Below are 229983 nucleotides of genomic sequence, written 5' to 3'. Positions count from 1 at the left end.
CGGCAAGGTGGCCAAGCTGTTCACCAGCAAGCCGGGCGGCACCACCCTGTACCAGTTCGACCCGAGCGAGAAGTACGCTTATTACTACGCGCACCTGGACCGCTACGCCGACGGCGTCAAGGAAGGCATGGCGATCAAGCGCGGCGACGTGATCGGCTATGTGGGGGTGAGCGGCAACTCCGACCCGAACGCCCCGCACCTGCACTTCGCCGTGTTCGAGCTCACGCCCGAGAAGCTGTGGTGGAAAGGGACGCCGATCAATCCCTTCCCGCTGCTGAGCGACCAGCAGACCGTCGCGGCTCAGTAAGGCGAGGCCACCGCGCCCGGCTCGTCCACGTCGGCGCCGACGTTGATGGCGGCATAGGCGCGCTGCACCGCCACCGACTCGCGGCTGGCCTTGCCGTACAGCTCCTCGGCGGCCTCGATCATCCTGGCGCGCGCATCGGCATAGTTGGTACTGGAAGTGAACTTGGTGGTGTTCGCATGGAACCAGATGCGGAAGGCCTTGTCGGTGCCGATGCCGGTCATGGCTTTCGGCTGCTTCACCAGGTACTTGCTGTAGTAGTCCCCCGCGCTGTCGTCGCGCGAGCCGCGCGCCAGGAAGTAGAACATGCGGTTGTTCGGACCGCTGCTGTAGTGCACGTCGAGGCGGCGCAGCGAGGTGCTCCAGGCGTCCGGGCTGCTGCCGTCCTTGCTGGGACGGTACATCCAGCGCAGCGGCGTGGCGTTCTTGCTGATCTCGGTCCCCAGCTGCCAGTCGTTGCCCTCTTCCGGGAACTTGTCGCCCTTGCCGCCGGCGCGCGCATAGGCTTCCACCACCTCGCCGGCAATGTCCGAGCTCGATTCGTTCAGCCCGCCCGATTCGCCCGAATAGATCAGGTTCGAGGTCGCGGCGGTGATGCCGTGCCCCATCTCGTGGCCGACCACGTCGATCGCCCCCAGGCTGGTGAAATAGGTGCCGTCGCCGATGAACATGCACTTGCAGGTATCGCTGTAGTAGGCGTTGTCGTAGCCGCGGTTGACGTGGGCGGCGATATAGGTGGCGGTGTCCTTGCCGTCCAGCGCGAGCCAGCCCAGCACGTTCTTGTGCGCGTCGTAGGTGTTCATCAGGCCCCACATGGCGTTCACGGCCGCGGTCTGGCCGTTCACGCCCGTGGTGCTCGAGCCCTCGACGAACTGCTTGCCGTCGCCCCAGAGGTTGGCGGCGTTGGTGTAGACCTTGCCGGCGCTGCTGCCGTTGTTGGCGTTGGTGATCGCCATCGCGCCGAAGGTCCCGCCCTTGCCGCGCTCGGGATCGAGCATCCGGTACATGCCGTCGGAAAGCGTGGTGCTGATCGGGACTTCGCCGTTGTACTGGCTTTTTCCCACGCCGACCACGGTCTGCAGCATGTTCCACTGGTCGAGCACGGCGGCGTCGCGCGCGCTGATCACCGTGTCGTAATAGATCGGCTGGTCGCCCAGGCGCATGCGGGTGCGCACCAGCCAGGCCAGTTCGTAGCGCTCGACCACGTCCTGCACGTCGACCGCGTTGAGCTCGCCTTCTTCCTTGGCGCCGGCGCCGACCACGCGCTGCGTGCGCATCACGGGATAGATCAGCAGCTCGGCGCTCGGCTTCACCACGTGCACCGCGTTCTGGCCCAGGGTCGGCGCCAGCGAGGCCAGCGCCGCCGCGATGGCCGCCTTGCTGTTGACCTGCGGCTGGACGCTGAAGCTCGCGGTCAGGGCGCCCAGGCGGTTCGCGCTGCCGGTGCCCAGGTGCTGGCGGCGCTCCGACGCCGACTCGGACAGCACCTTGGCCGACTTGTCGAGCACCACCACCGAGTCGGAACCGAATACCCGCAGGCCCTTCCAGGTATGGGCCGCGCGCAGGATCTGGGTGCCGTTGGCGCCCGGATGCTGCGAGGTGATGCGGTAGCTATGGTCGGCGTCCAGGCCCTTGGCCTGGCGCTGCGCCATCAGCTGGGCCAGCACCGAGGACTTGGCCGTGGCGCTCAAGTTGGTGGGTGCGCTCATCATCGGCGCCGCAAGCATGGATTGCGGCGACAGCAGCAAGGCGGCGCCGAGCAGCGCTGCCGGGAAGGTGGTGTGCGTTCTCAATCTCGTCTCCAATCGCGGAAACGCGGCCCCGGTTGGGCCGCCCATCGGACAGTTTGGACGAGCTCGGCAGAAAGGATTTGCTTGAGCGCAATTTTGGTGCAGGCGGCAGGCACCGTGTCGCCTGCCGCCACATCAGGCTGCGCTCAGAAGCTGCGGTTCCAGCTCAGCGCCAGCGTGCGGCCGCGGCCGGCATAAGTGGCGTTGACATCCACGCTCGAGGCCGACTGCGAGTAATAACCCACGTAGTACTTGTCGAACAGGTTCTCGAGGCTCAGGCCGAAGCGTCCGTAGGCGGTGTCCCAGGTGGCGGCGGCATCGACCAGGGTGTAGCCCTTGAAGTGCTCTTCCAGGTTGCTGGTGCCGACCCGGCGGCCGATATTGATGTCGCGGTCGCGCAGGTGGGTGGCCTGCAGGCGCAGCTGGGCCTGGGGCTGGAAGCTCCAGTTGGCGCCCAGCACGGCCTTGTCCGGGCCCTGCGAGCGGGCGCCGAGGTCGAGGTCCATCGGCGCGCCCTGGGTGGCCGCGGTCTTGCCGTCGAGGGTGGCCCAGGTGCCGAACACGGTCCAGTCCTTGTTGGGGCGCCATTCGGCATTCGCTTCCCAGCCCTTGACCGTGGTCGGCACGCGCTCGACCAGGCCGATGCCGGCCGAGGTGATGCGGATCACGCTGCCGAGCTTGGAGCGCGAATCGTAGCGCGACAGGCCGAACTGGCCATGTTTGCCGCGCCAGTTGACGCCGACCTCGTTGTTGCGGGTGATGATGGGCTGCAGGCTGATCAGGCTCGACACCGACTGGTTCGGCACCGCCACGCCGCGCAGCACCAGGCCGGCGTCCGGCAGGCCGAAGCCTTCCGAGCTGCCGACGAAGGCCGACCAGCCCGGGGCGAAGCGCCACACTGCGCCGACGTTCTTGACGGCTTTCGAGAACTCGGCGGAACCGCCTTCCACCCGGCGGCTGCCGTAGGCGGCCAGGGTGGTATAGGTGTCGACGTCCAGCTTGGCGTCTTCGTAGCGCACCCCGCCGCGCACGGTCACCGGACCGAATTCGTATTCGAGCTGGGCGAAGGGCGCCAGCGAACGGAACTTCAGTTCCGGCACCCAGGTGCGGCCGGTACCGGCCAGGCGCTGCTGCGGGTTGTCCTGCAGCCAGTCGAGGCCGGCCGTCAATTCCAGTCCCTGCACCAGGACGTCCGGACGCACCCAGGTGATGCGCGCACCGCGCTTGTCGGTCACCACCTGCGACTGGTCCCACAGGGTGCCGCGCGGGGCGATCGCCACGTCCTGGAAGGTGGAGGTATTGGTGGCGCCGTACAGGGCCGAGAACTCGTGGCCGAACAGCTGCACGGTCAGGCTGCCGCCCGCCAGGTCGTGGTGGCGGTAATCGAGGCTGGCGCTGCGCACCTTGTTACGCGGCGGCATGCCGATCGGCGTGCCGGGGGTGGAGCTGGTCGGCACGCCCTGGGCCAGCACGCCCGGCACGCTGCGGTAGTCGCCGTCACCGGCCAGGTCGAAGCGGTTCAGGGTGAGCTGCAGGCGCTGGTCGCCGAAGGACTTGCCGATCTTGAGGAACAGGTCGTTGCCGTGCGAATCCATGGTGTCGCCCTGCACCGCGTCCACGCCCATGCGGCGGCCGCTGCCGTCGTAGCCGATGCCGCGGCGCTGCACGCTGGCGAAGGCCAGCAGGTCGAAGCCGCCCGATTTATGGCTCACCGTCAGGCCGGTCTTCCAGTCCAGGCTGTCGGATTCGAACTGGCTCGAGAAGCGCGTGTTGACGGTGTAGCTGGTGCCTTCCTTGCGCGGGGTCCTGGTGATGTAGTTGATGATGCCGCCGGTGGCGCCCATGCCCTGCATGGCCGAGGCGCCGTTGATCACCTCGATGCGCTCGATGATGGCGCTGTCGGCAAAGTAGCCTTCGCGCATGCCGGCGCGCAGCGGGTTCGATTGCGGGATGCCGTCGAACAGGATCAACGGCTGGCGCCCGCGCAGCGATTCGCCGGTGGAAGTCATCTTCTGGCGGCTCGGCGCATAGCCCGGCACATAGGTGGCCAGCGCCTGCGAGGGATCGTCGGCGATCAGGTATTGGGTGGCGAGTTCCTGCTGGGTGATCACCGAGACCGCGCCCGGGATCTTGTCGACCGCCTTGGCGGTGCGGGTGGCGGTGACGACCACCGAGGCGAGTTCCTGTTCCTTCTCTTGTGCGGCCTGCTGGGTCGCCTGCTGTTCCTGGGCGGCGGCGTGGGACATGGCCATCAGCATGCAGGCGGCAGCGACGGCGGCGGGGAGGGTCTTCAGCGGCTTGATCGACTTGTTCTTGTTCATGACGTGGAATTCGCTTATGGATTCTTTACTCAGCAGGAATTCTTGAATGATAATCGTTATCATGTAAGGACGCAAGATCGAGAATCATTCTCATTTCGGTTATCATTTAGTGCATGAAACCGCTCATCCGTACCCTCCATCTCTGGGCCGGCCTGATCTTCGGCACCATTCTGGTCCTGCAGGGCCTGACCGGAACCGTCATCGGCTGGCGCCACGAGCTCGACGCCTGGCTGAATCCTGGCCTGCTGCAGGTGGCGCCGCCCGCCGGCGCCCAGGCCGGCGCCGAGGCGCGGCCCGCCCCTGCCCAGGCGGCGGCGGTCGTCGCGCGCCTGGCCGGCGATCCGGCCTACGGACGGCCCGACACCCTGTTCCTGCCCGAAGTGCACGGGGACGTGTACGTGGCCTGGTACCGGCCGGAAAAGCCGGACGCCAGCTGGACCCAGGGCGTGACGCGCCAGGTGATGGTCGACCCGGCCAGCCTGGCGGTGCTGGGCGAGCGCAACTGGGGCGAGGCAGGCCTGGCGCGGCCGCTCCTGATGCCGACCCTGTTCCACCTGCACCGCTACCTGATGGCGGGCGAAGCGGGCAAGCTGGTGATCGCGGTGCAGGGCGTCGCCCTGCTGCTGCTCACATTAACGGGCATCGTGGTATGGTGGCCGAAGCTGACCGTGTCGGCGTTCTGGCACGCGATCACGGTGCGGCGCGGCGGCAACTGGCCGAAATTCAGCTTCCAGCTGCATCGCGCGGCCGGATTCTATGTCGCGCCGGTGCTGCTGGTGATCGCCTTCTCGGGCGTGTATTTCAACGCGCCGGACTGGGTGACGCCGGCCATCCGCGCCGTCGCCCCGCTGGCGAAGAACGACAAGGTGACCAACGCCAGTGCGAAGGAGGCGCCGCGCATCGATGCCGGCGCGGCCATGGCGGCGGCCCAGGCGCGCTATCCCGCGGGCCGGGTGTCGCGCATCGGCCTGCCGGCCAAGCTGGAGCAGCCCTACGAAGTGCGGGTGCGCCAGCCGGGAGAACTGCGCCACGGCGCGGGCGCGACCCGGGTCAGCGTGGACGCCGGCAGCGGCGCGGTGCTGCGCACGATCGACCCGCTGGCCGCGCGCGGCGGCGACTGGTTCGTCAGCACCCTGTATCCCTTGCATACCGGCGAAGCCTTCGGGATGGCCGGCCGCATCCTGATCAGCGTGGTGGGCGTGACGCCCCTGCTCTTCTTCGTCACCGGCCTGGTGGTCTGGACCAAGTTCCGCCGCAAGCCGGCCAAGCGCAAGGCGCCGGGCGGCAAGGCTGCAAGGCAAGCCGCGCCCGTTGCGGCCTTCGCGGCCGAACAGGCGCCGGTGCTGAACGACTAAGACAAGCAGCGACGAACAGCGACGAGCAGCGGGCGCAACGCGCCCTGCGGCCCGCTGCGCCCGGGAACGCTTCTTCAGCGCTAGTAACGCTCGCCGTAACGGTCGCCCTGGTAGCGCTCGTCCTCGTAGCGCACTTCCTCGCGGTCGCGGCGCTTCATCAGGTACACGGCCGTGCCCACCACGGCGGCGGTAATCGCCACCTTCTTCGCCAGCCCGGCCGGGTTGTGCTTCATCTCGGCCTTGATGCCCATCTCGCCCAGCACGTTCGGGACATGGCCGTGCGCCAGGTCTTCCACCACGCCTTCCACCATGTTGACGCGGTCGGCCAGCAGCAGGAGCAGCCAGTGGCGCACGTCGTTCTCGCTGGCCTTGAAGGCGAGGCGGCGGATCATGCCCGAAATGCCCGAGGGCGGCTGCACGGTGCCGAACACCTGCGTAATCCCCGGACGCTCGCTCGACACGAGAATTTCCACCTTCTCCTGTTGCTGGGGCGGGTCGCCTGCGGGCTGGTTGATGAAGCGCGGCGGCGTGCGTTCCATCGGCACCCCGGGGCGGTTCTTGCGGTCGAGGTCGGCGCCCCAGCCCTGGATGTGCTGCAGCTCCTGGCGCGAGGGGCGGCGCGGAGCGACGTGGCCCTGGCCGGGGTGCTGCTGCAGGTGGCCGTGCTCATGCTCGTGCGCGTGGCCATGGTGCTTGTGTTCAGTCATGTCGTTGCGTGATTCCATGGTCGCTCCTTAATGCACTACGCTGGCCGACACCGCCTTGACCTGGTTGGCGTTCGGCGGGATCAGGATGGTCTTGATGCAGTTGTCGAGCTTGCCGGAGAAGATGTGGTAAGCGTCCGACACTTCTTCCAGCGGCACCCGGTGGGTGATGATTTCTTTCGGATTCAGGCGCCCGGCGCGGATGTGCTCGATCAGGCGCGGCAGGTGGCGCTTGACGCTGGCCTGGTTCATGCGCAGGGTCAGGCCCTTGTTCAGGGCGTTGCCGATCGGGACGAAATTGAAGGTCGGGCCATACACGCCGACGATCGACACGTTGCCGCCCTTGCGCACCGAGTTGATGCACCAGTGCAGCGCCGTGGCCGAGCCGGCCTGCATCATGGTGTAGCGGCCGGTGAGCGACTGCATGGCATTGCCCGAGGCTTCGCAGCCGACCGCGTCGATGCAGACGTCGGCCCCCATCCAGTCGGTCATCTTCTTGATGTGCTCGGCCATGTCGCGCACGTCCTTGAAGTTGACCACTTCGCACTGGGCGTAGCGCTTGACGAACTCGAGGCGGTAGTCGACGTGGTCGACCACGATGACGCGCCCGGCCCCCATCAACCAGGCCGACTTGGCGGCGAAGATGCCGACCGGGCCGGCGCCGAACACCACCACGGTATCGCCTTCCGCGATGTCGCCCATCTCGGCCGCCTGGTAGCCGGTCGGCACCGCATCGGTGAGCAGCACGGCGTCGTCGTCGTGGATGTCGTCGGGGATCACCATGGGGCCGACGTCGGCCATCGGCACGCGCACCAGTTCGGCCTGGCCGCCGTCGTAGCCGCCGGCCGTGTGCGAATAGCCGTAGATGGAGCCCACGGCGGTGGATTCCGCATTCATGTTGTGGCAATTGCCGTACAGTTCGCGGTCGCAGAAGAAGCAGGAGCCGCAGAACACGTTGAAGGGCACCAGCACCTTGTCGCCGACTTTCAGGTGCTGGACACCGGAGCCGACTTCTTCGACCACGCCGATGAACTCGTGGCCGAAGGTGTGGCCGACACGGGTGTCGGGCACCAGGCCATGGTACAGGTGCAGGTCCGAGCCGCAGATGCAGGAGCGGGTGACGCGCACGATGGCGTCGCCGGGATGCTCGATGACGGGGTCGGGCTTGTGATCGGCACGGACGCGATAAGGCCCGCGGTAGTTCATTGCCAGCATAACTCCTCCTCGATGATGTTCACAACGGATTCAGGCACCCGCCGGCTCGGCGGGCAGCGTGGGAAAACCTTATGTCAGAACGCCAGGGATTGCGATACGCGCACGGAAACGAACAGGACGATTCGAGGAGATTCGGCGATGGCGCAAGGCCGGACGAGAGCTTGTCCTACAAGCGACCCGGGGTGCGTTGGTGCGGCAAGGCCGCCGCCCCACGCACTGCGCGGGCTTACAACTGGCGCGCCTCGAAGGTATTGCACTGCTCCACGCTGCCGCTCTCCAGGCCGCGCGTGAACCAGCGCACGCGCTGGGCCGAGCTGCCGTGGGTAAACGAATCCGGCACCACCGTGCCCTGCGACTGGCGCTGCAGGGCGTCGTCGCCGATCGCGGTAGCCGCCGCCAGCGCGGTCTCGACGTCGCCCGCTTCCAGGATCTGCTCGCGCTTGTTGGTGCGGTTGGCCCAGACGCCGGCGAAGCAGTCGGCCTGCAGTTCCAGGCGCACCGACAGGGCGTTGCCTTCGCGTTCCGACGCGCGCTGCTGGGCGTTGTGGACCTTGTCCGAGACCCCCAGCAGGTTCTGTACGTGGTGGCCGACTTCGTGCGCGATCACGTAGGCCTGGGCGAATTCGCCGGCCACGTTGAAGCGCTGCTGCATCAGGCGGAAGAAGCCCAGGTCGATGTAGACCTTGCCGTCGGCCGGGCAATAGAAGGGGCCGGTGGCGCTGCGTCCGGTGCCGCAGGCGGTCGGGGTCGCGCCCTCGAACAGCACCAGCCTGGCCGGCCGGTACTGGGCGCCCTGCTCGGCGAAGATCTGGGCCCAGGCGTCTTCGGTGTAGGCCAGGGTGGTGCGCACGAACTGGGTCTCGCGGTCGTCGGCCGGCGCGCCCTGCGGTCCCTGCGGCGCCTGCTGCACCGGCACCGGCCCGCCGCCCCCGCCGCCGAGGATCACGCTCGGGTCGATGCCGAAGAATACGCTGCCGATGAGGGCAATCACCAGCGTGCCGATGCCCACGGTCTTGCCGCCGAAGCCCCCGAAACCGCCGCCGCCGCCGCGGCGGTCCTCCACGTTGTCGCTCTGCCGGTCGCCTTCCCACTTCATCGCTTGCCCTCCTCATGCTTGCTTCGTGCCGGCCGCCGCAGCGTGCCGGTATCGGCGCGCTCGCGCGCGTCCTTCAGCCGGAATTCCTCTTCCAGCGGCGCCAGGCCGCTGCGGGCCTCGTCGTGCAGCGCACGTTCGTGGCGCTCGCGCGCGATCTCGCGTTCGATCCCGTCCCTCTTGCTCATGCTGTTCTCCCCTGGTTGTCGGCGCGGCGCGGTGGCCCGGTCCGCCGGCGCCACCCTCGTGCCAACGAGTATGGACAGCGGCCCGGTTTCGGACTGTTCGCACATTCACATAGTGGTGGCAATTTCCTCTGCCCAAGGATGCGCGCGGCCTGCGTTAGCTGGCGCACAGCATGGCGGCTGCGCACGTGCGAGGCTAGACGCATGACAAGTCCACACGCCAATGCCCTCGTCGCGCTCGGCCGCTACCTGCGCGAGCACGCATACCGTTTCATCACGGTGACCCCGTCCACCCACCGCCGCATCAACCGCCGGCCCGGCAACGAGCGCGCGCGCGACCTGCGCGGCATCTTCGGCTGGAGCCGTCCGTTCGCGCCGGGCGACGTGGCGCCGGAACTGCTGGCGCTGATGCACGACGCCCGCATCGTGGAAGCGGACGGCGCCCTGCTGCGCTCGACGCTGCGCGCCTCGAGCCTGGGCGAGCTGCTGGTGTTCCATTCGGCCTACCCGACCGAGGACGAGGACGCGGTGTTCTTCGGTCCCGACACCTACCGCTTCGTCGGCACCATGGGGCGCGCCTTTCCCTGGCTCGGTTCGGGGCCGACCCGCGCGCTGGACATCGGCTGCGGCGGCGGCGCCGGCGCGCTGGCGATCGCGCGCCATTTCCCGCACGCCGAGGTCACCGGCGCCGACATCAACACCCGGGCGCTGGCGCTGACGGTGGTGAATGCGCGGCTGGCCGGGCTCGACAACCTGCACGCCTGCCACAGCAACCTGTTCGACAGCCTGGACGGCGACTTCGACCTGATCGTCTCGAACCCGCCCTACGTGCTCGACCCGAGCAAATTGCCCTACCGCCACGGCGGCGGCATGCGCAGCGCCGAACTGTCGGTGCGCATCGTCAAGGAAAGCCTGGAACGGCTGCGCCGCGGCGGCAGCCTGATGCTGTACACGGGCGTGGCGATCAGCGGTTCGACCGACGCATTCCTGGAAGCGATCCGCCCCGACCTGCAGGCCCAGTGCGGCCACTGGAACTACGAGGAGCTCGACCCCGACATCTTCGGCGGCCAGCTCGGCGAGCCGGGCTACGAAGAGGCCGAGCGGATCGCGGCCGTGTGGCTGCATGCAATCAAGCAATGATCAGATTGATGAACGGCGCGCATGAATCTGTGCGGCCATTCATGAACATGATGCATTAATTGAAGCGCCCGCCGATGCCGCCCAGGCTGTAGCGCCCGGCGCCGAGCAGGGCCAGCGCGATCGCGCTGCCCAGGTACATGCCCTGCAATTCCAGCGCCCAGCCGCCGGTATTGTTCAGCGTAAAGAATTCGGCCGTGTGCACCAGCAGCAGCGCGACGATCATGTTGATCGCCACGACCAGGGCCGCCAGGCGCGTGAACAGCCCGAGCAGGATCAGGAGCGGCGCCAGCACTTCGCCGATGTAGACGCCGTAGGCGAACACCTCGGGCAAACCCGCCTTCTGCAGCATGCCGGCAATGAAGCCGACCCCGCTGCCGAGTTTCGATATGCCATGGAACAGCAGCAGGACGGCAAGCACGACGCGCAGGACGAGCTTGCCAAGATCGTCGTGCTCGCGACGGACGGGTGTGGTCTGCATGGTCGCCTCCGGATATGGAGGCTCGAGCATAGCACCGCCGCGCGCGACGGCGGGCACGCTTGCCGGCTAGGCCGCCGCCGCGGGCGCGGCCAGCGCTTCCAGCGCGGGCAGCACCTGGTCCAGGTGCGCCACCTCGGCGCTGGGCAGCGCCAGGGTGTCGTTGGCCAGCCGGCCCGGATTGAACCAGCAGCTGTCGATGCCGAAGCGGTTGGCGCCGAGGATGTCGGCATCCAGGCGGTCGCCGACGATCACGGTTTCCGCCTTGGCGAACGGTCGCGCGCGCGCCATCCGCACGCTGTACTCGAAGAAGCGGGTGTCCGGCTTGGCATGGCCGCAGGCTTCCGAGGTGGCCACGAAGGAAATGTAGCGGTCCAGGCCCGAGCTGGCGATGCGGCGGTGCTGGATGTGCTCGACGCCATTGGTGATGATGCCGATCTCGCCCAGCGCGCTGAGTGCGGCGCACAGGCGCTGGGCGCCGTCGACCAGCACCACCGTCTCGGACAGCGATTCGAGGTAGAGCGCGCTGGCCCGCTCGGGGTCCAGGTCGAGGCCGTTCTGCAGGAAGGTCCGGCGGAAGCGCTCGACCTTCAGCAACTCCTTCGACACCGTGCCGGCCTCGAAGGCGCGCCAGAGCGCGACGTTGATCGCCTGGTACTGCGGGAACAGGGCGTCGATTGCGCCGTCCAGGCCCAGCGCCTGCAGCGTACGCACGAAGGAGAGTTGTTCGGAAGCCCTGAAATCGAGCAGGGTGTCGTCCAGGTCGAACAGGAAGAGGGTGTGTTTGACTGCGCTGTGTGTCACTACGTCATCCGATGATGCCTACTGTGGCCTTGCATCTTAGCATGCCACCCAGCCCCGCCCCGCCCGACGGCCGCCGGCCGCCGCCGGGGTCCAAATAGTCGACCGGCCCCGGCCCGTGGCCGGCATCGGCCCAGTTGGGGAGAGGAAGCTGATGCGCCACGAGCTCGCTCCGGCAGCGCCCGCGCTCCTGCCGCGCCTGCCGCTGCTGCCGCTCTTGTTAATGCTGCCGCTGGACGTGCTGGCCGGGATGACGGGACCGGCGCGCAAGGAGCCGGGCTGCAAGGGGCCGGGCCGACAATCGCGCACTGCGGCGCAGCTTCCGCTCAACTCGCTGCGCTCCCGATCAAGATCCTGAGTGTTCGGGCCCGGCCCGTTGACCGATGCGCCAAATCGGCAGGTAATGAGGCACTGGCCAAGCCACCCAGTCCCCTGCCGAGAGAGAGCCGATTGAGAGACTTCAAGCTAACGTTGAACCACCCGCTGCGCGTGCCGCTGGCGGCCGAACTCCATTCGCGCCCCTTCATGCGGCTCGACGGTCCCGAGGCGATCACCCACCTGGCCGTCTGCCACGGCGGCCGGACCGGCTCGCCGCAGGCCCATGGGCAGCACCGCCTGCTGGGGGAACTGTGCGGGCATTTCGGCGTCGCCGCGCCGGGCCCGGGCAGCAACCACTTCTACCACGACTTCGGCAGCTTCCGCCTGAAGTGGGAATGCCACACCGAGTTCGCCACCTACACCGTGAGCGCACCCCTGGCGCCGCAGCTGGCGGTGCACGACGCCTTCGCCCACATGCCGCTGTCCTACCTGCCGGCATCCTGGCTGGGCAGCCTGGAAGGCAGCCTGATGGCCGCCGCCCACGTGGCCCTGGTGAAGGGCGAGGCCGACGCCGCGCGCCTGCCGGCGGTGTTCGAGCGCAGCCAGCTGGCCGGCTCCTCGGTGATGCAGGGCGCCGAGCTGTGGACCGATTTCGCCATCCAGGCCGACGGCTTCAGCCGCTTCGTGATCCGCGACCTCGGCATGCGCCACCTGCAGGGCGGCCGCCTGGTGCAGCGCGTGCTCGAGATCGAGACCTACCGCATGATGGCCCTGCTCGGCCTGCCCGCTGCGCGCAGCGTCGCCACCGAACTGGACGCGATCGAAGCCCAGCTCGCGCTGCTTGCCAGCGCCATGGTGGCCACCGACATGGCGCCGGACACCGGCGCGCAGGACGAACAGCGCCTGCTCGCCCAGATCACGCGGCTGGCGGCGCGCCTGGAAAAGCTGGTGCTCGACAACGGCTACCGCTTCTCGGCCTCGACAGCCTATTTCGGCATCGTCAAGGCGCGCATCGAGGAACTGCGCGAGACCCGCATCGAAGGCAGCCCGACGGTGGAAGAATTCATGGAACGGCGCCTGGCCCCGGCCATGCAGACCTGCGGCGCGGTCAGCGCGCGCCAGGAGGCGCTGGGACGGCGCATCGCCGACAGCAACGACCTGCTGCGCACCCGGGTCGGCATCGTGCAGGAACTGCAGAACCGCCGCATCCTGGAATCGATGAACGCGCGCGCCGCCCAGCAGCTGCGCCTGCAGCTCGCGGTCGAAGGCCTGTCGGTGGCCGCGATCTCCTACTACCTGGTGGGCCTGCTCGGCTACGCCGGCAAGGCGGCCAAGGCGGCCGGCCTGCCGCTCAACCCGGACCTGATGCTCGGCATCCTGGTGCCGGTGGTCGCCGCCGGCGTGTGGCTGGCGCAGCGGCGGGTGCACCACCGCATCGGGCGGCGCGGCCATTAGCCGGCCGCGCATGTCCGTAGGGTGGTCGGCTCCGCCGACCACCCTACGAGCGGAATACCTCTAGCGCGCCAGCAGATGCGGCCCGATGTCGCGTACCGACTGCACGCCGGTCAGCACCATGTTGGTGCGCAGGTCCTTCTCCATGATCGCCAGCAGGCGCTCGACCCCGGCCTGGCCCTGGGTGGCCAGCGCATACACGAAGGCGCGGCCGATCAGCACGCCGTCGGCGCCCAGCGCCAGCATGCGGAACACGTCGGTCCCGGTGCGCACGCCGCCGTCGGCGAAAATGGCCATCTTCCCTTTGACTTCCGCCGCGATGCCCGGCAGCGCGCTGGCCGAGGACGGCGCCCCGTCCAGCTGGCGCCCGCCGTGGTTCGAGACCACGATGCCGTCGGCGCCGAAGGCCAGCGCATCGCGCGCGTCCTCCGGGTCGAGGATGCCCTTGATCACCAGCTTGCCCTGCCACTCGTCGCGGATCCATTGCAGGTCGGGCCAGGCGATGCCCGGATCGAAATTGGCGCCCAGCCAGCCGATGTAGTCGGCCAGGCCGGTGGCGTTGCCGCGGTAGGCCGAGATGTTGCCGAGGTCGTGCGGGCGGCCGAACACGCCCACGTCGAGCGCCCAGCGCGGATGGGTAAATGCCTGCAGCACGCGCCGCAGCGGGCCGTTCGGGCCGCTCATGCCGCTGTGGGCGTCGCGGTAGCGCGCGCCCGGCACCGGCATGTCCACCGTGAACACCAGGTTGCGCGCACCGAGTTCCCAGGCGCGCCGCATCACGTCGCGCATGAAGCCGCGGTCCTTCAGCACGTACAGCTGGAACCAGATCGGGTTCGACGCCTGGGCCGCCACCTCGGCCAGCGGGCACACCGACACGGTGGACTGGATGAAGGGGATGTTGCGGCGGCAGGCCGCGCGCACCGCCTGCACCTCGCCGCGCCGCGCATACATGCCGGTCAGGCCCACCGGCGCCAGCGCGATCGGCAGCCCGTAGTCCTGGCCGAACCACCGCACGCCCAGGTCCAGCTGCTCGGAGCCGCGCAGCACGCGCTGGCGCAGCTTGACCGCCTGCAGGTCGTCGACGTTGCTACGCAGGGTCTGCTCGGCGCCGGCGCCGCCATCGAGGTAGTGGAACAGGAAAGGCGGCAGGCGGCGGCGGGCCGCTTCGCGGAAATCGGTGGCGGACGAAATGATCATGGACAGGGTGAGCGAATGTACGAAGTGAACCCGCACAGTGTATGCCGGGGCGCGCACGAGCGTCCATCTTCGCCTGCGCATCGATCAAGGGATTGATCGGGCGCTGAGCGAAGCCCACCCCGGCCGCGTGTCCATACGGCGCTGTATTCACGCCCGGCGGCATTCGCTCAAGCGGCTGACTAATTGGGGCGTGAAACGGCCGGCTGGTTGACACTGCCGCCATGGCAAATGAATACTCGGATGCGCTATCCTCCACGAGCGACCCAGGACACCATGGCATCCACCACCTATCGAACCACGCTGCAGCGCAGCATCGCCCTCGGCCTGCTGGCCCTCGCGGCCGGCGCCTGCAGCACCACCCAACCCAGCGGCGCCCAGGTCGGCGGCAGGCAGCTCGAAGTCCTCGACCGCGGCGTGGTCGCGCTCGCGACGGGCAGCGGCAACTTCGTGAGCTGGCGCGCGCTCGGCCAGGACGACGCCGCCACCGCCTTCAATCTCTACCGCGACGGGGTGCGCGTCAACGACCGGCCGCTGCTTGCCACCAACTTCGTCGACGCCGGCGCCGCTGTTGGCGCCAGCTACAGCGTGCGGCCCGTGCGCGGCGGCGTCGAGACCGGCGGGGAGGCCAAGCCGGTCGCCGGCTGGCCGCAAGCCTTCCTGCGCATTCCGCTGCGCAAGCCGGCCGATGGCGTGAGCCCGGACGGTGTCGCCTACAGCTACGTGGTCAACGACGGCTCGGCCGCCGACCTCGACGGCGACGGCCGCTACGAGCTCCTGGTGAAGTGGCAGCCGACCAACGCGCACGACAATTCGCACAGCGGCCATACCGGCTCGACCTACATCGACGCCTACCGGCTCGACGGCAGCTTCATGTGGCGCATCGACCTGGGCAAGAACATCCGCGCCGGCGCCCACTACACCACCTACCTCGCCTACGACTTCGACGGCGACGGCCGCGCCGAAGTCATGATGAAGACCGCCGACGGCAGCGTCGACGGCCGGGGCAAGGTGATCGGCGACGCGCAGGCCGACCATCGCAACAAGGACGGCTTCATCCTGCAAGGTCCGGAATTCCTGACCGTCTTCGACGGCCGCAGCGGCGCCGCGCTGGCCACCACCGGCTATCTGCCGGCGCGCGGCGGCATTGGCGAGGCCTGGGGCGACGATCGCGGCAACCGGGTCGACCGCTTCCTGGGCGGCGTGGCCTACCTCGACGGCAAGCGCCCGAGCGCGGTGTTCGCGCGCGGCTACTACACGCGCGCCGTGCTGGCGGCCTGGGACTGGCGCGACGGCAAACTGTCGCAGCGCTGGGTCTTCGACAGCGATACGCCGGGCAACGGCGCCGCCGCCGGCCAGGGCGCGCACTGGATGGCGGTGGCCGACGCCGACGGCGACGGCCGCGACGACATCGTCTACGGCGCCGCCACCGTCACCAGCGACGGCAAGCTGATGTACAGCTCGAACCTGTGCCATGGCGACGCCCTGCATGTCGGCAAACACGACCCGAGCCTGCCCGGCCTGCAGGTGTTCATGGTGCACGAGTCGCCCAAGTGCTACCAGGGCAATGGCGCCGCGATGCGCGACGCCGCCACCGGCAAGGTCCTGTGGGGCATCCCGAGCACGATCGACGTCGGCCGCGGCATCTGCATGGACATCGACGCCGCCCATCCAGGCAACGAGTGCTGGGCCGCGATCGGCGGCATCACCAACCCTGCCGGCGGCCTGTACGACGCCAGGGGCGTCCGGATCTCGGCGCTGCGTCCGCGCGCCTACAACTTCGGCCTCTGGTGGGACGGCGACCTGCTGCGCGAGTCGCTCGACGGCACCCGGATCGAGAAATGGAATCCGCAGGCGCAGCGCCTCGACCTGATCCTGGACGCTGCGCCGCAGGGCGCGGCGTCGAACAACGGCACCAAGGCCAATCCGGTGCTGTCGGCCGACCTGCTCGGCGACTGGCGCGAGGAAGTGGTCTGGCGCAGCAGCGGCGACGACGCCCTGCTGGTGTTCAGCACCACCGTGCCGACCCGGCACCGCCTGCCGACCCTGATGCACGACGCCCAGTACCGCGTGCAGGTGGCCGCCCAGAACGCCGGCTACAACCAGCCGCCCCATCCCAGCTTCTTCCTCGGCGAAGGCATGACGCCGCCGCAGTCGACCAACCAACCCTGAACACGCATCCAGACATGAGCCATCGCCTTTCCGCCATCGCCCTCGCCGCCCTGTTCACCGTCGCCGGCGCCGCCGGCGCCGCCGAGCGCCTCACGGTCACCGTCAGCCACACGCTCGACATTGCCCGTCCGGCCGAAACCATCGCCATCCCCTGGGCCAAGGTCAACGAAGCCCTGCCCCAGGCGCTGAACCAGCAGCTGGTGGTCAAGGACGCGGCGGGGCGCGTGCTGCCCTACCAGGTCACCAACATCGCCCCGACCGCCAAGGACCCCAGGTTCATCGGCGCCGCCTACGGCGAACTGCTGTTCCAGGTCGACTTCAAGCCGGGCGAGAAGCGCACCACCGTCACCATCGAAAAAGCCGGCGCCACGGTGCCACCCTTCCCGGCCAGGACCGCTGCGCGCTTCGTGCCGGAACGCCTCGACGACTTCGCCTGGGAGAACGACCGGCTGGCGCACCGCACCTACGGCCCCGCGCTGGCCGCACCGGCGCCTGCGGGATCCGACAAGGAAGTGCTGGTCACGAGCGGCATGGACATCTGGTTCAAGCGCGTGCCCTACCCGATCGTCGACCGCTGGTACAACATCGGCCACGACCACTACCACGTGGACGAAGGCGAAGGCATCGACATGTACAACGTCGGCCCGACCCGCGGCGCCGGCGGCACCGGCATCTGGGACGGCCAGAAGCTGTACGTCGGCACCAATTACGCGCGCTGGAAGATCCTGGCCAACGGCCCGGTACGCACCGTATTCGAGCTGCACTACGACGGCTGGGACGCGCAGGGCACCAAGGTGTCCGAGGTCAAGCGCTTCACCGTGGACGCCGGCCGCTGGTTCGACCGCATCGACAGCAGCTTCAGCTTCGCCGGTCCCAAGCAGCTCATCGCCGCGGTCGGCCTGAACAAGCGTCCGAGCGACAAGGGCCAGGAAGTGAAGGTCGACTTCAGCCAGAACAAGCAGGACGGCAGCCTGGTGCAATGGGTGACCCAGAAGAGCTTCGGCGACTTCGGCGTGGCCGTGATCGTCCCGGGCGCCTCCGGCTTCGCCGCCGACGAGCGCAACGGCCTGGTGACGGCGCCGGTGGTCTCCGGCCAGCCGCTGCGCTACCACGTGGGCGCCGCCTGGACCCGCGGCAGCCCCTTCGCCACCCAGGCCGACTGGCAGCGCCACGTCGCCGAGGAAGCCGCGCGCCTGCGTGCGCCGGTAACGGTCAGCATGTCGGCGAGCCGCTGAGATGGCGCCGCTGTCCCGCCGCAGCTTCTTCAAGACCGGCGCCCTGGCTGCGGCGCTGCCCTTCGGCGTGCGCGCCGCCCAGGCCGCGACGCCGGCCGCACCGGCCGCACCGGCCGCCGCAACGGTCGCCGACCTGGCCTGGCTGGAAGGCGCGCCAAGCCTCATGACCGGCACCACCTTCGGCGTGCCCTGGCCGCGCGGCGCCCTGCGCAAGGACCAGGCGTTTGCCGTGCATGGCGCCGACGGCGAACTGGCCTGCCAGAGCTGGCCGATCGCCTGGTGGCCGGACGGCTCGCTCAAGTGGACTGCGCACGCACTGCCGGCCCAGGACGCCGCCCTGCCGGGTCGCCTGCAGGTCCGCCCGGGCAAGGCGCGCCTGCCAGCCCAGGTGCTGGCGGTGCAAGAGGGCCCGGACGCCATCGTGGTGAACACGGGCGTGATCGAATGCGTGGTGCCGCGCCAGGGCGCCGACATCATCCGCAGCATCCGGCGCAAGCTCGGTAACGGCGAGCGCGAGATCGCGCGCGCCGGCAAGCTGGTGGCCTTGAGCGACGACCAGCCGGACGGCAGCGCCGGAACGACGCGCCGGAGCGCCTACGAAAGCCGGCTCACCCGGGTCGCGCTGGAACAGCGCGGCCCGGTGCGCAGCGTGGTGAAACTCGAAGGGATGCACCGCGCAGTCGAAGGCGCGCGTTCCTGGCTGCCCTTCACGCTGCGCCTGTATTTCTATGCCGGCGCCGAGTCGGTGCGCATCATGCACACCTTCGTCTTCGACGGCGACGAGCAGAAGGACTTCCTGCGCGGGATCGGCCTGCGCTTCGACGTGCCGCTGCCGGACGAGGCCCATAACCGCCACGTGCGCTTCGGCGGCGAGCTGCAGGAGCACGGCGGCGGCCTGTGGGCCGAGGGCGTGCGCAACCTGACCGGCCTGCGCCGCGACCCGGGCGAAGCCGTGCGCAAGGCCCAGCTGGCCGGGCTCGGCATCGCCACGCCCGAGATCGCCGAGCGGGTGCGCAAGAACATGCACTACGTCCCGGCCTGGGGCGACTACAGCCTGTCGCAGCTGTCGCCCGACAGCTTCCGCATCCGCAAGCGCACCAAGGCCGGGCACGGCTGGATCGACGCGGCCTGGGGCCGGCGCGCGCCGGGCCTGGGCTACATCGGCGGCGCCAGCGGCGGCGTGGCCTTCGGCATGCGCGACTTCTGGCAGCGCCACCCGACCCAGCTCGACATCCGCAATGCGCATACCGACGCGGCCCAGGTCACCGTATGGATGTGGTCGCCCGACGCGCCGGCGATGGACCTGCGCTTCTACCACGACGGCATGGGCATGGACAGCCACGCCGAAGAGCTGCAGGCCCTGGACCTCACCTACGAAGACTACGAAAAAGGCTTCGGCACGCCGGTCGGCGTCGCCCGCAGCAGCGAACTGACCCTGTGGGCGCTGGATGCGACCCCGGCGCGCGAACGCCTGGTGCAGATGGCGGCGCAGGTCCAGACGCCGCCGCAGCTGGTGGCGGCGCCCGCCCACATCCTGGGCACCCGGGTGTTCGGCAACATGTGGTCGCTGCCGGACCGCTCGACGCCGGCCAAGGCCGCCATCGAAGACCGGCTGGACGCCCACTTCGACTTCTACCGCAAGGAAGTCGAGCAGCGCCGCTGGTACGGCTTCTGGGACCATGGCGACGTGCGCCACACCTACGACGCCGACCGCCACGAATGGCGCTACGACGTCGGCGGCTACGCCTGGGCCAACTCGGAACTCTCGCCCGACCTGTGGCTGTGGTATTCCTTCCTGCGCAGCGGGCGCGCCGACATCTTCCGCATGGGCGAAGCGATGGTGCGCCACACCAGCGACGTCGACACCTACCACCTGGGCCGCTTCGCCGGCCTGGGCACGCGCCACAACGTCCAGCACTGGGGCTGCAGCGCCAAGCAGGTGCGCATCAGCACCGCGGTCTACCGCCGCATGTACTACTACCTGACCGCGGACGAGCGCATCGGCGACGTGATGCGCGAAGTGCTGGATGCCGACACCCGCCTGGACGCGGTCGACCCGGTGCGCAAGCTCCCCAACGCGCCGCCCAAGGGCCCCTACCCGGTGCGCGCCAGCTTCGGCACCGACTGGGCCTCGCTGGCCGCCAACTGGCTCACCGAATGGGAGCGCAGCGGCAGCGTCAAGTACCGCGACAAGATCCTGACCGGCATGCGCGACATCGCCGCCATGCCGCACGGCTTCTTCAACGCCGAACGCATGGGCTACGAGCCCGACACCGGCCGCCTGCACAACATGATCGGCGACGGCGTCGCCGCTTCGCACCTGAATGCGGTGTTCGGCGCGGTCGAGATCTTCGACGAACTGATCAACCTGACCGGCGACAAGGCCTTCGAGAAGGCCTGGCTCGACTACTGCGAACTGTACAACGCGCCCGTCGAGGAACAGGTGCGCCGCCTGGGCAGCAAGCATGGCGGCACCGACGCCCTCTACCTCGGCAACTCGCGCATGACCGCCTACGCCGCCTGGAAGCGCAAGGACCCGGTGCTTGCGCGCCGCGCCTGGAAGGAGTTCACGGGCGGCGCCCGGCCCTATCCGCCCTTCGCGCCGAAGCGCATCGATGGGCCGGCCGTACTCAACCCGGTCAACGAAGTGCCATGGGTGACCACCAACGACACGGCGCAATGGGGCCTGGCCGCGATCCAGAACCTGGCCCTGGTCGGCGACGCCCTGCCGGCCACATAGAACCAGCACGAAAGTCGACACATGACACCACGCTTCCACGGCGCCCTGTGCGCCATCGCCGGCGCCGCCTTGCTGGCGGGCTGCGCGTCCCAAGCCACGGCGGACACCGCCCGGCGCTTCGCGTTCGGCGGCAGCGCGCCTGCCGGCTACACGCCGGTCGGCGCGTCCACCACGTATGAACCGGGCCGCGGCTACGGCTTCGAACCGGGCACACCCCAGGGCAGCTATTTTTCGGTCGACCTCCCGGAAGGCAACTACCGCGTGACGGTCACGCTGGGCGACGAGCGGCAGCCGGGCGTCACCACCATCAAGTCCGAACTGCGCCGCCTGATGCTCGAGAACGTCCAGACTGCCCCGGGCCAGACAGTACAGCGCAGCTTCATCGTCAATGTGCGCACCCCGCAGATCCCGGCAGCGGCGGGCGTCGCCGCCGGCGAAGTGAAACTCAACGTCCCGCGCGAGACCGTCACCGAAGCCTGGGCCTGGGACCGGCGCCTGACCCTTGAATTCAGCGGCGCCCGACCGGCCGTGCGCAGCATCGAGATCGCCAAGGCAGAGGTGCCGACCCTGTTCCTGCTGGGCGACTCCACCGTCAGCGACCAGCCGGGCGAGCCCTACAACAGCTGGGGCCAGATGCTGCCGCGCTTCTTCAAGCCCACGGTGGCGGTGGCCAACTATGCGCAGTCGGGCGAGACCTACCGCGATTCGCTCGCCAAGCGCCGCATCGACAAGATCCTGACCCGGATGAAGCCGGGCGACACGCTCCTGATGCAGTACGGTCACAACGACCAGAAGCAGATTGCGGCCGGCAAGGGTGGCCCCTTCACCACCTACAAGGCCGAGATCGGGACCCACGTCGAGATGGTGCGCGCACGCGGCGGCCTGCCGGTCATCGTCTCGTCGATGGAGCGCCGTCGCTTCGACGACGCGGGCAAGGTCGTGCTCACCCTGGGCGACTATGCCGAGGCGGCGCGCCAGTCGGCGCGGGAACTCGGCGTGCCCTTCATCGACCTGCATGCCATGAGCCAGACCATGTACGCGGCGCTCGGCGTCGAGGGCTCGAAGGCGGCCTTCGCCCTGCCGGCACCGAAGCCCCTCGACAATACCCATCACAACAACTACGGCAGCTATGTGCTGGCCAAGGCCGTCGTGCTGGGCATGCGTGAGGCCAGACTGCCGGTGGCCGCCCAGGTGGTCGACGATTTCGCCTTCGACCCGGCCCGTCCGGACCCGGTCGCGGGGTTTGCTGTGCCCCCCAGCCCCGGACGCACGCAGGAGCGCCCGCTCGGCGACGAAGCCAACCGCGACCTGCGGGCCGCCAAATGAAGCGCCGGAATGCACTCGGGGCGCTGGCCGCGCTGGGCGGCGGCGCCCTGCTGGCCGGCTGCGCGCCCCTGCTCCGGAAGGAAGAAGCACAGGCCTACCTGTTCGCCTACTTCACCGGCAATGGCGCCGACGGCCTGCACCTGGCCGCCAGCAGCGACGGCTACGTCTGGGAAGCGCTGCGCGGCGGCGCCAGCTTCCTCGCGCCGACGGTGGGCACGAAGCTGATGCGCGACCCGAGCCTGGTGCGCGGGCCCGACGGCCTGTACCACATGGTCTGGACCAGCGGCTGGAACGACAAGGGCATCGGCTACGCCTCCTCGCCGGACCTCGTGAACTGGTCGGCCCAGCGCGAGATCCCCGTGATGGCGCACGAACCGGCAGCCCTGAACGCCTGGGCGCCCGAGATCTTCTACGACCGAGGCCGCGGCCATTACCTGATCCTGTGGTCGACCACCATCCCCGGGCGTTTCCCGCAGACCGAGGGCCAGAGCGAAGAGAAGTACAACCACCGCATCTACGCCACCACGACCCGGGACTTCGCCAGCTTCACGCCCAGCCGCCTGTATTACGATCCGGGATTCTCGGCGATCGACGCCACCCTGGCGCGCGCCTTCGGAAAGGACTGGCTGCTGGTGAAGGACGAGACCCGCTATCCGCCCAAGAAGCACCTGCGCGTGGCCCGGGCGTCCGGCTTCGACGGTCCCTTCGGGGCGCTGGGTGCGCCGATCACGCCCTCGGGCCTGTGGAGCGAAGGACCGAGCGTGCTGCAGGTCGGGGACGAGGTGATCGTGTATTACGACGCCTACACGGCCGGCCACTACGGAGCGCTGCGTACGCGCGACATGCTCAACTGGGAAGACGTGACCGCGAAGTTGCGGTTTCCCGGGGCGGGGACGAAGCAGCGGGTGCGGCATGGGACGGCGTTTGCGGCGCCGGTGGAGCTGCTAGAGCGGATCAAGGCCGCAAAACCTTGAATCGTAGGGTGGGCGGCTTTGCCGCCCACGCGGTGATAGTTGCAATCAAGTCAGCCGCCTTGGCTGATCTTGTGGGAGTTGAACGCGTGGGCGGGAGACCCGCCCACCCTACGGACTCCGTTAGCGGGTTCCCTGGAACATCAAGCCGCTGTCGTTCAAGCCGAACTTGTACTTCTTGTTCATCTCGATGATCTCGGCCCCGGCCAGCAGCGCCGGGCCGTAGCCGTGCGCCGCCTTCACGCTGGTCGGACGGTAGGCGTAGAAGGCCGGGTCGAAGGCCATGCCGGTGCCCACGCAGATGCCTTCGATCTGGCCGCCCGCCGTCACCTTGCTGGCCACCGCGTTCCAGGCGTAGTTGGCCATCGGGCCGTACATCGCCGCGTCGACGTAGCCGCGGTTCACGGCGCGCGCGATCGCGTAGGTGTAGATCGCGGTGGCCGAGGTTTCCTGGTAGGTGTCGTTGCGGTCGATCAGCTGGTGCCAGAAGCCGTCCTTGGTCTGGTACGAGGCCAGGCCCTTGATGTGGGCGCGCAGCTGCTCCAGCACGGCCTTGTAGCCCTTGTGGTCCTTCGGCAGCACCTCCAGCACCTCGACCATGGCCATCACCGCCCAGCCGTTGGCGCGGGCCCAGTGGAATTCCGGATGGTCGCGCATGCCTTCGACGTAGCCGTGCATGTAGATGCCCAGCTTGGGGTTGAACATGCGCTTCGAGAACTGCAGCACCTGGTTGACCGCGTCGTCGTAGTGCTTGCGGTTGCCGGTGACCTTGCCCAGGTAGGCCATGGTCGGCACGCCCATGAACATGTCGTCCAGCCACAGCGTGTCCGGCAGCGGACGCATCTTGCGGCCGCCCTTGCCGTCCGGGCCGCCGCGGGCCAGCGTGCCGTCCTTCAGGCGGTACTCGTGCCTGGTGACGAAGTCGCCGCAGATGCCGATCATCTGGCTGTAGTCGACCTTGGTGCCGGCCACCTGGGCTTTCAGGAAGCTGTGGCACAGGGCGCCGGCATCGTCCAGCGCGTGCGGGTTCAGGAAGCTCTTGATCGGCGCGTGCGCGTTGGCGGTGTCCGCCTTCACCACCGGCAGGTAGGTCTTGGTCAGCTGCGACAGCAGCGCATGGCGCTTCTGGGTGTAGTCGGTATAGCGCTGGTCGCCGGTGGCCTGGCCGGCCGCCAGCATGCCCTGGTAGGTGACGCCCCATTCGTAGCTGGTCAGGCGGAAGTCGCCCGGCTTGAGCACCGCGTCCGGGTCGGCCTTGCTCAGGTCGGTGATCGGCGAATTGTCGCTCTTGTGGATCAGTTCCGCCGGGGTCGTGCGGTCCAGGTAGGCGAACACGCGGTCCAGCACCGCCTTGACCTCGTTCGCATCCATCGGCTGGTAGCGGGTCGGGTACTTCACGTCCAGTGCGTGCAGCATCGCATCGGCTGCGGCCGGACCTTTTTCCTGGGCGGCCGGCGCTTCTTGCGCCGCGACGTTCAGCGCCAGCGGGAAGCCGGCGGCCAGCAGGACCGCCATCAGGGTACGGCGCGGCAGGTGGGATTTCATCAGGGTGTCTCCTTTATTTCAACTGGTGGATCGTGAAGTTGTCGATGGTCTGGCGCGACCAGGTCGTGCGGAATCCCGTGTAGCCCCGGGTGTAGGGCTGGCGGTCGCGATAGGAAAGGACTTCGCGGCCGTCGATGCGCATGCGGGTGCAGCCGCGGTAGACCGCGATCTCGACCTGGTAGTCGCGGTTCGGCTCCAGCATCCAGTCCGGGCCGAGGCGCTCGCCGACCATCACGCGCTGGCCGCCGCCGTAGCGGCGCAGGCGCGTGGTCGTGTTGCCGTTGCCGCCGACGCCGGCATAGTACATGTCCAGGTCGTCGTAGTCCTCGAATTTGCCGGAGCGGGTGAACAGCGTGTTCCTGGCCGGGTCGCCCGCCATCCAGAAGTGGTTCAGGTCCGACAGGCGGTCGTTGGGGCCGCCATCCACCACCACCCGGCGGGTGTAGGCGACCAGGATGTTCCCGGACAGCGGCTTGTCGAGCCAGACGGTGGCGCCGGAATCGACGTCGATCACCAGGCGGCCGTCGCGGGTGCCGACGAAATTGCCCGGCTTGCGCGCGTACTCGCTGACGTAGCCCTTGAGCGGGCCCTCGAAGTCGTCGCGGTAGAGCAGCGCGCCGCGCTGCCCCCAGTCTTCGCAGGCCGCCTGCGCGCCGTTCGCGAGCAGCAGCATGGTGGCGATCAAGACCTTGCTCACTGGACGCCCGCCGCCTGGTCGGAAAAATAGGCGCGCAGCGGATTGCCCGGCAGCGCCTTCAGGCCCGCGACCACGCGCTGGGCGTTGAATTCGGCGCCGTCGGCGTTGGTATGGGTGCGCGCATCGGAAAAGAAGGTATCCACCCTGGCCGGCCCGATGGCGCGGTAGCCCTCGGTCACCAGCATGGTCAGGTCCATGAAATGGACGCTGCCCGCCTGGGCAACCTGCCGGCCCCACTCGGCGAAGTTGGCGAAGTCGCGCTCCTGCTGCCACTTGTCGCGGTGCGGGATCGGCGCGGCGATGACGACCGTCGCACCCCTGGCTTTCGCATCCGCGACGTAGCGCGCCATGTACCAGCCGAAGCTGTGCACCCGTTCCTTGCTGCCGTCGGGACGGGTGTCCTCGACCGTCTCGGGCCCGATGCCCGGCGCCGATGCGCGGTTCTTGTTGGCCGGGTCGCCGATGCGGCCGCCGTCGTTGTGGCCGAACTGGATCACGACGATGTCGCCCGCCTTGAGCTGGCCGAGCACGCGCTCCCAGCGGCCCTCGGTAAAGAAGGTGCGGCTGCTGCGCCCGCCGATGGCGGCATTGACCACGTTGATCCTGCGGGTATCGAAGTAAGGCGCGATGCGCTCGCCCCAGCCGATGGCGCCGTTCTGGCCGCCGCTCCTAACGGTGGAGTCGCCGACCAGGAACAGGGTCGGCAGCCTGGCGTCGCGCGGCGCTTCCTCGCGCACGGTGCGCGCATCGACCACCGGGCGCACGTCCTCGACAGGTTTCAGGAAGGCGTTCATGCGCGGGTCGCCCAGGGTTTTCAGCCCGGCCACGACCAGTTGCGCGTTGAGTGCGGCGCCGGCCCAGTTGGTATGGATGCGTTCTTCCGGCACGGAGGCCGGGAACATCTTCAGCACGGCCTCGCGGCCCATCTCGTCGTAGCGGCGCGCCGCCATCTCGTTCAGGTCGATGAAGCCGGTCTTTTCCTGGCGCGCCACCTGCTCGGCCCAGCCGGCGTAATCGCCCTTGTTGCGGCGGACCTTGCCGGCATCCGGGCCTTCTTCGTTCCACGCCTTGCGCGGAATCAGCGAGACCACCACCGGCGTCGCGCCTTTCGCGCGGATCTCGGCGATGAACTTGCGCAGGTACCAGCCGTAGCTGTGCACGGTCTCGCGCTTGCCGGTCAGGATGTTGTCGATGTCCTGCGACGCGTCGCCAATGCCGCGCAGGGTGCCGCGTGCGCGCTTGTCGTCGTTGACCGGTCCGGCGTCGTTGTGCCCGAACTGCATCAGCACGATGTCGCCCGCCTTCACCAGGGCCAGGCTGCGTTCCCAGTGGCCGCTGGTGATGTAGGTGCGGCTGGACAGGCCGCCGACGGCGCGGTTCACCACGTTCACCCGGGCCGGATCGAAGTAGGCCGCGAGCGGATTGCCCCAGCCCCACTGGCCGTCCTGGCCCTTGCCCTGGCCGTCGTCATGGCCGTTGCGCACGGTGGAGTCGCCGATCAGGATGATCGAAGGCAGCGCCGGGTTGGCCGGTTCGGGCAGCACGACCTGGGCACGGGCCGGATCGGTATTGACGGCGGCCGGCGGGGTTTGCGCCTGCGCCAGGCCGCAAGCCAGCAAGAGCATTGCGCCGGCACGAATCAGGGTGCCTAGGTAGGACATCGCGGGGTCTCCATGTGGAATAGTTTTCCCACGATTCTATGCGCCGCCGCTGAACCCGGCAGTAAAGACGCAGAAAGAATCAGCAGAATGATCAGACCTGAGCAAGTCGTGCTGGGAGAATGAGCGGACAACATCACAATATGGAGACCCCATGCCATCCCGCCTCGCCACCCTCTTCTGCCTTTCCGCCGCGCTCACGCTGAGCCTGGATGCTTCCGCCCAGATCGGCAAACGCTTCCCGTCCGAGCGCAAGCTCGTCAAGGACCCGGTCACCGGCACCATGCTCACCTTCCTGACCAGCAAACCGCACGGCGACTCGAAGATCTACCCGACCCACCCGCAATGGACCGCGGACGGCAAGTGGCTGGTGTTCCGCTCGCGCCTGGCCGGCAACGAAGCCATGGCGGTGAACGAGGCGACCGGCGACCTGGTGCAGGTCACCGAGGGCGGTTACACCGGCATGCTGAACCTCGCGCAGAAATCCATGAAGCTGTACTACATGCGCAACGCCGACGCCGGCCTGCAGATCGTGGAGACCGACCTGGCCCGGGTGTTTGCCGACAGCGCGCAGGGACGCATGCAGCCGGCCGGCGCCTACCAGCGCATCGTTTCCTCCCTGCCCGCCGAGCTGGAAGCCGGCGGCGACCTGGCCCTGGACGCCGACGAGGAGTGGGTCTACTTCAAGGTCGGCCCCGGCCAGGCCGCCAGGCACCTGGCGCCCGGCACCAGGATCGAACCGGCCTTCGGCCCGCGCAAGATGGGCGCCGGCCCGCAGGGCATCGCCCGGCTGAACGTGAAGACCGGCGAGATCAAGCACGTGGTCTCGGTGCCCTTCCAGGTCGGCCACATCCAGGCCAACCTGTGGAACCCGGGCGAGATCGTGTTCTGCTGGGAGACCGGCGGCAAGTCGCCGCAGCGCACCTGGACCGTGAAGGCGGACGGCAGCGGCCTGCGCCCGCTGTACCCGGAGGCGCCCTACGAATGGGTCACCCACGAGGCGGTGATCTCGAAGGACGAGGTGGCGATGGCGATCATGGGCCACCGCGCGATTCCCGGCGCGGCCAAGGCCGTGGATGCACCGGCCACCGACGTCGGCGGCGCCAACCCGGGCCAGGACGACGGCTGGGGCCAGACCGGCACCCGCGAGAAGCCGACCGGCCTGGCGATCGTCAACCTGCGTACCCGCCAGATGCAGATCGTCGGACAGACCGCATCTGGCAGCGGCCTGTGGCACGTGCACGGCTCCAGCGACGGCCGCTTCGCCGTGGGCGACGATTTCAGCCGCAGCGTCTACCTGATCGACCGCCGCTCGCGCGAAATGATGATGCTCACCACCGGCCACAAGACCACGGCCGCCGACCATACCCACCCGACCTTCAATGCGGACGGCACCAGAATCCAGATCCAGTCGGCCATGCTGTCGGAAGACGGCCGCTCGATGAACATCGTGGTGGTGCCGGTGCCGGAGGCCTGGCTCAAGCGCAAGTAAGTCAGGCAACTAAGTTAGGCAAGTGAGCCAGGCAAGTAAGCTAGGGGAGCGGCGTGATCGCGATGTTGCGCAGCTCGTAGGGTACGCCCTCGAGCTGGAAGCCGATCCGGCCGGCCCCTGGGTTCACCGCGCTGACGCGGTTCTGCGGCACGCCGTTGACCGTGACCTCGACCACGCCGTCGCGCGCCAGGATGTCGACGCTGTTCCACTCGCCGGCCGGGCGTTCGCTGTCCACGCCCGTGTGCCCCTTGATCGCCGGGTAGGCGCCGGGCGCCGTGGTGAGCGCTTCGGCGAACGAGGCGCCGGCCATCGGCAGGATGTCGCCGGCGAACCCGTGCTTGGTCTGCACCTGCACGCTGAGCGGCCAGGCGCCATCCTTCGGGCCGGACGCCACGTGCAGCAGCACCCCGGCATTGCCCGGCTTGCCCGGCCAGCGCCATTCGGCGTGCAGCCGGTAGTTGGTGTAGCTGGCGCGGGTGGCGATATAGCCGGCCGGCTTGCCGCTGACCTGGACCACACCGTCCGCGCCGCGGGTCCAGACCGAGGCCGGATCGACGCCTGGGGCGGCGACCAGCTCCAGCCCGTTCGCCTGGTCGAAGGGGCGCGCGCCCTGGCTGGCGCAGCCGGCGAGCACGCCGAGCGATGCGAGAATGCTGCAGAAATGTGAAAGCTTTACCATAAGAGGATATTCCCATGAATGAAAACAGGAGACGCACGATGACGCAGCTTGCTGCCGGCCTCGCGCTCACGACGATCGGATCCTTGCCCGCCGCGCTTGCCGCCACGTCGGCCGGTCCGCTGGTGCTGCCCTTGTGGCCGGAGGGCGTGCCGGACGCGAAACCCCAGCTCGGGCCCAACAAGGTCGACGACGAGGGCCGCACCACCAACATCACCGAGCCGACGCTGACCGTGTACCCGGCGGCGGTGGACCGCCCCAACGGCACCGCCGTCATCATCTGCCCGGGCGGCGGCTACGTGCGCCAGTCGACCCGGCGCGAGGGCGAGCAGTACGCACATTGGCTGAGCACCCTGGGCATCGCCAGTTTCGTGCTGACCTACCGCCAGCAGGAATTCGGCCATCCGGCGCCCTTGCGCGACGTGTTGCGCGCGGTGCGCCTGGTGCGCGCGCAGGCGGCGCAGTTCAAGATCCAGCCGGACCGCATCGGCGTGATGGGCAGCTCGGCGGGCGGCCACCTGGCCGCCACCGCCGGCACCCTGTACGCGCATCCGCTCGGCCGTACCGGCGCGGAACTCGACAAGGTCAGCGCCCGGCCGGATTTCCTGATGCTGATGTATCCGGTGATCGCCATGGAAGGACCGGCAGTGCATGCGGGTTCGCGCAAGGCGCTGCTGGGCGGCTCGCCATCCGCGGCCGACCTGGCCCTGATGTCGCCCGAGCGCCAGGTGACGGCCGCGAGCCCGCCCACCCTCCTGATCCATACCCAGGCCGACCAGGCGGTGCCGGTCGAGAACAGCATCCTGTTCTACCAGGCGCTCACCCGCAACAAGGTGCCGGCGGAGATGATGTTGTTCGAGCAGGGATCGCATGGAATGGGGATGCGGGATGGGCTGGGGACGGCGTCGAGCTGGCCGCGGCGGGCGGAGGAATGGCTCAGGATGCGCGGGCTGCTCGACAAGGCCGGATGATCGCATGCGGCCGGCTCTGCCGGCCTGCCGTTCAAGCAGCGATAAAATGGCCGCGCGGGCAACAGCACCGTCGTTTGAACGCGCGGTCGGCGACGCCGACCACCCTAGGCCATGTGGAACACTTGCGTGAGCGGCCATTCCTTCGGCCGGTTCCCCGGCTCGACTTCCATCAGGTCGGCCATGTAGTCCCACCAGCGCTTCATCACCGGATGTTCCGGCAGCGGCGCCAGCTGGTGCCCCGGGCGCAGCTTCATGACGGCGAACAGGTCCAGCGTCGCTTCGTCCAGGAAGATCGCATAATCGTGGATGCCGGCCTCGCTCAGCAGCGCGGACAGCTCCGGCCAGATCTCGTCGTGCCGGCGGCGGTATGCTTCCTCGTTGCCCGGCTTGAGCTTCATGCGGAATGCACGGGTAGTGATGTTCATGTCTTGTACGGCTCCATAAAAAAACGCCCCAGGCATGAACCCGGGGCGCCATTGTCACGACAGGCTCAGACGATGCCGCTGCTGCTGGCGCCGGCCTTGGCCGGACGGGCGCTGGCGACACGGTCGCGGTAGCCGCTGGCGCGGTAGGCAGCCACCGGGTCGGCGGCGCCCCCCTGGCGCACGCGCGCCATCGCCAGAATCGGGCTGACGTCGGTGCGGAAGGCGCGCTTCAGGCACTGGGCGGCCTGCAGCACGTCGTTCTGCTCCTGCAGGTCGGCCAGTTCCTTGCGGTCGACCAGGGCCGACTGCACGAACGAGCGCTGCACTTCGGCGGCGCTGCTCATCAGGCTTTCGATCGGGTCGGTCACGTTGTGCGACTGGTCCAGCATGTAGGCCGGCTTGAAGGCCGGACCGTCGCGCAGGGCGGCATCGGCCAGTTCGTTGAAGACCAGGAACAGCTGGAACGGGTTGATCGAGCCCGAATCCAGGTCGTCGTCGCCGTACTTGCTGTCGTTGAAGTGGAAGCCGCCGAGTTTGCCGAACTGCGCCAGGCGGGCCACGATCATCTCGATGTTGGTGTTCGGCGCATGGTGGCCCAGGTCGACCAGGCACTTGGCCTTCGGGCCCAGGGTGGTGGCGCAGGCGAAGCTGGTGCCCCAGTCGGCGATGGTGGTGGCGTAGAAGGCCGGCTCGAACAGTTTATGTTCGATGAAGATGTTCCAGTCGTCGGGCAGCGCGGCGTAGATCTGGCGCATGCTTTCCAGGTAGCGTTCCAGCGCACCGCGCAGATTGCTCTGGCCCGGGAAGTTGGCGCCGTCGCCGACCCAGACGGTCAGGGCCTGCGAACCGAGCGCCTTGCCCAGTTCGATGCATTCGATGTTGTGGGCCACCGCCTGGGCGCGTGCCTGGGCGTTCATCGAGGTCAGGCTGCCGTACTTGTAGCTGTGCTCCTGGCCCACCTGGTCCTGGAAGGTGTTCGAGTTGACGGCGTCGAAGCCCAAACCCAGTTCGTCGGCGATGCCGCGCAGCTCGGCGGCGTCGCTTGGCTTGTCCCACGGGAAGTGCAGCGACACGGCCGCGGTGGCGCGGCTCAGCTGGTTGATCACGCCGCAGTCTTCCAGCTTCTCGACCACGTTGCGCGGCTCGCCGCGGCCCGGGAAGCGCGCGAAGCGGGTGCCGCCGGTGCCGGCGCCCCAGCTCGGGACCGCCACTTCGAAGCTCTGCGCCAGCGCGGTCAGTTTCTCGATGTCCAGGCCGCGGCGCGCCAGCACCCCGCCCAGCGCGTCATAGTCGGCCTGCAGGCCGGCTTCCAGTTTGGCGTTCTGGTCCTGGACCAGGCCCGCGTCGATCAGGCTTTTCATATGTGTCTCCTTCATGCTGCGGTAGCAGGGGCGTAGCCCCGTGCTCCGCAGCCTTCTATTTTAGCGGGTGAATGCAGCGGCGTTGCCGGCATCGACGTTCAGGATGTTGCCGGTGCTCTTGCCCGACTTGTCGCTGGCGAAGAAGTACACCGCTTCGGCGATGTCTTCCGGCAGCACGCTCAGTTTCAGCATCGAGCGCTTGCGGTAGAACTCTTCGATGTCATCAAGGCCGATCTTGTTCGACGCCGCGCGCTCTTCCTTCCACTTGCCGTCCCAGATGCGCGAGCCCTTGATGACCGCGTCCGGATTGACCACGTTGACGCGGATGCCGTGCTCGGCGCCTTCCAGCGCGATGCAGCGGGCCAGGTGCAGTTCGGCGGCCTTGGCGGTGCAGTAGGCCGAGGCGCCGCTCGATGCAACCAGTCCGTTCTTGCTGCCGACGAAGACCATGCTGCCGCCCAGCTTCTGCTGCTTCATGATCTGGAAGGCGTTGCGGCTCACCAGGAAGTAGCCGGTCACCAGGATGTCCTGGTTGCGTTTCCAGGTCTCGAGCGAGGTTTCGTCCAGCGGCGCCGCCGAGGCGATGCCGGCGTTCGACACCAGCAGGTCGACGCCGCCGAAACGCAGGGAGGTGTCCAGCAGTACCTGGGCGACTTCTTCCTCGCTGGTGATATTGCCGCGCACGACCGCGACATTGTCCTTGCCGGCCACCTTGCCCAGGTCCGCTTGCGCCCTGGCCAGGGCCTCGTCGTCGATGTCGGTCACCATCACGCAGGCGCCTTCCTGCAGCAGCTGGCGGGCGACCGCCTGGCCGATGCCGCCGGCGCCGCCGGTCACCAGGGCGATGCGGCCGGCCAGGCTCTTCGGCTTGGGCATGCGCTGCAGCTTGGCCTCTTCGAGCAGCCAGTATTCGATGTCGAAGGCTTCCTGTTCCGGCAGGCCGACGTAGCTGTCGACGCCGTTCGCGCCGCGCATCACGTTGATGGCGTTGACGTAGAACTCGCCGGCGATGCGGGCGGTCGCCTTGTCCTTCGCGAAGGACAGCATGCCCACGCCCGGGATCAGGTAGATGATCGGGTTGGCGTCGCGGATCTTCGGGCTGGTGGCGCGCTTGCAGCGCTCGTAGTAAGCCGTATAGTCGGCGCGGTAATCCACCAGGGCCTGGTCAAGGCCGGCGACCAGGCGATCGAAGTCGGGCGCAGCCGGGTCGAAGTCCAGCACCAGCGGGCGGATCTTGGTGCGCAGGAAGTGGTCGGGGCAGGACGTGCCGAGGGCCGCCAGCGGCTTCAGGTCGGCGCTGCAGACGAATTCCAGCACGGCGGCGCTGTCGTCGAAGTGGCCCAGCTTGTATTCTTCCTGGCTGATCTTGCCGCGCAGCAGAGGCATCAGGCGCGACACCAGGGCGGCGCGCTCGTTCGCGGGCAGCGCCTGGGCGGCCTGGCCGCCGAACACCGGCTGCTGGATGTTCGCGGCCAGCCAGTCCTCGGCGCGCTTGATGATCGCCAGCGTGGTTTCGTAGCAGGACTTGGCGGTGTCGCCCCAGGTGAACAGGCCGTGGCCTTCCAGGATGATGCCCTTCAGTTGCGGGTTCTCTTGCGACACCTGTTCCAGCTTCAGGCCCAGGTCGTAGCCCGGACGCTGCCACGGCAGCCAACCCAGCTCGCCTTCGAAGATCTTGGCGGTCAGTTCCTTGCTGTTCTTGCAGGCGGCGATCGCGATGCACGAATCCGGGTGCATGTGGTCGACGTGCTTGTGGGCGATGTAGGCGTGCAGCGGGGTGTCGATGCTGGCCGCGCGCGGGTTCAGGTTGAAGGTGCAGTGCGGCAGGTAGCCGACCATCTCGTCTTCGTGCTCGAGGCCGCGGTAGCGCCCTTTCAGGGCCTGCAGCTTCGACATGTACAGGGTCGAGAAGCCGTCCAGCTTGATCGACCCCAGGTCGCCGCCCGAGCCTTTCACCCACAGCACCTCGACCTGCTCGCCCGACAGCGGGTCGGTCATGCTGACCTTGGCCGAGGTATTGCCGCCGCCAAAATTGGTAATGCGCAGGTCCGAACCGAGCAGGTTCGAACGGTACAGCAGCAGTTCCGGCTCGCTCAGGTTCGCGGCCACGCTGTCGTCCCAGCGTGAAGTGATCGGTTCACGCTGTTTCGTTTCGCTCATTGCGCCCATCAAATATCTCCAAGTTGATTGTTTTGTCATCGTCCGAACGGTCGATGCGTCTCTTTCGCATGTCCTGCAGCCGCCACGCTGTGCGGCACCGGAACACAGTAGAAATCAGCCGGGCAAGGGGTGTCAACGCGGAAACGATCAACTTGCTGACCATCTCGCAATCAATCATCCGCTTGATCGAATTGCGCGTTTGTGCGTTGCAGCGGAAGCAAATAATCAGTCGCTTGATCATTTGATGATTGACGTTACGGCAGTGCTTGATTAATACTTTTGTCACACACCGCGATTCCACTAGGAACGACGGACACGCCGCAACGAAAAACAGACGGCTTTCGGAGGAGACAACATGGTGAATCACAAACGCCGCAAGCGTTTGCTGAAGCTGCTTGCCGAGCATGGAACGGCAACGGTCCAGCAGCTTGTCGAATGGCTCAACGCATCCCCGGCGACGGTTCGTCGCGACATCAGCTGGCTGGCCGGCCGCAACCTGCTTACCCGCACCCGCGGCGGGGCCGAGAACCTGCTGCCGAAGACGCGCCAGTTCTCGCTGACCAGCGAAACCTTCCAGAACAACATCCAGTGCTTCGCAGCGCGCAAGCGCGCCATCGCCCGCCATGCGGCCGGCATGTGCAGCGACGGCGAGACCATCATCATCAACGGCGGCACGACCACCTTCATGATGGCCGAGTTCCTCACCGAGAAGCACCTGAAGATCCTCACCAACTCCTTCCTGATGGCCGAGCGCCTGCTGGTATCGAGCGAGAACGAGATCATCGTGCCGGGCGGGCGCGTCTACCGCGAGCAGAACGTCATCCTCTCCCCGTTCGACAACGACATCACCCAGCACCACTACGCCACCAAGATGTTCATGAGCGTGTACGGCCTGTCGCTGCTGGGGCTGATGGAAGCCGATCCGCTCCTGATCCAGGCCGAGAAGCGCCTGATCAGCCAGGCCGAGGAACTGGTGGTGCTGGCCGACAGCTCGAAGTTCGCGCGCAAGGCCGGCCTGATCCTGTGCGGCCTGGACCGCGTCTCCACCGTCATCACCGACACCAATGCCTCCGACAAGGCCGTGCAGCTGCTCGAGCAGTACGGCGTGAAGGTGGTCACCGTCGAACCCGACGGCGAACAGGCCGTCCTGAACACGCCGCGCTACGGCACCCAATATGACCTGCAGTCCGCAGCACTGATGGAGCTTTCCCATTGAAGATCAAGCCGATTAAACACTTCCTGCTCGCGGCGGCCGCCGTCGGCATCCTTGCCGGCCTGGCCGGCTGCGGCGAGAAGAAATCCGACCCGGCCGCGCCGCAACAGACGAAGATCGCGATGGTCGTGAAGAGCCTCGGCAACGGCTTCTTCGACGCCGCCCACACCGGCGCCAAGGAAGCCGCCAGCCAGATCGGCGGCGTCGAGGTGATCTACACCGGACCCACCACGCCCAGCGCCGAAGGCCAGATCGAGATCATCAACTCCCTGATCAGCCAGAAGGTCGACGCCATCGTGGTCTCGGCCAACGATCCGAACGCCCTGGTGCCGATCACCAGGAAGGCGATGCAGCGCGGGATCAAGGTGATCTCCTTCGACAGCGGCATCGCCCAGGGCGGCCGCCAGATGCAGCTGAACCCGTCCAATGCGGAGCTGATCGGCGAGAAGCAGATCCAGATGGCGGCCAAGGAACTCGGCGGCAAGGGCGAACTGGCGATCCTGTCGGCCTCGGCCCAGGCGACCAACCAGAACATCTGGATCGGCGTCATGAAGAAGACCCTGGAAAAGCCCGAATACAAGGACCTGAAGCTGGTGGCCACCGTCTACGGCGACGACCAGTCGGACAAGAGCTACCGCGAAGCCATCGGCCTGCTGCGCAGCCACCCGAACCTGAAGGCGATCATCGCCCCGACCACGGTCGGCATCGTCGCCGCCAGCAAGGCGGTCGCCGACGAAGGCCTGGTGGGCAAGGTGTTCGTCACCGGCCTGGGCCTGCCGTCCGAGATGGCCGGCCACGTCAAGAGCGGCGCGGTGCGCGAGTTCGCGATCTGGAACCCGATCGACCTCGGCTACGCCGCCACCTACGCCGCGCACCAGTTCGTGACCGGCAAGGCCAAGGCCGAACCCGGCGCCAGCGTCTCGGTCGGCCGCCTCGGCAGCGTGACCATGGATGCCAATGGCGAAGCCGCCCTCGGCCCGCCGTTCACCTACAACGCCGAGAACGTCGAGCAGTTCGCGAAGTTGTTCTGACCGACCCGGCTCCGCCGCCGCGCGACGCATGTCCCGAGCATGGCCGCGCGGCGCCTTTCACCTTGAGCGACACCCTATGCCAGTGACCCAACTGACAAGCCCTCCCCTACGCCGCGCAAACGAGGCCGCCGCCGATCCGGCCGGCGCCCCGGTCCTGCAACTGACCGGCATCACCAAGCGCTTCAACGGCGTCCACGCCCTGAACGGCGTGCGGCTCTCCATCCGCCCGGGCGAAGTGATGGCCCTGATCGGCGAGAACGGCGCCGGCAAGTCGACCCTGGTCAAGACCCTGACCGGCATCCACCGCCCGGACGCCGGCAGCATCCTGCTGGACGGGAAGGAAGTCGCCTTCGGCAGCCCGCAGGAAGCGATGGCGGCCGGGATCACCGCGGTGCACCAGGAAACCGTGATGTTCGACGAACTGTCGGTGGCCGAGAACATCTACGTCGGGCGCCATCCGACCCGCGGCCTGGCCAGGCGCATCGACTGGCACGACATCGAGCGGGAAGCCGAACGCCTGTTCGCGCGCCTCGAGGTGGCCCTGCCGGTGCGCGCCCGCGTGCGCGACCTGTCGGTGGCGCAGCGCCACTTCGTCGAGATCGCGCGCGCCCTGTCGCAGGATGCGCGCGTGGTGATCATGGACGAGCCCACCGCCGCCCTGTCGCAGCGCGAGATCCGCGAGCTGTACCGCATCATCGCGCAGCTGAAGGCGGCCGGCACCGCCGTCATCTTCATCTCGCACAAGTTCGACGAAATCTTCGAAGTGGCCGACTGCTACACCGTGCTGCGCGACGGCCAGTTCGTGGCCGAAGGCCGCCTGGCCGACATCGGCGAACCGGAACTGGTGGCCCTGATGGTGGGCCGCGCCGTGCACCAGGCCTACCCCAAGGCCGAGGTCGAGATCGGTGCCCCGCTGCTGGAAGTACAGAACCTGTGCCACCCGACCGAGTTCCAGGACGTCAGCTTCACCCTGCGCAAGGGTGAGATCCTGGGCTTCTACGGCCTGGTGGGCGCCGGCCGCTCGGAAGTGATGCAGGCCCTGTTCGGCCTCACCGGCAATGTGCGCGGCAGCGTGCGCCTGGAGGGCAGGGATGCGCGCTTCGGCGCCCCGCGCGATGCCATCGCCGCCGGCCTGGCCTACGTGCCGGAAGACCGCCAGCAGCACGGCGCCCACCTGAGCCAGCCGATCGCGCACAACATCACCCTGCCGATCCTGTCGCGCTTCGGCTTCTTCACCCGCGCCCGTGCGCAAAACCAGGTGGCGCGCCGCTTCGCCGAGCAGCTCGAACTCAAAGCCCACCACTTGCAGCAGAACGTCGCCGAGCTGTCCGGCGGCAACCAGCAGAAGGTGGTGCTCGGCAAGTGGCTGGCCACCGATCCGAAAGTCATCATCCTGGACGAGCCGACCAAGGGCATCGACATCGGCTCCAAGGCCGCGGTGCACCGCTTCATCAGCGAGCTGGTACAGCGCGGCCTGTCGGTGATCCTGGTGTCGTCCGAACTGCCCGAGGTGCTGGGCCTGGCCGACCGCGTGGTCGTGATGCGCCAGGGCCGCGTGGTGCGCGAGTTCGCGCGCCAGGACGCCACGCCCGAAACCGTGGTCGCGGCGGCATCCGGCGTCGACCTGAACGCAGCGAACGAGGCGGCAGCATGAACAAGAACCTGCTCAAGCAACGCGAGCCCCTGCTCGCCCTGATGGTGGTCGCGCTGGTGCTGCTGGTGGGCCTGCGCGCGCCGGTGTTCCTGAGCGCCGGCTCGCTGGCCAACCTGCTCACCGACAGCACCCTGCTGGTGATGCTGGCGCTGACCCAGATGCTGGTCATCGTCACGCGCGGCATCGACCTGTCGGTCGCCTCGACCCTGGCCCTGGCGGGCATGGTCGCGGCCATGCTGGCCGCCGCCAATCCGGCGCTGCCGCTGGCGCTCGTGATGCTGGCCGCCACCGCCACCGGCCTCGCCGCCGGCCTGCTCAACGGCTGGCTGATCGGCTACCTGGGGCTGCCGCCGATCGTGGTCACGCTCGGCACCATGAGCGTCTACCGCGGCCTGGTGTTCGTGATCTCGGGCGGGGCCTGGGTCTCGGCGCACCAGATGCCGGCCGGCTTCGTCGCCTTCCCCTTGCAGCGCCTGCTCGGCCTGCCGCACCTGGTATGGATCGCCCTGCTTGCCGTGCTGGCGATGGTGTTCGTGGCCCGCTACACCCGCTTCGGGCGTGACCTGTACGCGATCGGCAATGCGCCGCACTGCGCCGCCTACATCGGCATCCCCACCGCCAGGCGCCTGTTATGGACCTACGGCCTGTCGGGCATGGTCGCCGGCCTGTGCGGCTACCTGTGGGTGGCGCGCTATGCCGTGGCCTACACCGAGATCGCCTACGGCTTCGAATTCACCGTGATCGCCGCCTGCGTGATCGGCGGCGTCAGCATCGCCGGCGGCGTCGGCTCGGTACTGGGCGCCATGCTCGGCGCGCTGTTCCTGTCGGTAATCGGCAATGCGCTGCCGGTGCTGCAGGTCTCGCCCTTCTGGCAAAGCGCCCTGACCGGCGCCGTGATCCTGGTCGCCGTCCTGCTCAACGCCCGCGGCAACCGCCACCGCAGCCGCCAGATCCTGCCGCTGCACAAGCTTGACAACCTGAGGAGCGCCGCGTGAACGCGACCACCGCTGCACAAACCGCGGCCCGGACCGAGGCCCGGACCGACGTGGAGGTGGCGACCACCTCCCGCTACACCATCCTGGACCGCGAAAAGCCGGCCCTGCGCCACCTGCTGGGGCGCTGGGAGACCCTGCTCGCGGTGCTGCTGCTGGCGGTGTTCGTGGCCGGCGGCGTCACCCTGCCGCACTTCCTCGATCCCTACAACCTGCTGGACGGCACCGCCAACTTCAGCGAAAAAGCGCTGATCGCACTGCCGATGGCCTTGTTGATCATCTGCCGCGAGATCGACATCTCGGTGGCCGGCACCCTGGCGCTGTGCTCGGTGGCCATGGGCCTGGCCCAGCAGGCCGGCGCGCCCGCCGAGACCCTGATCCTGGTGGCCCTGGCCACCGGCACGGTGTGCGGCTGGCTGAACGGCTTCCTGGTGACGCGCTTCATGCTGCCCTCGATCGTGGTCACCATCGGCACCGTCTCGCTGTACCGCGGCCTGGCCAGCGTCGTGCTTGGCGACAAGGCTTTCACCAACTACCCGGAAGCGATGACCAACTGGGGCCAGGGCGTGTTCTTCGGCATGGTGCCGCGCAGCTTCGTGATCCTGCTCGGCTTCGCCCTGCTGTTCGCACTGGTGCTGCACTGGACCTCGACAGGGCGCCGCATCTACGCGATCGGCAACAACCCGGACGCGGCCCGCTTCTCCGGGATCGCGGTCGACCGCTACCGCCTGGGGCTGTTCATGCTCACCGGCGCCATGGCCGGCCTGGCCGCCTTCCTGCTGACCGGCCGCATCGGCAGCACCCGCCCCAACATCGCCACCGGCTGGGAACTCGAGATCATCACCATGGTGATCCTGGGCGGCGTGAGCATCGCCGGCGGGGCCGGCACCATCGGCGGCGTGCTGCTGGCCGTGCTGACCATGGGCGCCGTGACCTACGGCCTGGCCCTGGCCAACGTGCCCGGCATCTACATGACCATCGTGGTCGGCGTGCTGCTGCTCGCCACCATCGCCGTGTCGCGCCTGGTGCGCGGCAAACCGACCCGCCACTGACACAGGAAGCGCACGCAATGCAAGCAAGGACGGGCGACGCCCTCATCGTTCTCGACATCGGCAAGACCAACGTCAAGCTGGCCCTGGTGGACGCCGCCGGCCGCCTGGTCGCCGAAGAACGCCGCCCCAACGCCATCCTGCGCGACGGCCCCTATCCGCACCACGACACCGAGGGCATCTGGACCTGGATGCTGGCCACCTGCCGCAGCTTCGCCAGGCGCGCCGACGTCTCGGCGATCGTCCCGGTGACCCACGGCGCCACCGCCGCCCTGGTCGACGATGCCGGCCTGGTGCTGCCGGTGCTCGACTACGAAGCCGCGCTCCCGGGCTTCGACTATGCCGCGCTGCGCCCGCCGTATGCGCAAACCTGTTCGCCCCTGCTGCCGGCCGGCCTGAACCTCGGCCGCCAGCTGGCCTGGCTGCAGCACCATCATCCCGCACAGTTCGCCAAGGCGCGCCACATCCTGATGTACCCGCAATACTGGGCCTGGCGCCTGTGCGGGGTCGCCGCCGGCGAGGCCACCTCGCTCGGCTGCCATACCGACCTGTGGGACCCGCTGCGCCAGGACTATTCCAGCCTGGTGGCGCGCATGGGCTGGGAATCGAGACTGCCGCCCGTCCGCCCGCCCTCGGACGTGCTCGGCACCCTGCGCGCCGACGTGGCCGAGGCCACCGGCCTGTCGCCGGATTGTGAAGTCCTGTGCGGCATCCACGACAGCAATGCCTCGCTGGTGCGCTACCTGGGCTTCGATACCGCCGGCACGCCGCGCACCGTGCTGTCGACCGGCACCTGGGTCATCGCCGCCGCCTTCGGCGCCAGCCTGGACGGCCTGCGCGAAGACGCCGACATGCTGGCCAACACCAATGCGCTCGGCCAGCCGGTGGCCTGCATGCGCTTCATGGGCGGACGCGAATTCGCGGCCCTGGCCGGCGACCAGCCGGCCTCCTGCTCGTACCTGGAGCTCGAGCGGATGGTGGCGCGCGGCAGCATGGCCATCCCCTGCTTCGCCGACAGCGGCGGCCCGTTCGCGGGCCAAGCCGGGCGCATCGAAGGCCCGGCCCCGGTCGACGCCGGCGAACGCTTCGCGCTCGCCACGCTGTACTGCGTCCTGATGACCGACTACTGCCTCGACGCCCTGGGCGCGCGCGGCCCGGTCACGGTCGAGGGCAGCTTCACCGCCAACCCCTGGTTCGGCCCCCTGCTGGCTGGCCTGCGCCCGCAGCAGGCGCTGCGCTATTCGGACGACGCCAGCGGCACCACCTGCGGCGGCTGGCTGCTGCGCTACCGCGACGGCACGCCGCCGGGCCGGAGCGTGCCCAAGCCGCCGCGCGCGCTGGCCGGCCTGGATGCCTATCGGGCGACCTGGCGCGCGGCGCTGCAGCAGGCAGTTGCGCCGGTGGCCGCCGGCTGAGCAATACGATACAAAAAGACGGGGCGGCACACGGAATTCGAATCATTTCGCGCCGTTCTGCCTTTGCGCCCATTGAGATTGTTTCGTGATGCGCCCTATCCATCCCTTGCATGAAGCGGACGCCGCCCTAGACTGAATCCACCGTGCTTCCAGGCGAAGCGCGGCATCCCAACGGTCGACACCGCGCCGTCCGGCGCGACGCCTGTTCCGAAGGCCTATCGTCGCTTCGTGAAGGAACGATCATGCGTCCCCATTTGCTCCTGTTTCCCGCCGCCCTGCTGCTTGCCGCAGACGCAGGCGCCCAGAACATGCCTTACCCACCGGCCGACAGCGCGCCGATCACGTCCGTGCAGGTGACGGCCGCCGCCAAGCCCCAGCGCATCAGGCAGCGCGAGGCCGAGACGATTTCCGGCGCTTACGAGATGTCGAACGGCTGGTACCTGCGCGTCCTCACTTCGGCGCGCTACATCGACGCGATCATCGACGACCAGCCGCCCTTGCGCCTGGTCCCGGTCGCGCCCTACAGGTTCGTGTCGGGCGATGGCAACGTGACCATGGATTTCAACCACAGCCGGAACGACGCCGACCTGGTGATGAGCTACGTGCCGAACCGCAGCCTGGCCCAGCGCATCGTGATTTCCTCGCGTATGGCGCAACGCTGAGCGCCCGGCCGGACGCGATCCCGGTGTGCGACGGCGCGGGGCAGGCTGCCCGCCCCGGCCGTCCCGCGGGCACGCCCGGCTTACTGCATGATCTCCAGCTCGACCCCGCCGCGCACCGAGCGCAGCTCGACCAGCTTGACCGGCTCCAGCGCGTTCTCCTTGCGCCCGTCGGTCGTCACCGCCAGCGCCACCGTGTTCTCGCCGTTCGGGTTCAGGATGCCCGGCGGGATCACGAAGCTGCGCTGTGGCCCGACATGGGCGATGAACTGGCCCATATTCCAGCCGTTGACGAAGATGAGCGCGCGGTTCTCGCGCTCGGAACGCGGCTTGCTCGTGTCGCCGAAGGCCAGGCCCAGCTGCACGTCGTGCCCGCGCGGCAGGTCGAGCTTGAACTTCGTGCGCAGCCAGTAGGTGCCGGGCGCCGGCGGGGCGTCGGTGCTGCGCGCCGCCTGCCAGCCCTGGGCCGGGCTCGATGGCAGGTGCCAGCCCTGGCGTTCGCCATACAGGCCGCCGTTGTTCATCGGGCCGCGCAGGCGGTCCACCAGCGCTTCGCCGCCCTGCCGCCCCTGGATGCGCCAGGCGATCGGCACCGCGAAGCGCTGGCCGCCGCGCTCCGTGAGCGAAGCCGAGATCAGGCCGCGCGCCTCGCGGTGGAAGTCGTCGGCCATCAGGTTCCAGTTGTGCGCGTTGTTGCGCACCATGACCGAGATCACGTGCTCGCCAGGCTTCAGGGCGCCGAGCGAGAGCTTGATGCTGTCGGTAGTCTCCGGGAACGAGCGTCCGGTGTCCAGCTCGTGCTGGCCGACGTAGCGGCCGTCGATCCAGACCTGGATCAGGCCCGCGCCGCCGGCGCCGTAGAACAGTTCCAGCTGGTTGGCCTTCGGGTCGGTCGCGGTGAAGCGGCCGCGGTACCACACGTCGCCGTGGTGGAAGCCGTAGTCGCTCATCGCCAGGGTCGGCTGGCCACGCTCCGGCATGGTCCAGGTCTGGGCCGCCGAGGGGCGGCGGTCGGCCTGCACCCAGGCGCTGTCGTCGAAGCGCGGCGCGCTTTCCACGCTGTCCATGCGGCGGGTCCAGGCCAGGCGGCCCAGGTCCGGCAGGCTTGCCTTCTCCGGCCCCTTGAGGGTGCCGGCGCGCACGCTGCCGTCCGGCTGGCGCGTCAGGGCCAGGTCCTGGCCGTTGAAGCTGGCCGACTCGAACGCCGGTCCCCAGATCTCGATGGCGCTGTCTTCGGCAATGTCGCCGCGCAGGGCCAGCTTGCCCTGGCTCAGCGTGGCCGCGCGCACCAGCGCCGGCGTCAGCTGCAGGACGCGGCCGGCGCCGGTGTCCTGGGTCCAGAAGCGCAGGCTGGCCTGTTCGTCGGCCAGCAGGAGCAGCATGGGCGCGCGGCCGCCGCCCGAGATGCGCACCCGCGCCAGGCCGTCATGCACGTAGTTCAGCACCAGGTCGCCCCGGGTGGCGTCCCAGCGCGATTGCACCTGCCCGGCCAGCACCTCGACCGTCGGTGCGCTCGCGTAGCGCAGCACGGTTTCGCCGGCCAGGCGGTCGCGCCCGTGCAGCAGCACGATGTCGCGCTCGCCGTTGCGGAAATGGGTCTGCAGTTCCGAGGTCGAGTACACCAGGTGCTGGCGTTCCATGTCGTAGGCGGCCAGCAGCATGCGCGCATCCTGGCCGCGCAGCGTGGTGCCGAAGCTGTATTCGCCGTCGCGGGTAGCCAGCTTGACGCGGAACGCTTCCTCGCCCTTGCCGTCGCCCGGGTTGTGGGCCGCGAAGATCAGGTGCGTGCCGAGGCGCCGGTTGATGTTGTGGTAGACCTTCACCTTGCCGTCGGCGGGCGCCAGTTCCGGGCCCTTGTCCATCTCGGCCAGCACCTGCTCGGCCGCCTGCACGAACATGCCCTGCTGCTTCAGGGCCAGCGCTTTCGGGCGCAGGCCGCGGTCTTCCGAGATCGGCGCCCCGTAGTCGTAGGAGGTGTACACCACCGGGCCGGCGAGCCAGCCCCAGGAGGTGCCGCCGAAGGTCATGTAGACGTTGTGGATGGTGATGCGGTTGATCAGGTTGGTGCCGTAGAAGACCCGCTGGTAGCCCTTGCCCTGGCGCTCGGCGGTGCAGGCATAGGTGCCGTTCGAGCCCCAGTAGTCGAACCAGCCGCCGCCGAGCTCGGCCGCGAAGCCCGGCGTATTGGGCGAGCTCAAGGCGCCCACCTTGCCGGTGCCGCTCGCGTAGATGCCCCAGTCCGGCGCCTTGTTGGCGCCCGCCGGGTTGGCGAACACGTCGCAGCTGCCGCCGGGATAGCCGTCGAAGGCATAGATGTCGGTCGGGCCCTGGTTGGCCCACGGCGCGCTCGATTCCTTCGGCGCCCAGTCGGGCAGGCGGCCGGCGGCGTTGTGGAAGAAGGGCACGCTGATGCCGTCGAGCCGCGCCTTGCGCGCCAGGTGCTCCATCTGGCGCACATGCTTGGGCTCGACCTTGCCCAGTTCGTTCTCGAGCTGGTAGGCGATCACGTTGCCGCCGCCGTCGCTGGCCTGGTGGCGCGCGATGATGGCGTTAATCTGGGTCATCCATTCGTCCACCGCCGACAGGTAGACCGGGTCGTCGGTGCGCGCTTCGGCGCGGCTGCGGAACATCCAGCCGGGATAGCCGCCGCCGGTCAGTTCGGCGTTCACGTAGGGGCCGGTGCGCGCGATCACGTACATGCCCTCTTCCTCGGCGATCTGCAGCGCGCGCTCGACATTGCGGATGCCGGAAAAATCGTACACGCCGGGCGCCGGCGAATGGTAGCCCCAGTCGAAGTAGAAGGCCACGCCGTTGAAGCCGAGCGCCTTCATCTTCTGGATCACGTCGCGCCACAGCGAAGGGTTGGGCAGGCGGAACGGATGGATCTCGCCCGACCACACCACGATACGCTTGCCGTCCACCTTCAGCGAATACTGGTCCCAGGCGATCGTCTTCGGACGCCCCTTGGGTGCGGCGACCTTCTCGAAGGCCTTGGCTTCCTCGCCCATGACGCCGAACGAGGACGCCATGGCGGCGGTCCCAAGCAGTCGGCCCGGTGCGCTCCAGGTCCGCCCACCGTCCTGGCTGTCGGCGAACCAGGCGCGCTCGCCATCCGTGCTGCGGGTGTACAGGCGCAGCGTCGGGCCCAGGCGCACCAGCCCGGCCGGCGCCAGCTTCGCGCCCTGCGCGTCCTGGCTCGTTAGCTGTTCGATGCGCCACGGTCCGCCCAGCGCGGCCGCGCGCGCCAGCACCAGGCGTCCGCTGGCGACCTCGCGCGCGACGGCGACGTAGCCGTCGGCGCCGGGAACGACGACGGTGTCGGCATAGCCGTCCTCGAGCCCGCGCATCGGCGCCGGCGACCCGAAGTTGGTACGGTTCGCGTCCGGCGTCAGGACATGGCTGCCGCGCCCGATGGTGACGACCAGGTGGAGCTGCCCGTCGGCGGCGCGAACCCAGCTCGGCGCGCGCACCGCGCTGGAAGCAATGCGGACTTCGCGCAATCCTTCCCAGCGCCGCAGGTCGGGCGACGCGGCCAGCCCGATCGTGCCCGGCGCGCCGCCGGCATGGGCCAGCAGGTAGCCGCCGCCATCATGCGCGAGCGCCGGGTCTTGCAGCTTGCCCGACGGCGGCGTCCAGGTTTCCGATGCGAGCGAGGTGAAGTTGACCCCGTCCCGGGAAGAGAGGATGCTCAGCGCATTGGCGGCGCCGGCCGTGAGCGCGGGCATCAGGACCACCTGCCCGGACTGGGCGGCGGTGCGCGCACCGGGCGTGCCGGCCTGCTGCCCCGACCCTTGCGGAATACCCAGTTCCTGCGCGCCGGCCGCGCCGCCCAGGGCGGCGGCTGCGGCAAGAACGACGGCGCGCATGCGCCAGGACTGCCTGTCATCGGTACCCTCGAACCACTTCATGCGCGCTCTCCCTTGTGTGTGCGGCGGCCCGGCCATCCCGCGGCGGTGCCGCCGGTCATTGTAGGGGCTGCGCCGCCGATTGATCAGCGCGGCGGCGAAAGAATCAGGGCGCTGAGCGGATGTACTGACGCGCCCCGCCGACCGCTCAGGCGGATGAGTATTTCGCGCGCGCCGGCGCAGGGCATGTCGATTATGCAAAGATTGGCACCGCGGCGCCCACCCCGGCGCGCCGCCCGCCGTGGCGCAGTAGCGCCGGCCGATAACAAGGACAGTGCGCAAGCAGGCTGCCGCCACTTCCAAGACGAGACACCGCTACCCAATGAATTCGTTCTCTTCCCTCGACACCGCCGTCTTCCTCATCTATTTCGTCATCGTGGCCGGCTACGGCATCTGGATCTACCGAAGGCGCAACGGCTCCGGCAAGGCGTCGCACGACTACTTCCTGGCCGAGGGCTCGCTGACCTGGTGGGCGATCGGCGCTTCGCTGATCGCCTCCAACATCTCGGCCGAGCAGTTCATCGGCATGAGCGGCTCCGGCTTCCGGATCGGCATGGCCATCGCGGTCTACGAGCTGATGGCGGCGGCCACCCTGATCATCGTGGCGGTGTTCTTCATGCCGGTCTACCTGAAGAACCGCATCTACACCATGCCCCAGTTCCTGGAGCAGCGCTACGGGCCCAAGGTGGCCACGGTGATGGCGGTGTTCTGGCTGGCCCTGTACATCGTGGTCAACCTGACCGCGATCCTGTACCTGGGCGCGCTGGCGATCAACAGCATGGTCGGCATCGGGGTGCTGCCCTGCATGCTGTTCCTGGCGGTGTTCGCCACCATCATCACCCTGGGCGGGATGAAGGTGATCGGCTACACCGACGTGATCCAGGTGTTCTGCCTGGTCATCGGCGGCCTGGTCACCACCTGGATCGCGCTCGACCTGGTGGCGCGGCTGAGCGGCGGCGAAGGCGCCATGGTGGGCGTGCGCGAGCTGTTCCAGCGCGCCGGCGGCCACTTCGACATGGTGCTCTCGCGCGACAACCCGAACTACATGGACCTGCCGGGCCTGTCCACCCTGATCGGCGGCATGTGGATCGTCAACCTCAGCTACTTCGGCTGCAACCAGTACATCACCCAGCGCGCGCTGGGAGCCAGCCTGCCGACCGCGCGCAAGGGCCTGCTGTTCGCGGCCTTCCTGAAACTCTTGATGCCGGTGATCGTGGTCCTGCCGGGCATCGCCGCCTATGCGCTCGACCAGGGCGGCGTGCTGGGCGACTCGCTGCGCCAGGGCGGCGAACTCAATCCCGACCGCGCCTACCCGACCCTGCTCGCGCTGCTGCCGGAAGGCCTGAAGGGCGTCGCCTTTGCCGCCCTGACCGCGGCCGTGGTGGCCTCGCTGGCCGGCAAGGCGAACAGCATCGCCACCATCTTCACGCTCGACCTCTACCGTCCGAAATTCCGCCCCGAGGCCAGCGAGCGCCACATGGTCTGGATCGGCCGCCTGACCGTGGTCGCCGCGATGGCCATCGCCGTGGCGATCGCCCCGTTGATGGGCATCGACAAGAAGGGCGGCTTCCAGTACATCCAGGAATACACCGGCTTCGTCTCGCCGGGCATCCTGGCGATGTTCCTGCTCGGTTTCTTCTGGCCGCGCACCACCGGGGCCGCCGCGATGTTCGCGGCCATCGCCAGCGTCGGCCTGTCGATCGTGCTGAAGTTCCTGCCCGACTTCGTCGACCTGTCCTTCCTGGCGCCAATCGGCTTCGCGGCCAACAACGGCGGCGGCGTGTACGAGATCCCGTTCCTGGACCGCACCCTGATCGTATTCCTGCTGATCGTGATCGGCATGGCCATCATCAGCCTGCTGGGCCGCCAGCCACACTCGCACATCGTCAAGGTCGAGCGCAGCCTGTTCAAGGTGGAGCCGGGCTTCGCCTTCGGCTCGGCCGTCGTGTGCCTGATCCTGGTGGCCGTCTACGCGGCCTGGTGGTAGCGATGCGCAAGCCGGCAGGGTGGGCGGCCTGGCCGTCCACCCTGCGAACTACCGGTCGGCGACCGGCTCGCCGAACTCCGGCATCCCGTCGGCCTTCCAGCGAATCGCCTGGGCGCGCGTGTGGCGGTTCGGATCGCGCAGCGGCTCGCCCACGATGTCGCGGTAGTTGCGCGCGTGGTAAACCAGGATGTCGGTCTTGCCGTCCGGGCTGGTGGTAAAGCTGTTGTGGCCGGGGCCGTACTGGCCGGTGGCGGCGCTGCTGCGCAGGACCGGCAGCGGCGACTTGGTCCATGAACGCGGATCCAGCAGGTCGGCATCCACGGGCGCGCTGAGCAGCCCGAGCGCGTAGTTGGCGTCGGTGGCGCTGGCCGAATAGGTCAGCAGCACCCTGCCGTTCTTCACCAGCACCGCCGGCGCCTCGTTCACCTCGTGGCCGATCTTTTCCCAGGCATGTTCCGGGCGCGTGAGCAGCACCGCCGGCTGGCGGATCGCCAGCGGCCCGTCCATCTTCGCCAGGTAGATGTTGGTGCCCTTGCTGCCGTCGGCTGCACGCTGCGTCCACGATAGATAGCGCTGGCCGCGGTGCACGAAGGTGGTCGGGTCCAGCGCGAAGCTTTCCCAGCCGGTGCGCAGCTGGCCACGCTCGACCCACTCCCCTTCCAGCGGATCGTCCGCGCTGTTCTCCAGCACGTAGAGCCGGATCTCCCATACCTTGTCGGCGCGGCCGGCACTGAAGTACAGGTACCACTTGCCGTCGATGCGGTGCAGTTCGGGCGCCCAGATGTGCGCGCCCATCTCGCCGCCGGCGTGCTTGCGCCACACGGTCTTCGCTTCGGCGGCGCCCAGGCCGTCCAGGCTGCGCGCGCGGCGCACTTCGATGCGGTCGTACTCGGGCACGGTGGCGGTGAAGTAATACCAGCCGTCCGCATGCAGGGTGACGTGGGGATCGGCGCGCTGGCGCACCAGGGGATTGGCGAAGCCGGTCTCGCCGGCGGCGCAGAACGGGGGAACAGCCAGCAGCGCCAGGATGGCGGCGGCAAGCACGGTAGGTCGGTTCATGGGCTCTCACATCATGAAAAAAGCCAGTCACCGCGAGATGACTGGCAATCGGGACACGCGGTCCAGACAGGAAGAGTCAGGAGAAGACGATCAGAGCTTGACCGACACCGTGAAGTAATAGCGGCGTCCGGCCCAGGCCAGTTCGTTCAGGCGGAAGCTGTCGCCGGCATCGGTGCGTTTCACTTCGTCGGTCAGGTTCTTGCCTTCCAGGGCGAAGGTGATGCTGTCGTTGTAGCGATACTGGACCTTCGCATCCAGGAAACCGGTCTTGGCCTCGAACACCGGGTTGCCCGACACGTCGTTGTTCCCCGTGAAGAAGCGGTCGCGGTAGCTGTAGGCCAGGCGCGCGTTGATCGGGCCCTGGTCGTACCACAGCGACAGGTTGTAGGCGTTCTTCGACATGCCCGGGTAAGGCAGCACGGTACCGTCCAGGACGTTCAGGCGCTCGGTGCCGGCCGCATACTTGTAGTCCATGCGGGTGTAGTTGGCGTCGACGCCGAAGCCGCTCAGCCAGCCCGGCAGGAAGGTCAGCGCGGTGCGGCCGGCGATCTCGATGCCCTTGGTGGTGGCGCCCTCGCCGTTGACCGGCTGGGTCACGTCGAACAGCACGCCGTTCTTGAACAGGTCCACGTTGCGGGTCAGCACGCGCTCCATCACATAGCTCGTGATGTCCTTCTTGAACAGGGCCAGCGACAGCTGGCTGTCCTGGCTCGGGTAGTACTCGAAGCTCAGGTCGGTGTTGGTGGAGCGGTAAGGCTTCAGGTCCGGGTTGCCGGCGGTGCAGTCGTCGGTACCGTCGCCGCCGAAGGCCGGGTTGCCGCTGCCGCGGATGCAGGTCGCGTTCGGGGCCAGGAAGTCCATGCGCGGACGCGCCATCGCCTTGGCCCAGCCGGCGCGCGCCACCAGCTTGTTGTCGATCAGCCAGACCGCACCGTTAAAGCTCGGCAGCACGTCGTTGTAGGTGTTCTCGACGGTGGCCACGGAATTGCTCACGACGATGTCGCTGTAGGTCGAGCCCCCTGCGTTCGGGGTGCGCTCAGAATAGCGCGCCAGGCCGGTGGCGCGGTCGCGGGTGCGGACGTAGCGCACGCCGACGTTGCCTTCGACTTCCTTGCCGTACAGCTGGGTGGCGTAGTCCAGGCGCAGGTAGGTGGCGGCGATGCGCTCGTCGACCGCGAAGGCCGGGATCTGCGGATACACATTGCCGTCGCTGCCCGGCGCGTTGCGCAGGTAGGCGTGGTTGAAGTTCGAGGTATCGAAGAACGGCGCCGCATTCGCGTACACCGGCGACATCCAGCCCGAGGGCAGGCCGGCGACCTTGTCGTAGCCAGAGAAGAACGTGCCCGGCGAGCGTCCCTGCACGGCGGCGACCAGGGCCGCCATCTGGGCGGCGTTCAGGTAGCGGGTGCTGAAACTCGAGTTGATGAAGGTCTGGGCGTCGTTCGGACGCTGGGCCGAACCGGTGTACAGCGGATCGTAGACCGCGGTCTGGTTCACGTTGGCGCCGCGCACGTTGATGTCGTCGGCGGTCGAGCTCAGGTTGGCGCCGTTGCTGGCCAGGTAGCCGCCGCCGTTGTACTGCTCCGAGCTGGACTTGCGCGCCTGGACGCCGAACCAGGCCTTGGTGAAGAAGGGGGTGTCGAGGCGGTACTTGAAGTCGAGCTTGGCCTGGCTTTCCTTGTTCTCGGTTTCGCTCGGACGATACTGGAGCTGGGCCTGCACATACGAGTTCGGACTATCCGGGCTGTAGCCTTCCGGGAAGGTGAAGCGCGGGATGCTGTCCGCACCGAGCGCCACTTTCAGGCCCGGCGCGTTCTGGGTCAGCACGATGCTGTTGCTGTTGCTGTCGTACAGCGACTTCGAGGTGCCGAACAGGCCGACCACTTCGAGCGCGCCGCGCTTGAAGTTGAAGCCCGAGGACGCATAGCGCGAATCGATGTCGAGCTGGAAGTCGCGCGCCGAGCTGCTGAACGCGCCCTGCCCGCCCACGCCGGCGCCGAACAGGCAGGAGCCGACGACGTATTCGGTGACGTGGTGGTTCTGCAGCACCATGCCAGGCGTGGCGCCGGTCGGGGCCGTACAGGCCCCGGCGGTGGTCGGCACGCCGGTCGCGGCGTTATAGACCGGCGCGCGGCCGGTGTTGGCCAGGCGCCCCGCGTTGGCGAAGTCGGTGCCGAAGTTGCGGTCGTTCAGGCGCTGGCGCTGGGTGTTCGCCTGGTAGCTGGCCCAGGCGTTGAATTCCTTGCTGAACGCGTATTGCGCGGTGATTTCTCCCGACGAGCGCTTGTGGTCGCGGGTCCAGATGCCGTAGCGCGCGATGCCCGGCGAATAGTCGTACCACTGGCTGCGGCAGGCGGTCTGCTGCGCCATGCTCAGGCCCGTCGCCGAGCAGCCGGCGACGCTGCCGATGCCGGCCACGGCCGGGTCGCGGCTGACCACGGTCTTGTCGGGTGACTGGTCCCAGTCCTGGATGAAGCGCCAGGAGGTGTTGCGCGCGTAGTCGTTCTGGGTCAGAACCTTGTCGTAGACGAAGTTGGCCATCAGGCCCAGCTTGCCGTCCAGGTACTTGTCGGCCATGTACAGGTTGCCGCGCGGCTGGACGCCGCCGCGCGAGGTCGAGTGCTCGGCCGAGATGCTGGTGCCGATGGTCGGCTTCTTGAAGTCGAGCGGCTTGCGCGTGGTGATCTGCACGGTGCCGCCCACGCCGCCTTCGGTCATGTCGGCGGTCAGGCCCTTGAACACGTCGATCGAGCCGATCAGCTCCGAGGCCAGTTCGCGCAGCTCGGCGCCGCGCCCTGCCCCGCCACTGGTGCCGAGCACCGACATGCCGTTGATCTCGATGCGGTTCAGGTCCGGCTCGACGCCGCGGATCGCCACTTGCGAGCCTTCGCCGAAGTCGCGCGAGAGCTGCACGCCGGTGACGCGCGACAGGGCCTCGCCCACGTTCTTGTCGGGGAACTGACCGATGTCCTCGGCCACGATCGAATCGGACACGGTGCCGGCGTTCTTCTTGCGGGTGATGGCCGAGGCCACCGACTGGCGGGTGCCGGCGATGGTGACGACCGCCGGTGCGGCCTGCTCACCGCTGGTGGTGGCGGTGCTGGAGCCGGTGGCGCCCGCGCCGGACTGGCCTTGGGCGGTGGAGGCGGAGCTGGCAGCGGATGCGGATGCGGCAGCCTGCGGCTGGGTGCTTTCCTGCGCCAGCGCGGCTTGTGCGGCGAGCAGGGTGAGCGCTGCGGCGACTGCGCGGGCGCAGCGGGTCGGGTACAGCACGTGCGTGCCGGTCGTGGTACGAGTCATCGGTGTCTCCATTGGCTCTGTAGTTTGAAATGCGGCTAGGCCTTGAAAACATTCTATGTGCGTAACAACGCGACAATCCATCCGGCATCGAAAGAATCACCGAACTGATCGAAACGGCAAAATTGCATCGCCAAGCGATCAATACGCTGATTGTTTGCCCATGCGCGCCCGTAAACACCGAAGGCCGCCGTCGAGACGGCGGCCTTCGGCCTGGTGCTGCGGTGGGTACGGCGATGACTACTGCAGGCTGCTTATCCGCCGAACTTGAAGTTCAGGCCCGCCATGTAGGTGCTGCCGGCATACGAGTCGGTGTACACGTTCGGGGTGCCGTCGGCGAACACCGAGTAGCCGCCGGTGTTGGAACCGGTGTGGGTCTTGCCCAGGTTGCGCCCTTCCAGGAAGAACTCGACGTTCTTGTTGAAGCGGTAGGCGATCTTGGCGTCCACGTAACGGGTGCCGAGGCGGAACAGCGGCGCACCCGGGCTGTAGGTCGGATAGCGCACGTTGGTCATGCCGACCACCGGATAGTTGTTCACCGAGTTGGTGTTGCAGCCCGAGGTGCACGAGAAGGTATCCGCCTTCACCTGCAGGCCCACGCGCATCGACAGCGCGCCGTCGTCGTACCACACCGAGGCGTTCCAGGAGTGGCGCGGCTCGCCCGCCACCGGCAGCAGTTCGCCGGTGATCAGGTCGCGCAGGCCGCCGCCGTTCAGCGTCGCCTTGTTGCGGGTGTAGTTCGCGTCCACGCCGGTATAGCGCAGGTACCAGGGCAGGACGGTGAAGGCCAGCTTGGCGGATACCTCGAAGCCCTTGCGGGTGAACGGGATCTGGTTGGTCCAGCGGCGCTGGGTGAACACCAGGTCGGCGAGCGGCTTGCCGGTCTGCGGGTCGACCGCGTTGGAGCCGGCGAAGGGCTTGATGTCGTCGACGGTCTCGATCAGGGTCGGGGCGCCGGTCACGCCTTCCTGCTTGTAGACGGCGCCGGCCAGCATGATGTCGCGGTTGGCATACCATTCCAGCGACAGGTTCTGGTTATGGTTGGTCAGCGGCTTGATCTCCGGGTTGCCCATGACGTCGGTGCAGCGCATTGCGGTTTCGTTGCCCTCGGAATCGAGGTCCACCAGCTTGCGGCCGTCGTATTCGCAGGTGCCGTTCGGGATCAGGCGGCCGGCGGCCGGACGCGCGATGGTCTTGCCCCAGTTGTAGCGCAGGACCAGCTTGTCGGGAATCAGCCAGGTGTTCAGGTTGGCCGACGGCAGGTAGTCGGTGGTCGTGGCATTGATCGCGGTGTCCTTGCGGTACACGCGGGTGCTGATCCCGGCCGCGTTGTTCGGATCGAGCGGATTGTAGGCGGCGGTCGGCACGATCGAGCGGAAGGTCAGCTGGCCGCTGCCCACCACCTTGGTGCGCACGGCGCGCACGCCGACGTTGCCGTCGAAGACAATGCCGAAGGGCAGCGCGCGCTGGGTGAACGGCAGGCGGTCGACCTCGAAGTTGGCCATCATGTAGCCGGCATCGACGGTTTCCACGATCGCGTTCACCGGCTGCTGGTACATCTTGCCGTCGCTGCCGAGGCACTCCTTGATGCAATCCAGGTTGTAGTTCGGCACGCCCAGCAGCGCGTAGACCTTGTCGATGTCGAACTCGGTCCAGCCATTGGTCAGGTTGCCTGGGCGGTCCGGGTCGCCCGCATAGAACTGCGCGGTCGGCTGCTTGGTATAGCCCTGGTTGAACAGCGCGCGGTACTGGTCCGGCGAGATGACGATCGTGCCCTGGCGCGCGGCGCGCGGATCGGTGCTCGGGTTGTAGCCGTACTGGCAGGGACGGCCGCCCGGCGCCAGCGAGCCCGGCGTGTCCTCGCACACCTGGAAGGTGGTGCGCAGGTTGTTGGTCGGGACGTAGATGCCGGGGATGTAGTCGGCCGCACCGAAGGTGCCGACGGCGTCCTGCACGGTCGGCCCGCCGGTGCCCCAGTGATCGTAGCCGCTCTTGCGGCGGTTGTAGCCGACCTTGATCGAGGGGATGAAGGGGATGTACTCGTCGGTGTAGACGTCCACGTCCAGCTTGGCCGTCTTTTCATACGACTCGTTGATGCGCGGGTTCTGGAACGACAGGGTGGTGGCGCCGTTCACGCGCGGCAGCTGGGCCGCGGTATAGGCGGGAGCGCCCGGGGTGGTGAAGCTCGGCACGACCGCGGCAGCCGCGGGCTGGTTCGCGAGCGTCAGCCAGTTGTTCGGGTTGCTCAGGTCCACCGAGCCGGCCGGCGTGTAGTTCCAGATCCCGTTCGGCAGCACGGTGGCCTTGGTGGCGCCGAGGTAGGCGCTCTGGCCCATGCGCTTTTCGTAACGGAAAAAATCGGACTTGGAATCGCCGATCAGGAACTCGGCGCGCACGATGCCCTTCCTGTAGGTGCCGCCGGCCTGGGTATAACTGGATTTGGTGCCGGTGGTGATCGTGGTGTTGTCGACGCCGTAGACGCCGTCCGAGAACTCGAAGCCGGTGACGTGGTGGTTGCCGTCCACGGTCACCGAGCCCGGGTTGACGTTGGACACCGCGCCGTTCAGGGCGCCGGTGCTGCGGTAGGTCAGCTCGTTCGGATAGAGGTAGTAGCCGGAGGCCGGATTCAGGGCGCGGGTGCCCCAGGCGCCGTTGGCCAGCTGGGTGCTCGAGATGGTGTCGACGAAGGGTGCGCCGGAAAAGCCGTTCGGGCCGCGCACGGTGGCCGGATTCACAGCCACGCCGCCGTAGCCGAGGTTGGTGCTGTAGGAGATGACGTCGCCCTTGCTGCGGCTATGCTTGGCATAGACGGTGAGCGCATCGTTGACTTTGAAGTCGAGGCGGATGTCGCCGCTGGTGCGCTCGTCGTTCCAGCGGTTGACGAAGTAGCGGGTATTGCTCGGCACCCAATCGTTCCACTGGCCCAGGCAGCTCAGCAGCGCCAGCTGGGTGATGTTCTGGGCGTTGGTGCGGCCGTTATTGCCGGTCGCGATCTGGGAAGCCACGTTGGCCGGCAGCAGCGGGAACTTCTGGTAGCACTCGGCCTTGGTCTTGGCGGCCGCCGAACCTTCCAGCACGTCCTTCGGCGTCATGCTGGTCCAGTTGCCCTGCGCCGCGTTACTGTACGGGACCGTGTAGAACGGCGTGGTCGAGGCCGCGTCGTTCAGGTTCAGGGTGTCGGGGCGCAGCGCCACCGTCTTCTCCGGCGAATTATCGAAGTCCATCGGGCGATACTGGCCCACCACGCCGCTGTTGCCGCCCTGGTTGATCGAGTGGGCTTCCTGGTTCACCTTGCTCTTCGAGAGGTTCACCAGCACGCCCAGGCGGTCGTTCATGAACTTCTTCGCGCCGATCAGGTTGAGGTTGGGATTCTTCTTCTTGTTGAGCGAGTTCTGCTGGGCCGCCACGCGGAAGGACAGGTAGTCCTTCTTGAAGTCGAGGCCGTTGCGGGTCTGGATGCGCACGCCGCCGCCGAGCGAGCCTTCGGTCATGTCCGCGGTCGAGCCTTTCACCACGTCCACGCTCTTGATCAGGTCCGAGGAGAGCTGGCGCATCTCGACCGCGCGGCCGCCCGAGGTGTCGGCGCCGGCCGAGATGCCGCCCAACATGTCGGCGCCGCCGGCCTGCTGCACGCCCATGCCGTCCAGTTCCACCCGGGTCAGCTCGGGGCCGTTGCCGCGGATCGACACGCTGATGCCTTCGCCGAATTCGCCGCGGTCGACCGCCACGCCGGCGATGCGCGAAATCGCGTCCGCCACGTTGCGGTCGGGGAAGGCGCCGACGTCTTCGGCGATGATCGAATCCTGCGCGGTGGCGGCGTTCTTCTTGCGTGCGATGGCGCTGCGCTGCGATTCGCGCGAGCCCACCACCAGCACCGTTTCCATGGCGTCCGGCGCGGCCGCGCCCGCGGACTTGGTGGCCGAGGATGCCTGCGCATCGGCCGGCGCGGCGGCGGCTTGCTGCGCGTACGAGCTGCCGCTCGCGACGAGCGAAGCCAGCGCCATGGCGACTGCCTGGCTGAGACGTTTGACGGGGAATCTGAGCTGGGAATCGGGTGACATGTCTCTCTCCATATTTTGATTTATCGGGGCGCCGTGCCGGATCTCCCGGCCGGCGCCCTCATCTCGTTACCCGCAGTGTGCGCAGCTTCGCGACAGGCGGTCACGGTCGACGCCGTCGATTGTTATTGAAGAGAGTCAGGACAACAACATGGTTTGGCGCGCACGCGCCAAACACTCACGGGCCTGAGCGGTTGGTGCGAAACCGCGACGTTTGCCGATGGCGACCGATGCCGTTTATGACATCGCAGAGCCACGCTGGGTTATCGCTCGGGCGCGATCTGCTGGCGGCACAAGCATCTGCGGGTCGGATGCCGATGCACGCGATGCCTGCTTCGCTCAAGCCGCCAGCGGCGCGGGCTGGTAGTCGGCCGGCGGCAGCAGGTCGGGACAGCGCACGCGCAGGGCGTCGATGGCGCTCGGGCTGCCGGACAGGTGGCGGCGCGGCCGATGCAGTGCGCGATCTCCGTATGCCGGCCCGGGTCGACCGGGCCTGGCCGGTCATCGGCGGGTGCATGCGGCGCAGGCGGTCCAGGTCGCCGCTGCGGCCGCGGCTCAAGGGCCACAGGTCGGGCAGTGCCGCGGCGTCGTACATGCGGAGGTGGAACGCCATGTCGAGCGCGGTAAAGCCGGCCAGCGGTCGAGCGATGTTCGGGAATTACTCAAGATCGTGAGCGTTCAGGGAAGGAACGTTGACACCTGCTGCGAATAAGCCGGTAATGGCATCCCGATTCGTTCCAACCAGTGCACAAGATCATGAGCAAACCATTCAAACGCATCCTCTTCACCGGCGCCGGCGGCAACCTGGGGCGCCGCCTGCGCGAACGCCTGCACGACTTCGCCGACATCGTGCGCCTGTCCGACGTGGCCGCGGGCGTGGAAAGCCTCGGCCCCGCCGGCCCCGGCGAGGAACTGGTCGCCTGCGACCTGGCCGACCGCGAGCAGGTCATGCGCATGTGCGAGGGCGTGGATGCGATCCTGCATTTCGGCGGCGTCTCGACCGAAGTCGAGTTCGCGCCGATCATGCAGGCCAACATCCTGGGCATGGTCAACCTCTACGAGGCCGTGCACAAGCTGGGCATCCGGCGCGTTGTCTTCGCCAGCAGCAACCACACGATGGGCATGTACCCAACCAGCGAGCGCGTCGACGCCGGCATGCTGCCGCGCGCCGACGGCTACTACGGCCTGTCCAAGGTCTGGGGCGAGAACCTGTCGCGCTACTACTGGGACCGTTTCGGCATCGAGACCGTGTGCCTGCGCATCGGCTTCTGCTTCCCCGAGCCGAGCACCCACCGCCAGATGGTCACCTGGCTCAGCCTGGACGACATGGTCGCGCTGCTGCAGCGCGCGCTGGTGACGCCGCGCGTCGGCCACACCATTACCTTCGGCGTCTCGAACAATCCGGGCAGCTGGTGGGACGACCGCCACGCCCGCCACCTGGCCTTCCAGGCCAAGGACAGCTCGGCCCAGTTCATCGGCAATCTTCCACAGGCAGTCGACTACCCGCCGGCGGACGATCTCAGCACCTTCCTGCAAGGCGGCCCTTTCCTGAACATCGGCCCTAAGTATCCGTCATGAAAACGCTTGCCTGTGAACGCGCCGCCGGCCTGATCGCGTTTGCGCTGCTGGCGCTGCCGGCAGCTGCCGAGGTGCGCCTGCCGGTCGGACATCCGATTCCGTCGAATCCACGGTCGCGATAAAAGACGTCGCATACCGCGCCGTTCTCTTTTTCTATTAACGCAAAAGCGCCGTTCCCGCGAAGGCGGGAACGGCCGTTAGCGCAGCATGCAGGGCCGCTTGTTGTCGAACTTCCAGTTCGGAATCAGGTACTGCATGGCCACCGCATCGTCGCGCGCGCCCAGGCCCATGTTGCGGTAAGCCTGATGCGCCTTTTCCAGCTCGACCGGATCGAGCTCGATGCCCAGGCCCGGCCTGGACGGCACCTTCACCTCCCCGCCTTCGATCCTGAGCGGCTCCCTGGTGATGCGCTGGCCGTCCTGCCAGATCCAGTGGGTGTCGATCGCGGTGACCTTGCCCGGCGCGGCGGCGCCGACGTGGGTGAACATGGCCAGCGAAATGTCGAAGTGGTTGTTCGAGTGCGAACCCCAGGTCAGGCCGAACATCTGGCACAGCTGGGCCACGCGCACCGAACCCTGCATGGTCCAGAAATGCGGATCGGCCAGGGGGATGTCGACCGACTGCAGCTGGATCGCGTGCGCCATCTGGCGGAAGTCGGTGGCGATCATGTTGGTGGCGGTCATCAAGCCGGTGGCGCGACGGAATTCGGCCATCACTTCGCGGCCCGAGAAGCCGTTCTCGGCGCCGCAGGGGTCTTCGGCATAGGCCAGCACGCCGTGCTTGTCGCGGCACAGGCGCACCGCTTCGGCCAGCGACCAGGCGCCGTTCGGGTCGAGCGTGACGCGCGCCTGCGGGAAGCGCTCGTGCAGGGCCACCGCGGCTTCCATCTCCGCGTCGCCCGACAGCACGCCGCCCTTGAGCTTGAAGTCCTGGAAGCCGTAGCGCGCCTGCGCCGCCTCGGCCAGCGCCACCACCGCTGCCGGCGTCATCGCCGCTTCGTTGCGCAGCCTGAACCAGGCGTCGCCGGCGCCCTCTTCGCCGCGGTATGGCAGCTGGGTGCGCTTGCGGTCGCCGATGTAGAACAGGTAGCCCAGCATCGGCACCGCGGCGCGCTGCTGGCCTTCGCCCAGCAGGGCCGCCACCGGCACGCTCATGAACTGGCCGAGCAGGTCGAGGAAGCACGATTCCACCGCCGTCACCGCATGGATGGCGGTGCGCAGGTCGAAGGTCTGCAGGCCGCGCCCGCCCGCATCGCGGCTGGCGAATGTGCTGCGCATCGCGTTCAGCACCGCGTTGTACTCGCCCAGCGACTTGCCGACGACGAGCGGACGCGCATCCTCCAGGGTCTGGCGGATCGATTCGCCGCCCGGCACCTCGCCCAGGCCGGTATTGCCGGCGCTGTCCGTGAGCACCACCACGTTGCGGGTAAACCAGGGGCCGTGGGCGCCGCTCAGGTTCATCAGCATGCTGTCCTGGCCGGCGACGGGGACGACCCGCATGGCGGTAATGACGGGGGCGCCGCTGATGTTCGTGCCGCTCGAGTTCGAATTCATGGATGACTCCAAAGTGTGGAACGAATGATTATTTGCTGCGATAGTAGTCGGCCAGCACGCCGAAAGCCTGCTTGCGCACACCGGTCTCGGACAGGATGCCCTTGCGGTTCCAGCCGTTCTGGAACACCGGGTGCTCGCGCCGCGGCGAACGGAAATCCTTCAGGATCCAGGGCGACATGCCGCGCAAGGTCGGAATCCGCTCGGCCATCGCCAGGGTCTGGCGGTAGTACTCGGCCTGGTATTCCTCGGTGAATTTCTTCATGCCGTCGTTCCGATAGCCGGCCAGCGCGTCGGCGCCGAACTCGGACAGGATCAGCGGACGGTCGCCCGGCAGCTTCCACTTGAGCTTCGCGACTGCGTCGAGGGTGTCGCCACCGTACCAGCCGGCATAGGTGTTCACGGCCAGCACGTCGAGCTTGTCCACCAGCGGGTCGTCGATGGCGAGCGCGTCGCCGTCGTGCTTTACCAGCAGGGCCGCGCTCACCAGGCGGGAGGGATCGAGCCGGCGCACATTGTCCGCCATGGCGCCATGGAAGCGCGTGCGCGAGGGCGACACCGGCGTCTCGTTACCGACGCTCCACATGATCACCGAGGCGCGGTTGCGGTCGCGGTAGATGGCCTCGGCCTGCATCGCGAGCGCCTTGCGCAGCACCGCCGGGTTGTCCCAGTCCACCGTCCAGTACACCGGGATCTCGCTCCATACCAGCAGGCCCATCTCGTCGGCCAGGCGCACCGTGGTTTCCGAATGCGGGTAATGCGACAGGCGCACGTAGTTGCCGTTCAAGCCGTGCTTGATCTCGTGCAGCAGCGCGCGTGCGTTCGGCTCGGTCATGTTGCGCGCCGGGTTGGGGCCAAATTCTTCTTCGTGCAGCGAAATGCCGCGTAGCCAGACCGGCTTGCCGTTCAGGAGAATCTGGTTGCCTTTCACGGCAATGGTGCGGAAACCGACGCGCTCATGCAGCTCGTCGCCGGCCGCCTCGACGCGCACGTCGTACAGGGTCGGCTTCTCGGGCGACCAGCGTTCCAGCCCCTTCGGCGCCGCCAGCTCGAAGCTGGCGCGGCCGCTTGCATCGGTCACGGCGCGCACGCTGGCGAGCGCGCCGATGGCCACCGTCACCGCCTGCCCGGCGGCCTGCGGGCCCTGCAGGCGCACCTCGCCGGCGATGCGGCCGTCCGGGCGCAGGCCCACGTTGGCGTCGTCGATGAAGGTGGCGGGCGTCGTCACCAGGCGTACCGGGCGGGTGATGCCGCCGTACAGGTCCCAGTCGGTGATGAAAGTCGGGATCGACTGGGCGTCGTGGGTCGAGTCGACGCCCACCACCAGGCGGTTCTCGCCGGCGCGCAGCGCCTCCGTCACCTCCAGCACGAAGGGCGTGAAGCCGCCTTCGTGGCGCCCGACTTCCTTGCCGTTCAGGTAGACCCAGGCGCGGTAGTTGACCGCCTCGAAGCGCAGGAAGGCGCGCTGGCCGGCCAGGGCCTGCGCGCTGAACTTGCGCTGGAACCAGATCAGGCCATCGTAGTAGCGCAGCTCGGGCGTGGCCGCGTTCCACGCGCCGGGTACGTTGACGATCGGGCCGCGGTCCATGTCGAATTCGTAGAAGTCCACCCCGCCCTTGGCTTCGCCGGCTGCGACGTCGATGTCGCGGTAGCGCTGCATGCGCGATTTCGCCACCCAGCCGTTGATGTCGGTGAGGCCGGTGCGGTACAGGTCCTTCGAATACGTCCATTGGCCGGACAGGTCCTGGCCGCCGCGGTGCAGCGACCCGGTGAGCAGGAAGGCGGGGCGCAAGTCGTCCGCCATCGCCGGCTGGCAGGCGAGCACACCGATGACGATCCAGAATGCTGCGAGGAGTTTTTTCATGTTCAGGCAAGTAGGGACTGGGGCGCCCCGTCCGGAGAAACACGTGCGGATGGGCAGTGATATATTAGTATTCATACGGAGTATAGATCGGTATCGGCCCGGCATACGATCAAGTTCGTGATCGTGCCCCTGCCGCCCATGCTTCTCCGTATTCACTTACGCCGACACCTCGATCAAGGCGCTGATCGATTGCATGCGGCCTATCGACCCTGAACCCTTCCTGGATTAGACTCGACTGAGAAGCACTAATATATTAGCACAGCACCCACCGGCACGGAGACATGCGCTTGCTTACCCCACCACTCGCCCCATCGACGCTTCCATCCCGCAGGCGCTTCCTGCGCTCGGCCACCGCCCTGCCCCTGCTCGCATCCATTCCCGGCCTGTCCGCCGCGGTCACCGCGAATACCGGCGCCAGGCCGGCGCCGGTGTCCGGCACGGCCCTGCGCTGGCTGGACGGCAAGGCGCCGGCCCGCTTCGAGGGCTGCACCCTGGGCGTGCCCTGGCCGCGCGGCAGCTTGCGCCTGCCGGCCAACAAGCGGCTGGCGCATCGACAGCTCGATTTCAACCTGGGGGAAAACGGCCCGGCCATGCAATCCTGGCCCTTGGCTTACTGGCCGGACGGCTCGCTGAAGTGGACTGCCCACGCGATCGCGGGCGGCATCGATGGCCGGCGCACGGCCGACAGCTTCGACTTGCGCGCCGGCGCGCCGGCGCGCGGCACGGTCAGCGTCAAGGAAAGCGCCGACGGCGTGCTGGTCAGCTCCGGCGAACTGGCCTGGGCGTTGCCGCGTGCCGGCGAGTGCCTGGTGCGCAGCGCGACCCGCGCGGGCCGCGTCACGATGCAGAACCTGAAGCTGGTGGCGCTGCGCCAGGACGGCCCGCAGCTGGAAGCAAGCGGCAGCGTGTCGCGCCAGCGCTTCACCAGCAGGATCACCGCCATGACGCTCGAGCAGAGCGGCCCGGTGCGCGCCGTCGTCAAGTTCGAGGGCGTGCACGGCAACGGCAGCCGCGACTGGCTGCCGTTCTCGGTGCGCCTGTACTTCTATGCCGGCTCCGACAGCGTGCGCATCGTGCACTCCTTCATCTACGACGGCGTTCCGGACAGCGATTTCATCGCCGGCCTGGGCGTGACGGCCCAGGTGCCGATGACCGACCCCAGCTACGACCGCCACATCCGCTTCGCGGGCGAAGGCGCCGGCGTCTGGGGCGAGGCGGTGCGCCCGGTCACCGGCCTGCGCCGCGATCCGGGCCAGGCTTACCGCGAGGCCCAGGTGGCCGGCAAGGCGCTGCCGCCGCTGGCGGGCATGGCAAAGGCGGTACAGGACGGCCTGCAGTGGGTGCCGCAATGGGGCGACTTCTCGCTGGCGCAGCTCTCGCCGGACGGCTTCACGCTGCAGAAGCGCCTGGGTTCGGGCCGCGCCTGGATCGATTCGAACGCCGGGACGCGCGCCAAGGGGCTGGTGTACGCCGGCGCGGCGTCCGGCGGCGTGGCGCTGGGGCTCAAGGACTTCTGGCAGCGCGCCCCGGTGCAGCTCGACGTGCGCCAGGCGGCCGACGCGATGGCCGAGCTAACGGCCTGGATGTGGTCGCCCTCCGCCCCCGCCATGGACGTGCGCTCCTATCGCGGCGAAGACGGCATGGATACGCACGAGAAGCAGATCGCCGGCCTGAACATCACCTACGAGGACTACGAAGCCGGCTGGGATTCGGCCACCGGCATCGCCCGCAGCTCCGAACTGCAGCTGTGGGTGCTCGGGTCCACGCCTTCGCACCAGGCGCTGTCGGACATGGCCGAACAGGTCGCGCGGCCGGCCCGGCTGGCGCTGGCGCCGCAGCGCATCCACCAGTGCGGCGTGTTCGGCGACTGGGACCCCGTCGACGCCGGCACGCCGGCCCGGAAGCTGATCGAGGAGCGCTTGGCCCTGCAGCTGGACCAGTACCTGCGCGAAGCCGAGCAGCACCGCTGGTACGGTTTCTGGTCCTACGGCGACGTGATGCACACCTATGACAGCGACCGCCACATGTGGCGCTACGACATCGGCGGCTATGCCTGGGACAACTCCGAACTGTCGACCGATCTGTGGCTGTGGACCAGCTACCTGCGCACCGGGCGCGCCGACCTGTTCCGCTTCGCCGAAGCGATGACGCGCCATACCGGCGAGGTCGACGTCTACCACCTGGGCCGCTTCAAGGGCTTCGGCACGCGCCATGCGGTGCAGCACTGGTCCGATTCGTCGAAGCAGCCGCGCGTGTCGAACGCCGCCTACCGCCGCATCTACTACTTCCTCACGGCGGACGAGCGCGTGGGCGACCTGATGCGCGAGCTGCTCGATTCCGACCAGGACCTGCACAAGGTCGACATCGCGCGCAAGCTCAAGACGCCCGGTGCGCGCCCGGACGCCTTCGTCGGCGCCTCGTTCGGCACCGTCTGGGGCTCCTTGATCTCGGCCTGGCTGGCGGAATGGGAACGCACTGGCGACACCCGTTGGCGCGACAAGATCGTGGCCGGCATGCAGAGCATCGCCGCGCTCAAGTACCAGTGGTTCGCCGCCGGCGCGCCCTACGACCACCGGACCGGCCGCTTCCAGGGCCCCGGCGACAAGGCCTCGTTCTCGAACCTGAACGGCGTGTTCGGCGTGGTCGAGATGAATTCCGAGCTGCTCACCCTGGTGGACGTGCCCGCATACCGCAAGGCCTGGCTGCAGTACTGCCGCACCTACAATGCGCCGCGCGCGGACATCGTGGCCCTGCTGGGCAGCGATCCGGGCGGGCGCGGCATGAGCGACACCAATTCGCGCATGACCGCCTATGCGGCCTATCACGAGCGCGACCGCGCGCTGTCGCTGCGGGCCTGGCGCGAGTTCTTCGCCTCCGACTGGCTCAAGCCCGGCAACCCGCGCAACGCGGTGCGCCGCATCGACGGTCCGGCCGTGCTGCGCCCGCTCGACGAGATGACCGGCATCAGCACCAACGCCTCCGCGCAATGGGGAGTGGCGGCGATCCAGCACCTGGCGCTCGGCGGCGAGACGCTGGACGAAGCGGCGCGTGCCGCCGGGCTGCTGCGCTGAGCGGGCCTATGCGGGCGGCATGAAATGCGCCTGCCGCTGAGCGGGCGGCACTTTTGCGGGCGGTGCAGGGCTATCATCGACGGATTCGACCACTGCCGGAGTCCCGATGCGCCTTGCCCCCTTCGCCCTTGCCCTGACCGTCCTGCTGGCCGGACCGGCCCATGCCGACAGCCTCGACGACGCCCTGCGCAAGGAGATGAGGCTGCGCCACGTGCCCGGGCTGAGCGTGCTGGTCATCAAGGACGGCAAGGTGGTCAGGGAACAGGGCTATGGTGTGGCGAACCTCGAACACGGGGTGCCGGTCACGCCGCAGACCGTGTTCCAATCGGGTTCGGTCGGCAAGACCTTCACCGCGGCCCTGATCCTGCTGCTCGAGCAGGACGGCAAGCTCAAGCTCGACGATCCGATCTCGCGCCACCTGCCGGACACGCCGGCCGTTTGGGACAAGATCACGATCCGCCACCTGCTGACCCATACTTCCGGCCTGGACGATCCGTACCGGATCATCGACTTCCGCAAGGACTATACCGACGCGGAGCTGATCGCGCTCGAGGCGACGGTGCCGGTGCGCTTCGCCCCCGGCGAGAAGTGGGCTTACAGTAACATGGGCTACCACCTGCTGGGCTTCATCGCCAACCGGGCCGGCGGCAAATTCTACGGCGAGCAGCTGCGCGAGCGTATCTTCGCCCCGCTCGGGATGGGCGCGCGCGTGATCAGCGAAGCGGACATCGTTCCGCACCGCGCTGCCGGCTACGAGTGGAAGAACGGCGCCTACCAGAACCAGTCCTGGGTGGCGCCGCGCCTGAACACGACGGCCGACGGCAGCCTGTACCTGACGGCGCGCGACCTGGCGCGCTGGGACCAGGCCCTGTACGGCGACCGGATCCTGGATGCGCGCCTGCGCGCGGCGAGTTTCACCGCGGCCAAGCTGAACGACGGCACCGACGCGCCCTACGGCTACGGCTGGTTCGTCGACACGCTCAAGGGCCGCCGCCACATCTCCCATGGCGGCGCCTGGCAAGGCTTCCGCGCGCAGCTGTGCCGCTACGTGGAAGACGGGCTGACGGTGGTGGTGCTGGCCAATTCGGACAACGCGCGCGCCAAGCGTTTCGCCCACATCATCGCGCGGCACTACGTGCCCACGCTGTTCGATGCGCCGCCCAAGCCGATCGCCGACCAGGACCCGGCCTTGACGGCGCAGGTGCGCGCGGCCGTCGCCAGCCTCGCAGCCGGCCAGTTGCCCGCCGGGCTGGAGCCGGAAACCGGCGCCAGGTTCACACCCGCGCTGCTGCAAAACCTGGCCGGAGCCCTTGCCGATGCCGGCCCGCTGCAAGCGGTGGAGCTGCTTTCCAGCGAGGCCAGGGAGTCCGGACGCAGCCTGCGCTACCGCTTCCGGCACGCCAACGAGAACCTGCTCGTGGCGACTTCGGTGGGCAAGGACGGCCTGCTGCGCGACTTGCGCTTCGGCCCGGAATAAGCGCCTGCCGCGGCCTCAGTCCGGCCCCGGCGTCCAGTAATCCGGGTATTGGGTGCGCAGCGCATCGAGTTCGGACAGGGTGCCCGACAGGTGGCGCCGCAAGGCCGCTTCGGCCGCCGCCGCGTCGCCGCGCGCGATCGCACCGGCGATGGCGGCATGGTCCTTCAGGATCGACTCGCTCTTGCCGTTGAGCGGCAGGTGCAGGCGGCGCAGGCGGTCCATGTTGCCGCTGCGGTGGCGCATCAGCCGCCACAGTTCCTCGACCTCGGCCGCGCTGTAGAGCTGCCGGTGAAAGGCATGGTCGACCCGGCTGAAGGAATCCAGGTCGCGCGCCTTGAGCGCCGCCTTCTGCTGCAGCACCAGACTTTGCAGCGTCTGGTTCAGCGCCGCGTCGTCCTTGCCGGCCAGCGTACGCACGATCTCGAGCTCGATCGCCAGCCGCAGGAAGTGCGCCTGGCGCGCCGACGCGATGCTGATGCCGCGCACGCGGGTGGCGTGCTGCGGGTAGATGTCGACCAGCCCTTCTTCTTCCAGCCGCATCAGGGCGTCGCGAATGGGGGTGACGGACAGGTCGAAATGCGCCGACAACTCAGTGCGCGAAAGGAGCGTTCCCGGCTTGAGCGTGAGGTTGACGATTTCCTCGCGCAGGTACTCGTAGACCTGGACGGCGGCATGGCGCGACCGGTCGAGGACGAACGGGCCGCTGAATGCGATTGTTTCCATTGGTGAAGCCTTAAGCTGGCAGCATGAGGTGTTGTTTCGAATTCTCCCGCGCGCTGCGCGGGGCGGCCGGCACCGGGAAAGATGCAAGCCACATTGTCAAGATGCTAGCACATTCGCGGCTTCCCCTGGACCGCCAACAGCCGCCGCACCAGCCGCCACGCACCGGCGACAGCGCCGGCAATCAGCTGCGTGATCGTTTCGCAGTCAGCCCTGATCCGCCCAATGGGAGTGGCTAGAATGCACTAATACATCAGCTCACCGGCCCGCCATGAAACGACGCTTCACCGCCCTCGCCCTGCTGCTGGCAAGCGGCTCCGTCCTTGCCCAGCCCTTTGCGCTCGACCTCGACGGGCGCCTGCCCCATATCGTCACCGAGGCCCAGGTCACGGCCCGCCTGGCCGGCGACCTGCTCGCGCGCGACCTGCAGCAGCTGACCGGGCGCGCGGGCACGCGCAGCGACAGCCTGGCCGACTGCGTGCGGCGCTGCATCGTGATCGGCACCATCGGCGCGCCGCAGGTGGCGCAAACGGCGCAGGCCATGGGTGTGGACCTGGCGGCGCTCGGCGGCCAACAGGAGCGCTACATCCGGGCCGCGGGGCGCGTCGACGGGCGCGAGGTGCTCCTGATCGCCGGCGCCGACCGGCGCGGCGCCGTCTACGGGGTGGTCGACGCCTCGCGCGAGCTGGGCGTCTCGCCCTGGGAATGGTGGGCCGACCTCAGGCCGCCCCCCAGGCGCGGCCTGGTCCTGGACGGCAGCCGGCGCCTGTCGGCCGCGCCCTCGGTGGCTTACCGCGGCATCTTCATCAACGACGAGGACTGGGGCCTGCATCCCTGGGCCGCGAAGACCTTCGATCCGGTGCAGGACGTCGGCCCGGCCACCTACGCGCGCGTGTTCGAACTGATGTGGCGCCTGAAGGCGAACCTGATCTGGCCCGCCATGCACGATTCGACCCGCGCCTTCTACACCGTGCCGGGCAATGCCCAGGCGGCCGACGATTACGCGATCGTGGTGGGCAGCTCGCACGCCGAGCCGATGATGCGCAACAACGTCGGCGAGTGGAAGCCATCCGACGGCCCCTTCAATTTCTTCACCAACCGCGCGCGCCTGCTCGGCTACTGGCAGGCGCGCATCGACCAGGTCAAGGCCTACGAGAACGTCTACACCCTCGGCCTGCGCGGCGTGCACGATTCGGCCATGGAAGGCGCGACCAGCCCCGAGCAGGCGCGCGACACCGTGCAGCAGGTCGTCGCGCTGCAGCGCGACATGCTGGGCCGCAGCCTGCGCAAGCCGCCCGCCGCCATCCCCACCGTGCTCACGATGTACAAGGAGGTGCTGGACTACTACAACCGCGGCATGCAGGTGCCGGGCGAGGTCACGCTGGTGTGGCCGGACGATAACTACGGCTACCTGCACCAGCTGGGCACCGCCGCCGAACGCGCCCGTCCGGGCGGCGCCGGCATCTACTACCACGTCTCCTACTGGGGGCGCCCGCACGATTACCTGTGGCTGGGCACGACCCACCCGGCCCTGGTGCGCGACCAGCTGGAGCGCGCCTGGACCACCGGCGCGCGCCGCCTGTGGGTGCTGAACGTGGGCGACATCAAGCCCAACGAATACCTGACCCAGTATTTCCTGGATGCCGCCTTCGATGCCGGCCTGCTGCGCCAGGACCCGGCGCGCCACCTGGCCGCCTGGGCGGCGCAGGGCTTCGGCGCCGCGCATGCCGCCGAAGTCGCCGCGATCCAGCAGGAGTACTACCGCCTGGCCTGGGAGCGCCGCCCGGAATTCATGGGCTGGAGCCAGACCGAACCGACCCGCCCGGTGCGCACGACCGACTACGTCCGCAGCGGCGGCGAAGAGGCCGAGCAGCGCCTGGCGCGCTACGCGGCACTGGTGGCGCGCGCCGAAGCGCTGGAACGGCGCATCCCAGGTGAACTGCGCGAGGCCTACTTCCAGCTGGTGCTGTACCCGGTGCGCTCCAGCGCCAACCTGAACCGGCGCATCCTGAAGCTGGACCTGGCCGGCGAGTACGCGCGGCAGGGGCGGCCCTCGCCGGCGCTGTACGTGCGCCAGGCCAGGGAGGCCCATGCGGCGCTGGCGGCCGATACGGCGGCCTACAACGCCCTCGGCAAGGGCAAATGGGCCCACATGATGGACATGGCGCCGCGCCGCCTGCCGGTGTTCGCCGAGCCGGCGTATCCTTCCTGGACCGCCGCGCCGGGCGCCGGCGCGCGGCGCGGCTGCGGCCTGGTCTACCCTGCCCCGCACTCGGTCGAGGCCGCGGCGCTGGTGCTGCCGGCGGGCCGCCCGGCCAGCCGCAGCCTGACCCTGGTGAGCTACGGCGGCGAGCCGGCAGCCTGGTCGGTGGCGCCCGGCGCCGCGGGACTGCGCGCCCAGCTGCAGGGTGGGCGGCTGGATGCCGCCAACGGCTACGAACAAGGCCTCACGCTGGAGTACGACGGTGCGCCCAGGCCCGCGCTGGCCCTGCAATGCGGTGGCAAGACGCTGAAGCTGAACCTGCAGGTGCAGGAAGCGGCGGATGCCTCCTTGCCGGCCGAACGCGAACGCATCGTGGTGCTGCCGGCCGCCGCCGCGCCGGCGGGCGGCGACTGGGAGGCGCAGCCGGGCCTGGGCACCTCGGGCCGGGCCATGCGCGCGCGCCTCGACCTGCCGTCGCGCGAGGCCGCTGCGCTTGGCAAGGCCAGTCCGCTGTCCTACCGCTTCCAGACCCGCAGCGAGGGCGGCGCCCTGCTGCGCGTGGTCGCCGTGCCGGTGCATGCCCTGACCTCCGAGAACCGGCTGCGCCTGGCCGTGCAGCTCGACGACGGCGCGCTGCAGACCCTCGACTACACGACGGTCGGCCGCAGCGACGAATGGAAGCAGAACGTGCTCTCGAACATGGCGGTGCGCACGATCGCGCTGCCCAGGCTTGAACCGGGCAGCCATACGCTGCGGGTGTATGCGCTCGATCCCGGCGTGATGCTCGACCGCATCGACGTGGTAATGGACGGCGCCCCGCATTATTACGGCATGCCGCCGGCGGACCGCCCCGGCCACGGCAACCGACCCGACCAACCATGATGGAGAGCGCCATGCACGTCCTGGAACCATCCTCGAGCCCCACCATCACCGCCATGCGCGTCATCCCGGTGGCGGGCCGCGACAGCATGCTGCTGAACCTGTGCGGCGCCCATGCTCCCTTCTTCATCCGCAACCTGGTGCTGCTGCACGCCAGCGACGGCCGCACCGGCATCGGCGAAGTGCCCGGCGGCGACGGCATCCTGCAAGCGCTGCAGAACGCCGTGCCGCTCGTGGTGGGTACCGAGGTGGCGCGCTACCAGCGCACCCTGAACGCGATCCGCGCCAGCCATGGGGCGCACAGCGGGACCATGCAGCACCAGGTCAGCTCGGCGGCCGAAGCGGCGATGCTGCGCCAGCCGCACGAGATCAACCTGCGCCTGGACAACGTCATCACCGCCGTCGAGGCGGCCCTGCTCGACCTGCTGGGCCAGCACCTGGGCGTGCCGGTCTGCGAACTGCTGGGCAGCGGCCGGCAGCGCGACCGGGTGCCGATGCTGGCCTACCTGTTCTACATCGGCGACAGCATGCGCACCGACCTGGATTACCTGCCGCCGCGCGGCGGCGACGACTGGTACGGCATGCGCCTGCGCGCAGCCATGGACGCAGAAGCGATCGCCGACCTGGCCGATGCCGCAGCGCAGCGCTATGGCTTTCGCGACTTCAAGCTCAAGGGCGGGGTCAGGTCGGCGCGCGAGGAACTGGAGGCGATCGCCGCGCTCAAGCGCCGCCGCCCTGCGGCCAACTGCACGGTCGACCCGAACGGCGCCTGGTCGCTGCCCGAGTCGATCGCGGTGTGCAAGGAGTACGGCCACCTGCTGGCCTATGCCGAAGACCCCTGCGGACCGGAACAGGGCTACTCGGGCCGCGAGGTCATGGCCGAGTTCAAGCGCGCCACCGGCGTGCGCACCGCCACCAACATGGTCGCCACCGACTGGCGCCAGATGGGCCACTCGCACTTGCTGGGTGCGGTCGACATCCCGCTGGCCGACCCGCACTTCTGGACCATGCAGGGTTCGGTGCGCCTGGCCCAGCTATGCCACGACTGGGGCATGACCTGGGGCTCGCATTCGAACAACCATTTCGACGTGTCGCTGGCCATGTTCACCCATGCCGCGGCCGCGGCGCCGGGCGCCATCACGGCGATCGACACCCACTGGATCTGGCAGGAAGGCCTCGAACGCCTGACGCGCGAACCGCTGCAGATCGTCGGCGGCGCGGTCGCGGTGCCGGACCGGCCCGGCCTGGGCATCGAGCCGGACATGGCGCAGATTGAAGCGGCGCATGCCCTGTACAGGAAAGTGGGCCAGGGCGCGCGCGACGATGCGCTCGCAATGCGCTACCTGGTCTCGGACTGGCGCTACGATCCGAAGCGGCCGAGTCTCAGTGCCCGTGCCCTCCTGGTGCGGGCTTGACAGATCGATCCTCGGCCGGGCATCTGACGACAGGTTGACAGATGAGTTCGCTTGGAAACGGATGGGCTACTAAACGCTGGGCTTCTGAGCCCTCTCAAGGCTCATAGGGGAACCAATAGAAGCGGCAGGAAACTTCATGCGGCCGCAGAGAGCCGCATCGGTGCAGGCCGTCAACGGCTCATGACACCGCGAGACGGACCGCCAGCATCAGGAGACCGATGAAGGCGGCCAGCCCAAGGAGGGCGGCGACGAAGACGTACAGCGGATTGAACGCGCCTTCCGCATCGACATCGAAGTCCTTCTTGCGGCGCAGGCCGACGAAGGACCAGGCAATCGCGACGAGCGTCGCCAGGAATGAACGTTTCTGTGCCACGGTGGACTCCTTGTGATCGATCGGCGCAGAACGGACCGGCGCCTGGGCCGGCATCGGGTCGACGCGACCGGCAAGATGGTACACCGGAACACGAGGCTGCGTGGGCGCCCCTTTGCGGCAAAGTACTTCGCATGCTAAACTTTTGCATCAAAATAATAACCATACCAAGCAAACATGCATCTCACCGACCAGACCCTGGGCAGGCTCACCTCCGCCCTAACCTACGCTTCGCGCGCCTACCGCGCCGCGGCCGACCGCATCGCCGCCGACTACGGCCTGTCGCAGGCGACCGGCCTGCCGGTGCTGCTCATCAGCCGCTGCGGCGCGGAGGGCGTGCGCCCGGGCGCGCTGGCGGTGGCGCTCGGGCTGGAAGCCTCCTCGCTGGTGCGCGTGGTCGACCACCTGATCGCCTCCGGCCTGGTGGAGCGCCACGAAGACCCGCACGACCGCCGCGCCAGGATCCTGCGCCTGACCGAGGAAGGCGGCAAGGCGGCCGAACAGATGGACCAGGCCCTGCGGCCGTTCCGCCGCAAGCTGTTCGGCGGCTTCGACCCGGCCGACGTCGAGGCCTGCCTGCGCGTGCTGTCCGGCCTGCCCGCCGCGATCGCCGGCATCACCGACCCTGCCGACGGCGACGACGCATCCGTGCAAGCATGAAGTTGGCCAGCCGGGCGGAGCTCCTGTTCTCCGCCAAGTCGTTCGCGGCAGCGATGCTGGCGGTGTACATCTCGATGCGCATCGGCCTGCCGCGACCGTTCTGGGCGATGATGACGGCGTATATCGTCTCCGCCCCCTTCGCCGGGCCGACCCGCTCCAAGGGCTGGTACCGCGCCGGCGGCACGCTGCTGGGCGCCATCGCGGTCACCCTCCTGGTGCCGCACCTTTCCAACTCGCCCGAATTGCTGTCGCTCGCGCTGGCGCTGTGGATCGGCGGCTGCCTGTATTTCTCGCTGCTGGACCGGACCCCGCGCTCCTACCTCCTGATGCTGGCCGGTTACACGGCAGGCCTGATCGGCTTTCCCGCGGTGGGCGATCCGGGCGCCATCTTCGACCTCGCGCTGGCGCGGGTCGAGGAGATCGTGCTGGGCATGACCTGCGCCACGCTGGTGCACACCCTGGTGCTGCCGCAGAGCTTCGCCCCGGTGCTGCTGGCGCGCCTCGACGGCGCGGCGCGCGACGCCCGCGACTGGATGCGCGACGCGCTCAAGCCGGCGGGCGACCGCCGCAGCGCCCACGAGCGCCGCAAGCTGGCGGGCGACATCACCGAACTGCGCCTGATGAGCACCCACCTGCCCTTCGACACCTCGCACCTGCGCTGGACCGAGAAGGCGGTCAACGCGCTGCAGGAGCGCCTGGCGCAGTTCGTGCCGGTGGTCTCGGCCATCGAGGACCGCCTGGCGGCGCTGCGCGAACTGGGCGCCCACGACGTGTCGGCGCGCTGGCAGTCGCTTCTGCAGGACATCACGGCCCTGGCCGAGACCCCGAAGCACGTCGCGCTCGAGCGCCGGGGCGCCGCCCTGCACCGGCGCATCGACGCGCTGGCGCCGGGCGCGCACCGCGAGCTCGGCTGGAGCGGCCTGCTGGAGCTGAACCTGGCCACGCGCCTGCACCGGCTGGTCGACCTGTGCATCGAGACGCGCGCCCTGCGCCAGCACATCGACGCCGGCGTGCACGGGCGCCTGCCGGAAGCGGTGGGCCAGCTGCCGGGCGTGCCGGCCAGCGCCCTGCACCAGGACCGCGGCATGGCCCTGCTGTCGGCCTTCGCCGCCGTGGTGGCCGTGCTGGTTTGCTGCGCGTTCTGGATCCTGACCGGCTGGCCGGCCGGCGCGGCCGCGCCGATGATGGCGGCCGTGCTGTGCTGCTTCTTCTCGACCCAGGACGACCCGGTCCCCTTCATCAAGGGCTTCCTGGTGTATACGGTGTACTCGATCCCGCTGGCGGCCCTGTACCTGCTGGCCATCCTGCCGGCCGTGCATGGCTTCGAGACCCTGCTGCTGGCCTGCGCGCCGACCTTCCTGGTGCTCGGCGTGCTGATCGCGCGCCCCGCGACCTTCGGGCGCACCATGCCCTTCATCTTCGGCATCTGCGGCGCCCTGGCCCTGGTCGACACCCACAACGCCGACCTGCTGTCGTTCGCCAACGGCGTGCTGGCGCAGATCGTCGGCCTGGTGACCGCCGGGGTGATCACGGGGGTGTTCCGCAGCGTCGGCGCCGGCTGGACCGCGCGCCGCGTGCTCAAGGCCGGCTGGAGCGAGCTGGCCAGCCTGGGCAGCGGCGAGCGCGTGACCTCGCTGGCGGAATTCTCGGCGCGCATGGTCGACCGCATCGGCTTGCTCACGCCGCGCCTGGCCCAGGCCCATGCGGCCGGCGGCCACCGCGACCTGTCGGCCGACGATGCGCTGCGCGACCTGCGGGTCGGCCGCAACATGACGGTGCTGCAGTCGGCGCGCGCCCGGCTGGGACGCGCCGACGCCGCCATCGGGCCGCTGATGACCCAGCTGGCGCGCCATTTCGCGCGCCAGCCGGCGCCGCACCGGGAGGGCGGCCCGCCCCTGCTGGACGCGCTCGACAACGCCCTGCGCGCCCTGTGCGCGGGCGCCGGCGACGCGACCCAGCGCGACGCGCTCGCCGCCCTCACCGGCATGCGCCGCGACCTGTTCCCGCACGCCCGGCCTTACCGGCCCCAGGGTGCCTGATTGAGTAACAAGGACCTCCGATGATCGGCGAAGTCAGCTTCTACGGCCTCTACCTTCCCCCGCTCCTGCTGCTGGCGCTGGCGGCGCTGGTGGTGTGCCGCCTCTTCAACCTGGTGCTGGCCCGCACCGGCTTCTACCGCCTGGTGTGGCACCCGGCACTGTTCGATTTTTCCCTGTTCGTCATCGTGCTCGGCGCGCTGGCCTACTTCACACGCAACTGGTCCTGACATGGCAACGAAACATCTTCTTCCGGCGCTCGGCCGGGTCGGGCTCACCCTGCTGGCCTGCGCGGCCGCTGCCTGGGTGGGCTGGCAATTGTGGCGGCATTACGAGCTCGAACCCTGGACCCGCGACGGCCGCGTGAAGGCCTACGTGGTGCAGGTGGCGCCCGACGTCACCGGCCAGGTCACCCGGGTCCACGTGCACGACAACCAGCACGTCGCCGCCGGCGAGGCGCTGTTCGAGATCGACCGCGCGCGCTTCGCGCTGGCCCTGCGCCAGGCCGAGGCCCAGGTGGCGGCCGGCGAGGCCGCCCTGGCCCAAGCCCTGCGCGAAAACCGGCGCAACACAGAACTGGACGACCTGGTGGCGCAGGAGACCCGCGAGCAGGGCCAGACCCGCAGCGACCAGGCCCGCGCCGCGCTGGCCCAGGCCCTGGTCAACCGCGACACGGCCCGGCTGAACCTGGAGCGCTCGCACGTGGTGGCGGCGGTGGACGGCATCGTCACCAACCTCGACCTGCGCGAAGGTTCGTATGCCACCGCGGCCCGTCCGGTGATGGCGCTCATCGACCGCAATACCTTCTATGTCGAAGGCTATTTCGAAGAGACCAAGCTACCCGCCATCCACGTGGGCGACCGGGTCGAGGTGAGCCTGATGGGCGGGCAGGCGCCGATCGCCGGCCACGTCGAGAGCTTCGCCGAGGGCATCACCGACCGCGACCGCACTACCGGCGCCAATATGCTGCCCAACGTGAACCCGACCTTCAACTGGGTTCGGCTGGCCCAGCGCATCCCGGTGCGGGTGGCGATCGACCGGGTGCCGTCCGGCGTGCGCCTGGTGGCCGGCCAGACCGCGACCGTGAAGGTGCTGCCGGATGCCCGGCTGGCCGCCGTGGCGGGCGCGCCGGCCAGCCGTACGGCGCACTGAGGAGGGGCGATGACGCGATACCGCTCTGCTGCCGGCAAGGCAGTCACGCTCCTGACGCTGGCGGCGCTGGCCGCCTGCACCACGGTCGGCCCCGACTACCATGTCCCGCCAGACGCCGTGATCGGGCGCGCCGCGGCCAGGGCGCCGCTGATGGGCGCAGCCGAGGCGCCGTTCGCGTCCGCCCCGCTGCCGGCCGACTGGTGGCGCCTGTACCGCGATCCGGTGCTGGACCGCCTGATCGCCAATGCCTTCGGCGCCAACGCCGAGCTGCGCATCGCCGCCGCCAACCTGGCGCGCGCCCATGCGGTGCTGGAAGAAGCCGAGGAGCACAAGCGTCCGGAAGTCGAGATGAGCGCCGCGCCCCTGTACGGCCGGATCGCCGGCGCCTCGATCGGCGTGCCGGAACAGCTGCCGCGCACCGGCATCTACGACGGCGACATCAAGGTGGCCTGGCAGGTCGACATGTGGGGCCGCATACGGCGCGCGATCGAGGCGGCGCACGCCGACCAGGAAGCGGCGCAGGCCGCCGACGACCTGGCCCACGCGATGGTCGCGGCCGACACCACGCGCGCCTACGCCGACGCCTGCTCGGCCGGCTACCAGCTGAGCGTGGCGCGCCGGTCGGTCGCGCTGCAGCAGGAGGTCGCCCGGCTGACCGCCGAGCGGGTACGGCGCGGCCGCGGCATCGCCATCGACAACAGCCGCGCCCAGGCCCAGCTGGAACAGCTGCGCGCCAACCTGCCGCCCCTGGAGGCGCGCCGCCGCACCGCGCTGTACCGCCTGGCGGTGCTCACCGGCGAGGTGCCGAGCCAGTTCCCGCAGGATGTCGCCCAATGCGCGACGCCGCCGCGCGTGGCCTCGACGATCCCGGTCGGCGACGGCGCCGCGCTGCTGCGCCGCCGCCCCGACGTGCGCCAGGCCGAACGCCGGCTGGCTGCCGCCACCGCGCGCATCGGCGTAGCCACCGCCGAGCTGTATCCGAACATTACCCTGGGCGCTTCCTTCGGCGGCGTCGGCTTCATGGAGCAGTTCGGCGATGCCGGCACCTGGAAATTCGCGCTCGGCCCGCTGGTCTCGTGGAGCCTTCCCGCGCTCAGCCCGGCGCGGGTGCACATTGCCCAGGCCGAGGCCGGCGCGGCCGGCGCGCTGGCGCGCTTCGACGCGGTGGTGCTGAACGCGCTGCGCGAAGTCGAAAGCGCGCTGACGGTGTATGCCCGCGAGCTCGACCGCAACACCTCGCTGCGCGCCGCGCGCGACCAGCACGCGCTGGCATCGCGCCAGGCCGCCCGGCTGTACCAGGCGGGCCGCACCGACTTCCTGAGCGCGCTGGACGCGGACCGGAACCTGGCCAACGCCGAGAGCATGCTGGCGGCGTCGAGCGCGCAGCTGGCGGCGGATCAGGCGCAGCTGTTCTTGGCCTTGGGTGGAGGATGGGAGAATGCTGCGGCGCGGCACGGCGGCAAGCAGGATGCCGCAGCTGGGCATGCGCCTTGAAGCGCACAGGGCCCCGTTGAGGGGCCCTGTGCGCTGGGTGGGATTCGCCCACGTGCCGCTGGCCGCCTTGGCGCGAGTACGCGCCAAGCTTCGAATCCCACGCGGGAGCCCCGCAGGGGGGCGAAGGCTGCCAATGGCAGCCTTCGCGAATCCTCTCCGCCAGCAAATAAAAAGGGCCCCGAGTGGGGCCCTTTTCATTTACTGGCGGAGAGGGTGGGATTCGAACCCACGGTACGGTCACCCGTACGCCTGATTTCGAGTCAGGTACATTCGACCACTCTGCCACCTCTCCTGAATCGGTGCTGCGTGGTCGCCGTAAGCGAGGCCGCATTATAGCGGCTGTTTTCGGTTTGTGGAAGACGAAAGTATTTCATCGCATTAACGCAAATCGCCGCGCACTAGGCTTCGTGAAAGGAAATTTCACTTTGCAAGGCGAAATGGAATAATCTTTCATTGCTTAACAGCCGGAGGCTTCAGGATCGCCTCCGCCCTGGCACGCTCCTCGGGCCTCAGCTTGGCCGCAATCTCCGCGAGCGCCACCCCGGCGCGTTCCATGCCGCTGGCCTTGGCCAGGCTGAACCAGACGTAGGCCATGCCCAGGTCGCGGTCCCCACCCTCCCCCTTGACCAGCATGACCGCCAGGTTGAACATGGCGTCGGATTGCCCATGCATGGCGGCCTGCTCGAACAGCTTGCGCGCGGTAGCGAGGTTCTGCGGCACCTGCTCGCCCGTGTAGAAATAGGAGGCGAGCGCGTTTTGCGCTTCCGGCACGCCTTTTACAGCCGCTTCCTTGTAGTAGACGATGGCGCGCGACTGGTCGGCCGGCACGCCTTCGCCCAGGTCGTACATGCGCGCCATCGCGTACAGGGCGTCGGCATGGCCGGACTTGGCCGCCTGGGCGAACCAGGCGGCCGCCAGCTTGTCGTCGCGCGCCACGCCGTCGGCGCCGGTGTAGTTCAGGCGGGCCAGGTTGAACTGGGCCGGCGCATAGCCCTCTTCCGCCGCCTGCTGGAAGTAGTCGCGCGCCCGCCTGGCGTCCCTGGGACCGCCGACGCCGGCCAGCGACGCCTGCCCCAGCGCGTTCAGCGCCGGCACGAAGCCGAACTCGGCGGCCTTGGCGTACCACTTGCGGGCCGCGGCCGGGTCTTTCTTCACGCCACCGATGCCCTGCAGCTCGATGCGGGCCAGCAGCAGCGCGGCCTCGATCATGCCGTTCATGGCTTCCGGTTCCCTGGGGTCGAAACGCAGCCGGTCGCGGCGCACGTCGAAGCGCTCGCCGGCGGCCCGGTCGAGCCAGTACAAGGCCTTGTCGGTACTGCGCGGCACGCCCAGGCCGTGCATGCTCAGTTTGGCCAGCAGCACCGCCGCTTCCGGATAGCCGATCTTCCCGTAGGCGGCTTCCAGCAGGGCCGCCGCCCGCCCGTATTCCCCGGCGTCGAGCCGGGCCAGGGCGTCGCCGAAGGACTTTTCCTTGCGGATGATGCGTTCGCGTCCCGAGGCGAACCTGCGCTCGCCGACGCCGCACGGGCCGGCGTTGTTGCCGGTGGCCGCGCCCGTGACCGAGGAGGCGTCGGTCATGGTCGAGACGTCGCCGTCCGGCGCCCTGCCGTTGAACTTCTGCAGGGTGGGCGACGGCATCGGCGCGCCGGTCTCGCCGATCTCGCCGGGCTCGCGCATCTCCTCGAGCTGCTCGATGTAGGTGTCCATGTCGTCCTGCGCCGACAGGTAGGCGCTGTCGAGCGCGCATTTCTGCGCCAGGCTGCCCTTGAGGACGCGGCGCTTGGCGGCGAAGACGCGGGCGCTTTCGCCGGTCGGGGTCGACCTGGCGCCGGTGATCCGGACGACCTGGCCCGGGGCTTCGGCCTCGGAGGCTTGGGCGTGGGCGGACGGCAGGGTGAGCAGGATGGCGATGCTGAGGAGGAGCTTCAACACGGTGGGGTCCGGGCGAGTTTGTGCGTGACAGCAAGTTTGCCGGGGTGGGTGACAAACTGCCACCATATTTCGGGGGGAGGCGCGAAGTGATCAACGCGTTGAGCGAAGGGAGCGACCAGTTACGAAGAAGGGCTCCCCGCGGGGAGCCCTTCTTCGTAACTGGGAGGGTGGGATTCGCCCACGTGCCGCGGGCCGCCCTCGCGCAAGCATGCGCGAGGCTTCGAATCCCACACGGGAGCCCCGCAGGGGGGCGAAGGCTGCCAATGGCAGCCTTCGCGAATCCTCTCCGCCCAAAAATAAAAAGGGCCCCGGTTGGGGCCCTTTTTATTTACTGGCGGAGAGGGTGGGATTCGAACCCACGGTACGGTCACCCGTACGCCTGATTTCGAGTCAGGTACATTCGACCACTCTGCCACCTCTCCTGAATCGGTGCTGCGGTCGCTCGTATGCGAGAGACACGCATTATAGCGATGCTCTTGCAAAAACGGAAGAGCAAATTTGCGCCGGCCGGTAAACCGGCTCAGGCTGCCGGAACCAGGCGCTCCAGCCCGCCCATGTACGGACGCAGCACTTCCGGCACGATCACGCTGCCGTCGGCCTGCTGGTAGTTCTCCAGCACCGCCACCAGGGTGCGGCCGACGGCCAGGCCGGAGCCGTTCAGGGTGTGCAGCAGTTCCGGCTTGCCGGCGGCGTTGCGGAAGCGCGCCTGCATGCGGCGGGCCTGGAAGGCTTCGCAGTTCGACAGCGACGAGATCTCGCGGTAGGTGTTCTGCGCCGGCAGCCACACTTCCAGGTCGTAGGTCTTGGCGGCCGAGAAGCCCATGTCGCCGGTGCACAGCTGCATCACGCGGTACGGCAGGCCCAGCGAGGTCAGGATGAACTCGGCCTGGCCCACCATCTCTTCCAGCGCCGCGTACGACTGCTCCGGATGCACCACCTGGACCAGCTCGACCTTGTCGAACTGGTGCTGGCGGATCATGCCGCGGGTGTCGCGGCCGTAGCTGCCGGCTTCCGAGCGGAAGCACGGGGTGTGCGCGGTCAGCTTCAGCGGCAGCTGGTCGAGCGCCACGATCTCGTCGCGCACCACGTTGGTCAGCGAAACTTCCGAGGTCGGGATCAGGTAGAAGTTCTCGCCCTCGCCTTCGGCGCCGCCCTTCTTCACCGAGAACAGGTCGGCTTCGAACTTCGGCAGCTGGCCGGTGCCGCGCAGCGAATCGGCATTGACCATGTACGGGGTGTAGCACTCGGTGTAGCCGTGCTGGCCGGTGTGGGTGTCGAGCATGTACTGGGCCAGTGCGCGGTGCAGGCGCGCCATGCCGCCCTTCATCATCGAGAAGCGCGAACCGGTCAGCTTGGTGGCGGTATCGAAGTCCAGGCCCAGCTTTTCGCCGATGTCGACGTGGTCCCTGACCTCGAAATCGAAGCTGCGCGGCGTGCCGACCTTGCGCACTTCGACGTTGCCGGATTCGTCCTTGCCCTGCGGGGTGCTTTCGTGCGGCAGGTTCGGCACCGCTTCGATGAAGCGCGCCAGGCGCTCCTGCACTTCGCCGAGGGCCGTTTCGTTGGCCTTGAGCTCGTCGCCCAGGCCGGCCACTTCCGCCATCACGGCCGTGGTGTCCTCGCCCTTGCCCTTCATCATGCCGATCTGCTTGGACAGCGAATTGCGCTTGCCCTGCAGTTCCTCGGTGCGCGTCTGGATCGCTTTGCGTTCCGCTTCGAGGGCGCCGAACGCAGCCACGTCGAGCTGGAACTTGCGGGTCGCCAGGCGCGCGGCGACGGTGTCGATGTCTTTGCGGAGAAGTTGGATGTCAATCATGTCGGGTTGGGCTTGCGTATGTCGAAAACACAATTGTACCAAGCCGACCGCCATTTTCCCCGAGTTCTTGGCAAGATTCGGAAGCAGTATTGATCGCCGCCTGCCGGACTGCTCGCCATCCCATCGGCGCATTGCTCTTTCGGGATGACCTCGGGATTACTTCAGGCCGGCTTTTTCGGCGACGCTCAGGCGCGGCGCCTTGACCACGACCACGTGCACGGTCGAGTCGACCAGGATCGCGGCGTCGGGCTTGACCACGTCGACCGACCGGGCGGCGGCGGTGGCGTAGCTGGCCACCAGGCCCAGTGCGGCAGCGGCAAGGAAGATGGCTTCGAAGTTTTTACGGATGTTCATGGTGTGCTCCTTCGGGTGGAAGATGATTCGGTATGCTTGAACTTTACCGATCGGACCGAAGCATCGCCATCGACATGCGATGAAGCGCCAAAAACGCGGGCCAGAATGCGCAAAGCACGGATCGGGCGCAGGAAGCAGGCAGGTTCGCCGACGTTCGGCGACGAACGGGAGGCCAGGATGCCGGCCCCTTGAGGCGGCGCATGCCGCATGCAGCCGCGCTTCGCTAAATTGATGGGCCTGCTATGCTCGACTGGCCTTCATCGGAGAGCCTTCATGTCCCCCACCCGCCTGGCCGCCATCCTGCTTGCGTCGCTGTGCTGGCACACCGCGGCGGCCGCCCCGTCCCTCACCGAGGTCGGCCGCGACCTGGCCCGCTGCGCAGCCCCGGCGCTGGCGGTGTCGGACATCGAGGTCGACAGCGGCGCCGGAGGCTATGCCATCGACGCGCTGCGCGATCGCCACTGGCTCGAACTGGCCGGTCGCGCGCGCCTGGCGCTGCGCGATGCCGGCGGGCGCGAAGTCGCCCAGGTCCGCATCCACCAGCCGTCGACGCGGCAATACGCGCTGCAGCAAGGCTGGCGCGAACATGCCCTGCTCGACGCGGCAGCGCGTGGCGGCGGCCGGGTGCGCCAGGTCGACCTGCGCGGCTGAAACGGAACGGCGTGTACACCGTCTCGCTCATCGTGTACACGACCTTGGCCAGGCTCGGACGCACGAACTGCAGGCTCAGGGTCACCGGCACCTCGACGTTGTCGCCGCGCGGCACCTCGTAGATCGAGGCGCGCGTGATGCCCAGCACCACGGCATAGGTGTCGCCCACCCCGACCGACGGCGCCGCCTTGCACTGCAGGTCGTTGTCGTCGACGAAACGGTGGCCGCTGCCGATCCGGCTGTCGGCCACCTGGCGCGCATGCACCAGCGACTGCGGGCAGGCCTCGGCAAGCTGCCCCACGAGATGCTTGATCAGCGCCGCCTGGGCTGCCCTGCCGGCGTCGCCGTCGAACAGGCGCGCCATGACGCGGGCGTCGAGCAGGGAGCGCGCCTGGCGCGCCTGCGGCGCCATGCCTTCGATTTCCTGCACCGGAAACAAGTAGAACGACGATGCCGCCGCCGGCGTCACGACGCCGGCGGCGAGCAGCAGGCCGGAGGCGAACAGCACCGGCCGGACCAGGCCCGGCCCGCTCATGCGCCGCCGCTTCATTCGCGGCCCGGGCACTTGCCCTCGATGCAGAACATCAGGGTGTTACCGCGGCGTTCGAAACGACCGGCGCGGAAGGCGCTGTTGTCGGCCTCGATGTATTCGTCCACCAGGTCGTTCACCAGGCTGCTGAAATTACCCTTGGCGACTCGGTGAAGCGGATCGCCTCGTCGGCCTTGCCGGCCTGGGCGCTGGCTTTCGCGGTCTCCCAGGCGACCACGCCGCCTGCGTCCTGCTTGTCATTCAGATAGCCCGCGCCCTGGGTGCTGGCTTCGGCGAAAACGTCCCTGCGCGATCTGCTCGCGCAAGCTGCCTGCCACCTCGGCGGCGCTGGCGGGCCGGATGGCCGTGGCGACGCTCTCGCGTGCCTGGTCGCAGCCGGACAGCAGCGGCGCGACAGCGCACAGCGCCACCAGCCCCCCTGGCGAGCAGCGTGGTACTGATCCTCATGCATCATCCCTTATAGTTATAAATTTTAGAGCGCTTCAAAAACGAGAAGGATCGTACAGAGATTTAAATTTTCTGTAAAGAAATAAAAAGTGATTAAAGGTATCTCGCCCGCAAGTTATCGCTGGCGCATAATCAACACCAGTTTCGCCGTGTACAGCACGATCAGCGTGCCGGCCAAGTCGCCGCTGGCCATGACCAGGAAGCTGCGCAGCAGGCCTTCGTCCTGCCCGTGCAGCGCGAACCAGATATGGTGCAGCGCCGGGCTGGCGATCGAGAAGGCCACGGCGCAGCCGAGCAGGCGCCACGGACCGAGCCCGGCGAGCGAAGTGCCGATGCGGCCGGCAACCAGCACGCGGTAGGTCAGCCAGGGCGCGAGCGCGGCCAGGATGCCGCCGGCGAAGGAACGGATCGGATCGTTCGGGAAGAAATAGAAAAAGCAGATCAGCCAGGAAGCGACCAGGATGCCGATCGCGCCGGCCCCGGCGAACACCAGGGTGCTCAGCAGGCGCACGCCGGCAGGCAGGTAGATCCAGCTGATGCCGGCTGCAAACTCGAAACGGGCGAACAGCAGCTCGTTGAGCCAGATGGCGCCGAGGAACAGGACAGCCGTTGTTGCGCCCATGGCAAACTTCACCTGCAAATCGGACATGACCTGGGGCGCAAGGTAGGTTAAGCTTCGCTTCTTTCGTGAAACATTATATCAGCGAATGTTATATCACAATCAATTCAAGGACTTGCCGGGTGCCGCCGGGGGGCGTGGATGAGCAAGCCGACCCGCCCTGCCGACATCTACCTGCGCTTCCTGAACCTGCTGGGAGCATTGCGCGACTTGCCCGCGCTGCCGCCGCTCGACCCGCTCGAGGAGCGCATCCTCGCGGTGGTGGGCCGGGCGCGCCAGCTCGAACAGCGCCTCAGCGTGCGCGACCTGATGAGCCAGGAAGAGCTCGGCGCGCCGGCCACCATCCACACCCGCATCAAGTCGATGCGCAGCAAGGGCTGGGTGGTGCTGGCCGACACCGAGGACAGCCGCCGCAAGCAGGTCGACCTGACGCCGGCCGCCCTCGCCTACTTCGACGAAGTCTCGGGGCTGATGCTGCAGGCCGCCAGGGAGGGCTGAGCAAGGCGCCTCAGCCCCCTTGGGCGTCGTCGTCCAGGCTGCGCAGGAAAGCCAGCTTCTCGGCGATCTTCGATTCCACCCCGCGCGGCACCGGCTGGTACCAGCCCGGCTCTACCATCCCATCCGGCAGGTAGGTCTCCCCCGCGGCATACGCATGCGGTTCGTCGTGCGCGTAGCGGTAGGCATGGCCGTAGCCGAGTTCCTTCATCAGCCTGGTCGGCGCATTGCGCAGGTGCACCGGCACCTCGCGCGACTTGTCCTTCTTGACGAAAGCCATCGCCTGGTTGAAGGCGTTGTAGCCGGCATTGCTCTTGGCCGCGATCGCCAGGTAGATCACGGCCTGTCCCAGCGCCAGCTCGCCCTCGGGCGAACCGAGGCGCTCGTAGGTGGTCGCGGCGTCGTTGGCGATCTGCAGCGCGCGCGGATCGGCCAGGCCGATGTCTTCCCAGGCCATGCGCACGATGCGGCGCGACAGGTACTTGGCGTCGGCGCCGCCATCGAGCATGCGGCACAGCCAGTACAGGGCCGCGTCCGGATGCGAGCCGCGCACCGACTTGTGCAGGGCCGAGATCTGGTCGTAGAAGTTGTCGCCGCCCTTGTCGAAGCGGCGCGCGTTGAGCGTCAGCGCATTCTCGACGAAGTCCGCGGTGATGCGGGTGACGCCCGCGGTCTCGGCCGAGGTCTTCGTTTGCTCGAGCAGGTTGAGGAAGCGGCGCGCGTCGCCGTCCGCGTAGCCGACCAGGGTGTCGACCGCGACCTCGTCGAACGCCAGGTGCTGCAGCACCCGCTCCTGGGCGCGCCCCAGCAGCTGGCGCATCTCCTCGTCGGTGAGCGCCTTGAGCACATACACCTGGGAGCGCGACAGCAGCGCCGAGTTGACCTCGAACGAAGGATTCTCGGTGGTGGCGCCGATCAGGGTCACCAGGCCCGACTCCACGAAGGGCAGCAGCGCGTCCTGCTGCGACTTGTTGAAGCGGTGGATCTCGTCGATGAACAGGATGGTGTGCTTCCCCTGCCGCAGGTAGTGCTCGGCCTGCTCGACGGCGGCGCGGATGTCCTTCACACCCGACAGCACCGCCGACAGCGCGATGAACTCGCAGTCGAAGGCATACGCCGTCAGGCGCGCCAGCGTGGTCTTGCCGACGCCGGGCGGCCCCCACAGGATCATCGAATGCGGCTTGCCTGACTTGAACACCAGGTTGAGCGGCTTGCCGGGGCCGAGCAGATGGCTCTGGCCGATGACTTCGTCGATGGTGCGCGGACGCAGGGCCTCGGCCAGCGGCGGCGCCGGCTCGAGCTTGAACAGGTCATCCATGACGCGCTCCCGGGACGGTCAAGGCAAACGGTGAATACGGTGTGAAATAGAGTGAATGCTTGTGCATGTGCCTAGTGTAGCCGATGCGTCGGCCGGGGGCAGGCTGCACGGGCGGGCCGCGCCGGGGCAAAACGTCTTATTGTTTCAGGAGGACGCGGCCACTGACCGGGCTGCCGGGCGAAGCGCCGGCCTTGGGATAGGCGAAGCGGCAGCTTTGCACGTACTCGACTGCCGCCTGCGCCAGCGCCGGATCGGCGCCGCCGGCTTCAGCCTTGACGCCGTAAGGCGTGCCGTCGCCGCGCACCAGCAGGCGCACCAGCACGCCATCGTCGCCGCTCACGCCCTTGTCGAACGGGACGTAGCGGTCGAAGCGTTCGGACGCAGCGCAGCTGCCCTCCACCAGGGCCGGCGGTACGCGATCCGGGCCCTGCAGCTTCCAGACGAACTGCAGGGGCAGGAGCTTGCCCTGCACGCGTTGCACGGTCTCGGCGGGAAACACGCAGGTCGACAAGGACGCGATGGCGGCCTGGTCGAGCATGGCCCAGCGGCTGGAACGTGCCACCGTCGGCTCGATCGCCCGGCCGTCAGGGCCCATCCTGAAATTCAGCGTCGTCACGCCCTCGAGTTCATAGCGGCGCGCTTCCTGCGGCCACTCGGGCCTAGCGCAGGAAGGGGGCTGGGGGGCGGCGCCGGCAAGCGGCGCAGCGCCGGCCAACGCGAGCATGGCGCCCAGAGCGGAAAAACGCTTCAAGCAGCTTGCCCCGTTACTGGTTGACGACGTCGGCGCCCTTCGGCACCGCGAACCTGAACTGCTGGGCGCCGAGCGACGGGTTGCGCTGGAAGTTGGTGAACTTCAGCACCGAGACCTGGCCGAACTGGTCCTTCAGCTCCATCGCCACCGGCACCCCGCCCTTGAGGCCGATGCCGATCTGTTCGAAGGTGGTGTCGCGGGTCCTGGGCACCGCGGTCAGCCACTCGGCGCCATCGCGCTCGCCGGCGTCGGAAAGGGTAAAGTTCTTTTCCAGGTCGTTGCTGCCGAACAGGATGGCGGCCGGCGAGGAACCCAGCGCGTTGCCGAGCTTGCGGGTGGTGACCTGGTTCAGGTCCTTGTCGTAGATGTAGAGGGTATCGCCGTCGGCCTGCAGCAGCTGTTCGTAGGGTTTCTGGTAGGTCCAGATGAACTTGCCGGGACGGGCGAACACGAAACTGCCGCTCGAGACCGGAGCCAGCTTGCCGCTCTTGGACCTGGTGACCTGCTGCTGGGTGAATTCGCCCTTGGCGGACTTGGTGGTCGCGACGAAGGATTTGAACTGGTCGAGCGCGCCTGCCTGGGCTGCGCCGGAAACTGCCATCGTCGTAGCTGCGATCAATGCTGCGAAACGGTAGGTCGTGAATTTCATATGCATTCCTCTTGTTGTGGTCCGCCGTCGCACGTTGACCGCGTGGGGTGATGCGGTCCAGTGGACCGCATCACGACCCGCCCATATACGGTGACAGACCGGTTATTCAGCGGTGGTCGCCGGCACGAGAATGTCGCGGTTGCCGTTCGACTGCATCGGCGACACCAGGCCGCTCTGTTCCATCTGCTCGATCAGGCGGGCCGCGCGGTTGTAGCCGATGCGCAGGTGGCGCTGGACCAGCGAGATCGAGGCCTTGCGGTTCTTGAGCACCACCGCCACGGCCTGGTCGTACAGCGCGTCGGATTCGCCGCCGCCCTCACCCGCCGGGATGCCCTCGGCATTGCCCTCTTCCAGCGTGCCGCCTTCGAGAATGCCTTCAATATAGTTCGGTTCGCCCAGCGACTGCAGATGTTTTACAACTCGATGCACTTCGTCGTCCGACACGAAGGCGCCGTGCACGCGGATCGGCAGGCCGGTCCCCGGCGGCATGTACAGCATGTCGCCCATGCCCAGCAGGGTCTCGGCGCCCATCTGGTCGAGAATGGTGCGCGAGTCGATCTTGCTCGATACCTGGAAGGCGATGCGGGTCGGGATGTTCGCCTTGATCAGGCCGGTGATCACGTCCACCGACGGGCGCTGGGTCGCCAGGATCAGGTGGATGCCGGCCGCACGCGCCTTCTGGGCGATACGGGCGATCAGTTCTTCCACCTTCTTGCCCACGACCATCATCAGGTCGGCCAGTTCGTCGATGATGATGACGATGGTCGGCAGCTTCTCCAGCGGCTCGGGATTGTCCGGCATGATCGAGAACGGATTCGGGATGTGCTCCTCGCGCTTGGCCGCCTCCGCGATCTTGCCGTTGTAGCCGGCCAGGTTGCGCACGCCGAGTTTACTCATCAGCTTGTAGCGGCGCTCCATCTCGTTCACCGCCCAGTTCAGCGCGTGGCCGGCCTGGCGCATGTCGGTCACGACCGGCGCCAGCAGGTGCGGGATGCCCTCGTACACCGACATCTCCAGCATCTTCGGGTCGATCAGGATCAGGCGCACATCAAGCGGGTCGGATTTATACAGCAGCGACAGGATGGTGGCGTTGATGCCCACCGATTTACCCGAACCGGTGGTGCCCGCCACCAGCAGGTGCGGCATCTTGGCCAGGTCGGCGCAGACTGGTTTGCCGGCGATGTCCTTGCCCAGCGCGACCGTCAAGGCGGAAGCACTGTCGCCGTAGACCTTGGAGCCGACGATCTCCGACAGGCGCACGATCTGGCGCTTCGGGTTCGGCAGCTCGAGCGCCATGTAGTTCTTGCCCGGGATGGTCTCGACCACGCGGATCGAGGTCAGGGACAGCGAACGCGCCAGGTCGCGCGCCAGGTTGACGATCTGGCTGCCCTTGACGCCGGTGGCCGGCTCGATCTCGTAGCGGGTCACCACCGGGCCCGGATAGGCGGCCACGACCTTGGCTTCGACGCCGAAGTCGGACAGCTTCTTCTCGATCAGGCGGCTGGTGAATTCCAGGGTCTCGACCGCCACCGTCTCTTGCGCCGGCGGCGCTTCGTCGAGCAGGGCCAGCGGTGGCAGGCCGCCGTCGCCCGCCAGCTCGTGGAACAGCGGGGTCTGCATTTCCTTCTGGGCCCGTTCGGACTTCGGCACGCTGGTCATCTGCGGCTCGATCTTGATGGTCGAGGCTGCGGTACCCACCGGCGACGGCGCGGCGGCCGCCGGCATCGCCAGCGAGGCCGGCGTCGAGGGCGGCAGGATCTGGGGCTCGGGCTGCGGGCGCGACTGCGGCTCGGTGCGCGATTCCAGCACCGGCTCGGCCTTGACGATCGGCGGCGGGGCCGGATGCTTTTCGGTGTACTTCTGGCGCTCGTTGACCACCAGCTCGTCGCGCTTGACGGCCGCGGCTTCGCCCTGCTTGCGGTCTTCGTGGTCTTCCATGCGCAGCCGGAACCAGTCGACGCTGCGCTCGACCGATTCGCCGATGCGCTCGGCCACGGCCAGCCAGGACACCTGGAAGAACAGCGAGAAGCCCAGCCCGAACAGCAGCAGGAGCAGCAGGGTCGCGCCGGTGAAGCCGAAGGCGACGTGGGCCGAGTGGCCGATCAGCTGGCCCAGCACGCCGCCGGCGGCGCGCGGCAGCTCGAGGTGCCAGGACCACAGGCGCAGGTATTCCAGGCCCAGGCTGCCGGCGAACATGATGGCGAAACCGGTCCAGCGCACGTACATTTCGCCGGCGTGGGGCGGTTCCTCGGGCGGCGCCAGCCGGTCGGTCAGGCGGCGCCAGCCCTTCCAGACGCCGCGCAAGAAGACCACGCCCCACCACCAGGCCGAAAAACCGAAGATGAACAGCAGCAGGTCGGACAGCCAGGCGCCCGCCTTGCCGCCCAGGTTGGCGATCCGGGGCACGGCGGCGTCGTGCGACCAGCCCGGGTCGCCCTTGTTGTAACTTAATAAGATAAGCACGAAATACAGGAAGGCGACCGCCATGGCGATCCAGCGCGCTTCCGACAGGAGGCGCGACAGCCGGCCAGGCAGGGGCTGGCGGGCACGCGTGGATTGCGCGGTGCGGGTGTATCCTGAGGTGCTGGGTTGGCTGTTCTTGCTCATTGCTCGGTGTTGCTGAAGGGCAGCTCAATCTGAGGCGCCCGAAGTGTTTGCTATCAAGAATTCAGCCATTCTAAGCCATATACGGCTGGGCTGGCCTACGATTCATGCTCCGGTGCATCATCGTCTATAATCTTGTGTTGCAAACGAGCCTTGATCTTTCCAAGGGCCGTCCCCAGTTTCCGCTTGTTCATCTCTCATTGAAGCCTTCCATGACTACTACCAAACACGCCAAAGTCCTGATTCTCGGTTCCGGTCCCGCCGGCTACAGCGCAGCGGTGTACGCCGCGCGCGCCAACCTGAAGCCGATGCTGGTGACCGGCGTCGAACAGGGCGGACAGCTGATGACCACGACCGACGTCGAGAACTGGCCGGGCGACCCGCTGGGCGTGCAGGGTCCGGAACTGATGCAGCGCCTGCTGCAGCATGCGGAGCGCTTCAATACCGACATCGTGTTCGACCACATCCACACGACCTACCTGAACGAGAAGCCGATCCGCCTGGTGGGCGATTCGCACGAGTACACCTGCGACGCCCTGATCATCGCCACCGGCGCCTCGGCCCAGTACCTCGGCCTGCCCTCGGAACAGGCCTTCATGGGCAAGGGCGTCTCGGCCTGCGCCACCTGCGACGGTTTCTTCTACCGCAACCAGGAAGTCGCGGTCATCGGCGGCGGCAATACCGCGGTCGAGGAAGCCCTGTACCTCGCCGGCATCGCCTCCAAGGTGACCGTGATCCACCGCCGCGACAAGTTCCGCGCCGAGCCGATCCTGGTGGACCGCCTGATGCACAAGGTCCAGGAAGGCAAGATCGTGCTGGAGCTGAACCACACCCTGGACGAAGTCCTGGGCGACGACAGCGGCGTGACCGGCTTGCGCATCAAATCCACCGATACCGGCGCAAGCAAGGACCTGAGCGTGCACGGCCTGTTCGTGGCGATCGGCCACAAGCCGAACACCGGCATCTTCGAAGGCCAGCTCGAGATGCAGAACGGCTACATCCGCACCCGTTCGGGCCTGGACGGCATGGCCACCGCCACCAACGTGCCGGGCGTGTTCGCGGCCGGCGACGTGCAGGACCACGTGTACCGCCAGGCGATCACCAGCTCGGGCACCGGCTGCATGGCCGCGCTCGACGCGCAGCGCTACCTGGAAGCGCTGGAAGACGATCCGAAATAAGGGTATATGGAAGAGCGCCTGACAAGACGCTGGATTGTCAGGTGCGGAGGCGGGCATGAAGGATTTTTCTGAGCTGAAGGGCCTGCGCGACAGGCTCAAGGAAGACGAGCGCCTGCGCGCCATCGAAAAGGCCGAGCGCGAGAAGCGCGAGCGTATCGCGCGCGAACGCGCCGTGGAATTTCGCGGCGCGATGCAGGGCGTGACCAAGATTCCCGAATCGGACCGCTACGTGTACCGCCCGGTGTACGTGGCGTCCGACCGCGTCTTCCGGGATCGCACGCCCCTGACCGAGGAAGAAGAAATCGAGGCCGTCCTGCGCGCGTCGCTGTCCGACGAGTTCGATGTCGACGGCTTGCTCGACGAAGATCCCTCGCTGAGCTACGCCCAGCCGGGCGTGGGACCGGACGTGGTGCGCAAGCTGCGCAAGCGCCACTGGCCGGTGCAGGACGAGCTCGACCTGCACGGCATGAACCGCGACCAGGCGCGCGACGCCCTCACCGACTTCCTGCACCGCGCCAACCGCCGCGGCGTGCGCTGCGTGCGCATCGTGCACGGCATCGGCTACGGCTCGCCCAAAGGCCAGCCGGTGCTGCGCGGGATCGTGCACAGCTGGCTGGTGCAGATGAGCGAGGTGGTCGCCTTTTGCGTTGCCGGAAAGAAAGATGGCGGCCACGGCGCCCTGGTCGTGCTGCTGCGCCCTGCCCTCCTTGAGTGAGCACACGCACGGAATACAACATGGACACAATTGTAAAGTGTGTCCAAATTTGTATTACCTGTAAAATACGCTGGCCCGGCATTTGCCGGAATTGACGAGAAGGGATTGGTGGCGAATTGAAGGGTACTTCCGTGATTCCTATGGAGCATGGCCGCCAGGTCGACCTGCTCAACTGCGCCGACGAGCCGATCCACATCCCCGGCTCGATCCAGCCCCACGGCGCCCTTCTCTTCTTTGATACCGCCGGCCTGCTTCAAGGCTGGAGCGCGAACGCCGGCGCCCTGCTCGGCATCGAACTCGCGCTCGGCGCCCCGTATGCCTCGCTGGCGCTGCCGCCCGCAGCGCTCGAACTCCTGCTCGACTACGTCGGGCCCGGCGACGCCGAGCAGACGCCCTCGATGGTGCCGCTGCGCGTCAACGGCGCCCACGTCGACTGCATCGTGCACGCCGCCTTCGGGCGCGTCGTCGCCGAATTCGAGCAGCGCGAAGTGGGCGCCGACGAAGTGGCGCTGTTCGCGGTGAAGGCGCATGCCTCGATCGACCGCCTGCGCCGCCAGAAGACCATTGACGGCCTGCTGGGCATCGCGGTGGACCAGATCCGCGAGTTCACCGGTTTCGACCGCGTGATGGCCTACCGTTTCCGTCCGGACGACAGCGGCGACGTGGTGGCCGAGAGCCGGCGCGACGATCTCGTGCCCTACCTGGGCCAGCGTTATCCTGCGTCCGACATTCCGGCCCAGGCGCGCCGCCTGTATATCCTGAACACCCTGCGCTCGATCATCGACGTCAACGATACGATGGTGCCGCTGCTGGGCGCTCCCGGCGCGCTGCCGCTCGACATGAGCCATGCGGTGCTGCGCAGCGTCTCGCCGATTCACATCGAATACCTGAAGAACATGGGCGTGGGCGCCTCGATGAGCGTGTCGATCGTGATCAACGGCCGCCTGTGGGGGCTGATCGCCTGCCACCACATGTCGCGCAAGCTGGTACCCTACTCGATCCGCATGGCGGCCGACGTGCTGGCGCAGGTGATGGGCTCGACCATCCACAGCATCGAGTCGCGCCTGGAAAGCCAGATGATCGAGCGCTCGGCCTCCACCCGCACCAAGCTGGTCGAAGACCTGCTGCTCGAAGACGACCCGCTCGAGACCTTCGGCCGCTTCGCCGATGCGGTGCTGGCGGCCACCCAGTCGCAGGCCCAGGTGACCAGCTACTACGGCAGGCTGCGCGTGCACGGCGACGTCCCCCATGAACTTGCCGAAGCCATCGTCGCTTCGCTGCCCGAGGCGCACGATCTGGTGCTGCGCGAACGGCTGGACGACTGGCCCGAGCCGCTCCGCGCGCGGCTGGGCAAGTGGGTCGGCCTGCTGGCCATGCCCTTCGACCCGCCGGCGCAGGGCTGGAACCTGCTGCTGCGCGTCGAACAGATCGAACAGGTGGCCTGGGGCGGCCGTCCCGAAAAGACCAGCACCATCGGCCCGCTGGGCGGGCGCCTGACGCCGCGCGGCTCCTTCGACGCCTGGTACGAGACCGTGCGCGGCCATGCGCATCCGTGGGAGGCGACCATCCTGGCCAGCGCGCGTGTGACCCTGGCCGAACTGGTGCGCGTGATGACCTCGCGCCGCACCCAGACCGAAGCGACCCGCGCCCAGTTGCTGGCGATGCTCGGGCACGACCTGCGCGACCCGCTCCATTCGATCAACATGGCCGGCATGGTGCTCGAAAAGGGCCACAGCCAGCCGACGCTGGGCAAGCGCATCCAGTCGTCCACCAGCCGCATGCAGCGCATGATCACCCAGGTGCTCGACATGAGCCGCATCGACGGCGGCCTGGGCCTGGGCGTGACGCTCGAGCCGGTCGACCTGACCGCGCTGGTGAAAGACCTGATGGACGAAGCCCGCCTGGCCTATCCGGCCATCCCCTTCCAGCTGATCTGCGACGAAGCGGCCATGGTGAATGCCGACGGCGGGCGGATCGGACAGGTGCTGTCGAATTTGCTGAGCAACGCGCGCCACCACGGCGAAGCCGGCAAGCCGGTGCGGGTGTGCGTGAAGGTGGATGGGCGGGAAGCGGTGGTCGCGGTGAGCAACGCCGGCGCGCCGATCGCGCCCGAGATCGTGGCGACCCTGTTCAACCCCTTCAAGCGCGCCTCACTGCACAACCCGCGCAACCGCACCGGCATGGGCCTGGGCCTCTACATCGCGCAGCAGATCGTGCGCGAGCACCACGGCGAGATCGTCTACCGCCATGACGGGAATGAGGTGATCTTCTCGGTGCGCCTGCCGTTATTGAACTCGTAGGGTGCACGGCTTTGCCGTGCGCGCGTTCAAACCACGCTCGACATGACGCGGCGTGCCTGCATACGATCCTTGAACGCGCGGTCGGCGAAGCCGACCACCCTACCGTAAATGCATAGCGGCATGGTAGTCTAGCAACACCACTGCTCAGCTTCTACCGCATGACCCTCATCAAGTTCATCGAAATCATGGCGATCCTGGTCGGCGCCTTCTCCGGCTTCATCGAGGCGCGGCGCAAGCGCATGGACCTGGTGGGCGTGTTCACGGTGGCCTTTATCACCGCCTTCGGCGGCGGCACCCTGCGCGACATCCTGCTCGACCGGCGCCCGCTGTTCTGGGTGATCCACCAGGAATACGCAATCCTGATCTTCGTGCTGGCCCTGGTGGCCTCGCCCCTGATCCGCACGCTGCGCCAGATCGTCTCGGAACGCTTGATCGTGATCGCCGACGCGGTCGGCCTGGGTCTGTTCTCGGTGGCCGGCGTGTCCGCCGCGCTGGCCGCCGACATGCCGATCTTCATCGCCTCGATGATGGGGGTGATCACCGGGATCTTCGGCGGCGTGTTGCGCGACATCGTCTGCAACGAGGTGCCGATGGTGTTCCGCGACGGGAAACCCTACGCGATCTGCGCCTTCCTGGGGAACTGGCTGTTCCTGATGATGCGCCACTATGGCGTGGAGGCCGACTTCGCGCTGTGGTCGAGCGCGCTGTTCATCAGCGGCTTGCGGCTGCTCACCTGGAAGTTCGACCTGCGCATGGGGCGTTAGCGCGGCGCCAGCAGCCTTGCCAGCGCCCGGCGCAGCTCTTCCTGCGTGTAGGGCTTGGGCAGCACGCCGATCGACAGGCCCTGCAGGCGCTCCGGCGCCAGCACGTAGCCGCTGACGAGCAGGATCGGCAGCTCCGGGTGCTGCGCCCGGATGCGCCGCGCCAGGCCGATGCCGTCGAGCTGGCCCGGCATCACGACATCCGAGAACACCAGGTCGAATTCTGCCAGCGGCTGCGCCAGCGCCTCCTGCGCGTCGCGCGCCAGACGCGCATCGCAACCGAGGTTATCCAGAATGTCCAGGGTGGCCTCGGCCACTTCCGGATCGTCCTCGACGCAGAGCACGCGTATGCCGGCAGGCAGCGCGCTGGCCGTGCCGGGTGCCGGTTCGTCGCGCTCCTCCGCCTCCAGCGCCGCGCTGCGTGGCAGCAGGATCGACACCGTGGTGCCCGCGGGCGAACTGTCGATCCAGGCCGTGCCGCCCGACTGCTTCGCGAAGCCGTAGACCTGGCTCAAGCCGAGGCCGGTGCCCGCGCCAAGCGGCTTGGTGGTGAAGAAGGGGTCGAAGGCCTGCGCCGCCACCTCGGGCGACATGCCCGAACCGGTATCGCTGACGGTGAGCCGGACGAACTCGCCGTGCAGCTCCGCTTCCGGCACGTCCGGCGACGGCAGTTCGAGGTTCCCGGCGCCGACGACGATACGGCCGCCGTCCGGCATCGCGTCCTTGGCGTTGACGGCCAGGTTCAACAGCGCCACTTCGAGCTGGGTGGCATCGGCATCGGCCAGCCACAGTCCGGGTGCGATGCGCATGTCCAGGGTGATCCGTTCGCGCACCGACTGCTGCAGCAGGTCGCGCATCTCGTCGAGCAGCTTCCCGAGGTCGAGCGCGCCGCCCGCCAGCGCCTGGCGGCGCCCGAAGGCCAGCAGCTGGTGGGTCAGCTTGGCGCCGCGCGAAGCGGCGCGCTGAATGGCGTGCAGCGCGCGCTCGAAGCGCTCGCTGCCCGGCTCGACCAGAGGCAGCAGCGTCGTGGCGCCCTGGATCACCTGCAGCAGGTTGTTGAAATCGTGGGCCACGCCGCCGGTCATCCTGCCGATCGCTTCCAGTTTGCGCGCTTCGTTGAGCGCGGTTTCGATGCGCTTGCGGGTCTCCACTTCGGCGATCAGCTCGGACGTGCGCTCCAGCACCCGCTGCTCGAGCTGCACGGCGGAGGCCGACAGACTCTGCATCTGTTCACGCACCGTGAACTGCCAGGCGCGCGCCCGGCAGGCGGCGTCGAAGGCCGCGCGCAGCACGTTCGGCGGACTCGGCCGGCCCAGCACGGTCAGGTTGGCGAACCGGCGCAGGAAGGCCCACTGCGCCTGCGAGCCGCCGCTGGTGGCCTGGGCACTGAACACGATGAGCGGCAGGTCCGACCACGCCGGCTGCGCCTGCAGCGCGCCGGCCAGCGCCGCCGCGTGCGTTTCGAGCGCCTCGTCGGTGAACAGCATCAAGCTCAGCGCCGGATCGGCGACCGCGGCGGCCAGCGCCTCACCGTCGGCGCAAGGCCTGATGTGCGCTCCCCACTCGCGCAGCAGGTCGGCCAGCACGGCGGCGTCCTGGCCGGACGGCGCACAGATGGCGGCCACGACGTTCCAGCCTGGTTTGCGCGGATCAGCCATGGCCGTTCGCGGCCGCGGCCTCGGGAGCGATGCGCGGCACGCCGGTGAGCACGCCCTGGAAATCCTCCAGCGGATCGCCGACCGACATGCCGGTGCTGGTCAGGGAAAATTCGCGGATGCTGGTCTCGTGGCGTCCGGGGCGTTTCTTGACCACCGAAATCGCCTTGCGCACCGTGCCTTCGGCTTCGAAGTAGCGCAACAGGATCACGGTATCGGTGATGAAGCCGACGTCGAGCGTGTCGCGCACGTCCTGCAGCAGGCCGGACTGGCCGACGATCAGCAGCGACAGCACGCCCTGGTTCGACAGGTAGCTGAGCAGTTCGTGCATCTGCAGCATCAGCGCCGCTTCCTCGTGCATGGTCTCGAGGTAGGAATTGAGGCTGTCGATGACCACCACCGCGGCGCCACGGTCCTCGACCTGGCGCCGCACTTTCCAGATGAATTCGCCCGGCGTGATGCGCGAGGGATTGATGCGCTCCCAGTGCACGGTGCCGGCGTCGATCGCCTCGGCGGCGCGCATCGACAGGCCGTTGGCGCGGTCGAGCAGCGTGTCCTTGGTCTCGTCGAAGGCGAAGTAGGCCACGTGTTCGCCGCGACCGGCCGCCACGTTGGCATACTGGAGCGCCAGCGAGGACTTGCCTACCCCGGTGGGTCCCAGGATCATCACCGAGGTGCCGCGCACCAGGCCGCCGCACAGCATCGCATCCAGCGCCGGCACCTCGCTGGTGACCGTGTCGCGCACCCGCTGGCCCTGGTGCTCCTCGGCGATCAGGCTGGGGAACACATACACTTCGCGCGCGGTGATGGCGAAGTCGTGCCAGCCGCTCTGGAACTCGGCGCCGCGCATCTTGACCACGCGCAGGCGCCGGCGGGCGGCGCCGAACTCGCGCTCGCGCTGGTCGAGCGTGATCACGCCATGCACCGTGCCCTGCAGGTCGAACTGGCGCGGCTCATCGGTCAGGTCGTCCATCAGGAGCGTGGTGCAGGCCTGCTGCAGCAGGAAGCGCTTGAGCGCGACGATCTGGCGCCGGTAGCGCATCGGGTCGTTCGCGACCATGCGCAGTTCCGACATCGAATCGATCACGATGCGGCTGGGGCCGACCGCGCGGATGGCCTCGCAGATCGCCTCGATGGTCTGGCTCAGTTCCGCTTCCGACGGGAACAGCACGCTTTGCTGGCGCTCGAGCTGGGCCTCGGCCGGGACCACTTCGCGCAGCGCAATCCCGTCGAGGGACCAGCCGTGGCTGCGCGCCGTCGCCGCCAGCTCCTCGACGGTCTCGGACAGGGAAATGTACAGGCAGGGCTCGCCCTTTTCGGCGCCGTCGATCAGGAAGCGCAGGCCGATGGTGGTCTTGCCGGTGCCCGGCCGCCCCTCGATCAGGTGGATGCGCTGCCTGGGCAGTCCGCCCCGCAGCACCTGGTCCAGCTCGGGAATACCAGTATGAATTTTTTCCAGGTCGCTCATGTTGTTCTCTCTGACGGGTATAGGTGATGGAGCGATGCACTGCTAAAAATATCATTTAGATAATTTTTATGCATGATAGCTCATCTTTGCCGCAGCCCGCTTGCCGGGCCTGCCCTTGTTCAAGCCAGACCAGGCCTACAAGGCGTCAGAACGGAGCGGCGGCTCCGTGCGACCTGAAACGGATCAGACCGCGTCGGCGCCGGTCTCGCCGGTGCGGATGCGGATCACCTGCTCCACGTTCTGGACGAAGATCTTGCCGTCGCCGATCTTGCCGGTGCGCGCCGCCTTGATGATGGCGTCGACCACCCCCTCGGCCATGCTGTCGTCCACCACCACTTCGATCTTTACCTTGGGCAGGAAGTCCACCACGTATTCGGCGCCGCGATACAGCTCGGTATGGCCCTTCTGGCGGCCGAAGCCCTTCACTTCGGTCACGGTCAGGCCGGTGACGTTGACCTCGGCCAGCGCCTCGCGCACTTCGTCCAGCTTGAAGGGTTTGATCACGCAGGTAATCTGTTTCATGTTCTTGTCTCTCTCAAACAGTGATTAATCGGGGATATTCTTGAGGTCGTCCATCCATACGGTGGCTTCGGAATCCGATGGCGCGCGCCAGTCGCCGCGCGGGGACAGCGAGCCGCCGTTGCCGACCTTCGGCCCGTTCGGCACGCAGGTACGCTTGAACTGGCTGGTCTTGAAGAAGCGCCACAGGAAGATGCCGAGGTTCTTCTTGATCGCATCCAGCCCGTACTCGTTGCGTACCAGGGCCGCATTCGGCCACCGGCCCTGCGCGCGGTCGTGCCAGGCGCTCCAGGAAAGGAAGGCCACCTTGCTCGGCTTGAAGCCGTAGCGCAGGGTGTAGTACAGGTTGAAGTCCTGCAGCTCGTAGGGGCCGATGGTATCTTCGGTTTTCTGGGCCGGCTTGCCGTCCGGGCTTGCCTGGGTCCCGCCCGGCACCAGTTCGGGGCTGATCTTGGTGTCGAGGATCTTCAGCAGCACGTCGGCGCCATTTTCCACCACCGCGCCGGTCTCGGCCACCCAGCGCACCAGGTAGGAGATCAGGGTCTTGGGCACGCTGGCGTTGACGTTGTAGTGCGACATGTGGTCGCCCACGCCGTAGGTGCACCAGCCCAGCGCCAGCTCGGACAGGTCGCCGGTGCCGATCACGATCGCGTTGTGGAAGTTCGCCAGGCGGAACAAATGGTTGGTGCGCTCGCCCGCCTGCACGTTCTCGAAGGTGATGTCGTAATCCGCCTTGCCCTCCGCGTAGGGATGGCCGAGGTCCTTGAGCATCTGGATGCAGCTCGGGCGGATGTCGATCAGCTGGGCGCTGCAGCCCACCACGCGCATCAGGTCGTGGGCCTGCTGCAGGGTACGCTCGCTGGTGGCGAAGCCCGGCATGGTATAGGCGAGGATGTTGGTGCGCGGCAGGCCAAGGCGGTCCATGGCCCTGGCGCACACCAGGAGCGCGTGGGTCGAGTCGAGCCCGCCCGAGACGCCGATCACCACCTTCTTGATGTTGGCGCTCGACAGGCGCTGGATCAGGGCCTGCACCTGGATGTTGTAGACCTCCGTGCAGCGCTCGTCGCGGCGGGCCTGGTCGGCCGGCACGTAGGGGAAGCGTTCGACGCTGCGCGCCAGCGGCATGTCGCGCTCCAGCGGCAGGGCGAGCTGGAAGCGAACCAGGCGGAACTTCGCCACTTCTTCCGCATGGCGGCGCACCGACTGCGAGAAGGTGGTGGCGTGCATGCGCTCGTTCGACAGGCGGTCGAGGTCGACGTCGGCGTAGATCACGTGCGAGTCGTCGCTGAAGCGTTCCGACTCGGCCAGCAGCTCGCCCTTCTCGTAGATGAGCGACTGGCCGTCCCAGGCCATGTCGTTGGTCGACTCGCCGCGGCCGGCCGAGGTGTACAAGTAGGCCGCCAGGCAGCGTGCCGACTGCTGGCTGACCAACTGGTGGCGGTAGCCGCTCTTGCCCACCACGACGTTCGAGGCCGACAGGTTGACCAGCACCGTGGCGCCGGCCATGGCCGCGAACGAGGACGGCGGGACCGGCACCCAGACGTCTTCGCAGATCTCGACATGGAAACGGAATAGCGGCAGGTTCTCGATCTCGAACAGCAGGGCCGGGCCGAAAGGCACGGTGGCCCCGAACAGGTCGATCTGGTCGACCGCGGCGCAATCCGCGGCACTGAACTGCCTGGATTCGTAAAACTCGCCATAATTAGGCAGGAAGCTCTTGGGCACCACGCCCAGCACGCGGCCGTTCGCCACGACCACGGCGCAATTGAAGAGCTGGTGGTTGACCTTGAGCGGCATGCCGACCACCAGCGCCACCGGCAGCGCACCGGATGCCTCGACGATCTGCGCCAGGCCGTCGAGGCAGCCGTCGAGCAGCGCGCGCTGGTGGAACAGGTCGTCGCAGCTGTAGGCCGACAGGCCCAGTTCGGGGAAGGCCACCAGCACGGCGCCCTGGTCGGCGGCCTGGCGCGCCAGGCTCAGGGTCTGCGCGACGTTGAAGGCCGGATCGGCGATGCGGCAGCGCGGGATCGCCACCGCGACCCGGGCGAAGTGGTGCGTGTAGAGGTTGAAGAATCGCTGGTTCATGGGTGAGTCTTTCGCGTGCTGGCAAGCGCGGGGGAGTTCGCCATTATTCATTTGCTACGGAAGTCATTTTGAATTATCGCACGCATATCGTTTCTTCTCTGCTCGAGGTCGGGCAGGCGCGCTGGGACGCGCTGGTGGACGCGCAGGACAATCCGAACCCTTTCCTGTCCTATGCCTTCCTGCACGCGCTGCACGAATCCGGCAGCGCCGCCCCGGAAACCGGCTGGCAGCCGCAGTACATCGTGCTCTACGACGGCGAGGCGCTGGCGGCCGCCCTGCCGCTCTACGTCAAGGGCCACTCCTACGGCGAATACGTGTTCGACTGGGCCTGGGCCGATGCCTACCAGCGGCACGGACTCGACTACTACCCGAAGCTGCTGTCCGCGATCCCGTTCACGCCGGTGGCCGGGCCGCGCCTGATGGCGGTCGACGCGGCCGCGCGCGCGGCGCTGCTCGAGGTGCTGGTGGCCACCCAGGGCGCGGCCGAGGTCTCGTCGACCCACGTGCTGTTCCCGCCCGAGGAACAGGCGCGCCAGCTGCAGGACGCCGGTTTCATGCTGCGCAGCGGCGTCCAGTTCCACTGGCTGAACCAGGGTTACAAGAACTTCGACGAATTCCTGGCCACGCTGGAGCAGAAGAAGCGCAAGAACATCCGCGCCGAGCGCAGGAAGGTGCGCGAAGCCGGGGTGAGCCTGCGCCGCGTGCGCGGGCGCGACGCGACGGATGCCGACTGGCTGCTGTTCAACCGCTGCTACCGCCACACCTACAAGGCGCACTACTCGACGCCCTACCTGAACCTCGATTTCTTCCGCCGCATCGGACAAACGATGCCGGACAACATCCTGCTGGTGATCGCCGCGCGCGACGGGCGCGACATCGCGGCCTCGCTGGTGATCCACAACGAGACCACGCTGTTCGGCCGCTACTGGGGCGAGCTGGAACACGTACCCTGCCTGCACTTCGAGGCAGCCTATTACCAGCCGCTGGAGTTCTGCATCGAACAGGGCATCCAGGCCTTCGAAGGCGGCGCCCAGGGCGAGCACAAGATGGCGCGCGGCTTCCTGCCCACCCGCACCTGGTCGGCGCACTGGCTGGCGCATCCCGCGTTCGCGGACGCGATCGAGCGCTTCCTGGAGCGCGAGAAAGGCGGGATCGACGACTACCTGGACGAACTGAACGAGCGCAGCCCGTTCCGCGAGGCGCGCTGAGCAGCGCTGCCCAGTGTGGAAATGCATGCATTTTTGGCCGCCCCGGGCGTGCTATCGTGCCTGCCCATCGTCGACCATCGTGGATGCGTCCATGAAGCGCCTTGCCCTGCTGCTCTGTTTCCCCCTCCTCGCCGCGGCCGCGCCGGCTGCGCCGGCCGCGCTGGCCGAGTCCCTCGACCGCATCGTCGCCGCGCGCTTCAAGCCGGAGCTGCCCGGGATCGCCGTGCTGGTCGTCAAGGACGGGCGCCCGGTCCTGCGCAAGGCCTATGGCATGGCCAACGTCGAACTCGGCGTGCCGGCCCGGCCGGAGCACGTGTTCCGGATCGGTTCGACGACCAAGCTGTTCACCGCGACCGCCGTCATGCTGCTGGTCGAGGACGGCAAGCTCGCGCTCGACGCGCCGCTCAAGCGCTACCTGCCGGACGCGCCGCGGCATTGGGACCAGGTCACCATCGCCCACCTCCTGAGCCATACCAGCGGCATCCCGAACCTGTCGATGGATTCCGGATACTGGCGCACCGCCGCGCGCCTGGACAATATGCTGGAGGAGCTGGTCGCGCCGGTACGCGGGCGTCCGCTCGATTTCGAACCCGGCGGCGGCGACAATGAAGTCCTGAGCAGGCAGCTGATTTCGGAAGTGCAGGCTGGCTGGCGCTAGGCGGCGTCGAACAGCGCGCGCACCGCGCCCGCCAGCTCCTCGATCGCGAAGGGCTTGGGCAGGATCTGCACCGCCTGGTCGAGCACCCCGTTGTCGACCATGACGTTGCGGGTGTAACCGGTGGTGAACAGGAGCCGCAGGCCGGGGCGGCGGCGCAGCACCTCGTCGGCCAGCCTTCTGCCGTTCATGTCGGGCATGACCACGTCGGTCAGGAGCAGGCCGATCTCCGGGTGCGCGTCGAGCGCCTGCAGGGCGGCGGCCGCGCCGTCGGCGCACACCACGCCGTAGCCCAGCTCGTCCAGCATGTCGGCCACCAGCATGCGCACCTCGGGCTCGTCGTCGACGACCAGCACCGTCTCGGACCTGCGCCCGCCGGCCGGCCCGGGGGCGGGGGCCTGCGGTTCCGGCAGGCTGTCGGCGGCCGCATGGCGCGGCAGGAAGATCCTGACCGTGCTGCCCTGCCCCTCGACGGATTCGATCCCCACCTGGCCGCCCGACTGCCGGACGAAGCCATACACCTGGCTCAGCCCGAGCCCGGTGCCGCGCCCGACTTCCTTGGTCGTGAAGAAGGGTTCGAACGCCTTGGCGATGACTTGCGGGCTCATGCCGGTGCCGGTATCGGTAACTTCCACCAGCACGTAGTCGCCCGGCGCCAGGCCGCCGAGCGCAGCCGCCTGTTGTGCGTCGAGCGAGCGGTTGGCGCTCAGGATGCCGAGGCGGCCGCCCTGTTCCATCGCGTCGCGCGCATTCACGACCAGGTTGACGATCGCGTTCTCGAGCTGGCCGGGGTCGGCGAAGGTGCGCCACAGGCCGTCGGCCAGGCGCAGCTCGAGCGCGATCGAGGCGCCCAGCGAATGGCGCAGCAGCTCGGACATGCCGTCCACCAGTTCGTTGACCGACACGGCCGCCGGCCGCAAGGGCTGCTGGCGCGAAAAGGCCAGCAGGCGCTGGGTCAGCTCGGCGGCGCGCCTGACTCCGCCCTTGGCTAGGCTCAGGTAATGCGGTGCGCGCGGGTCGCCCGGCGGCAGGCGCCGTCCGAGCAGGTCGAGCGCATTCGAGATCACGGCCAGCATGTTGTTGAAGTCGTGGGCGATCCCGCCGGTCAGCTGGCCCACCGCTTCCATCTTCTGCGACTGGCGCAGCGCATCCTGGGTGCGCACCCGTTCGGCCACTTCGTCGGCCACGCGGCGCTCCAGGTTGTCGTTCAGGGCGCGCAGTGCGCGCTCGGCCTGGTAGCGCGGCGTGATGTCCTGGAACAGGACGGCGACCTGGCGCCGCTCGACCGGCTCGATGCGCAATGCGGACAGCTCGAGGTGGCGGCCGGTGCGCTCGAGCTCGCGCTGGAAGCGGATCGGCTTCCCGGTCACCAGCACTTCGCGGTAGATCTCGACCCAGGCCTGCGCTTCAAGCGGCACCATGTCGCGCACGCGCTGCCCGACCACGTCCTCGATGCCGGTATGGACCGCGTAGGCCGGGTTGGCCATGACGTGCACGTAGTCGCTCAGCGGCCCGTGCGGCCCGTCCAGGAATTCGATGACGCTGAAGCCCTGATCGATCGACTCGAACATGGTGCGAAACAGGCGCTCGCTCTCGCCAAGGGCCTGTTCGGCCGCCTTGCGTTCGCTCAGGTCCAGCATGGCGCCGATCATGCGCAGGGGACGGCCGGCGGCGTCGCGCAGGACCGTGCCGCGGTCGAAGATCTCGGCATAGCTGCCGTCGGCGCGCCGGAAGCGGTACTCGCCGGACCAGCGCGTCCCGCCGCTTTCGATGACGGCGTGGATGGCATGGTCGATGCGGGCCCGGTCGTCCGGATGGATATGCTCGAGCCACCAGGCGGCGCTGGTCTGTTCCAGCGCATGGCCGAACAGCTCGCACAAGGCGTCGTTCCAGGTCACATGGCCGTCGGCCAGGCGCCAGTCCCAGATGGCGTCGTTGGTCGCCATCCTGGCGAGCCGGTAACGCTCGGCGGCGTCCGGGTCGTCGCTGCCGTCCGCGGCCACAGCGGCCACGGCGGCCTGCGGCTGCCCAGTGTCCGGCCCATGCGGTGGCGGGGCTGGAGCGGTCATGTCGATGTGGGCACTCATGGAAGCTTCTGTCCGTACGAAGGCTGCGGCTCGGCGCCGCGTGGCAAATTTTGCAATGATACCGCGTTTCGATCCGGGCACGGCGGCATCTCGGCCCGGCGCACATCGATGCCTTCGCTGATCCGCTTGCGCATGGTTCCCGTGGCGGGTATCGAGACTGGCGAGGATACGCCTTGCCTAGGCGAGCGGCAAGCCGGCGCGGTCCGCCACGAACAGGTCGGGATGGCCCTCCGCGCATTCGCGCAACAGGTTCCACACCACCTTCACCCGGCGCAGCCGGTACAGGTCGGTCGGGGCGGCCAGCCAGAACGAGCGCTCGGCCTGGAAGCCCGGCAACACCCGCACCAGCCGGCCATCATCCGGCACCGCATAGGGCGGCGCCATCATCAGCCCCATGCCGAGCGAGGCGGCTTCCAGCTGGGCGGTCATGCCCGAGCAGCAGATGCGGCGCCGCGGCGTGAAGCCGAGTTCGTTCAGGTAGGACAGCTCGCGGCTGGCCAGGCGGTCCTGGACGTAGTCGACGAAGTCGTGCCGCGCCAGGTCGGCCTGGGTGCGGATCGGCGGATGGCGCGCCAGGTAGGAGGGCGAGGCGTACAGGTAGAAGTGGAAGGACGCCAGGCGGGTAACCATGTAGCGGCCGGTGGTGGGCGGGTCGAGCATCACGCCGAGGTCGGCCTCGCGGTTGGCCAGGTTGGCAAAGCGCGGCAGGTTCAGCAGGTCGATCGACAGGTCCGGGTGCTGCTCGAGCAGCCGGGCCAGCAGCGGCGCCACCACGCGCACGCCGAACACCTCCGGCACGCCCAGGCGCACCACGCCGTGCGCGGCCACTTCGGCCCCGCCGATCTGCTCGGCCGCCGCCAGGGCCGCCCCTTCCATCGCCTCGGCATGCGGCAGCAGCGCCTGCCCGACTTCGGTGAGCTCGTAGCCTTCGCGCGAGCGGTCGAACAGGGTCGAGCCGAGCTGGGCTTCGAGGCGATCGATGCGGCGCGCCACGGTGGTGTGCTCCACTTCCAGCCGGCGCGAGGCGCCCGACAGGGTGCCGGCGCGCGCCAGCTCCAGGAAGAAACGCAGGTCGGTCCATTCAGGCAGCGTATTCATCGGGCGGGTTGTTCAATATCAACATCTCACATTGTGCACCAGTGCACATTCCCCCTGCAATCATTTGCAGCTTTTTCGATGCGGCAGCGCACAAACGGTGCGTGGCCGATTCCCGCCCTCGCCAGCACGCGCACAGGCATGGTGCAGCGAGCTGTGCATTTTTGCACAACGGGGTGGGCGATTGTTGACTATCTAACCAAACCCAAGCAAGGCACACTGCTGACCATGCGAAAACCTGAACGCATGCCGCTATCAAAAATTAGGAGACATCGATGCGTCTGACCAAGAAGAAACTGAAGCTGCTGAACCCTGCCATCCAGTCCGCCGTGGCCCTGCTCGTCCTCTCGGGCGGCAATGTGGCCATCGCCCAGGAAGCGACCGGCGCCGCGCCGGTGGCGACCGCCGAAGAAGCCGTGAACAAGGTGGTCGTGACCGCCCGCCGCCGTGAAGAAAGCCTGCAGGACGTGCCGGTCTCGGTCACCGCCTTCAGCGCCGACCAGCTGTCGAAGACCGCCACGCCGGACATCACCGCCCTCGCCCTGGCCCTGCCGAACACCACCCTGAAGGCCTCGCGCGCCACCAACTCGACCCTGACCGCCTTCATCCGCGGCGTCGGCCAGGCCGATCCGCTGGCCGGCTTCGAGTCGGGCGTCGGCATCTACATCGACGACATCTACCTGGCCCGCCCACAGGCGGCCGTGGCCGACATCTACGACGTCGAACGCATCGAGGTGCTGCGCGGCCCGCAGGGCACGCTGTACGGCCGCAACACCATCGGCGGCGCCGTCAAGTACGTCACCCGCAAGCTGGCCCCGCAGACCGACGCGCGCCTGCGCGCCACCGTCGGCCAATACGGCCAGAAGGAAATCGTCGCCACCGCCAGCACGCCGATCTCGGAGACCGCGCGCATCGGCGGCACCTTCGCCCGCTTCAAGCGCGACGGCTTCGGCAAGAACCTGACCACCGGCGGCGACAACTACGACAAGGACGTCACCGCGGCGCGCCTGTCGGCCGAGTTCACCCCGACCCCGGACCTGTTCATCCGCATCGCCGGCGACATCACCAAGGACGATTCCAGCCCCAAGAACGGCCACCGCCTGATCGTCGGCCGCACCAGCGGCGCCCCGATCCTGAGCAATGTCTACGATACCCGCGCCAACCTGATGCAGGCCCTCGGCCACGACCAGGAAGTCAAGGCGCACGGCGTCTCGGCCACCGTCGAATACACCCTCAACAACGAGTGGTCCCTCAAGTCGATCACGGCTTCGCGCAAGGACAAGTCGTACGCGCCGATCGACTTCGATTCGCTGGCAGTGACCGACATGCACGTGCCGGCCCTGTACACCAACAAGCAGTTCAGCCAGGAATTCAACCTCACCTACACGGGCGAGCGCCTGCAAGGCGTGGCCGGTGTCTACTACATCGACGCCAACGCCTTCAACAAGTTCGACACCATCCTGGGCGGCGCGGTCCCGACCTCGACCTACACGATGGGCGACATCGACACCAAGGCCTGGGCGATCTATGCCGACGGCAGCTACAACGTGACCGACGCCTTCAGCGTCTCGCTGGGCGGCCGCTACACCGTCGACAAGCGCGAAGCCGAAGTGCTGCGCCAGATCTACCTGGGCGCCAATGGCACCCCGGACCTGGGCAATCCGGGCGCCATCCTGTTCCGCACCGACACCGACCTGCGCGGCGGCCAGCTCAAGCGCGAGGACAAGAAGTTCACCCCGCGCATCGCCGTGAACTACAAGCTCAACCAGGACCACAACGTGTATGCGTCCTACTCCGAAGGCTTCAAGGGCGGCGGCTTCGAACCGCGCCTGAACATGGTCGGCACCAAGCTGCCGCTGGCGGTGGCCAAGCGCGGCTACGAGCCGGAAATCATCGAGACCTACGAACTGGGCCTGAAATCGGCCTTCAACGGCGGCCGCATCACCACCAATGCCGCGGTGTTCTACAGCGACTACCAGGACGTGCAGATCCCGGGCTCGGTGGCGATCGACACCAACGGCGACGGCAAGGACGACAGCTTCGCCGGCGTGACCACCAATGCCGGCAAGGCCAAGATCAAGGGCGCCGAACTGGAAGCCATCGCCAACCTGACCCCGAACTTCATGATCGCGGGCATGTACAGCTACATCGACGCCGAGTACAAGGAATACTTCGCGGCCGGCGTCAACGTGGCGAGCCAGCGCACTTTCCAGAACACCCCGAAGAACTCGGCCAACCTGCGCTTCAACTACGACATCCCGATGCCGGTGATGGGCTACAACGGCAAGCTGTCCCTGATCGGCAGCGCCTCGTACAAGGGCGCCACCGCCCAGTTCGAGACCGCCTCGCTGCTCGACCAGGAGTCGTACAAGCTGTATGACGCGAGCATCGTCTGGACCCGCGCCGACGGCAAGGTCCGCGCCGGCCTGCACGGCAAGAACCTGAGCGACAAGCACTACAAGACCGGCGGCTACCTGTTCCCGACCCTGGGCAACGAGGGCACCCTGACCGCGTTCTACGGCAACCCGCGCCAGGTCTCGGCAACGCTCGAGTACCGCTTCTAAGCGCGCCCCACGGCCCGTAGCAGCGGGCCCTCCCCGGCAGCATCCCCTGGCTGGCGCCCGCGCGGCGCCGGCCGGGAGGCTTGCCGCCCTCGCATTGACCACGGCATCGGCTCCGGCCGGCCGGAACGACTTACAGGATATCAGCCAGCGTGTCGACTTTCACTCCAATCAGCTACACCAGCAGCGACGGGCTGGCGCTGTATGCGCGCGACTATCCGGCGGATCCCGCCGCCGGCCTGCCTGCGCGGCTGCCGGTGATCTGCATCCACGGCCTGACACGCAATTCGGCCGACTTCGACGAACTCGCCCCGCTCCTGTCGGCCATGGGGCGGCGCGTGATCGCGGTCGACGTGCGCGGGCGCGGCTTCTCGGCGCACGATCCGAACCCCGACAACTACACCCCGGCGGTCTACGCCGCCGACATCGTCAAGCTGATGGAAGACCTGGCGCTGCCGCGCGCGGTCTTCGTCGGCACCTCGATGGGCGGCCTGATCACCATGACCCTGGCGGCGCGCCGGCTCGACCTGATCGCCGCCGCCGTCCTCAACGACGTCGGCCCGGTGCTGTCGGTGCGCGGCCTGCAGCGCATCGCCGGCTACGCGGGCCGCTGCAACGCGCTGGCGAGCTGGGACGACGCCGCCGCCTACCTGCGCGACATCAACGCCTGCGCCTTCCCGGCCAATTCGAACGAGGAATGGGCCAAGTGGGCGCGCCGCGCCTTCGAACAGAAGGATGACGGACAGCTGGCGCTGCGTTACGATCCGAATATCGCAAGCGCGATACAGACGGGCAAGCTGCGTCCGACCTCGCTGGCCGCACGCATGGCCTTCCGCCGGCTGGCGCGGCGCCGCCCTACCCTGCTGGTGCGCGGCGCGCTGTCCGACCTGGTCGAACCCGAACAGGCCGAGTGGATGCGCAAGGCGGCCCCGGAACTGCATTACGCGGAAGTGCCGGACGTCGGCCACGCGCCCATGCTCACCGAGCCGGCGGCGCTGGACGCGATCCGCGCCTTCCTGGCCAAGCTACCGTAAAAGATACTCAAGGAGACTAGCATGAACCACCTGATCAAACCCCTGGCCGTGGCCATCGTCGCCGCATTCGCTGCCGGCGCCGCGCCCACCGTGTTCGCACAGGGCAAGGACCTGAAGATCGCCCTCATCGCCGGCAAGACCGGACCGCTCGAAGCCTACGCCAAGGAGACCGAGACCGGCTTCATGATGGGCCTCGAGTACCTGACCAAGGGCAGCATGCAGATCAACGGGCGGAAAATCAAGGTCATCGTCAAGGACGACCAGTCCAAGCCGGACCTGGGCCGCACCCTGCTGGCCGAAGCCTACGGCGACGACAAGGTCGACATCGCGGTCGGCACCACCTCGTCCGGCTCGGCGATCGCCATGCTGCCGGTGGCGAAGGAATACAAGAAGGTCTTGATCGTCGAGCCGGCGGTGGCCGATGCGATCACCCAGGAAAAGTGGAACAAGTACATCTTCCGCACCGCGCGCAGCTCGATGCAGGACGCGCTGGCCGCCGCCAGCACCCTCAAGAGCGGCAGCATCGGTTTCCTGGCCCAGGACAATGCCTTCGGGCGCGACGCCATCGAGGCCGGCAAGGATGCGCTCAAGGCCACCGGCAGCAAGGCCGTGACCGTCCACGAGGAATACGCGCCGGCCACCACCACCGACTTCACCGCCCCGACCCAGCGCCTGTTCAACGCCCTCAAGGACAAGCCGCAGCCGCGCGTGCTGGCCATCGTCTGGGCCGGCCCGAACCCGCTGAACAAGATCGCCGACATGAAGCCGGAGCGCTTCGGCATCGCCCTGGCCCCGGGCGGCAACATCCTGCCGGTGATGAAGACCTGGAAGAGCTACGCCGGCACCGAAGGCACGATCTACTACTACCACGGCTTCCCGAAGAACAAGATGAACGACTGGTTCGTGGCCGAACACACCAAGCGCTACAAGATGCCGCCAGATATGTTCACCGCAGGCGGCATGGCCGCGGCCAGCGCCGTGTTCACTGCCCTCAGCAAGGCGCCGAACGCCAAGAACGGCGACGAGCTGGTGGCGGCGATGGAGGGCATGAGCTTCGAGACTCCGAAGGGCAGCATGAGCTTCCGCAAGGAAGACCACCAGGCGATCCAGCCGATGTACCACTTCCGCATCAAGAAGGACCAGAAGAACGAGTGGGACCTGCTGGAACTGGTGCGCGAGATCCCCGCCGCCGAGATGCCGCTGCCGGTGAAGAACAAGCGCTGACATGACCGCACAAGCATCCCCGCAGTCCGGCCTGCCTTCGCTGTCCACCCGCGACCTGACGATCCGCTTCGGCGGCCACGTCGCGGTGAACGCGGTCACGGCGGATTTCCATCCCGGCACCCTGACCGTCATCGTCGGTCCGAACGGCGCCGGCAAGACCACCTACTTCAACCTGGTGTCGGGCCAGCTGCCGGCCACCTCGGGCAGCGTGTTCGTGAACGGCCAGGACGTCACCCGCGCGGGCGCCGCCAAGCGCACCCGCCTCGGGATCGGCCGCGCCTTCCAGCTGACCAACCTGTTCCCGAACCTGACGGTGCTCGAGAACGTGCGCCTGGCGGTGCAGAGCCGCGCCGGCATGGGCCTGAACTTCTTCTCGATCTGGTCGAGCCATCGGGAACTGATCGCGCGCGCCGAGCATTACCTGGAGCGCGTGGCGCTGGCCGGGCGCCGCGAGGCCCTGGTGCGCACGCTGTCGCACGGCGACCAGCGCAAGCTCGAAGTGGCGATCCTGCTGGCGCTGGAACCGGACATCATGATGTTCGACGAACCGACCGCCGGCATGAGCGTCGACGAGGTGCCGGTGGTGCTCGACCTGATCCATGCGGTCAAGCTTGAACGCAACAAGACCGTGCTGCTAGTCGAGCACAAGATGGACGTGGTGCGCGCACTGGCCGACCGCATCGTCGTGCTGCACAACGGCACCCTGGTCGCGGACGGCAAGCCCGCGGAAGTCATGCAATCGAAGATCGTACAGGAAGCCTATCTTGGAACACCAGAACCAGCACACGCCTGAAGCCTTGCTGACGCTCGAGGGCGTGCATACCCACATCGGCCAGTACCACATCCTGCAGGGCGTGGACCTGGTGGTGCCGCGCGGGGGCCTGTCCATCCTGCTGGGCCGCAACGGCGCCGGCAAGACCACCACCCTGCGCACCATCATGGGCCTGTGGAAGGCCAGCGCCGGCGCGATCGTCTTCGACGGCCGCGACATCACGAAGATGGCCACGCCCGACATCGCCCGCCTGGGGATCGCCTATGTCCCGGAAAGCATGGCCGTGTTCTCGGACCTGACCGTGCGCGAGAACCTGTACCTGGCCGCGCGCAACGGTGCGCTGGACGAGCGCCGCGTCGACTGGATCTGCGGCTTCTTCCCGGCCCTGAAGAAGTTCTGGAACTACCCGGCCGGCAACCTCTCCGGCGGCCAGAAGCAGATGGTGGCGATCGCCCGCGCGATCGTCGAACCGCGCAAGCTGCTGCTGGTGGACGAACCGACCAAGGGCCTGGCCCCGGCCATCGTCGCCAGCCTGATGGCCGCCTTCCGCGAACTGAAGGACACCAGCACCACCATCCTGCTGGTAGAACAGAACTTCAACTTCGTCCGCTCGCTGGGCGACACGGTCGGCGTGATGGACGACGGCCGGGTCGTGCACGCCGGTTCCATGCCGCAGCTTGCCGCCGAAGAGGAACTGCAGCAGCGCCTGCTCGGCCTGTCGCTCGATTCACATCAATAGGACACACCATGAGTGCAACCCTTCCCCTTGCCGGCAAGGACACGTCGCAGCAGAGCGACGCGCCCTTGCCGAAGGCGCCGCGCGACATCGCGCCGCTGCTGCTGGTGCCGGCGCTGATGCTGGCCATGCTGCCGCTGGTCGGCAGCTTCCCCACCTGGGTCACCCTGACCGTCGCCGGCCTGGCGATGGGCATGATGATCTTCATCATGGCGAGCGGCCTGACACTCGTGTTCGGCCTGATGAGCGTGCTGAACTTCGGCCACGGCGCCTTCGTGTCGGTGGGCGCCTTCTCCGCCACCATGGTGCTGCTGCCGATGCAGGGCTGGCTCGAGATGGACTCGCTGCTGGTCAACCTGGGCGTGCTGGCGCTGGCCATCACGGTCGCGATGCTCGTCACCGCCCTCATGGGCTGGGCCTTCGAGCGCATCATCATCATGCCGGTCTACGGCCAGCACCTGAAGCAGATCCTGATCACGATGGGCGGCATGATCGTGGCCGAGCAGCTGATCCACGTGATCTGGGGCGCCGAGACCATCGCCCTGCCGCTGCCGACCGCGCTGCGCGGCGCCATCTTCCTGGGCGACGCGGCCATCGAGAAGTACCGCCTGGTGGCGGTGGTGGTCGGCCTGGTCGTGTTCGTGGGCATGTTCCTGACCCTGAACCGCACCAAGATCGGCCTGCTCATCCGCGCCGGCGTCGAGAACGGCGAGATGGTCGAAGCGCTCGGCTACCGCATCAAGCGCCTGTTCGTCACCGTGTTCGCGGCCGGTTCGGCGCTGGCCGGGATGGGCGGCGTGCTGTGGGGCCTGTACAAGGAGACCCTGACCGCCGCGATGGGCGGCGAGATCATGGTCATGATCTTCATCGTCATCATCATCGGCGGCCTCGGCTCCGTGGGCGGCTGCTTCATCGGCGCGCTCCTGATGGCGCTGGTGGCGAACTACGCCGGCTTCCTGGCGCCGAAAGTCGCGCTGGTCTCGAACATCATCCTGATGATCGCGATCCTGCTGTGGCGTCCGGCCGGCCTGTATTCGAAAACGAGGACTTGAACCAGATGCTGCACCGACTCCTATCCGCCGACATGCCGCGCAGCCGCCTGCTCGCAGCAAGCCTGCTCCTGATCCTGCTGGGACTGGCCTTCGCGCCCTTCCTGACCTCGGGCGCGCGCCCGCTCAACACCGCCGCCACCATCTGCGTCTACATCGTGCTGGTGGCCTCGTATGACCTGCTGCTGGGCTACACGGGCATCGTGTCCTTTGCCCACACCATGTTCTACGGCATCGGCGCCTACGGCATCGGCCTTGGCCTGGCGCGCGTCGACGAGGCGACCTGGAGCGCGGCCCTGGGCGGCCTCGGCATCGCCCTGCTGCTGGCCCTGCTGCTGGCCCTGGTGGTCGGCCTGTTCGCCCTGCGCGTGCGCGCCATCTTCTACACCATGATCACGCTGGCGGTGGCGTCCTCGTTCGCGGTGCTGGCCTCGCAGCTGTCCGACTTCACCGGCGGCGAGGACGGCATCACCTTCAGCGTGCCGGAAGTGCTCACCCCCGGCTTCACGCTGGTGGAGAACGAGGTGTTCGGCCGCGCGATCGACGGCAAGCTGCTGACCTACTACCTGGTGTTCTTCGGCTGCCTGCTGCTGTTCCTGTTCCTGCTGCGCCTGGTGAACTCGCCGTTCGGGCGGGTACTGCAGGCGATCCGCGAAAACGAGTTCCGCGCCGAGGCGCTGGGCTACCGCACCATGGTGTACCGGATCTGGGCCAACTGCCTGGCGGCGCTGGTGGCGGCCCTGGCCGGCGCCCTGATGGCCCTGTGGCTGCGCTACGTCGGCCCCAAGACCTCGCTCGGCTTCGAAGTGATGACCGACATCCTGCTGATCGTGGTCATCGGCGGCATGGGCACCATGTACGGCGCAGTGGTCGGCGCGGCGCTGTTCATCATCGCCCAGAACTACCTGAAGGAACTGATGGGTGCGGGTTCGGACGCCCTGGCCGGCGTGCCCCTGCTGGCGGCAGCCCTGCATCCGGACCGCTGGATGCTGTGGCTGGGCGTGCTGTTCATTCTGTCGATCTATTTCTTCCCTATCGGGATCGTCGGTAAGCTACGCCTGCGCAGTTTCATGGCACGACAGAAGTAAAGTTTAGCCACGGCATTACCCGACGGCCTCCCTTGCGGAGGCCGTTTTCTTTTCCCGACTTGGTTCCGTTCCTGCCCTTGAGCCGGGCCGTGCTGGCGATCAGGCGCCTTAAATAAACATCAATGTTCGTTATCTCCCTGCTCATACCATAAAAACAATTATGGCCTCGTCGTCAGCCAGCGCGAGCGGACCACCATCCATCTGGCTAAGTGTGAAAGGGGAATCATGAAACGACTTGCCTCGCTGTGCGGTACGGCACTCGTTGCCGCGGCCGCCTGGGCGCCACTGTCCAGCCACGCCGCAGTCGAAGTGCTCAATGAAGGCTTCAACAATGTCGACAGCCTGCCCGGCTGGGTCCAGCTCAACCTGAGCACGCCCCCCGGAGAAGGCTGGTTCCAGGGCAATGCCGGCGTGTTCGCCGCGCAGTCGGGCGCCGCCAACTCCTATGCCGGCGTCAACTTCCTGAGCGCGGCCAACGGCATCGGCATGGTCGACAACTGGCTGATCACGCCCACCCTGGCGCTGGGCGGGGTCACCACCCTCTCCTTCTACGTCAACAGCCAGGGCAGCAGCGCCTTCTCCGACCTGCTCGAAGTACGCTTCGCTTACGGGAGCACCGGCACCGGCCTCGACGCCTTCGATACCCTCCTGCTCACCGTCGGCGGCGAGGGCAACTTCCCCAGCCAGTGGCAGCAACTGACGGCCTCCTTCGACGCCGCCGGCGCCGGCCGCTTCGCCTTCCGCTACCTGGGCGAGGCCGACACGCTCGACTACGTCGGCATCGATTCCGTGCGGGTCGTCACCGCCGTGCCCGAGCCTTCCACCTACCTGATGCTGCTGGCCGGCCTCGGCGCCGTCGCGGCCAGCGCCCGCCGGCTGCGTCGATGAGCCCATGCCAGGAGAAGCCCATGTCCAGCCTTGAACTGATGTTCTTCCTGCCACTCGCCGCGCTGAGCCTGACCGCCGGCGCCGCCCAGGACGCCACCCCCGCGGCCCAGGGGCAAGGGATGGTCGTCGTGCGCGACGCCCAGACCGGCCAGCTGCGCACCCCGACCGCCGCCGAAATCCGCGCCCTGCAGCCGGCCGCGTCCGCCTCGATGACGGCGCAGTCCCAGCCCGCCATGGTCACCGGCCCGGGCGGGCGCCGCTCGGTACGCCTGGGCGAGCGCCACATGGTGTATTCGGTCGTCAAGCGCGACGGCGAAGGCAAGCTCGGCGAACAGTGCGTGCACGGTGTGCACGCCGCCGAACGCGCAACCAGCGGCGCTGCCGAACCGGCCGCCAAGCACGAGGAGCACCGCCATGAAAGCCGTTAAGACCTTCTGCCGGATGGCCGCCGCACTGGCGTTCGTGCTGGCCGGCGCAGGGGCAGCCCAGGCTGCCGCCACCATCGTCATCGTCAACCAGAACGCCCCGGGCGAGGGCTTCAACGACCCGACGCCGGCCACGCCGGTCGGCGGCAATACCGGCACCACGCTCGGCGAACAGCGCCTGGTCGCCTTCCAGCACGCCGCCAACATCTGGGGCAGTACGCTCGACAGCAGCGTGCCGATCCGCATCGGCGCCGCCTTCGTGCCGCTGGCCTGCACCGAGACCGGCGCCGTGCTCGGCGCGGCCGGCGCCTACGAGATCTGGACCGACTTCCCGAATGCCCCGCGCGCCAACACCTGGTACCCGTCGGCGCTGGCCAGCAAGCTGGCCGGCACCGACCTCACCGCCCCGACCGACCCGCACATCATCGCGCGCTTCAACTCCCGGCTCGGCCTGTTCCCGGACTGCCTGCCGGGCTCGGGCTTCTACCTGGGCCTGGACAAGCGTTTCGGCAACCAGATCGACCTGGTCACCGTCCTGCTGCACGAAATGGCGCACGGCCTCGGCTTCCAGACCTTCACCGACGACGAAACCGGACAGCAGTTCTTCGGCATCCCGTCGGTGTGGGACTACCACCTGGTGGACAACCGTAGCGAAACTCCCTGGGTCGCCATGACCGATGCCCAGCGCGCCGCCTCGGCCGTCACCTGGCGCGGCCTGTCCTGGGATGGTCCGAACGTGAATGCGGCGGTGCCGCGGGTGCTGGCGCCGCGCTCGAACCTGAACATCGGCGGGGCCAATGCGGGCGGGGCAGCCGGCAACTATTACGTGGGTGACGCCTCCTTCGGTCCGCCGGTCGGCAACCGGGCGGTGAGCGGGCAGCTGATGCCGGTGGTGGACCAGCCCGACGGCAGCGGCCTGGCCTGCACGCCGCTGGATACGAGCAATGCCCTGGCGGTGCGCAACAACATCGCCCTGGTCGACCGCGGCACCTGCGACTTCGTGACCAAGGCGCGCAACGCGCAGGCAGCCGGCGCGATCGGCATGGTCGTGGTGGACAACGTACCGGGCGACGTCGTCGGCCTGAGCGGCAACGATCCGCGCATCATGATTCCATCGGTGCGCATCACGCTGGCGGACGGCAGCACCATCCGGACGGCGCTGCAGCAGCGCTCGCGCGTGAAGTCGGGGGTCATCGCCACGCTGGCGCTCGATCGCACGCAGCTGGCCGGCACCGACCCGCGGCGCCGCATCCTGATGTACACGCCGAGCATCAATGCCCCGGGCTCTTCGGTATCGCACTACACCACCGAAGCCAAGCCCAACCAGCTCATGGAGCCAGCGATCAACGCCGACCTGCCGCACGTCGTCAGGCCGCCGCGCGACCTGACCTTCACGCTGCTGCGCGATATCGGCTGGTAGCGCGCAGGCGGAGCGCACAGCTTCGCCCTACCATGAAAAAAGCCGGCGCCCTGAACAGGCGCCGGCTTTCTCGCGTCATGCGGATGCGGGGATTATTCCTAGCCCTTGCGCTTGAACGCTTCGACGCCGCCCGTGATCTCGGCCTTGGCGGCTTCCGCGTCGGCCCAGCCTTCGATCTTGACCCACTTGCCCGGCTCGAGGTCCTTGTAGTGCTCGAAGAAGTGCTGGATCTGCTGCAGGCGCAGCTCTTCCAGGTCTTCCAGCTTCTGGATCTTCTTGTACATCGGCAGGACCTTCTCGACCGGCACGGCGATGACCTTGGCGTCGCCGCCGCCGTCATCGGTCATCTTCAGCACGCCCAGCGCGCGGCAGCGCACCACCACACCCGGCGGCAGCGGGAACGGGGTGATCACCAGCACGTCGCACGGGTCGCCGTCGTCGGCGATGGTCTGCGGCACGTAGCCGTAGTTGCACGGATAGTGCATGGCGGTACCCATGAAGCGGTCGACGAAGATCGCGCCGCTGTCCTTGTCGACCTCGTACTTGACCGGGTCGGCGTTCATCGGGATCTCGATGATGACGTTGAAGTCGTTCGGCACGTCTTTGCCGGCTGGGACGTTATTCAGGCTCATGGAATTCCTTGGTTGCTGAAGTTTCAATAAAGTGCGTCATTATAGCGAATGCGGCATGCGGATGTCGCCCCTGGCGCGGGATGCCGCGCCACGACGCAGCTGCGATTCGAGCGCGGACGGCACGGCTGCCCACCCTGCGACAAGCCGCCCGTCAAAAGATGCTTGCCAGCGCACACTGGCGATAGTGATTCGCCGCTTCCTGCTCCTGCCCCAGCGCCTCGTGCATCTGGGCCAGCTTCAGGTGCGCCTCGCGCACCATTGGCGCCTCGGTGGCGTCCGACAGCGCCTGCTCCAGGTAGCGCTGGGCCTTGCCCCACAATTTCTGCCTGAGGCAGAGCGAACCCAGGGTCAGCGCCAGCTCGGCGTCCAGCGGGCGCTCCTTGAGCCAGGCTTCGCAATGCTCGATCTGGGCCAGCAGGGTCGGCGAGCCGGCCGGGCCGGCGGCCTCGCGGTAGGCGCGCACCACGCGCTCGTCCCAGTTCGCCTTGAGCGCTTCCTCGGCGATGGCGCGCGCCTCGTCGTGCAGGCCGCGCGCATTGAAGGCGCCGGCGGCGCGCGCCGCGATGGTGGGAACCTGGCGGTCGGCCTGCGGAACCCCGGCCCAGACGCGGCGGATCGATTCGGCGTCGTGGCCCTGCTCGCTCAGCAGCGCCTCGTAGGCCAGTTCGCGCAGGCGGCTCGAGAGCGCCGGGTGCAGGGCCTTGCGCTTGTCGAGGATGCGCACCAGGCGCAGCACTTCGGGCCAGTTGCGCGCCTGCTGGTGGGCCTTCATCGACCATTGCAGGGCGTGGATGTGGCGCTGGCCGCTGGCGTTCAGCTCGGCGACGGCCTCGAGCGCGGCTTCCGGCTGGTGGTCGTCGACCAGCAGCTCGGTCACGGTCATCAGGCGCGCGGTCTTGAGCGTGTTGTCGTGCGCGATCCCGGCCAGCCAGGCGTCGCGCCTGCCTGGTTCGCGCATGCGGTGCGCGGCCCTGGCGCCGATCAGCGCGGCCAGGCCGGCGTTCTCGGGCAGCTCGGCGGCGCGCATGGCGGCCTTCTCGGCGTGACCGAAGCGGCCTTCGAACAAGGCCTTGAGCGCGTCGCGCAAGCCCTTGTTGCCTTCGCGCTCGCGCTTGCGCTGGCGGTAGGCGGCCACGCGCTCGGGCATCTTGAGGGTCGACTTCAGCGTCCGCACCAGCACGTACACCAGCGCGAACAGCAGCACCAGCAGCACCACGAACAGGTTGAGCGACATGTCCAGCCGGTGCGGCGGGTAGAACAGCACCACGTTGCCCGGGTTGAAGCGCGCCGTCACGGCAATGCCGATGGCCGCGGCCATCAGGGCGACTAACCAGAGAAGGAGCCGCATCTTATTGCTTCGCCTTGTAGTTGCGCACCGCGTTCAGGCTCTCCGAGAGGGTCGGCATCTCGATCGTCAGGTTGTTCGCCTGCACCTGGCGCAGCGCGGCCTGGGCCGACTGGGTGGCGCGGGCGCGCGTGTCGAAATACTTGAGCAGGATGGTCTGGCTACTGGCCAGGTCGTCGCGGAAGGTCGCCTCGTTGCGCGACAGCAGCGCCAGGCGCGCGTTCAGCAGGCGCAGCTTGAGGTTCTCGCGCACGAAGAAGGATTCGTTGGGCGAGAGCATCAGCGCTTCCGGCGTGTCGACGCTGCGTACGCGCACCAGCTGGCGCACGTCGTCCCACATCTCCTGGCTCCAGTTGCGCCAGGTCTGGGTCATGCGCTGGCCCAGGCTCAGGTTTTCGTGCGCGACCTGGTCCTGCTTGCGGGTCGAACGCACCGGCGCGGCCGGCAGCAGCGGCTTCTCGTCGGACAGCATCGGCAGCGTGTCCACCTGGGCGATCACGTTGTCCAGGCGCAGCGCGACGCCGGCCAGGTCGACCGCCGGCATCGCCTTCAGGCGCTCGATGTCGGCGCCGATCGCGCGGCGGATGTTCAGGAATTGCGGCTTGTCCGAACGGCCCAGCGAACGGTCGGCGTTCTGCAGGGCGATCAGGGCGCCCTGCACGTTGCCGGCCAGCTGCAGCTGCTGGCTGGCAGTGTTCAAGACCTGCTCGATCTCGGTCAGCGCCCATTCGTCGCGGTTCTTCGACAGGTCCTGGTAGAGCTGTTCCAGCGCCAGCTGCTGGGTCTGGGCTTCGGACTGGCGGCTTTCCAGCACGCCTACCTTGATCTGCAGCTCCTTGGACGTGTCCGCCACCTCGCGCGCCAGCGCCGCGGTTTCCGCGTTCACGGCATTGCCCTTCTGCAGGCTTTGCGCCATGTCGCGGCGCAAGGTATTGATGCGGCTGTGCGAGGTCCAGGTCTGCACCGCCAGCAGCAGGGCCAGGATGGCGACCGCGGCCGGCAGCGGACGCTGCAGCGCGTGGAACAGGCCCTGCGCCGCCGACGGACGTGCCGGCCCCTTCTGGACCGTCACGCTGCCCGGAGGATTCTGTTCTGGATGTTGTGCTTGTTCGTTCATTCTGAGATTGTAACCCGGCAAGAAGGGTTGCAAAGGGCTGCCAGCAGGCGTGCATCGCCGGAACCGGTCAGGGTGACCTGGACGCAGCCCAGCGCGCGTGCCGTCTCGGCAATACGGGCGTGGGGAACGATCAGGTGCTGGGCCTGCAGGCGGTGCAGCCCGTCCACCGGATCGAGCTCGGCGACCAGTCCGGCCAGCCCGCGCAGCGCTTCGGAACTCGTGATTATCCAGTCGTTTGGCTGCGCCAGCAAGGCGGACAGCTCGGCCGCCAGCGCATCGTCCAGCACCGGCACGCTGCGGCGGTAGGCGGCCACCGCGTCGACCCGGGCGCCGGCGGCCCGGAAGGTGTCGGCCATCAGCTCGCGCCCGCTCTCGCCGCGCACGATCAGCACGCGGCGGCCGGCGAACGCGTCCAGGTCGAGGCTGGCCAGCAGGTGTTCTGAATCGCTCGCGACTGGGTCGGGCGGGCAGTGGATGGTGGCGTTCTCTGGCGTGACGCCATGGCGCGCCAGCGCCGCGCGGCTGCCCTCGCCCACCACGCCGATCGGCACGCCGGACGGCCAGCCGGCCAGGCAGGCAAACGCGGCATCGACCGCGTTCGGCGACACGAAGGCAACCAGCGCATACGCGTCCAGGTCGGCCAGCGCCGCGCGCAAGGCCGAGGTATCCGCGAGCGGCGCGATCTCGAGCAGCGGCAGCACCACGGCGCGGCGTCCAAGCGCGCCCACGGCCTGCGCCAGGGCTTGGGCCTGGGCACGCGGCCGGGTGATGACGACTGCCCGCTCAGGCATCCTGTGCGGGCGCCCCGGCCGGCGCCGGCGCGGCGTCCGCCTCGGCGGCTTCCTGCTTGCACACCGCGAGGATCGCATGCGCATCCTGGTCTTCGAGCAGGATCGACACCTGTTCGCCCAGGAATTCCGGATGCTCCCACGAGCCCGCCACTTCGGCGCGGGCGGTGCGCTGGCCGTCCGGAGTCGCGACCATCGCGCGCAGGCGCATGGTGGTTCCGGACACGGTGGCGAAGGCGGCCAGCGGGATCTGGCAGCTGCCGCCGAAAATCTTCGACACCTTGCGCTCGGCCGCCACGGCGCGGAAGGTCGCGTCGTGGTTCAGCGGGGCCAGCAGCGCGCGCAGGTCGACGCCGTCGCTGCGGGCGGCGCTGGCGATCTCGATCGCCATCGCGCCCTGCCCGGCCGCCGGCAGGCTGTCCTCGGGCTCGAGCAGCGCGCGGATGCGCTGCGGCAGGCCGAGGCGCTTGAGGCCGGCGGCCGCCAGGATGATGGCGGCGTAGTCGCCCCGGTCGAGCTTGCCCAGGCGGGTGTCGAGGTTGCCGCGCAGCGGCTTGATCACCAGCTGCGGATAGCGCGCCGCGATCAGGGCCTGGCGGCGCAGGCTGCTGGTGCCGACGATGCTGCCTGCCGGCAGTTCGGCCAGGCTGGCGTAGTCGTTCGACACGAAGGCGTCGCGCGGGTCTTCGCGCTCGAGCACGGCGGCCAGCTCGAAGCCTTCCGGCAGCTCCATCGGCACGTCCTTGAGCGAATGCACGGCCAGGTCGGCGCGGCCTTCGGCCATCGCCACTTCCAGCTCCTTGACGAACAGGCCCTTGCCGCCTACTTTTGAGAGGGCGCGGTCGAGGATCTGGTCGCCCCGTGTTGTCATTCCGAGAATTTCGACACTGCACTGCGGATATAATGCGGCGAGACGGGCACGCACATGTTCCGCCTGCCACATGGCCAGGCGGCTTTCGCGGGATGCGATAATGAGCTTTTGAGGCGTCAGTTTCGCGGGCGCTTCCTGCGCCGATTCATTTGCTTTCAACACGGATTCTTTCACTGTCATCTAGCCCACCAGGACGATGCCGGTTCCCGGCCCTTGCTCAAGATCACAAATTTTAGCATGGGCCTCTTGCAGACGATGGCCAACCGCCATGCACTAACAATTTACTTGTGGTCGATATGGATAATCCTGCTGCACCAGATACCCCTGCACCATCACCTGTCCAAGCCGCCGGCGACAAGGACGCGCCACTGAAAGAAGACATCCGCCTGCTCGGCCGCCTGCTCGGCGACGTGTTGCGCGAACAGGAAGGCGAAGCCGTGTTCGAGGTCGTCGAGACCGTGCGCCAGACCGCGGTGCGCTTCCGCCGCGACGCCGATCCGGTGGCCGGCGAGGAGCTCACCACCCTGCTGCACCGGCTCACGCGCGACCAGACCATCTCGGTGGTGCGCGCCTTCTCGTATTTCTCGCACCTGGCCAACATCGCCGAGGACCAGCACCACGTGCGCCGCCGCCGCGCCCACCTGATGCGCGGCGCCGCGCCGCGCCAGGGCAGCGTGGCCCACGCCCTGTGCAAGCTGCGCGACGCCGGCGTGCCGCAGGACGTGGTCGAGGACTTCTTCAAGGACGCCCTGATCTCGCCGGTGCTCACCGCCCACCCGACCGAAGTGCAGCGCAAGAGCATCCTCGACGCCGAGCACGACATCGCGCGCCTGCTGGCCGAGCGCGACCTCGGCCTGACGCCGAAGGAGTTCAAGCGCAACACCCAGCTGCTGCAGGCCCGCATCGCCACCCTGTGGCAGACGCGCATGCTGCGCTACTCCAAGCTGACCGTGGCCGACGAGATCGACAACGCGCTGTCCTACTACCGCATCACCTTCCTGCGCGAAGTGCCGGGGCTGTACGACGACATCGAGGAAGAGATCGCCACGCACTATGCAGGCGAGATGTCCGGCAAGCGCGTCGAACTGGGCAAGGCCCAGTACCTGCAGATGGGCAGCTGGATCGGCGGCGACCGCGACGGCAACCCGAACGTCAACGCCGACACCATGCGCCACGCGCTGGTGCGCCAGTCGACCACCATCCTCGACTTCTACCTGGAAGAAGTGCATGCGCTGGGCGCCGAGCTGTCGACCTCGACGCTGCTGGTGCCGGTGACGCCGCAGATGCAGGCGCTGGCCGACGCCTCGGTCGACAACTCGCCGCACCGCAGCGACGAACCGTATCGCCGCGCCCTGATCGGCATCTACGCCCGCCTTGCAGCCACCGCGCGCGAGCTGGGCGTCGGCCACATCCTGCGCAAGGAAGTCGGCGAAGCCCCGCCCTACCTCGACGCCGGCCTGTTCGCGGCCGACCTCGAGGTGCTGGCCGAATCGCTTCGCGCCAACCACGGCGCCGTGCTGGTCGAGCCGCGCCTGGCCGGCCTGACCCGCGCCGCGCGCATCTTCGGCTTCCACCTGGCCTCGCTCGACATGCGCCAGAGCTCGGACGTGCACGAGCGCGTGCTGGGCGAGCTGTTCGCGCGCGCCGGAGGCGAAGCCGATTACGCCGCCCTGTCCGAAGAACGCAAGGTCGCGCTGCTGCTGGCCGAACTGGCGCAGCCGCGCCCCCTGTACTCGCCCTACGAGAGCTATTCGGACGAGACCAATTCCGAACTGGCGATCCTGCGCGCCGCGCGCGAGATCCGCCTGCGCTACGGCAGCCGCGCGATCCGCAACTACATCATCTCGCACACCGAGACGGTATCGGACCTGCTCGAAGTGCTGCTGCTGCAGAAAGAGACTGGCCTGATGCGCGTGTCCTCGGGCAGCAGCGACGTCATGGTGATCCCGCTGTTCGAGACCATCCCCGACCTGCAGCGCGCCAGCGCCATCATGGACGAATGGATGTCGATCCCGCTGGTCTCCAGCATCGTCGAGAAGCAGGGCCGGCTGCAGGAAGTCATGCTCGGCTACTCGGACTCGAACAAGGACGGCGGCTTCCTGACCTCGAACTGGGAGCTGTACCAGGCCGAGCTGAAACTGGTCGACGTGTTCGCCGCCAAGGGCGTCAAGCTGCGCTTGTTCCACGGCCGCGGCGGCACCGTCGGACGCGGCGGCGGCCCGAGCTACGATGCGATCCGGGCCCAGCCGCCGGGCACCGTCAACGGCCAGATCCGCCTGACCGAACAGGGCGAGATCATCGCCTCGAAGTTCTCGAATCCGGAGATCGGCCGGCGCAACCTCGAGCTGCTGGTGGCGGCGACGCTGGAAGCGAGCCTGAGCCCGCGTCCGGCGGACGACATCAGCAACGGCAAGCTGGCCCGCTTCGAAGCCGTGATGGCCGAGCTGTCCGAACGCGCCTACCGGGCCTACCGCAACCTGGTGTACGAGACCCCGGGCTTCACCGACTACTTCTTCAGCGCCACCCCGATCGCCGAGATCGCCGAACTGAACCTCGGTTCGCGCCCCGCCTCGCGCAAGTCGACGCGCCGCATCGAAGACCTGCGCGCGATTCCCTGGGGCTTCTCGTGGGGCCAGTGCCGCCTGCTGCTGCCGGGCTGGTACGGCTTCGGCGCCGCGGTCAGCGGCTGGCTGGCGGACGGCGACCGCGACGAGCGCCTGGCGCTGCTGCGCGAGATGCACCGCGACTGGCCCTTCTTCGCCACGCTGCTGTCGAACATGGACATGGTGCTGGCCAAGACCGACCTGGCGATCGCCTCGCGCTACGCCGAACTGGTGGCGGACCCGGGGCTGCGCGAACGGATCTTCCGTCGCATCACCGCGGAGCACGGCGAGACGCTGCGCTGCCTGGAAGCGGTGACCGGGGCGGGCGAGCGGCTGGCGGGCAATCCGCTGCTGGCGCGCTCGATCCAGAACCGCTTCGCCTATCTCGACCCGCTGAACCACCTGCAGGTGGAGCTGATCCACCGCCGCCGCAAGCTGGGCGACAATGCGGACCCGCGGGTGCACCGCGGGATCCACCTGTCGATCAACGGCGTGGCGGCGGGCTTGCGCAATACGGGCTAGGGCACACCGATGCCCAAGGCAGGGTGGCCGGCTTCGCCGACCACCCTACGACCATCAGCCCGCGCACGCCCCCAGCACACTCCCCTTCTTCAGGAAAGCCGGCACCGCATTCGGCGCCACGCACAGTTGCGCGCCCGGATTGCCGGCGCTGCCGGTCTGGTTACACACCATCACCTTGCCCGCGCCGCAGCGCGCGTCGATCACGTTCACCGTGGCGCTGGCCTGCGCGAAGCAGCTTTCCGGGCTGGCCGCCTGCGCCGTGAAGCGGTAGCTGCCCGCGGCAAGCGGCGTGAAGCTGGTGACCGCGCCGCTGGTGGCCGACAGGCCGCCCGCCGGGCTCCAGGTAAAGGTCGAGCTGCCCGCCGCATCGCTGGCGCTCAGCGTCACGCTCTGCGGGCCGTAACCCAGCGTGATCGTATTGCCGGCTTCGCCGGTGCCGCCGGTGACGCTGATCGACGGCTGCGGCAGATGGCCCAGCACCTGTACCGTTCCCTCGGCGCTGGCGCTGTTGCCGCCCTTGTCGACCGCCGTCAGGACCACCTTCTGCGCGCCGACATCAAGGCACGAGAAGCTGGTGCGCGAGGCGCTCAGCGATTCCACGCCCCAGTTGTCGCTGGTGCCGCCATCCAGCTCGCCCGGGGCGATCGCGGCGCTGCCGTTGGCAAGCGTCACCGACACGGCGCGGGTGCGCACGCTGGGGGCCTCGAAGTCGTTGCTCACCGTGTTGGCGCGCGCGCTCTCCACGCTCAGGCGGTTCAGCGCGGTCACGGTGTAGTAGTAATACTGGCCGGCGCCGACGCCCTTGTCGGCGAAGACGGGGGTGGCGGTATCGGTGACGCTCAACAGGTTGGCAGGATTCTCCAGGTCCATCTCGCGCTCGCTGGAACGGTAGATGGCGTACTTGCGGGTCTTCTCGAGTTCGTCGGCGCTGTCCGGCGCCGCCGCCCACGCCAGCTGCACCGCGTTGTCCTCGCCCGCGCCGGCGCTCAGCTGGGCCGGCGCGGCCGGCGCCTGCGTGCCCTTCCAGGCCATCACCGGCAGCAGCGCGGGGCGCGCATAGGTGGCGTTCTTCAGCGCGCTGCGGTAGCCCAGGGCGTCGCCCTGCAGGAAGGCATGGCGGAAGTGGATCTGGCCCGAGATGTTGGCGTGCGCCCGGTTCAGCGCGATCTGGTTGTTGATCTCGTTCGGACTGGTCCAGCCGGCGGTATTCATCTTGTAGTCGGCCAGGCCGATGTACATGTGGCGCTCGTAGGCGTTGTCGTTCCACCACGGCACCAGCAGCTTGTAGTCCGAGCCGGCCTGGCCGATGTACCAGTAGACCTGCGGCGCCAGGTAATCCACCCAGCCCTGCTGGATCCACTTGCGGGTGTCGGCGAACATCGTGCTGTAGTGCTGCGAGGCGCCGCTCGAGGTCGGCGATCCGACCGCCGGATCGGTGCTGCTGCGGTAGATGCCGGACGGCGAGACGCCGAACTTCACCCAGGGCTTGGCGGCGCGGATGCTGTCGTTGACGCGCGCGATCAGCATGTTGATGTTGTCGCGGCGCCAGTCGGCGCGTCCGGCGGTGGTGTTCGGGAAGCCGCGCGGGTCGGCGTTGTAGGCATCGTCGTCGGCAATGGTGCCGGACGGGTAGAAATAGTCGTCGAAGTGCAGGCCGTCGATGTCGTAGCGGTTGACGATGTCCATGATCACGCCCACCACATGGTCGCGCACCGCGGGCAGGCCCGGGTTCAGGATCTTCACGCTGCCGACCGTCAGCATCCACTCCGGGTGCGCGCGCGACACGTGGTTGGGCGCGTACATCGCGGTGTTGCCCTGGTTGGCGGCGGTGGCCACCGCGCGGTAGGGATTGATCCAGGCGTGGAATTCCATGCCGCGCTTGCGCGTCTCGTCGATCGCGAACTGCAGCGGGTCCCAGGCCGGGCTCGGCGCGCTGCCCTGCTGGTTGGTCAGGTAATAGGACCAGGGTTCGAGATCGCTCGGATACATGGCGTCGGCCTGGCTGCGCACCTGCAGGAAGGCGGCGTTCATGCCGGTCGCCTTGTTGTGGTCGAGGATCGCCCTGAGCTTGGACTGCTGCACGGCCGGGGTATCGAGGCGGCTCGGCCAGTCCAGGCTGATGTGGGTGCTGATCCACACGCCGCGCAGTTCGCGCTTGGGCGCGGGCTGCACGTCGGTCTGGGCGTGGACATGGGAAGCGGCCAGCATCGCGGCTGCCGCTGCAAGCAAAAGTTTTTTCATGTTGTTGTCTTTTTTTGCGGGTTGACGTGAACGCACCAGAGGAGCGCTGGTGGCGGTCCCCGACGCCTCTCCACGCGCCAGTGTGTTGCCATCCGCGAAGCAGAGTACGCTGGAGCAATTTTGACAACAAATGAAATTCGGAACAGGCCGCATAACCGCGATACATGGCTCGCGGCCGCCGCCCTGGCCGCGTCAGCGCCGGATCGACAGGCCGATGGTGAAGGCGATATCCGGGGTGCGGCTATTGAGTCCGCGCGACAGCATGGCGTCGAGCTGCACGTCCTTCGACAGCAGGTAGGCGGCGCCGACGTCGAAGCTGGCCTCGGTGCCGCCATGTTTGCCGCGCGCGATACGCGGCAGCGCCACTTCGACCAGGCCGCGCAGGCGCTCGCCGAATGCTTTCTCCGCCACGATCCCGAAGATGCCATAGCGGTAGCGGCCAGCGCCGGGGCCACTACGGTCGCGGTCGATGCCGATGCCCGGCATGACGCCCAGCGTCACCTCGTTCGGCAGCTCCCACTCGGCGGCCACGCGCAGCGACGGACGCACGCCCTCGCCACGGAAGGCACGCGAACCGCTGGCGAATTCCGATGCCAGGTGGACGCCGACCGAGGGACGGCCGCCCTGTGCGTCCAGCGCATGCCAGCTGAGGCCGAGCGCGGTATCGCCATAGCCGGCCTGGGTAACGCGCTGGCCGTCTTCCCTGCCGTGGCGGACCATGCGGCCGTCGGTCTCGATCCGCAGCTCGAGGGTGTCGGAAACGCCGATGCGCAACAGGGTCGGTGTCGACAGGGTGCGCTCGCGCCCTTCTTCATTGCGGTCGCGCTCGTAAAGAGCGCTGGTCTCCAGTTGCACCCGCCCCTTGCCCACCACCTTGCTCGACTCGACGAAGTCGGGACGGTCGGCCTCGATGCTGTCCTGGTCCTGGGCATGGGCCGTGGCGGCACACAGGGCGACGGCGGCAGCGAAAGCGTGGGCGAGTTTCATGGTTGGGCGTGAACGTAATAATATTATCGAAAAGATAATGCAAGCGCGGCATCCGGGTCGCACGAGACGAAAAAAATGCCGTCCAGCGCAGGCTGAACGGCATTTTTTACCAGCTGGTAAAAATTACTGGTTGTGCAGGAAGGTCTTCAGCTTGTCCGAACGCGAAGGCTGGCGCAGCTTGCTCATCGCCTTGGCTTCGATCTGGCGGATACGCTCGCGGGTGACGTCGAACTGCTTGCCGACTTCTTCCAGCGTGTGGTCGTTCGACATCTCGACGCCGTAGCGCATGCGCAACACCTTCGCTTCGCGCGGGGTCAGCGAGTCCAGCACTTCCTTGATCACGTTGCGCATCGAGGCGTGCAGCGCGGCGTCCAGCGGCGCCAGGGTGGCGTTGTCCTCGATGAAGTCGCCCAGCTGCGAATCGCCGTCCTCGCCCATCGGGGTTTCCATCGAAATCGGCTCTTTCGCGATCTTCATGATCTCGCGAACCTTGTTCTCTGGCATTTCCATCTTGGCGGCCAGGGTCGGCAGGTCCGGCTCGCTGCCGGTTTCCTGCATGATCTGGCGCGAGATGCGGTTCATCTTGTTGATCGTCTCGATCATGTGCACCGGCACGCGGATGGTGCGGGCCATGTCCGCGATCGAGCGCGTGATCGCCTGGCGAATCCACCAGGTCGCGTAGGTCGAGAATTTATAACCGCGGCGGTATTCGAACTTGTCCACCGCCTTCAGCAGACCGATGTTGCCTTCCTGGATCAGGTCGAGGAATTGCAGGCCGCGGTTGATGTATTTCTTCGCGATCGAGATCACCAGGCGCAGGTTGGCTACCGTCATTTCACGCTTGGCCTGGCGTGCGCGCTTCTCGCCCGCCGCCATCTGCTTGTTGATGCGGCGCAGGTCGGCCAGCGGCAGCGCCACGCGCGCCTGCAGGTCGATCATGCGCTGCTGCAGCTCCTTGATCGCCGGCAGATTACGGCTCAGCACCGCGCTGTACGGATAGGCGCAATCGACTTCGCGATCGCCCCATTGCAGGTCGGTCTCGTTGCCCGGGAAGACCTTGATGAAGTGGGCGCGCGGCATGCCGCAGCGGTTCACGCAGATGTCCAGCACGGCGCGCTCGATCGAACGCACTTCGTCCATCTGGCCGCGCAGGGTGTCGCACAGCTTTTCCACGATCTTGGCGGTGAAGCGGATGCCCAGCAGCTCGTTCGAGATGATGGCCTGGGCCGCTTCGTACTCGCTTGACCCGTAGCCGCTGGTCTTGAAGGCGTGGCCCATGCGGTCGAACTGCTTTTCGATCAGGGCGAATTTCTCGAGCGCGCTCTTGCGCAGCTGTACCAGCTGCTCGGTCGAGTAGCCGGCCGCGCCGCCGCCGACGGCGCCGTCTTCTTCCTCTTCCTCGACTTCCTCTTCTTCTTCCTCGTCGTCGCTGGCACGCGACGCAGAGGCGGCAGGCACCGGCGCGGCGTCGTTCAGGTCGACGAAGCCGTCCACCACGTCGTCGATCTTCATTTCGTCCGAGGCGATCTTGTGCGACAGCGCGATGATTTCCGAGATCGTTGTCGGGCAGGCCGAAATCGCCTGCACCATGTCCTTCAGGCCTTCCTCGATGCGCTTGGCGATCTCGATCTCGCCTTCGCGCGTCAGCAGCGACACCGCGCCCATTTCACGCATGTACATGCGGACCGGGTCGGTGGTGCGGCCGAAGTCGGAATCGACGGTCGACAGCGCGGTGGCGGCAGCCGCCTCCACTTCGTCGTCGCTGGTCGCGGTCGGCACGTTATCCGACAGCAGCATCATTTCGGCTTCCGGGGCACGCTCGTAGATCGCGATGCCCATGTCGTTGAAGGTCGCGATGATGCCTTCGATCGCTTCCGGATCGACGATGTTTTCCGGCAGCTGGTCGTTGATCTGGGCATGGGTCAGGTAGCCGCGCTCCTTGCCCATGTTGATCAGGTTCTTGATCTGCTGGCGGCGCTTTTCCAGTTCCGCTTCCGAGAAACCGCTCTCGCCGCCCAGCACGCCGGCCAGGCCCTTGGCCTTGCGCTCGCGCAGCTTCGAGGCGACCTTCATTTCGGCGCGCTCGACCGCGTTCAGTGCGGCGACTTCGTCGTTTTCCGGCACAAACTCGCTCGGCTTGCGGCCGCGGCGGCCCGGAACCTTTACTTGCGGCAGCAGGTAGCCCGAGGTATCGATCGCGGCCAGCGCGGCGGCATCGGTGGTGGCGCTGACGGTGCCCACGGCGGTCGGCGCCGGCAGTGCATTCGCGTCGGTGCGGCGGGTGCGGGTGCGCACCTTCGGAGCGGCGGCCGGGGCCGGCTCGGCGGCGGCTTGCGCCACCGCAGCGACCGGCGCCGGCGCGGCGACCGGCGCCGCCACCACGGCCGGCGCTTCGGCGGCTTTCAGCGCCGCCAGCTTCGAGCTGCGCTTGCGCACCACCACGGTTGCCGCGGCGTTCGGCACGGCGGCCGTGTAGTCCTCGAAGGGCGCCGGCTCGGCTGCCGGCGCCGGTGCGGCTGCCACCGGGGCCTCGACCGCCGCCACAGGCGCAGGCGCCGCGGCGACCGGTGCGACCGGTTCAGCGGCCGCGACCGCGACCGCTTCGGCGACCGGCTCGGCCGCGGCCGGCGCATCCAGCAGTGCGTCGTTGGCGGCGCCTTCCGCGTCCGCCGGCACCTGCTCGGCTTCCAGCGCGGCCTTGGCCGACGCCAGGCGCGAACGGGTCTTCACCACCGTCACCTTGGCCGCCGCTTCCGTCTCGAGGAAGTAGGAGGTCGCGGTTTTCGGCACTGCCAGCTGTGCCGTTGCCTTGGCGGGCGCTTTTTTGGCGGTCAGTGTCAGTGTCTTGGCGGTGTTTTTCATAGTGAAACTCTCTCCTGGCGAGGCGTACGGCGGCCTGCGAATCAATGTCAGCGGGACCCGCGCGCGGGTCCGGTGTGGGTTTGGGGACGCGGAAGTGGCCCTACCTGAGGGCGGACACGCGGACTTCAAGCACGCATTCCCCCGGTCGGCCTGCGATCCCGGCGCAGCGGCAGCGGACTAAGGAGGAATGGACGGTGTTTAAAATCACGGTGTGCATGTCGGAACGAAAAAAAGCCCGTCGGGTGAAACGGGCTTGCATCTCATGTTCAGGGAAGAACAGAAGGAGGCGATATTATGCCGCATTGCAAGAATTGGTGATAATTGAAATATCCGATAAGGGATATCACCAGCTTGAATATGACTGGCTCCTTCGCCGATCTCCCGGCCAGTCTGCGACGGCGCAAGCCGTGCGCAAGGCAAGGGGCGGATCATACACGATTTCATGCCCGCACGCCTGCCTCCGGCACACGAAGTTCGCAATCTGATTCTCAAGATTAATGAAACAAGTACAATACGGCCGGTACTGGCGTCCGGGCGCCGTGCTATCCTTCGCTTTCCCGTTCTTACAATGAAGTCAATGAATACCAATACCGCTGCCGAGACCGTCGACACCAACGCTCCTGCCACTCCCGAGACGCCGGAATCGCCGTCCACCGAGACGTCCACGGCCGCTCAGGCACAGGACACCGCCGCCGGCGAGGCTCCGGCCACCGCCCCTGCAGCCGCCCCATCGGCGCCGGCCGCCGCACCGGCCCCATCGGCCCGCGCCCTGCTCAAGCAACTCCAGCAGGAATTCCCGGCCTTCCGCGACTGCCTGCCGCTGGCCATCGGCATCGACAAGCAGCTGCTGGCGCGCATGCCCGACCTGAACCGCAAGGCCATGCGCGCCGCGCTCGGCATCCACACCGGCTCGATGCGCTACCTGCGCGCCATGGAAAAAGCCAAGGTGCGCTACAACCTCGACGGCACCCCGGGCGCCGAAGTCACCGACACCCACCGCCAGCACGCCAAGGAACAGCTGCAGGAACGTTTCAAGAAAGAAGCCGAGCGCAAGAAGGCCGAGCGCGACGCCGCCGCGGCCGAAGAAGCGAACCGCCAGCGCCAGGAAAAGCTGAACGCGCTCGCCGCCAAGTTCTCGCGCTCTTGATGTCCGAACCGAGCGCCGTCGAGCCGGAAGACCTGCTGCCGCCCTACGACGGCATCCGCATGGCCGACGTGCGCATCGTGCGCACGCCCGTCGATGCGGCTGCCGCGCTGGCGGCGCTGTCGCAGGCCGACGTGGTCGGCTTCGACACCGAATCCAAGCCCACCTTCTCGAAAGGCGAGGTCTCGACCGGGCCGCACCTGGTGCAGCTCGCCACCGACGAACTGGCCTACCTGTTCCAGATCGGCAGCGCGGCCAGCGCCCAGGCCGCCCTCGACGTGCTCAAGCCGGTGCTCGAATCGGACAGCATCCTGAAGGTGGGTTTCGGACTCGGGGACGATTTGAAACGAATACGCGCCAAGCTCGGCATCGAAGCGCGCAACGTGCTCGACCTGGCGACCGCCATGCGCCGGCGCGGCGAGCGCAACACGCTCGGCGCCAAGACCGCGGTGGCGCGCTTCTTCGGCCAGAAGCTGCAAAAGTCGCGCCGCATCACCACCACCAACTGGGCCCTGCCCCATCTGAGCGAAAAGCAGGTGCTGTACGCGGCCGACGACGCCCACGTGGCGCTGCGCCTGTACCGCTTCTGGCGCGCCAATCCGCCGGCCGACGAGGCTAGCCCGCCGCCGCGCCGGGCTTCCTGACAACGAAATACGCTTCCGGGCACAGCGCCGTTCCCAGCATCGGGAACGGGCTCGCGCTTGCCTTTCTGAGAGCGAACTGCTCGGCCAGCGCCTTGCGGAACACGCGGTGATCGAAGCCCATGTGCTCGTTGTGCACCTGGACGTCCGGCGGCAGGTAGCCGATCGGGCGGTCCCTGGGCGGCATGCCCAGGGTCGCCATCAGCACGTGCTTCGGCTTCGCGTCATAGGCGCCGTAGCGCCGGCTCATGCGGAACATGCCCTTGTACAGGGCCGGCAGGCCGACTTCGACCGGCACCCCGAACACCGCCTCGCCATCGTCCTTCAGTAGCGCGCCCACCTCGGCCAGCGAGGCCGTGCGCATCGCCAGCGGGATGTGCTCGAACACTTCGAGGCAGAACAGCAGGTCGGCCTGCCCTCTCGGGATCGTGTCGAACGAGGCGTGGAACTCGACCCGCGGCAGGTCCTTGAGTTCGCGCTTCGCTTCTTCGAGCAGGTCCGAGCAGGGCTCGTAGCAGACGATGGTGGCGTTCGGGTAGGCGTGCACCAGGTGCTTGCACAGCTCGCCGCTGCCGGCGCCGAAGTCGAGCACGCAGCGGACCTCGTCGCGCGCTTTCTGCGCGAACCCGATGGCGCTGTGCAGGCGCTGCTGCTGCAGCCAGCGCTTGATGGGATTACGGTCCCTGAATACCCCTTCGGTATAGCTCACCCCCATGTGACTCCCATCCTGCGCTCCGCGGTCCAAAGGGCTGCGATTATAACAAGTGGACGAAGCGGCAAGCGTTGATACGAGTTATCATTCCAGCATTGTCATTGCCGGGTTCACTCATGACGGGATATCTCCATCCTCTGCGCAGCATGCTGTTCGCCGTCCTCCTGCCCACCGCCGCTGCGCTGCACGCAGCGCCGCAGGCAGTGCCCGACACCCTCGCGCAGCGCCTGCTCGCCTGCGCCTCCTGCCATGCGCGCGTCGATGCGCGCGGCGATCCGGTCAACGACAGCTACTTTCCGCGCATCGGGGGCAAGCCGGCCGGCTACCTCTACAACCAGCTGCTGAATTTCCGCGAAGGCCGGCGCCAGTACCCGCTCATGACCTACCTGGTGGACCACCTGCCCGACCCCTACCTGCGCGAGATCGCCGGCCACTTCGCGGCCCAGCCGCCGGCGGCGCATGCCGCGGAAAGCCCGACCGTCGCGCCGCAGGTGCTGGAGCGCGGCCGCCAGCTGGTGATGAACGGCGATGCTGCGCGCAAGGTCCCGGCCTGCGTGGCCTGCCACGGCCAGCGCCTGACCGGCGTCGAGCCCGCCATCCCCGGCCTGCTCGGCCTGCCGCGCGACTACGTCAACGCCCAGTTCGGCGCCTGGCGCAACAAGGCGCGCCGCGCCCACGCGCCCGACTGCATGGCCGAGATCACCGCGCGCCTGTCGCTGGAAGACGTGAACGCCGTCTCGAGCTGGCTCGCGGCCCAGCCGACTCCTGGCGATCCGCGCCCCGCAGCCGCGATCGCGCGGCCCCTGCCCCTGGCCTGCGGCAGCGCGCCGGAGCAGCCATGAAGAAGATCGCCCTGGCGCTCGGCGCCCTCGCCGCCTTCGCCCTCGTTGCCGTCGCCATCGCCTGGCCGCGCGAGGACTTCATTCCCGCGACCTCGCCCGCCGCCTGGGCCGCGACGCCGGACAACATCGCGCGCGGCGCCTACCTTGCACGCGCCGGCGACTGCGTGGCCTGCCACACGGCGCGCGGCGGCGCCGAGTACGCGGGTGGCCGCGCGCTCGACACGCCCTTCGGCCGCCTGTACGGCCCCAACCTCACGCCGGACGCGGACACCGGCATCGGCAACTGGAGCGCCGACGACTTCTGGAACGCCCTCCACAACGGCAAGTCGCGCGACGGCCGCCTGCTGTATCCGGCCTTCCCGTACACGAACTACACCAAGGTCTCGCGCACCGATTCGGACGCCCTGTTCGCGTACTTGCGCAGCCTGCCCGCGCAGCGCCAGCCGAACCGGCCGCACGAACTGGACTTCCCCTACGACCAGCAGCTGCTCCTGGCCGGCTGGCGCCTGCTCTACTTCAAGCCCGCCACCTTCACGCCGCAACCGGCACGCGGGCTCGCGTGGAACCGCGGCGCCTACCTGGTCGAAGGCCTGGGCCACTGCAGCGCATGCCACAGCACCCGCAATCGGCTGGGAGCAACGGGCGACACCCTGTCGGGCGGCCTGATCCCGACCATCGGCTGGTACGCGCCCTCGCTCACCGCCAGCGGCGAAGCGGGCCTGGGCGACTGGGACCAGGAACACATCGTCGCGCTGCTGTCCACCGGCATCTCGCCGCGCGGCAGCGCCACCGGTCCGATGGCCGAAGTGGTGGCGCGCAGCCTGCAGCACCTGACCCAGGCCGACGTCGGCGCGATGGCCACCTACCTGAAGTCGCTGCCCTCGACCGAAACAAAGGCCTCCGACGGCGGCGAGCGCGCCGGCGAGCAACTGCTGGCCGAGGGCCGCCGCCTGTACGGCTCCTACTGCGTGGACTGCCACGGCGCCGACGGCAAGGGAAAGACGCCGGCTTATCCGCCGCTGGCCGGCAACCGGGCGGTGACCTTGACCCCGGCCGTGAACGCGATCCGGATCGTGCTCAATGGCGGCTTCCCGCCCGCGACCGCGGGCAACCCGCGCCCCTACGGCATGCCGCCCTACAGCCACGAGCTCAACGATGCGCAGGTGGCGGCGGTGCTGACCTATGTGCGGGCCAGCTGGGGCAACGCGGCGCCGCCGGTATCGGTGCCGGACGTGAACCGGTATCGGAGCGTGCCGCTGGACTGACTTCCTTATGCCCGTCCCAGCACGAGCGCCGCCACATGGGTGTACGCCGGTATCCCCAGCAGGATATTCAGCGGAAAGGTAATCCCCAGCGACATGCTGAAGTACATCGACGGATTCGCCTCGGGGATCGCGTAGCGCAGCACCGCCGGCACGGCGATGTACGAGGCGCTGGCCGCCAGCACCATCAGCAGGGCCGCGTTGCCGGCCGATAGGCCCAGCAGGACCGACAGGCCCAGCGCCAGGCCCGCATGCAGCACCGGCGCGCCGGCGGCATAGGCCAGCAGCCAGCCCGACTGGCCGCGCAGCTTGCCCAGGTTGCGCGCGGTGAGCAGGCCCATGTCCAGCAGGAAGAAGGCCAGCATGCCCTTGAACAGGTCGACCGAGAACGGCGCCATCGCCGCCTTGCCGGCCTCGCCGCTCAGCAGCCCGACCAGCATCGCGCCCAGCAAGAGCAGTTGGGTGCCGTCGGTGAACGACTCGTGCAGGATCTTGCCCATGCCGCTGCCCTGGCCACCCGCGCCGCCCAGCACCGCCGTGCCGTTCGCGCCCGGCAGGAGAGCCGGCGCCGGCGCCTGGCGCCGCAAGGTGTTGGCCAGCACCACCGCGATCACGATGGCGGGCGATTCCATCAGGGCCATGGCGGCCGCCATGTGCCCGCCGTAGGCGATCCCCTGGGTGTCCAGGTATTGCGAGGCGGTGATGAAGGTGACGGCGCTGACGGAACCGTAGGTCGCGGCCACCGCGGCGGCGTCGAACGGCGACACGATGCGCTTCAGGAGCCGGTAGGCCAGCAGCGGCACCAGCATGGCCAGCAGGACCGCCGCGCCGAGGCTGGCGGCGACTTCCGCCGTCAGGCCGGACTTGGCCAGGGCGAAGCCGCCCTTCAGGCCGAGCGCCATCAGGAGGTACAGGGACAGGAAGCGCGAGATCGGCTGGGGAATCTCGAGGTTGGACTTGACGCAGCCGGCCAGGATGCCGAATGCAAAAAACAGGATGGCAGGGTCGAGGAAACTATGCATGTTGTGCTCTTCATTACAGGGACCTGCATGCTAACCCCATCCATGAATCGAGAAAAATCGATTATCATGATACGCAGAATAGATAAATCCCTATGCATACCACTTTCCGCCAGCTGCGCCTGTTCCTCGCCTTTGCCGAACACCTGAGCGTCACGGCCGCCGCGCGCGCCTGCCACGTCACCCAGCCGACCGCCTCGATGCAGCTGCGCGAACTGGCCGACGCCATCGGCATGCCCCTGTACGAACAGGTCGGCAAGCGGCTCTACCTCACGGCGGCCGGCGAAGCGCTGGCGCGTACGGCGCGCGCGATGCTGGACGAATGGAGCGCGTTCGAGCAGCACATCGACGCGGTCAAGGGCGTCACGCGCGGGCGCCTGAAGGTCTCGGTGGTCAGCACCGCCAAGTATTTCGTGCCGCGCCTGCTCGGCAGCTTCTGCGCCGCCTTTCCGGAGATCGACGTGGCGCTCGAGGTGCTCAACCGCGACGGCGTGCTGCGGCGCCTGCGCGACAACCTCGACGACCTGTACATCATGTCGATGCCGCCCGAGGACCTGGAACTCGAGCGCCACGCCTTCCTGGCCAATCCGCTCGACCTGATCGCCTCGAGCTCCCATCCGCTGGTCGGGCGGCAGCGCATCACGCTGGACGAGCTGGCCTCGATGCGCTTCATCCTGCGCGAAAAGGGATCGGGCACCCGGCTCGCCTGCGACCGCCATTTCCGCTCGCTGCGCTTTCGTCCCGACGTGCGCATGGAACTGGGCAGCAACGAAGCCGTCAAGCAGGCCGTGGCGGCCAGCCTCGGGCTGGGCGTGGTGTCGCGCCATGCGCTCGGCGACGCGCCGGAAGACGCGCAGATTGCCGTGCTCGACGTCGAGGGCTTCCCGGTCCAGTCCAACTGGTGGACCCTGTACCGCAAGGGCAAGAAGCTCTCGCCCGTCGCGCTCGCCTTCCTGGCGCACCTGGAGCATGCGAAATGAGGGCCTTCGCAGGCATGGCCGTCGCCCTCGTCCATCGCTGCCGATCGTACCGGGCAGCTGTCGTGTTCCGGCACGCGGCCGTACCTACGGCGCCGGCTAGTCGATCAGGGTCTTGACCATTACCCGCCCGTCCGGCAGCGGGCTTTCCTGGCGCAGCATCAGCTGGCTGCCCTTGGCGAACCAGAAGGTCGATTCGCTGCCCGGGCGGTTGTAGTCGGTCTTGACCACCCAGCAGTCCACCGGACCGCTCGGCCCCGCGATGGTGCTCGATCCGGCGACGCGGAAGCTGTAGCGCTGCGGCGCCGACGGCCCGCCCGGGTGGTAGAAGTTGATGCGCGCGTCCAGCCCTTCGGCCAGCGGCAGCGCCTGCAGGAACTCGATGTCGGTCTCGAAGTTGTAGGTCGGCTCGCCGGACGCCACTGCCAGGTCCTTCTGGGTGTTGTCCGCCAGCTCGCGCATGCCGGTGATCTTGTCGGCGGCGAACACGAAGCCCTCCACCACGCGCTTGCCGTCCCGCTCGCTGATGCGCTCGTGGCTCAGGGGACGGAAGCTGCCGGCTTCGAACCAGGAATCGAGGGTGCGGGTCGACAGCGCCGGCCACACGCCGTCCCAGCGCTGGACGATGCGCATCAGCGGCTTGCCGGCGCGCTCCTCGAAGCGGATCTCGCGTGTCCAGATGTCGATCGGCTGGTTGGCACCGGTGGACGGGGTGCGCATGAAGCGCAGGTAGTGGTGGGTGCCCGGTTTCAGCAGCGCGAAGCGCGCCAGCGGCGCGCCGACGTCGATATTCACGACGGCCGCGTGGGCGGACAGGCCCGGGGTAGCAAAGGCGGCAAAAGTGGCGGCGAGCAGCGCCAGGACGGGACGGCGAAGGACATGCATGGCTGACTCCGGCTGATACGGTGGCGCGCAGTATCGCCCCTGTGTATCCGGAATGGCAACAAAAAACGGATATGCATGCCGGAGGAATCACGCGGGAATGCCGCCGCCAGCCCGGGCGGCGGCCCCACAGTGCGCTCAGATCATGTCGGCGAAGCCCACCCGGTCGGTGGTGGCGTTGCGCGCATCCTCGACCCGCACCTTGTGCGCCGCCAGCAGCTGCTCGAGCGAGGCGTTCATGGTGTGGCAGCCCGGATCGCGGCCGGCGTTCATGTGGGCGCGGATGGCGCCGACGTCGCCGCTTTCCAGCATGCGCATCACGGCCGCGCTGGGGGTCAGGCATTCGGTGGCGAGGTGGTAGCGGTTGCCCTCGACCGAGGGCAGCAGCGCCTGGCACAGCACCCCACGCAGGGCGTGCGCCAGGGCCTGGGACTGGGCTTCCGAATTGCCCAGCAGGCGCAGCATCTTCTGCAGGCCCAGCTCGGTGGAGCGTGCATGCAGCGTGGCCAGCACCAGCGGACCGGATTCGGCCAGGGCCAGCGCTTCCTGGGCGGTTTCGGCGTCGCGGATCTCGCCGATCACGATCACGTCCGGGCGCTCGCGCAGCGCGTCCAGCGCGCCCAGGTAGTAGCTGGCGACGTCGGCGTCCTCGCCCACTTCGCGCTGGGTGATGATGCACTTGCGCTGCGGGATCAGGGTCTCGACCGGGTCTTCGATGGTGATGATGTGGCCCGAGCGCTGCTTGTTGATCTCGTCGATCATCGAGGCGATCGTGGTCGACTTGCCCTGGCAGGTGTCGCCGATGATCAGCACCAGGCCGCTGGCCAGGCGCGCAAACTCCTGCTCGTCCGGCCACAGGCCCAGCTCGGACAGAGCCAGCGGCTCCTTCGGGAAGCGGCGGATCACGCAGCCCAGGCGCTTCTTGCCCTGGAAGCTGAAGCAGTTGGCGCGGATGCGCGCCGTGTGCAGGTCGATCGAGCGGTCGAAGGCGCGCAGCGCGATGCGTTCCCCCCAGTTCGGCTCGATGACGTCGAAGAATTCTTCCAGCTCTTCCTTGGTGATCGGCGAATCGGTCACCGCCACCAGGCCTTTCGGCTGGCGCAGCATCAGCGGGCTGTTCTGGTGGATGATGATGTCCGAGAACACCAGGCGCGAATTCAGCAGGTGCAGGATCTGCTCGACCAGGGTCCCGAATACCGGGTGGTCTTCGTTCTCGATGTAGGACAGGGTGGGGATCTGCGAGGACTGGTGATGTTCCATCGGGCCGGCACGCCTAAAAAGGTTAAATGGTGCCGGACATTATAAAACCATGCTTCGCCGAAAGATTGCAAAACTGAAAGAAAATTGTTGGAATGCCAGCTGGCGTGCCCTGCCTGCAACGCCGCGGGAGCGCTAGGCCGAGCGGGGCGCGCTGCCCGAACAGGTGGCGCCCCTTGTATTGCAGGAAGGTGCAGAGCGCCACGAGCAGCAGCGTGAAGGCATACGGATGCCTGGTGTCACGCCAATGGACCAGCTGGTTGGCACGCATCGCGGCTCCTCCTGGCGGCCGGGTCCGCCGGCGCTCAGTGCCGCAGGCCCGCCAGGATGCGGTCGCCGAACAGGGTGATCGCCACGCCCAGCGCGACCACGCAGGCGCCCAGCACCCGTACGTTCGACACTTTCCGCACCGTCATGTTAACCAGGCCAAAGTGGTCGATCGCCATCGATGTGAGCAGCTGGCCTGCAATCACCAGCACGATCAGGCTCAGCAAGCCAATGCGCGGCGCCAGGAACACCGTGCCGAATACGAAGGCGGCGCCCAGGAAACCGCCGGCGAACTTCCAGGCCGGCTGCCCGGCCAGGGCCGTCAGGGTCGGGCCCAGCCCGCCGCGCGAGACGGCCACCCCGGCCAGCACGACGGTGCCGCAAGCGAAGGAGACCAGGGCGGCGACCACGGAATTGGCGCCGATCGACGCCGCCAGCTGGGTGTTCACGGCGGCCTGGAACGACATGGCCATGCCGACGCAGAAGGCCATCAGTAAGAAAATCAGGTTCATTGCTTCCTCTACCGGCCGCATGCCGGGGCAAAAAGCGCACGATTCTAGTGCAATCCGGCCGTTCGGGATAGCACCGGTGGCGCACGAAGCCATGACGGCCTGTCACGCCAGCGCGCATTCCAGGCGCTGGACCCGGCACTTCGTCGCATCCGGCGTGCGCCGGGCCCGGCGCTTTCCTAAGATGGCCGTATCGACAAACGCCTTATCAAGGAGACAAGCATGAAAAAAACCTCGCTCGCTGCCGCCGCCCTGCTCGCCGCCCTCGTCGCCGGCGCCAGCGCGCCCTCCATGGCCGGCAGCTGGTCCTGGGGCGGCGAGCAGGTGCAGGGCAACGGCGCCGTCAAGCGCCAGGTGCGCCAAGTGGCGCACTTCACCGGCCTGGCCTTCGAGATGCCGGGCAAGCTGGAGCTGCGCCTGGGCGACAGCGAGGGCATCACCATCGAGACCGACGACAACCTGCTGCCGCTGGTGGAAACCGTGGTGGAGAACGGCACCCTCAAGATCCGCCCTTCCAAGCGCAACCTGAGCCTGCGCACCAGCAACCTGCGGGTGGTGGTGAATGCGCGCCAGATCGAGCGCCTGGCGCTGGGCGGCTCGGGCTCGATCGACGCCGACCTGCTGCGCGGGCCGCGCCTGAGCATCGACCTGGGCGGCTCGGGCAAAGTCACTGTGCGCCAGCTGGACAGCGACGCGGTGGCGGTGGCCCTGGGCGGCAGCGGCGACTTCAAGGCCGGGACCGGCCAGGCGCGCAAGCTGTCGGTATCGATCGGCGGTTCGGGCACCGTGGACATGGGCCGGGTGCAGTCGGACAGCGTCAGCGTCAGCGTGGCCGGCTCGGGCGAAGCGACCGTATGGGCGCGCAATGAGCTGAGCATGACCATCGCCGGTTCGGGCGACGTCAATTATTACGGCGACCCGCGCATCAGCAAGTCGGTGGTGGGTTCGGGAGGTGCGCGCCGCATCGGGGCGGCGCCGCAGTAAGCGCCATGGCCGGCCGGCGCCGGCCGTCCGGTCAGTGGCCGGCGTGTGCGCTGTGCGTCAGCGGCTTGACCGGCACGCTCAGCTTCACGTCCTGGCGCTTGCCGGCGGCATCCTGCACCTGCAGGGTCAGGTCGACCTGCTCGCCTTCCTTCAGCTGGCGCTTCAGGTCGAACAGCATCACGTGGTAGCCGCCGCTGGCCAGGTTGACCGGCTTGCCCGCCGGCAGTTCGATCGACTCGACCCGGCGCATGCGCATGGTCTGGCCATCCATCGCCATTTCGTGCAGCTCGGCGCGGCCGGCCACCTCGGCCTGCACGCCGACCAGGCGCGCGGGCGCCGCCGACTGCACGCGCATGAAGGCCCCGGTGGCCTTCTGCGCCGGCACGGTGGCGCGGATCCAGGGCTCGGACACGCTCAGCTGGGCAAAGGCGGAAGCGGACAGCAGGCTGCCGGCAAGGAGGGCAAGGAACTGGCGTTTCATGGCGACGAAGCTGAAGTGAAGTGAACGGGAATTATAACTTTACTGCCCGCCGCGCAGGTATTCGCGCTCGACCAGCACCGTATCGACGCCGTCGGTCAGCCACACCTGGCCGTCCTGGATCGTGCACTGCAGCTGCATGTTCCGCTTCGCCATCTTCTCGAGCTGGACGCTGGCCTCGTTCGGGATGTTCACCACCGCGACGTTCCTGGCGCGGTCGATGCCTTTGGCGATGCCCCTGAACCAGATGTCGCTGGTGGCGCTGTAGCTGTACACAATCACCTTTTCCGAACGGCCGGCGGCCTTCAGCAGGCGCTTCTCGTCCGGCTGGCCGACCTCGATCCAGGCCTGGATGGCGCCGGTCAGGTCCTTCTGCCACAGCGCCGGCTCGTCGACGTCGAACAGGTCCTTGGTGAAGGCGAGCGCCGGATCCGCATGCAGCGCGAAGGCCAGCACCCGGATCATCACGCGCTCGTCGGTCTCGGACGGGTGGCGCGCGATGGTCAGGGTGTGGTCGCCGTAGTAGTTGCGGTCCATGTCGGCGATCGACAGGTCGGCCTTGTAGATGGTTGCCTTGAGAGCCATGAATGAAAAACCGGGTTGCGTGTTGGAGGGGAAAGCCCGCTATTGTCGCACGCGCGGTGCCGCTCCGTGAAAGTGGCGGTATAGTCACGTTGCCAAAACACGCACGGAGACCACGATGACCAATGCATTCCCCCCGAACCAGCAGTTCCGCCTCGCCGCGCGTCCGCTCGGCCTGCCGCGCAACGAGGACTGGCAGTTCCACGAAGAAGCCGTGCCCGAGCCGCAGGACGGCGGCATCGTCGTCAAGGTGCTCTACCTGTCGCTCGACCCCGCCATGCGCGGCTGGATGAACGAAGGCAAATCGTATATCCGCCCGGTGGCGATCGGCGAAGTCATGCGCGCCGGCGGGCTCGGCGTCGTGGTGGCCTCGCGCTCGCCGCGCTTCGCGGTGGGCGACTACGTGGCCGGCGGCACCGGGGTGCAGCGCTACTGGTCCGGGATGGCCGACGACAAGACCGCCGCGTTCACGAAGATCGACCCGGCGCTGGCGCCGCCCACGGCCTGGCTGAATACCCTCGGCATGCCCGGCATGACCGCCTTCTTCGGCTTGCGCGAGGTCGGCCAGCCGAAGCCTGGGGAGACCGTGGTGGTCTCGGGCGCCGCCGGCGCGGTCGGCATGACGGTCGGCCAGGTGGCGAAGAAAATGGGCTGCCGGGTGGTCGGCATCGCCGGCGGCGCCGACAAGTGCCGCTTCGTGGTCGAGCAGCTCGGCTTCGACGCCTGCATCGACTACAAGGCGGGCTCGGTGCACGCGAGCCTGAAGGAACACTGCCCGCAGGGCGTGGACGTCTACTTCGACAACGTCGGCGGCGATATCCTGGACGCGGTCCTCACCCGCATCAACATGAAGGCCCGCATCGTCATCTGCGGCGCTATCTCGCAATACAACACCACCAGCCAGGTCAAGGGGCCGGCCAACTACCTGTCGCTGCTGGTGAACCGCGCGCGCATGGAGGGCATGGTCGTGTTCGACTACGCGCCGCGCTATGCCGAGGGGGTGGCCACCCTGGCCGGCTGGATGCGGGAAGGCAGCGTCAAGAGCATCGAATACGTGGTCGAGGGCTTCGAGCGCTTCCCCGAAGCCCTGCTCATGCTATTCGAGGGCAAGAACCTCGGCAAGCTGGTGCTCAAGGTGGCCGACGCCTGATCCAGGTGCCCGATCCGCCTGGCCGGGCGCCCCGGCCAGGCGCACGTGCGCGCCCTGTTCCACGCATTCGCGATGCTCGATCGCGAGGAAGAAGCGCAGCGCGCCCGTGTGGTGGACGAGCTGTTCTACCCGGCGCCGGCGGCAAAGAACCGATGTCCCGGCTCTCAACCAACCGAAATAACCTCTTGCAACTTCACAGCTAGCGCGCGAATTCGCTGCCGGTCCCGACCCGAAGGAACTAAGGCTTTAGCCTCCTCTCTAAACGGCACGAGCGCATCCATACACGCTCGCGGCTTCCCAATCGACAGCGACAGCACCACAAGGAGAGCGACATGGCGACAAGTAAAGAGAACGGCAAGGGCAGCGCGCAGAAAAGCGGCGCCGGCAGCGGCCAGGCGCCGGCCAAGCGCGGTTTCGCGGCAATGGACCAGAACCAGCAGCGCGAGATCGCCAGCAAGGGCGGACAGGCGGCGCACCAGAAGGGCACCGCGCACGAGTTCGACTCCGAAGAAGCACGCCGCGCCGGCCAGAAAGGCGGCGAGGCCGTCAGCCGCAACCGCGCCCACATGGCCGATATCGGGCGCAAGGGTGGCGAAAGCCGGCAGTCGGCCCAGCGCGCCGCGGCAGCGGCCAAGCAGGCCGGCAATCGCCAGGGCGAAAAGGAAAGCTGACCAGCTTTCCGGCTGACAGGACCATTCCCACAGCGATGCATCCCACCACGGCGCCCGCGGGCGCCGTGCTTCCGCCGAACCCGAAGCTGCGGCGCCGTGATACATTGCGGCCCCTATGCACACGTTTCCCTACCTCACCGCCTATCCCGAAACCCTGCGCGCCCAGGTCGGCCAGCTGGTCGACGCCGGCCAGCTCGGCGACGTGCTCCTGCAGCGCTACCCCGAGGCGCACGGCATCCGTACCGACAAGGCGCTGTACGCCTACGTGCAGGACCTGAAGGACGAGCACCTGCGCCAGGCCGAGCCGGTCGCCAAGGTGGCGTTCGACAGCAAGATCCAGGTGGTGCAGCACGCGCTCGGGCTGCATACCGCGGTTTCGCGGGTGCAGGGCAGCCGCCTGAAGGCCAAGCACGAGATCCGCATCGCCAGCGTGTTCCGCGACACGCCGCTGCCCTTCCTGCGCATGATCGCGGTGCACGAACTGGCCCACCTGAAGGAAAAGGACCACGACAAGGCCTTCTACAAGTTGTGCTGCTGGATGGAGCCGCACTACCACCAGCTCGAGTTCGACCTGCGCCTCTACCTGACCTGGCTCGACCTGGGGGGCCGGCGGCTGTGGGCGACGCCCGCCTGAGTTCCTGCCCCGCGAGCCGTTGCCACGGAACAACGGATATTGTCAAAATAGCTTGTTGCAATATCTGAATCCCTCGACTTTCACAGTTGCGTTCGGTAAAGTCGGGAACTCGCGCCCGCCAGCCGGGCCTCGCTTTTGCACGCCGTTCAGCCGCATCGAATCATGAGCTTTCCGTTTTTCCTTCCCGGCCATCCCGTATCGGCAAGTCTTCGCCGCAGCATCCTCGCCAGTGGCCTGCTGGCTTGCGCAGCCATCGGCAATGCGGTGGCCGACGACAGCGCTCCGGCCGATGCATCGACCGGCCCGAGCTGGAAGTTTTCCGGCTTCGGCACCCTCGGCATGGTGCATGCCAGCGTGCGTGACGCCGACTTCAGCTCCACGGTGCTGCGCGCCAACGGCGCCGGCCGCAGCGAGCGCTGGAGTCCGGACGTCGACAGCCGCCTGGGCGCCCAGCTCGACCTGTCGCTGGGACGCTGGTCGGGCGTGCTGCAGGTGGTCAGCGAACAGAATATGGATGGCAACTACCGCCCGCGCATCGAGTGGGCCAACGTCAAGTACCAGGCCACTCCCGACCTGGCGCTGCGCGTCGGGCGGATCGCGCTGCCGGTGTTCCTGATGGCCGACTACCGCAAGGTCGGCTACACCATGCCCTGGCTGCGTCCCCCGGTCGAGGTCTACGGCGGGCTGCCGATCGCCAGCAGCGACGGCATCGACGCCACCTGGCGCTGGGGCCGCGGCGACACCCGGCACGCAACCCAGGTCTTCTACGGCCGCACCGACACCCGCCTGTTCGACGATCGCCGGCTTGAGGCGCACGGCATCGCCGGCCTGTCGCACAGCATCGAACGCGGCCCGCTGAGCGCACGCCTGTCGGCGCTGACCGGCCACCTGACGACCGGGATCGGCGACGAAGTGTTCAGCGCCATGCGCGGCTTCGGTACGCAGGGCGCGGCGCTGGCCGGCCGCTATGCGATCGAGCACAAGCGCGTGAGCATGGTCAGCGCCGGGTTCAGCTACGACCCGGGCCAGTGGTTCGTGAGCGCCGAGGCCGGACACGCCCAGACCCATTCCCTGCTCGGCGAGACCACCACGATGTACGCCGGCGCCGGCTACCGCTTCGCCAGCCTGACGCCCTATCTCGGCTTCGCCAGGGCGCGCGCGCACGGCGCCAACCGCGACCCGGGCCTGGCGCTGGCCGGGCTGCCGCCACGTACCCAGGCGCTGGGGGCCGCGCTCAACGCCGGCGTGAATCTCTACCTGGGCACGATTCCGATCCAGACCACGCTCAGCACCGGCCTGCGCTGGGACCTGGCGACCAACGTCGCCCTCAAGGCCCAGTACGACCGCGCCCGGCCGACCGACGGTTCGCGCGGAACCCTCATCAATACGCCGTCCAGCTTCCGCTCCGGCCAGACAGTGCACGTGGCAAGCGTGGCGCTCGATTTCGTATTCTGAGGCGCGCATGGCGACACGAATCCGACGCCTGGTGGCGGCTGCCACCCTCGTCCTGGCGCAGACGGCCTCCGGCAATGCCTCGGCCGAGCTGGTGGTCATCGTCTCGGCGCGCAGTGCGCTGCCGGCGCTGTCCGGCGGCCAGGTCGCCGCGATCTTCCTCGGGCAGTCCGGACGCTTCCCCGACGGCGCCGAAGCGGTGGCGCTCGACCAGCGCCTCGGCTCGCAGGAACGTGACCTGTTCTACCACCAGGTCACCGGCAAGACCCCGGCCCTGCTCAAGGCGCACTGGTCGAAGATGGTGTTCACCGGCCGCGGCCAGCCGCCGCGCGAACTGGCCGACAATGCCGCGGTGCGCCGCATGGTGGCCGACAACCCAGCAATGATCGGCTACATCGACCGCTCGGCGCTCGATGCCAGCGTGCGTCCGGTGCTGGTGCTGCGCTGACGCGATGAACACCCTGGCCACGCCGGCGCGCGCCCATCCGCCACAGCCGCGCGCGCGGCGCACGGCACTGGTGCGCTGGCTCGGGCGCGGGCTGGAAACCCACATCTCGCTGCCGCTGTTTGCATTGCTGCTGGTCGCGGTGCTGTGGACCGCCGCGCTCAACATGATCGGTTCCGAAGAGCGCGCCGCGCACGCGGCGGCGCGCGACGCCACGCGCGAACTGGTCGACACCTACGAAGCCCAGATGGCGCGCAGCCTGAGCGGCATCGACCAGACCCTGCGCGTGCTGCAGTACGCCGTCGAGACCAAGGGCCCCGGCGCGGCCCTGGACGCGATGGCCGCCAAGGGCCTGTTGCCGCCGGGCCTGGTGTTCCAGGTGGCGATCATCGGCAGCGATGGCCGTGTGCTGGCCAGCAATCCGGCCACCCGGCGCGGCGGCGACGTCTCGCGCGCCGACTGGTTCGCCTGGCACCGCGAACATACGGGCGACATTCCCTTCGTGAGCGCCACCGTCGGTCGGCGCGAGCCGCACGTGGTGTTCTCGCGGCGCATCAACGATGCCGGCGGGCGCTTTGCCGGGGTCGCCAGCGTGGCGGTCGACCCTGCCTTCTTCACCAGCGCCTACGAGCATTCGCGCCAGGGCGAGCGCGGCCTGCTCGGGGTTGCCGGCGCCGAGGGCGTCCTGCGCGCCGTGCGCATCGGCGACCAGGTCTCGTGGGGGCAGCGCTTCCCGATCGGCCGGCCCGACGAGGTGGTGCTGGCCGCGAACGCCATCGACGGCGAACTGCGCTACACCAGCATCCGGCCCCTGGGCGGCTTCCCGCTGGTGGCGGTGGTCGGCCTGTCCGAACCCGAGCAGATGGCCGAGTTCCGCGCGGAGCGCCGCGCCTGGCTGCTGGGCGCCAGCGCCGGCACCGCGCTGCTGCTGTGCCTCGTGACCCTGGTCAGCGCCTGGTCCTGGCAGCTCGCCAAGGCGCGTCGGCGCGAGCGCCTGGCGCAGGAAACCTATGCCGCCGCCTCCGAAGCCAGCCTGGATGCCTTCTTCGTGCTGCGCACCGTCGCCGGCGCCGACAGCGAGGTGCTCGACTTCCTGGTCGAGACCACCAACACCCGCGCCGAGGAACTGACCGGCCTGCCCAAGGCGCGCATGGAAGGCAAGCGCATGTCGGTGCTGCTGCCGGCCCACATCGGCCTCGGCATCTTCGAGGACCTGGCCGCAGTCGCCACCGACGGCGTGGCGCGCGAAGCCGAATGGCTGGACCACGTCCAGTCGGACCAGGACCGCTGGCTGCACCGCCAGGTGGTGCCGGTCGAGGGCGGCGTGGTGGCGATCGTGCGCGACATCACCGAGCGCAAGCTGGCCGAGCAGCGCATCCGCCACCTGGCCCACCACGACGACCTGACCGGCCTGCCCAACCGCAGCCTGCTGCGCGACCGCCTTGGGCAGGCCATCCGCGATGCCGAACGCAAGGGCAATGCGGTCGGCCTGGCCTTCATCGACCTGGACGGCTTCAAGCTGGTCAACGACGGTCTCGGTCACAATGCCGGCGACGAACTGCTGAAGGTGGTGGGCGCGCGCATGGCCCGCTGCCTGCGCCGCAACGATACCCTGGCGCGCTTCGGCGGCGACGAGTTCGTGATCCTGCTGCCCGACCTGTCGGGCGACCCGATGGCCATCACGCCGCTGCTGGAGAAGGTGCGCGAGGCCGTCACCGAGCCGGTCGATGTCGAGGGCCAGGAAGTACAGGTCAGCTGCAGCATGGGGGTGGTGCTGTATCCGCGCGACGGCACGGACGCCAACACCCTCATGATGAACGCCGATGCGGCGATGTACCGCGCCAAGGAGCACAAGGACAGCTTCCAGTTCTACGCCAGCGAGATGAACGCCAGCGTGGAAGAAAAGCTGGTGCTGCTGGAGGGCATGCGCGCCGCACTCGAAGCCTGCGTCGATCCCGGCTGCCGCAGCGAAGACTGCCAGTTCCAGCTGCTGTACCAGCCGAAGGTCGACCTGCGCACCGGCCGCCTGTTCGGGGTCGAGGCCCTGATCCGCTGGAAGCATCCGGAACAGGGCATGATTTCGCCGCTGCGCTTCATCGGCCTGGCCGAGGAAAGCGGCCTGATCGTGCCGTTGGGCGAATGGGTGGTGCGCACCGCCTGCGCCCAGGGCCAGGCCTGGCGCGCCGCCGGCCTGCCTCCCGTGAGCATCTCGGTCAACGTGTCGGCCCGCCAGTTCGAAGAAAAGCGCCTGGTCGAGCGCATTGCCGGCGCCCTGCGCGACTCCAGGTTGCCGCCGGAAGCGCTGGAAGTCGAGGTCACCGAAAGCTCGATCATGCGCGACCTGACGCGCGCGGTGGAAAAGATGCGTGAGCTGAAGAGCATGGGCGTGTCGCTGTCGATCGACGACTTCGGCACCGGCTACTCGAGCCTGTCGGCGCTCAAGTCCTTCCCGATCAGCCGCCTCAAGATCGACAAGAGTTTCGTGAGCGACCTGGCAGACAGCCCAGACGACCAGGCCATCGCGATGGCGGTGATCTCGCTCGGCCACAAGCTGAACCTGCGCGTCATCGCCGAAGGCGTCGAGACCGAGCAGCAGCGCGCCTTCCTGCGCGCCAACGACTGCGACGAGATGCAGGGTTACCTGTTCAGCCGTCCGGTGCCGCCGGAGCAGATCGCCGCGCTACTGCGCCCGGCACCGGCCTGAGGGCGCTCGGAGCCGGGCCGGCCCCGGCCGCTTCAAGCCTTCAGCAGGCGCGGCAGCGGCTTGCCGAGGGCGATCTGCGGAAACAGGGTGCGCGCCACCCGCTCGGGGTCGAGGCCGAAGGTTTCGGCGCAGGTCTGGGCGATGAGGGTGTCGAGTCCCATGGTCGGGCGCAGGTCGCGTCCCTCGAACAGGTCGGCCGGGGCCAGGCCCGGCCAGTCGGCCAGCACCCGGCCGCCCTGCACTGCGCCGCCCAGCAGCATGGCGGCCGCGCCGGTGCCGTGGTCGGTGCCGCCGGTGCCGTTGGCCGCCGCGGTGCGCCCGAACTCGGTCGCGACCAGCACCACGGTCCGGTCCCAGGCCGGTCCGAGGCCCTGGCGCAGGCCGCCGACCAGGGTGTCCAGGTTGCGTAACTGGGCCGCCAGGCGGCCGCCCTGGCCGGTGTGGGTGTCCCAGCCACCGGTTTCGATCATTGCGATGCGCGGACCGTCCGCGCGCGCCAGGAAACCCGCCGCCATGCGTCCGATCTCGCCCGGCTCCTGGCGCCTGGCTTTCGGGTCGGTGCTGCCCGCCATGCCGCGGGCGTCGAGCGCGGCCGACCACAACGCATGCAACTGGGCGTCGCCGGCATACAGCTGGGCCACACGCTGCATCAGGTCCTCGTTCGCGTCGGGCAGCCCCGAAGGCGCATACGAGGGAACCGCCAGCGCGCCGCGCAGCGCCATCGGCACGGTCGGAGCAAAGGCGATCGCATCCCTGCCGCGTTGCGAGAGCATGCCGACCAGCCGGTTCATCCAGCCGTCTTTCAGCGCGTAGGGAGCGCGCCCGCCGGTTTCGAGGATGTTCTGGCCGTCGAAGTGCGAGCGCTCGCGGTAGGACGACGCAAGCGCGTGGATGAAGCTGGCCTGGCCGCCGAGGTACAGCCCGTGCAGCGTGGCCAGCGACGGATGCAGGGCGAAGCTGCCGTCGAGCTTGAGGGCGGTTTCCGGCTCGACCGCGAGCGCGCCGCGCAGGCGCGCATAGTGCGGGTCCGCGGTCGGGATCACGGTGTGCAGCCCGTCAGCCGCGCCGCGCTGGATGATGAAGATGAAACGCCGCTCGGTGGGCAGCGCGCCGCCGGCAAAGGCCACGCGCGGCGCGGCCAGCAGGGCGGCGGCGCCGGCCAGGAAGGCACGTCGGTTCAGGCTCATCTTATCTCCTCAGGAAGTCGGGCGATGCGAACAGCAGCGCCAGCGCGGTGGCCGGGCTGTCGGAGCGGGCGATCGCCTGGCGCGTGCCTTCGCCCAGGTTCGGCAGCACTTTCGGCGCCAGCGCGCGCGCATCGACCGCTGCGCCGGCCTGGGCGCCCAGGCGCTGCGCCACCTCGACCCGGCGCAGCAGCGCATCCGGCGCAGCCCAGGCGGCGCCGGTGTCGCCGTAGCCGGCCGGCGAACCGGGACGCCAGACCGGCTGTCCGAGCTGGTTCAGCAGGTTGGCCACCTGCTGTTCCGGCATCTCGCGCCGGCCCAGGGCGCGCAGGCAGGAGATGCTCCAGTCCCATGGCGACTTGAACTTGCCCGGGCCGGGCGCCCAGGTTTCCGCCGCCTGCACCAGCTCGCGGTACACGCTCGGCAGGTCGCCGCCGCTGCGGCGGAAGGTGTCGGCCAGGCGCAGGACCAGCGCCGCGGGCGGTTCGTCGGCCACGAAATGGCGCGCCAGCTTGAGCGCGATGTGTTCGGCCGTCGCCGGCGCCGCCGCCAGGTCGCGCAGGATGGCGCGGGCCTGGTCTTCGCCCCCGGCCGCATAGCTGCGCCCGAGCACGCGCCGGCTGCCCGGTTCGTGCAGCGCAGGCGCGAAGCGGAACGGCGCCGGCGCTTCGTCGCCCTCCCCGTCCTCCGGCAAGGTCCAGCCGGTGAGTGCGCGCGCGAATTCGGTGACGTCGTCCTGGGTGTAGCCGCTGCGTACCCCGAGCGTATGCAGCTCGAGGATCTCGCGCGCCAGGTTTTCGTTGAGGCCTGCGTTGTTCCTCTGGCGCAGCCGTGCGCGGCGTCCCGCCATGCTGTCCGGGCCGGTGGAGCGCGCCTGGTCGAGGTAGACCAGCATGGCCGGATGGCGCACCGCGGCCAGCAGCAGGTCTTCGAAGCGTCCCATGACGTGCGGGCGGATGGCGTCGGCCTCGAAGCTGCCGGCCAGGCTGATCACGGGGCGCTTGTCCACCGAGACGGCGAAATGGTTGGCCCAGAAGTGCACCAGGCGTTCGGCGAAGGGCGTGGGGGTCTGCAGGGCGCTGGCCACGCGGGCGCCGATCGCGCCGCGGTAGGTCGCGCCCTCGCTGTCGCGCCAGGCCTCCAGCAGGCTGCTGCGCTGCGCTTGCGGCGTCTGGCGCAGCGCACGCTGATGCGCGACCCACCCGGCAGCCAGCTGCGGGGTGCGCGGCAGCGCGCGCCAGGGTGCGGGCAAGGGATCGAAGCTGTCGAGCTGGGACAGCAGCCAGCGGCGCGGATCGGCCGGTGGGCTGTCGTCCGGGCGGGCGCCGAGCCCGAAGCGGTTGAGGGCGATCGATTCAGTCGTCATGGGGCGCAAAGTGGAGGACCATGCAGGTATTCCGTTTAACCGACAGAAAAGTTCCAACTATTTGTTGCCGCGCCGCGCCCCGCCCCGGCAAGGGGCAAATCGCTTCAGGCGGCAGGCAGCGCGGCCGCGCGCAGGCGCCGGATCAGCGCATCGGGATCGGCATCGACCTGCAGCAGGTCGAGGTGGGCGCTGCGGACGAAGCCCTCGCGGGACTGGTGGCGCACGAAGTCGACCAGGCCGTCCCAGAAGTCGTTGGCGTTGAGCAGGCCGATCGGCTTGGCGTGGATGCCCAGCTGGGCCCAGGTCAGCATCTCGAACAGCTCTTCCAGCGTGCCCATCCCGCCCGGCATGGCGATGAAGCCCTCGGACAGCTCGGCCATCATGGCCTTGCGCTCGTGCATGTCCTTGACCACGAACAGGCGGGTCAGGCCGGCGTGCCCGACCTCGCGCTCGACCAGGGCCCTGGGGATCACGCCGGTGGCTTCGCCGCCCAGGCGCAGCACCTCGTCGGCGATCACGCCCATCAGGCCGACCTTGCCGCCGCCGTAGACCAGGCCGATGTTGTGTTCCACCAGTGCGGCGGCCAAGGCGCGCGCCGCGTCGGAATAGGTCGGGTTGACGCCGTGCGAGGCGCCGCAGTAAACGGCCAGGGTCTTCATCGTGGGAGCATGCTTAAAAACGGTTACAGGAAATCGGCGCCGGGCCTGGCCTCGGCGGACAGCTTCTTGAGGTATTCCTCGGACAGCTTCTCGAACAGCAGGCGGGTGTCGCCGCGCAGGTAGGGGCCGACCATCGACAGCACCTGGTAGCAGCCGCGCGCGAGCGCGTCGGCGATGGCCTGCTGCTCGCTGTACTTGCGCGGGTTGCGCACGTACTCGTAGGACAGCCAGTAGGTCGCCACCACCACCATGTTGGTCGCCATCGCGCCGATCTGCTGGTCGGAGGCCTCGAGCGAGCCTTCGCTGCGCAGGTCCTCGCACAGCTGGCGCGCCACCTTGATCTTGTGCGCCAGGATCGCCTTGAAGTGCAGCTCCAGCTTGCGGTTGCGCGACAGCAGGTCGTTCAGGTCGCGGTAGAAGAAGCGGTAGCGCCAGATCAGCTCGAACATCAAGTGCAGGTAGAGCCACACGTCTTCCATGTTCGAGCGGCGACCGGCCGGCACCGTGAGGATGCGTTCGATCTCCGTCTCGAACTGGACGAAGATCGAGTTGACGATGTCGTCCTTGTTGCGGAAGTGATAGTACAGATTGCCGGGCGAGATATTCATCTCCTCGGCGATGACCGTCGTCGTGATGTTCGGCTCGCCGAACTCGTTGAACAGCCTGAGCGAGAGCTCGAGGATGCGTTCGCGGGTCCGGCGCGGAGCTTTTTGTTGCATGAAGGGCGAAGTTTGTGATTCCAGCCGGGAGGATAACACCAAAAGCTGTCAGGCAGACAGCATTCGGACCACCGTTCAGGCGCCTTCTTCTTCCTGCGGCGGCGCCGCCTTGGGGGCGCGGCGCGTGCGCTTTTTCGGCGCCCCGGCCGCGGCCGCCGGCGCCGGCAGGCGATCGGCGAGTTGGGCCAGCATCAGTTCGAGCTCGTCGACGCGGCGCCGCAAGGCCTCGACCTCGCTGGCGGCGGGCACGCCGATGGTCGCCAGGGCGCGCGCCACGCGCTCCTCGAACACCTGTTCCAGCTTGCCCCAGGAGCCGCCCTCGCGCCCGATCCTGCGCGCAGCCCGCTCGGCGGCGCGGGCCACGGTGCCGGTGGCGTCCTCGACGTCGCGGGCGCGGCGCGCCAGCACGCTGCCGTCGCGCACCAGGCGCGTGAACGAACGGCCGCCCTCGCCCGCTTCCTGGGCCTTGGCGAAGGCGCCGAGTCCGGCCTGCCAGATCTGCTGGGCCGATGCGCGCACGGCGCGGGCCAGGGCCTCGTCGTCGTCCTCTGCGTGGAGTTTCTTGCTCATGACTGTTCCTCGTATACCGGTACGGTCATTTTATGCATGCACGCTAGAACACTGGTTCTAAAGCGTGTCACCGCCCTCGGCTTGCGCACGGGTGCGCTGCAGCAGCAGGGCTTCGCGCATGCGCGCGCGCAGGCTGGCGGCCGACACCGGCTTGGCATAGTGGGCCTCGGCCACGCCCGAGCGCAGCGCGGCCTCGATCTCGGCCAGGTCCTGCTGCCCGGTCAGCATCAGGCGCACCGTGCGCGGATGGCGCGCGGCGACCTGGGCCAGCACCTCGGTGCCGCTCATGCCGGGCATGGCCTGGTCGCACAGGATCACCTCGACCTGCTCGCGCTCGAGCAGCACCAGCGCCTCGGGGCCGGAGGCGGCAAGCAGCACGCGCAGCGGCTCCTCGCCGAGCATGTCGGCCAGCACCGCCAGCATGAAGGGATCGTCGTCGACCAGCAGCACGGTCGGCCGGGACGGCGCGGACGGCGCGGCGTCCTGCCGCGCCGCGCCCGTGGAGGCAGGAGGCGGCGCCGCGGGCGCGGGGGCGGCGGCGGCCGGCAGGAAGGCTTCGAGCTCGGCCACGAAGCTCTCCGGTTCGATCGGCTTGCTGATGTAGCCGTCGAAGCCGGCGTCCAGCACCCGCTCGCGGTCGCCGGCCATCGCCAGCGCGGTCACGGCCAGCACCGGAACGCGGGCCAGGCGCGGCTCGGCCTTGAGCGCGGCCAGCACGGCATAGCCGTTCATGCCGGGCAGGTTGACGTCGCAGGCCACCAGGTCGGGCGCTTCGGCGCGGGCGACGGCGATACCGCGCGGCCCGTCCGGCGCACTGACGGCGGTGTGTCCATACGCGGTGAGCAGAAACGCCATCAGCTCGACGTTCGCGGGATTGTCTTCAATGATCAGGATGCGGGCCAACTCGGCGCTCCAGTTGCGGCGTTGGGCTTACTGTAACACGCCGGCCGTACATACATCCAATACCGACCGGCTTCAACGCGCCGCTTGCGTCTGGCGCACCGACGCCTGCTCCAGTGCCGCGATCTCGCGCATCACGGCGTCGAGCACGCGCGGGTTGCGCCCCAGGGCGACGTGGCCGACGCCGCCGAAGGCCAGGTTGCGCGCGCCCGGCAGTTGGCTCGAGGTCTGCGGCGCGATGATATTGTCGTGGTGCGAATAGATCGAGGTGACCAGGGCGCGCGCCGCCGGGTCTTCGCCCTGATCGAGCGCGCGCAGCCAGGCGCATTCGGGCGGCTCGTGCGCGAGGGCGCGCGCCGCCCGTCGCATCTGGGCGGCGTTCAGGCCCAGCCCGAACGCGGCCAGGCAGGTGCCGTGGTGCGGGGTGCCGAGCGTGATCACGCGCGCCACCTTGCCGGTGCCGCAGGCGCGCATCCAGGCCCGCGCCACCAGTCCGCCCATGCTGTGCGCGACGACGATCACCTGCTGCGCGCCGGTGGCCGCGCGCAGTGCGTCGACTGCGCGCTCGACCAGCGGCGCGTAGCCGTCGATGTCGCCCATCAGGGGTTCGAGGTCGACCGAGGCATGGCTGATGCGCGCGGCGTCCAGGCGCGGAACCAGCTGCGACCAGTAGCCGCTGTTGCAGCCGTAGCCGTGCAGCAGCAGCACCGGCAGTCCCGCGCCGCCGGGGTGGATGCAGGTGCCGGCGCAGGCGCGCGGCATGGTCCAGGAAGACTGCAGCATGCTGGCGCCGAACTCCTCGAGGAACATGCGCAGGCGCGCCCCCGGGCGCAGCTGGAATTCGGCCGGGGTCGGGCTGGCGAAGCGCGCGCTCATGAGGAAGTTGTTGGCGTTGATGGCCAGGCGCACCAGCAGCACGCTGCCCAGGCCCGCGGCCAGCCCCTGCCAGCGGTTGGCCCCGAAGATCTGCACCGCCGCCAGCCCGATGCCGAGGGCCGCCAGGGCCTGCACGACGAGCAGCAATTGCAGGAGGCGGCGCGCGCTCATCGCCCCACCTCAGGCCGCCGGCCGGGCCGCCGGCCGGCCGGTGAGCGCGGTCGCCAGGCCGCTCGCCAGTTTCGCCGCCAGGCCGTAGATGGAGAGCTGCGGATTGGCGCCGAGCGAGGTCGGGAACAGCGAGCCGTCGTGCACCGACAGGTTGGCCAGGCCGCGGTAGCGCCCTTCCGGGGTGGCGACGCCGAGCCGCTCGTCGCCGGACATGGCGCAGCCGCCCATGACGTGGGCCGAGGCCACGCGCGTGAGCTGCAGGCCCTGCGGCAGTTCGGCGATCGCGGCGCTGGCCTCGCGCCAGGACGCGTAGCGGCGCGCCATCTCGTGCGCCGGCTGCACGCCGGTGGCGCCGGCGGCGAACTGGATCTCGGCCATGGTGAGCAGCGCGCGCCTGGCGCCGTCCCACAGGTAGCCGGTCAGCGGATAGTCGAGTTCGGGGCTGCCGTCGGCGCGCAGGCGCACGCTGCCGCCGGGCGCCTCCTCGTGGAAGCCGTCGCGCAGCAGGGCCAGCATGCCGTGCAGCTGCGGGAAGTCGCGCATCATCCGCGCGTGGCTCTCGCCGAAGCCGTTCATGGTGGTGGCCAGCAACAGCGGATGCAGCGGCGGGGCTTCGAGCTTGTAGCCGATCGGGCCGTCGGGCGGGCCGGCCAGGAAGTGGTCCGAATACACGGTCTGCGGCGCCCCGGCCCAGGCTTCCACGCGCTGCGGGAAAAACGCGGCCGAGATCAGGGTCGGGTGCAGGAAGGTGCGCCGGCCCAGCAGCCCGCTCGGGTCCGGGGCCTGCGAGCGCAGCAGCAGCGCCGGCGAGTTGATCGCGCCGCCGGCCACCACGTAGTGGCGCGCGCGCAGGCGCAGGCTGCGGCCGGTCGGATAGACGCCGGCCGGGTCGAGCGCCCGGCACAGGAGTTCGTCGGCGCGCTCGCCCTTGAACGCGAAGCGCTCGGCGCGCGCGCGCGTGATGAGCGTTGCGCCATGGTCGAGCGCGGCCGGGATGGTGGTCACCAGCATCGACTGCTTGGCATTGGTCGGGCAGCCCATGCCGCAGTAGCCCAGGTTCCAGCAGCCGTTCACGTTGCGGCGGATGAGGCCCGTCGGGATGCCCAGCTGCCGGGCGCCGCGGCGCAGGATGTCGTTGTTCTCGTTGGGCGCGCCCTGCCAGTCGGCAATGTGCAGGCGCGCTTCCATCATGGCGAACCAGGGCGCCAGCGTCTCGGGCGTCGCCTCGGGCAGCGCATAGTGGCGGCGCCACCAGTCGAGGGTGGCGGCCGGGGTGCGGAAGCTCGAGGTCCAGTTGACGGTGGTCGAGCCGCCCACGGTGCGGCCCTGCAGGATGTTGATGCCCTTGTCGACCGTCTTGCGCGCGGCCGATTCCTGGTACAGCGCAGGATAGGCCTCGGCCTCGCGCATCTTGAAGTCGCTCGAGGATGTCAATGCGCCCTCTTCCACCACGATGACGGACAGCCCCGAACGCGCCAGGATCTCGGCCGTGACGCCGCCGCCGGCGCCGCTGCCGACGATGACCACGTCGGCCTCCAGCACGCGGTCCTGGGTGAGCGCGGCGGCGTCGAGGATCTTCCAGCCTTTGGCGATGCCGGCGCGGATCGGGTCGGGAATGATCGGGGTGCTCAAGACAACTCCTTCATCGGCCCGGGATAGCCGGTGGCGGCCCAGCTGGCGGGCTGCGCGTACCAGGCGCCCAGCACCAGGTCGTGCAGCGCGTGGTAGGCGCTGCGCAGCAGGCCCAGGCGATGCAGGCGCCAGTCTTGCAGGAAGGCGTTCACGTCCTCGCTGCGCGCCTGCTCCCAGCCGCCCGATATTCCCGTCAGCAGGCGCCGGGCGGGCGCCAGCGCGAGCAGGCCGAACAGGTCCTGCACTTCCTTCTGGGTGGCGGGCGGCAGGCCGAGGATGGCCTGGTGGACGCCGTCGATGGTGCCGGAAAGCGCGGCCGCGCGCTGTGCGCCTTGCGGCAGCGCGCCGGCCAGGATCGCCGGTACGATCGCGTGCAGGGCGGCGCGCGCTTCGCCGTCGAGGGCGAAGCGGTGCGGCGCCTGCGTATGCGTGGCGCGGTACAGCGCGCCGCCGGCCGCCAGCGCCAGCGCGGCCACGCCGCCGGCTTTCAGGAAAGTCCGTCGTGATGTCCCCATAGACTGCCTCTTGTGTTTTTCCTAGTGTACGTCAAAGGGCAAGGCCGCCGGCGGGCCGGCATTAGAGGGGAAGCTCCAGGAAGGGATACGATCGCGGCTCATGGCGCCGGACACGGGGCGGCTGCGCCGGCGCGCCTTGAGCGCGGCGTTTGCCCAGCGGCCCGTGGATGCAAAGGATATTTGCATCCAGGGCCCTACAGGCAAATATTCTCTGCAGCCTACTTTTTCGGCGCGTGCTGCAGGATCTCGCGTGCGATCCCGCGCAGGATGTTGACCTCTTCGGTTTCCAGCTGGGTGCGCGAGAACAGGCGCTTCAGGCGCGGCATCAGCTTCTTCGGGTTGTTCGCGTTGAGGAAGCCGATCGCCACCAGCGCCTGTTCCAGGTGCGCGTACATGCCCTCGATCTGGGCCAGGCTGGCGGCATCGCCCTGGAACCCGACGCCGCGCTCGTCCACCGTATCGCCCACCGCCGCAAGGCGGCACTCGTAGGCCAGCACCTGGGCCGCCTGCGACAGGTTCAGCGAAGAGTAGTCGGGATTCGAGGGAATGTTGATCAGGACGTTGCAGCCCTCGACGATCTCGTTGGGCAGGCCGACCCGCTCATTGCCCAGGATCAGCGCAGGATGCAGGTCGTCCTGCCCCGCCGCATGGGCCGCAAACGCGCGCGGCGTCCACACCGGCGGCGAGAACTCGCGCAGGCGCGCCGACACGGCGGCGGCGAAATTGCAGCCCTCCAGCGCTTCCTGGATACTGCCGACGATGCGCGCATTGGCCAGCACGTCGCCGGCGCCGCTGGCGAAGGCCACCGCTTCGGGGTCGCTCAGCGGGTCGGCGCAGCGCGGCGCGACCAGCACCAGTTCGGAGAATCCCATCGTCTTCATGGCGCGCGCCACCGAGCCGATATTGCCGGCGCGGCTGGTCTCGACCAGCACAAAACGTAGCCTTTTGAAGAGAGATGTGTTGATTTCGGTCGGGTTCATTTAAAATAGCGCCATCGCGCGGTGCGGGCTGTTGAAATTCGGGACTGGAAAGCCCCGGATTGTAACGGGTTCGGCACCGCTTTGCTCTTTGTCATTCTCTATTCAGCAGACCGTTCACGGCGCGAGAAAGCGTGGTGGGCGTTCGCGTTTTTTCCACGGAAAGCCACATGCACCCAATGCTCAACACGGCCATCAAGGCCGCCCGCCGCGCCGCCACCGTCATCAACCGCGCGTCCTTCGATCTCGATCGCATCACCATTTCTGAAAAAAATCACAACGATTTCGTCACCGACATCGACCAGGCGGCCGAGGCGGCCATCGTGGAAACGCTGCTGAAGGCCTACCCGGACCACGCCATCCTGGCGGAGGAAAGCGGCGCCTCGAAGAACCTGAATGACGAGAGCGAATACGTGTGGATCATCGACCCGATCGACGGCACCACCAACTTCCTGCACGGCTACCCCAACTACTGCATCTCGATCGCCCTGCAACAAAAAGGCGTGATCACCAACGCCCTGGTGTACGACCCAGTGCGCAACGACCTGTTCACCGCCACCAAGGGCGCCGGCGCCTACCTGAACGACAAGCGCATCCGCGTGCGCAACCACGACCGCATCGGCAAGGCCCTGCTCTCGTCCGGCCACGGCCCGGATCCGCGCGCGCTGGCCGAATACCTGCGCATGTACGAGGTCGTCGCCTCGCGCTGCCACGGCGTGCGCAGCGGCGGTTCGGCGGCGCTGGAACTGGCCAACGTGGCCGCCGGCCGCATCGACGGCTTCTTCGAGAAGGGCCTGAAGGTGTGGGACATCGCTGCCGGCGCCTTGCTCGTGACCGAAGCGGGCGGCATCGTCGGCGAGTTCAACGGCGAGTCGGAATACCTGCACAAGGGCGACGTGATTGCCGCCGGCCCGAAGGTGTTTGGCGCCATGGTCCCGCTCTTGTCGGCTTTCGCGTAAAATACAGCTTGTGTTTCCGGGGTGAGCATGGACAGGATCCTTCACCCCGCTTCACCGGACGGAAAGTCCCGGTCAGAAACTTTCCATAGAGAAACAACTCCTCTATAATCCCGGCTGCCAGCGCGCGTCTTCACGTGCGGCAGCGTCCGGCGTTCCCGCGGTCTCTACTGCGTCCCGCCTGCAATGACTAATCCGATTTGCCTGGACCGGCGCCACGTGGCGCAGGCCCCCTTTTTATAAAGAATCTATGTCATTTTCTACTCTCGGTTTGTCCGACGCAATCGTCCGCGCGGTAACTGAACAAGGCTACACTTCGCCGACCCCGATCCAGGCCCAGGCCATCCCGGCCGTGCTGAACGGCGGCGACCTGCTGGCCGGCGCCCAGACCGGCACCGGCAAGACCGCCGGCTTCACCCTGCCGATCCTGCAACGCCTGTCGACCGACGCGGTCGGCAGCACGCTGAAAAGCAAGACCGCGCCGCGCGCCATCCGCGCCCTGGTGCTGACCCCGACCCGCGAGCTCGCGGCCCAGGTCGAGGAAAGCGTGCGCGTGTACGGCAAGTACACCAACCTGAATTCGGCCGTGATCTTCGGCGGCGTCGGCATCAACCCGCAGATCAAGCTGCTCAAGCACGGTGTCGACGTCCTGGTCGCCACCCCGGGCCGCCTGCTCGACCACGCCGGCCAGCGCACCGTCGACCTGAGCAAGATCGAGATCCTGATCCTGGACGAAGCCGACCGCATGCTCGACATGGGCTTCATCCACGACATCAAGAAAGTGCTGGCCCTGCTGCCGCCGAAGCGCCAGAACCTGCTGTTCTCGGCCACCTTCTCGGACGACATCAAGGCGCTCGCGGACAAGCTGCTGAACAACCCGCAATCGATCGAAGTCGCGCGCCGCAACTCGACCGTGGAAGTGATCGCGCAAAAGATCCACCCGGTGGACCGCGACAAGAAGCACCCGATGCTGTCGCACCTGATCAAGGAAAACGACTGGCACCAGGTGCTGGTGTTCACCCGCACCAAGCACGGCGCCAACAAGCTGGTGGAACAGCTGGGCCGCGACGGTATCGGCGCGATGGCGATCCACGGCAACAAGAGCCAGTCGGCGCGCACCAAGGCGCTGGCCGAGTTCAAGGACGGCAGCCTGCAGGTGCTGGTGGCGACCGACATCGCGGCGCGCGGCATCGACATCGACCAGCTGCCGCACGTGGTCAACTACGACCTGCCGAACGTACCGGAAGACTACGTGCACCGGATCGGCCGTACCGGCCGTGCCGGCGCCACCGGCGAAGCCGTGTCGCTGGTGTGCGTGGACGAGCACCAGATGCTGAAAGACATCGAAAAGTTGATCAAGCAGACCCTGCCACGTCAGGTGATTCCGGGCTTCGAGCCGGATCCGACCGCCAAGGCGCAACCGATCCAGCTGCGCAGCGGTGCACCTGGCCATGCCAACCGTGGCGGCGGCCGTCCGGGCGGCAACCGCGGCGGCCAGGGCCAGCCGCGCAGTGCCAGCGCGGGCAATGGCGGCGGCAACGGCGGCCGTCCGGCCAGTGCCGGCGGCAACCGTCCTGCCGGCGCCGGCGGCGGCAACCGCAACGGCAACAGCGCCAGCCGCGGCCCGCGCACGGGTTCCGCACCACGCCAGGGCGGCCGCGACCGCTAATCCGCAAGGCGGCCAAGGCCGCCATGCGCTGCCTTGACTTGAGGGCCAGCGTCGGAGCGTTGGGAAACTTCGAAGTTTCCCATGCTTCAGCGCTGGCCCTTTCTGCGTTTTAAGCACGCGGCATAGATATTTGATTACTCAAGTACTTGCAAAGGGTCGATACCCGGTATATATTTGAGCAATCAACTATCTCTCAAAGACTGGACCCTGCCATGACCGACCCGAATGACACCCCCGCCGACGCGGACGCCCCGCTCGACAGCCCGACCAGCGAGTTCTGCCTGCGCATGGCGCGCGCCTGGGCGGCCCTGTCGCGGCGCCTCGACAGTTCCCTCGGGAGCCTGCACGGGATCAGCTTTGCCGACTACCAGCTGCTGTTGAGCCTGCAACGGGCGCCGGGCGGACGGCTGCGCCGGGTCGACCTGGCCGACAAGCTCGGCCTGACCGCCTCCGGCGTCACCCGCTCGCTGCTGCCGCTCGAGAAGATCGGCCTGGTCGGACGCCAGAGCGATCCGCGCGATGCCCGGGTCGGCTACGCCCTCATCACGCCCACCGGCAGCGAACTGGTCATGAATGCGAGCGTGGTGGTGCACAACGTCAGCCGCATGCTGCTCGGCACGCCCTCGCGCGAGCAGCTCGCGGCAAGCTCGACCCTGCTGGCCCAGCTCGGCGGCCAGTAAGCCGCCGCCTTCCCTGCCCGCCCCGGAACCAGGCGCGTTCCGGCACTGCCGCGTCATGCCGGCAGCGGGCCCGCTCGTCCCTGCGCCGGCTTCTTTCGACTGGATATCGACATGAACGACCAAGCGGCGCTGCGGCGCGACCCGAACTTCACCTGGCTGATGAGCGGCGGCCTCGTTTCCGCCCTGGGCGACCAGTTCACCCTGATCGCCCTGCCCTGGCTGGTCCTGCAGCTCACCAGGGACCCGCTGGCGCTCGGCCTGATGGTGGCCCTCATGGGCATCCCGCGCGCGATCCTGATCCTGTTCGGCGGCGCCGTGGTGGACCGCTATTCGCCCAAGCGCGTGCTCATGCTGAGCAAGCACGTCAACACGGTCCTGCTGGCCGTCCTGGCGGCACTGGTGCTGTCGGGCCAGGCCACGCTGCTGCCGGTGGCGCTGCTGGCGCTCGGCCTGAGCCTGGCGTCCGCCTTCAGCATTCCGGCCGGCACCGCGATGCTGCCGCATGCGGTGCCGGCCGGGATGCTGGCGGCCGCGAACGGGGCAATGATGGCGATGCGCCAGCTCACCATGCTGGCCGGCCCGCTGCTGGCGGGCCTGCTGTTCGCGCTCGGCGGCGACGGCAGCGCCGGCCTGCAGGATGCGCGCGGCCTCGGCCTGGCCTTCGCCTTCGATGCCTTGACCTACGTGCTGTCGGCCTGGACCCTGTCGCGGGTGCGGCCGCTGGCTGCGGCCCCGGCTGGCCCCGCTGCGCCCGAGCCGGTGCTGCGCGCGGTCGGCGCCGGCCTGGCCACGGTCTGGCGCGACCGCCAGCTGCGCACCGCCTTCCTGTACTGGGGCCTGTGCGCCTGCGTGGTGGGCGGCGTGATGCAGGTCGCCCTGCCCCTGCTGGCCAGCGAGCGCCTGCACGGCGCCTCCGGCCTGGCCCTCATGATGGGCGCGCACGGCACCGGCGCGCTGGCCGGCATGGCCCTGTCGGCGACGCTGGGCAGGCGCCGCGTGGTCAACCTCGGCATCACCCTGTTGCTGGTGGACGGCCTGGTCGGCCTGCTGCTGGCGCCGCTGGGCCTGGTGACCCACGGCTGGCAGGGCGTGCTGCTGCTGGCGGCGATCGGGGTGCTGGGCGGCTTCGTCCAGGTCGCGGTGTTCACCTGGATCCAGCAGAGCGTGCCGCAGGCCATGCTGGGGCGGATGATGGGCATCTTCATGTTCGTGTTCATGGGCCTGGCGCCGCTGGCCGCGGCCGCGGCCGGCTGGCTGGCCACCCTGCTCAGCCTGAAGGCGCTGTTCGCCGCGGCCGGCCTGTCGCTGACGGCGGCGGCCCTGCTGGCATGGCTGTTCACGCCGATGTCCTCGCTTGCCGATGCCGCGCTGCCGCAGGCGCGCGATCCGGTCCCGCGGCCGGAATAGGCTAGGATAGCGGGATCGCCGCAGGAGCCTGCATGCCGAAATTCGCCGCCAACCTGAGCCTGCTGTTCAACGAGCTCGATTTCCTCGACCGCTTCGGCGCCGCCCGCGCGGCCGGCTTCGATGCGGTCGAGTTCCTGTTCCCGTATGCCTTCGAACCGGAACGGATCGCGGCGCGCCTGCAGCGCTACGGGCTCGAGCTGGTGCTGCACAACCTGCCGGCCGGCGACTGGGCCGCGGGCGAGCGCGGCCTGGCCTGCGACCCGCGCCGCAGCGCGGAATTCGCGGACGGGGTCGGCCTGGCCATCGATTACGCGCGCGAACTCGGCGTGCGGCGCCTGCACTGCCTGGCCGGCAAGCTGCCGCCCAAGGTCTCCCACGAGCGCGCCCACGCCGCCTACGTCGCCAACCTGCGCCACGCCGCCGCCCGCTGCGCCGAGCACGGCATCGCCCTGCTCATCGAGCCGATCAACGACCGCGACATTCCCGGCTACTTCCTCACCGGCACGGCACAGGCGGCGGCCGTCATCGCCGAGGTCGGCGCGCCCAACCTGTTCCTGCAGTACGACATCTACCATATGCAGCGCATGGAGGGCGAGCTGGCCGACACCCTCCGCCGCTACCTGCCCCTGATCCGCCACATCCAGCTGGCCGACGTGCCCGGCCGCCACCAGCCCGGCACCGGCGAAATCAATTTTCCCTTCCTGTTCCGCCTGCTCGACGAACTGGGCTACGATGGCTGGGTCGGCTGCGAATACCTGCCCCAGGGCGAGACGGCGGCCTCGCTCGGCTGGCTTCATGCGGCGCGCATGGAGCGCGCCGCCATGCTGGACAGGGCCTGATCATTCCGGCAACATCGGGTTTTCACCAGCCGAGGAAGCACGATGATCCAGGGATTGCGCACCGTCATTTACCCCGTCACCAATCTGGCCGAGGCCACGGCCTGGTATGAGCAGGTTCTCGGAAAGCCGCCCTATTTCAACGAGGTCTTTTATGTCGGTTTCGAGGTCGGCGGCTTCGAACTGGGCCTGATCCCCGACGGCCAGCCGGGCAGCGCCGGCGCCACCGCCTACTGGGGCACCCAGGACATCGATGCCGAAACGGCGCGCCTGCTGGCCCTGGGCGCCGAACTGGACGCGCCGGTGAGCGACGTCGGCGGCGGCATCCGCGTCGCCACCGTGCGCGATCCGTATGGCAACCTGTTCGGCGTGATCCAGAATCCGCATTTCGACCGCGCGAAAGTCGAGTGATCGCCACGAACGCCGTATTTACTCAAGGCAGTTGACCATCAGCAAAACTCCGCCAGGCGGAGTTTGAAACAATGGGCACTTTCGGGCCGCCTCCTCCGGCCAGAAAGGACCCACATGCTGCGACAATTTTCGATCCGCCTGGCGCTCCTGTGCGCTCTGCTGCTGGCCGGCTGCGCATCCACCGGCGGTCCGGTCAGCCTGCAGGAAGTGCGCGAATTCGCCGACGCGTCGGCGCGCCTGGGCGGCTATGCCGAGCTGGCGCGCCGCTACCGCGACACCTACGAACGCGAGCAGCCCTACCTGTCTCCCGTCGCCGACAAGCTGGCGCGCGAGAACGACGCCAAGCGGCGCGCGGTGTACGACGACTTCATCGCGATCCAGAAGACGCTGGTGCTCTACATGCAGACCCTGAGCCTGCTCGCCGGCGACGCCCGCTACGACCTGTCGGACCGCATCGATGACCTTGGCAATGGCCTGAAGGCAAATACGGAATCGGGCCTGCAGCAGCGCCACATCACCGCCTACACCGGCATGACCAGGCTGCTGACGCGCGTGATCGCCTCCGGCTACCAGAACCGCAGCGTGGAGACCATGGTGCGCGACGGCGACGCCGACGTGCAGACCCTGCTCGACGCCATGATTCAGCTCACCCGCCTCTACTACAAGACCAACGAGAATGAGAAGAAGACGATCCTCGGCATCTTCGATGTCGAGATTCCGTTCTCCACGCGCAATTCGGACCGCATGCTGGTGACGCTCGCCAAGGTGCACTACCTGAACAAGGCCACCGAGTACAAGCTCATCGACCGCCGCTACGAACTGGCCCTGCAGGGGCTGACCAAGGTGGCGCTGGGGCACCAGAAGATGCGCGAGAACCTCGGCAAGCTGTCGAACGATGAAGTCCGGCGCCTGCTGGCCAACTACGGACGCGACCTGCGCACCATCCGCGACGGGCTGTCCGGCGACTGACAGGAGAGCACATGGCTACCACCCCCACCCGTTCCGGCAGCGCATCGGCCGGCCCGGCAGCGGATGACGCGGCCGCCCCCGAGGAGGCGCTCGCCGGCGTCGCCGTGTCCGAGCCTGGCGCCGGCAACGGCAAGGCGCCCGCGGACGCAGGCGGCAGCGCGCTGGCCAGCACCGACAAGATCGTCGAGCTGGCCGACCAGCTGTCGGCCTGCGCCGACCAGATCCACGAGCGCGTGATGAAGGAGATCCGCAGCTATGGCGGCGGACCGGTGCCCGAGAAGGTGCAGGCCAGCGCCCGCGCCCTGCTCGAGGACGAAGTCCTGCTGCGCCAGCGCGCCAACGGCCTGTATGTCGACGCCGCCACCTTCATCGTCAAGGGCCTGGGCAAGTCGCAGGCCAAGCTGGTCCGGCTCACCGCCGACGCGGCAGAAAAGATCCGCAAGATCGGCGCCATCGGCGAAGCGGTGGGCCTGGTCGGCGGGCTGCTGGCGCTGGCCGGGGCCGCCGCCACCGGGAAGCCGATGACGATCCTGGCCGCGATCGACAAGGTCGAGAAGCACGGCAAGGCGCTCAACGCGCTCCAGCCGAAGCCGCCCGCCAAAGCCAGCTGAGCCGGCCGGCCCGGCTCAGCACATGTGCTGGCCGCCGTTGATCGCCAGGTTGGCGCCGGTGACGAAGCCGGCATCGGCCGAGACCAGCCAGGACGCCATGCCGGCCGCTTCGGCGGGCTGGCCCAGCCGTCCGGCCGGGATCTGCGGCAGGATGCGCTCGCGCAGCACCTGGGGAGACACCTCGCGCATCGTGCGGGGGTCCAGGTAGCCCGGCGAGACCGTGTAGACCCGCGCCTGCCCCGTCAGGCGATGAGCTCGGGGCGGCTGGCGGGATCGAAATCGGCCCAGTCGCCGTCCACGATATTGCCCTCGGCGCGCTCGATGTGGTGGGCGCCGAGCTGGCGCAGCACATCGACCGCACGGTCGGTCAGGCCGGCGTCGTCGAAGGCGACCGCCACCAGCATGCCGGCTTCGCGCGGCGGGATGCGGTTCTCGGTACTGCCCTGCTCCGACTCGCCGCGTTCCTTCATCTTGGAAAAGCTGAACAGCGAGCCGACGTGGCCGCCAACCAGGCCGCCGACGACCGGCCCCAGCGGTCCGGTGAGCGGCGCGGTGGCGGCGCCGATGACCGCGCCGACCGCGCCGCCGGTGGCGACGCCCTGCACCACGCCTTGCGGCGTCTCCTTGGCGCCCGGCGACTGGATGTGGTCGCCGCCGATGGGGGTTTCATCGTGCTGGCCCGGCTGGCTCAGGTAAAAGCCGCTGATCCGGCCTGCGTCGAAGCCGGCGTCGGCCAGCGCGCTGCGCGCACGGCCGACCTCATCCTGAAGCTGGAAACGCCCTGCAATGATAGTGGACATGACGATTTCTCCTGGATCTGTTTAGCTCAACTATGCCCGCCAAGCCGCGCATGCTCTGTACGCGGGCGCACGCAGGCTGCGCCACCCATGGCCACCGTGGACGCCGCTAGCGCCACTGCCCGTAGACCGGCAGGCTGCCGAAGGGCTCCTCGAACACCGGCTGGGGCTCGGGCAGCCAATGGCGCGGATCGACCCGGAAGTATTTCAGGAATTCGCCGTACAGGTCCGGATGGCGCGCCGCCAATTCCCATGGCTGCTCGAAGAAGCTTTCGGTGGCGACCGCGAAGAACTCGGCCGGGCTGCTGGCGCCATAGTGGTCGAGCACGCCCCGCTGTCCCCACATCGCGTCGCGCCGCAGCGCCGCGTAGTTGCGCGACAGGACCTCCGACCAGCTGCGGTAGCGCTCGGTGCTGCCCAGGTAGGGCGCGCCGTTGGTGCTGCCCGACTCGCTGTCGAGCTGGTGCGCGAACTCGTGCAGGACCACGTTATGGTGGTGCGCAAGGTTTTCCTGGTCCCCGTCGTCGGGCCCATCCAGCCCGGCCCGGCGCACATGGTCCCAGGACAGGATCACGCGCCCGTCGCCCCAGGACTCGCCCAGCAGGTCCTGGCGCTGCTCGGTGACGACGCCGGCAACGTCCACCTCGCGGCGCGGCACCAGGAAGGCGCCTGGATAGACCAGCACGGCGTGCAGCGAGGGGTAAAGCATGGCCGGGCTGGCGTCGCCCGCGCGTCCGAGCACGAGCATGCAGGCCTGGCCGGCAATCGTCACGCGCATCTCGTCGGTGATGTCGAGGCCGGCGCAGCCGACGAAGGCCTTCTCGTGCAGGAATTGCTGGACCAGGCGCTGCAGGCGCGCGCGCTCGTGCGCGTCCATGCCGGCATACTGGACCAGGTTGCGCTCGAGAACGGCAACCAGGCCGGGCGCCAGCGGGCGCGCCAGGGCGCGGCGCAGGCGCCACTTGGGCAGCAGCCATGCCGCCAGCAGACCGGCCGCTGCCAGGCCGGCAAGGATTCCTTCCATCTCAGCCTTCCTGCGAGCTTGCGGCCCAGGCCAGCACCTCGTCGGCGCCGCCGACCAGCCTGCCGCCGACGAATACCTGCGGCCAGGTCAGGTGGCCGGTCAGGCCGCGCAGCACGCTGGTCGTGATCTTCTGGTCTTCCGAAATATCGGTGAACACGATCCCATTCTCGCGCAGGGCGTCCTTGGCGCGCGCACAATGCGGGCAGCCGGGGCGCGAGAACATGACGACCGGCTCGGGAATCTTCGCATTCGGGTTGATGTAGCTCAGCATTGTATCGGCGTCCGAAACCTCGAAAGGATCGCCTTCGCGCTGCGGTTCGATGAAGATTTTGTCGATCACGCCGTCTTTGACCAGCATCGAATAGCGCCACGAGCGCTTGCCGAAACCGAGCTCGCGCTTGTCGACGAGCATGCCCATGCCCTCGGTGAAGTCGCCGTTGCCATCCGGAATAAGGGTAATGTGCTCGACGTTCTGCCCCGCCTTCCACTGGTTCATGACGAAGGCGTCGTTCACGGCGATGCAGACGATGTCGTCGACGCCGTTCTGGCGCAGCACCGGCGCCAGCTCGTTATAGCGCGGCAGGTGGGTCGACGAGCAGGTCGGCGTGAAGGCGCCGGGCAGCGCGAACACGACCACTGTCTTGTCCTTGAACAGCTCGTCGGTGCCGATGTCCCGCCACTGGTCGTCGGGGCGGGTCTTGAAGGTGACTCGGGGAACCGGCCTGCCCTGCAGGGACTCCGCGGTCGGTAGGGGGGCGCTGCTTGCCATCGGTCTTCCTTTCCATGGAGCGGCCGTCGCGGCCGCGTTGGATCGGAGGTAGGGCTTGTTGACCGGATTTCAACGCGTCGGGCCCAAATAATTGTTCGCCTATAAAAAAATAAAGCCGCGCATGCGGCGCGGCTGAAATGACGACAGCGATCGTCTGGACCGGCTTTGCCGCGGGTCTCTACCGCGGCAAAGCCGGGGGCGCTTGTTTAAGCGCGCTCCTTGGCGGTCTGGCTCGGGGGTGGGCCAAACAGTGCTGCGACCAGCGGGTCGCGGGTGACCGGGCTGCGGTTCACGCGGATCGCATAGTGGGTGTCGTCCGCCAGGATGTGGAAGTGGCGGCCGCTGCCGGCCATGTTCTGCTCGCGCAGGCCCGGACGCTCCTTGCGCGGGGCGACGCCTTCGCGCTTCGGCTGGCAGATCGCGGCCAGGAAGGCCTTGACGCGCTCCTGGTCCGGGCAGATCTGGTACACGGCCTTGCCCAGGTAGGTGGCGGTGCCTTCGATGTAGCGGGCCAGTTCGATGACGCCGGCTTCGCGCAGGTCACGGATGTACTTGCGTGCGCCCGACGGCGAGAACTTGAGGAACCATGCGATTTCGTCGGCCAGCATTTCGTGGGTCGACAGTTCGTTGATCAGCTTCTGCATGTTTTCGATCCGGCGCTGCGTGGCCGAGGTCGAACGGACACGTTCGATCGGCGCCAGCGAAATCGGCGCGCGCTCGGTTGGTTGCGGCGGGACGCGTTCGATCAGCGCAGAGTTGCTGGAAGTGTGCACGGCGCCGATGTCGCCTTGCACCGCGTTGTGATGGGTCGTTGCATGCATGTTGGTGAGCTCCGTTATAGAGTGAGACTGTGTGGTCCGGGTCGCTGTGTGTCGTATGACACCCTGACAACACTTCGGGTTCCGCTTAACTGGGCTCAAGATTGCCTGCGTCAGCCCCCCACGGTCTGTGCGCCATCCAACATTCAAGAACATTCCTGCAAGCATTTTTGATAAGCCCGCTTGGTGGGACTTTGTCTTCATGCTTATTTCCCACGCCCAATAAAGTCGGGTCTCTTCCGAGCGACGCGGCAGCGCTCTGTGGTATTTTTACCACTGTTGTAAAATTGCACAAGCTACCCAGGCTGGGTGCGGTAGCGCACCGAGGATGCGGAACTTGCACTGTTATTCTTTATCCAACATCTGTGTCAAGACATGTGATGTCACCAACCCTTCACCTTATGGGAGTTACCTGTGAATAATACGAAGAAGATCGCCCTGGCCGTCGCCCTCCTGTGCGCAGCCGGCACCACCGTGGCCCAGGAAATCAATCCATCGTGGTACATTCAGCCGAGTGTCATCCACGCCAAGCCGGATGGCCGTTTCGGTGTCAGCGACCGCGACTGGGGCGGCGGCCTGAAGTTCGGCAAGGCCGTGTCGCCCATGTGGGACATCCAGTTTGGTGGCAGCCATGTCCGCTTCGAAGACGGCCCTGCCCGTTACCGCCAGACGCTGCTGGGCGCCGACGCCCTGCTGATGTTCTCGCGCGACCGCTTCCGCCCGTTCGTGCTGCTGGGCCTGGGCGCAGAACGCGACAAGGTGGAGAACCCGCTCCGTCATGTTCACAAGACTTCCCCGTATCTGACCGCAGGCCTGGGCTTCCAGGCATCGCTGACCGACCAGTGGTCGCTGCAGGCCGACCTGCGCGCCGTACGCGGCTTCCTGCGCGACAACGAAGAGTTCGGTTTCCGTCGCAGCAACAACAAATACCTGACGATCGGCCTGAACTACGCCTTCAACCCGCCGCCGGCGCCGCCGGCAGCGCCGCCGGCACCGGCCCCGGTCGCGGAAGCAGCCCCGGCCCCGGCCCCTGAGCCCGCCCCGGTCGCCCCGCCGCCGGCCCGCTTCGAGAAAGTCACCCTGGAAGCGACCAAGCTGTTCGACTTCGACAAGGCCGACATCATCATGCCGTCGCCGAAACTGGATGAAATCGCGGCAGCCCTGCAGGCCGACCCGAGCGTCACCGACGTCGACATCACCGGCTACACCGACCGCCTGGGCTCCGAGAAGTACAACCTGAAGCTGTCCGAGCGCCGCGCCAACGCCGTGCGCGACTACCTGGTCAGCAAGGGCGTCGACGGCAACCGCCTGAAGGCCTACGGCAAGGGCGAAGCCAACCCGCTGGTCCAGTGCAACCAGAAGAGCCGCAAGGCCCTGATCGACTGCCTGGAACCGAACCGCCGCGTCGAAGTCGAGCAGATCACCGTCGAGAAGCGCGTTCAGTAAAGTGGACCTGGCATACCCCTGCTCCTGCTGCTTCGGCCGGAGCGTGGATGCCACCGTGTAACACGAGGGGGCTGCGGCCCCCTTTTCAATTGGAGGATGCTACATGGCTGTCAAAGATTGGCTACCGTATTCACGCCAGCTGGTGCACGTGATGCGCTGCGCGGTGATGGAGTGGCTCGACCATCGTGCGTCCAGCAAGGGCGCGGCGCTCGCCTTCTATACCCTGTTCTCGCTGGCGCCGGTGCTGGTGCTGGTGATCGCCATCGCGGGCTTCTTCTATGGCGCCGAGGCGGCCCAGGGCCAGCTGCTGGCGCAACTGCGCGACCTGGTGGGACCGCAGGGCGCCGAGACCATCCAGACCATCCTGGCCGGCGCCCAGAACAAGGAGAGCGGCCGCTTCGCGACCATCGTCGCCACCGTGCTACTGCTGATCGGTGCGACCACCGTCTTTTCCGAGCTGAAGGACAGCCTGGACGAGATCTGGGGCGTGCCGCCGCCGAAGGACGCCGGCTTCTGGAACCTGGTGCGCACCCGCCTGCTGTCCTTCGGCCTGATCCTGGTGCTGGGTTTCCTGCTGATGGTCTCGCTGGTGGTCAGCGCCGCACTGGCGGTGGTCGAGAGCTATATCGGCGGCATGTGGAAGGAAGCAGCGCTCATCATGGGCTGGGTCGCCTGGGCCTTCAGCTTCCTGGTGATCGCCACCCTGTTCGGCGTGATCTACAAGCTGCTGCCGCGCGTGAAGCTGTCCTGGCGCGACGTGACCATCGGTGCGCTCGGCACGGCGGCGATGTTCACGCTCGGGAAGTTCGGGATCGGCCTGTACATCGGCAACAGCGGCACCACCGACAGCTTCGGCGCGGCCGGTTCGCTGATCGCGCTGCTGTTGTGGGTGTATTACTCGGCGCAGATCTTTTTCCTGGGCGCCGAGTTCGCCCGCCAGTATGCGCTGAAGATGGGAAGCCTGAAGCACAAGCCGGCGCATGAAACCGGCGACAAGAAGAAGGCGGATCCGCCGGAGCCGACTGCGACCTGGAAGAACGGGCGCGCGGGCTGAATCTACAATCGTTCGCTGCATGTTGCAGGGCGGTGTGCGATCCGGGCCGCTGGCCTGGATCGCACACCGCCTGCCCTACTCTCCCAGCAGTTCGGCCACCACTTCCATGCCCTCGACCCGCTCGGCTACCACCTTCAGCACCATCACCACGGGCACGCCGAGCAGCAATCCCCACATCCCCCACAGCCAGCCCCAGAACAGCAGGCTCACGAACACCGCAGCCGGGTTCATCCGGGCGATCCTGCCGGTCATCCAGGTGGCGACCACCATCCCGACCAGGGTCGCAATGCCGAGCGAGGCGCCGGCCACCACGATCACCATGCGCAGCGACTCGTACTGGAAGAACGCCACCGCCCCGGTGGCGATGGTGATCAGCAAGGGCCCGAAGTATGGCACCACGTGGGCCACGCCGGCAAAGGCGGCCCAGGCGCCGGCATTCTCCAGCCCGATGGCGCGCAGCGCCGCCCAGGTCAGCAGCGCCAGCAGGACATTGGTCACCAGCAGCATGAACATATAGGCCTGGATCGCATTGTTCATGTCGTCCAGGATATGGACGGTGACTTTCTTGCGCGTCAGCGAGGGGCCGGTGAGCTTGACCAGCTTGCGCTTGAAGGTGTCGCCCGTCAGCAGCAAAAAGAACACCAGGAAGACCACCATCGTCGCCTGCGACAGGAAAGTCGCCAGCCCGACCGAACCGGCCAGCACCCAGTCCATCACGCGGATGTTCGAGCCGGCCGCGGCGGGCGCAGGGGGCACCGACTGGGTGCGTTTCTGGATCGCGCGGCGCTCGCCGCCGCCGGCGGCGTTGGAGGCGGCGCGTTCGATCTCGGCGGCAGCCGCCTGCACCTGCTGGATGGTCGAGCGCTGGCCGGTGCTGTTGGTCAGGATTTTCGTGACCTTGTGCGTCAGGGCCGGCAGTTCGTCGATGATGTTAAAGAATTCGTCCTGCAAGCGATACAGGGTGCCGCCCAGGCCCCCCATGATCAGGGCCGTCACCAGGGTCGCGCCGATGACGCGCTTGACGTGCCAGCGTTCGAGCCAGCGCACGACCGGGTTCAGGGTATAGGCGATGAAGATGCCGAGCAGTAGCGGCACGAAGAATTTTTGCGCCCACTGGAGCGCGAAGATGCAGGCGATGGTCGCGAGGATGCCGAGCGACAGCCCGCGCGCGTTCACATGGATCGGCAGCCGCAGGCCGCCCGCGTTCATCGTGAGCTCGTCGCCTGCAGGACCGGGCTCGGCGCCGCCCTCGGGTTCAGCCTGGGCCGGCGCCGCCGGGGCGGGATCGTCTGGCGCGTTCGCAGCAGGTTTGACGGAAGATTCACCAGGTTCAGTCGGTGCGAGCTGCATGGATCGTGCCTTGACAATGGAGCCGGGCCGCCCCGGCGCATGGGATTACTTGACGCGGATGTCGTTCTTCACCGAGGTTACACCTTTCACGCCACGCGCGATTTCCACGGCGCGCTGTGCGTCGCGCGGCTCGGCCACGAAGCCCGACAGCTGGACGTCGCCCTTGTAGGTTTCGACGTTCACCTCGGTCGCCTTGACGGTCGGGTCGGCGGCGAAGGCGGCCTTCACCTTCGTGGTGATCATGGCGTCGTCGACGTATTCGCCGGCGGTCTTCGCGGTCGGGTTCGAGGAGCAGCCGACGGCGGTGATGGCGACGGCGGCGGCGAAAGTGGCGGTGATGAGGCGTTGTGCGATTTTCATGATAGCTCCTTGTTGTTGAGTCAAACTACGATTGCAAGCCCAATGCGGGCAGGTGGGCGGTGCCGGCAAGCCGGCCCGTACATCATTTTCCGAACGCGGTCTTGGCAGCGTTGACACACTGATCCTTGACTGCGCCGGCATAGGCGTCGCACTTCTCGAGCGCGACGCGGTATTCGGCGGCAAGCTTGTCCTGGCGCGCATCCTGGCGTGCCTCGATTGCCTTGCGGTCGGCCTTGGCGTCGGCCTGGGCGGCGATCAGGGTCGCCTTGGCCTGCTCCAGGCAAACATCGCGGTCGTTGCCGGTGACGGCGGCGCAGCGTACCTTGTCGCGGTCGTAATTGGCCGACGCGATGCGCATGCGGGCCTGGGTATAGGCCGACAGCGTGTTCTTGTAGGCGGCCTCGGCTTCTTCCTCGACCCGCACGCGGGCGGCGCGGGCCTCGGCCATGCACAAGTCGTGCGGGTTGCCGGCAATCTGGTCGCAACGCACCCGGGCCGACTTGAAGTTCGCTTCGGCCGTGGCCTTCGCCTGTTCATAAACCGTTTTGGCGTCCGGCACGGCCTGGGCACGTGCCGAACCTGCCCAGGCGAGCGCGGCGCCAACGAGCAGAAATGCATGGGATGTTTTCATTTTTTATTCTCCATTTGTCAACACGCTAATGACGTTTTACACGTCAGCAGGCGCGGTTTCTGTTCGGTGCCGAACACAGCAAGCCTGCCATCACCTTATTGTTGTTATTGCATCAAAAACACGACAGTCATGCGGCCGAAAATCGGCCGGCGATTCCCATCAATACGCTGAGCAAGGACGGTTAGGCAACGCACAGACCCCCGCCACGGCTGTGACTAAGCTGGAACCATCACTTTTGTCAGGAGAACAACATGAAAGCAACCCGTACCCTTGCTGCTGCCGTGCTGGCTACAACGGCCCTCCTCACTGGCTGCGCCAGTACCTCGTCGGATCCGTACGCCTCGAACAACGGCTACAACAGCGGCTACAACAACGTGTCGATGGGTTATGGCACGATCGAGTCGATCCAGGTCACCCAGGGCGGCAACCGGACCAGCGGCGCCGGCGCGATCCTCGGCGGCGTGGTCGGTGCGCTGGCCGGCAACCAGGTCGGCAGCGGCAGCGGCCGTACCGCGGCGACCGTAGCAGGCGGCGTGGCAGGCGCGGCGATCGGCAACAATGTTGAACGCAATCGCCAGGGCGGTCAGGAGCTTTACCAAGTCAATGTCCGCATGGACAACGGCGAATACCGCACCGTGACCCAGGACAGCGTCTACGACCTGCGCGTGGGCAACCGCGTGCGCATCGTCGACGGCCGCGTCTACCGTTACTGATCGAGGCCGATCGTGAATGCAGGGAAGCCCGCAGCGGCTTTCCTGCCCTGGGGCCGCAGCCGGCCGCAGGCCGGGGCTGCGCCGCACCCGTGCGCGCCGCTTCCGATGCCCGGACGGACTCCGGCCGCGTGCCGGACCTGCCGTTCGCGGCGTCGGCCGGCTTGCACCGCCGCAGGCCCGCAGCCTGCTACCGACCGCTGGAGGACACCATGCGACACCACGCCACCATAGTGCGCGGGCTCGGCGCCTGCCTGCTCGGCACCGCCCTGTTTGCCCAAGCCCAAACCGAAACCCGGACCAGTAGCGACGCCCTGGTCGATCCCGCCGCCGCCAGCAAGCAGGCGCGCGAGATTGCGCAGGGCGACCCGGCGCGCTGGTACCGCGAAGACACGACACGCCAGGCCCGGCTGCGCACCCTGCAAAAGGAGATCGGCGCGGCCCTGCAGGAAGCGAAGAACGCCTGCAAGCAGGCGCCGGCTGCCGAGCGCAAGACCTGCCTGCAGGAAGCACGCGCGACCTACGCGCGCGACATGGCCGCGGCCAAGGCGCAGCTGGACGGCCAGGCGCCGGCGCCCTGAAGCGACCGGTTCGCGGTCGAACGCCTGTCCTGCCTGCGCGGGTCAGGCGTTTTTTCTTGTGCCTGCCACCGGCGGGCCCGGTCTCGCCGGCCGATGCGCCGGCCAGGCCATGACCGGTTCCGCCTGCGCATCCGTGGCTGCTCATCCGTGGGGCTCCAAAAAAAACGGCGTGCAATCAATGATTGCAACGCCGCTCAAGCCCCACCATATTCAGTCCAGCTAATGCATATCTTGCCGTGTCAGCTCAGCCCCTGCTGCTGCACACGGCGCTTGTTCATGTACCAGCCTGCCACCCCGAGCAGGATCGCTGCGGCGCCGGCCGGCTTGCCGAGCTTGCGCTGGCGAATGAAATTAAACAGCGCCAGCCCGTAAGGCATCAGGACCGACACGCTGGTGCCGGTCGGCTTCAGCATCGCGTCGGCACGCGCGCGCAGGGCCCAGGTAGCGTGGTCGATCGCGCCGTGCAGCATGACCTCGGGGCGCGCCGCGTGGCGGATGTGCGCCCTTGCGTGCACCACGCCGCTGCGGAAGAATTCGCCCTCGCGCAGCAGTTCCTGCTTGCGCACCGCCGGATCGGGGCTGTGCTTGTGGCCGGCCAGACCGGTCGTTCCATCGTGATTGTGCATGTTTCCCCTCCTTCGTGTCGCCGCTTAGAGCAGCATGTCGCGGTCGTTCTTCAGTTCCTTCATGGTGGCCGGGAAGGAGAGCTTGTCCTGCTTGAGCAGTGCCAGGCCTTTCGCTACCAGTACGCCCGTGATGACCAGGAATACGACAAACAGGATCAGCAGGATCTTCCAGCCCATGTCGTCCCAGGCCAGCGCAACGATGGTCGCGGTGCCGTAGGCGATGGCGAACCAGATCGCCAGGATGGCCGCGCCGAACAGGGCCACCAGTTCGATCAGGTGGTTGCGCACCTCGGACAGCTCGAGCGCGGCCAGTTCGACGCGCGACACGACCAGGCCGAACAGGCTCTTCATGAGGCTGGAGACCCCGCCCATGAGGCCGGGGCTATGCACGACGGTATCGTCTTTTTGCATGGCAGTCCCCGGCGGCGCTTATTGCTTGCGGCTCAGGAGGACGCCGAGCAGCACGCCGATCCCGGCCGCGACCGCCAGCGTACGATAAGGATTGTCCTTCACATAGACATCGGCCTCGTGCGCCAGTTCCCGGCCCTTTTCCATGGCCTGGCCCTGGTAGTGGCTGGCACGGCCGAGCGCGCGGTCGAGCATTTCCATGCCGCGGCTGCGCAGCTCCTCGGCCTTGTCGCCCGTCAGCGCAGCGGCCGCGGTCAGCATCGACTGGGCGTCGCGTACCAGTGCCTTGACGTCGGACGAGGCATCCGATGCGTTGCTGTCGAACTGGTAGCCGTGGGCCTGGGATTTGAAATTGCTGCGGGTGGTGTCTAGCATGGTCTACTCCGTTTCGTGGTAGTTGAATGGTGCCTGGCTTCTGGTGCGTGGATTCAGGCCAGCAGGTCGCGCATGTCGTCAGCGTGCTCTTCTTCGACGGCCATGATGTCGACCAGCAGCGCGCGCGTGGTCGGGTCCTTGTCGCCGATCGCCTGGATCATCTGGCGATAGGACTCGATCGCCACGCGCTCGGCGATCAGGTCGGCGCGGATCATGGCCTGGACGTCGTCGGAGTCGTCGTACTCGGCATGGCTGCGCGCGGTCAGCGTGGCCGGGTTGAAGTTCGGCGAACCGTTGAGCTGCACGATGCGCTCGGCGATGCGGTCGGCATGGTCCTGCTCCTGCTGGGCGTGCTCGAGGAACTCGGCCTTGATGTGGCCGGTGTTCGGGCCGCTCACGGTGTAGTAGTGGCGCTTGTAGCGCAGCACGCACAGCAGTTCGGTGGCGAGCGCATCGTTGAGCATGGCGATGACCGCCTCGCGGTCGGCCTGGTAACCCTCGGTGACGGCGCCGTCATCGAGGTTGGCGGCGGCACGGCGGATCGCCGTGACGTCGAAGCCATGCGCCAGGTGTTTCGTTTGTTCCATAACTTGTTTCCTCAATCAAAAGCCGGCTCAGCGCCCCGTCGTACGCGGCGGGATCTGCGCGTTTTCGTTGGACAGCACGATCTCGACACGGCGGTTGAGCTGGCGGTTGGACGCCGTATCATTAGGGGCCACCGGGAACGCTTCGCCATAGGCTTTCATGGCGATGCGGTCGCGCGGGACGCCCATCGAACCCAGCGCCGAGGCCACGGCTTCGGCACGACGCTGCGACAGTTCCTGGTTGTACGACGAGCTGCCGGTACTATCCGTAAACCCTTCGACCAGCACGGTACGGTTCGGGTTCTGCGCCATCACGTCGGCCAGTTTGCGCAAGGTCGACATACCGTTCGGTGTCAGGCTGGCCTGGTTGGTGGCGAACAGCACGTCGCCGATGGTCACGATATAGCCGCGTTCGGTCTTGACGGCACGCAGCTCGACCAGCAGGGCTTCCAGCACGGCGGCGCGCTGGACCAGCGCGGCATTCTGCTGCTGCGCCGCGGCGGCCTGCTGCTGGGCGCTCTGGGCCTGCTGCTGGGCCTGGGCGGCGGCGGCCTGCGCGGCCTCCGCCTCGCGCCGGGCGCGGTCGGCTTCCGCGGTGCGCGCTTCCAGGCGAACCTGGTCGCGCTCGCGCGATGCGTTGGCAATGTCGGCTTCCGCGGCCTTGGCCCGGGCCACTTCCATGGCGCTGGCGATGCGCTGCTTGGCGACGTAGGCCAGGCGGTCGACGTCGCCCACGGCTTCGCGGCGGGCGGCGGCGGCATTGGCCTGGTCGAGCGCTTCGCTGGCCTGCTTGAATTCGAGCGGCGCGTACTGCGACACCTGCGGATTGTTATTGGCGGCAACGAAATCGGCGCGCGCCTGGTCCAGCGTCGGGGTCGTCATCGGAGCGGTGGCGCAGGCCGTGGCCAGCACGGCGGCGGCCAGCAGCGACATCGTGGAACGGGTTTTCATGGGCTTGTCCTTTTACTTGGGCGCCGCGGGCAGGCGGCGGTCAACGAAGGGAACTTCTTGTTATTGCCGGCGCGAGGCCTGCACTTATTGCTGGGTCGCCGGCTGCGCGGCATTCGCGCGGTCGACTTCCTGGCGCAGCACGCGCAGGTCTTCGTCCAGCGCCTGCGAGGCAGCGGTGGCCTTGGCCGAGCGCGCCTTGCTCTGCGCCAGCTTGGCGTCGGCCTGGGCCTGCACGGCCAGCTCGCGCGCCAGCTTGTAGTCCTTGGCGGCCAGCGCCGCATTGGCGCGCATCATCTTGTCGCGGGCGGCCGTGATTTCTTCCGGCGCCAGCTCGGCGGCACCCGCCGACACCGCGTTCTCGACCGCATTGCGCGAGACCGCCACGTCGGCGGTGGCAGGGGCCTTCTGTGGGCTGGCGCAGCCGGCCAGCACCAGCGCGCCGGCCGCCGCGGTGGCCATGGCAACCGACTTCAGCAGACGGGGCATCGGGTGTTGTTGGTCCATCGCTTATTCTCCTGTAGATGAGGAAATGTCCTGGATAACGTTATAAACCTGTTATCTCCGCGCTTCGGTTCGCTGACGCACATTGCCCGGCGCACGGCGATCTGCTCAACGGCAGAGCGTTAGGCAGCGCACATTGGGGGCATGTCGCTTGCGCTAAGCTGGGTCGACCCTCACACAAACGAAAGTCCGCCATGGCCGATACCGACAAGCCGGCGGCGCAAGGCCGTCATCCGGCGCGCCGCAAGACGAGCAAGAAACTTCTCTTGAGCATACTTGGCGTACTGGTCGCCATTCCGCTCATCGCCATCGTGTTCATCCTGACCTTCGACTGGAACCGCGCGCGCCCGTGGATCAACGCCAAGGTCAGCGAGGCGATCGAGCGCCCGTTCGCCATCCGCGGCAAGCTGCAAGTCGAATGGGAACGCCCGGCCGAGACCATGGCGCCTTCCGAGCGCACCTGGCGCGACCACATTCCCTGGCCGCACCTGATCGCCAACGATACCCACATCGGCAACCCCGCCGGCATGCCGGCGCAAGACTCGGGCAGCGCGCGCCAGTTCTCGTTCTCGCTCAATCCCTTCGCCCTGCTCTCGCGCACCATCAACATCCCGCTGCTGCGCTTCGACGGCCCGCGCGTGGACCTGCTGCGCCTCGACGAACGGCGCAACAACTGGACCTTTAAAAAGAAAGACGAAAAATCCCGCTGGACGCTCGACCTCGAGCGCGTGGTGCTGACCGACGGCGTGGTGCACATCAAGGATGCGCTCACCAAGGCCGACGTGACGGCGCGCGTGCGCACCCTCGACAAGGACGCCCGCTACGGCGTCGCCTGGACCCTCGACGGCACCTACAACGGCGCCAGGGTCGATGGCGGCGGCAAGGCCGGCGCGGTGCTCTCGCTGAAGCAGCAGAGCACGCCCTACCCGGTCCAGGCCGATATGCGCTCCGGCAAGACCCGGATCGCGGTCGAGGGCACGGTGACCCGTCCCGCCAGGCTGGCGGCGCTCGACCTCAAGCTCGAACTGGCCGGCCCCAGCATGGACCAGCTGTACCACTTCATCGGCGTGGTGTTGCCGACCACCGGTCCGTTCTCGACCTCGGGACGCCTGATCGGACGGCTGGGCGAAGAACGCGACGGCAAGCGCGCCTCGCACTGGGTCTACGACAACTTCAAGGGCAAGGTCGGCGCCTCCGATATCGGCGGACGCCTCGAGTACGCCAGCGGCGAGCCCCGTCCCAAGCTGTCAGGCAATGTTCGCTCCAACAAGCTGGTCTTCGCCGACCTGGCGCCCCTGATCGGCGCCGACTCCAACGCGGCCAAGAAGGAACGCAATGCCGACGTCGTGCAGCCGAGCGGCAAGGTACTGCCGGTCGAGGAATTCAAGACCGAGCGCTGGAACCGGCTCGATGCCGACGTGCGCTTCGCCGCGGACCGCATCGTCCGCGATACGGCCTTTCCGATCAGCAAGCTGTCGACCCACCTGAAGATGGACAATGCGGTGCTGAACCTGGAGCCGATCGAATTCGCCATGGCCGGCGGCACGGTGCGCTCGAACATCCGCCTTGACGGGCGCGGGCGCGAAGGACCGAAGGCGATCAAGGCCCAGGCCAAGATCACGGCGCGCAAAATCGAGATCAAGAAGCTGTTCCCGAAGATCGAACAGCTGCAGGCCTCGGTGGGCAGCATCAGCGGCGACGCCAACCTGACCGCGCAGGGCAATTCGGTGGCCAGCCTGCTGGCCGGCTCGAACGGCGAGCTCAAGACCCTGATCAACCAGGGCCAGGTGAGCAAGCTGATGCTCGAGATGATGGGCCTGAACGTGGCCAACATCATCGTCACCAAGCTGTTCGGCGACAAGCAGGTGCAGCTCAACTGCATGGCCACCGATTTCGCGGTCAGCAGCGGCGTGGCCCGCACGCGCTACTTCGTGGTGGACACCAACGAGGCGCTGGTGAACATCAGCGGCAGCATCAACCTGGCCAACGAACAGCTCGACCTGCGCATCGATCCGAAGACCAAGGGCCTGCGCCTGTTCTCGCTGCGCTCGCCCTTCTACGTGCGCGGCCCGTTCAGCCAGCCGGACATCTCGGTGGACAAGGGGGTGCTGGCGATGAAGGCAGGCAGCGCCCTGGCGCTGGCCGCCGTCACGCCGGTTGCCGCGCTGATCCCCCTGATCAATGCCGGGCCGGGCCAGGACAGCGACTGCGCCCGCCTGCTGGCGGACGCGCGCGAAAAACCGAAGGCGCCGCCGCCGGGCAAGACCCAGCGCCGCTGAGAACGTTGCGACGCGGACAGGAACTTCGACGTACTGTGTGTTGTCGAACAGATCATCTCGACCAGAAACAATATCTTGTGCACATGGACTCGACGAACACTGCCGCCGGATGAAGCGAACAAGGAAGCAACTGAGCGTGAGCGCCGTCCTGGCAGTGATGCTGGCCCTGGGCCAGGTCGCAGGATGTGCGAGCTCGGGTGGCGGAGGACCGGTGGCGCAAGCCATCGACGACGCCACCATCACCGCCGGCGTCAGGGCCGCCATCGAGCGCGATCCTGCGCTGAAGGTGTCGGAACTCGAGGTTGAGACCATGCAGGGCGTAGTGCAGCTGAGCGGATTCGTCGGCTCGGCGGACAGTGTGGCGGCCGCGGCATCGGTTGCCCGGACCGTGAAAGGCGTGAAATCTGTTAAGAATGATTTGCGCTTGAAATAACCCACCGTAAAGGAGATCAACATGAAGACCATCAAACAACTGGCAGTGACCGCAACCCTGGCAACCGCAGCCCTGGCCCTGACCGGCTGCGCCGGCATGTCGCAGCAGGACAAGAGCACCGCGATCGGCGCCGGCGCCGGCGCCGTGATCGGCGGCGCCCTGACCGGCGGCAGCGCAGTCGGCACCGTGGGCGGCGCAGCCGTGGGCGGCGTCGTCGGCAACCAGGTCGGCAAGACCAACTGAACGATTTTTTAAAAACTCCGACACAAGGAAGCCTGGCGATGCCAGGCTTTTTTGTTGGCGCTGTCATCGTTGACGATGGATGACGCCGATGGCGATGCGCAGCAACTGCACGTCTACATGAGACCGTGCATGGGCTGGGCCCCCGCTTCCTTGACGATTTCGTAGCAGGTGCAGGAAGCCGCGGCCAGCCCTTCCGGATCGAGGATCTCGATGTTGCCGCGGCTGTAGATGATGAGTCCCTGCTGCTGCAGCGCGCTGGCGGCCTTGGTGACGCCGACGCGGCGCACGCCGAGCGCATGCGCAAGGAACTCGTGGGTGAGGTGGAATTTGTCCGAACGCAGGCGGTCGCGGGTGATCAGGAGCGAGCGCGCCAGGCGTGCCTCGAGCACATGGAAACGGCTGCAGACGGCGATCTGGATCGCCTGCGCCAGCTGCGTGTCGGTGTAGCGGTACAGTACCCGCTGCAGCGAAGGGTTGCGCGCCGCTTCGTGACGGAAGCGCGCGCCGTCCATGCGGCTGGCGCTGCCGGCGCGCTGGACGATGGCGCGCACCTGGGTGGTGTCGTGGCCCAGCGCCACCGTGGCGCCGACCATGCCTTCGCGCCCCACCAGCCCGACCTCGAGGGTCATGCGCCCTTCGGCCACGCCCATCAGCGAGATCAAACAATCATGTGGAAAATAAATGTAGCGCAGCGGCTCGCCGGCTTCGCAGAGCACCTCGCCCACCTCGACGGTGACCGGGTCGAGCAGCGGCAGGATCTGCGCCAGTTCCTGCGGCGGGAGCGCGGCCAGCAGCAGGTTGCTGTTGTGTTCGGCAATCGGCGGCGGTGCGGCAAAATTCATTGGATTCTCGCGTGGGGACTGTCTGACCCGAAGCGTCTCTCGGATACATTTGCAAACAATTTAGGTCAGCGTAACCGCGCTCCTTGCTGTGGGTATGTACGGTGACGCACGGAACCGCTTGTTGTTCCTGAGGACAATCTGGCAATGCACAGGCTGCCCGTCGCACATGCCTCCGCGCAGCGGCGCGCGCAGTCGGGCTCGACAAGAATATCGACAAGAAAACTTCGGAAGGATCGATCATGAACACCTCACCCAACCCATCCGCACGCGGACGCATGCACCCGCTGATGATCCTGGCCGCGCTTGCGGTCCTGCTGTTCTGCCTGGTCGGCACGGCGGCCATCCTGGGCTGGATCCCCTCTTCGGTAGGCAGCAACAGCGAACGCCAGCTGAGCGAAGCCGAGCGCCTGGCGCTGGCCTCGTCACTGCCGCAGGGCGCGCCGCAAGCTGCGCCTGGCTATGTCCAGCCCGTCACCGGCGGCGCGCCTGCCGCGTATCCGGAGCAAGCGGTCCAGCCGGCACAGCCGGCCGTGGCCCAGGCGTATGCGCCGGCGACCAGCAACTATGCACCGGCGCCGGCAGCGACCGCCGCGGCGGCGACGGCGCGCGTATACGACGAGCCGGCGAGCCAGCCGAAGAAGAAGGCGGTGCAGGTGGCGGCCGCCGACAACGGCCGCAACTGGTGCTCGAACTGCGGCAACGTGGAATCGGTCCGCACCATCAAGCAGCGCGCCGAGGGCAGCGGCCTGGGCGCTGCTGGCGGCGCCGTGATCGGCGGCCTGCTGGGCAACCAGATCGGCGGCGGCACCGGGCGCACCATCGCCACCGCTGCCGGCGCCATTGGCGGCGCAGTGGTCGGCAACCAGGTCGAAGGCAACATGAAAGCCAGCACCAGCTACGAGATCCGCGTGCGGCTCGACGACGGCACCCTGCGCACCTTCCGCCAGAGCAGCCCGCCGGCATGGCGCAGCGGCGACCGTGTCCGCATCGTCAAGGGCCGCCTGCGTTCGGTCGCCTGAGCACCCTTCCCCCGCAGCGAAAGCCGGCATCCCCGACGGGGCGCCGGCTTTCTTGCATTTGAATAACTTTTCTTATTTGCAATGTGCGGCAACGCACGGACCAATGGATGAGCTAACCGGACAATGGATTCACGCTATCAATGCGCGCGGTGCAAAGAATAACCACTTCAAAGGGGAACGCATCATGAACAGCATGGCATGGATCGGAATCATCGTCTGGGGCGTGATCGTGGCAAGCTTCGGCCTGCTGTCGGCGCACCCGCCGGGCGAAGCAGCGGCGGGCGGCCTGCAGGCACAGGATGTGGTGTTCCTGGTGGCCGGCGGCCTGGTCACCTGCCTGATCGGGGTCACCGGACTGCTGGGTTTCATGGGCTGGATCCCGGGGCTGCGCAAGGAACAGCAGCGCGCCTGAATTCCTTGCTGGCCTCGATGCCCTTGCCGCGAAGTTGTCGCGAAGTTGTCTAATAAGTACGCCATCGTACAGAGGCCAGCAGTATGCAGCGGCATACTGGAATCACGACGCCGAAGCGCGTGATTCCCGTGAAGGAGCCTTGCCATGCTATATACTATTGCTGTCATCCTCATCGTTCTCTGGCTGCTCGGATTGGTGACCTCGTACACCATCGGCGGTTTCATCCACATCCTGCTGGTCGTCGCCGTGATCATGATCCTGGTGCGCCTGATCAGCGGACGAGGCATATAGCGGCGGACCGCCATTGAACAGGTTTTTTTGTAGGACCAATCCGCTTTACGGTCATGCCTGCAGTCGAGCTCTGCGGGCATGACCGCGAAGCGGATTTTTGTTTTTTAAGGAGATCAACATGCATACCAAACTGAGCAAATCCGTCATTGCCGCTTCGCTCGTGGCTTTCACCGCCACCGGCTGCGCCGACATGAGCCCAACCCAACGCGGCACCGCGCAAGGCGCCGGCATCGGCGCGGCACTGGGCGGCATCGTCGGCGCCAGCACCAGCGGCGGCGGCGGCAAGCGCGCGGCCGGCGGTGCGGCCATCGGCGCCGCCGCCGGCGCCGTGATCGGCAACATCTGGTCCAAGCGCATGGAAGCACAGAAGCAGGCGATGGAACAGGCCACCCGCGGCACCGGCGTGCAGGTCAGCCAGACCGCCGACAACCGCCTGAAACTCGACATCCCGAGCGACGTCTCGTTCGATACCGGCCGTTCCGACATCAAGTCGAACTTCCAGCCGGTGCTGGACCGCTTCGCCAGCACGCTCAACGACAACCCGGCCACCACCGTGGTCATCATCGGCCACACCGACAATACCGGCACCGACGCGATCAACCAGCCGCTGTCGGTCGACCGTGCGGCGCGCACCCGCGACTACCTGGCTGCGCGCGGCGTGAACCCGGCCCGCGTCACGATCGAAGGCCGCGGCTCGCGCGAACCGATCGCCTCGAACAACGATGCGTCCAGCCGTGCACGCAACCGCCGCGTCGAAATCTACGTGGCCGAGCGCGGCCAGGGTTGATCCAGGCGACATCGGGGTGAATCCTCACCCAGCTGTCTAGACAAGGCCGGCATACGCCGGCCTTTTTCATTGCTCAATGAATAAATTTTTCTTGCTCATCCGGGCCGCGTCCATAACGTGCTTCCGTATTGACCATGAGCTTCGCTTATGCGTGTCGCATGAAACAAACAGATGATAAACAAATTACCAAACAAATTTGACTTTTGTTTATCTGAAATGTTTTGATGGCACCCCCGGTGAATATTCACACTTTGCCGGATCGTCATCAACAAGCGTAAGACGCCGCCCCGTACCCCGGCCGCGGCTGTGTTTCAGAAGTTTCGGAGATATTTTGTCTAAGCAGCAACTCGTAGTAAAGCGCAGCGTCATCGCTGTCGCCGTGGCGCTTGCCTCCAGCAGCGCCGCATTTGCCCAGCAAAGCGCTGAGGCCTCGGTCCAGAAAGTCTATGTGACCGGTTCCAACATCAAGCGCGCCGACAAGGAAGGCTCCTCGCCGGTCGCCACCATCAATGCCAAGCAGATCGCCGCCACCGGCGCCAACACCGTCTCGGAACTGCTGCACTCGATCCCGGCCTTCGGCTCGGGCACCTCGAACGACATCACCGACGGCAGCTTCTCGAAGGGCGCCTCGACCGCCTCGCTGCGCGGTCTCGGTTCCTCGTCGACCCTGATCCTGCTGAACGGCCGCCGCATCACCGCCTCGGCCTACGCCGACCCGAACCAGGGCAAGTCGGCCGTGTATGACCTGAACACGATCCCGGTCTCGGCGATCGAGCGCGTCGAGATCTTCAAGGACGGCGCATCGGCCGTCTACGGTTCGGACGCGATCGCGGGCGTGATCAACTTCATCACCAAGACCAACTACCAGGGCAAGGAAATCACCGCCTCGACCAGCGCCAACGACAACCTCGAGTTCGCGCGCCGCAACGTCTCGGGCGTGTTCGGCTTTGGCGACCTGCAGGAAGACCGCTACAACGCCTTCCTGAGCTTCGACCTGGCCTCGCGCGACCGCACCGGCATCCGGGAAGCGCGCGACGTCAAGCAGCACATGTACGCCGACATCAACGCGCGCCTGAACGAGTACGGCAGCTACCTGTCGAACCAGCCCTTCTTCTTCCGCGAGCGCACCGCCGGCGGCCGCAACTTCGCCACCACCCTGGCGACCGGCGCCGACATCATCAACCGCACCGATTGCGACGCCTCGCAGCAGATCACCGGCAACCGCGACCGCCACAACCTGTCGGCCACCTCGATGCTGAACGGCCGCACTTTCTGCAACTACGACACCTGGAGCAACCAGGAAGCGCAGTCGAAGGGCAAGGACGCCAACCTGCTCGGCAAGCTGAGCTTCCAGCTGACCCCGGACATCACCGCCTTCGCCGAAGCCGGCTACACCCGCACCGAGCGCGAATACACCGGCAACGCGTCGACCATCCTGTCGACCTCGCCGACCACCGTGTTCCGCGCCAACGGCACCGCCAGCGACTACCAGCTGATCCTGCCGGCCGGCCATCCGGACAATCCGTGGACCACCTCGCGCGCAGCCGTGGGCTACCGCTTCACCGGCATCGACGGCGGCTCGAAGAACATCAACCAGTCGGGCCGCCTGCTGGCGGGCTTGAAGGGCACGACCGGCCGCTTCGACTGGGAAAGCGCCCTGCTGCTGAACCGCAGCGAGCGTACCGAGACCATGAAGGGCATGCTGTACCGCCCGACCATCGACCGCATCGTCGGCGAAGGCCGCACCCTGGCCCAGACCGCGGCCGACCCGATGGCCTACCGCGACGTCGTGAACGAGGGCTACGCCCAGGTCGCCCAGCTCGACGCCAAGGCCTCGACCACGATCGGCCAACTCGCCGGCGGCGACATCGGCCTGGCCTTCGGCGGCGAAATCCGCCAGGAAAAGCTGTCGATGACGCCCGACCGCGAAACCCAGGTCGGCAACATCCTCGGCCTGGCCAACTCGCTGGTGGACGGCAGCCGCATGGTGAAGTCGGCCTTCGTCGAGCTGCGCACCCCGTTCACGAAGCAATTCGAAATGGACTTCGCCGGCCGCTACGACAAGTACCCGACCGAGAACTCCTTCGTGCCGAAAGTCGGCGCCAAATACATCGTCAACGACAAGCTGACCTTCCGTTCGTCCTACGCCGAAGGCTTCCGCGCCCCGGCCCTGTCGCAGATCGCCAAGGGCGGCGTCCAGTCGTTCTCGACCGTCACCGACACCGTGCGCTGCCCGGACGGCAAGAACCCGCTGCCAGGCGCCGATACCTCGGACTGCTCGCGCCGCATCTCGTCGATGTCGAAGGCCAACCCGGACCTGAAGCCGGAAACCTCGAAGAGCTTCTCGTTCGGCGCGATCATCGCCCCGACCAGGAATATCGACATCCTGGTGGACTACTACAAGATCCGCAAGGAAGACGAAACCGCCCTGCTGTCGGCCGGCTACGTGGTCGACCACCCGGAGCTGTACCCGACCCTGGCGATCCGTGACACCAGCATCGCCAACCAGCTGATCGGCGCCAACGGCCAGCCGATCCCGGGCACCGGCCCGCTGACCGCGGTCAACCGCTACTACGTGAACCAGGGCGCAACCGAGACCTCGGGCCTGGACTTCGAAGTGGCGCATCGCCTGAACCTGGGCGACAAGGGCCGCCTGACCACCAAGCTGGACTGGAGCTATGCGCTCACCTTCAAGCGCGCCGAGCGTCCAGGCGACAAGGAAACCAACCTGGTCGGCACTGCCGGCGGCTACTCGGACTGGGCCACCACCGTGGGCGACATTCCGCGTCACCGCGCCAGCCTGTCGAGCAACTGGTCGAAGGGCCCGCACTCGCTGACCGGCTCGGTGGACTTCGTCTCGCCGGTCTCGCTGCTGCGCCGTACCGACAGCTGGGTGACCTATGCCACCCCATACTGCCACTACGGCAAGGGCGGACCGGGCGGCCTGGAGAAATTCAGCAACTGGGTGAGCGATTGCTCGGTGCCGGAATGGACCACGTTCAACGTCGCCTACTCGTACACCGGCTTCAAGAACTGGACCCTGTCGGGCAACATCAAGAACATCTTCGACACCGCGGCTCCTTACGATCCGCGTTACCCGACCGAAGGTTTCAACACCCAGCTGCACAATGCCATGGGCCGTTACTTCCGCGTGAGCGCAAGCTACAAGTTCTGATTACCGAACACCTGGCTTGAATGAAAGCCGCCTGGCGCAAGCCCGGCGGCTTTTTTATTGGCACCAGCGATGCGCTACCAATTTTGCATGACCATCCGGGCGCTTTGCGTCCGCTTCCGGCGCTATAGTCGACCCGACAGCCTCCGGAGCCTTCCATGCAAGACGACGACCCGATCCGCATCCTGAAGCAGGAAACCCTGTGCGCCGACGGATTCGAGCTGAAGAAAATCCGCTTCAGCCAGCGCCGCCGCGACGGCGCCGTGCAGGAAGAAACGCGCGAGGTCTACTTCAATGGAGGCGGCGCCGCCGTGCTGCTCTACAACCCGGCCAAGCGCGCCGTGCTGCTGACGCGCCAGTTCCGCATCGGCGCGCGCCTGGCCGGCCATGACGGCTTCGTGATCGAAGTCCCGGCCGGCATGCTCGACGATGCCGATCCGGGCGAGCGCGCGCGCGCCGAACTGTGCGAGGAAACCGGCTTTCGCGGCCATGGCCTGCGCAAGGTGATCGAATTTTTCCCGAACCCGTCCTCGCTGACCGAGACGGTGCACTGCTACCTGGGCGAATACGGCGAGCGCGACCGCAAGAACATTGGGGGCGGCAAGCGGGAGGAAGGCGAGGACATCGAAGTGCTCGAGATCGACGTCGACGACGCCTTGAGGAGGGTGAAGGAAGGCGGCATCCAGGATGCCAAGACGGTGATCCTGCTGCAGTTCCTGCGGGAAGAACTGCAGCAACGAAACTGTGCGCCTTTGTAGGGTGGGCAGGTTCCCTGCCCACGCGTTCAAGTCACGGCAATGCAGCTCGTGCGTCGATTCGAGCCCTCACGATCACCGCGTGGGCGGGAGACCCGCCCACGCCACGAAAAGCAGATCGCAGCCGGTCAGGTGGTTTCGGTAAACGCCAGGTACAGCTCGCGCGCGCGGCGCGCCACCGGCCCCGCCTCGAGCGTACGGTCTTCGTAGCGCGTGCACGGCGTCACCTTGCCGTAGTTGCCGGTGCTGAAGATCTCGCGGGCCGTCGACAGCTCTTGCGGCGCCACGCTGCGCTCCTGCACCTGCACGCCTTCCGCGGCCAGCAACGCGATCACGCGCGCGCGGGTGATGCCGGCCAGGAAGGTGCCGTTCAGCCGGGGCGTCACCACGGCGCCGTCTTCGGCCACGATGAACAGGTTGGAGGACGCGAACTCGGCGACGTTGCCGTCGGCGTCGAGCATGATGGCCTGGTCGAAGCCGCGCTCCTTGGCCTCGCGCATGGCGCGGGTCGAGTTGGCGTACAGGGCCGAGGCCTTGGCGTCGGTCGGGGCCATGTCCGGCTGCGGGCGGCGCAGGGTCGACAGGCAGGCCGCGAAACCGGCAAACGGCGGCAGCGGCGCGTCGAAGATGGTCAGCGCGAACTGGCTGGCCTCGGCCACCGGGATCAGGAAGCCCTCGGTGCCGAACACCAGCGGGCGGATGTAGAGCTCGGCATCCGCCGGGAATCTGGCCACGCCTTCGCGCACCAGCTTTTCCATCTCGTCCACGCCCAGCGGGCAGCGCAGGCCCAGTTTGTCGGCGGACGTGATCACCCGCTCCAGGTGCGGACGCAGGTCGGGCAGCTTGCCGCGCATCGCGCGTGCGCCGTCGAATACCGACGAGCCCAGCCACAAGCTGTGGTCCATCGCGCCATACAGCGGCACATTGCCTTCAGTCCATTGGCCGTTGAAATAAGTCAGGTACATGCATCCCTCTTTTTACATTGAAACAGTTCATCAGTGTACCGCTTTCGACGGGTCATTGTTCGGTGCCGAACCATGAGCTCGCAATGCCTCGCGTACACTATGGCTTTCCCGAGTCAACACTGCCCATGCTTTCCATTCTTGAACGGATCGATCCCGACAGCGACCGCATCGACCTGCTGGTCGAGCTGGTCGATTGCCTGCGCCCGCGTAACCGCTGGGCCTGGCAACACGCGGACGATCCGGTGCAGGCCGTGCGCACCCTCACCCAGTTACTGAAGGGCAACCCGACCCAGGCCTGGGCCTTGCAGCGCTACCTTACTACCCTGCTCGAGTCGCGCCGGCATACCAGCCTGTACAGCGACATCGGCATCCTCTCGAACGACGGTTTCGTTACCGAGCTCAAGAGGCGCATCAGCTACCGTTTCCTGCCGCCGGCACTGAACGACCTCTACCTGTCCGATGCGCTCGAACAGGTCTTGTACGACGAGGACGACCATGCCTGGATCCGCATGGTGCCGACCGCCGACTGGATCGCCCTGTTCGACGTCATCGCCGACGCGCCCGCGCCCTTCGAGCTCGATGGCAGGCCGGCCGACGCCGGGCGTGCGCGCTATGTCACCCTGATGGGCGTGCTGGACGCGATCCGCACCCTGTCCTGCCGCATCTGCGCGCTCGGCCTGGAGCCGCGCCTGGTGCACAGCTACAGCGAGATCGAGGATTTCGATTCGCCTTTCCTGATGCAGAACATCGAGGTCAACCGCTACCTCGACGATTATGCGCGCTACCTCGACGGCAAGACCGAGCTGCCGGAAGACGCCCGCCACCTCTTGGTGATGCTCGACCAGTGCGGCGAGGTGGTGGCCAAGATCCGGCGCAGCGCGCAGACCAACGGCACCAGCGTGGCCCTGACCTACCTGCTGGTCGCGCTGCAGCAGAGCATCGAGCGCCTGCACAAGCTGCTCTACCTGGTGGACCTCAGCGGTGCACTGCCGAGCGCGCCGACCGTGGACCTGGACGCCGTCGCCAGCGCCGTGGCGACGGCCAACGGCAGCTTCGTGAGCGACCGCCGCCTGGCCGCGATCGCCCTGGCGGGCGAACTGATCGAGGCGCACAACACCAAGTACCAGGTTCGCGGCCTGCTGCGCGACAACGTCGACCTGCTGGCCCGCAACGTCACCGAGAACGCCAGCCGTACCGGCGAGCATTACGTCGCCGAGACCCGGCGCGCCCTGCGCCACATGTTCGTGGCCGCCTCCGGCGCCGGCTTCATCGTCGGCTTCATGGCGATGTTCAAGATCATGCTGGGCTACCTGCACACGGCGCCGCTGGTCGAGGCCTTCCTGTTCAGCATGAATTATTCGCTGGGCTTCATCCTGATCTACGTACTGCATTTCACGGTGGCGACCAAGCAGCCGGCCATGACGGCCCAGCACATCGCCGCTTCGCTGCAAAAGGCCGACAACGGCCGCGGGCTGGACGCCGACAGCCTGGCCACGCTGGTCACCAAGGTATTCCGGACCCAGATCGTGGCCGTGCTCGGCAACGTGGTGCTGGCTTTCCCGGTGGCCTGGCTGATCGCGATGGGCTACAAGATGATCAACGGCAGCCACATGGTCGATCCGGCCAAGGCCCACCACCTGCTGGCCGACATCGACCCGATCCACGGACCGGCACTGTTCTATGCGGCGATCGCCGGCATCTGGCTGTTCGTCGCCGGCCTGGTCTCGGGCTACTACGACAACAAGGCGCTGTACACGCGCATGGGCCAGCGCGTGCGCCAGCTGCGCGGCCTGCGCCGCCTGCTGGGCGCGCAGCGCCTGGAACGCTTCTCGGCCTACGTCGAAGACAACCTCGGCGGCCTGATGGGTAATTTCTTCTTCGGCGTCATGCTGGGCACGACCGCCTTCGTCGGCTTCCTGCTCGGCCTGCCGCTCGACATCCGCCACGTGACCTTCTCGACCGCCAATTTCGCCACTGCCCTGGTCGGTCTCGACTACGCCCTGTCCTGGCAGCAGATCGCCAATGCCTCGCTTGGGGTGGCCCTGATCGGCACCGTCAACCTCGTGGTCAGCTTCGGGCTGGCGCTGTGGGTGGCGATGCGCGCCCGCAAGATCCGCTTCAAGCGCGGCATCCTGCTGATCCAGGCCCTGGGGCGCCGCCTGTTTACCTCTCCCGTGGAATTCTTCCTCGGCCCGAAGGACCTTGCCACCAGCAGCGAACTCATCGTGAAGGACACGAAATGAACAACAAGCGCCTGACCAGTTTCCTGGCCTTCCTGGCCTTTGCCTGCGTGGTCGCCTCGTGCAAGACCCTGCCCGACGCCGACACCCTGCCGGACAGTCCGGCCAAGGCGACGCCGGCGGTGGCGACGGCGCGCGGCGCGCTGCAGCCGAAGCAGGCGGCGCAGTTGCTGGCCAAGCGCTGGGCCAATGCCTCGCCCGACCTGAAGCAGCTGGCGGTGCTCGAGGAACAGGCGACCGGTGCGCCGCTCATCCCCGGCAACAAGGTGACCCTGCTGTTCGACGGCCCCGCCACCATGCGCGAGATGATGGCGGCGGCGCGCGACGCGAAGTCCTCGATCAACCTGGAAACCTACATCTTCGACCGCGATCCGATCGGCCTGCAGTTCGCCGAACTGCTGGTGGAGAAGCGGCGCCAGGGCGTGGTCGTGAACATCATCGCCGACGGCGTCGGCACCCTGGCCACGCCCAAGGAATTCTTCGAGCGCATGCGCGCGGCCGGGATCAACGTGGTGATCTTCAATCCGGTGGACCCGACCAAGCGGCCCGGCAAGTGGCAGCTGAACAACCGCGACCACCGCAAGCTCATGGTGGTGGATGGGCGCATCGGCTTCACCGGCGGGATCAACATCAGCGAGACCTATGCCAACAGCTCGCTGTTCCGCTCGCGCAAGAAACCCGAGACGGTCGACAGCGCGGACGTCGGCTGGCGCGACACCCACATCCGCATCGAAGGCCCGGCCGTGGCCGCGCTGCAGTACGCCTTCATCGACAACTGGGTGCACCAGGACGCCGGCGAACTGCCGCCGGCCGAATACTTCCCGCGCCTGGCCCCGGCCGGCGACAAGGTGATGCGGGTGCTGGCCACCTCGCCGGACCGCGACTCGGAGATCTACAAATCGCTGATGGTGGCGATGAACGAGGCCAAGAAATCGATCCACATCACCTCGGCCTATTTCGTGCCGGACCAGCAGATCGTCGACTCGCTGATCGGGGCCGCCAGGCGCGGCGTGGACGTCAAGCTGGTGCTGCCGGGGGTGTCGGACCACGATCTGATCAAGTACGCGGGCCAGGCCTTCTACGACCAGCTGCTAGCCGGCGGCGTGAAGATCTACCAGCTGCAGGTGGCGGTGCTGCATGCCAAGACGGCGGTGATCGACGGGATCTGGTCGACCATCGGCTCGGCCAACATCGACCGCCGCAGCTTCATCCACAACTACGAGCTGAACGTGGTGGTGCTGGATCCGGCCTTCGGGCAGGACATGGAGGCCGCGTTCAACGAGGACCTGCGCAGTTCGAAGGAAATCACGCTGGAGCAGTGGCGCCACCGGCCGTGGAAGGACCGGATCCGCGAGTTCATGGGGCGCCTGGCGGAGTACTGGATCTGATGTCGTGCATTCACAAGCCGGCCGCCATCAGGCCGTCGCTATGCGGCGTCCACACATTCCCGGTGCGCATGAATTTCTCGGTGTCCACCACTTCGAAGTGGCCATGCACCACGTCCCAGCCGTAGCGGTCGATCTCGATCTTCTGCGCTTCCACCCGCAGCACGTTGAACGAATTCACCTCGCCGCGCCCGCGGGTCGAGGTCGCGGTGCCGGCCTGGATCACCAGGGCCGCGTATTCGCTGATCTGGTAGCGTTCGGCCGTGCTGCCGGCATGGCTGGCATGCATGTGCCCGCCCATCAGGATATCCACCCCGCACTCCGAAAACGCCTGCATCGCGCGCGCCGCCCGGTTGACCAGGTCGCGCTCCACGAAATGCTCGGGCAGGTCGAAGGGATGGTGGGCCACCACGATGCGCGTGACCGCGGCCGGCACCTCGGCCAGCTGCCGGCGCACGGTGTCCAGCTGGTCGCGGCTCACCTTGCCGTCCTTGATCGTGAACGAACGCGCGGTGTTGACGCCGACCACGGCGATCTCGTCGTCCAGGTAGAAGGGGTCGAGGTCGTCGGTGATGTAGCGCTTGTAGCGGTCGAGCGGCTTCACGAAGCGCCGGAATACGTTGTACAGCGAGATGTCGTGGTTGCCGGGCACGATGATCTGCGGGCCCGGCAGGGTGTCCAGCCAGGCGCGCGCCTCTTCGAACTGTTCCGGACGGGCGCGCTGGGTCAGGTCGCCCGAGACCACCAGTACGTCCGGATCGATGCGCTCGACCAGTGCGCGCAGCGGCGCCAGCAGGGCATGGTCGACGCGGCCGAAATGCAGGTCCGACAGGTGTACGAGTGTGCGCATCCTTGTTTCCTATTGTTCTAGACGGTCAGATGTCGTCCGGCCCGCGGGCGCGCCGGCGCGCCGGGCGCGCGCCTGCTTGCGGCGCTTGAAGGTAGCGGCGCCGGTGATGCAGATCGCCAGCCAGCCGCAGCCTTCGACCACGGCCGCGAGCACGTCGGACAGGTAATGGACTCCAAGATACATCCTCGAGAACGCGACCGTCGCCACCATGAGCAGCGCCAGCACGAAAGGCAGCACCCTGCCCGTCCAGCTGCGCGCATGGCGCGCCGCGTAGCAGGCCAGGAAGCCGTACAGCACCGTCGCCCCCATCGCATGGCCGCTGGGGAAGCTGTAGGTGCTCAGCTCCAGCAGCGGCTCGGCGAAGTGCGGGCGGGCGCGCTCGAAGCTGTGCTTCAGCAGCACGTTGAGGATCTGCCCGCCCGGCACGCTGGCGACCAGCGCGATGGTCCAGCTGCGCTGTCCCTTGCGCACCAGCCAGACGCCCGCGATCGACGCCAGCACCAGGATGCCCGGGGTGCTGTGCACATGGGTGAGCACCAGCATGGCCTCGCGCAGCAGGCCGTTGGCGCGCGCATGCCCATGCAGCCAGTTGGCCACTTCCACATCGAGCTGGGTGATCGGGGCGCCGGCCACGACCGCGCCCGCCATCCGGGCAAAGACGGCAGTGGCGAGCAGCAGCATGGCCACGCCGACCGTCAGGTACAGTCCATATTCGCCCTCGGGGGAAAAACGGGCGGCGGCAAAGCGGTGGAGTCGGGGAAGGATGTCGTTGCGCATGCGTGGATGGGGCGTTTTAGCGGATGAGTCCGGAGATGGGGTCCCTTGGCGAAAAAACCACAAAAATAAAAATTACCTGTACATCCACACAGTACCTGTGGATTTATACAGTGGTTGTGATATTCTTTACTCACTTCAACGATTTTAATAAAAGGAAACACCATGACCACTCTGAACAGCTCCTTCGGCCTGGAATATGTACCTGTCCCTTTTATGGTCCGTATCGGCCGTCGCGAACTCCTGATCACCCGTGATTTCCGCAAGCGCTTCTATGCGGTGAATCCGGTCATCGAGTGCGATACCGGCATCGAGCCGGGTCACCTGGAAGTGCTGCTGTTCAAGCGTTGGCTCCTGATCCTGTCGAAGGCGCACTGAGGAGCGATCGCGGCAAAAACCGCATATTGTTAAGCGATTAAATTCGTTCCTTCAGGGGGAACTGAGCCGTAAGCTCGAGGCTCCACACTGCCCTCTGAAAGAACGACATGCTTCGCAAAACCTTCCTTCGCTCGCTGGCCGCTGTCACGCTGCTGGCCCCGCTGCTTGCCCCGCTACTGAGCTCGCCTGCCGCAGCAGCCGATATTACCCTGCTCAACGTGTCCTACGACCCGACCCGCGAGCTCTACCAGGACGTGGATGCCGCCTTTGCCCGCCACTGGAAGGCAAAGACCGGCGACAGCGTGACCGTCAAGCAGTCGCACGGCGGTTCGGGCAAGCAGGCGCGCGCCGTCATCGACGGTCTGCCGGCCGACGTCGTCACGCTGGCCCTCGCCTACGACATCGATGCTATCAGCGAAAGAGGTTTGATCGCGCCCGACTGGCAGAAGCGCCTGGCTTACCGCAGCGCGCCCTATACCTCGACCATCGTGTTCCTGGTGCGCAAGGGTAATCCGAAGAAGATCCGCGATTGGGGCGATCTGGTCAAGCCGGGCGTGGCGGTGATCACGCCGAACCCGAAGACCTCGGGCGGCGCCCGCTGGAATCACCTGGCGGCCTACGGCTACGCGCTGCGCCAGCCGGGCGGTTCGCCCGCCACCGCCAAGGAGTACCTGAGCAAGCTCTACAAGAACGTGCCGGTGCTCGACTCGGGGGCGCGCGGCGCCACCACCACCTTCGTCGAGCGCGGCATCGGCGACGTGCTGCTGGCCTGGGAGAACGAGGCCCTGCTGGCGCTGCGCGAACTGGGCCCGGACAAGTTCGAGATCGTGGCCCCCTCGATCAGCATCCTGGCCGAGCCGCCGGTGGCCGTGGTCGACAAGAACGTCGACAAGAAAGGCACCCGCAAGGTCGCCCAGGCCTACCTCGAGTTCCTGTACAGCGATGAAGCGCAGGATATCGTGGCCAAGAACTACTACCGTCCGGCGGTGGACAAGTTCGCCAGGAAGTATGCCGCGCAGTTCCCGAACGTGAAGCTGTTCCCGATCACCGAGCTGGGCGGCTGGACGCAGGCGCAGAAGGCGCACTTCGCGGACGGCGGGCTGTTCGACCAGATCTACCAGCCGGCCAAGTAAGTCCACGCTGCCGCTAAGCGAACGAAAACGCCGATTTTTCCAGCCGGGCTAGCATACGAATCCTTCATCGACGGCCTGCCCTGCGGCCGGGCGCCGCGGGCCGTCCGTTTCAAGCACTTGAAAAGGATTACGTCATGGCAATCAGACTCCGGAAACTCCACGACCAGGTCATGGTCATCACCGGCATCACCAGCGGCATCGGCCTGACCACCGCCCGCATGGCGGCCGCGCGCTTCGGCCGCATCGACACCTGGGTCAACAATGCCGGCATCTCGGTGTTCGGCCGCCTGGAAGAAGTCAAGCCGGAAGACCGCCACCGCCTGTTCCAGACCAACTTCTGGGGCACCATCAACGGTTCGCTGGATGCGGTGCGGCGCATGAAGCAACGCGGCGGCGGCGCCATCATCAACGTCGGCAGCGAAGTGTCGGAACGGTCGATCCCGATGCAGGGCATGTAGGCGGCGTCAAAACACGCGGTGAAGGGTTTCACCGACGCCCTGCGCATGGAACTGGAAAAGGAAGGGGCGCCGCTGGCCGTGACGCTGGTGCGGCCGGCCGCGATCGACACCATGTTCGCGGTGCACGCCCGCAACTACATGGACAAGGAACCGGCCCTGCCGCCGCCGGTCTATGCGCCCGAAGTGGTGGCCGACGCGATCCTGTACTGCGCCGAACATCCGAAGCGCGACGCCTATGCCGGCGGCGCCTCGAAGATGATTGCGGCGGGGTCGAAGCTGATGCCGGCCCTGTTCGACCGCTACATGAACGCCAGCATGTTCAAGCAGCAGAAATCAAGCCGCCCCAGGGCGCCGAACCGCCGCGATGCCCTCTACAAGCCTGATCCGTCGACCGAACTGCGCCAGCGCCAGGGCATGCCGCAGAACGTGCACGAGCGCAGCCTGTACACGAATACCAGCCTGCGCTCCTCGCCGCTGATGACCGCCCTGGTGGGCGGCGGCGCGCTGCTAGCGGCCTTCAGCGTCTCGCGGCGGCTGAGTCGATAGGAACTCGGTGTCCTCCTCGGTCAGCGGCAGGTCGGGGATGGACACGATCTGGTCGGTGCCGATGTCGGCGCCGTCGCGGGAAACATTGTCGCGCCCGGCCGCGGCACGCTCGCCGGTGCCGCCCATGTCGCTGTCGCCCGAGAAGTCGGCGTCGCCGACATCGGGCCCGGCGGTGCCGCCGGCGTGGCTTTGTTCGAGATCCGAGGTGGTGCCTTGGTCGAAGTCGAGCGTCTGGTCCTCGTCGAGCGCTTCGGCAAAGCCGGGGCCGCCGACCACGTCGCTGCCGGTATCGGAAATGTCGCTCGGGCCGAGGGAATCGATGCCGTGTCCCTTGCCGAGACTACGGTCTGGACGTTCCGGGAAGTTGTCCGGGTCAAGTGTGCTTGCGCCTGTCATATAGTGCCTCCAAAACGGTGGTTGTGCCTGTGTGAGCGATGACCTCAGGCTAGCGTTTTTTGCGGCATCGCGTCGCGCAGCACGGGGCGCGGCGCCGCACGCGGGTCTAGAACGCGCGCCGCATGCCCAGGTTGATGGCCCCGCCGCCGCCATTGTCCACGCCGGCGCTCCGGGCGCCGCTCTGGTGGCGGATATGCGAATAGGCCGCATAGAAGTCGAGCTTGCGCGACACCGCATAGGTGGCGCCGATCGCGATCTGGCGCGCATCGCGGTTGGCCGGGTCGCGGTCGTTCTTGCGGATGTACGACGCCAGCAGCGTGGTCGCATGGTTGACCGGCACCGCCACCCCGGCCAGCACGTCGCGGCTGTCGGTGGACGCGATGCTGCTGATGCCCGCGCCATAGGGATTGTCGGGATTGAACAGCGGCGAGCTGCCCCAGCCGCGGTTGGCGCTGTAGGCCGCATAGGCGGTGCCCCAGTCGAAGCGCATGTTGGCGGCGATGATCGAATTCTTGGCGGCCATGCTGATGTCGACCGGATTGATGCGGGTGACCTTGGCCACGTTGCGGTTCTGGTGCGCGGCGCGGATCGTGATCGGACCGGCCTTGAACCCGACCGTCATGCCCCAGGCGCGGCCGGAGGGCGAACCGTCGAGGTCGCCCTTGCCCCAGGACGATCCGGCCGTGAAGCCGTTGGCGCCGCCCTGATAGACGACGCTGTCGGTGGTGCGGCGCGCATCCAGGGCGCCGCTGCCGCTGCCGGCCAGGCCGCCGTGGAAGGGATCGCCCACGTCGTTCAGCGCACGCGCGTCCAGGTTGTACTGGCGCCCCACGCTCAGCAATGACGACGCGCCCGTGCGCCGCTGCTCGGCCTCATGCGCGGTTTCCAGCGTGAAAATCGCCGGCCCGTCGCCGATACGGCCGGTGCCGGGCCCGTCCTGTACGGACCCGCCCCTGGCGCCGGTTTCCCTGGCTTCCTTGACTGCTTCGGCAACGCCGCTGCTCCCGTCGGGAGCAGCCGCATTCTCGGCCGAAGCGCAAGCCGCGCTCGCTCCGAGCACGGCACATGCGACGATTGAGATCTTCATGGCGTCATTCCCTCTTTGAAGCCATCATTCCCTTCTTTGGCAGGCTGATCTGTTTAGCACTTCACATAAATCAGCAGCGTGCAGTCAAATGCCAAAAAAGCGGCGGTGCATCCGCCTGAACCAAAGTTGACGACCTGCCTCAACTTCTACACCGTAGAAGGATTGGACACAAGAGGGTTTCACAACATACGAGGAAGGGGCGCACGCTAGCCCTTGTTCCTACCCTGCCATTTCTTGCCATGGCCTGGGGCGCGCCTGGCCCGGCGCTTACCTGCGCAAGTCTGCAAACGCCGCCGGCTCCCACTCGCGCAAGGCCAGCAGCAAGCCGGTGCCGCGCCGCTGCGGCAGCGGCGCGGCCAGGCTTTCCTCGTGCAGCTGTGCGAAACGCGCGCGCAACTGGCGCAGTTCGCCCTGCAGCTTGGCGCGCGCGCTCTCGGTCAGCATGCCGTGCACGAAGTCGAGCACATCGCCCGGCTGCCCGAAGGCGCTATCGATGAACTCGGGCATGCCCAGTTCGCGGAAGTACTGGCGGATCGGGCCGCCGGGCAGCCAATCGAAATCGCGCGCCACGTTCAGGCGGATGCGGTTGCCGGGCAACAGGGTGATCAGCGCGAGCTTGTCGAGGCGCAGCAACTGCTGCACGCACTCGGCTTCGCTCAGGCGGTAGGCCTGCAGCATCTCGGCCATGGTCCAGTGGTTCAGGGCGCACACCGCCACCAGCAGCAGGCGCGCATCCGATACCAGCTCGCGCTCCTGCGCCGGACTCAGGGTACGCAGGCGCTGCTGGCCCTGCCCCGCTTCCTGCGCCAGCTCGGCCAGCGTCAGGCCCAGCAGGCCGCAGACCTCGACCAGGCGCTCGAGCGTAAACTGCTCGGTGGCGAACAATCGCTTGACGCTCGGCTCGGACAGGCCGAGCGCCTCGGCCACGTCGCGGTAGGTCTTGCCCTGCTGTTTGAGTTCGCGCTTGAGCGTGGCGATGAGTTGGGTGATCTCGGACATCCTGGCGGCGCCGCAGTGGGCTGATCGTCGATGAAGGTGCCGCGATGGTAGCAGCGCCGCGCCCGGCTGGGCAAGCCCGCCCTCAGAGAGAGGCGGCCAGCGCCACGCCGTTCTTGCCGCTGCGCTTGACCGCGTACATGGCGTGGTCGGCGCGCGCCACCCAGGCGTCGACGTCGGGCAGGTCGTCGGGGCGGTGCAGCGCGATGCCGATGCTGGCGCCGACCGCCACGCTGGCGCCGTGCAGCAGGAAAGGCTCCTTCAGGCGTTCGAGCAGCTTGCACGCGGTCTCTTCGGCATCGGCCGCATCGGCCAGCATCTCCAGCACCACCACGAACTCGTCGCCGGCCAGGCGCGCCACCATGTCGGTCTTGCGCACGCCCAGCAGCAGGCGCTCGCCGAAGCGGCGCAGCAGCTCGTCGCCTTCCTCGTGGCCGTAGGTATCGTTGACCGCCTTGAAGCCGTCCATGTCGAGGAACAGCAGCGCACACGGACGCCCGACCCGGCGCGCGCGGCTCATCGCCTCGGGCAGCGCCAGCAGCAGCGCGCGCCGGTTCGGCAGGCCGGTGAGCGCATCGCGCAGCAGCATCGCCTGCAGTTCGGCGGTCCGCTCGGCCACGGCCGCCTCGAGACGGCCGTTCATGGCCAGCAGCGCCTGGCGGTGGGCGGTCTCGCTGTGCACCAGGTCACGCATCTTGTCCGACAGGATGCGCGTCTCGAGGAAGCCGTCGACCCGGGGAATCGGCGGCGCCTCCCTGCCGGCCCGGGTCGCCTCGGTGGTCCGTTCGATCGCTTCGCGCAGCGCCGCCATCGGCCGCGTCAGGCGGCGCGCCATCATGGCCGCCGCGCCGGCCAGCGCCAGCGCCAGCAGCGCGCTCCAGCCGAGCATGCGCCGCTTCAGGTCGACCGTGCCGGCCAGCGCGCGCTCCTCGGTCTGGCGCACCAGCACGCTCCAGCGCAGCGAGGCCGGATCGAGCACGTCGCCGGTCTGGCTGTAACCGGTGAGGTAGGCGCGCCCATCGGGCCAGACTTCGCGCAGCGCACCCGTCATGCCCTTCTGCGCCAGGCGCAGGCTGGTGGTGTCGACCTTCGACTCGATCATCGACGCCGGGCCGAGCAGGACGACGCCGTCGTCGCGGACCACGAGGATCTCGGCGCCGTATTCGCGCAGCGCCGGCGTGAGCAGCTTGCGCGCATGGCGGCGCGCCCATTCCCAGCTCATGTGCATGCCGAGCACGCCGACCGGCTTGCCGTCGGCCCCGAGGATGGGGCCGGAGGCATCGACGAAGCGCCAGGGATCGGGCTTGCGCGGCAGGATCTTCTCCAGCAGCAGGGCCGGATGGTAGTCGGTGACATGCACGCCGTGCATGCCGGCGGTGAACCAGGGGCGCTTGCCGACGTTGGCGCCTTCCAGCATGCGTCCGGTGGAAGCGATCACCTTGCCGTCGAGGCCGGCGATGCCGATCCAGGCATAGTCCGGAAAGGTGCGCTGCAGGCTTTCCAGCGCCGCGCGGCTGTCGTCGGCGTTCTTCGCATAGCGCACCTGCGGCAGCTCGGCCAGCAGGCGGGTGTCGCCGGTGGTGCGCTCGATCACCCGGTTCAGCGAATCGCGCATCTGCCAGGACAGCTGCTGCAGGCGCAACTGGGCTTCCTCGCGCGCCTGGCGCACGGCAAAGTGGTTCACGAGCACCAACTGCAGCGCGACCGTCAGCGCGACCGTGGCGCACACGGCCAGTGTCATCACGCTCGAGAGACGCATTTTTGCGAAGAAGCCGCCCATGGACCGATCATCACCATCAGAATGAAACAGCCGCACATTCTAACGACATTTCTGTCTAGAAATAAATATAAATCAGCGCCAAGTATTGTCTGATTCACTATTTTTTGCGGCGCTGCAACAAAATGGCGGGTATCGAGGTGCCGGAAGCCATCCCCAATGCAGCGGCGGGCAGCCGGCGAGAGCGACCGGGGCCAGCCGTCCTTCAGTTGCCGAAGTAGCGTCCCGGGCGGTGCCAGGCCATGACCATGCTGCTCATGGCGACCGCGCTCAGCGACGACCAGCCGACCAGATGGGGCGCGACCAGCGACAGCGCGGCCAGCAGGATCACGCCGTCGATCGCTACCTGGGTGCGGCCGGCGTTGATGCCGTAGCGTTTCTGCAGCCACAGCGTGACGATGCCGGTGCCGCCCACGCCGGCGCCATGACGCGCCAGCGCCAGGATGCCCATGCCGCAGAAGGTGCCGCCGCCCAGCGCCGCGACCATCGGGTGCACGTGGCCGATCACCAGGCCGCTCGGCATCAGCTTGAGCATGGCCATGATCAGGATGCTGCCGGCCAGGGACTTGATGGTGAAGCGCGCGCCCATGAACAGGTAGCCGAACAGGAAGAACGGCAGGTTGATGAGCATGAACAGCATGCCGACCGAGTAGCCGGACACGTAGGACACCAGCAGCGAGATGCCGGCCACGCCGCCGGTGATCAGGCCGGCCGCCTGCAGCAGCAGCACGCCCATGGCGACGAACAGGACACCGACGGCGATGCCGTAGACGTCGTCGAACAAGGTGTGCGGCTTGACCGGCACCGGGCGGGCGGCCGCGGCCGGCTGGGGTTGCGGTTGCAAGGCCCCCTGCATCATCGCGCCGCCTCGCTACCGGCCACGCGCAGGGCGCGTTCGCCATATCGGTAAGAAGTCGAGCCGGACAGGGGATGATGCTTCATTTTCCTCACAATGCATGAACGAAGAGTGGCCGTCAGGGCTGCCGGAGCCGGCTACTTGTGGTAGCAACATCCGGTAACGTGGAAGGTACTGCTGGGTACAGCCCTTCATTATTACCGATGTTGCAGCGCAATGACAGTTCGCGTTCCGCATGACAGCCATACGCGAAACGTATAACTTTCTCGAACGACAAGACAATCGTGCATGCCCCGGGCGCCTTGTGCTCCTCCTATGCGGCTCCTCTATTTGTACAGCACCTGCGGCAGCCACAAGCCGATCGCCGGGAAGGTATACAGCAGGATCACGGCCAGCACCTGCAGGCCCATGAAGGGCAGCATGCCGAGGAAGATCTGGTTCAGCGTGACGTGCGGCGGCGCCACCCCCTTCAGGTAGAAGGCCGACATCGCCACCGGCGGCGACAGGAAGGCGGTCTGCAGGTTCATCGCCACCAGCAGGCCGAAGAACAGCGGATCGATCTGGAAGTGGGGCAGCAAGGGCACGAAGATCGGCATGAAGATCACGATGATCTCGGTCCATTCCAGCGGCCAGCCGAGCAGGAAGATCACGACCTGGGCCAGGATCATGAACTGGACCGGCGTCAGGTCCATGCCGAGCACCCAGGCGTTGATGATCTCCTGCCCGCCCAGCAGGGCAAACGCGGCCGAGAAGATGCTGGAGCCGACGAACAGCCAGCACACCATGGCCGTGGTCTTGGTGGCCAGGTGCGCGGATTCGCGCAGCAGCCTGAAGTTGAAGCGGCGGTAGGCGATCGCCAGGATCAGGCCGCCGAACGCGCCCATCGCCGCGGCCTCGGTGGGCGTGGCCAGGCCGAACACGATGCTGCCGAGGACCGCCAGGATCAGGAGCGCCAGCGGGAACAGGGAGCCGAGCAGCATCTTGAAGATTTCGAGCCGTGCGAAGGTGAACAGCAGGTAGAACCCGATCGTCACGGCGGCCAGCACGGCGAGCGCGATCCAGAAGCCCTGCGACGCCGGCTTGGCCACGGGGTCGGCCGACGCCGTGGTCGGAATGGGCTGGGTGGCTTCGGGCGCCGGCGCCTGCTGCGCCGCGGCGGCCGCGTCTCCGTCGACCGGCGGCTCGGCCAGCCCGCCTTCCACCGGCGGCTCGGCCAGGCCGCCGGCTTCGCTCGCGGACGACAGGTCCAGGTCCTGCTGGGCGCCCATCTCGACCAGTTCGGTCCTCGGCGCTTCCGGCGCGGTTGCGATCCGGTAGCCGATGCCCATGACGGCGACGAAGGCCAGGGCCGGCAGCATGGCGACGAACAGGTTCGATGCCAGGGTGCGCCGGGCGCCGTTGGCGCCATTGGCGCCCTTGAAGGCGCGCAGCAGGCCGGGCACCGCCATCCGGTCGTAGGCGCCAGGGATGGCCTGGGTGTAGGCTGGCAACGCCACCACCCGCTCCTCCGCGGGCAGCGGCGGCGCCATCGACGGGCGCAGCTTGGCGATCAGGAGCACATAGCCGACGTAGAGCGCGGCCAGCATGAGCCCGGGGAAGAAGGCGCCCGCATACAGCTTGACCACCGACACCCCGGCCGTCGCGCCGTACACGATGAGGAGCACCGAAGGCGGAATCAGGATGCCCAGGCAGCCGCCCGCCGTGATGCAGCCGGCCGACAGCTGGGTGCTGTAGCCGGCCTTGAGCATGGCCGGCAGCGCCAGCAGGCCCATGAGGGTGACCACCGCGCCGACGATACCGGTGGCGGTGGCGAAGATGGCGCAGGTGACGATGGTGGCCACCGCCAGCGAACCCGGCACGCGCGCCATCGCCAGGTGCAGGCTCTTGAACAGGCGCTCGATCAGGTTGGCGCGTTCCACCAGGTAGCCCATGAAGATGAACAGCGGGATCGAGATCAGGACGTCGTTGGCCATCACCGAATAAGCGCGCTGCACCATCAGGTCGAGCGTCAGCTGGAGCGCCTGGCCGGGGTCCTGGCTGTGGAAGGCGAACCAGGCGAACAGCACGCCCATGCCCATCAGGGTGAAGGCGGTGGGGAAGCCGAGCATGATGGCCACCACCACCAGCGCCAGCATCAGGAGGCCGAGGTGGCCGTTGCTCATGTCGGCGGGCGCCGGCATCAGGGCGAACAGGGCGACCACGATCGCCACCAGCATCGACAGGCCGAACCAGATTTCCTTCCTCATGGCCTGCCCTCCTCCGCCGTCACCTGGGCCTTGAGCTTGTCCACGTCGACTTCCTCGACGTCCGGCTCGCGCGCCGGCCAGGCGCCGTTCTTCAGGCAGATCAGGCAGCGCACGATCTCGACGCCGCCCTGCAGCAGGAGCAGCATGCCGGCGAAGGGAATCACCATCTTGAAGGGATACAGCGGCGGGCCGTTGGCGGTGAGCGTGGAGTGCTCCCGGATGGCGAAGGACTCGGCGGCGTAGGTGGTGCCGGCCCAGACCAGCGCCACCACGCCGGGAATGAAGAAGACGAAGTACAGGATCAGGTCGAGGCCGGCCTGCAGGCGCGGCGGGAAGAAGCTGTACAGCACGTCGCCGCGCACGTGGCCGTTCTTGGCCAGGGTATACGCGCCGGCCATCATGAAGGCGGCGCCGTACATCATGATCATCAGGTCGAAGGCCCAGGGATTGGGCCGGTTCAGGGCGTAGCGCGCGAACACTTCCCAGCTGATGAGGAAGGTGAGCGCGACGATCAGCCAGGAAAAGGCCTGGCCGACCCAGCTGCTGACCCGGTCGACGAAAAACAGAATGTTCTGCATGGAGCTGCTCCAGGGGCGACGACGAACAGCCATCGATGGATGGCATGGGCACTCGCAGGGTGGTCGGCTGCGCCGGCCACCCTGCGCCAACGCTCAGGCTTTTTTCGGCGCCGCCGCTTTACGACCGAAGTAGTGGTTGTAGGCCATGCGGCGCGGGTTGTTGGTGTCCATGTCCCACTTCATCGCGCGCTCGGCAAAGGCGCGCATCGAGGCCTCGACCTTCCTGAACAGCGGGTTGTCGGCGCCCTTCTTCGCCACCACCTGGTCCCACACCGCGAGCTGGGCCTGCAGCACCGAGTCCGGCGTCTTGTAGAACTTGACGCCGTTCTGGGCCTGCATGCCGGCGTAGTCCCTGGAATAGCGGTCGACCGCCTTCCAGGCCATGTCGCTCGAGGCCGCCTCGACCGCGTTCTCGATGATCGCCTTCATCTTGGCGGGCATGGCGTTGTACTTGGTCTTGTTGAAGCTGATCTCGAACTGCTCCGAGCTCTGGTGGAAGCTTTGCAGCATGCAGATCTTGGAGACGTCCGGGAAGCCGAGCACGCGGTCGGAGCTGGCGTTGTTGAACTCGGCGCCGTCCAGCAGGCCGCGGTCCATGGCCGGCACGATCTCGCCGGCCGGCAGCGCATTCACCGCCGCGCCCATGGCCGTGAACATGTCGATCGCCAGGCCGTTGGTGCGGAACTTCAGGCCCTTCAGGTCTTCGACCTTGCTGATCGGCTTCTTGAACCAGCCCAGCGGCTGGGTCGGCATCGGGCCGGTGAGGAAAGAGACGACGTTGGCGCCGATGCTGTTGTACAGCTCGGCCAGCAGCTCCTTGCCGCCGCCATACTTGTGCCAGGCCAGCACCATGTTGGCGTCCATGCCGTAGGCCGGGCCCGAGGTCCACAGCGCGATGGCGCTCTGCTTGCCGTAGTTGTAGCCCATGACGCCGTGGCCGCCGTCCAGGGTGCCCTTGGAGACGGCGTCGAGCAGGCCGAAGGCGGGAACGACGGCGCCGGCCGGCAGCACGTCGATCTTGAGTTCGCCGCCGGTCATGTCGTTGACCTTCCTGGCGAAATCGAGCGCGTATTCGTGGAAGATGTCCTTGCTGGGCCAGGTGCTCTGGAAGCGCATCTGCTTCGGCGTTTGTGCGGTGGCGATCATCGGGACCGCGAGGCTGGCGCCGGCGGTGCCGGCGGCTGCGGTGCCGAGGAACTTGCGGCGGGTGGATGCTGGCTTCCTTGAATCGTCGTCACGCTGCTTCATGCTTCGTCTCCTGTCTAGTTTTATGTAGATACCTGGACTGCAACACATGGATCGAATCGATACGCACAAGATGGCTTCGGGGACTTCTCCTTCGCTGGGATGATCGGCAGGCGCCCCGCGGGAACGATCTATTTCCCACAGGACTTTTCGTACTTACGCAGGATCGTATTGTTTTGTTTTTGTGTCAAGGACGAGCTGGTTCCCGCTTCCGATCGCAGCGCGACGGTCGAGATCGGCAGGTGCCGGAAGCGGGACGAACCGGCGCTCAGCGGCTGCTGCCGGCAGGCGCCGCATTGTCATCCCGGCGGTCCTGCGTCTCGCTCCACAGCGTCTCGGCACGCATGCCGGTACGGCAGAACCCGAGCACGGGCTTGGCCGCCGCCGCGTACAGCGCCGCGAAGGCATCGCGATCGGCCGTGGTAATCCGGCCCGGGATGACCGGCAGATGCAGCGCCTGCATGCCGTGCTTGTTCGCTTCCGCGGCAATCTCCGCAAACAGCGGCTGATCGCCGCCCTCGCCGTCCGGCCGGTTGCAGACCAGGGTGGCAAAGCCCTGCGCCTTCAGGTGCGCGACGTCCGGCGGCGCGATCTGCGGACCCACTGCATAGTCCTTGCTGAGGTAACGGATGGTCATGGTGCTCTCCTGTGATCGATCGAAAACAACATTATATTGAAATATAGATTGTTCGTCGATATAATGTGTTTTAGTAGACTAAACGAAGTGAGCCATGGCTCACACACAAGTACCCAATGTGCCCGATATGCGGGCTACCGCGGCGCAGGCTTGCGCTCTCCTGCTGCCAACAGTTCTGCCTGCCAACCGAAGGAGTGAAGACATGAACATCGACTGGATCCATTTCACACCCTGGAGCTCGCTGGCCGGCGGGCTGCTGATCGGCGCCGCCGCGGCGGCCTTCATCCTGTTCAACGGCAGGATCGCCGGCATCAGCGGCATCCTCGGCGGCCTGCTGCGCCCATCCGGCGGCGACGTCGGCTGGCGCATCGCCTTCCTGCTCGGCCTGGTCGGCGCGCCGCTTGCCTATGCCTTGTTTGCGGCGCTGCCCACCGCCACCGTCGCGGCCGGCGAGCTCACCCTGATCGTGGCCGGCCTGCTGGTCGGCGTCGGCACCCGCTACGGCGCCGGTTGCACCAGCGGCCACGGCGTATGCGGCCTGTCGCGCCAGTCGCCACGCTCGCTGGCCGCCACCGCGGCTTTCATGCTGGCCGGCTTCGCCACCGTCTTCGTCGTACGCCACCTGCTCGGATAAGGAGGACACCATGCACATCGTGACAGCACTGCTGATCGGACTGGTCTTCGGCTTCGGCCTGATCGTCGGCGGCATGACCGACCCGTCGAAGGTCCTGGGTTTCCTCGACCTGGCCGGCAACTGGGATCCGTCGCTCGCCTTCGTGATGGGCGGCGCCATCCTGGTGAGCGCCCCCGCGTTCTGGTTCGCGAAACGGCGCGAGCGCTCGCTGCTCGGCGAGCCGATGCGCCTGCCCACCGCCACCCGGATCGACCGCCGCCTGGTACTCGGTTCGCTGGCCTTCGGCGCCGGCTGGGGACTGGCCGGCTATTGCCCGGGCCCGGCCCTGGCATCGCTGGCCACCGGCAATCCGAAGGCGATCGTGTTCACGGTCGCCATGCTGGCCGGCATGGCCATCTTCGAGCTGGCCGAATGGTTCCGCGCCGGCCGCGTCACCCGGACCGCCTGAGCCATGCGCATCCGGACCCTCATCGAGAAGGCGGACGCCCGGCCCGCGCGGCGGAGGCCGTCATGCTGACCGGCGCCGGACTCGGCCTGGTTGTCGGCCTGATCCTGGCGCTGACCGGCGCCGGCGGCGGCATCCTCGCCGTGCCGCTGCTGGTCTTCGGCACCGGCATCGGCGTCGCCCAGGCGGGACCGATCGGCCTGCTGGCAGTGGGCATGGCGGCCGCGCTCGGCGCCGCGCTCGGGCTGCGCGCCGGCATCGTGCGCTACCGCGCCGCGCTGCTGGTCGCCGCCGCCGGCATGCTGCTCTCCCCGGCCGGACTGTGGGCGGCGCGCGTGGTCGATGCGCGCTGGCTGGGCGTGCTGTTCGCCCTGACCCTGCTGTACGTGGCCTTCCGGACCTACCGCCAGGCCGCCGCGCCGTCTTCCAGCGCCGCGACACAGGACAAGGCGGTCTGCGTCCGCGCCCCGACCACCGGCCGCTTCGTCTGGACCCGGCCGTGCGCACGTGCCCTGGCCCTGTCGGGCGCCCTCGCCGGCCTCCTGTCCGGCCTGCTGGGCGTCGGCGGCGGCTTCGTGATGGTCCCTGCCCTGCAGCGCTATACCGACCTGCCGATCAAGTCGGCGGTGGCCACCTCGCTGGCCGTGATCGCCATCATTTCCGCCGCCGGCGTGGCCGTTGCCTCGGCACAGGGCGGCATCGACTGGCCCACCGCGGCGCCGTTCGCGGCAGGCGCGCTGGTGGGCATGCTGGGCGGCCGTTCGCTGGCCGCGCGGATCGCCGGTCCGCAGCTGCAAAAAGGCTTCGCCCTCGTCTCGGCCCTGGTGGCCTTCGGGATGATCGGCAAGGCGCTGACATGATGTACATTCTTTATACGTGACCCAGGAGAACACCATGAACATCAATCCCATCCAGCTGTTCGATACCGAGTCCTCGACCTTCACCTATATCCTGGCGGCGCCCGGCGAGACGGAAGCGGTGATCGTCGATCCGGTGGAGCGCCACTGGGAACGCGACCTGCGCCATCTCGAGCGCCTCGGCCTGACGCTGCGCTACGTGCTCGAAACCCATGCCCACGCCGATCACGTCACCTCGGCCGGCAAGCTGCGCGAGAAAACCGGCGCGCTGGCCGCCGTGCCGAGCGGCTGCGGCATCGCGCCGGCCGAGCTGCAGCTGAACGACGGCGACACGATCCGCTTCGGCCAGGCAGAAGAGATCCGGGTCCTGCACACGCCGGGCCATACCGCCGGCAGCATGAGCTATGTCTGGCGCGGCAACGTGTTCACGGGCGACACCCTCCTGATCGACGGCTGCGGCCGCACCGATTTCCAGAGCGGCAGCGCGGATGCGCTCTTCGACAGCGTCCACGGCAAGCTGTTCACCCTGCCGGACGACACCCGCATGTGGCCGGGGCACGACTACAAGGACCAGTCGGTGTCGACGATCGGCTGGGAAAAGCGGCACAACGCACGCCTGGCCGGGCGCACGCGCGAGGACTTCGTGAAGCTGATGGGCGAGCTGAAGCTGCCGAAGCCGAAGCTGATCGATGTGGCGGTGCCGGCGAACCAGAATCTGGGGCTGCCGCACGGAGGCTAAGCCTGGAAACACGCGTCATCCATCTGCACGGCGGCCGAGTGTAGCAAGCAAATCTTGCAAGTTCTTTAACGCTTCCCGCGCTACAAGTATGGTAAAAAGGACGTATGAGCGCCCGTTCGGTGTCGGACCGGCGTCTGTCCGACATCCATCATGGCGAAAGGAAGCCTTTCTTGCTGGGACGCCTGCTGCTACTGGTGTTGCTATCGTTTGCCCCGCTGGCGAATGCAGCGGCCGCCCCACGCGTGGTGCTGGTCGGCGTCTACACGAATCCTCCGAAGCTGTACCTCGGCAACAACGGCCAGGCGGACGGCATCATGGTCGACCTGCTGCGCCAGGTCGCCGCCGCGGAAGACTGGCAGCTGCGCTTCGTCAGCTGCCAGTGGACACGGTGCCTGAATGCGCTGCAGGAGGGGCGTATCGACCTGCTGCCCGATGTCGCCTGGACCGAGGAGCGCACCCAGCGGCTCGACTTCCACCGCGTCCCGGCACTGTTCAGCTGGTCGCAAATCTACCGGCGCGCCGGCATCCCCCTGACGGACATGACCGATATCGGAGGCATACGCATCGCGGTCCTGTCAGATTCGATCCAGCAACGCTACTTCACCCGTTTTGCCGCGGACTTCGGGGTCAGGCCGCAGCTGGTGCCGGTCGCATCGGTCGCCGACGGTTTCGACCTGGTAGCGCGGGGCAAGGCCGACGCCGTCGTCGCCAGCCACTATGTGGGCAGTTTTTATGCAACCGGGCGCGCGATCGTGGCAACCCCCATCATGTTCCAGCCGGCGCGCCTCTTCTATGCGACAGGAAAAGGCCACAACGGCGATCTGCTGGCGGCGCTCGACCGCCACCTCGGCGCCTGGCAATCCCAGCCGGATTCGGTGTACTTCGACATTCTCGAGCAATGGCAGTCACGCGGCTTCCTGGCGCAGGCGCCCGCTTACCTACGCTGGGGCGCCGGCCTGGTGCTGGCCCTGCTGGCCGCGACCCTGGCGGCGGCGGCGTGGCTGAAAGGCCAGAACCTGCGCAAGACCGGGGCCTTGCGCGAAACCCGGCAACGGCTCCAGACCATCCTCGACAGCGTGGACAGCCTCATCTATATAAAGGATGCGTCGCTCCGCTACACCTACGCCAACCACGCGCTGCAGCAATTTTCCGGGCGCAGCCGAGAAGACATCATCGGACGCAAGGACGATGAACTGTTCGGGCCGGTGGTCGCCGCGCTGGTCGCCAGCAGCGACCAGCGCGCGATCGCCGAGCGGCGCCGGGTCGTCCTGGAAGAAACCGTGCCCGATGCCGAAGGCCGCCAGCGTACCGTGCTGACGACCAAGATACCGCTGTTGCAGGACGATGGCAGGATCCAGGGCATATGCGGCATTTCGCTCGACATTTCCGAGCGGCGGGCCGCCGAAGAATCGACCCGCGTGGCGGCGACGGTATTCGAGTCTGCCGAAGGCATGTTCATCGCCGGCCCCGACAGCCGCATCGTGCGGGTGAACGACGCCTATTGCGCAATGAGCGGATACACCGTGGACGAACTGGCCGGCAGCTTCCTGCCGCCGTTCTCGCTCAGCTGGGATGGCGACGATGCCGGCGTCGCCATGTGGGCGGCTGCCGAAGCCGAAGGAAAATGGCAGGGAGAGATCTGGACTTCCCGCAAGGACGGCAGCGTCTATCCGGCCCGCCTGACCGTGACGGCGGTGCGTGACGGTTCCGGCAGCATCACCCATTACGTTGGCACCCAGGGCGATATCTCCGAGCAGAAAGCGGCGCAGGATGAAATCGGACGCCTTGCCTATTCCGACCCGCTGACAGGCATGGCCAACCGGCGCCTGCTGCTGGAACGGCTGCGCCACTGCCTCCCGCTGCACGAACGCTCGGGCCAGATCGCCGCCCTGCTGTTCCTCGATCTGGACGACTTCAAGGACCTGAACGACCTGCGCGGTCACGGCGCCGGGGACCGCTTGCTGATGCAGGTGGCGCAGCGCCTCAGCGCCTGCACCCGGGCCGGCGATACGGTGGCGCGCATCGGGGGCGATGAATTCGTCGTCCTGCTCGAAAGCCTGGGGCGAGATCCGCATGAAGCGCTCCAGCACGCGGCGCTCACCGGAAGGAAGATTCTCGACGCGGTGCGCGAACCCTTCGACATCGATGGCATGCCCCATCACGCCACCTGCAGCCTGGGCGCTGCGCTCAGCACCGAGGGCGATATCGATACCTTGATGAAGCGGGGCGACATGGCCATGTACCGTGCCAAACGCGAAGGCAAGAACACTCTCTGCTTCTTCCACCCGGACATGGAAGCGGAAGTCAGCCAGCGCCTTGCCATGGAAGCGCAGCTGCGCGAATCGCTTCACAAGGGCGGATTTGCGCTTCACTACCAGCCCCAGGTGGACAGCGCAGGCCGGATCAGCGGCGCGGAAGCCCTGCTTCGCTGGAACAGGCCGACAGGCGCTCCGGTGGGTCCTGCGGAATTCATCCCGGTCGCGGAAGCGTCGGGACTGATCCTGCCGCTCGGGCGCTGGGCGCTGGGCGAAGCCTGCAGGCAGTTGGCGCAATGGTGCTGCCTTCCCCGGATGGGGAACCTGAGTCTTGCTGTCAACGTCAGCGTGCGCCAGTTTCGCCAGCCCGGCTTCGTCCGCGAGGTGCTGGACATCGTGGATGGCTGCGGTATCGATCCGCGCCTGCTCAAGCTGGAACTGACCGAGACCGTCCTGATCGACGACATCGACGAGACGATCGACAAGATGCTGCAGTTGCAGGCGCGCGGCATCCGCTTTGCCCTCGACGATTTCGGCACCGGATATTCATCGCTCAGTTATCTCAAGCGGCTGCCCCTCGACCAGCTCAAGATCGACCGTTCCTTCGTCCGCGACATCCTGGACAATCCGAACGATGCCTCGATCGCCCGCAGCATCGTCGCGCTGAGCGAGTCCTTGGGACTCGGCATCATCGCCGAAGGAGTGGAGACGCAGGCCCAGCGCGATTTCCTGGCGCAGATCGGCTGCGGCTGCTGCCAGGGTTACCTGTTCGGCCAGCCCATGGACGCCGCGGCATTCACACGGCTGGTGACGGCCCGGGCGGAGGCATTCGCAGGCACGCCTGCCATCAGCGACGTAGCGCCCGGCAACTGAGGCGCAACGCCGTAACGCGCCCGAACGCACCAGGAATCGCGCGATCGGCGCGCTGATCGCATGGTGCGCCTGAAAACGACAAGAGCCCCAACGTGTGGGGCTCTTGTCCAGTATGCTTGGCGGAAGCGGTGAGATTCGAACTCACGAACGGGTTCCCCCGTCGGCAGTTTTCAAGACTGCTGCCTTCAACCACTCGGCCACGCTTCCTATGAGGAACCGGCATTATACATAAATCATCTGGGCCGGACAGACGAATCTGCTCGCACCATCAAGCCACCAGCAGCCAGTTCTCGCGCAGGCAGCGCTCGAACTCCGCCGCCGGCAGCGGCTTGCTGTACAAGAAGCCCTGCACCTCGTCGCAGCCCGACGCGCGCAGGAAGGACAGCTGCGCCAGGGTCTCCACGCCTTCCGCGATCACGCGCAGGCCGAGCTGCTGGGCCATGCTGACGATGGTGCCGGCGATCGCGCAGTCGCTCGCGTCCTCCGGGATGCCGGTGGTGAACGAGCGGTCGATCTTCAGGGTGTCGATCGGGAAGCGCTTCAGGTAGGACAGGCTCGAATAGCCGGTGCCGAAATCGTCCAGCGACAGCGCCACGCCCAGCTGGTGGATGCGGTCCATGATGGCGGTGACGCGCTCGAAGTCGTGCATCAGGGTGCTCTCGGTGATCTCGAGTTCCAGCCAGGAGGCGTCCAGCTGGTAGCGCGCCAGCGTGGCGGCCACGCGGTTCGGGAGCGACTGGGTGAACTCGCGCGCCGACACGTTCACCGCCAGGCGCAGCGGCGGCATGGCGGCGCGCTGCCAGATCGCGGCCTGGGCGCAGGCCTGCTCCAGCACCCACTCGCCCACCTGCACGATCAGGCCGGTGCTTTCGGCCAGCGGAATGAACTCGGCGGGCGGCACGATGCCGCGCGTCGGGTGCACCCAGCGCACCAGCGCTTCGGCGCCGACGATGCGGTCGCTGCCGATCTCGAACTTGGGCTGGTAGTACAGGGTCAGCTCGCCGTTGCCGAGCGCCTGGCGCAGGCCGGACTCGATGCGCATGCGCTCCTGCATGCCCTGGTTCATGTCCTGGCTGTAGAAGGCCACGCTGCGGTCGGGATTCTCGTCGAGCTGCTTGGCCCGTTCCATCGCGATGTCGGCCAGGCCCAGCAGGGTCTCGGCGTCGCTGCCGTCCTGCGGATAGACGCTGATGCCGATGCTGGCGCCCACGCGCAGGTCGTGGCCGCCGATGATGAAGGGCGCGTCGAGCGCGGCCTGCAGCTTCTGCGCCACCGTGGTGGCCTCGAAGTGCTGGCGGATGTCGAACAGGCCCACCGCGAATTCGTCGCCCGACAGGCGCGCCACCACGTCTTCGTCGCGCAGCGTGTTGCGGAAGCGCTCGGCCGCCTGCTGCAGCAGCTCGTCGCCGATGCGGCGGCCCAGGGTGTCGTTGATGCGCTTGAAGCGGTTCAGGTCGATGAACAGCACGCAGCCGGCGGCCTCGTTGCGCTGGGCCACCATCAGGGCCTGGTCGACCAGGCGCGCGAACAGGGTGCGGTTCGGCAGGCCGGTGAGCTCGTCGTAATAGGCCAGGTGGTGCAGCTGTTCCTCGGCCTGCTTGCGTTCGGTGATGTCGGTCAGATAAGCGATCAGCCCGATCGGGCGCTCGGCCAGGTCGCGCAGCGGCGACAGCGACAGGCTGGCCCAGAACACCTCGCCCGACTTCTTGCGGCGCCGCACTTCCATCATGCGCCCGCCCTGCTCGGCGAAGCTGTCGTGGAAGCCCTCGTCCTCGTCGGCGTACAGGAACAGGATGTTGCGGCCGATCGCCTCCAGCGCGCTGTAGCCGAACAGTTCCTCGGCGCCGCGGTTCCAGCTGGTGATGTAGCCCATCTGGTCCATGGTCAGCACCGACTCGTGGATCTGGTCGAGGATCTGCGACTGGTGCGCGAGCTGGGCTTCCATCTGCGCGTAGGCGTGGGTCGAGCGCACCGCCAGGGAATGCACCTGCAGCAGCGAGGCGGTCAGCTGCGCCAGGGCGGCCAGCTTGCGCGCGTCCTCGGCCGACCAGGCCGGGCGCCCGGTCACCTCGTAGACGCCGAACTGCTCGGCGGTTCCGGCCACCACCTGGCGCAATACCGCGCCGGCGCCGTCCGGGCCGGCAGCGGCGGCGCCGGGCAGGAAGCGCCCGGTAGCGCCGTCCAGCAGCGCGCAGGCGATGCGTCCCAGTTCCTGGTGCAGAGCCTCGCCGCGCAGTTTCAGGACGGCGTCGCAGGCGGCCGTGGTCGCGCCGGCGAAATCCAGCGCGGTCACGACCGGGACGGCGGCGGGCAACTCACACATTGCGGCCCACCTGGATCGCCCAATGATAGGCGTTCAGCTGGCTGTTCCACCAGCCGGCGGCATCGAGGCCGGCCGCGCCCAGCGCCTCGTGCGAGGGATGGGTTTCGGTCAGGCGCAGCCAGCTGCCCAGGGTGCCGCTGCGGTGCAGCAGCGCATCGGCCACGTGCTGCGGCAGGTGCAGGTCGGCCACGATCTCGGCCATCGGCATCTGCAGCAGCCGGTCGAGCAGCGAGAACACGCCGGCCATGAAGGCCAGGTCGCAGTCGTCGCGGGTGCCCCCGCCCTGCTTGCACAAGGCTTCGAGCTGGGCGGCGCGGCGCGCAGCCAGCGGCAGCAGCAAATTGGGCAGGCCGTCGGCCTGCTGGCGCGCGTATAGCAGCAGCTGCAGCCAGCGCTGCAACTGGCGCCGGCCGAGCAGGGTGATGGCCTGGTTGAAGCTGGTGATCTGGGTGCTGACCGCGAAGGCGGCCGAGTTGACCAGCTTGAGCAGGTGGTAAGAGAGCGTCGGATCCTGCTTGAGCTGCTGTTCGAGCTCGCGCGAATCGGCGTCGCGCGACAGCAGGCCGAGCAGCGTCAGGATGCGGCGCCGCGAACTGCCGTCGTGGCTGTCGCCGGCCAGCAGCGGGTCGCAGGGGTAGTCGCCGCTGAACCAGTCGAAGCCGGTCAGCTCGCTTTGCGTGAAGCTTGCGGCGCTGTCGACGCCGCGCGCCAGGTGCGGGCCGAACAGCGCGGCCAGGCGCGTGGGCGGCAGGGGCTCGCGGGCGCAGTCGCGCGCGATGGTGCGCAGCGCCGGCGGCACCGGCGCGCCGGGCGGCGGCGCGCCCTCCAGCCACAGGCGGTAGCCGAGTTCGTGCAGTTCGGCGAGGCGGCGCGCCATGCCGTCGCGGCCCAGCGCCGCGGCCGCGACCACGAAGCCGATGCGGTTGGCCGGCATCAGGGCCAGTACCGGTGGCGTCAGCGCGACCGGGTCGTCGAGCATGATGAGTCCGTCGAGCGGCGCGATCGCGGCCAGCAGGTCCGGCGTGCCGAACACGGCCTGCAGGCGCTGCGCCAGCCCGTCCCCGCCGGCGATCCGCAGGCATAGCGCGACCCACTCGTTGCGCCCATTGGCGACCGGGTCGATTGCTACCAGCGGAAACGAGTCAGGGTCCAGCTCGGCCATTTCGGGAGGGCTCTCAGTGATATTCGACCAATCTTATTGCACCGATTATCGGAAAGCAACATCTTTATTTCTTTGGAGATACTTTTTGTATCACTCATGCATAAGCGCGACTTTCCGAACGCTGCACGGCGAAGCGGATCAGCTCGGCCTGTCCTTCGATGCCGAGCTTGCGCTTGATGTTGAGGCGGTGGGTTTCCACGGTGCGCACCGAGAGCGCGAGGGCGCGGGCGATCTGCTTGTTCGACTGGCCGGCCGCGATATGCTCCAGCACTTCCTGTTCGCGCAGGGTAAGCAGGCCGTCGGGAGCCGCCGGGCCGGCCAGCTGGCGCGCCAGCGCCGCGCTGTAATAGATGCCGCCGCCCATCACGGTATCGATCGCCAGCACGATGTCCTTGCCGGGCGCGTCCTTCAGCACGTAGCCGCGGGCGCCGGCCGCCATCGCCTGGGTCACGTATTCCGGCTTGTCGTGCATCGACAGGATCAGCACCGCGATGCCGGGGAAGCACGCGGTCAGGCGCGCCGTGGCCTCGATGCCGCTGCCGCCCTTCATGTTCACGTCCATCAGCACCAGGTCGGGCCGGCAGGCGCCGGCCTGGTCCAGGGCTTCCTGGCCGGACCCGGCCTCGCCCACCACGCGCAGGCGCGGCGCCGCTTCCAGGCGCGCGCGCAGGCCGTCGCGCACCAGGGGATGGTCGTCCACCAGCAGGATCCGTACTTCCTTTCCCTCTTCCGTCATATTGCCTCCTTCAAGTCGATGCTGGCCACCACGCGGGTGCCGAGCGGGGACGAATCGATCTCGAGCCTGCCGCCGATCGCTTCCATCCGTTCCATCATGTTGCGCAGGCCGATGCCGCGCTGCGGGTGGCGGGCGATGTCGTGGGCGTCGAAGCCGCCGCCGTCGTCCGCGATGGCCAGGCTCAGGCAGCGGCCGCGCCGCGCCAGCAGCATCTCGACCCGGCCCGCGCCGGCGTGGCGCGCGGCATTCGTGAGCGCCTCCTGGGCGATGCGGAACAGCACCGTGCCCGCCATCTCGGGCAGCGCGTCGACCGCGCCCTCGGTACGGAAGCGCACCGGGGTGCCGCTGTGCTGTCCGAATTCGCCGGCCAGGTGCTCGAGCGCCGGCGCCAGGCCCAGGTCGTCGAGCAGCGCCGGGCGCAGGTCGTGCGAAATGCGGCGCACCTCGCCCAGCACCGACTTCACCTGCTCCACGGTGCGCTCGAGCGCGCCGCGCGCGGCCTGCTGCTGGCCCGCGTCGCCGTCCAGGCGGATGATGCCGGCCTCCAGCTGCAGCTTGACCGAGACCAGCGCCTGGCTGATCCCGTCGTGCAGGTCGCGCGACAGGCGCGCCCGCTCTTCTTCCTGCGATTCGACCACGCGCTGGGCCAGCGCCTTGAGCTTGGCGTCGGCCACGCGCAGCTCGCGCAGGTTCAGCACCAGGCCGCCGCTCGCGACCGCCACCGAGGCCAGGATCGCCAGGCCGGCGATCCACAGCAGGGTCTCGTCGATGTTGCGCGACTGCTGGGCGTCCACCTGGGCCAGCGCGGCCTCGACGTCGTCGAGGTAGATCCCGGTGCCCATCATCCAGCCCCAGTGCGGCACCGGCACCACGAAGCCGAGCTTGGGGGCCGCCTGGTGCGAAGTCGGCTTGACCCAAATGTAGCGGTGGAAGCCGCCGCCGGCGCGGGCCCGTTCGATCAGGCGCTGGATGGTGGGTACGCCCTTGGCATCGACCCAGTTCCACATGTCCTTGCCCACCAGCTCGGGCTGGCGCGGGTGCATCAGGCTGCGGCCTTGCATGTCGTAGACGAAGAAATAGCCGTCGTCCCCGAAACTCAGGCTGCCCAGGATGCGCTTGGCCTCGTCCAGGGTAGCCGGGTCGCTGCGGCCGGAGCGCACCAGGTGGCCGATCGACTGGCTGGCCATGGCCACGTAGTGGCGCAGCTCGGCTTCCTTGCTGGCCAGGTAGGCGCGCTGGATGGTGGCGCGCTGCTGCCGCGCCAGCTCGACGGCCTGCTGGCGCACGAACAGGGCGATCGCGCACAAGGCCACGATCAGCGGCGCGATCGCCAGCACGATGACCTTTTGCCTCAGTTGCATGGGACTCCCGGTTTGCTACGGTTCAACAATATTTCGGATATGCATTTTACGGGCTAAGCCGGCCGCCCGCCTACGTAGTAGTACGCAGGCACTGCGTAATGGTGCGCTTGTCGCCCTGATATTGGTGCAACATACTCTCTGCTACGCTGTCCTAAAAATCCGCCGGTTTGTCCCGTACGACCGGCCACAACAAGTAGTCATTCCACCTCGGAGGAGCACCATGAAACGCATGTCGAGCACGCTCGGCTGGATCGCGCTAGCGATCCTCGGCGCCTTTTCGCTCGGTTTCATCGCCGTCAAGCGCGGCGAAACCATCAACGCCATCTGGATCGTCGCAGCCGCCGTCTGCGTCTACCTGATCGCCTACCGCTTCTACAGCAAGTTCATTGCCTATAAAGCACTGGGCCTGGACCCCTTGCGCCAGACGCCCGCCTACAAGTACAACGACGGCCTGGACTACGTCCCGACCAACAAGTACGTGTTGTACGGCCACCACTTCGCGGCGATCGCCGGCGCCGGTCCGCTGGTCGGTCCGGTGCTGGCGGCCCAGATGGGCTACCTGCCCGGCATGATGTGGATCCTGGCCGGCGTCGTCTTTGCCGGCGCCGTCCAGGACTTCATCGTGCTGTTCATGTCGACCCGTCGCGACGGCCGCTCGCTCGGCGACCTGATCAAGTCCGAGATGGGCGAGATCCCGGGCCTGATCGCGCTGCTGGGCTGCTTCATGATCATGGTGATCATCCTGGCGGTGCTGGCGCTGATCGTCGTGAAGGCGCTCACCGGCTCGCCCTGGGGCACCTTCACCGTGATGGCCACCATCCCGATCGCGCTGTTCATGGGCCTGTACTCGCGCTACGTGCGCGTCGGCCGCATCGGCGAGGTCTCGATCATCGGCTTCGTGCTGCTCATGCTCGCCATCATCGGCGGCCAGTGGGTGCACGACTCGCCGACCCTGGGCCCGATGTTCACCTTCACCGGCACCGAACTGACCTGGCTGCTGATCGGCTACGGCTTCATCGCCTCGGTCATCCCGGTGTGGCTGCTGCTGGCCCCGCGCGACTACCTGTCGACCTTCCTGAAGATCGGCACCATCGTGGCGCTGGCGATCGGCATCCTGATCGTCGCCCCCGACCTGCGCATGCCGGCCACCACCAAGTTCATCGACGGCAGCGGTCCGGTCTGGTCGGGCAACCTGTTCCCCTTCCTGTTCATCACCATCGCCTGCGGCGCGGTGTCGGGCTTCCACGCGCTGATCTCGTCGGGCACCACCCCGAAGATGCTGGAGAACGAAACCCACGCCCGCTTCATCGGCTACGGCGGCATGCTGATGGAATCCTTCGTCGCCATCATGGCCCTGGTGGCGGCATCGACCATCGATCCGGGCGTCTATTTTGCGATGAACAGCCCGGCTGCGGTGCTGGGCACCACCGCGCAGTCGGCGGCGGCGGCCGTGTCGCAGATGGGCTTCGTGATCACGCCGGATTTGCTGGAACAGATGGCGCGCGACGTCGGCGAGCACACCATCATCTCGCGCGCCGGCGGCGCGCCGACCCTGGCGGTGGGCATGGCCCACATCCTGTCGAACGTGGTGGGCGGCCAGACCATGATGGCCTTCTGGTACCACTTCGCAATCCTGTTCGAGGCCCTGTTCATCCTGACCGCGGTGGACGCGGGCACCCGCGCCGGCCGCTTCATGCTGCAGGACCTGCTGGGCGCCTTCGCCCCTTCGCTGAAGCGCACCGAGTCGCTGCCGGCCAACCTGCTGGCCACCGGCCTGTGCGTGGCCGCCTGGGGCTACTTCCTGTACCAGGGCGTGGTCGATCCGCTGGGCGGCATCAACACCCTGTGGCCGCTGTTCGGCATCGCCAACCAGATGCTGGCCGCCGTCGCGCTGATCCTCGGCACCTGCGTGCTGTTCAAGATGAAGCGCGCCCAGTACGCCTGGGTGACCATCGTGCCGACCATCTGGCTGCTGGCCTGCACCCTGACCGCCGGCTGGCAGAAGATCTTCGACGCCAACCCGAAGGTCGGCTTCCTGGCCCACGCCGACAAGTTCCAGGCCGCGCACGACGCCGGCACGGTGCTGGCGCCGGCCAAGACGGTCGAGCAGATGGAGCGCATCATCTTCAACGACTACGTCGACGCCGCACTGGCGGGCTTCTTCATGATCGTGGTGCTGTCGGTGCTGGTGTACGGGATCCGCACGATCCTGGCCTCGCGCGCCAGCAGCGGCCCGACCGCGAAGGAAACCCCATACGTCGCCATGCCTACGCCGCAGGTGCCGTGATGTTCGGCGCCCTGGTCGATGCAGGCGTACAGGCCACCAGGCAGGCCGGCAAGTACCTCGGGCAGAGCATGCGCCTGATGGTCGGCCTGCCCGAGTACGACACCTACCTGGCCCACATGGAGCGTACCCATCCGGACCAGACGCCGATGACGTACGAGGAGTTTTTCCGTGAGCGCCAGGAAGCCAGGTATGGCGGCAAGCGGGCTACCTGCTGCTGAGGGGCGCGATGCCCCTTGAATGAGGGAGGGGCGCTGCGGCGCCCCTCCTGCTTTTCCGGCCTGCGCTGGCGTGCGGCGCCCATCTTCCGCATGTTGACATCCGTCAACGCTCACCCGCCCCCTTGAACGTATATTTTTTTCTTGCGGGAATTTGCATTCCGCAAAGGAAGCCCTGCGTCGTCCGGCGCCGGGCCGTTCCGCCGTGCCTGCGGGATCAGAATGCCGAACTTCGAGCGCTCCAGCCTGAACCAGAAGCTGACCATCATCTCGCTGCTCTCGACCGCGACCGCGCTGATGTTCGTGTTCGCCGCCTTTACCGCGACCTCGGTCGCCACGCACCGCAAGACCGAGGCGATGCAGCTGTCGACCTTCGCCCAGGTGATCGCGGCCAGCAGCGCCGACTACCTGCTGCTACGCGACCGCCCGCGCGCGCACGGTGCCCTCGGCGCGCTCGCCGCCAAGCGCGACATCGCTGCCGCCGTCCTGTACGACCGCAACGGCCAAGCCTTCGCGCAGTACCTGGCCGGTAGCAGCGGCGCGACCGAAGACATCCCCCACCCCGAGGCGCTGGCGGGCGTCGACGCCGAGACCCTGGCCGCCGCCAATGAACAGGGGCGGCAGCTGCTGTCGCGCCGCATGCGCCTGTACCAGCCGGTGATGGCCGGCACGCTGCAGGTGGGCGTGGTCATGATCGAGACCGACATGGTGTCGACCTGGGCCGACCTGCTGGCCGGGCTGGCGGTGATGGGCCTGGCGATGGGCGCCTCGCTGGTGGTGTCGGTGTGCATGGCCGGCCGCTTCAAGCGCAGCATCGCCGAACCGGTGACCAAGCTGATCCAGGCCGCGCAGAAGGTGTCGTCCAGCCAGAACTACAGCCTGCGCATCGCCCACCAGCGCACCGACGAACTGGGGCAGCTGATCGACAGCTTCAACACCATGATGGCGCAGATCGAGGACCGCGGCGCGGCCCTGCTGCACCACCGCGACGAGCTGGAACGCCAGGTCGGCGTGCGTACCGAGCAGCTGGAGAAGGCCAAGAACGCCGCCGAAGCGGCCAGCCGCGCCAAGAGCGCCTTCCTGGCCACCATGAGCCATGAGATCCGCACCCCGATGAACGGCGTGCTCGGCATGACGGAGATGCTGCTCGCGACCCCGCTCACCGACGCCCAGCGCAACTACACCACGCTGGTCAAGCGCTCGGGCGAGCACCTCCTGGTGATCATCAACGACATCCTCGACTTCTCCAAGATCGAGGCCGGCAAGCTGACCATCGAGTACATCAACTTCAACCTGTGGGACCTGCTGGACGACATCCACAACGTCTACACCCCGCAGGCCGCCGGCAAGGGCATCGGCTTCGACTTCGACATCGCCAACGACATCCCGGTGGCGATCTGCGGCGATCCGAACCGGCTGCGCCAGATCATGGCCAACCTGCTGGGCAACGCCATCAAGTTCACCGAGCAGGGACGGATCCTGGCGCGGGTGCGCGTGGCCGGCGAAGATACCCAATCGGTGATGCTGCGCTTCGAGGTACACGACACCGGCATCGGCATCTCGCGCGAAGCGCGCGCGCGCCTGTTCGAGGCCTTCTCGCAGGCCGACGATTCCACCACCCGGCGCTACGGCGGCACCGGCCTGGGGCTGGCGATCTCGAAGCAGCTGGTGGAACTGATGGGCGGCGCGATCGGCGTCGACAACGCGCCCACGCGCGGCTCGATCTTCTGGTTCACGGTCAGCTTCGACAAGCGCCGCGTCGATCCCGATGCGCCGGATGCGCCCGGCCACCGCCAGCACACGCTGGAAGGCTTGCGCGTGCTGGTGATCGACGAGCAGGAGGAAAGTCGCGAGGACCTGGCCCAGCAGCTGCAGGCCTGGCGGGCGAGCTGCGACAGCGCGGCCAGCGCGGCCGCGGGCTACGAACGCCTGCTGAGCGCCGCTCGCGCCGCCCGCCCCTACGACGCGGCCGTGATCGACATGGAACTGACCCACACCAGCGGCCTGGCGCTGGCGGCCTCGATCAAGGCCGATGCCGGCGGGCGCGCCACCCACTTGGTGCTGCTCAGCCCCGAGCGGCTGGCGGCCGACCCGGTGCAGCGGCGCACTGCCGGCGTGGCCTACCAGCTGGTCAAGCCGGCGCGCGCGGCCGACCTGTACGCCTGCCTGGCCGCCTGTGCGGCGCGCCTGCACGCGCCGGCGGCCGCCGCCGGCGCAGCCCCGGTCGCGTCCGCCCAACAGCGGCCCGCCCCTGCCGGATGCGACGGCACCGGGGCATCTCCAGCGCCCGCCTCGGCCGCCGGACCCGGCCGTCCGGCGCCGCGCGCCCGGATCCGCCGCGTGCTGCTGGCCGAGGATAACCCGGTCAATGTCGAAGTCGCCAAGGCGATGCTGGAAAGCCTGGGCATCGAAGCGCATTGCGCGCGCAACGGCCAGGAAGCCCTGCAGGCGGTGCGCACCGGCAGCTTCGACGCGGTGCTGATGGACTGCCAGATGCCGGTGATGGACGGCTTCGCGGCCACCGCCGCGATCCGCCGCCACGAGCGCGAAGCCGGCCGCGCACGCACCCTGCCGGTCATCGCGATCACCGCCAACGCCCTGCAGGGCGACCGCGAATCCTGCCTGGCCGCGGGCATGGACGACTACCTGTCCAAGCCCTTTACCCAACAGCAGCTGGCCGCCGTGATCGGGCGCTGGGTCGGGGTGCCGCTGGCGGCCAGCAGCCACCACGACGACGGCCCGCTGCGCGCGCCGCCGCGCCTGCCCGTGGAAACGGTCGAAGTGATCCAGCGCGAGGCCGTCAACCGGGTCGCGCTCGACAACATCCGCGCGCTCAGCCGCAATGGCGGCGACGCGCTGGTGCAGAAAGTGATTGCCGCCTACGTCGGCGACACGCCGCGCCACCTTGCCACGCTGCGCGAGGCGGTCGACGGCATGGATGCGAGCAGCGTACGGCGCGTCGCCCACGGCCTGAAATCGGCCAGCGCCAACATCGGCGCGGCCCGCCTGGCGACGCTGTGCAAGGAACTCGAACAGCTCGGGCGCGCCGACACGGTCGCCGGCGCCGACCGCATCCTCACCGACATGGAACACGAATTCCAGACCGTGCGCCATTCGCTCCACGCCCTGCTTGAAAAGGAAACCTGAAATGCCTTCTTCTCTACCTAAGCGCGGAACGGTCCTGGTCGCCGACGACGACCCGGTGATGCGCCTGCTGATGCTCGAGATGCTGGCCCAGGTCGGGCTGGACGCGATCGACGCGGCCGACGGCGCGCTGGCGGTCGAACTGGCCGCCAGCCGCTCGCCCGACCTGATCCTGATGGACGTGGAGATGCCGCGCATGGACGGCTTCGCGGCCTGCGAAGCGATCCGCCGCGCGGAAGCCGCCAGGTCCGGCGACGGCGCCGGCGTGCCGATCGTGATGGTCACCGGCGGCGACGACCTGGAAGCGGTGACGCGCGCCTACGAAGCCGGCGCCACCGACTTCGTGTCCAAGCCGATCAACTGGCCGATCCTCGGCCACCGCGTGCTGTACGTGCTGCGCGCCAGCGACGCCATCGCCCGCCTGCGCATCGCCGACGCCCAGAACCGCGCAGTGCTGGCCGCCATCCCGGACACCTTCTTCCGCCTCGACCGCGACGGCTTCTACCTGGACTACGAGCCGGGCCACGAGAGGCCGGGCCACGAGAGGCCGGGCCGCGAGCGCTCGTCCCGCGGCCGCGCCGCGCTGCGCCAGCCGCAGCCGTGTGTGGGCAAGCACATCACCGACGTGCTGCCGCCCGAGATCGCGGCGCGCATGCTGGAACAGATGCGCGCGGTGCTGGCCACCCAGCAGGTGCGCTCGGTCGAGTACGAGCTGGAGACCTGCGGCGAGGCGCAGCATTTCGAGGCGCGGCTGGTGGCCACCGGCGCCTCGCAGGTGCTGGGCCTGGTGCGCGACATCAGCGAGCGCAAGCGCGCCGAGGAGCAGATCAGGCGCCTCGCCTACTGCGACAGCCTGACCGGCATCCCGAACCGCCAGGCCTTCCTGGAGACGCTCGAGCGCGAGCTGCAGCGCTCCAAGGTCGGCAACAAGAAGTTCGCGGTGCTGTTCATGGACCTCGACGCCTTCAAGCGCATCAACGACACGCTCGGCCACAATGCCGGCGACATGCTGCTCAAGATGGTGTCCGAACGCTTGCGCGAGACCACCCGCCCGAGCGACCTGGTATCGCGCGGGGACGGCTCGGGCAGCGCACCGGCCGGCCATCCAGGCAAAAGCGGGGCCGACCACACCAGCAACCTGGCGCGCCTGGGAGGCGACGAATTCACCATCCTGATTCCCGACCTCGAACGGGTCGAGCACGCGCTCAACGTCGCTACCCGCGTCAAGGAGGCGATGCGGCGGCCCTTCCTGATCGAGGGCAACGAGATCTTCGTGACCGCCAGCATCGGCATCTCGCTGTTCCCCGAGGACGGCGACGATTGCGGCTCGCTGCTCAAGTTCGCCGACACCGCGATGTACCACGCCAAGAACTGCGGCAAGAACAACGCCAAGCTGTACAGCTCTTCGCTGACGATGCAGATCATGAGCCATGTGAAGCTCGAGGTGGGGCTGCGCAAGGCGCTGCAGAACGACGAGCTGTACCTGGTCTACCAGCCGCAGCGCGACGTGCGCACTTCCGAGATCGTCGGGGTCGAGGCGCTGGTGCGCTGGCGCCATCCGGAGCGCGGACTGGTGCCGCCGACCGAATTCATCCCGCTGGCCGAGGAGACCGGCCTGATCGTGCCGATCGGCGAATGGGTGCTGCGCACCGCCTGCCGCCAGGCCAGGGCCTGGCAGCGCCACGCCCAGCGCATGGTGCGCATGGCGGTGAACCTGTCGGCCAAGCAGTTCAAGGACGAGAACCTGTCGCAGATGGTGCACTCGGCCCTGCTCGACGCCGGCCTCGAGCCGCGCCTGCTGGAGCTGGAGCTGACCGAAGGCACGCTGATGGACGACGCGCGCGCCACCATGGTCACGCTGGAGCAGCTGCGCGGCATCGGGGTCTACCTGTCGATCGACGACTTCGGCACCGGCTACTCGTCGATGAACTATCTCAAGCGCTTCGACGTGCGCGCACTGAAGATCGACCGCAGCTTCATCAACGGCCTGCCGCAGGATTCGGAGAACGCCACCATCACGCGCGCCATCATCGCGATGGCGCACGGACTCAAGATGGTGGTGGTGGCCGAGGGGGTCGAGACCGGCGAACAGCTGCTGCTGCTCGAGCAGTACGGGTGCGACATGGTGCAGGGCTACTTCCTGGGCCATCCGTCGAGTGCGGAAGACATTACCGGCATGCTGCTGGCGCCGCTGCTGCTGCCCGCCAAGTAGTCAGGGCACGAAGCGCAGGCTGTGCGCCGCCGGTCCCGGCAACAAGGGCACCGGCTGCGCCTTTACCCACTGCGCGTGCCCGGCCAGGAAGAAGGGCGACAGCGGATGCCCGCTCTGCCCGCCCGGCATGTTGTACAGCCCCTCTTCCTCGCGCCCGGGCGACACCGCCATGCGCTCGGACTGCCCGAACTTCGGTCCGGCCACGCGCGGCATGTTGGCGTCCCCGGGCAGCTGGTCCGCCGGCGCTCCCAGCACCGGCGCCAGCGCCGGCACCGCGATGCTGATCGGATGCGCGATCGCGGCCACGTTGCGGCGGCCCCAGGTGGCCTGCGCGAGCGGCCGGCCATCGCGGGTCAGGTCGGCGATCACGCGGTCGACGGCGTCCAGTTCGAGCGCGCGCCAGTCGGCGTAGCCCGGCGGCAGCCAGCCGGCCGGGCGGGCGTCGAGCAGGCGCGCCAGCACCTCGGGCCAGCGGCTGGTGGCGCTGGCCAGCGTCGCCTTCGGCTCGAGCGCCCCGAGCGCCTGGTTGGCACGCCCGAACAGCAGCCCGTTCAGCGCCCACATGCTGTTGCGCGCCAGCCGGTAGCCGACCGAGCCGACGCTGGCGCGGCCGTCCCAGCTGGTTTCCAGCAGGCGCCGGAACTCGGCGCGCTGCGGATGGCCCGCCAGCGCCTTCGGGTCGAGCGCCGCCAGCAGGCGCGCGCGCCAGCCGGCCACGAACAGGGCGCGGTCGTCGAGCGCGGCGCCGGCGGCCCGGCGCACATCGACCCCGGCGCCGAGCGCGCGCAGGCCTTGCGCCAGCTGGTGGTTGCGCGCGCCAAGGTCGAAGCCGCCGTCGCCGATCAGGGCGGCGCCCTCGCCCATCAGCTGGCGGCTGTTGGCGGTGGTGATCTGGCCGCCGGCCGGATTCACCACGCGCGGATAGGCTTGCGGCGCCAGCAGCGCGCTCCAGGTCGGCGCACCCTCTTCCAGCGGGAAGGTGGTGGCCAGCATCGGCGTGGTGCGCTGGGGCAGCGGGCCGGCGATGGTCCAGCCGATGTTGCCTGCCGCGTCGCCGGCCACGAAATTCTGCGCCGGGATGCCGTCGATGGCGGCGATCGCCAGCGCCTGCTCCACATTGGCAGCCGTCTCCAGCTTCATGTGGTTGAAGTTCACCGCGGCCGGGTCGTGGGCGATCCAGTGCACCGCGTACTCGCGCCCGCCGCTTTCACGGATCGGGCCGAGCGAAGTCTCGCGCACCACGAAGCGTTCCGGCAGCGCGCCCTTCACGGCGATCGGCTCGACGTGCCTGGCCGGGGTCTCCCAGCCGCCAGGCAGGCGGACCTGGCCCGGGCGCGCCGGATCGCGGCCGAGCGCCACCACGTCGACCAGGTCGGCATAGCTGTTGGTGAAGGCCCAAGCCACCTGGCCGTTGCTGCCGACGATGATGGTCGGCGGCGCCCCCGGCAGGCTGACGCCGGCCAGGCGCCGCTGCCCGCCCTTCGGATCGGGAAAGCGCAGCGCCAGGCGGTACCAGATGTTGGGCAGCTGCAGGCCGAGGTGCATGTCGTCGGCGACGATGGCCGCGCCGCTGGCGCTGCGGCTGCCGGCGAGCGCGTAGTTGTTGCTGCCGACCCCATCGACAAAGGCCGCGCCCGCGAGCTGCACGGCCTGGCCGGCGGCCGGGCCCCACCATGCCGGCGCCTGGTCCGGGATCGGCGCCTCGCCGGGCGCCGCCGCGGCCGCGCCGGCATCGAGCGTCGCGTCCCAGCGGCTCGCTTCCGGCAGCAGGAAGGCCAGCTGCGCGGGCGTGCTGTGCGCGCGCAGCCAGCCGCGCGCCAGTTCGCGCGGCTCCTGGTTGTTCTGCAGGTCGATGTACATGGCCCAGACCACCAGCAGCGAGTCGGCGGCGTCCCAGGGTCGCGCCTCGGTGCCGGTCAGCGCGTATTCGAACGGTTTGGCGCGCAGCGCCTGCAGGCCGTCGTTGACCCCGGCCACGTAACGGTCGAGCAGGGCCCGGTCCGCTGCCGGCAGGCGCGCCAGCGCCGCCTGGGCGCGGGCCCGGAAGCGGTGCAGCCGGCGCGCGCGGTCAAGCGGCAGCGCGCGCGGGCCGAACAGCTCGGCCAGCTCGCCGGCGGCGGTGCGGCGCAGCAAATCCATCTGGAAGAAGCGTTCCTGGGCGTGAACGAAGCCGGTGGCATAGGCGACGTCAGGCCGGTTGGCGCCGCTGATCAGCGGAACGCCGGCCGCATCACGCGCCACCGTCACCGGGGCATGCAGGCCCGGCGTGCGGCGTTCGCCGTCGAGCTGGGCCAGGCTGGCGCGCAGGTACAGCCAGCCGGCGCCGAGCGCCAGCAGCAACAGCGCCGCCAGTCCGGCCAGCCCGCGCAGGGTCCAGGTCTTCCATTGGCGCCGCCACATGTTGACTCCCCCTTTATTTTTTGGTGTATCTTGCCAGAAAACAGGCTTTCCGGGCGACCCGGCTCTGTCCGTCTCCCGGTGGGCAGCGGGGTCAAGCACGATTGATTTACGCGCTACGCATCCCCACCTGCGGTTCTATACTGGAAGTGCAACGCCAGGACGGCGTACAAAGGAGGTCATCATGCAAATGGCAAAGTTGGCGGTGTTGGGAATGACATTGGCGCTCGCAGCGTGCACCACGCCACAGCAACGGGCCGAGCGCGCGCAGGCGGACATGGCCGAGCAGATGGCGATCTACGGTCCGGCGTGTTCGCGCCTCGGCTATGCGCAGGACAGCGACCAGTGGCGCCAGTGCGTGCTGCAGCTCAGCACGCGCGAGGAACTGCGCCAGGTCGGTTCCTCGTACTATGGCGCCTGGGGCCCGCGCTGGCGCGGCGGCTACTGGGGACCTTACTGGTAATCGCCGGTGTCGACCAGGCGGCGTGCGAATGCGGCCTTGGTCAGGGCCGTGCGCGCCGCCAGCAGGCGCGCCACCGTCGCTTGTGCATGGCGCAGCAGCCGCGGGTGGCGCAGGTCCGGCGGGTGCAGGCTCAGCCGGATGAGCGGGCGCCGCGCCAGCGCCAGCGCCAGCAGGTCGGCCAGCAAGGGAGAAGCGAGCCGGCCGCTGCGGTTGCGCGCCGCATAGACCAGCGATGGCGACAGCACGGCACGGCCGCCAGCGCGCCCCTCGCCGCCGGCGCCACCCTGCAGCAGGTGAAAGTGCCGGAAGGTAGTGGTGTAGTCGAAATCGAAGGCGCGCAGCGCCTGCCAGGCCCCCTCGCCCATCAGCCATGCCGGCGGCACGAAGCCGTGCACCGGCCAATGGCGCTCGGCGAACCAGTTCAGCCCGCGCTGGATGCGGCGCGCCGCCTCCTCGGCCGGCAGGGCCGCGAATTCACCTTCATGCGTATAGGTTCCGCGCAGGAAGCGCTCGCCCAGGCCGGCGCCAGGCGCTGCGGTATCGAGGTGGGTGAAGCCGTGCAGCGCGAGTTCGTCGCCGCGCGCCAGCGCGCGTTCGAGACCGGACTCCATGCGGGCCTGGTCGCCGCCGCGCCGGTGGTACTCGGGCACCACCAGCCAGGTCAGCGGGATATCGGCCACCTCGCGCACAGCCTGGGCCAGGCGCGCGCATTCGTCCCAGGTGGCCGGGGCCACGTCGTGGATCGAGACGCACA

General features: G+C 68.0%; 197 protein-coding genes, 3 tRNA genes and 1 pseudogene (2 of these 201 running past the window's edge). 99 read left to right on the top strand and 102 right to left on the bottom strand.

Annotated features, from left to right (window positions below; genetic code table 11):
• On the top strand, positions 1-307 hold the 3' portion of the coding sequence (locus AB3347_RS01505; RefSeq protein WP_369090003.1) for a M23 family metallopeptidase. The gene continues 431 nt to the left of window position 1, outside the view; 307 of the gene's 738 nt are visible here — the last part of the coding sequence; its start codon lies beyond the left edge, outside the window; its stop codon occupies positions 305-307.
• Here the strand turns inward: AB3347_RS01505 and AB3347_RS01500 are convergent.
• Positions 301-2016: a M4 family metallopeptidase gene (locus AB3347_RS01500; protein ID WP_369090508.1), complete on the bottom strand. Its 1716-nt coding sequence runs from the start codon at positions 2014-2016 to the stop codon at positions 301-303. The genes AB3347_RS01505 and AB3347_RS01500 overlap by 7 nt on opposite strands.
• Before the next feature lie 224 nt (positions 2017-2240).
• Positions 2241-4415: a TonB-dependent receptor gene (locus AB3347_RS01495; RefSeq protein ID WP_369090002.1), complete on the bottom strand. Its 2175-nt coding sequence runs from the start codon at positions 4413-4415 to the stop codon at positions 2241-2243.
• A 113-nt stretch (positions 4416-4528) separates the two neighbouring features.
• Between AB3347_RS01495 and AB3347_RS01490 the strand changes: the two genes are divergently transcribed.
• On the top strand, positions 4529-5770 hold the full coding sequence (locus tag AB3347_RS01490) for a PepSY-associated TM helix domain-containing protein (RefSeq protein ID WP_369090001.1): 1242 nt from the start codon (positions 4529-4531) through the stop codon (positions 5768-5770).
• A gap of 80 nt (positions 5771-5850) precedes the next feature.
• Here AB3347_RS01490 and AB3347_RS01485 read toward each other — a convergent pair whose 3' ends face one another.
• The 4 genes from AB3347_RS01485 to AB3347_RS01470 all read right to left on the bottom strand — a co-directional run bounded on the left by AB3347_RS01485 (position 5851) and on the right by AB3347_RS01470 (position 8970).
• A complete protein-coding gene (locus tag AB3347_RS01485; RefSeq protein WP_369090000.1) occupies positions 5851-6495 on the bottom strand; it encodes a hypothetical protein in 645 nt (214 codons plus the stop codon).
• 9 nt (positions 6496-6504) lie between these two features.
• A complete protein-coding gene (locus tag AB3347_RS01480; RefSeq protein WP_369089999.1) occupies positions 6505-7689 on the bottom strand; it encodes a zinc-dependent alcohol dehydrogenase in 1185 nt (394 codons plus the stop codon).
• Positions 7690-7915: 226 nt separating this feature from the next.
• Positions 7916-8785, bottom strand: a complete 870-nt coding sequence (locus AB3347_RS01475) for a neutral zinc metallopeptidase (protein ID WP_369089998.1) — start codon at positions 8783-8785, stop codon at positions 7916-7918.
• A complete protein-coding gene (locus tag AB3347_RS01470; RefSeq protein ID WP_369089997.1) occupies positions 8782-8970 on the bottom strand; it encodes a hypothetical protein in 189 nt (62 codons plus the stop codon). Before AB3347_RS01470 ends, AB3347_RS01475 begins: the two co-directional genes overlap by 4 nt.
• A gap of 201 nt (positions 8971-9171) precedes the next feature.
• On the opposite strand from AB3347_RS01470, the gene AB3347_RS01465 reads away from it, so the two are divergent.
• The gene (locus AB3347_RS01465) at positions 9172-10107 is read left to right on the top strand and encodes a methyltransferase (protein WP_369089996.1); all 936 of its coding nucleotides are present in this window, start codon (positions 9172-9174) and stop codon (positions 10105-10107) included.
• A gap of 55 nt (positions 10108-10162) precedes the next feature.
• On the opposite strand, the gene AB3347_RS01460 is transcribed toward AB3347_RS01465, so the two are convergent.
• Both AB3347_RS01460 and AB3347_RS01455 read right to left on the bottom strand, forming a co-directional pair.
• Positions 10163-10585, bottom strand: a complete 423-nt coding sequence (locus AB3347_RS01460) for a DoxX family protein (protein WP_369089995.1) — start codon at positions 10583-10585, stop codon at positions 10163-10165.
• 66 nt (positions 10586-10651) lie between these two features.
• Positions 10652-11386, bottom strand: a complete 735-nt coding sequence (locus tag AB3347_RS01455) for a YjjG family noncanonical pyrimidine nucleotidase (protein WP_369089994.1) — start codon at positions 11384-11386, stop codon at positions 10652-10654.
• Between the two features lie 151 nt (positions 11387-11537).
• Between AB3347_RS01455 and AB3347_RS01450 the strand changes: the two genes are divergently transcribed.
• Both AB3347_RS01450 and AB3347_RS01445 read left to right on the top strand, forming a co-directional pair.
• Positions 11538-11741, top strand: coding sequence for a hypothetical protein (locus AB3347_RS01450; protein WP_369089993.1), 204 nt, complete (start codon positions 11538-11540; stop codon positions 11739-11741).
• Positions 11742-11854: 113 nt separating this feature from the next.
• Positions 11855-13156 (top strand): DUF3422 family protein, encoded by a 1302-nt coding sequence (locus AB3347_RS01445; RefSeq protein WP_369089992.1) that lies wholly within the window; start codon positions 11855-11857, stop codon positions 13154-13156.
• 60 nt (positions 13157-13216) lie between these two features.
• Here the strand turns inward: AB3347_RS01445 and lldD are convergent, their stop codons facing one another.
• Positions 13217-14350, bottom strand: a complete 1134-nt coding sequence (lldD, locus tag AB3347_RS01440; RefSeq protein ID WP_369089991.1) for an FMN-dependent L-lactate dehydrogenase LldD — start codon at positions 14348-14350, stop codon at positions 13217-13219.
• A 273-nt stretch (positions 14351-14623) separates the two neighbouring features.
• Here lldD and AB3347_RS01435 point away from each other — a divergent pair, with 273 nt between their 5' ends.
• The 5 genes from AB3347_RS01435 to AB3347_RS01415 are packed head-to-tail and all read left to right on the top strand — an operon-like array spanning position 14624 to position 22794.
• Complete coding sequence (locus tag AB3347_RS01435) at positions 14624-16519, top strand: rhamnogalacturonan lyase (RefSeq protein WP_369089990.1); 1896 nt, start codon at positions 14624-14626, stop codon at positions 16517-16519.
• A 14-nt stretch (positions 16520-16533) separates the two neighbouring features.
• A complete protein-coding gene (locus tag AB3347_RS01430) occupies positions 16534-17754 on the top strand; it encodes a DUF4861 family protein (RefSeq protein WP_369089989.1) in 1221 nt (406 codons plus the stop codon).
• A 1-nt stretch (position 17755) separates the two neighbouring features.
• On the top strand, positions 17756-20494 hold the full coding sequence (locus AB3347_RS01425) for a Tat pathway signal sequence domain protein (protein ID WP_369089988.1): 2739 nt from the start codon (positions 17756-17758) through the stop codon (positions 20492-20494).
• Positions 20495-20515: 21 nt separating this feature from the next.
• Entirely contained in the window at positions 20516-21820 is a 1305-nt protein-coding gene (locus AB3347_RS01420) for a rhamnogalacturonan acetylesterase (RefSeq protein ID WP_369089987.1), read from the top strand.
• Positions 21817-22794, top strand: coding sequence for a glycoside hydrolase family 43 protein (locus AB3347_RS01415; protein ID WP_369089986.1), 978 nt, complete (start codon positions 21817-21819; stop codon positions 22792-22794). Before AB3347_RS01420 ends, AB3347_RS01415 begins: the two co-directional genes overlap by 4 nt.
• 120 nt (positions 22795-22914) lie before the next feature.
• Here the strand turns inward: AB3347_RS01415 and AB3347_RS01410 are convergent, their stop codons facing one another.
• From AB3347_RS01410 to AB3347_RS01400, 3 genes are read right to left on the bottom strand one after another with little or no spacing between them, the layout of a single operon-like run.
• Positions 22915-24336 carry a glycoside hydrolase family 105 protein gene (locus AB3347_RS01410; protein WP_369089985.1) on the bottom strand — a complete coding sequence of 474 codons (1422 nt, stop codon included), beginning with the start codon at positions 24334-24336 and terminating at the stop codon, positions 22915-22917.
• Positions 24337-24349: 13 nt separating this feature from the next.
• On the bottom strand, positions 24350-25033 hold the full coding sequence (locus AB3347_RS01405) for a DUF6250 domain-containing protein (protein ID WP_369089984.1): 684 nt from the start codon (positions 25031-25033) through the stop codon (positions 24350-24352).
• On the bottom strand, positions 25030-26694 hold the full coding sequence (locus AB3347_RS01400) for a rhamnogalacturonan acetylesterase (protein ID WP_369089983.1): 1665 nt from the start codon (positions 26692-26694) through the stop codon (positions 25030-25032). Before AB3347_RS01400 ends, AB3347_RS01405 begins: the two co-directional genes overlap by 4 nt.
• A 151-nt stretch (positions 26695-26845) precedes the next feature.
• Here AB3347_RS01400 and AB3347_RS01395 point away from each other — a divergent pair, with 151 nt between their 5' ends.
• Complete coding sequence (locus AB3347_RS01395) at positions 26846-28183, top strand: hypothetical protein (protein WP_369089982.1); 1338 nt, start codon at positions 26846-26848, stop codon at positions 28181-28183.
• 40 nt (positions 28184-28223) lie between these two features.
• On the opposite strand, the gene AB3347_RS01390 is transcribed toward AB3347_RS01395, so the two are convergent.
• Entirely contained in the window at positions 28224-28862 is a 639-nt protein-coding gene (locus AB3347_RS01390) for a DUF1080 domain-containing protein (protein ID WP_369089981.1), read from the bottom strand.
• A 38-nt stretch (positions 28863-28900) separates the two neighbouring features.
• On the opposite strand from AB3347_RS01390, the gene AB3347_RS01385 reads away from it, so the two are divergent.
• Positions 28901-29830 carry an alpha/beta hydrolase gene (locus AB3347_RS01385; protein WP_369089980.1) on the top strand — a complete coding sequence of 310 codons (930 nt, stop codon included), beginning with the start codon at positions 28901-28903 and terminating at the stop codon, positions 29828-29830.
• A gap of 104 nt (positions 29831-29934) precedes the next feature.
• Here AB3347_RS01385 and AB3347_RS01380 read toward each other — a convergent pair whose 3' ends face one another.
• From AB3347_RS01380 to AB3347_RS01365, 4 genes are all read right to left on the bottom strand, one after another.
• Positions 29935-30249 carry an L-rhamnose mutarotase gene (locus tag AB3347_RS01380; protein ID WP_369090507.1) on the bottom strand — a complete coding sequence of 105 codons (315 nt, stop codon included), beginning with the start codon at positions 30247-30249 and terminating at the stop codon, positions 29935-29937.
• Positions 30250-30320: 71 nt separating this feature from the next.
• Positions 30321-31616, bottom strand: a complete 1296-nt coding sequence (gene rhaI / locus AB3347_RS01375; protein ID WP_369089979.1) for an L-rhamnose catabolism isomerase — start codon at positions 31614-31616, stop codon at positions 30321-30323.
• A gap of 60 nt (positions 31617-31676) precedes the next feature.
• Positions 31677-33785, bottom strand: a complete 2109-nt coding sequence (locus AB3347_RS01370) for a bifunctional rhamnulose-1-phosphate aldolase/short-chain dehydrogenase (RefSeq protein ID WP_369089978.1) — start codon at positions 33783-33785, stop codon at positions 31677-31679.
• Positions 33754-34017 (bottom strand): hypothetical protein, encoded by a 264-nt coding sequence (locus AB3347_RS01365; RefSeq protein ID WP_369089977.1) that lies wholly within the window; start codon positions 34015-34017, stop codon positions 33754-33756. The genes AB3347_RS01370 and AB3347_RS01365 overlap by 32 nt, the downstream gene beginning before the upstream one ends.
• 114 nt (positions 34018-34131) lie before the next feature.
• Between AB3347_RS01365 and AB3347_RS01360 the strand changes: the two genes are divergently transcribed.
• The 7 genes from AB3347_RS01360 to AB3347_RS01330 all read left to right on the top strand — a co-directional run bounded on the left by AB3347_RS01360 (position 34132) and on the right by AB3347_RS01330 (position 41792).
• A complete protein-coding gene (locus AB3347_RS01360; RefSeq protein ID WP_369089976.1) occupies positions 34132-34992 on the top strand; it encodes a DeoR/GlpR family DNA-binding transcription regulator in 861 nt (286 codons plus the stop codon).
• Positions 34989-36020 carry a rhamnose ABC transporter substrate-binding protein gene (gene rhaS, locus AB3347_RS01355; protein ID WP_369089975.1) on the top strand — a complete coding sequence of 344 codons (1032 nt, stop codon included), beginning with the start codon at positions 34989-34991 and terminating at the stop codon, positions 36018-36020. Before AB3347_RS01360 ends, rhaS begins: the two co-directional genes overlap by 4 nt.
• Positions 36021-36096: 76 nt before the next feature.
• Positions 36097-37674: a sugar ABC transporter ATP-binding protein gene (locus AB3347_RS01350; RefSeq protein WP_369089974.1), complete on the top strand. Its 1578-nt coding sequence runs from the start codon at positions 36097-36099 to the stop codon at positions 37672-37674.
• On the top strand, positions 37671-38669 hold the full coding sequence (locus AB3347_RS01345; protein ID WP_369089973.1) for an ABC transporter permease: 999 nt from the start codon (positions 37671-37673) through the stop codon (positions 38667-38669). Before AB3347_RS01350 ends, AB3347_RS01345 begins: the two co-directional genes overlap by 4 nt.
• On the top strand, positions 38666-39718 hold the full coding sequence (locus AB3347_RS01340) for an ABC transporter permease (protein WP_369089972.1): 1053 nt from the start codon (positions 38666-38668) through the stop codon (positions 39716-39718). The genes AB3347_RS01345 and AB3347_RS01340 overlap by 4 nt, the downstream gene beginning before the upstream one ends.
• 17 nt (positions 39719-39735) lie before the next feature.
• The gene (locus AB3347_RS01335; RefSeq protein WP_369089971.1) at positions 39736-41130 is read left to right on the top strand and encodes an FGGY-family carbohydrate kinase; all 1395 of its coding nucleotides are present in this window, start codon (positions 39736-39738) and stop codon (positions 41128-41130) included.
• 242 nt (positions 41131-41372) lie between these two features.
• The gene (locus AB3347_RS01330; protein WP_369089970.1) at positions 41373-41792 is read left to right on the top strand and encodes a hypothetical protein; all 420 of its coding nucleotides are present in this window, start codon (positions 41373-41375) and stop codon (positions 41790-41792) included.
• Positions 41793-41872: 80 nt separating this feature from the next.
• On the opposite strand, the gene AB3347_RS01325 is transcribed toward AB3347_RS01330, so the two are convergent.
• Positions 41873-45697, bottom strand: a complete 3825-nt coding sequence (locus tag AB3347_RS01325) for a beta-galactosidase (protein WP_369089969.1) — start codon at positions 45695-45697, stop codon at positions 41873-41875.
• A gap of 319 nt (positions 45698-46016) precedes the next feature.
• Here AB3347_RS01325 and AB3347_RS01320 point away from each other — a divergent pair, with 319 nt between their 5' ends.
• Positions 46017-47681 carry a sodium/solute symporter gene (locus AB3347_RS01320; protein ID WP_369089968.1) on the top strand — a complete coding sequence of 555 codons (1665 nt, stop codon included), beginning with the start codon at positions 46017-46019 and terminating at the stop codon, positions 47679-47681.
• 48 nt (positions 47682-47729) lie between these two features.
• On the opposite strand, the gene AB3347_RS01315 is transcribed toward AB3347_RS01320, so the two are convergent.
• The 3 genes from AB3347_RS01315 to AB3347_RS01305 all read right to left on the bottom strand — a co-directional run bounded on the left by AB3347_RS01315 (position 47730) and on the right by AB3347_RS01305 (position 56098).
• On the bottom strand, positions 47730-48740 hold the full coding sequence (locus AB3347_RS01315; RefSeq protein WP_369089967.1) for a family 43 glycosylhydrolase: 1011 nt from the start codon (positions 48738-48740) through the stop codon (positions 47730-47732).
• Positions 48741-48830: 90 nt separating this feature from the next.
• Positions 48831-52040 carry a TonB-dependent receptor gene (locus AB3347_RS01310; protein ID WP_369089966.1) on the bottom strand — a complete coding sequence of 1070 codons (3210 nt, stop codon included), beginning with the start codon at positions 52038-52040 and terminating at the stop codon, positions 48831-48833.
• A 251-nt stretch (positions 52041-52291) separates the two neighbouring features.
• On the bottom strand, positions 52292-56098 hold the full coding sequence (locus AB3347_RS01305) for a TonB-dependent receptor (protein WP_369089965.1): 3807 nt from the start codon (positions 56096-56098) through the stop codon (positions 52292-52294).
• Positions 56099-56851: 753 nt separating this feature from the next.
• Between AB3347_RS01305 and AB3347_RS01300 the strand changes: the two genes are divergently transcribed.
• Positions 56852-57673 carry an NAD-dependent epimerase/dehydratase family protein gene (locus tag AB3347_RS01300; protein ID WP_369089964.1) on the top strand — a complete coding sequence of 274 codons (822 nt, stop codon included), beginning with the start codon at positions 56852-56854 and terminating at the stop codon, positions 57671-57673.
• Positions 57670-57795, top strand: a complete 126-nt coding sequence (locus AB3347_RS01295) for a hypothetical protein (protein WP_369089963.1) — start codon at positions 57670-57672, stop codon at positions 57793-57795. Before AB3347_RS01300 ends, AB3347_RS01295 begins: the two co-directional genes overlap by 4 nt.
• A 75-nt stretch (positions 57796-57870) precedes the next feature.
• Here the strand turns inward: AB3347_RS01295 and gudD are convergent, their stop codons facing one another.
• Positions 57871-59226: a glucarate dehydratase gene (gene gudD, locus AB3347_RS01290; protein ID WP_369089962.1), complete on the bottom strand. Its 1356-nt coding sequence runs from the start codon at positions 59224-59226 to the stop codon at positions 57871-57873.
• Between the two features lie 28 nt (positions 59227-59254).
• Complete coding sequence (locus AB3347_RS01285; protein ID WP_369089961.1) at positions 59255-61087, bottom strand: glycoside hydrolase family 2 protein; 1833 nt, start codon at positions 61085-61087, stop codon at positions 59255-59257.
• A gap of 287 nt (positions 61088-61374) precedes the next feature.
• Between AB3347_RS01285 and AB3347_RS01280 the strand changes: the two genes are divergently transcribed.
• Positions 61375-64158: a Tat pathway signal sequence domain protein gene (locus AB3347_RS01280; RefSeq protein ID WP_369089960.1), complete on the top strand. Its 2784-nt coding sequence runs from the start codon at positions 61375-61377 to the stop codon at positions 64156-64158.
• 106 nt (positions 64159-64264) lie between these two features.
• A complete protein-coding gene (locus AB3347_RS01275; RefSeq protein WP_369089959.1) occupies positions 64265-65635 on the top strand; it encodes a serine hydrolase domain-containing protein in 1371 nt (456 codons plus the stop codon).
• Positions 65636-65650: 15 nt separating this feature from the next.
• On the opposite strand, the gene AB3347_RS01270 is transcribed toward AB3347_RS01275, so the two are convergent.
• On the bottom strand, positions 65651-66358 hold the full coding sequence (locus tag AB3347_RS01270; RefSeq protein WP_369089958.1) for a GntR family transcriptional regulator: 708 nt from the start codon (positions 66356-66358) through the stop codon (positions 65651-65653).
• A gap of 268 nt (positions 66359-66626) precedes the next feature.
• On the opposite strand from AB3347_RS01270, the gene AB3347_RS01265 reads away from it, so the two are divergent.
• A complete protein-coding gene (locus AB3347_RS01265) occupies positions 66627-69440 on the top strand; it encodes a glycosyl hydrolase 115 family protein (protein ID WP_369089957.1) in 2814 nt (937 codons plus the stop codon).
• Positions 69441-69451: 11 nt separating this feature from the next.
• Positions 69452-70852, top strand: a complete 1401-nt coding sequence (locus AB3347_RS01260) for an enolase C-terminal domain-like protein (protein ID WP_369089955.1) — start codon at positions 69452-69454, stop codon at positions 70850-70852.
• Positions 70853-71030: 178 nt separating this feature from the next.
• Here the strand turns inward: AB3347_RS01260 and AB3347_RS01255 are convergent, their stop codons facing one another.
• A complete protein-coding gene (locus tag AB3347_RS01255; RefSeq protein WP_369089954.1) occupies positions 71031-71225 on the bottom strand; it encodes a DUF2970 domain-containing protein in 195 nt (64 codons plus the stop codon).
• A gap of 174 nt (positions 71226-71399) precedes the next feature.
• Between AB3347_RS01255 and AB3347_RS01250 the strand changes: the two genes are divergently transcribed.
• The 5 genes from AB3347_RS01250 to AB3347_RS01230 are packed head-to-tail and all read left to right on the top strand — an operon-like array spanning position 71400 to position 76564.
• Positions 71400-71882 carry a MarR family winged helix-turn-helix transcriptional regulator gene (locus AB3347_RS01250; protein WP_369089953.1) on the top strand — a complete coding sequence of 161 codons (483 nt, stop codon included), beginning with the start codon at positions 71400-71402 and terminating at the stop codon, positions 71880-71882.
• A complete protein-coding gene (locus AB3347_RS01245) occupies positions 71879-73921 on the top strand; it encodes an FUSC family protein (RefSeq protein ID WP_369089952.1) in 2043 nt (680 codons plus the stop codon). The genes AB3347_RS01250 and AB3347_RS01245 overlap by 4 nt, the downstream gene beginning before the upstream one ends.
• Before the next feature lie 20 nt (positions 73922-73941).
• On the top strand, positions 73942-74148 hold the full coding sequence (locus tag AB3347_RS01240; RefSeq protein WP_369089951.1) for a DUF1656 domain-containing protein: 207 nt from the start codon (positions 73942-73944) through the stop codon (positions 74146-74148).
• Between the two features lies 1 nt (position 74149).
• Positions 74150-75070, top strand: coding sequence for an efflux RND transporter periplasmic adaptor subunit (locus AB3347_RS01235; RefSeq protein WP_369089950.1), 921 nt, complete (start codon positions 74150-74152; stop codon positions 75068-75070).
• 9 nt (positions 75071-75079) lie between these two features.
• Positions 75080-76564, top strand: coding sequence for a TolC family protein (locus AB3347_RS01230; RefSeq protein WP_369089949.1), 1485 nt, complete (start codon positions 75080-75082; stop codon positions 76562-76564).
• A 202-nt stretch (positions 76565-76766) separates the two neighbouring features.
• Here the strand turns inward: AB3347_RS01230 and AB3347_RS01225 are convergent.
• The 5 genes from AB3347_RS01225 to AB3347_RS01205 all read right to left on the bottom strand — a co-directional run bounded on the left by AB3347_RS01225 (position 76767) and on the right by AB3347_RS01205 (position 80666).
• Positions 76767-76856 (bottom strand) — tRNA-Ser (locus AB3347_RS01225).
• Between the two features lie 158 nt (positions 76857-77014).
• Positions 77015-78496 (bottom strand): SEL1-like repeat protein, encoded by a 1482-nt coding sequence (locus AB3347_RS01220; RefSeq protein WP_369089948.1) that lies wholly within the window; start codon positions 78494-78496, stop codon positions 77015-77017.
• A gap of 332 nt (positions 78497-78828) precedes the next feature.
• A tRNA-Ser gene (locus tag AB3347_RS01215) sits at positions 78829-78918 on the bottom strand.
• Positions 78919-79016: 98 nt separating this feature from the next.
• Positions 79017-80312 carry a serine--tRNA ligase gene (serS, locus tag AB3347_RS01210; RefSeq protein WP_369089947.1) on the bottom strand — a complete coding sequence of 432 codons (1296 nt, stop codon included), beginning with the start codon at positions 80310-80312 and terminating at the stop codon, positions 79017-79019.
• Between the two features lie 156 nt (positions 80313-80468).
• Positions 80469-80666 carry a hypothetical protein gene (locus tag AB3347_RS01205; RefSeq protein WP_369089946.1) on the bottom strand — a complete coding sequence of 66 codons (198 nt, stop codon included), beginning with the start codon at positions 80664-80666 and terminating at the stop codon, positions 80469-80471.
• A gap of 273 nt (positions 80667-80939) precedes the next feature.
• On the opposite strand from AB3347_RS01205, the gene AB3347_RS01200 reads away from it, so the two are divergent.
• On the top strand, positions 80940-81317 hold the full coding sequence (locus tag AB3347_RS01200; RefSeq protein WP_369089945.1) for a hypothetical protein: 378 nt from the start codon (positions 80940-80942) through the stop codon (positions 81315-81317).
• Between the two features lie 546 nt (positions 81318-81863).
• Here AB3347_RS01200 and AB3347_RS01195 read toward each other — a convergent pair.
• Both AB3347_RS01195 and AB3347_RS01190 read right to left on the bottom strand, forming a co-directional pair.
• On the bottom strand, positions 81864-81986 hold the full coding sequence (locus AB3347_RS01195) for a hypothetical protein (RefSeq protein WP_369089944.1): 123 nt from the start codon (positions 81984-81986) through the stop codon (positions 81864-81866).
• 443 nt (positions 81987-82429) lie between these two features.
• Positions 82430-82936, bottom strand: a complete 507-nt coding sequence (locus AB3347_RS01190) for a hypothetical protein (RefSeq protein ID WP_369089943.1) — start codon at positions 82934-82936, stop codon at positions 82430-82432.
• 138 nt (positions 82937-83074) lie between these two features.
• Here AB3347_RS01190 and AB3347_RS01185 point away from each other — a divergent pair, with 138 nt between their 5' ends.
• The gene (locus AB3347_RS01185) at positions 83075-83431 is read left to right on the top strand and encodes a winged helix-turn-helix domain-containing protein (RefSeq protein ID WP_369089942.1); all 357 of its coding nucleotides are present in this window, start codon (positions 83075-83077) and stop codon (positions 83429-83431) included.
• Positions 83432-83441: 10 nt separating this feature from the next.
• On the opposite strand, the gene AB3347_RS01180 is transcribed toward AB3347_RS01185, so the two are convergent.
• The 4 genes from AB3347_RS01180 to AB3347_RS01165 form a co-directional block, all read right to left on the bottom strand.
• Entirely contained in the window at positions 83442-84746 is a 1305-nt protein-coding gene (locus AB3347_RS01180; protein WP_369089941.1) for a replication-associated recombination protein A, read from the bottom strand.
• 136 nt (positions 84747-84882) lie between these two features.
• Positions 84883-85497 carry a TonB family protein gene (locus tag AB3347_RS01175; RefSeq protein ID WP_369089940.1) on the bottom strand — a complete coding sequence of 205 codons (615 nt, stop codon included), beginning with the start codon at positions 85495-85497 and terminating at the stop codon, positions 84883-84885.
• A gap of 13 nt (positions 85498-85510) precedes the next feature.
• A complete protein-coding gene (gene lolA / locus AB3347_RS01170) occupies positions 85511-86146 on the bottom strand; it encodes an outer membrane lipoprotein chaperone LolA (RefSeq protein WP_369089939.1) in 636 nt (211 codons plus the stop codon).
• 102 nt (positions 86147-86248) lie between these two features.
• Entirely contained in the window at positions 86249-88753 is a 2505-nt protein-coding gene (locus AB3347_RS01165; protein ID WP_369089938.1) for a DNA translocase FtsK, read from the bottom strand.
• A gap of 209 nt (positions 88754-88962) precedes the next feature.
• Between AB3347_RS01165 and trxB the strand changes: the two genes are divergently transcribed.
• The 4 genes from trxB to AB3347_RS01145 all read left to right on the top strand — a co-directional run bounded on the left by trxB (position 88963) and on the right by AB3347_RS01145 (position 93707).
• Positions 88963-89928, top strand: coding sequence for a thioredoxin-disulfide reductase (trxB, locus tag AB3347_RS01160; RefSeq protein WP_369089937.1), 966 nt, complete (start codon positions 88963-88965; stop codon positions 89926-89928).
• Positions 89929-89983: 55 nt separating this feature from the next.
• Complete coding sequence (locus AB3347_RS01155) at positions 89984-90643, top strand: Smr/MutS family protein (protein WP_369089936.1); 660 nt, start codon at positions 89984-89986, stop codon at positions 90641-90643.
• Positions 90644-90783: 140 nt separating this feature from the next.
• Positions 90784-92943 (top strand): ATP-binding protein, encoded by a 2160-nt coding sequence (locus AB3347_RS01150; RefSeq protein ID WP_369090506.1) that lies wholly within the window; start codon positions 90784-90786, stop codon positions 92941-92943.
• Between the two features lie 158 nt (positions 92944-93101).
• Positions 93102-93707, top strand: coding sequence for a trimeric intracellular cation channel family protein (locus AB3347_RS01145; RefSeq protein WP_369089935.1), 606 nt, complete (start codon positions 93102-93104; stop codon positions 93705-93707).
• Here the strand turns inward: AB3347_RS01145 and AB3347_RS01140 are convergent.
• From AB3347_RS01140 to AB3347_RS01125, 4 genes are all read right to left on the bottom strand, one after another.
• Positions 93704-95362: an ATP-binding protein gene (locus tag AB3347_RS01140; RefSeq protein WP_369089934.1), complete on the bottom strand. Its 1659-nt coding sequence runs from the start codon at positions 95360-95362 to the stop codon at positions 93704-93706. The two genes, AB3347_RS01145 and AB3347_RS01140, sit on opposite strands and share 4 nt — an antisense overlap.
• Positions 95355-96827, bottom strand: coding sequence for an ATPase domain-containing protein (locus tag AB3347_RS01135; RefSeq protein WP_369089933.1), 1473 nt, complete (start codon positions 96825-96827; stop codon positions 95355-95357). The genes AB3347_RS01140 and AB3347_RS01135 overlap by 8 nt, the downstream gene beginning before the upstream one ends.
• Before the next feature lie 183 nt (positions 96828-97010).
• Complete coding sequence (locus tag AB3347_RS01130) at positions 97011-97349, bottom strand: P-II family nitrogen regulator (RefSeq protein ID WP_369089932.1); 339 nt, start codon at positions 97347-97349, stop codon at positions 97011-97013.
• A 24-nt stretch (positions 97350-97373) separates the two neighbouring features.
• On the bottom strand, positions 97374-99431 hold the full coding sequence (locus AB3347_RS01125; RefSeq protein ID WP_369089931.1) for an NAD(+) synthase: 2058 nt from the start codon (positions 99429-99431) through the stop codon (positions 97374-97376).
• A 68-nt stretch (positions 99432-99499) separates the two neighbouring features.
• On the opposite strand from AB3347_RS01125, the gene AB3347_RS01120 reads away from it, so the two are divergent.
• Both AB3347_RS01120 and AB3347_RS01115 read left to right on the top strand, forming a co-directional pair.
• Positions 99500-100639 carry a GNAT family N-acetyltransferase gene (locus AB3347_RS01120; protein WP_369089930.1) on the top strand — a complete coding sequence of 380 codons (1140 nt, stop codon included), beginning with the start codon at positions 99500-99502 and terminating at the stop codon, positions 100637-100639.
• Between the two features lie 91 nt (positions 100640-100730).
• Positions 100731-101297 (top strand): serine hydrolase domain-containing protein, encoded by a 567-nt coding sequence (locus tag AB3347_RS01115; RefSeq protein WP_369089929.1) that lies wholly within the window; start codon positions 100731-100733, stop codon positions 101295-101297.
• Here AB3347_RS01115 and AB3347_RS01110 read toward each other — a convergent pair.
• Complete coding sequence (locus tag AB3347_RS01110; protein ID WP_369089928.1) at positions 101294-103381, bottom strand: PAS domain-containing protein; 2088 nt, start codon at positions 103379-103381, stop codon at positions 101294-101296. The genes AB3347_RS01115 and AB3347_RS01110 overlap by 4 nt on opposite strands.
• Positions 103382-103558: 177 nt before the next feature.
• Complete coding sequence (locus AB3347_RS01105) at positions 103559-104479, bottom strand: LysR family transcriptional regulator (protein ID WP_369089927.1); 921 nt, start codon at positions 104477-104479, stop codon at positions 103559-103561.
• Positions 104480-104751: 272 nt separating this feature from the next.
• Between AB3347_RS01105 and AB3347_RS01100 the strand changes: the two genes are divergently transcribed.
• The 10 genes from AB3347_RS01100 to AB3347_RS01055 all read left to right on the top strand — a co-directional run bounded on the left by AB3347_RS01100 (position 104752) and on the right by AB3347_RS01055 (position 115673).
• Complete coding sequence (locus tag AB3347_RS01100; RefSeq protein ID WP_369089926.1) at positions 104752-107040, top strand: TonB-dependent receptor; 2289 nt, start codon at positions 104752-104754, stop codon at positions 107038-107040.
• 149 nt (positions 107041-107189) lie between these two features.
• A complete protein-coding gene (locus AB3347_RS01095) occupies positions 107190-108071 on the top strand; it encodes an alpha/beta fold hydrolase (RefSeq protein WP_369089925.1) in 882 nt (293 codons plus the stop codon).
• Positions 108072-108092: 21 nt separating this feature from the next.
• Positions 108093-109295: a substrate-binding domain-containing protein gene (locus AB3347_RS01090; protein ID WP_369089924.1), complete on the top strand. Its 1203-nt coding sequence runs from the start codon at positions 108093-108095 to the stop codon at positions 109293-109295.
• 1 nt (position 109296) lies between these two features.
• Positions 109297-110088 (top strand): ABC transporter ATP-binding protein, encoded by a 792-nt coding sequence (locus AB3347_RS01085; protein ID WP_369089923.1) that lies wholly within the window; start codon positions 109297-109299, stop codon positions 110086-110088.
• Positions 110060-110806, top strand: coding sequence for an ABC transporter ATP-binding protein (locus AB3347_RS01080; RefSeq protein WP_369089922.1), 747 nt, complete (start codon positions 110060-110062; stop codon positions 110804-110806). Before AB3347_RS01085 ends, AB3347_RS01080 begins: the two co-directional genes overlap by 29 nt.
• A gap of 8 nt (positions 110807-110814) precedes the next feature.
• A complete protein-coding gene (locus AB3347_RS01075) occupies positions 110815-111855 on the top strand; it encodes a branched-chain amino acid ABC transporter permease (protein WP_369089921.1) in 1041 nt (346 codons plus the stop codon).
• 5 nt (positions 111856-111860) lie between these two features.
• Positions 111861-112940, top strand: a complete 1080-nt coding sequence (locus tag AB3347_RS01070) for a branched-chain amino acid ABC transporter permease (protein ID WP_369089920.1) — start codon at positions 111861-111863, stop codon at positions 112938-112940.
• A 225-nt stretch (positions 112941-113165) separates the two neighbouring features.
• Positions 113166-113828, top strand: coding sequence for a choice-of-anchor J domain-containing protein (locus AB3347_RS01065; RefSeq protein WP_369089919.1), 663 nt, complete (start codon positions 113166-113168; stop codon positions 113826-113828).
• A gap of 20 nt (positions 113829-113848) precedes the next feature.
• The gene (locus AB3347_RS01060; RefSeq protein WP_369089918.1) at positions 113849-114256 is read left to right on the top strand and encodes a hypothetical protein; all 408 of its coding nucleotides are present in this window, start codon (positions 113849-113851) and stop codon (positions 114254-114256) included.
• Positions 114243-115673 carry a PA domain-containing protein gene (locus AB3347_RS01055; protein ID WP_369089917.1) on the top strand — a complete coding sequence of 477 codons (1431 nt, stop codon included), beginning with the start codon at positions 114243-114245 and terminating at the stop codon, positions 115671-115673. Before AB3347_RS01060 ends, AB3347_RS01055 begins: the two co-directional genes overlap by 14 nt.
• A 98-nt stretch (positions 115674-115771) precedes the next feature.
• Here the strand turns inward: AB3347_RS01055 and ppa are convergent, their stop codons facing one another.
• From ppa to hemC, 5 genes are all read right to left on the bottom strand, one after another.
• Positions 115772-116305 carry an inorganic diphosphatase gene (gene ppa / locus AB3347_RS01050; RefSeq protein WP_369089916.1) on the bottom strand — a complete coding sequence of 178 codons (534 nt, stop codon included), beginning with the start codon at positions 116303-116305 and terminating at the stop codon, positions 115772-115774.
• A gap of 151 nt (positions 116306-116456) precedes the next feature.
• Entirely contained in the window at positions 116457-117653 is a 1197-nt protein-coding gene (locus AB3347_RS01045) for a heme biosynthesis HemY N-terminal domain-containing protein (protein WP_369089915.1), read from the bottom strand.
• A 1-nt stretch (position 117654) separates the two neighbouring features.
• Positions 117655-118767 (bottom strand): uroporphyrinogen-III C-methyltransferase, encoded by a 1113-nt coding sequence (locus AB3347_RS01040; RefSeq protein WP_369089914.1) that lies wholly within the window; start codon positions 118765-118767, stop codon positions 117655-117657.
• Positions 118764-119558, bottom strand: a complete 795-nt coding sequence (locus tag AB3347_RS01035; RefSeq protein WP_369089913.1) for a uroporphyrinogen-III synthase — start codon at positions 119556-119558, stop codon at positions 118764-118766. The genes AB3347_RS01040 and AB3347_RS01035 overlap by 4 nt, the downstream gene beginning before the upstream one ends.
• On the bottom strand, positions 119551-120546 hold the full coding sequence (gene hemC, locus AB3347_RS01030) for a hydroxymethylbilane synthase (RefSeq protein ID WP_369090505.1): 996 nt from the start codon (positions 120544-120546) through the stop codon (positions 119551-119553). The genes AB3347_RS01035 and hemC overlap by 8 nt, the downstream gene beginning before the upstream one ends.
• 176 nt (positions 120547-120722) lie before the next feature.
• Here hemC and ppc point away from each other — a divergent pair, with 176 nt between their 5' ends.
• A complete protein-coding gene (gene ppc / locus AB3347_RS01025; protein ID WP_369089912.1) occupies positions 120723-123551 on the top strand; it encodes a phosphoenolpyruvate carboxylase in 2829 nt (942 codons plus the stop codon).
• A gap of 54 nt (positions 123552-123605) precedes the next feature.
• Here the strand turns inward: ppc and AB3347_RS01020 are convergent, their stop codons facing one another.
• The 3 genes from AB3347_RS01020 to rpoD form a co-directional block, all read right to left on the bottom strand.
• Positions 123606-125792, bottom strand: coding sequence for a family 10 glycosylhydrolase (locus AB3347_RS01020; protein WP_369089911.1), 2187 nt, complete (start codon positions 125790-125792; stop codon positions 123606-123608).
• Between the two features lie 192 nt (positions 125793-125984).
• A complete protein-coding gene (locus tag AB3347_RS01015; RefSeq protein WP_369089910.1) occupies positions 125985-126779 on the bottom strand; it encodes a transporter in 795 nt (264 codons plus the stop codon).
• Between the two features lie 123 nt (positions 126780-126902).
• Positions 126903-129641, bottom strand: a complete 2739-nt coding sequence (rpoD, locus tag AB3347_RS01010; protein ID WP_369089909.1) for an RNA polymerase sigma factor RpoD — start codon at positions 129639-129641, stop codon at positions 126903-126905.
• A 577-nt stretch (positions 129642-130218) separates the two neighbouring features.
• Here rpoD and AB3347_RS01005 point away from each other — a divergent pair.
• Positions 130219-130788, top strand: a complete 570-nt coding sequence (locus AB3347_RS01005) for a ProQ/FINO family protein (RefSeq protein ID WP_369089908.1) — start codon at positions 130219-130221, stop codon at positions 130786-130788.
• Entirely contained in the window at positions 130788-131429 is a 642-nt protein-coding gene (locus AB3347_RS01000; protein ID WP_369089907.1) for a 3'-5' exonuclease, read from the top strand. Before AB3347_RS01005 ends, AB3347_RS01000 begins: the two co-directional genes overlap by 1 nt.
• Here the strand turns inward: AB3347_RS01000 and AB3347_RS00995 are convergent.
• The gene (locus AB3347_RS00995; protein WP_369089906.1) at positions 131401-132141 is read right to left on the bottom strand and encodes a class I SAM-dependent methyltransferase; all 741 of its coding nucleotides are present in this window, start codon (positions 132139-132141) and stop codon (positions 131401-131403) included. The genes AB3347_RS01000 and AB3347_RS00995 overlap by 29 nt on opposite strands.
• Positions 132142-132284: 143 nt before the next feature.
• On the opposite strand from AB3347_RS00995, the gene AB3347_RS00990 reads away from it, so the two are divergent.
• Positions 132285-132980: a cytochrome c gene (locus tag AB3347_RS00990; protein WP_369090504.1), complete on the top strand. Its 696-nt coding sequence runs from the start codon at positions 132285-132287 to the stop codon at positions 132978-132980.
• The gene (locus tag AB3347_RS00985) at positions 132977-134245 is read left to right on the top strand and encodes a cytochrome c (protein WP_369089905.1); all 1269 of its coding nucleotides are present in this window, start codon (positions 132977-132979) and stop codon (positions 134243-134245) included. The genes AB3347_RS00990 and AB3347_RS00985 overlap by 4 nt, the downstream gene beginning before the upstream one ends.
• Before the next feature lie 5 nt (positions 134246-134250).
• Here the strand turns inward: AB3347_RS00985 and AB3347_RS00980 are convergent, their stop codons facing one another.
• Positions 134251-135264, bottom strand: coding sequence for a sodium-dependent bicarbonate transport family permease (locus AB3347_RS00980; protein WP_369089904.1), 1014 nt, complete (start codon positions 135262-135264; stop codon positions 134251-134253).
• Positions 135265-135356: 92 nt separating this feature from the next.
• On the opposite strand from AB3347_RS00980, the gene AB3347_RS00975 reads away from it, so the two are divergent.
• Positions 135357-136241, top strand: a complete 885-nt coding sequence (locus tag AB3347_RS00975) for a LysR family transcriptional regulator (protein ID WP_369089903.1) — start codon at positions 135357-135359, stop codon at positions 136239-136241.
• A 96-nt stretch (positions 136242-136337) separates the two neighbouring features.
• On the opposite strand, the gene AB3347_RS00970 is transcribed toward AB3347_RS00975, so the two are convergent.
• From AB3347_RS00970 to AB3347_RS00955, 4 genes are all read right to left on the bottom strand, one after another.
• Complete coding sequence (locus tag AB3347_RS00970; RefSeq protein WP_369089902.1) at positions 136338-137123, bottom strand: hypothetical protein; 786 nt, start codon at positions 137121-137123, stop codon at positions 136338-136340.
• A 135-nt stretch (positions 137124-137258) separates the two neighbouring features.
• Entirely contained in the window at positions 137259-138380 is a 1122-nt protein-coding gene (locus tag AB3347_RS00965; RefSeq protein ID WP_369089901.1) for a type IV pilus twitching motility protein PilT, read from the bottom strand.
• A gap of 22 nt (positions 138381-138402) precedes the next feature.
• The gene (locus AB3347_RS00960; RefSeq protein ID WP_369089900.1) at positions 138403-138648 is read right to left on the bottom strand and encodes a hypothetical protein; all 246 of its coding nucleotides are present in this window, start codon (positions 138646-138648) and stop codon (positions 138403-138405) included.
• A 34-nt stretch (positions 138649-138682) separates the two neighbouring features.
• A complete protein-coding gene (locus AB3347_RS00955; RefSeq protein ID WP_369089899.1) occupies positions 138683-139156 on the bottom strand; it encodes a DMT family transporter in 474 nt (157 codons plus the stop codon).
• A gap of 219 nt (positions 139157-139375) precedes the next feature.
• Between AB3347_RS00955 and AB3347_RS00950 the strand changes: the two genes are divergently transcribed.
• Positions 139376-140137, top strand: coding sequence for a head GIN domain-containing protein (locus AB3347_RS00950; RefSeq protein WP_369089898.1), 762 nt, complete (start codon positions 139376-139378; stop codon positions 140135-140137).
• A gap of 31 nt (positions 140138-140168) precedes the next feature.
• On the opposite strand, the gene AB3347_RS00945 is transcribed toward AB3347_RS00950, so the two are convergent.
• Both AB3347_RS00945 and AB3347_RS00940 read right to left on the bottom strand, forming a co-directional pair.
• Positions 140169-140618 (bottom strand): copper chaperone PCu(A)C, encoded by a 450-nt coding sequence (locus AB3347_RS00945; RefSeq protein WP_369089897.1) that lies wholly within the window; start codon positions 140616-140618, stop codon positions 140169-140171.
• A 39-nt stretch (positions 140619-140657) separates the two neighbouring features.
• The gene (locus tag AB3347_RS00940; RefSeq protein ID WP_369089896.1) at positions 140658-141200 is read right to left on the bottom strand and encodes a YaeQ family protein; all 543 of its coding nucleotides are present in this window, start codon (positions 141198-141200) and stop codon (positions 140658-140660) included.
• Between the two features lie 115 nt (positions 141201-141315).
• Between AB3347_RS00940 and AB3347_RS00935 the strand changes: the two genes are divergently transcribed.
• The 6 genes from AB3347_RS00935 (at position 141316) to AB3347_RS00910 (ending at position 148253) form a co-directional block, all read left to right on the top strand.
• Positions 141316-142347 (top strand): NADP-dependent oxidoreductase, encoded by a 1032-nt coding sequence (locus tag AB3347_RS00935; protein ID WP_369089895.1) that lies wholly within the window; start codon positions 141316-141318, stop codon positions 142345-142347.
• Between the two features lie 332 nt (positions 142348-142679).
• On the top strand, positions 142680-143018 hold the full coding sequence (locus AB3347_RS00930; RefSeq protein ID WP_369089894.1) for a KGG domain-containing protein: 339 nt from the start codon (positions 142680-142682) through the stop codon (positions 143016-143018).
• A gap of 115 nt (positions 143019-143133) precedes the next feature.
• Complete coding sequence (locus AB3347_RS00925; RefSeq protein WP_369089893.1) at positions 143134-143652, top strand: YgjP-like metallopeptidase domain-containing protein; 519 nt, start codon at positions 143134-143136, stop codon at positions 143650-143652.
• Positions 143653-143814: 162 nt separating this feature from the next.
• Positions 143815-145107 carry a hypothetical protein gene (locus tag AB3347_RS00920; protein WP_369089892.1) on the top strand — a complete coding sequence of 431 codons (1293 nt, stop codon included), beginning with the start codon at positions 143815-143817 and terminating at the stop codon, positions 145105-145107.
• Positions 145108-145114: 7 nt separating this feature from the next.
• Positions 145115-145552 (top strand): phosphate ABC transporter substrate-binding protein, encoded by a 438-nt coding sequence (locus tag AB3347_RS00915; RefSeq protein ID WP_369089891.1) that lies wholly within the window; start codon positions 145115-145117, stop codon positions 145550-145552.
• A 4-nt stretch (positions 145553-145556) separates the two neighbouring features.
• Positions 145557-148253 carry an EAL domain-containing protein gene (locus AB3347_RS00910; RefSeq protein ID WP_369089890.1) on the top strand — a complete coding sequence of 899 codons (2697 nt, stop codon included), beginning with the start codon at positions 145557-145559 and terminating at the stop codon, positions 148251-148253.
• Positions 148254-148285: 32 nt separating this feature from the next.
• Here AB3347_RS00910 and AB3347_RS00905 read toward each other — a convergent pair whose 3' ends face one another.
• The 10 genes from AB3347_RS00905 to AB3347_RS00860 all read right to left on the bottom strand — a co-directional run bounded on the left by AB3347_RS00905 (position 148286) and on the right by AB3347_RS00860 (position 157825).
• Entirely contained in the window at positions 148286-149440 is a 1155-nt protein-coding gene (locus tag AB3347_RS00905) for a DUF1501 domain-containing protein (RefSeq protein ID WP_369089889.1), read from the bottom strand.
• Position 149441: 1 nt separating this feature from the next.
• Positions 149442-150803 (bottom strand): DUF1800 family protein, encoded by a 1362-nt coding sequence (locus AB3347_RS00900; protein ID WP_369089888.1) that lies wholly within the window; start codon positions 150801-150803, stop codon positions 149442-149444.
• Between the two features lie 104 nt (positions 150804-150907).
• Positions 150908-151462, bottom strand: a complete 555-nt coding sequence (locus AB3347_RS00895) for a TIGR00730 family Rossman fold protein (protein WP_369089887.1) — start codon at positions 151460-151462, stop codon at positions 150908-150910.
• A gap of 23 nt (positions 151463-151485) precedes the next feature.
• On the bottom strand, positions 151486-152181 hold the full coding sequence (locus tag AB3347_RS00890) for a TetR/AcrR family transcriptional regulator (protein WP_369089886.1): 696 nt from the start codon (positions 152179-152181) through the stop codon (positions 151486-151488).
• A 75-nt stretch (positions 152182-152256) separates the two neighbouring features.
• Entirely contained in the window at positions 152257-152751 is a 495-nt protein-coding gene (locus tag AB3347_RS00885) for a phasin family protein (RefSeq protein WP_369089885.1), read from the bottom strand.
• Between the two features lie 57 nt (positions 152752-152808).
• The gene (locus tag AB3347_RS00880) at positions 152809-153654 is read right to left on the bottom strand and encodes a response regulator (RefSeq protein WP_369089884.1); all 846 of its coding nucleotides are present in this window, start codon (positions 153652-153654) and stop codon (positions 152809-152811) included.
• A 72-nt stretch (positions 153655-153726) separates the two neighbouring features.
• A complete protein-coding gene (locus tag AB3347_RS00875; protein WP_369089883.1) occupies positions 153727-154698 on the bottom strand; it encodes an esterase/lipase family protein in 972 nt (323 codons plus the stop codon).
• 9 nt (positions 154699-154707) lie between these two features.
• Positions 154708-156330, bottom strand: coding sequence for a GMC family oxidoreductase N-terminal domain-containing protein (locus AB3347_RS00870; RefSeq protein ID WP_369089882.1), 1623 nt, complete (start codon positions 156328-156330; stop codon positions 154708-154710).
• Entirely contained in the window at positions 156327-156845 is a 519-nt protein-coding gene (locus AB3347_RS00865; RefSeq protein WP_369089881.1) for a twin-arginine translocation signal domain-containing protein, read from the bottom strand. Before AB3347_RS00865 ends, AB3347_RS00870 begins: the two co-directional genes overlap by 4 nt.
• Positions 156846-157063: 218 nt before the next feature.
• Positions 157064-157825 (bottom strand): RNA methyltransferase, encoded by a 762-nt coding sequence (locus AB3347_RS00860; protein ID WP_369089880.1) that lies wholly within the window; start codon positions 157823-157825, stop codon positions 157064-157066.
• Between the two features lie 176 nt (positions 157826-158001).
• Here AB3347_RS00860 and AB3347_RS00855 point away from each other — a divergent pair, with 176 nt between their 5' ends.
• From AB3347_RS00855 to AB3347_RS00820, 8 genes are all read left to right on the top strand, one after another.
• A complete protein-coding gene (locus tag AB3347_RS00855) occupies positions 158002-158781 on the top strand; it encodes an inositol monophosphatase family protein (RefSeq protein WP_369090503.1) in 780 nt (259 codons plus the stop codon).
• 247 nt (positions 158782-159028) lie between these two features.
• Entirely contained in the window at positions 159029-160447 is a 1419-nt protein-coding gene (locus AB3347_RS00850; protein ID WP_369089879.1) for a DEAD/DEAH box helicase, read from the top strand.
• Between the two features lie 212 nt (positions 160448-160659).
• Positions 160660-161127: a MarR family winged helix-turn-helix transcriptional regulator gene (locus AB3347_RS00845; protein WP_369089878.1), complete on the top strand. Its 468-nt coding sequence runs from the start codon at positions 160660-160662 to the stop codon at positions 161125-161127.
• A 111-nt stretch (positions 161128-161238) separates the two neighbouring features.
• A complete protein-coding gene (locus AB3347_RS00840; RefSeq protein ID WP_369089877.1) occupies positions 161239-162534 on the top strand; it encodes an MFS transporter in 1296 nt (431 codons plus the stop codon).
• 32 nt (positions 162535-162566) lie between these two features.
• On the top strand, positions 162567-163373 hold the full coding sequence (gene hyi, locus AB3347_RS00835; RefSeq protein ID WP_369089876.1) for a hydroxypyruvate isomerase: 807 nt from the start codon (positions 162567-162569) through the stop codon (positions 163371-163373).
• 42 nt (positions 163374-163415) lie between these two features.
• Positions 163416-163781, top strand: coding sequence for a VOC family protein (locus AB3347_RS00830; RefSeq protein ID WP_369089875.1), 366 nt, complete (start codon positions 163416-163418; stop codon positions 163779-163781).
• Between the two features lie 114 nt (positions 163782-163895).
• Positions 163896-164750 carry a hypothetical protein gene (locus AB3347_RS00825; RefSeq protein WP_369089874.1) on the top strand — a complete coding sequence of 285 codons (855 nt, stop codon included), beginning with the start codon at positions 163896-163898 and terminating at the stop codon, positions 164748-164750.
• Between the two features lie 11 nt (positions 164751-164761).
• Positions 164762-165361 (top strand): hypothetical protein, encoded by a 600-nt coding sequence (locus AB3347_RS00820; protein WP_369089873.1) that lies wholly within the window; start codon positions 164762-164764, stop codon positions 165359-165361.
• 15 nt (positions 165362-165376) lie between these two features.
• On the opposite strand, the pseudogene AB3347_RS00815 reads toward AB3347_RS00820, so the two are convergent.
• From AB3347_RS00815 to AB3347_RS00795, 5 genes and pseudogenes are all read right to left on the bottom strand, one after another.
• A pseudogene (locus AB3347_RS00815) lies at positions 165377-165589 on the bottom strand (SDR family oxidoreductase); the annotation flags it as partial.
• Positions 165590-165603: 14 nt separating this feature from the next.
• A complete protein-coding gene (locus AB3347_RS00810; RefSeq protein ID WP_369089872.1) occupies positions 165604-166161 on the bottom strand; it encodes a hypothetical protein in 558 nt (185 codons plus the stop codon).
• A 106-nt stretch (positions 166162-166267) separates the two neighbouring features.
• Entirely contained in the window at positions 166268-167182 is a 915-nt protein-coding gene (locus AB3347_RS00805; protein ID WP_369089871.1) for a zinc-dependent peptidase, read from the bottom strand.
• Position 167183: 1 nt separating this feature from the next.
• Complete coding sequence (locus tag AB3347_RS00800; protein ID WP_369089870.1) at positions 167184-167951, bottom strand: glutathione peroxidase; 768 nt, start codon at positions 167949-167951, stop codon at positions 167184-167186.
• 206 nt (positions 167952-168157) lie between these two features.
• Entirely contained in the window at positions 168158-168772 is a 615-nt protein-coding gene (locus AB3347_RS00795) for a winged helix-turn-helix domain-containing protein (protein WP_369089869.1), read from the bottom strand.
• A gap of 411 nt (positions 168773-169183) precedes the next feature.
• On the opposite strand from AB3347_RS00795, the gene AB3347_RS00790 reads away from it, so the two are divergent.
• Positions 169184-170215 carry an OmpA family protein gene (locus AB3347_RS00790; protein WP_369089868.1) on the top strand — a complete coding sequence of 344 codons (1032 nt, stop codon included), beginning with the start codon at positions 169184-169186 and terminating at the stop codon, positions 170213-170215.
• Positions 170216-170318: 103 nt separating this feature from the next.
• Complete coding sequence (locus AB3347_RS00785) at positions 170319-171269, top strand: YihY/virulence factor BrkB family protein (protein WP_369089867.1); 951 nt, start codon at positions 170319-170321, stop codon at positions 171267-171269.
• 75 nt (positions 171270-171344) lie between these two features.
• Here AB3347_RS00785 and AB3347_RS00780 read toward each other — a convergent pair whose 3' ends face one another.
• From AB3347_RS00780 to AB3347_RS00770, 3 genes are all read right to left on the bottom strand, one after another.
• Entirely contained in the window at positions 171345-172619 is a 1275-nt protein-coding gene (locus AB3347_RS00780) for an AI-2E family transporter (RefSeq protein ID WP_369089866.1), read from the bottom strand.
• Between the two features lie 45 nt (positions 172620-172664).
• Positions 172665-172979, bottom strand: a complete 315-nt coding sequence (locus AB3347_RS00775; RefSeq protein ID WP_369089865.1) for a BON domain-containing protein — start codon at positions 172977-172979, stop codon at positions 172665-172667.
• 82 nt (positions 172980-173061) lie between these two features.
• Positions 173062-173610 (bottom strand): hypothetical protein, encoded by a 549-nt coding sequence (locus tag AB3347_RS00770; protein ID WP_369089864.1) that lies wholly within the window; start codon positions 173608-173610, stop codon positions 173062-173064.
• 251 nt (positions 173611-173861) lie between these two features.
• On the opposite strand from AB3347_RS00770, the gene AB3347_RS00765 reads away from it, so the two are divergent.
• Both AB3347_RS00765 and AB3347_RS00760 read left to right on the top strand, forming a co-directional pair.
• A complete protein-coding gene (locus tag AB3347_RS00765; protein WP_369089863.1) occupies positions 173862-174323 on the top strand; it encodes a glycine zipper 2TM domain-containing protein in 462 nt (153 codons plus the stop codon).
• Between the two features lie 209 nt (positions 174324-174532).
• Positions 174533-174901, top strand: a complete 369-nt coding sequence (locus AB3347_RS00760; protein ID WP_369089862.1) for a hypothetical protein — start codon at positions 174533-174535, stop codon at positions 174899-174901.
• A 239-nt stretch (positions 174902-175140) separates the two neighbouring features.
• On the opposite strand, the gene AB3347_RS00755 is transcribed toward AB3347_RS00760, so the two are convergent.
• The 6 genes from AB3347_RS00755 to AB3347_RS00730 form a co-directional block, all read right to left on the bottom strand.
• Positions 175141-175527 carry a hypothetical protein gene (locus AB3347_RS00755; protein ID WP_369089861.1) on the bottom strand — a complete coding sequence of 129 codons (387 nt, stop codon included), beginning with the start codon at positions 175525-175527 and terminating at the stop codon, positions 175141-175143.
• A 24-nt stretch (positions 175528-175551) separates the two neighbouring features.
• Positions 175552-175938, bottom strand: a complete 387-nt coding sequence (locus AB3347_RS00750; protein WP_369089860.1) for a phage holin family protein — start codon at positions 175936-175938, stop codon at positions 175552-175554.
• Positions 175939-175956: 18 nt separating this feature from the next.
• Positions 175957-176310, bottom strand: a complete 354-nt coding sequence (locus AB3347_RS00745; protein WP_369089859.1) for a YqjD family protein — start codon at positions 176308-176310, stop codon at positions 175957-175959.
• A gap of 53 nt (positions 176311-176363) precedes the next feature.
• Positions 176364-176897 carry a bacterioferritin gene (locus tag AB3347_RS00740; protein ID WP_369089858.1) on the bottom strand — a complete coding sequence of 178 codons (534 nt, stop codon included), beginning with the start codon at positions 176895-176897 and terminating at the stop codon, positions 176364-176366.
• A 27-nt stretch (positions 176898-176924) separates the two neighbouring features.
• Complete coding sequence (locus tag AB3347_RS00735) at positions 176925-177845, bottom strand: OmpA family protein (RefSeq protein ID WP_369089857.1); 921 nt, start codon at positions 177843-177845, stop codon at positions 176925-176927.
• A gap of 84 nt (positions 177846-177929) precedes the next feature.
• Positions 177930-178304, bottom strand: a complete 375-nt coding sequence (locus AB3347_RS00730) for a DUF4398 domain-containing protein (RefSeq protein WP_369090502.1) — start codon at positions 178302-178304, stop codon at positions 177930-177932.
• 236 nt (positions 178305-178540) lie between these two features.
• Here AB3347_RS00730 and AB3347_RS00725 point away from each other — a divergent pair, with 236 nt between their 5' ends.
• The 3 genes from AB3347_RS00725 (at position 178541) to AB3347_RS00715 (ending at position 181301) form a co-directional block, all read left to right on the top strand.
• Positions 178541-180625, top strand: a complete 2085-nt coding sequence (locus tag AB3347_RS00725) for an AsmA family protein (RefSeq protein ID WP_369089856.1) — start codon at positions 178541-178543, stop codon at positions 180623-180625.
• A 136-nt stretch (positions 180626-180761) separates the two neighbouring features.
• A complete protein-coding gene (locus tag AB3347_RS00720) occupies positions 180762-181058 on the top strand; it encodes a BON domain-containing protein (protein ID WP_369089855.1) in 297 nt (98 codons plus the stop codon).
• 21 nt (positions 181059-181079) lie between these two features.
• Positions 181080-181301 carry a glycine zipper 2TM domain-containing protein gene (locus AB3347_RS00715; RefSeq protein ID WP_369089854.1) on the top strand — a complete coding sequence of 74 codons (222 nt, stop codon included), beginning with the start codon at positions 181080-181082 and terminating at the stop codon, positions 181299-181301.
• Between the two features lie 113 nt (positions 181302-181414).
• Here the strand turns inward: AB3347_RS00715 and AB3347_RS00710 are convergent, their stop codons facing one another.
• On the bottom strand, positions 181415-182143 hold the full coding sequence (locus AB3347_RS00710; protein ID WP_369089853.1) for a Crp/Fnr family transcriptional regulator: 729 nt from the start codon (positions 182141-182143) through the stop codon (positions 181415-181417).
• Positions 182144-182382: 239 nt separating this feature from the next.
• Here AB3347_RS00710 and AB3347_RS00705 point away from each other — a divergent pair, with 239 nt between their 5' ends.
• The 6 genes from AB3347_RS00705 to AB3347_RS00680 all read left to right on the top strand — a co-directional run bounded on the left by AB3347_RS00705 (position 182383) and on the right by AB3347_RS00680 (position 188582).
• Positions 182383-183162, top strand: a complete 780-nt coding sequence (locus AB3347_RS00705) for a glycine zipper 2TM domain-containing protein (RefSeq protein WP_369089852.1) — start codon at positions 182383-182385, stop codon at positions 183160-183162.
• A 184-nt stretch (positions 183163-183346) separates the two neighbouring features.
• Entirely contained in the window at positions 183347-183574 is a 228-nt protein-coding gene (locus tag AB3347_RS00700) for a hypothetical protein (protein WP_369089851.1), read from the top strand.
• Between the two features lie 144 nt (positions 183575-183718).
• The gene (locus AB3347_RS00695; protein WP_020652694.1) at positions 183719-183865 is read left to right on the top strand and encodes a lmo0937 family membrane protein; all 147 of its coding nucleotides are present in this window, start codon (positions 183719-183721) and stop codon (positions 183863-183865) included.
• A gap of 118 nt (positions 183866-183983) precedes the next feature.
• Positions 183984-184652, top strand: coding sequence for an OmpA family protein (locus AB3347_RS00690; RefSeq protein WP_369089850.1), 669 nt, complete (start codon positions 183984-183986; stop codon positions 184650-184652).
• 331 nt (positions 184653-184983) lie between these two features.
• Positions 184984-187827, top strand: a complete 2844-nt coding sequence (locus AB3347_RS00685; protein WP_369089849.1) for a TonB-dependent receptor — start codon at positions 184984-184986, stop codon at positions 187825-187827.
• 155 nt (positions 187828-187982) lie between these two features.
• Positions 187983-188582, top strand: coding sequence for an NUDIX domain-containing protein (locus AB3347_RS00680; RefSeq protein ID WP_369089848.1), 600 nt, complete (start codon positions 187983-187985; stop codon positions 188580-188582).
• A gap of 125 nt (positions 188583-188707) precedes the next feature.
• On the opposite strand, the gene AB3347_RS00675 is transcribed toward AB3347_RS00680, so the two are convergent.
• Positions 188708-189544, bottom strand: a complete 837-nt coding sequence (locus AB3347_RS00675) for a branched-chain amino acid aminotransferase (protein ID WP_369089847.1) — start codon at positions 189542-189544, stop codon at positions 188708-188710.
• 125 nt (positions 189545-189669) lie between these two features.
• On the opposite strand from AB3347_RS00675, the gene AB3347_RS00670 reads away from it, so the two are divergent.
• On the top strand, positions 189670-191787 hold the full coding sequence (locus tag AB3347_RS00670; protein WP_369089846.1) for a site-specific recombinase: 2118 nt from the start codon (positions 189670-189672) through the stop codon (positions 191785-191787).
• Entirely contained in the window at positions 191784-193172 is a 1389-nt protein-coding gene (gene cls / locus AB3347_RS00665; RefSeq protein ID WP_369089845.1) for a cardiolipin synthase, read from the top strand. Before AB3347_RS00670 ends, cls begins: the two co-directional genes overlap by 4 nt.
• Before the next feature lie 10 nt (positions 193173-193182).
• On the opposite strand, the gene AB3347_RS00660 is transcribed toward cls, so the two are convergent.
• Positions 193183-194019 (bottom strand): metallophosphoesterase, encoded by an 837-nt coding sequence (locus AB3347_RS00660; protein WP_369089844.1) that lies wholly within the window; start codon positions 194017-194019, stop codon positions 193183-193185.
• 9 nt (positions 194020-194028) lie between these two features.
• A complete protein-coding gene (locus AB3347_RS00655; protein WP_369089843.1) occupies positions 194029-194796 on the bottom strand; it encodes a phosphatase PAP2 family protein in 768 nt (255 codons plus the stop codon).
• 162 nt (positions 194797-194958) lie between these two features.
• Between AB3347_RS00655 and AB3347_RS00650 the strand changes: the two genes are divergently transcribed.
• From AB3347_RS00650 to AB3347_RS00635, 4 genes are all read left to right on the top strand, one after another.
• Entirely contained in the window at positions 194959-195171 is a 213-nt protein-coding gene (locus AB3347_RS00650; protein WP_369089842.1) for a hypothetical protein, read from the top strand.
• A 107-nt stretch (positions 195172-195278) separates the two neighbouring features.
• Complete coding sequence (locus AB3347_RS00645) at positions 195279-196304, top strand: sulfate ABC transporter substrate-binding protein (RefSeq protein ID WP_369089841.1); 1026 nt, start codon at positions 195279-195281, stop codon at positions 196302-196304.
• Between the two features lie 134 nt (positions 196305-196438).
• Positions 196439-196762 carry an SDR family NAD(P)-dependent oxidoreductase gene (locus AB3347_RS00640; protein ID WP_369089840.1) on the top strand — a complete coding sequence of 108 codons (324 nt, stop codon included), beginning with the start codon at positions 196439-196441 and terminating at the stop codon, positions 196760-196762.
• Positions 196763-196780: 18 nt separating this feature from the next.
• Complete coding sequence (locus AB3347_RS00635) at positions 196781-197308, top strand: hypothetical protein (RefSeq protein WP_369089839.1); 528 nt, start codon at positions 196781-196783, stop codon at positions 197306-197308.
• Here the strand turns inward: AB3347_RS00635 and AB3347_RS00630 are convergent.
• The 9 genes from AB3347_RS00630 to AB3347_RS00590 form a co-directional block, all read right to left on the bottom strand.
• On the bottom strand, positions 197270-197704 hold the full coding sequence (locus AB3347_RS00630) for a hypothetical protein (protein ID WP_369089838.1): 435 nt from the start codon (positions 197702-197704) through the stop codon (positions 197270-197272). The genes AB3347_RS00635 and AB3347_RS00630 overlap by 39 nt on opposite strands.
• Positions 197705-197810: 106 nt before the next feature.
• Positions 197811-198791, bottom strand: a complete 981-nt coding sequence (locus tag AB3347_RS00625) for a porin (protein ID WP_369089837.1) — start codon at positions 198789-198791, stop codon at positions 197811-197813.
• A gap of 267 nt (positions 198792-199058) precedes the next feature.
• Complete coding sequence (locus AB3347_RS00620; RefSeq protein ID WP_369089836.1) at positions 199059-199790, bottom strand: helix-turn-helix domain-containing protein; 732 nt, start codon at positions 199788-199790, stop codon at positions 199059-199061.
• Between the two features lie 82 nt (positions 199791-199872).
• Positions 199873-201567, bottom strand: a complete 1695-nt coding sequence (locus AB3347_RS00615) for a diguanylate cyclase (RefSeq protein WP_369089835.1) — start codon at positions 201565-201567, stop codon at positions 199873-199875.
• Positions 201568-201769: 202 nt separating this feature from the next.
• Positions 201770-202408, bottom strand: a complete 639-nt coding sequence (locus AB3347_RS00610; RefSeq protein ID WP_369089834.1) for a YitT family protein — start codon at positions 202406-202408, stop codon at positions 201770-201772.
• Between the two features lie 338 nt (positions 202409-202746).
• The gene (locus tag AB3347_RS00605; protein ID WP_369089833.1) at positions 202747-204666 is read right to left on the bottom strand and encodes a TRAP transporter large permease subunit; all 1920 of its coding nucleotides are present in this window, start codon (positions 204664-204666) and stop codon (positions 202747-202749) included.
• Positions 204663-205244, bottom strand: coding sequence for a TRAP transporter small permease subunit (locus AB3347_RS00600; RefSeq protein ID WP_369089832.1), 582 nt, complete (start codon positions 205242-205244; stop codon positions 204663-204665). The genes AB3347_RS00605 and AB3347_RS00600 overlap by 4 nt, the downstream gene beginning before the upstream one ends.
• 93 nt (positions 205245-205337) lie before the next feature.
• Positions 205338-206492 carry a TRAP transporter substrate-binding protein gene (locus AB3347_RS00595; RefSeq protein WP_369089831.1) on the bottom strand — a complete coding sequence of 385 codons (1155 nt, stop codon included), beginning with the start codon at positions 206490-206492 and terminating at the stop codon, positions 205338-205340.
• 265 nt (positions 206493-206757) lie between these two features.
• The gene (locus tag AB3347_RS00590) at positions 206758-207126 is read right to left on the bottom strand and encodes a TIGR01244 family sulfur transferase (RefSeq protein ID WP_369089830.1); all 369 of its coding nucleotides are present in this window, start codon (positions 207124-207126) and stop codon (positions 206758-206760) included.
• Between the two features lie 202 nt (positions 207127-207328).
• Between AB3347_RS00590 and AB3347_RS00585 the strand changes: the two genes are divergently transcribed.
• From AB3347_RS00585 to AB3347_RS00565, 5 genes are all read left to right on the top strand, one after another.
• Positions 207329-207760 (top strand): YeeE/YedE family protein, encoded by a 432-nt coding sequence (locus AB3347_RS00585; protein WP_369089829.1) that lies wholly within the window; start codon positions 207329-207331, stop codon positions 207758-207760.
• A gap of 10 nt (positions 207761-207770) precedes the next feature.
• Positions 207771-208208: a DUF6691 family protein gene (locus AB3347_RS00580; protein ID WP_369089828.1), complete on the top strand. Its 438-nt coding sequence runs from the start codon at positions 207771-207773 to the stop codon at positions 208206-208208.
• 62 nt (positions 208209-208270) lie between these two features.
• Positions 208271-209065 carry a sulfite exporter TauE/SafE family protein gene (locus AB3347_RS00575; RefSeq protein WP_369089827.1) on the top strand — a complete coding sequence of 265 codons (795 nt, stop codon included), beginning with the start codon at positions 208271-208273 and terminating at the stop codon, positions 209063-209065.
• A 34-nt stretch (positions 209066-209099) separates the two neighbouring features.
• Positions 209100-209801: an MBL fold metallo-hydrolase gene (locus tag AB3347_RS00570; protein WP_369089826.1), complete on the top strand. Its 702-nt coding sequence runs from the start codon at positions 209100-209102 to the stop codon at positions 209799-209801.
• Positions 209802-209995: 194 nt separating this feature from the next.
• A complete protein-coding gene (locus AB3347_RS00565) occupies positions 209996-212929 on the top strand; it encodes an EAL domain-containing protein (RefSeq protein ID WP_369090501.1) in 2934 nt (977 codons plus the stop codon).
• A gap of 117 nt (positions 212930-213046) precedes the next feature.
• Here the strand turns inward: AB3347_RS00565 and AB3347_RS00560 are convergent.
• The 5 genes from AB3347_RS00560 to AB3347_RS00540 form a co-directional block, all read right to left on the bottom strand.
• Positions 213047-213136 (bottom strand) — tRNA-Ser (locus AB3347_RS00560).
• A gap of 61 nt (positions 213137-213197) precedes the next feature.
• Positions 213198-215252 (bottom strand): putative bifunctional diguanylate cyclase/phosphodiesterase, encoded by a 2055-nt coding sequence (locus tag AB3347_RS00555; protein ID WP_369089825.1) that lies wholly within the window; start codon positions 215250-215252, stop codon positions 213198-213200.
• Positions 215245-216414, bottom strand: coding sequence for an HDOD domain-containing protein (locus AB3347_RS00550; RefSeq protein ID WP_369089824.1), 1170 nt, complete (start codon positions 216412-216414; stop codon positions 215245-215247). The genes AB3347_RS00555 and AB3347_RS00550 overlap by 8 nt, the downstream gene beginning before the upstream one ends.
• Before the next feature lie 94 nt (positions 216415-216508).
• Entirely contained in the window at positions 216509-217150 is a 642-nt protein-coding gene (locus AB3347_RS00545; protein WP_369089823.1) for a response regulator, read from the bottom strand.
• Positions 217147-218511: a cache domain-containing protein gene (locus AB3347_RS00540; RefSeq protein WP_369089822.1), complete on the bottom strand. Its 1365-nt coding sequence runs from the start codon at positions 218509-218511 to the stop codon at positions 217147-217149. Before AB3347_RS00540 ends, AB3347_RS00545 begins: the two co-directional genes overlap by 4 nt.
• Positions 218512-218731: 220 nt before the next feature.
• On the opposite strand from AB3347_RS00540, the gene AB3347_RS00535 reads away from it, so the two are divergent.
• From AB3347_RS00535 to AB3347_RS00520, 4 genes are all read left to right on the top strand, one after another.
• Positions 218732-220798: a carbon starvation CstA family protein gene (locus AB3347_RS00535; RefSeq protein ID WP_369089821.1), complete on the top strand. Its 2067-nt coding sequence runs from the start codon at positions 218732-218734 to the stop codon at positions 220796-220798.
• Positions 220798-221016, top strand: coding sequence for a YbdD/YjiX family protein (locus tag AB3347_RS00530; protein WP_369089820.1), 219 nt, complete (start codon positions 220798-220800; stop codon positions 221014-221016). Before AB3347_RS00535 ends, AB3347_RS00530 begins: the two co-directional genes overlap by 1 nt.
• Before the next feature lie 219 nt (positions 221017-221235).
• On the top strand, positions 221236-224160 hold the full coding sequence (locus tag AB3347_RS00525) for a response regulator (RefSeq protein ID WP_369089819.1): 2925 nt from the start codon (positions 221236-221238) through the stop codon (positions 224158-224160).
• Position 224161: 1 nt separating this feature from the next.
• Entirely contained in the window at positions 224162-226369 is a 2208-nt protein-coding gene (locus tag AB3347_RS00520) for a putative bifunctional diguanylate cyclase/phosphodiesterase (RefSeq protein WP_369089818.1), read from the top strand.
• On the opposite strand, the gene AB3347_RS00515 is transcribed toward AB3347_RS00520, so the two are convergent.
• On the bottom strand, positions 226370-228769 hold the full coding sequence (locus tag AB3347_RS00515) for a penicillin acylase family protein (RefSeq protein WP_369089817.1): 2400 nt from the start codon (positions 228767-228769) through the stop codon (positions 226370-226372).
• A gap of 181 nt (positions 228770-228950) precedes the next feature.
• On the opposite strand from AB3347_RS00515, the gene AB3347_RS00510 reads away from it, so the two are divergent.
• Positions 228951-229229 (top strand): hypothetical protein, encoded by a 279-nt coding sequence (locus tag AB3347_RS00510; RefSeq protein ID WP_369089816.1) that lies wholly within the window; start codon positions 228951-228953, stop codon positions 229227-229229.
• On the opposite strand, the gene AB3347_RS00505 is transcribed toward AB3347_RS00510, so the two are convergent.
• On the bottom strand, positions 229220-229983 hold the 3' portion of the coding sequence (locus AB3347_RS00505; RefSeq protein WP_369089815.1) for a DUF2334 domain-containing protein. 85 nt of this gene lie beyond the right edge of the window; only the last 764 of its 849 coding nucleotides appear in the window; the start codon falls outside the window, past its right edge — the gene reads right to left on this strand; its stop codon occupies positions 229220-229222. The genes AB3347_RS00510 and AB3347_RS00505 overlap by 10 nt on opposite strands.

Origin of the sequence: Massilia sp. X63, assembly GCF_041023745.1 — a bacterium.
Classification (GTDB): domain Bacteria; phylum Pseudomonadota; class Gammaproteobacteria; order Burkholderiales; family Burkholderiaceae_D; genus Telluria.
Note: the sequence above shows the minus strand (reverse complement) of the source record. Positions and strands in the feature narration are given on the sequence as shown.

Coding starts and splice junctions, on each gene's coding strand:
- AB3347_RS01105 (WP_369089927.1), bottom strand. CDS start 104,479: ATGAATACGCTGCCTGAATGGACCGACCTGCGTTTCTTCCTGGAGCTG.
- AB3347_RS00805 (WP_369089871.1), bottom strand. CDS start 167,182: ATGGAAGGAATCCTTGCCGGCCTGGCAGCGGCCGGTCTGCTGGCGGCA.
- AB3347_RS00705 (WP_369089852.1), top strand. CDS start 182,383: ATGAACACCTCACCCAACCCATCCGCACGCGGACGCATGCACCCGCTG.
- AB3347_RS01305 (WP_369089965.1), bottom strand. CDS start 56,098: ATGTCACCCGATTCCCAGCTCAGATTCCCCGTCAAACGTCTCAGCCAG.
- AB3347_RS00830 (WP_369089875.1), top strand. CDS start 163,416: ATGATCCAGGGATTGCGCACCGTCATTTACCCCGTCACCAATCTGGCC.
- AB3347_RS00620 (WP_369089836.1), bottom strand. CDS start 199,790: ATGTCCGAGATCACCCAACTCATCGCCACGCTCAAGCGCGAACTCAAA.
- AB3347_RS01285 (WP_369089961.1), bottom strand. CDS start 61,087: ATGAAAAAACTCCTCGCAGCATTCTGGATCGTCATCGGTGTGCTCGCC.
- AB3347_RS01495 (WP_369090002.1), bottom strand. CDS start 4,415: ATGAACAAGAACAAGTCGATCAAGCCGCTGAAGACCCTCCCCGCCGCC.
- AB3347_RS00515 (WP_369089817.1), bottom strand. CDS start 228,769: ATGTGGCGGCGCCAATGGAAGACCTGGACCCTGCGCGGGCTGGCCGGA.
- AB3347_RS00630 (WP_369089838.1), bottom strand. CDS start 197,704: ATGACAGGCGCAAGCACACTTGACCCGGACAACTTCCCGGAACGTCCA.
- AB3347_RS01100 (WP_369089926.1), top strand. CDS start 104,752: ATGCGTCTGACCAAGAAGAAACTGAAGCTGCTGAACCCTGCCATCCAG.
- AB3347_RS00990 (WP_369090504.1), top strand. CDS start 132,285: ATGCTGTTCGCCGTCCTCCTGCCCACCGCCGCTGCGCTGCACGCAGCG.
- AB3347_RS01500 (WP_369090508.1), bottom strand. CDS start 2,016: ATGATGAGCGCACCCACCAACTTGAGCGCCACGGCCAAGTCCTCGGTG.
- AB3347_RS00960 (WP_369089900.1), bottom strand. CDS start 138,648: ATGCGTGCCAACCAGCTGGTCCATTGGCGTGACACCAGGCATCCGTAT.
- AB3347_RS01130 (WP_369089932.1), bottom strand. CDS start 97,349: ATGAAACAGATTACCTGCGTGATCAAACCCTTCAAGCTGGACGAAGTG.
- AB3347_RS01370 (WP_369089978.1), bottom strand. CDS start 33,785: ATGGGCGCAATGAGCGAAACGAAACAGCGTGAACCGATCACTTCACGC.
- AB3347_RS01360 (WP_369089976.1), top strand. CDS start 34,132: ATGGTGAATCACAAACGCCGCAAGCGTTTGCTGAAGCTGCTTGCCGAG.
- lolA (WP_369089939.1), bottom strand. CDS start 86,146: ATGAAATTCACGACCTACCGTTTCGCAGCATTGATCGCAGCTACGACG.
- AB3347_RS00785 (WP_369089867.1), top strand. CDS start 170,319: ATGGCTGTCAAAGATTGGCTACCGTATTCACGCCAGCTGGTGCACGTG.
- AB3347_RS00995 (WP_369089906.1), bottom strand. CDS start 132,141: ATGGGGGTGAGCTATACCGAAGGGGTATTCAGGGACCGTAATCCCATC.
- AB3347_RS00915 (WP_369089891.1), top strand. CDS start 145,115: ATGGCGACACGAATCCGACGCCTGGTGGCGGCTGCCACCCTCGTCCTG.
- AB3347_RS00680 (WP_369089848.1), top strand. CDS start 187,983: ATGCAAGACGACGACCCGATCCGCATCCTGAAGCAGGAAACCCTGTGC.
- AB3347_RS00775 (WP_369089865.1), bottom strand. CDS start 172,979: ATGAAAATCGCACAACGCCTCATCACCGCCACTTTCGCCGCCGCCGTC.
- AB3347_RS01260 (WP_369089955.1), top strand. CDS start 69,452: ATGCACGTCCTGGAACCATCCTCGAGCCCCACCATCACCGCCATGCGC.
- AB3347_RS01395 (WP_369089982.1), top strand. CDS start 26,846: ATGCCATCCCGCCTCGCCACCCTCTTCTGCCTTTCCGCCGCGCTCACG.
- AB3347_RS01485 (WP_369090000.1), bottom strand. CDS start 6,495: ATGGAATCACGCAACGACATGACTGAACACAAGCACCATGGCCACGCG.
- ppc (WP_369089912.1), top strand. CDS start 120,723: ATGGATAATCCTGCTGCACCAGATACCCCTGCACCATCACCTGTCCAA.
- AB3347_RS01235 (WP_369089950.1), top strand. CDS start 74,150: ATGGCAACGAAACATCTTCTTCCGGCGCTCGGCCGGGTCGGGCTCACC.
- AB3347_RS00655 (WP_369089843.1), bottom strand. CDS start 194,796: ATGCGCAACGACATCCTTCCCCGACTCCACCGCTTTGCCGCCGCCCGT.
- rpoD (WP_369089909.1), bottom strand. CDS start 129,641: ATGAAAAACACCGCCAAGACACTGACACTGACCGCCAAAAAAGCGCCC.
- AB3347_RS00945 (WP_369089897.1), bottom strand. CDS start 140,618: ATGAAACGCCAGTTCCTTGCCCTCCTTGCCGGCAGCCTGCTGTCCGCT.
- AB3347_RS00910 (WP_369089890.1), top strand. CDS start 145,557: ATGAACACCCTGGCCACGCCGGCGCGCGCCCATCCGCCACAGCCGCGC.
- AB3347_RS00750 (WP_369089860.1), bottom strand. CDS start 175,938: ATGCAAAAAGACGATACCGTCGTGCATAGCCCCGGCCTCATGGGCGGG.
- AB3347_RS00930 (WP_369089894.1), top strand. CDS start 142,680: ATGGCGACAAGTAAAGAGAACGGCAAGGGCAGCGCGCAGAAAAGCGGC.
- AB3347_RS01385 (WP_369089980.1), top strand. CDS start 28,901: ATGACGCAGCTTGCTGCCGGCCTCGCGCTCACGACGATCGGATCCTTG.
- AB3347_RS00850 (WP_369089879.1), top strand. CDS start 159,029: ATGTCATTTTCTACTCTCGGTTTGTCCGACGCAATCGTCCGCGCGGTA.
- AB3347_RS01480 (WP_369089999.1), bottom strand. CDS start 7,689: ATGCTGGCAATGAACTACCGCGGGCCTTATCGCGTCCGTGCCGATCAC.
- ppa (WP_369089916.1), bottom strand. CDS start 116,305: ATGAGCCTGAATAACGTCCCAGCCGGCAAAGACGTGCCGAACGACTTC.
- AB3347_RS01275 (WP_369089959.1), top strand. CDS start 64,265: ATGCGCCTTGCCCCCTTCGCCCTTGCCCTGACCGTCCTGCTGGCCGGA.
- AB3347_RS00600 (WP_369089832.1), bottom strand. CDS start 205,244: ATGCAGAACATTCTGTTTTTCGTCGACCGGGTCAGCAGCTGGGTCGGC.
- AB3347_RS00860 (WP_369089880.1), bottom strand. CDS start 157,825: ATGAACCCGACCGAAATCAACACATCTCTCTTCAAAAGGCTACGTTTT.
- AB3347_RS00710 (WP_369089853.1), bottom strand. CDS start 182,143: ATGAATTTTGCCGCACCGCCGCCGATTGCCGAACACAACAGCAACCTG.
- AB3347_RS00595 (WP_369089831.1), bottom strand. CDS start 206,492: ATGAAGCAGCGTGACGACGATTCAAGGAAGCCAGCATCCACCCGCCGC.
- AB3347_RS01045 (WP_369089915.1), bottom strand. CDS start 117,653: ATGCGGCTCCTTCTCTGGTTAGTCGCCCTGATGGCCGCGGCCATCGGC.
- AB3347_RS00935 (WP_369089895.1), top strand. CDS start 141,316: ATGACCAATGCATTCCCCCCGAACCAGCAGTTCCGCCTCGCCGCGCGT.
- AB3347_RS01015 (WP_369089910.1), bottom strand. CDS start 126,779: ATGAAACTCGCCCACGCTTTCGCTGCCGCCGTCGCCCTGTGTGCCGCC.
- AB3347_RS01035 (WP_369089913.1), bottom strand. CDS start 119,558: ATGCCTGAGCGGGCAGTCGTCATCACCCGGCCGCGTGCCCAGGCCCAA.
- AB3347_RS01240 (WP_369089951.1), top strand. CDS start 73,942: ATGATCGGCGAAGTCAGCTTCTACGGCCTCTACCTTCCCCCGCTCCTG.
- AB3347_RS01335 (WP_369089971.1), top strand. CDS start 39,736: ATGCAAGCAAGGACGGGCGACGCCCTCATCGTTCTCGACATCGGCAAG.
- AB3347_RS00900 (WP_369089888.1), bottom strand. CDS start 150,803: ATGACGACTGAATCGATCGCCCTCAACCGCTTCGGGCTCGGCGCCCGC.
- AB3347_RS00725 (WP_369089856.1), top strand. CDS start 178,541: ATGGCCGATACCGACAAGCCGGCGGCGCAAGGCCGTCATCCGGCGCGC.
- AB3347_RS00525 (WP_369089819.1), top strand. CDS start 221,236: ATGCCGAACTTCGAGCGCTCCAGCCTGAACCAGAAGCTGACCATCATC.
- AB3347_RS00845 (WP_369089878.1), top strand. CDS start 160,660: ATGACCGACCCGAATGACACCCCCGCCGACGCGGACGCCCCGCTCGAC.
- AB3347_RS00590 (WP_369089830.1), bottom strand. CDS start 207,126: ATGACCATCCGTTACCTCAGCAAGGACTATGCAGTGGGTCCGCAGATC.
- AB3347_RS00780 (WP_369089866.1), bottom strand. CDS start 172,619: ATGCAGCTCGCACCGACTGAACCTGGTGAATCTTCCGTCAAACCTGCT.
- AB3347_RS00980 (WP_369089904.1), bottom strand. CDS start 135,264: ATGCATAGTTTCCTCGACCCTGCCATCCTGTTTTTTGCATTCGGCATC.
- AB3347_RS00735 (WP_369089857.1), bottom strand. CDS start 177,845: ATGAAAACCCGTTCCACGATGTCGCTGCTGGCCGCCGCCGTGCTGGCC.
- AB3347_RS01110 (WP_369089928.1), bottom strand. CDS start 103,381: ATGAGTGCCCACATCGACATGACCGCTCCAGCCCCGCCACCGCATGGG.
- AB3347_RS00700 (WP_369089851.1), top strand. CDS start 183,347: ATGAACAGCATGGCATGGATCGGAATCATCGTCTGGGGCGTGATCGTG.
- AB3347_RS00895 (WP_369089887.1), bottom strand. CDS start 151,462: ATGAAGACCCTGGCCGTTTACTGCGGCGCCTCGCACGGCGTCAACCCG.
- AB3347_RS01135 (WP_369089933.1), bottom strand. CDS start 96,827: ATGAGCGACCTGGAAAAAATTCATACTGGTATTCCCGAGCTGGACCAG.
- AB3347_RS01345 (WP_369089973.1), top strand. CDS start 37,671: ATGAACAAGAACCTGCTCAAGCAACGCGAGCCCCTGCTCGCCCTGATG.
- AB3347_RS00975 (WP_369089903.1), top strand. CDS start 135,357: ATGCATACCACTTTCCGCCAGCTGCGCCTGTTCCTCGCCTTTGCCGAA.
- AB3347_RS00940 (WP_369089896.1), bottom strand. CDS start 141,200: ATGGCTCTCAAGGCAACCATCTACAAGGCCGACCTGTCGATCGCCGAC.
- AB3347_RS00615 (WP_369089835.1), bottom strand. CDS start 201,567: ATGGGCGGCTTCTTCGCAAAAATGCGTCTCTCGAGCGTGATGACACTG.
- AB3347_RS00800 (WP_369089870.1), bottom strand. CDS start 167,951: ATGGCAAGCAGCGCCCCCCTACCGACCGCGGAGTCCCTGCAGGGCAGG.
- AB3347_RS00865 (WP_369089881.1), bottom strand. CDS start 156,845: ATGGGGACATCACGACGGACTTTCCTGAAAGCCGGCGGCGTGGCCGCG.
- AB3347_RS00535 (WP_369089821.1), top strand. CDS start 218,732: ATGAAACGCATGTCGAGCACGCTCGGCTGGATCGCGCTAGCGATCCTC.
- AB3347_RS00675 (WP_369089847.1), bottom strand. CDS start 189,544: ATGTACCTGACTTATTTCAACGGCCAATGGACTGAAGGCAATGTGCCG.
- AB3347_RS01005 (WP_369089908.1), top strand. CDS start 130,219: ATGAATACCAATACCGCTGCCGAGACCGTCGACACCAACGCTCCTGCC.
- AB3347_RS00760 (WP_369089862.1), top strand. CDS start 174,533: ATGCGACACCACGCCACCATAGTGCGCGGGCTCGGCGCCTGCCTGCTC.
- AB3347_RS00550 (WP_369089824.1), bottom strand. CDS start 216,414: ATGGCCGAGCTGGACCCTGACTCGTTTCCGCTGGTAGCAATCGACCCG.
- AB3347_RS00970 (WP_369089902.1), bottom strand. CDS start 137,123: ATGCATGTCCTTCGCCGTCCCGTCCTGGCGCTGCTCGCCGCCACTTTT.
- AB3347_RS00905 (WP_369089889.1), bottom strand. CDS start 149,440: ATGAGCCTGAACCGACGTGCCTTCCTGGCCGGCGCCGCCGCCCTGCTG.
- AB3347_RS01435 (WP_369089990.1), top strand. CDS start 14,624: ATGGCATCCACCACCTATCGAACCACGCTGCAGCGCAGCATCGCCCTC.
- AB3347_RS00690 (WP_369089850.1), top strand. CDS start 183,984: ATGCATACCAAACTGAGCAAATCCGTCATTGCCGCTTCGCTCGTGGCT.
- AB3347_RS01450 (WP_369089993.1), top strand. CDS start 11,538: ATGCGCCACGAGCTCGCTCCGGCAGCGCCCGCGCTCCTGCCGCGCCTG.
- AB3347_RS00855 (WP_369090503.1), top strand. CDS start 158,002: ATGCTCAACACGGCCATCAAGGCCGCCCGCCGCGCCGCCACCGTCATC.
- AB3347_RS01475 (WP_369089998.1), bottom strand. CDS start 8,785: ATGAAGTGGGAAGGCGACCGGCAGAGCGACAACGTGGAGGACCGCCGC.
- AB3347_RS01330 (WP_369089970.1), top strand. CDS start 41,373: ATGCGTCCCCATTTGCTCCTGTTTCCCGCCGCCCTGCTGCTTGCCGCA.
- AB3347_RS01165 (WP_369089938.1), bottom strand. CDS start 88,753: ATGAGCAAGAACAGCCAACCCAGCACCTCAGGATACACCCGCACCGCG.
- AB3347_RS01085 (WP_369089923.1), top strand. CDS start 109,297: ATGACCGCACAAGCATCCCCGCAGTCCGGCCTGCCTTCGCTGTCCACC.
- AB3347_RS00965 (WP_369089901.1), bottom strand. CDS start 138,380: ATGGAACATCACCAGTCCTCGCAGATCCCCACCCTGTCCTACATCGAG.
- AB3347_RS00925 (WP_369089893.1), top strand. CDS start 143,134: ATGCACACGTTTCCCTACCTCACCGCCTATCCCGAAACCCTGCGCGCC.
- AB3347_RS00670 (WP_369089846.1), top strand. CDS start 189,670: ATGCTTTCCATTCTTGAACGGATCGATCCCGACAGCGACCGCATCGAC.
- AB3347_RS00715 (WP_369089854.1), top strand. CDS start 181,080: ATGAAGACCATCAAACAACTGGCAGTGACCGCAACCCTGGCAACCGCA.
- AB3347_RS01390 (WP_369089981.1), bottom strand. CDS start 28,862: ATGGTAAAGCTTTCACATTTCTGCAGCATTCTCGCATCGCTCGGCGTG.
- AB3347_RS01465 (WP_369089996.1), top strand. CDS start 9,172: ATGACAAGTCCACACGCCAATGCCCTCGTCGCGCTCGGCCGCTACCTG.
- AB3347_RS00950 (WP_369089898.1), top strand. CDS start 139,376: ATGAAAAAAACCTCGCTCGCTGCCGCCGCCCTGCTCGCCGCCCTCGTC.
- AB3347_RS00520 (WP_369089818.1), top strand. CDS start 224,162: ATGCCTTCTTCTCTACCTAAGCGCGGAACGGTCCTGGTCGCCGACGAC.
- AB3347_RS00575 (WP_369089827.1), top strand. CDS start 208,271: ATGCTGACCGGCGCCGGACTCGGCCTGGTTGTCGGCCTGATCCTGGCG.
- AB3347_RS00645 (WP_369089841.1), top strand. CDS start 195,279: ATGCTTCGCAAAACCTTCCTTCGCTCGCTGGCCGCTGTCACGCTGCTG.
- AB3347_RS01410 (WP_369089985.1), bottom strand. CDS start 24,336: ATGAAATCCCACCTGCCGCGCCGTACCCTGATGGCGGTCCTGCTGGCC.
- AB3347_RS01185 (WP_369089942.1), top strand. CDS start 83,075: ATGAGCAAGCCGACCCGCCCTGCCGACATCTACCTGCGCTTCCTGAAC.
- AB3347_RS01460 (WP_369089995.1), bottom strand. CDS start 10,585: ATGCAGACCACACCCGTCCGTCGCGAGCACGACGATCTTGGCAAGCTC.
- cls (WP_369089845.1), top strand. CDS start 191,784: ATGAACAACAAGCGCCTGACCAGTTTCCTGGCCTTCCTGGCCTTTGCC.
- trxB (WP_369089937.1), top strand. CDS start 88,963: ATGACTACTACCAAACACGCCAAAGTCCTGATTCTCGGTTCCGGTCCC.
- AB3347_RS00955 (WP_369089899.1), bottom strand. CDS start 139,156: ATGAACCTGATTTTCTTACTGATGGCCTTCTGCGTCGGCATGGCCATG.
- AB3347_RS01090 (WP_369089924.1), top strand. CDS start 108,093: ATGAACCACCTGATCAAACCCCTGGCCGTGGCCATCGTCGCCGCATTC.
- AB3347_RS01295 (WP_369089963.1), top strand. CDS start 57,670: ATGAAAACGCTTGCCTGTGAACGCGCCGCCGGCCTGATCGCGTTTGCG.
- AB3347_RS01350 (WP_369089974.1), top strand. CDS start 36,097: ATGCCAGTGACCCAACTGACAAGCCCTCCCCTACGCCGCGCAAACGAG.
- AB3347_RS00770 (WP_369089864.1), bottom strand. CDS start 173,610: ATGAAAACATCCCATGCATTTCTGCTCGTTGGCGCCGCGCTCGCCTGG.
- AB3347_RS01270 (WP_369089958.1), bottom strand. CDS start 66,358: ATGGAAACAATCGCATTCAGCGGCCCGTTCGTCCTCGACCGGTCGCGC.
- AB3347_RS00920 (WP_369089892.1), top strand. CDS start 143,815: ATGAGCTTTCCGTTTTTCCTTCCCGGCCATCCCGTATCGGCAAGTCTT.
- AB3347_RS01150 (WP_369090506.1), top strand. CDS start 90,784: ATGGAGCATGGCCGCCAGGTCGACCTGCTCAACTGCGCCGACGAGCCG.
- AB3347_RS00625 (WP_369089837.1), bottom strand. CDS start 198,791: ATGAAGATCTCAATCGTCGCATGTGCCGTGCTCGGAGCGAGCGCGGCT.
- AB3347_RS00640 (WP_369089840.1), top strand. CDS start 196,439: ATGGCAATCAGACTCCGGAAACTCCACGACCAGGTCATGGTCATCACC.
- AB3347_RS01070 (WP_369089920.1), top strand. CDS start 111,861: ATGCTGCACCGACTCCTATCCGCCGACATGCCGCGCAGCCGCCTGCTC.
- AB3347_RS01065 (WP_369089919.1), top strand. CDS start 113,166: ATGAAACGACTTGCCTCGCTGTGCGGTACGGCACTCGTTGCCGCGGCC.
- AB3347_RS00755 (WP_369089861.1), bottom strand. CDS start 175,527: ATGCACAATCACGATGGAACGACCGGTCTGGCCGGCCACAAGCACAGC.
- AB3347_RS01420 (WP_369089987.1), top strand. CDS start 20,516: ATGACACCACGCTTCCACGGCGCCCTGTGCGCCATCGCCGGCGCCGCC.
- AB3347_RS00820 (WP_369089873.1), top strand. CDS start 164,762: ATGGCTACCACCCCCACCCGTTCCGGCAGCGCATCGGCCGGCCCGGCA.
- AB3347_RS00985 (WP_369089905.1), top strand. CDS start 132,977: ATGAAGAAGATCGCCCTGGCGCTCGGCGCCCTCGCCGCCTTCGCCCTC.
- gudD (WP_369089962.1), bottom strand. CDS start 59,226: ATGAATTCGAACTCGAGCGGCACGAACATCAGCGGCGCCCCCGTCATT.
- AB3347_RS00545 (WP_369089823.1), bottom strand. CDS start 217,150: ATGACGGAAGAGGGAAAGGAAGTACGGATCCTGCTGGTGGACGACCAT.
- AB3347_RS01300 (WP_369089964.1), top strand. CDS start 56,852: ATGAGCAAACCATTCAAACGCATCCTCTTCACCGGCGCCGGCGGCAAC.
- AB3347_RS01310 (WP_369089966.1), bottom strand. CDS start 52,040: ATGACTCGTACCACGACCGGCACGCACGTGCTGTACCCGACCCGCTGC.
- AB3347_RS01040 (WP_369089914.1), bottom strand. CDS start 118,767: ATGAACGAACAAGCACAACATCCAGAACAGAATCCTCCGGGCAGCGTG.
- AB3347_RS00885 (WP_369089885.1), bottom strand. CDS start 152,751: ATGAGCAAGAAACTCCACGCAGAGGACGACGACGAGGCCCTGGCCCGC.
- AB3347_RS00650 (WP_369089842.1), top strand. CDS start 194,959: ATGACCACTCTGAACAGCTCCTTCGGCCTGGAATATGTACCTGTCCCT.
- AB3347_RS01125 (WP_369089931.1), bottom strand. CDS start 99,431: ATGAACCAGCGATTCTTCAACCTCTACACGCACCACTTCGCCCGGGTC.
- serS (WP_369089947.1), bottom strand. CDS start 80,312: ATGATTGACATCCAACTTCTCCGCAAAGACATCGACACCGTCGCCGCG.
- AB3347_RS01115 (WP_369089929.1), top strand. CDS start 100,731: ATGAAGCGCCTTGCCCTGCTGCTCTGTTTCCCCCTCCTCGCCGCGGCC.
- AB3347_RS00825 (WP_369089874.1), top strand. CDS start 163,896: ATGCTGCGACAATTTTCGATCCGCCTGGCGCTCCTGTGCGCTCTGCTG.
- AB3347_RS00580 (WP_369089828.1), top strand. CDS start 207,771: ATGCACATCGTGACAGCACTGCTGATCGGACTGGTCTTCGGCTTCGGC.
- AB3347_RS01400 (WP_369089983.1), bottom strand. CDS start 26,694: ATGTCCTACCTAGGCACCCTGATTCGTGCCGGCGCAATGCTCTTGCTG.
- AB3347_RS00530 (WP_369089820.1), top strand. CDS start 220,798: ATGTTCGGCGCCCTGGTCGATGCAGGCGTACAGGCCACCAGGCAGGCC.
- AB3347_RS01155 (WP_369089936.1), top strand. CDS start 89,984: ATGAAGGATTTTTCTGAGCTGAAGGGCCTGCGCGACAGGCTCAAGGAA.
- AB3347_RS01200 (WP_369089945.1), top strand. CDS start 80,940: ATGTCCCCCACCCGCCTGGCCGCCATCCTGCTTGCGTCGCTGTGCTGG.
- AB3347_RS01205 (WP_369089946.1), bottom strand. CDS start 80,666: ATGAACATCCGTAAAAACTTCGAAGCCATCTTCCTTGCCGCTGCCGCA.
- AB3347_RS01000 (WP_369089907.1), top strand. CDS start 130,788: ATGTCCGAACCGAGCGCCGTCGAGCCGGAAGACCTGCTGCCGCCCTAC.
- AB3347_RS01490 (WP_369090001.1), top strand. CDS start 4,529: ATGAAACCGCTCATCCGTACCCTCCATCTCTGGGCCGGCCTGATCTTC.
- AB3347_RS01190 (WP_369089943.1), bottom strand. CDS start 82,936: ATGGGCGCAACAACGGCTGTCCTGTTCCTCGGCGCCATCTGGCTCAAC.
- AB3347_RS01060 (WP_369089918.1), top strand. CDS start 113,849: ATGTCCAGCCTTGAACTGATGTTCTTCCTGCCACTCGCCGCGCTGAGC.
- AB3347_RS00890 (WP_369089886.1), bottom strand. CDS start 152,181: ATGCAACAAAAAGCTCCGCGCCGGACCCGCGAACGCATCCTCGAGCTC.
- AB3347_RS00570 (WP_369089826.1), top strand. CDS start 209,100: ATGAACATCAATCCCATCCAGCTGTTCGATACCGAGTCCTCGACCTTC.
- AB3347_RS01140 (WP_369089934.1), bottom strand. CDS start 95,362: ATGGCTGATCCGCGCAAACCAGGCTGGAACGTCGTGGCCGCCATCTGT.
- AB3347_RS00660 (WP_369089844.1), bottom strand. CDS start 194,019: ATGCGCACACTCGTACACCTGTCGGACCTGCATTTCGGCCGCGTCGAC.
- AB3347_RS00730 (WP_369090502.1), bottom strand. CDS start 178,304: ATGGCCACCGCGGCGGCCGGCGCGCTGGTGCTGGCCGGCTGCGCCAGC.
- AB3347_RS00765 (WP_369089863.1), top strand. CDS start 173,862: ATGAAAGCAACCCGTACCCTTGCTGCTGCCGTGCTGGCTACAACGGCC.
- AB3347_RS00795 (WP_369089869.1), bottom strand. CDS start 168,772: ATGCATGCAACGACCCATCACAACGCGGTGCAAGGCGACATCGGCGCC.
- AB3347_RS01020 (WP_369089911.1), bottom strand. CDS start 125,792: ATGAAAAAACTTTTGCTTGCAGCGGCAGCCGCGATGCTGGCCGCTTCC.
- AB3347_RS00875 (WP_369089883.1), bottom strand. CDS start 154,698: ATGAGCGCGCGCCGCCTCCTGCAATTGCTGCTCGTCGTGCAGGCCCTG.
- AB3347_RS00540 (WP_369089822.1), bottom strand. CDS start 218,511: ATGCAACTGAGGCAAAAGGTCATCGTGCTGGCGATCGCGCCGCTGATC.
- AB3347_RS00840 (WP_369089877.1), top strand. CDS start 161,239: ATGAACGACCAAGCGGCGCTGCGGCGCGACCCGAACTTCACCTGGCTG.
- AB3347_RS01470 (WP_369089997.1), bottom strand. CDS start 8,970: ATGAGCAAGAGGGACGGGATCGAACGCGAGATCGCGCGCGAGCGCCAC.
- AB3347_RS00810 (WP_369089872.1), bottom strand. CDS start 166,161: ATGTCCACTATCATTGCAGGGCGTTTCCAGCTTCAGGATGAGGTCGGC.
- AB3347_RS00695 (WP_020652694.1), top strand. CDS start 183,719: ATGCTATATACTATTGCTGTCATCCTCATCGTTCTCTGGCTGCTCGGA.
- AB3347_RS01180 (WP_369089941.1), bottom strand. CDS start 84,746: ATGGATGACCTGTTCAAGCTCGAGCCGGCGCCGCCGCTGGCCGAGGCC.
- hyi (WP_369089876.1), top strand. CDS start 162,567: ATGCCGAAATTCGCCGCCAACCTGAGCCTGCTGTTCAACGAGCTCGAT.
- AB3347_RS00605 (WP_369089833.1), bottom strand. CDS start 204,666: ATGAGGAAGGAAATCTGGTTCGGCCTGTCGATGCTGGTGGCGATCGTG.
- AB3347_RS00585 (WP_369089829.1), top strand. CDS start 207,329: ATGAACATCGACTGGATCCATTTCACACCCTGGAGCTCGCTGGCCGGC.
- AB3347_RS01430 (WP_369089989.1), top strand. CDS start 16,534: ATGAGCCATCGCCTTTCCGCCATCGCCCTCGCCGCCCTGTTCACCGTC.
- AB3347_RS01055 (WP_369089917.1), top strand. CDS start 114,243: ATGAAAGCCGTTAAGACCTTCTGCCGGATGGCCGCCGCACTGGCGTTC.
- AB3347_RS00740 (WP_369089858.1), bottom strand. CDS start 176,897: ATGGAACAAACGAAACACCTGGCGCATGGCTTCGACGTCACGGCGATC.
- AB3347_RS01325 (WP_369089969.1), bottom strand. CDS start 45,697: ATGAAGTGGTTCGAGGGTACCGATGACAGGCAGTCCTGGCGCATGCGC.
- AB3347_RS01230 (WP_369089949.1), top strand. CDS start 75,080: ATGACGCGATACCGCTCTGCTGCCGGCAAGGCAGTCACGCTCCTGACG.
- AB3347_RS01365 (WP_369089977.1), bottom strand. CDS start 34,017: ATGATCAAGCGACTGATTATTTGCTTCCGCTGCAACGCACAAACGCGC.
- AB3347_RS01320 (WP_369089968.1), top strand. CDS start 46,017: ATGAATTCGTTCTCTTCCCTCGACACCGCCGTCTTCCTCATCTATTTC.
- AB3347_RS01265 (WP_369089957.1), top strand. CDS start 66,627: ATGAAACGACGCTTCACCGCCCTCGCCCTGCTGCTGGCAAGCGGCTCC.
- rhaI (WP_369089979.1), bottom strand. CDS start 31,616: ATGAAAAGCCTGATCGACGCGGGCCTGGTCCAGGACCAGAACGCCAAA.
- AB3347_RS01145 (WP_369089935.1), top strand. CDS start 93,102: ATGACCCTCATCAAGTTCATCGAAATCATGGCGATCCTGGTCGGCGCC.
- AB3347_RS00510 (WP_369089816.1), top strand. CDS start 228,951: ATGCAAATGGCAAAGTTGGCGGTGTTGGGAATGACATTGGCGCTCGCA.
- AB3347_RS01075 (WP_369089921.1), top strand. CDS start 110,815: ATGAGTGCAACCCTTCCCCTTGCCGGCAAGGACACGTCGCAGCAGAGC.
- AB3347_RS01250 (WP_369089953.1), top strand. CDS start 71,400: ATGCATCTCACCGACCAGACCCTGGGCAGGCTCACCTCCGCCCTAACC.
- AB3347_RS00745 (WP_369089859.1), bottom strand. CDS start 176,310: ATGCTAGACACCACCCGCAGCAATTTCAAATCCCAGGCCCACGGCTAC.
- AB3347_RS01245 (WP_369089952.1), top strand. CDS start 71,879: ATGAAGTTGGCCAGCCGGGCGGAGCTCCTGTTCTCCGCCAAGTCGTTC.
- AB3347_RS01415 (WP_369089986.1), top strand. CDS start 21,817: ATGAAGCGCCGGAATGCACTCGGGGCGCTGGCCGCGCTGGGCGGCGGC.
- AB3347_RS00555 (WP_369089825.1), bottom strand. CDS start 215,252: ATGTGTGAGTTGCCCGCCGCCGTCCCGGTCGTGACCGCGCTGGATTTC.
- lldD (WP_369089991.1), bottom strand. CDS start 14,350: ATGATCATTTCGTCCGCCACCGATTTCCGCGAAGCGGCCCGCCGCCGC.
- AB3347_RS01315 (WP_369089967.1), bottom strand. CDS start 48,740: ATGAACCGACCTACCGTGCTTGCCGCCGCCATCCTGGCGCTGCTGGCT.
- AB3347_RS01425 (WP_369089988.1), top strand. CDS start 17,756: ATGGCGCCGCTGTCCCGCCGCAGCTTCTTCAAGACCGGCGCCCTGGCT.